At 66.6% G+C, this 226,632-nt stretch carries 219 protein-coding genes, 3 tRNA genes and 3 pseudogenes (1 of these 225 cut by a window edge); 132 read left to right on the top strand and 93 right to left on the bottom strand.

Annotated elements, in window-relative coordinates; all coding sequences use genetic code 11:
- The first annotated feature begins 38 nt into the window (after window positions 1-38).
- Both OH799_RS20375 and OH799_RS20370 read left to right on the top strand, forming a co-directional pair.
- On the top strand, window positions 39-689 hold the full coding sequence (locus OH799_RS20375) for a TetR/AcrR family transcriptional regulator (protein WP_406266425.1): 651 nt from the start codon (window positions 39-41) through the stop codon (window positions 687-689).
- On the top strand, window positions 676-2,295 hold the full coding sequence (locus OH799_RS20370) for an acyl-CoA dehydrogenase family protein (RefSeq protein WP_406266422.1): 1,620 nt from the start codon (window positions 676-678) through the stop codon (window positions 2,293-2,295). The genes OH799_RS20375 and OH799_RS20370 overlap by 14 nt, the downstream gene beginning before the upstream one ends.
- Window positions 2,296-2,460: 165 nt before the next feature.
- On the opposite strand, the gene OH799_RS20365 is transcribed toward OH799_RS20370, so the two are convergent.
- Window positions 2,461-2,865 (bottom strand): nuclear transport factor 2 family protein, encoded by a 405-nt coding sequence (locus tag OH799_RS20365; RefSeq protein ID WP_406266419.1) that lies wholly within the window; start codon window positions 2,863-2,865, stop codon window positions 2,461-2,463.
- A gap of 71 nt (window positions 2,866-2,936) precedes the next feature.
- Here OH799_RS20365 and OH799_RS20360 point away from each other — a divergent pair, with 71 nt between their 5' ends.
- The gene (locus OH799_RS20360) at window positions 2,937-3,857 is read left to right on the top strand and encodes a LysR family transcriptional regulator (RefSeq protein WP_406266416.1); all 921 of its coding nucleotides are present in this window, start codon (window positions 2,937-2,939) and stop codon (window positions 3,855-3,857) included.
- Between the two features lie 12 nt (window positions 3,858-3,869).
- Here OH799_RS20360 and OH799_RS20355 read toward each other — a convergent pair whose 3' ends face one another.
- Genes OH799_RS20355 through OH799_RS20335 form a run of 5 tightly spaced genes read right to left on the bottom strand, consistent with a single transcriptional unit; the run spans window position 3,870 to window position 8,781 of the window.
- Window positions 3,870-5,057, bottom strand: coding sequence for an aminoglycoside phosphotransferase family protein (locus tag OH799_RS20355; protein WP_406266413.1), 1,188 nt, complete (start codon window positions 5,055-5,057; stop codon window positions 3,870-3,872).
- A gap of 8 nt (window positions 5,058-5,065) precedes the next feature.
- Entirely contained in the window at window positions 5,066-5,674 is a 609-nt protein-coding gene (locus tag OH799_RS20350; protein ID WP_406266410.1) for a GTP-binding protein, read from the bottom strand.
- Entirely contained in the window at window positions 5,655-6,029 is a 375-nt protein-coding gene (locus tag OH799_RS20345) for a DUF742 domain-containing protein (RefSeq protein ID WP_406266408.1), read from the bottom strand. Before OH799_RS20345 ends, OH799_RS20350 begins: the two co-directional genes overlap by 20 nt.
- Before the next feature lie 6 nt (window positions 6,030-6,035).
- The gene (locus OH799_RS20340) at window positions 6,036-6,467 is read right to left on the bottom strand and encodes a roadblock/LC7 domain-containing protein (RefSeq protein ID WP_406266405.1); all 432 of its coding nucleotides are present in this window, start codon (window positions 6,465-6,467) and stop codon (window positions 6,036-6,038) included.
- Window positions 6,460-8,781 (bottom strand): nitrate- and nitrite sensing domain-containing protein, encoded by a 2,322-nt coding sequence (locus OH799_RS20335; RefSeq protein WP_406266402.1) that lies wholly within the window; start codon window positions 8,779-8,781, stop codon window positions 6,460-6,462. Before OH799_RS20335 ends, OH799_RS20340 begins: the two co-directional genes overlap by 8 nt.
- A 562-nt stretch (window positions 8,782-9,343) precedes the next feature.
- On the opposite strand from OH799_RS20335, the pseudogene OH799_RS20330 reads away from it, so the two are divergent.
- The 3 genes and pseudogenes from OH799_RS20330 to OH799_RS20320 all read left to right on the top strand — a co-directional run.
- Window positions 9,344-9,535: pseudogene (locus tag OH799_RS20330) on the top strand (helix-turn-helix domain-containing protein); the annotation flags it as partial.
- A gap of 81 nt (window positions 9,536-9,616) precedes the next feature.
- Window positions 9,617-9,748, top strand: a complete 132-nt coding sequence (locus OH799_RS20325) for a hypothetical protein (protein WP_406266399.1) — start codon at window positions 9,617-9,619, stop codon at window positions 9,746-9,748.
- 85 nt (window positions 9,749-9,833) lie between these two features.
- Window positions 9,834-10,517 (top strand): nucleoside/nucleotide kinase family protein, encoded by a 684-nt coding sequence (locus tag OH799_RS20320; protein ID WP_406266396.1) that lies wholly within the window; start codon window positions 9,834-9,836, stop codon window positions 10,515-10,517.
- A 128-nt stretch (window positions 10,518-10,645) separates the two neighbouring features.
- Here OH799_RS20320 and pgi read toward each other — a convergent pair whose 3' ends face one another.
- Window positions 10,646-12,283, bottom strand: coding sequence for a glucose-6-phosphate isomerase (pgi, locus tag OH799_RS20315; protein ID WP_406266393.1), 1,638 nt, complete (start codon window positions 12,281-12,283; stop codon window positions 10,646-10,648).
- A gap of 206 nt (window positions 12,284-12,489) precedes the next feature.
- Here pgi and OH799_RS20310 point away from each other — a divergent pair, with 206 nt between their 5' ends.
- Complete coding sequence (locus OH799_RS20310; protein ID WP_406266390.1) at window positions 12,490-13,944, top strand: NAD-dependent succinate-semialdehyde dehydrogenase; 1,455 nt, start codon at window positions 12,490-12,492, stop codon at window positions 13,942-13,944.
- 316 nt (window positions 13,945-14,260) lie between these two features.
- On the opposite strand, the gene OH799_RS20305 is transcribed toward OH799_RS20310, so the two are convergent.
- The gene (locus tag OH799_RS20305; protein ID WP_357270745.1) at window positions 14,261-14,554 is read right to left on the bottom strand and encodes a chorismate mutase; all 294 of its coding nucleotides are present in this window, start codon (window positions 14,552-14,554) and stop codon (window positions 14,261-14,263) included.
- Window positions 14,555-14,932: 378 nt separating this feature from the next.
- Here OH799_RS20305 and pcrA point away from each other — a divergent pair, with 378 nt between their 5' ends.
- Entirely contained in the window at window positions 14,933-17,518 is a 2,586-nt protein-coding gene (pcrA, locus tag OH799_RS20300) for a DNA helicase PcrA (RefSeq protein WP_406266386.1), read from the top strand.
- Window positions 17,519-17,620: 102 nt separating this feature from the next.
- Window positions 17,621-18,046, top strand: coding sequence for a hypothetical protein (locus OH799_RS20295; protein ID WP_406266384.1), 426 nt, complete (start codon window positions 17,621-17,623; stop codon window positions 18,044-18,046).
- A 38-nt stretch (window positions 18,047-18,084) separates the two neighbouring features.
- On the opposite strand, the gene OH799_RS20290 is transcribed toward OH799_RS20295, so the two are convergent.
- The gene (locus OH799_RS20290; RefSeq protein ID WP_406266381.1) at window positions 18,085-19,323 is read right to left on the bottom strand and encodes a M23 family metallopeptidase; all 1,239 of its coding nucleotides are present in this window, start codon (window positions 19,321-19,323) and stop codon (window positions 18,085-18,087) included.
- Window positions 19,324-19,859: 536 nt separating this feature from the next.
- On the opposite strand from OH799_RS20290, the gene sucC reads away from it, so the two are divergent.
- From sucC to purH, 6 genes are all read left to right on the top strand, one after another.
- Window positions 19,860-21,026, top strand: coding sequence for an ADP-forming succinate--CoA ligase subunit beta (gene sucC, locus OH799_RS20285; protein WP_357270756.1), 1,167 nt, complete (start codon window positions 19,860-19,862; stop codon window positions 21,024-21,026).
- Window positions 21,027-21,051: 25 nt separating this feature from the next.
- Window positions 21,052-21,966 (top strand): succinate--CoA ligase subunit alpha, encoded by a 915-nt coding sequence (sucD, locus tag OH799_RS20280; protein ID WP_357270759.1) that lies wholly within the window; start codon window positions 21,052-21,054, stop codon window positions 21,964-21,966.
- Window positions 21,967-22,732: 766 nt separating this feature from the next.
- Window positions 22,733-23,782, top strand: a complete 1,050-nt coding sequence (locus OH799_RS20275) for a DUF5336 domain-containing protein (RefSeq protein WP_406266376.1) — start codon at window positions 22,733-22,735, stop codon at window positions 23,780-23,782.
- 84 nt (window positions 23,783-23,866) lie between these two features.
- On the top strand, window positions 23,867-25,384 hold the full coding sequence (locus OH799_RS20270) for a DUF6350 family protein (RefSeq protein WP_406266374.1): 1,518 nt from the start codon (window positions 23,867-23,869) through the stop codon (window positions 25,382-25,384).
- A gap of 83 nt (window positions 25,385-25,467) precedes the next feature.
- On the top strand, window positions 25,468-26,100 hold the full coding sequence (gene purN / locus OH799_RS20265; protein WP_406266371.1) for a phosphoribosylglycinamide formyltransferase: 633 nt from the start codon (window positions 25,468-25,470) through the stop codon (window positions 26,098-26,100).
- A complete protein-coding gene (gene purH, locus OH799_RS20260; RefSeq protein WP_406266368.1) occupies window positions 26,097-27,668 on the top strand; it encodes a bifunctional phosphoribosylaminoimidazolecarboxamide formyltransferase/IMP cyclohydrolase in 1,572 nt (523 codons plus the stop codon). Before purN ends, purH begins: the two co-directional genes overlap by 4 nt.
- A gap of 201 nt (window positions 27,669-27,869) precedes the next feature.
- On the opposite strand, the gene OH799_RS20255 is transcribed toward purH, so the two are convergent.
- The 6 genes from OH799_RS20255 to rpmB form a co-directional block, all read right to left on the bottom strand.
- On the bottom strand, window positions 27,870-28,010 hold the full coding sequence (locus OH799_RS20255; protein WP_406266365.1) for a hypothetical protein: 141 nt from the start codon (window positions 28,008-28,010) through the stop codon (window positions 27,870-27,872).
- A 44-nt stretch (window positions 28,011-28,054) separates the two neighbouring features.
- Window positions 28,055-28,516, bottom strand: coding sequence for a hypothetical protein (locus tag OH799_RS20250; protein WP_406266362.1), 462 nt, complete (start codon window positions 28,514-28,516; stop codon window positions 28,055-28,057).
- 143 nt (window positions 28,517-28,659) lie between these two features.
- Complete coding sequence (gene rpsR, locus OH799_RS20245) at window positions 28,660-28,914, bottom strand: 30S ribosomal protein S18 (protein WP_024802192.1); 255 nt, start codon at window positions 28,912-28,914, stop codon at window positions 28,660-28,662.
- A gap of 35 nt (window positions 28,915-28,949) precedes the next feature.
- Window positions 28,950-29,255, bottom strand: coding sequence for a 30S ribosomal protein S14 (rpsN, locus tag OH799_RS20240; RefSeq protein ID WP_357270781.1), 306 nt, complete (start codon window positions 29,253-29,255; stop codon window positions 28,950-28,952).
- 1 nt (window position 29,256) lies between these two features.
- Window positions 29,257-29,427: a 50S ribosomal protein L33 gene (gene rpmG, locus OH799_RS20235; protein WP_195094943.1), complete on the bottom strand. Its 171-nt coding sequence runs from the start codon at window positions 29,425-29,427 to the stop codon at window positions 29,257-29,259.
- 11 nt (window positions 29,428-29,438) lie between these two features.
- The gene (rpmB, locus tag OH799_RS20230) at window positions 29,439-29,675 is read right to left on the bottom strand and encodes a 50S ribosomal protein L28 (protein ID WP_067474136.1); all 237 of its coding nucleotides are present in this window, start codon (window positions 29,673-29,675) and stop codon (window positions 29,439-29,441) included.
- Window positions 29,676-29,776: 101 nt separating this feature from the next.
- On the opposite strand from rpmB, the gene mrf reads away from it, so the two are divergent.
- The 3 genes from mrf to rpmF are packed head-to-tail and all read left to right on the top strand — an operon-like array spanning window position 29,777 to window position 31,531.
- Window positions 29,777-31,108, top strand: a complete 1,332-nt coding sequence (gene mrf / locus OH799_RS20225) for a ribosome hibernation factor-recruiting GTPase MRF (protein WP_406266356.1) — start codon at window positions 29,777-29,779, stop codon at window positions 31,106-31,108.
- On the top strand, window positions 31,105-31,371 hold the full coding sequence (locus OH799_RS20220; RefSeq protein ID WP_406266353.1) for a type B 50S ribosomal protein L31: 267 nt from the start codon (window positions 31,105-31,107) through the stop codon (window positions 31,369-31,371). Before mrf ends, OH799_RS20220 begins: the two co-directional genes overlap by 4 nt.
- 1 nt (window position 31,372) lies before the next feature.
- Complete coding sequence (rpmF, locus tag OH799_RS20215; RefSeq protein WP_406266350.1) at window positions 31,373-31,531, top strand: 50S ribosomal protein L32; 159 nt, start codon at window positions 31,373-31,375, stop codon at window positions 31,529-31,531.
- A 530-nt stretch (window positions 31,532-32,061) separates the two neighbouring features.
- On the opposite strand, the gene OH799_RS20210 is transcribed toward rpmF, so the two are convergent.
- From OH799_RS20210 to OH799_RS20185, 6 genes are all read right to left on the bottom strand, one after another.
- Window positions 32,062-32,505, bottom strand: a complete 444-nt coding sequence (locus OH799_RS20210) for a hypothetical protein (RefSeq protein WP_406266348.1) — start codon at window positions 32,503-32,505, stop codon at window positions 32,062-32,064.
- A 383-nt stretch (window positions 32,506-32,888) separates the two neighbouring features.
- Complete coding sequence (locus OH799_RS20205) at window positions 32,889-33,698, bottom strand: MHYT domain-containing protein (protein ID WP_406266345.1); 810 nt, start codon at window positions 33,696-33,698, stop codon at window positions 32,889-32,891.
- Window positions 33,691-34,248 carry an ATP/GTP-binding protein gene (locus OH799_RS20200; RefSeq protein ID WP_357270899.1) on the bottom strand — a complete coding sequence of 186 codons (558 nt, stop codon included), beginning with the start codon at window positions 34,246-34,248 and terminating at the stop codon, window positions 33,691-33,693. The genes OH799_RS20205 and OH799_RS20200 overlap by 8 nt, the downstream gene beginning before the upstream one ends.
- A 100-nt stretch (window positions 34,249-34,348) precedes the next feature.
- Window positions 34,349-34,720 (bottom strand): DUF742 domain-containing protein, encoded by a 372-nt coding sequence (locus tag OH799_RS20195; protein WP_406266342.1) that lies wholly within the window; start codon window positions 34,718-34,720, stop codon window positions 34,349-34,351.
- Between the two features lie 5 nt (window positions 34,721-34,725).
- Window positions 34,726-35,136 carry a roadblock/LC7 domain-containing protein gene (locus OH799_RS20190; RefSeq protein ID WP_327110218.1) on the bottom strand — a complete coding sequence of 137 codons (411 nt, stop codon included), beginning with the start codon at window positions 35,134-35,136 and terminating at the stop codon, window positions 34,726-34,728.
- Window positions 35,133-37,889, bottom strand: a complete 2,757-nt coding sequence (locus tag OH799_RS20185) for an ATP-binding protein (protein WP_406266339.1) — start codon at window positions 37,887-37,889, stop codon at window positions 35,133-35,135. Before OH799_RS20185 ends, OH799_RS20190 begins: the two co-directional genes overlap by 4 nt.
- Window positions 37,890-38,246: 357 nt before the next feature.
- Here OH799_RS20185 and OH799_RS20180 point away from each other — a divergent pair, with 357 nt between their 5' ends.
- The 7 genes from OH799_RS20180 to OH799_RS20150 all read left to right on the top strand — a co-directional run bounded on the left by OH799_RS20180 (window position 38,247) and on the right by OH799_RS20150 (window position 46,012).
- Complete coding sequence (locus tag OH799_RS20180; RefSeq protein ID WP_357270808.1) at window positions 38,247-38,933, top strand: response regulator transcription factor; 687 nt, start codon at window positions 38,247-38,249, stop codon at window positions 38,931-38,933.
- A gap of 10 nt (window positions 38,934-38,943) precedes the next feature.
- Window positions 38,944-40,398 carry an ATP-binding protein gene (locus OH799_RS20175; protein WP_406266334.1) on the top strand — a complete coding sequence of 485 codons (1,455 nt, stop codon included), beginning with the start codon at window positions 38,944-38,946 and terminating at the stop codon, window positions 40,396-40,398.
- A 348-nt stretch (window positions 40,399-40,746) separates the two neighbouring features.
- Window positions 40,747-42,168 carry a S1C family serine protease gene (locus OH799_RS20170; RefSeq protein ID WP_406266331.1) on the top strand — a complete coding sequence of 474 codons (1,422 nt, stop codon included), beginning with the start codon at window positions 40,747-40,749 and terminating at the stop codon, window positions 42,166-42,168.
- A 101-nt stretch (window positions 42,169-42,269) separates the two neighbouring features.
- Window positions 42,270-42,764 (top strand): MogA/MoaB family molybdenum cofactor biosynthesis protein, encoded by a 495-nt coding sequence (locus OH799_RS20165; protein ID WP_357270904.1) that lies wholly within the window; start codon window positions 42,270-42,272, stop codon window positions 42,762-42,764.
- A gap of 732 nt (window positions 42,765-43,496) precedes the next feature.
- A complete protein-coding gene (locus OH799_RS20160; RefSeq protein WP_357270814.1) occupies window positions 43,497-44,171 on the top strand; it encodes an MspA family porin in 675 nt (224 codons plus the stop codon).
- A 66-nt stretch (window positions 44,172-44,237) separates the two neighbouring features.
- A complete protein-coding gene (locus tag OH799_RS20155; RefSeq protein ID WP_406266328.1) occupies window positions 44,238-44,909 on the top strand; it encodes an MspA family porin in 672 nt (223 codons plus the stop codon).
- Window positions 44,910-45,340: 431 nt separating this feature from the next.
- The gene (locus OH799_RS20150) at window positions 45,341-46,012 is read left to right on the top strand and encodes an MspA family porin (protein ID WP_406266325.1); all 672 of its coding nucleotides are present in this window, start codon (window positions 45,341-45,343) and stop codon (window positions 46,010-46,012) included.
- A gap of 76 nt (window positions 46,013-46,088) precedes the next feature.
- Here OH799_RS20150 and mscL read toward each other — a convergent pair whose 3' ends face one another.
- The 4 genes from mscL to OH799_RS20130 all read right to left on the bottom strand — a co-directional run bounded on the left by mscL (window position 46,089) and on the right by OH799_RS20130 (window position 48,359).
- Window positions 46,089-46,493 (bottom strand): large conductance mechanosensitive channel protein MscL, encoded by a 405-nt coding sequence (gene mscL, locus OH799_RS20145; RefSeq protein ID WP_406266322.1) that lies wholly within the window; start codon window positions 46,491-46,493, stop codon window positions 46,089-46,091.
- 127 nt (window positions 46,494-46,620) lie between these two features.
- Entirely contained in the window at window positions 46,621-47,283 is a 663-nt protein-coding gene (locus tag OH799_RS20140) for an SAF domain-containing protein (protein WP_406266319.1), read from the bottom strand.
- Window positions 47,284-47,369: 86 nt separating this feature from the next.
- Complete coding sequence (locus OH799_RS20135) at window positions 47,370-47,681, bottom strand: FmdB family zinc ribbon protein (protein ID WP_406266316.1); 312 nt, start codon at window positions 47,679-47,681, stop codon at window positions 47,370-47,372.
- Window positions 47,682-47,750: 69 nt separating this feature from the next.
- Complete coding sequence (locus tag OH799_RS20130; protein ID WP_406266313.1) at window positions 47,751-48,359, bottom strand: 5-formyltetrahydrofolate cyclo-ligase; 609 nt, start codon at window positions 48,357-48,359, stop codon at window positions 47,751-47,753.
- A gap of 67 nt (window positions 48,360-48,426) precedes the next feature.
- On the opposite strand from OH799_RS20130, the gene OH799_RS20125 reads away from it, so the two are divergent.
- The 5 genes from OH799_RS20125 to OH799_RS20105 all read left to right on the top strand — a co-directional run bounded on the left by OH799_RS20125 (window position 48,427) and on the right by OH799_RS20105 (window position 53,000).
- The gene (locus OH799_RS20125) at window positions 48,427-49,383 is read left to right on the top strand and encodes a UTP--glucose-1-phosphate uridylyltransferase (RefSeq protein ID WP_406266310.1); all 957 of its coding nucleotides are present in this window, start codon (window positions 48,427-48,429) and stop codon (window positions 49,381-49,383) included.
- A gap of 141 nt (window positions 49,384-49,524) precedes the next feature.
- On the top strand, window positions 49,525-50,781 hold the full coding sequence (gene glp, locus OH799_RS20120) for a gephyrin-like molybdotransferase Glp (protein WP_406266307.1): 1,257 nt from the start codon (window positions 49,525-49,527) through the stop codon (window positions 50,779-50,781).
- 12 nt (window positions 50,782-50,793) lie between these two features.
- Window positions 50,794-51,444, top strand: coding sequence for a GNAT family N-acetyltransferase (locus tag OH799_RS20115; RefSeq protein ID WP_406266304.1), 651 nt, complete (start codon window positions 50,794-50,796; stop codon window positions 51,442-51,444).
- 272 nt (window positions 51,445-51,716) lie between these two features.
- Window positions 51,717-52,835, top strand: coding sequence for a gephyrin-like molybdotransferase receptor GlpR (gene glpR / locus OH799_RS20110; RefSeq protein ID WP_406266300.1), 1,119 nt, complete (start codon window positions 51,717-51,719; stop codon window positions 52,833-52,835).
- Between the two features lie 89 nt (window positions 52,836-52,924).
- Window positions 52,925-53,000: transfer RNA gene (locus OH799_RS20105), tRNA-Ala, on the top strand.
- Window positions 53,001-53,296: 296 nt separating this feature from the next.
- Here the strand turns inward: OH799_RS20105 and OH799_RS20100 are convergent.
- Window positions 53,297-53,767: a MarR family winged helix-turn-helix transcriptional regulator gene (locus OH799_RS20100; RefSeq protein ID WP_406266297.1), complete on the bottom strand. Its 471-nt coding sequence runs from the start codon at window positions 53,765-53,767 to the stop codon at window positions 53,297-53,299.
- 486 nt (window positions 53,768-54,253) lie between these two features.
- On the opposite strand from OH799_RS20100, the gene OH799_RS20095 reads away from it, so the two are divergent.
- Both OH799_RS20095 and OH799_RS20090 read left to right on the top strand, forming a co-directional pair.
- Window positions 54,254-55,246 carry an aldo/keto reductase gene (locus OH799_RS20095; RefSeq protein WP_406266295.1) on the top strand — a complete coding sequence of 331 codons (993 nt, stop codon included), beginning with the start codon at window positions 54,254-54,256 and terminating at the stop codon, window positions 55,244-55,246.
- 79 nt (window positions 55,247-55,325) lie between these two features.
- Window positions 55,326-56,255 carry an LLM class flavin-dependent oxidoreductase gene (locus OH799_RS20090; RefSeq protein ID WP_406266292.1) on the top strand — a complete coding sequence of 310 codons (930 nt, stop codon included), beginning with the start codon at window positions 55,326-55,328 and terminating at the stop codon, window positions 56,253-56,255.
- A 131-nt stretch (window positions 56,256-56,386) separates the two neighbouring features.
- Here the strand turns inward: OH799_RS20090 and OH799_RS20085 are convergent, their stop codons facing one another.
- Complete coding sequence (locus tag OH799_RS20085; protein ID WP_406266289.1) at window positions 56,387-57,637, bottom strand: GAF domain-containing protein; 1,251 nt, start codon at window positions 57,635-57,637, stop codon at window positions 56,387-56,389.
- A 587-nt stretch (window positions 57,638-58,224) separates the two neighbouring features.
- On the opposite strand from OH799_RS20085, the gene OH799_RS20080 reads away from it, so the two are divergent.
- The 6 genes from OH799_RS20080 to OH799_RS20055 all read left to right on the top strand — a co-directional run bounded on the left by OH799_RS20080 (window position 58,225) and on the right by OH799_RS20055 (window position 63,095).
- Complete coding sequence (locus OH799_RS20080; RefSeq protein WP_406266286.1) at window positions 58,225-59,028, top strand: alpha/beta fold hydrolase; 804 nt, start codon at window positions 58,225-58,227, stop codon at window positions 59,026-59,028.
- 227 nt (window positions 59,029-59,255) lie between these two features.
- Window positions 59,256-59,807: a DUF4254 domain-containing protein gene (locus OH799_RS20075; protein WP_406266283.1), complete on the top strand. Its 552-nt coding sequence runs from the start codon at window positions 59,256-59,258 to the stop codon at window positions 59,805-59,807.
- Window positions 59,808-60,038: 231 nt separating this feature from the next.
- The gene (locus tag OH799_RS20070) at window positions 60,039-60,683 is read left to right on the top strand and encodes a TetR/AcrR family transcriptional regulator (protein WP_406266280.1); all 645 of its coding nucleotides are present in this window, start codon (window positions 60,039-60,041) and stop codon (window positions 60,681-60,683) included.
- An 87-nt stretch (window positions 60,684-60,770) separates the two neighbouring features.
- The gene (locus OH799_RS20065; RefSeq protein WP_406266277.1) at window positions 60,771-62,240 is read left to right on the top strand and encodes a cytochrome P450; all 1,470 of its coding nucleotides are present in this window, start codon (window positions 60,771-60,773) and stop codon (window positions 62,238-62,240) included.
- Window positions 62,237-62,425, top strand: a complete 189-nt coding sequence (locus tag OH799_RS20060; protein ID WP_406266275.1) for a ferredoxin — start codon at window positions 62,237-62,239, stop codon at window positions 62,423-62,425. The genes OH799_RS20065 and OH799_RS20060 overlap by 4 nt, the downstream gene beginning before the upstream one ends.
- Window positions 62,426-62,861: 436 nt before the next feature.
- Entirely contained in the window at window positions 62,862-63,095 is a 234-nt protein-coding gene (locus tag OH799_RS20055) for a hypothetical protein (protein ID WP_357270869.1), read from the top strand.
- 29 nt (window positions 63,096-63,124) lie between these two features.
- On the opposite strand, the gene OH799_RS20050 is transcribed toward OH799_RS20055, so the two are convergent.
- Window positions 63,125-63,862, bottom strand: a complete 738-nt coding sequence (locus OH799_RS20050; protein ID WP_406266271.1) for a uracil-DNA glycosylase — start codon at window positions 63,860-63,862, stop codon at window positions 63,125-63,127.
- A gap of 358 nt (window positions 63,863-64,220) precedes the next feature.
- Between OH799_RS20050 and OH799_RS20045 the strand changes: the two genes are divergently transcribed.
- The 7 genes from OH799_RS20045 (at window position 64,221) to OH799_RS20015 (ending at window position 72,406) form a co-directional block, all read left to right on the top strand.
- Entirely contained in the window at window positions 64,221-64,664 is a 444-nt protein-coding gene (locus tag OH799_RS20045; protein ID WP_357270875.1) for a GyrI-like domain-containing protein, read from the top strand.
- Window positions 64,661-65,095 (top strand): effector binding domain-containing protein, encoded by a 435-nt coding sequence (locus OH799_RS20040; RefSeq protein ID WP_357270877.1) that lies wholly within the window; start codon window positions 64,661-64,663, stop codon window positions 65,093-65,095. The genes OH799_RS20045 and OH799_RS20040 overlap by 4 nt, the downstream gene beginning before the upstream one ends.
- 250 nt (window positions 65,096-65,345) lie before the next feature.
- Window positions 65,346-66,119, top strand: a complete 774-nt coding sequence (locus OH799_RS20035) for a hypothetical protein (protein WP_406266267.1) — start codon at window positions 65,346-65,348, stop codon at window positions 66,117-66,119.
- Entirely contained in the window at window positions 66,109-68,244 is a 2,136-nt protein-coding gene (locus OH799_RS20030) for an Rv1355c family protein (protein WP_406266264.1), read from the top strand. The genes OH799_RS20035 and OH799_RS20030 overlap by 11 nt, the downstream gene beginning before the upstream one ends.
- A 67-nt stretch (window positions 68,245-68,311) precedes the next feature.
- A complete protein-coding gene (locus OH799_RS20025; RefSeq protein WP_406282298.1) occupies window positions 68,312-70,129 on the top strand; it encodes a putative bifunctional diguanylate cyclase/phosphodiesterase in 1,818 nt (605 codons plus the stop codon).
- A 195-nt stretch (window positions 70,130-70,324) separates the two neighbouring features.
- Complete coding sequence (locus OH799_RS20020; RefSeq protein WP_406266261.1) at window positions 70,325-71,452, top strand: glycosyltransferase; 1,128 nt, start codon at window positions 70,325-70,327, stop codon at window positions 71,450-71,452.
- A 63-nt stretch (window positions 71,453-71,515) separates the two neighbouring features.
- Window positions 71,516-72,406, top strand: coding sequence for an SDR family oxidoreductase (locus OH799_RS20015; RefSeq protein ID WP_406266258.1), 891 nt, complete (start codon window positions 71,516-71,518; stop codon window positions 72,404-72,406).
- On the opposite strand, the gene soxR is transcribed toward OH799_RS20015, so the two are convergent.
- The gene (gene soxR, locus OH799_RS20010; RefSeq protein ID WP_406266255.1) at window positions 72,375-72,860 is read right to left on the bottom strand and encodes a redox-sensitive transcriptional activator SoxR; all 486 of its coding nucleotides are present in this window, start codon (window positions 72,858-72,860) and stop codon (window positions 72,375-72,377) included. The two genes, OH799_RS20015 and soxR, sit on opposite strands and share 32 nt — an antisense overlap.
- Window positions 72,861-72,993: 133 nt before the next feature.
- On the opposite strand from soxR, the gene arcA reads away from it, so the two are divergent.
- Together arcA and OH799_RS20000 are read left to right on the top strand one after the other, a co-directional pair.
- Window positions 72,994-74,271 carry an arginine deiminase gene (arcA, locus tag OH799_RS20005; RefSeq protein ID WP_406266253.1) on the top strand — a complete coding sequence of 426 codons (1,278 nt, stop codon included), beginning with the start codon at window positions 72,994-72,996 and terminating at the stop codon, window positions 74,269-74,271.
- A 6-nt stretch (window positions 74,272-74,277) separates the two neighbouring features.
- Complete coding sequence (locus tag OH799_RS20000; RefSeq protein WP_406266250.1) at window positions 74,278-74,637, top strand: GntR family transcriptional regulator; 360 nt, start codon at window positions 74,278-74,280, stop codon at window positions 74,635-74,637.
- A gap of 232 nt (window positions 74,638-74,869) precedes the next feature.
- On the opposite strand, the gene OH799_RS19995 is transcribed toward OH799_RS20000, so the two are convergent.
- Complete coding sequence (locus OH799_RS19995) at window positions 74,870-76,474, bottom strand: dolichyl-phosphate-mannose--protein mannosyltransferase (RefSeq protein ID WP_406266248.1); 1,605 nt, start codon at window positions 76,472-76,474, stop codon at window positions 74,870-74,872.
- Window positions 76,475-76,763: 289 nt separating this feature from the next.
- On the opposite strand from OH799_RS19995, the gene rsmI reads away from it, so the two are divergent.
- The 3 genes from rsmI to OH799_RS19980 all read left to right on the top strand — a co-directional run bounded on the left by rsmI (window position 76,764) and on the right by OH799_RS19980 (window position 79,147).
- Complete coding sequence (gene rsmI / locus OH799_RS19990; protein WP_406266245.1) at window positions 76,764-77,621, top strand: 16S rRNA (cytidine(1402)-2'-O)-methyltransferase; 858 nt, start codon at window positions 76,764-76,766, stop codon at window positions 77,619-77,621.
- A 108-nt stretch (window positions 77,622-77,729) separates the two neighbouring features.
- Complete coding sequence (locus OH799_RS19985) at window positions 77,730-78,482, top strand: isocitrate lyase/phosphoenolpyruvate mutase family protein (RefSeq protein ID WP_406266242.1); 753 nt, start codon at window positions 77,730-77,732, stop codon at window positions 78,480-78,482.
- A gap of 80 nt (window positions 78,483-78,562) precedes the next feature.
- Complete coding sequence (locus OH799_RS19980) at window positions 78,563-79,147, top strand: short chain dehydrogenase (RefSeq protein WP_406266239.1); 585 nt, start codon at window positions 78,563-78,565, stop codon at window positions 79,145-79,147.
- A 22-nt stretch (window positions 79,148-79,169) separates the two neighbouring features.
- Here the strand turns inward: OH799_RS19980 and OH799_RS19975 are convergent, their stop codons facing one another.
- On the bottom strand, window positions 79,170-79,838 hold the full coding sequence (locus tag OH799_RS19975; RefSeq protein WP_406266236.1) for a TetR/AcrR family transcriptional regulator: 669 nt from the start codon (window positions 79,836-79,838) through the stop codon (window positions 79,170-79,172).
- Between the two features lie 215 nt (window positions 79,839-80,053).
- On the opposite strand from OH799_RS19975, the gene OH799_RS19970 reads away from it, so the two are divergent.
- Window positions 80,054-80,266 (top strand): hypothetical protein, encoded by a 213-nt coding sequence (locus tag OH799_RS19970; RefSeq protein WP_406266233.1) that lies wholly within the window; start codon window positions 80,054-80,056, stop codon window positions 80,264-80,266.
- A gap of 1 nt (window position 80,267) precedes the next feature.
- On the opposite strand, the pseudogene metG reads toward OH799_RS19970, so the two are convergent.
- Window positions 80,268-81,875, bottom strand: a pseudogene (gene metG / locus OH799_RS19965) (methionine--tRNA ligase); the annotation flags it as partial.
- A gap of 71 nt (window positions 81,876-81,946) precedes the next feature.
- Between metG and OH799_RS19960 the strand changes: the two are divergent.
- From OH799_RS19960 to rsmA, 3 genes are all read left to right on the top strand, one after another.
- Window positions 81,947-82,774: a TatD family hydrolase gene (locus OH799_RS19960; protein ID WP_406266230.1), complete on the top strand. Its 828-nt coding sequence runs from the start codon at window positions 81,947-81,949 to the stop codon at window positions 82,772-82,774.
- A 218-nt stretch (window positions 82,775-82,992) separates the two neighbouring features.
- Complete coding sequence (locus tag OH799_RS19955; RefSeq protein ID WP_406266227.1) at window positions 82,993-84,123, top strand: transglycosylase family protein; 1,131 nt, start codon at window positions 82,993-82,995, stop codon at window positions 84,121-84,123.
- 197 nt (window positions 84,124-84,320) lie between these two features.
- Entirely contained in the window at window positions 84,321-85,202 is an 882-nt protein-coding gene (rsmA, locus tag OH799_RS19950) for a 16S rRNA (adenine(1518)-N(6)/adenine(1519)-N(6))-dimethyltransferase RsmA (RefSeq protein WP_406266224.1), read from the top strand.
- Between the two features lie 77 nt (window positions 85,203-85,279).
- Here the strand turns inward: rsmA and OH799_RS19945 are convergent, their stop codons facing one another.
- Both OH799_RS19945 and OH799_RS19940 read right to left on the bottom strand, forming a co-directional pair.
- A complete protein-coding gene (locus OH799_RS19945) occupies window positions 85,280-85,486 on the bottom strand; it encodes a heavy-metal-associated domain-containing protein (protein WP_406266221.1) in 207 nt (68 codons plus the stop codon).
- A 115-nt stretch (window positions 85,487-85,601) separates the two neighbouring features.
- On the bottom strand, window positions 85,602-86,195 hold the full coding sequence (locus OH799_RS19940) for a TetR/AcrR family transcriptional regulator (protein ID WP_406266218.1): 594 nt from the start codon (window positions 86,193-86,195) through the stop codon (window positions 85,602-85,604).
- Window positions 86,196-86,271: 76 nt separating this feature from the next.
- Here OH799_RS19940 and OH799_RS19935 point away from each other — a divergent pair, with 76 nt between their 5' ends.
- Window positions 86,272-87,024, top strand: coding sequence for an SDR family oxidoreductase (locus tag OH799_RS19935; protein WP_406266215.1), 753 nt, complete (start codon window positions 86,272-86,274; stop codon window positions 87,022-87,024).
- Between the two features lie 180 nt (window positions 87,025-87,204).
- Window positions 87,205-88,140 (top strand): 4-(cytidine 5'-diphospho)-2-C-methyl-D-erythritol kinase, encoded by a 936-nt coding sequence (locus tag OH799_RS19930; RefSeq protein WP_406266212.1) that lies wholly within the window; start codon window positions 87,205-87,207, stop codon window positions 88,138-88,140.
- An 83-nt stretch (window positions 88,141-88,223) separates the two neighbouring features.
- Here OH799_RS19930 and OH799_RS19925 read toward each other — a convergent pair whose 3' ends face one another.
- Window positions 88,224-89,072, bottom strand: coding sequence for an LLM class flavin-dependent oxidoreductase (locus OH799_RS19925; RefSeq protein WP_406266209.1), 849 nt, complete (start codon window positions 89,070-89,072; stop codon window positions 88,224-88,226).
- Window positions 89,073-89,355: 283 nt separating this feature from the next.
- On the opposite strand from OH799_RS19925, the gene OH799_RS19920 reads away from it, so the two are divergent.
- Window positions 89,356-91,167 (top strand): ABC-F family ATP-binding cassette domain-containing protein, encoded by a 1,812-nt coding sequence (locus tag OH799_RS19920; protein ID WP_406266206.1) that lies wholly within the window; start codon window positions 89,356-89,358, stop codon window positions 91,165-91,167.
- 9 nt (window positions 91,168-91,176) lie between these two features.
- On the opposite strand, the gene OH799_RS19915 is transcribed toward OH799_RS19920, so the two are convergent.
- Together OH799_RS19915 and OH799_RS19910 are read right to left on the bottom strand one after the other, a co-directional pair.
- Window positions 91,177-92,070 (bottom strand): Abi-alpha family protein, encoded by an 894-nt coding sequence (locus tag OH799_RS19915; RefSeq protein WP_406266204.1) that lies wholly within the window; start codon window positions 92,068-92,070, stop codon window positions 91,177-91,179.
- Window positions 92,061-93,335 carry a hypothetical protein gene (locus tag OH799_RS19910; RefSeq protein WP_357272799.1) on the bottom strand — a complete coding sequence of 425 codons (1,275 nt, stop codon included), beginning with the start codon at window positions 93,333-93,335 and terminating at the stop codon, window positions 92,061-92,063. The genes OH799_RS19915 and OH799_RS19910 overlap by 10 nt, the downstream gene beginning before the upstream one ends.
- 305 nt (window positions 93,336-93,640) lie before the next feature.
- Here OH799_RS19910 and OH799_RS19905 point away from each other — a divergent pair, with 305 nt between their 5' ends.
- Window positions 93,641-94,519, top strand: a complete 879-nt coding sequence (locus OH799_RS19905; RefSeq protein ID WP_406266201.1) for an Abi-alpha family protein — start codon at window positions 93,641-93,643, stop codon at window positions 94,517-94,519.
- 418 nt (window positions 94,520-94,937) lie between these two features.
- Window positions 94,938-95,465 (top strand): nuclear transport factor 2 family protein, encoded by a 528-nt coding sequence (locus OH799_RS19900; protein ID WP_357272839.1) that lies wholly within the window; start codon window positions 94,938-94,940, stop codon window positions 95,463-95,465.
- Window position 95,466: 1 nt separating this feature from the next.
- Here the strand turns inward: OH799_RS19900 and OH799_RS19895 are convergent, their stop codons facing one another.
- Window positions 95,467-97,110, bottom strand: coding sequence for a peptide chain release factor 3 (locus OH799_RS19895; RefSeq protein ID WP_406266197.1), 1,644 nt, complete (start codon window positions 97,108-97,110; stop codon window positions 95,467-95,469).
- Window positions 97,111-97,413: 303 nt separating this feature from the next.
- Here OH799_RS19895 and OH799_RS19890 point away from each other — a divergent pair, with 303 nt between their 5' ends.
- Window positions 97,414-98,010, top strand: a complete 597-nt coding sequence (locus OH799_RS19890) for a 50S ribosomal protein L25/general stress protein Ctc (RefSeq protein WP_406266194.1) — start codon at window positions 97,414-97,416, stop codon at window positions 98,008-98,010.
- Complete coding sequence (pth, locus tag OH799_RS19885; protein WP_406282295.1) at window positions 98,003-98,590, top strand: aminoacyl-tRNA hydrolase; 588 nt, start codon at window positions 98,003-98,005, stop codon at window positions 98,588-98,590. The genes OH799_RS19890 and pth overlap by 8 nt, the downstream gene beginning before the upstream one ends.
- Window positions 98,591-98,629: 39 nt before the next feature.
- Here the strand turns inward: pth and OH799_RS19880 are convergent, their stop codons facing one another.
- Both OH799_RS19880 and OH799_RS19875 read right to left on the bottom strand, forming a co-directional pair.
- A complete protein-coding gene (locus OH799_RS19880) occupies window positions 98,630-100,276 on the bottom strand; it encodes a fatty acyl-AMP ligase (RefSeq protein WP_406266192.1) in 1,647 nt (548 codons plus the stop codon).
- A gap of 74 nt (window positions 100,277-100,350) precedes the next feature.
- Window positions 100,351-100,578 (bottom strand): hypothetical protein, encoded by a 228-nt coding sequence (locus tag OH799_RS19875; protein ID WP_406266189.1) that lies wholly within the window; start codon window positions 100,576-100,578, stop codon window positions 100,351-100,353.
- Between the two features lie 92 nt (window positions 100,579-100,670).
- Between OH799_RS19875 and OH799_RS19870 the strand changes: the two genes are divergently transcribed.
- Window positions 100,671-100,796, top strand: coding sequence for a hypothetical protein (locus tag OH799_RS19870; protein ID WP_406266186.1), 126 nt, complete (start codon window positions 100,671-100,673; stop codon window positions 100,794-100,796).
- A 6-nt stretch (window positions 100,797-100,802) separates the two neighbouring features.
- Here OH799_RS19870 and OH799_RS19865 read toward each other — a convergent pair whose 3' ends face one another.
- Entirely contained in the window at window positions 100,803-102,023 is a 1,221-nt protein-coding gene (locus tag OH799_RS19865) for an aminotransferase class V-fold PLP-dependent enzyme (protein WP_406266183.1), read from the bottom strand.
- Between the two features lie 188 nt (window positions 102,024-102,211).
- Here OH799_RS19865 and egtA point away from each other — a divergent pair, with 188 nt between their 5' ends.
- The 4 genes from egtA to egtD all read left to right on the top strand — a co-directional run bounded on the left by egtA (window position 102,212) and on the right by egtD (window position 106,996).
- Entirely contained in the window at window positions 102,212-103,549 is a 1,338-nt protein-coding gene (gene egtA, locus OH799_RS19860) for an ergothioneine biosynthesis glutamate--cysteine ligase EgtA (RefSeq protein WP_406266180.1), read from the top strand.
- Window positions 103,550-103,771: 222 nt separating this feature from the next.
- Complete coding sequence (egtB, locus tag OH799_RS19855; protein ID WP_406266177.1) at window positions 103,772-105,118, top strand: ergothioneine biosynthesis protein EgtB; 1,347 nt, start codon at window positions 103,772-103,774, stop codon at window positions 105,116-105,118.
- A 78-nt stretch (window positions 105,119-105,196) separates the two neighbouring features.
- Complete coding sequence (gene egtC, locus OH799_RS19850) at window positions 105,197-106,006, top strand: ergothioneine biosynthesis protein EgtC (protein ID WP_406266174.1); 810 nt, start codon at window positions 105,197-105,199, stop codon at window positions 106,004-106,006.
- A gap of 18 nt (window positions 106,007-106,024) precedes the next feature.
- Window positions 106,025-106,996, top strand: a complete 972-nt coding sequence (gene egtD / locus OH799_RS19845; protein ID WP_406266171.1) for an L-histidine N(alpha)-methyltransferase — start codon at window positions 106,025-106,027, stop codon at window positions 106,994-106,996.
- A 40-nt stretch (window positions 106,997-107,036) separates the two neighbouring features.
- On the opposite strand, the gene OH799_RS19840 is transcribed toward egtD, so the two are convergent.
- From OH799_RS19840 to OH799_RS19815, 6 genes are all read right to left on the bottom strand, one after another.
- Window positions 107,037-107,687, bottom strand: coding sequence for a DUF2461 domain-containing protein (locus tag OH799_RS19840; protein WP_406266167.1), 651 nt, complete (start codon window positions 107,685-107,687; stop codon window positions 107,037-107,039).
- 65 nt (window positions 107,688-107,752) lie between these two features.
- On the bottom strand, window positions 107,753-108,637 hold the full coding sequence (locus OH799_RS19835) for a hypothetical protein (protein ID WP_406266164.1): 885 nt from the start codon (window positions 108,635-108,637) through the stop codon (window positions 107,753-107,755).
- Between the two features lie 96 nt (window positions 108,638-108,733).
- A complete protein-coding gene (locus tag OH799_RS19830) occupies window positions 108,734-108,994 on the bottom strand; it encodes a hypothetical protein (protein ID WP_406266161.1) in 261 nt (86 codons plus the stop codon).
- 200 nt (window positions 108,995-109,194) lie between these two features.
- Window positions 109,195-110,175, bottom strand: a complete 981-nt coding sequence (locus OH799_RS19825; RefSeq protein ID WP_406266158.1) for a ribose-phosphate diphosphokinase — start codon at window positions 110,173-110,175, stop codon at window positions 109,195-109,197.
- Window positions 110,172-111,662, bottom strand: a complete 1,491-nt coding sequence (gene glmU / locus OH799_RS19820; protein ID WP_406266155.1) for a bifunctional UDP-N-acetylglucosamine diphosphorylase/glucosamine-1-phosphate N-acetyltransferase GlmU — start codon at window positions 111,660-111,662, stop codon at window positions 110,172-110,174. The genes OH799_RS19825 and glmU overlap by 4 nt, the downstream gene beginning before the upstream one ends.
- Before the next feature lie 90 nt (window positions 111,663-111,752).
- Window positions 111,753-111,823, bottom strand: a tRNA-Gln gene (locus tag OH799_RS19815).
- A gap of 725 nt (window positions 111,824-112,548) precedes the next feature.
- On the opposite strand from OH799_RS19815, the gene OH799_RS19810 reads away from it, so the two are divergent.
- The 5 genes from OH799_RS19810 (at window position 112,549) to OH799_RS19790 (ending at window position 119,895) form a co-directional block, all read left to right on the top strand.
- Window positions 112,549-113,193, top strand: a complete 645-nt coding sequence (locus OH799_RS19810; protein WP_406266152.1) for a TetR/AcrR family transcriptional regulator — start codon at window positions 112,549-112,551, stop codon at window positions 113,191-113,193.
- 149 nt (window positions 113,194-113,342) lie between these two features.
- Entirely contained in the window at window positions 113,343-113,990 is a 648-nt protein-coding gene (locus tag OH799_RS19805; RefSeq protein WP_357272759.1) for a TetR/AcrR family transcriptional regulator, read from the top strand.
- A 422-nt stretch (window positions 113,991-114,412) separates the two neighbouring features.
- Window positions 114,413-118,024 carry a transcription-repair coupling factor gene (mfd, locus tag OH799_RS19800; RefSeq protein WP_406266149.1) on the top strand — a complete coding sequence of 1,204 codons (3,612 nt, stop codon included), beginning with the start codon at window positions 114,413-114,415 and terminating at the stop codon, window positions 118,022-118,024.
- 59 nt (window positions 118,025-118,083) lie between these two features.
- Entirely contained in the window at window positions 118,084-118,791 is a 708-nt protein-coding gene (locus OH799_RS19795) for a MazG family protein (RefSeq protein ID WP_406282292.1), read from the top strand.
- 219 nt (window positions 118,792-119,010) lie between these two features.
- On the top strand, window positions 119,011-119,895 hold the full coding sequence (locus OH799_RS19790; protein WP_406266146.1) for a serine hydrolase: 885 nt from the start codon (window positions 119,011-119,013) through the stop codon (window positions 119,893-119,895).
- 118 nt (window positions 119,896-120,013) lie between these two features.
- On the opposite strand, the gene OH799_RS19785 is transcribed toward OH799_RS19790, so the two are convergent.
- The 3 genes from OH799_RS19785 to OH799_RS19775 form a co-directional block, all read right to left on the bottom strand.
- Window positions 120,014-120,589 carry a TerD family protein gene (locus tag OH799_RS19785; RefSeq protein WP_406266143.1) on the bottom strand — a complete coding sequence of 192 codons (576 nt, stop codon included), beginning with the start codon at window positions 120,587-120,589 and terminating at the stop codon, window positions 120,014-120,016.
- Between the two features lie 68 nt (window positions 120,590-120,657).
- Window positions 120,658-121,296: a hypothetical protein gene (locus tag OH799_RS19780; RefSeq protein WP_406266140.1), complete on the bottom strand. Its 639-nt coding sequence runs from the start codon at window positions 121,294-121,296 to the stop codon at window positions 120,658-120,660.
- 27 nt (window positions 121,297-121,323) lie between these two features.
- On the bottom strand, window positions 121,324-124,134 hold the full coding sequence (locus tag OH799_RS19775; RefSeq protein ID WP_406266137.1) for an ATP-binding protein: 2,811 nt from the start codon (window positions 124,132-124,134) through the stop codon (window positions 121,324-121,326).
- Window positions 124,135-124,329: 195 nt separating this feature from the next.
- On the opposite strand from OH799_RS19775, the gene OH799_RS19770 reads away from it, so the two are divergent.
- Both OH799_RS19770 and OH799_RS19765 read left to right on the top strand, forming a co-directional pair.
- Window positions 124,330-125,535 carry a phosphotransferase gene (locus OH799_RS19770; RefSeq protein ID WP_406266134.1) on the top strand — a complete coding sequence of 402 codons (1,206 nt, stop codon included), beginning with the start codon at window positions 124,330-124,332 and terminating at the stop codon, window positions 125,533-125,535.
- Between the two features lie 42 nt (window positions 125,536-125,577).
- Window positions 125,578-126,093, top strand: a complete 516-nt coding sequence (locus OH799_RS19765; protein WP_406266132.1) for a hypothetical protein — start codon at window positions 125,578-125,580, stop codon at window positions 126,091-126,093.
- A 189-nt stretch (window positions 126,094-126,282) separates the two neighbouring features.
- Here the strand turns inward: OH799_RS19765 and OH799_RS19760 are convergent, their stop codons facing one another.
- Window positions 126,283-126,738 (bottom strand): flavodoxin domain-containing protein, encoded by a 456-nt coding sequence (locus tag OH799_RS19760; RefSeq protein ID WP_406266128.1) that lies wholly within the window; start codon window positions 126,736-126,738, stop codon window positions 126,283-126,285.
- Window positions 126,739-127,259: 521 nt separating this feature from the next.
- On the opposite strand from OH799_RS19760, the gene OH799_RS19755 reads away from it, so the two are divergent.
- Window positions 127,260-128,723 (top strand): stealth family protein, encoded by a 1,464-nt coding sequence (locus OH799_RS19755; RefSeq protein WP_406266124.1) that lies wholly within the window; start codon window positions 127,260-127,262, stop codon window positions 128,721-128,723.
- Here the strand turns inward: OH799_RS19755 and OH799_RS19750 are convergent.
- From OH799_RS19750 to OH799_RS19725, 6 genes are all read right to left on the bottom strand, one after another.
- A complete protein-coding gene (locus OH799_RS19750) occupies window positions 128,671-129,660 on the bottom strand; it encodes a phosphodiesterase (RefSeq protein WP_406266121.1) in 990 nt (329 codons plus the stop codon). The genes OH799_RS19755 and OH799_RS19750 overlap by 53 nt on opposite strands.
- A 247-nt stretch (window positions 129,661-129,907) precedes the next feature.
- The gene (locus OH799_RS19745; protein ID WP_406266119.1) at window positions 129,908-131,311 is read right to left on the bottom strand and encodes an MATE family efflux transporter; all 1,404 of its coding nucleotides are present in this window, start codon (window positions 131,309-131,311) and stop codon (window positions 129,908-129,910) included.
- Between the two features lie 139 nt (window positions 131,312-131,450).
- Window positions 131,451-132,485, bottom strand: a complete 1,035-nt coding sequence (locus tag OH799_RS19740) for a PLP-dependent cysteine synthase family protein (protein WP_406266116.1) — start codon at window positions 132,483-132,485, stop codon at window positions 131,451-131,453.
- A 33-nt stretch (window positions 132,486-132,518) separates the two neighbouring features.
- Window positions 132,519-133,958, bottom strand: a complete 1,440-nt coding sequence (locus tag OH799_RS19735; protein ID WP_406266113.1) for an alanine racemase — start codon at window positions 133,956-133,958, stop codon at window positions 132,519-132,521.
- Window positions 133,949-134,959 (bottom strand): ornithine cyclodeaminase family protein, encoded by a 1,011-nt coding sequence (locus tag OH799_RS19730; protein WP_406266111.1) that lies wholly within the window; start codon window positions 134,957-134,959, stop codon window positions 133,949-133,951. Before OH799_RS19730 ends, OH799_RS19735 begins: the two co-directional genes overlap by 10 nt.
- On the bottom strand, window positions 134,931-136,085 hold the full coding sequence (locus OH799_RS19725; RefSeq protein ID WP_406266108.1) for a TauD/TfdA family dioxygenase: 1,155 nt from the start codon (window positions 136,083-136,085) through the stop codon (window positions 134,931-134,933). The genes OH799_RS19730 and OH799_RS19725 overlap by 29 nt, the downstream gene beginning before the upstream one ends.
- A 319-nt stretch (window positions 136,086-136,404) precedes the next feature.
- On the opposite strand from OH799_RS19725, the gene OH799_RS19720 reads away from it, so the two are divergent.
- The 9 genes from OH799_RS19720 to OH799_RS19680 all read left to right on the top strand — a co-directional run bounded on the left by OH799_RS19720 (window position 136,405) and on the right by OH799_RS19680 (window position 145,783).
- Entirely contained in the window at window positions 136,405-137,922 is a 1,518-nt protein-coding gene (locus OH799_RS19720; protein ID WP_406266105.1) for an ABC transporter substrate-binding protein, read from the top strand.
- Complete coding sequence (locus tag OH799_RS19715) at window positions 137,919-138,848, top strand: ABC transporter permease (RefSeq protein WP_406266102.1); 930 nt, start codon at window positions 137,919-137,921, stop codon at window positions 138,846-138,848. The genes OH799_RS19720 and OH799_RS19715 overlap by 4 nt, the downstream gene beginning before the upstream one ends.
- A gap of 62 nt (window positions 138,849-138,910) precedes the next feature.
- A complete protein-coding gene (locus OH799_RS19710; RefSeq protein WP_406266099.1) occupies window positions 138,911-139,672 on the top strand; it encodes an ABC transporter permease in 762 nt (253 codons plus the stop codon).
- A 78-nt stretch (window positions 139,673-139,750) separates the two neighbouring features.
- Entirely contained in the window at window positions 139,751-141,448 is a 1,698-nt protein-coding gene (locus OH799_RS19705; RefSeq protein WP_406266096.1) for an ABC transporter ATP-binding protein, read from the top strand.
- A 100-nt stretch (window positions 141,449-141,548) separates the two neighbouring features.
- The gene (locus OH799_RS19700) at window positions 141,549-142,286 is read left to right on the top strand and encodes a lytic transglycosylase domain-containing protein (protein ID WP_406266093.1); all 738 of its coding nucleotides are present in this window, start codon (window positions 141,549-141,551) and stop codon (window positions 142,284-142,286) included.
- 114 nt (window positions 142,287-142,400) lie between these two features.
- Window positions 142,401-143,687 (top strand): phosphopyruvate hydratase, encoded by a 1,287-nt coding sequence (eno, locus tag OH799_RS19695; RefSeq protein WP_406266090.1) that lies wholly within the window; start codon window positions 142,401-142,403, stop codon window positions 143,685-143,687.
- A 19-nt stretch (window positions 143,688-143,706) separates the two neighbouring features.
- The gene (locus OH799_RS19690) at window positions 143,707-144,306 is read left to right on the top strand and encodes a septum formation initiator family protein (protein WP_406266087.1); all 600 of its coding nucleotides are present in this window, start codon (window positions 143,707-143,709) and stop codon (window positions 144,304-144,306) included.
- The gene (locus OH799_RS19685) at window positions 144,303-144,836 is read left to right on the top strand and encodes a DUF501 domain-containing protein (protein WP_406266084.1); all 534 of its coding nucleotides are present in this window, start codon (window positions 144,303-144,305) and stop codon (window positions 144,834-144,836) included. Before OH799_RS19690 ends, OH799_RS19685 begins: the two co-directional genes overlap by 4 nt.
- A complete protein-coding gene (locus tag OH799_RS19680) occupies window positions 144,836-145,783 on the top strand; it encodes an exopolyphosphatase (protein ID WP_406266081.1) in 948 nt (315 codons plus the stop codon). Before OH799_RS19685 ends, OH799_RS19680 begins: the two co-directional genes overlap by 1 nt.
- 26 nt (window positions 145,784-145,809) lie before the next feature.
- On the opposite strand, the gene OH799_RS19675 is transcribed toward OH799_RS19680, so the two are convergent.
- Window positions 145,810-146,292 carry an SRPBCC family protein gene (locus tag OH799_RS19675; RefSeq protein WP_406266078.1) on the bottom strand — a complete coding sequence of 161 codons (483 nt, stop codon included), beginning with the start codon at window positions 146,290-146,292 and terminating at the stop codon, window positions 145,810-145,812.
- Between the two features lie 144 nt (window positions 146,293-146,436).
- Between OH799_RS19675 and OH799_RS19670 the strand changes: the two genes are divergently transcribed.
- The 4 genes from OH799_RS19670 (at window position 146,437) to OH799_RS19655 (ending at window position 150,747) form a co-directional block, all read left to right on the top strand.
- On the top strand, window positions 146,437-147,903 hold the full coding sequence (locus OH799_RS19670; RefSeq protein WP_406266075.1) for a peptide MFS transporter: 1,467 nt from the start codon (window positions 146,437-146,439) through the stop codon (window positions 147,901-147,903).
- A gap of 47 nt (window positions 147,904-147,950) precedes the next feature.
- Window positions 147,951-149,456 carry an amino acid permease gene (locus tag OH799_RS19665; protein ID WP_406266072.1) on the top strand — a complete coding sequence of 502 codons (1,506 nt, stop codon included), beginning with the start codon at window positions 147,951-147,953 and terminating at the stop codon, window positions 149,454-149,456.
- 84 nt (window positions 149,457-149,540) lie between these two features.
- On the top strand, window positions 149,541-150,458 hold the full coding sequence (locus OH799_RS19660) for a ribonuclease Z (protein WP_406266069.1): 918 nt from the start codon (window positions 149,541-149,543) through the stop codon (window positions 150,456-150,458).
- Between the two features lie 215 nt (window positions 150,459-150,673).
- Window positions 150,674-150,747, top strand: a tRNA-Leu gene (locus OH799_RS19655).
- A gap of 48 nt (window positions 150,748-150,795) precedes the next feature.
- On the opposite strand, the gene OH799_RS19650 is transcribed toward OH799_RS19655, so the two are convergent.
- Entirely contained in the window at window positions 150,796-151,911 is a 1,116-nt protein-coding gene (locus tag OH799_RS19650) for a tyrosine-type recombinase/integrase (protein ID WP_406266066.1), read from the bottom strand.
- A complete protein-coding gene (locus OH799_RS19645) occupies window positions 151,898-152,593 on the bottom strand; it encodes a hypothetical protein (RefSeq protein ID WP_406266064.1) in 696 nt (231 codons plus the stop codon). The genes OH799_RS19650 and OH799_RS19645 overlap by 14 nt, the downstream gene beginning before the upstream one ends.
- 101 nt (window positions 152,594-152,694) lie before the next feature.
- Here OH799_RS19645 and OH799_RS19640 point away from each other — a divergent pair, with 101 nt between their 5' ends.
- The 8 genes from OH799_RS19640 to OH799_RS19605 all read left to right on the top strand — a co-directional run bounded on the left by OH799_RS19640 (window position 152,695) and on the right by OH799_RS19605 (window position 158,291).
- On the top strand, window positions 152,695-152,898 hold the full coding sequence (locus OH799_RS19640; RefSeq protein WP_406266061.1) for a DNA-binding protein: 204 nt from the start codon (window positions 152,695-152,697) through the stop codon (window positions 152,896-152,898).
- A 98-nt stretch (window positions 152,899-152,996) separates the two neighbouring features.
- Window positions 152,997-153,341: a hypothetical protein gene (locus OH799_RS19635; protein ID WP_406266058.1), complete on the top strand. Its 345-nt coding sequence runs from the start codon at window positions 152,997-152,999 to the stop codon at window positions 153,339-153,341.
- Between the two features lie 91 nt (window positions 153,342-153,432).
- Window positions 153,433-155,223: an AAA family ATPase gene (locus tag OH799_RS19630; protein WP_406266055.1), complete on the top strand. Its 1,791-nt coding sequence runs from the start codon at window positions 153,433-153,435 to the stop codon at window positions 155,221-155,223.
- The gene (locus OH799_RS19625) at window positions 155,220-155,531 is read left to right on the top strand and encodes a WhiB family transcriptional regulator (RefSeq protein WP_406266053.1); all 312 of its coding nucleotides are present in this window, start codon (window positions 155,220-155,222) and stop codon (window positions 155,529-155,531) included. Before OH799_RS19630 ends, OH799_RS19625 begins: the two co-directional genes overlap by 4 nt.
- Before the next feature lie 966 nt (window positions 155,532-156,497).
- Window positions 156,498-156,737, top strand: coding sequence for a hypothetical protein (locus OH799_RS19620; protein WP_406266050.1), 240 nt, complete (start codon window positions 156,498-156,500; stop codon window positions 156,735-156,737).
- Window positions 156,734-157,213: a hypothetical protein gene (locus OH799_RS19615; protein ID WP_406266046.1), complete on the top strand. Its 480-nt coding sequence runs from the start codon at window positions 156,734-156,736 to the stop codon at window positions 157,211-157,213. Before OH799_RS19620 ends, OH799_RS19615 begins: the two co-directional genes overlap by 4 nt.
- Window positions 157,203-157,481 carry a hypothetical protein gene (locus OH799_RS19610; protein ID WP_406266044.1) on the top strand — a complete coding sequence of 93 codons (279 nt, stop codon included), beginning with the start codon at window positions 157,203-157,205 and terminating at the stop codon, window positions 157,479-157,481. Before OH799_RS19615 ends, OH799_RS19610 begins: the two co-directional genes overlap by 11 nt.
- A gap of 114 nt (window positions 157,482-157,595) precedes the next feature.
- Window positions 157,596-158,291, top strand: a complete 696-nt coding sequence (locus OH799_RS19605; RefSeq protein WP_406266042.1) for a CheR family methyltransferase — start codon at window positions 157,596-157,598, stop codon at window positions 158,289-158,291.
- 4 nt (window positions 158,292-158,295) lie between these two features.
- Here the strand turns inward: OH799_RS19605 and OH799_RS19600 are convergent, their stop codons facing one another.
- Entirely contained in the window at window positions 158,296-159,258 is a 963-nt protein-coding gene (locus OH799_RS19600) for a helix-turn-helix domain-containing protein (RefSeq protein WP_406266039.1), read from the bottom strand.
- A gap of 133 nt (window positions 159,259-159,391) precedes the next feature.
- On the opposite strand from OH799_RS19600, the gene OH799_RS19595 reads away from it, so the two are divergent.
- From OH799_RS19595 to OH799_RS19585, 3 genes are all read left to right on the top strand, one after another.
- The gene (locus OH799_RS19595; RefSeq protein WP_406266037.1) at window positions 159,392-159,742 is read left to right on the top strand and encodes a hypothetical protein; all 351 of its coding nucleotides are present in this window, start codon (window positions 159,392-159,394) and stop codon (window positions 159,740-159,742) included.
- 209 nt (window positions 159,743-159,951) lie between these two features.
- Window positions 159,952-160,179, top strand: coding sequence for a hypothetical protein (locus OH799_RS19590; RefSeq protein ID WP_406266034.1), 228 nt, complete (start codon window positions 159,952-159,954; stop codon window positions 160,177-160,179).
- Window positions 160,180-160,417: 238 nt separating this feature from the next.
- Window positions 160,418-161,074 (top strand): type IV toxin-antitoxin system AbiEi family antitoxin, encoded by a 657-nt coding sequence (locus OH799_RS19585; RefSeq protein WP_406266031.1) that lies wholly within the window; start codon window positions 160,418-160,420, stop codon window positions 161,072-161,074.
- Between the two features lie 406 nt (window positions 161,075-161,480).
- Here OH799_RS19585 and OH799_RS19580 read toward each other — a convergent pair whose 3' ends face one another.
- A complete protein-coding gene (locus OH799_RS19580; RefSeq protein WP_406266028.1) occupies window positions 161,481-162,041 on the bottom strand; it encodes a recombinase family protein in 561 nt (186 codons plus the stop codon).
- A 582-nt stretch (window positions 162,042-162,623) separates the two neighbouring features.
- Here OH799_RS19580 and OH799_RS19575 point away from each other — a divergent pair.
- The 4 genes from OH799_RS19575 to OH799_RS19560 all read left to right on the top strand — a co-directional run bounded on the left by OH799_RS19575 (window position 162,624) and on the right by OH799_RS19560 (window position 165,021).
- A complete protein-coding gene (locus tag OH799_RS19575) occupies window positions 162,624-163,286 on the top strand; it encodes a hypothetical protein (RefSeq protein WP_406266025.1) in 663 nt (220 codons plus the stop codon).
- Window positions 163,287-163,617: 331 nt separating this feature from the next.
- Window positions 163,618-164,019 (top strand): hypothetical protein, encoded by a 402-nt coding sequence (locus tag OH799_RS19570; RefSeq protein WP_406266022.1) that lies wholly within the window; start codon window positions 163,618-163,620, stop codon window positions 164,017-164,019.
- 375 nt (window positions 164,020-164,394) lie between these two features.
- Window positions 164,395-164,757 carry a hypothetical protein gene (locus OH799_RS19565; RefSeq protein WP_406266020.1) on the top strand — a complete coding sequence of 121 codons (363 nt, stop codon included), beginning with the start codon at window positions 164,395-164,397 and terminating at the stop codon, window positions 164,755-164,757.
- Window positions 164,758-164,832: 75 nt separating this feature from the next.
- Complete coding sequence (locus tag OH799_RS19560) at window positions 164,833-165,021, top strand: hypothetical protein (protein WP_406266017.1); 189 nt, start codon at window positions 164,833-164,835, stop codon at window positions 165,019-165,021.
- Window positions 165,022-165,028: 7 nt separating this feature from the next.
- Here OH799_RS19560 and OH799_RS19555 read toward each other — a convergent pair whose 3' ends face one another.
- From OH799_RS19555 to OH799_RS19545, 3 genes are all read right to left on the bottom strand, one after another.
- Entirely contained in the window at window positions 165,029-165,403 is a 375-nt protein-coding gene (locus OH799_RS19555; RefSeq protein WP_406266014.1) for a YbaB/EbfC family nucleoid-associated protein, read from the bottom strand.
- A 317-nt stretch (window positions 165,404-165,720) separates the two neighbouring features.
- On the bottom strand, window positions 165,721-166,032 hold the full coding sequence (locus tag OH799_RS19550) for a colicin E3/pyocin S6 family cytotoxin (protein ID WP_406266011.1): 312 nt from the start codon (window positions 166,030-166,032) through the stop codon (window positions 165,721-165,723).
- A 144-nt stretch (window positions 166,033-166,176) separates the two neighbouring features.
- Window positions 166,177-166,632 (bottom strand): MarR family winged helix-turn-helix transcriptional regulator, encoded by a 456-nt coding sequence (locus OH799_RS19545; RefSeq protein ID WP_406266008.1) that lies wholly within the window; start codon window positions 166,630-166,632, stop codon window positions 166,177-166,179.
- 121 nt (window positions 166,633-166,753) lie between these two features.
- Between OH799_RS19545 and OH799_RS19540 the strand changes: the two genes are divergently transcribed.
- On the top strand, window positions 166,754-167,224 hold the full coding sequence (locus OH799_RS19540; RefSeq protein ID WP_406266005.1) for a PPOX class F420-dependent oxidoreductase: 471 nt from the start codon (window positions 166,754-166,756) through the stop codon (window positions 167,222-167,224).
- A 163-nt stretch (window positions 167,225-167,387) separates the two neighbouring features.
- Window positions 167,388-168,326 carry an LLM class F420-dependent oxidoreductase gene (locus OH799_RS19535; RefSeq protein WP_406266002.1) on the top strand — a complete coding sequence of 313 codons (939 nt, stop codon included), beginning with the start codon at window positions 167,388-167,390 and terminating at the stop codon, window positions 168,324-168,326.
- Window positions 168,327-168,642: 316 nt separating this feature from the next.
- Here the strand turns inward: OH799_RS19535 and OH799_RS19530 are convergent, their stop codons facing one another.
- Window positions 168,643-169,851: a 2-deoxy-scyllo-inosose synthase gene (locus OH799_RS19530; RefSeq protein ID WP_406265999.1), complete on the bottom strand. Its 1,209-nt coding sequence runs from the start codon at window positions 169,849-169,851 to the stop codon at window positions 168,643-168,645.
- A gap of 1,233 nt (window positions 169,852-171,084) precedes the next feature.
- On the opposite strand from OH799_RS19530, the gene OH799_RS19525 reads away from it, so the two are divergent.
- Window positions 171,085-172,020 carry a helix-turn-helix domain-containing protein gene (locus OH799_RS19525; RefSeq protein WP_406265997.1) on the top strand — a complete coding sequence of 312 codons (936 nt, stop codon included), beginning with the start codon at window positions 171,085-171,087 and terminating at the stop codon, window positions 172,018-172,020.
- Between the two features lie 30 nt (window positions 172,021-172,050).
- On the opposite strand, the gene OH799_RS19520 is transcribed toward OH799_RS19525, so the two are convergent.
- From OH799_RS19520 to OH799_RS19500, 5 genes are read right to left on the bottom strand one after another with little or no spacing between them, the layout of a single operon-like run.
- Window positions 172,051-172,959 carry an STM4011 family radical SAM protein gene (locus OH799_RS19520; RefSeq protein WP_406265994.1) on the bottom strand — a complete coding sequence of 303 codons (909 nt, stop codon included), beginning with the start codon at window positions 172,957-172,959 and terminating at the stop codon, window positions 172,051-172,053.
- A 6-nt stretch (window positions 172,960-172,965) separates the two neighbouring features.
- The gene (locus OH799_RS19515) at window positions 172,966-174,306 is read right to left on the bottom strand and encodes an STM4012 family radical SAM protein (RefSeq protein ID WP_406265991.1); all 1,341 of its coding nucleotides are present in this window, start codon (window positions 174,304-174,306) and stop codon (window positions 172,966-172,968) included.
- Window positions 174,303-175,145, bottom strand: a complete 843-nt coding sequence (locus tag OH799_RS19510; protein ID WP_406265988.1) for an STM4013/SEN3800 family hydrolase — start codon at window positions 175,143-175,145, stop codon at window positions 174,303-174,305. Before OH799_RS19510 ends, OH799_RS19515 begins: the two co-directional genes overlap by 4 nt.
- A complete protein-coding gene (locus OH799_RS19505; protein WP_406265985.1) occupies window positions 175,142-176,296 on the bottom strand; it encodes an STM4014 family protein in 1,155 nt (384 codons plus the stop codon). Before OH799_RS19505 ends, OH799_RS19510 begins: the two co-directional genes overlap by 4 nt.
- A 3-nt stretch (window positions 176,297-176,299) precedes the next feature.
- A complete protein-coding gene (locus OH799_RS19500) occupies window positions 176,300-177,271 on the bottom strand; it encodes an STM4015 family protein (protein WP_406265982.1) in 972 nt (323 codons plus the stop codon).
- Between the two features lie 152 nt (window positions 177,272-177,423).
- Between OH799_RS19500 and OH799_RS19495 the strand changes: the two genes are divergently transcribed.
- Together OH799_RS19495 and OH799_RS19490 are read left to right on the top strand one after the other, a co-directional pair.
- Window positions 177,424-177,750, top strand: coding sequence for a hypothetical protein (locus tag OH799_RS19495; RefSeq protein WP_406265979.1), 327 nt, complete (start codon window positions 177,424-177,426; stop codon window positions 177,748-177,750).
- 23 nt (window positions 177,751-177,773) lie between these two features.
- Window positions 177,774-178,811 carry a DUF6745 domain-containing protein gene (locus OH799_RS19490; RefSeq protein ID WP_406265976.1) on the top strand — a complete coding sequence of 346 codons (1,038 nt, stop codon included), beginning with the start codon at window positions 177,774-177,776 and terminating at the stop codon, window positions 178,809-178,811.
- 89 nt (window positions 178,812-178,900) lie between these two features.
- Here the strand turns inward: OH799_RS19490 and OH799_RS19485 are convergent, their stop codons facing one another.
- Window positions 178,901-179,704 carry an SDR family oxidoreductase gene (locus OH799_RS19485; RefSeq protein ID WP_406265973.1) on the bottom strand — a complete coding sequence of 268 codons (804 nt, stop codon included), beginning with the start codon at window positions 179,702-179,704 and terminating at the stop codon, window positions 178,901-178,903.
- Window positions 179,705-180,018: 314 nt separating this feature from the next.
- On the opposite strand from OH799_RS19485, the gene OH799_RS19480 reads away from it, so the two are divergent.
- Window positions 180,019-180,363, top strand: a complete 345-nt coding sequence (locus tag OH799_RS19480) for a hypothetical protein (protein ID WP_406265971.1) — start codon at window positions 180,019-180,021, stop codon at window positions 180,361-180,363.
- A 13-nt stretch (window positions 180,364-180,376) separates the two neighbouring features.
- Here OH799_RS19480 and OH799_RS19475 read toward each other — a convergent pair whose 3' ends face one another.
- The 4 genes from OH799_RS19475 to OH799_RS19460 form a co-directional block, all read right to left on the bottom strand.
- Window positions 180,377-186,541, bottom strand: a complete 6,165-nt coding sequence (locus tag OH799_RS19475) for an amino acid adenylation domain-containing protein (protein ID WP_406265968.1) — start codon at window positions 186,539-186,541, stop codon at window positions 180,377-180,379.
- A 459-nt stretch (window positions 186,542-187,000) separates the two neighbouring features.
- Window positions 187,001-187,615 carry a DUF305 domain-containing protein gene (locus tag OH799_RS19470; RefSeq protein ID WP_406265965.1) on the bottom strand — a complete coding sequence of 205 codons (615 nt, stop codon included), beginning with the start codon at window positions 187,613-187,615 and terminating at the stop codon, window positions 187,001-187,003.
- Window positions 187,616-187,700: 85 nt separating this feature from the next.
- Entirely contained in the window at window positions 187,701-188,507 is an 807-nt protein-coding gene (locus tag OH799_RS19465) for a hypothetical protein (RefSeq protein WP_406265962.1), read from the bottom strand.
- Between the two features lie 65 nt (window positions 188,508-188,572).
- The gene (locus tag OH799_RS19460) at window positions 188,573-189,145 is read right to left on the bottom strand and encodes a hypothetical protein (RefSeq protein WP_406265960.1); all 573 of its coding nucleotides are present in this window, start codon (window positions 189,143-189,145) and stop codon (window positions 188,573-188,575) included.
- 172 nt (window positions 189,146-189,317) lie between these two features.
- Between OH799_RS19460 and OH799_RS19455 the strand changes: the two genes are divergently transcribed.
- From OH799_RS19455 to OH799_RS19445, 3 genes are all read left to right on the top strand, one after another.
- Entirely contained in the window at window positions 189,318-189,584 is a 267-nt protein-coding gene (locus OH799_RS19455; protein ID WP_406265957.1) for a hypothetical protein, read from the top strand.
- A 303-nt stretch (window positions 189,585-189,887) separates the two neighbouring features.
- Window positions 189,888-191,039, top strand: a complete 1,152-nt coding sequence (locus tag OH799_RS19450; protein WP_406265954.1) for a class I SAM-dependent methyltransferase — start codon at window positions 189,888-189,890, stop codon at window positions 191,037-191,039.
- 127 nt (window positions 191,040-191,166) lie between these two features.
- The gene (locus OH799_RS19445) at window positions 191,167-192,036 is read left to right on the top strand and encodes a Bax inhibitor-1/YccA family protein (protein WP_406265952.1); all 870 of its coding nucleotides are present in this window, start codon (window positions 191,167-191,169) and stop codon (window positions 192,034-192,036) included.
- A 53-nt stretch (window positions 192,037-192,089) separates the two neighbouring features.
- On the opposite strand, the gene OH799_RS19440 is transcribed toward OH799_RS19445, so the two are convergent.
- The gene (locus OH799_RS19440; RefSeq protein WP_406265949.1) at window positions 192,090-193,310 is read right to left on the bottom strand and encodes an acetyl-CoA C-acetyltransferase; all 1,221 of its coding nucleotides are present in this window, start codon (window positions 193,308-193,310) and stop codon (window positions 192,090-192,092) included.
- A gap of 148 nt (window positions 193,311-193,458) precedes the next feature.
- Window positions 193,459-193,920 carry a hypothetical protein gene (locus OH799_RS19435; protein WP_357265403.1) on the bottom strand — a complete coding sequence of 154 codons (462 nt, stop codon included), beginning with the start codon at window positions 193,918-193,920 and terminating at the stop codon, window positions 193,459-193,461.
- A 102-nt stretch (window positions 193,921-194,022) separates the two neighbouring features.
- On the opposite strand from OH799_RS19435, the gene OH799_RS19430 reads away from it, so the two are divergent.
- On the top strand, window positions 194,023-195,411 hold the full coding sequence (locus OH799_RS19430; protein WP_406265946.1) for a cystathionine beta-synthase: 1,389 nt from the start codon (window positions 194,023-194,025) through the stop codon (window positions 195,409-195,411).
- Between the two features lie 351 nt (window positions 195,412-195,762).
- Entirely contained in the window at window positions 195,763-196,626 is an 864-nt protein-coding gene (locus OH799_RS19425; RefSeq protein WP_406265943.1) for a mechanosensitive ion channel family protein, read from the top strand.
- A 99-nt stretch (window positions 196,627-196,725) separates the two neighbouring features.
- Here the strand turns inward: OH799_RS19425 and OH799_RS19420 are convergent, their stop codons facing one another.
- Both OH799_RS19420 and OH799_RS19415 read right to left on the bottom strand, forming a co-directional pair.
- Window positions 196,726-197,124, bottom strand: coding sequence for a DUF6401 family natural product biosynthesis protein (locus tag OH799_RS19420; RefSeq protein ID WP_406265940.1), 399 nt, complete (start codon window positions 197,122-197,124; stop codon window positions 196,726-196,728).
- A 106-nt stretch (window positions 197,125-197,230) separates the two neighbouring features.
- Window positions 197,231-198,406, bottom strand: a complete 1,176-nt coding sequence (locus OH799_RS19415) for an acyl-CoA dehydrogenase family protein (protein WP_406265936.1) — start codon at window positions 198,404-198,406, stop codon at window positions 197,231-197,233.
- Between the two features lie 214 nt (window positions 198,407-198,620).
- Between OH799_RS19415 and OH799_RS19410 the strand changes: the two genes are divergently transcribed.
- Window positions 198,621-199,763 carry a cystathionine gamma-synthase gene (locus tag OH799_RS19410; protein ID WP_406265933.1) on the top strand — a complete coding sequence of 381 codons (1,143 nt, stop codon included), beginning with the start codon at window positions 198,621-198,623 and terminating at the stop codon, window positions 199,761-199,763.
- A gap of 99 nt (window positions 199,764-199,862) precedes the next feature.
- Here the strand turns inward: OH799_RS19410 and greA are convergent, their stop codons facing one another.
- Together greA and OH799_RS19400 are read right to left on the bottom strand one after the other, a co-directional pair.
- Window positions 199,863-200,357, bottom strand: a complete 495-nt coding sequence (gene greA / locus OH799_RS19405; RefSeq protein ID WP_327110071.1) for a transcription elongation factor GreA — start codon at window positions 200,355-200,357, stop codon at window positions 199,863-199,865.
- A 296-nt stretch (window positions 200,358-200,653) separates the two neighbouring features.
- Window positions 200,654-201,124 (bottom strand): DUF4307 domain-containing protein, encoded by a 471-nt coding sequence (locus OH799_RS19400; RefSeq protein ID WP_406265930.1) that lies wholly within the window; start codon window positions 201,122-201,124, stop codon window positions 200,654-200,656.
- A 124-nt stretch (window positions 201,125-201,248) separates the two neighbouring features.
- Here OH799_RS19400 and mca point away from each other — a divergent pair, with 124 nt between their 5' ends.
- The 3 genes from mca to OH799_RS19385 all read left to right on the top strand — a co-directional run bounded on the left by mca (window position 201,249) and on the right by OH799_RS19385 (window position 203,158).
- Window positions 201,249-202,115 carry a mycothiol conjugate amidase Mca gene (mca, locus tag OH799_RS19395; protein WP_406282289.1) on the top strand — a complete coding sequence of 289 codons (867 nt, stop codon included), beginning with the start codon at window positions 201,249-201,251 and terminating at the stop codon, window positions 202,113-202,115.
- The gene (locus OH799_RS19390) at window positions 202,112-202,375 is read left to right on the top strand and encodes a hypothetical protein (protein ID WP_406265928.1); all 264 of its coding nucleotides are present in this window, start codon (window positions 202,112-202,114) and stop codon (window positions 202,373-202,375) included. Before mca ends, OH799_RS19390 begins: the two co-directional genes overlap by 4 nt.
- 204 nt (window positions 202,376-202,579) lie before the next feature.
- Entirely contained in the window at window positions 202,580-203,158 is a 579-nt protein-coding gene (locus OH799_RS19385) for a TIGR03086 family metal-binding protein (RefSeq protein WP_406265925.1), read from the top strand.
- Between the two features lie 150 nt (window positions 203,159-203,308).
- Here OH799_RS19385 and OH799_RS19380 read toward each other — a convergent pair whose 3' ends face one another.
- Window positions 203,309-203,872, bottom strand: coding sequence for a GyrI-like domain-containing protein (locus OH799_RS19380; RefSeq protein WP_406265921.1), 564 nt, complete (start codon window positions 203,870-203,872; stop codon window positions 203,309-203,311).
- Between the two features lie 303 nt (window positions 203,873-204,175).
- Between OH799_RS19380 and OH799_RS19375 the strand changes: the two genes are divergently transcribed.
- Window positions 204,176-206,230 (top strand): thioredoxin domain-containing protein, encoded by a 2,055-nt coding sequence (locus OH799_RS19375; RefSeq protein WP_406265919.1) that lies wholly within the window; start codon window positions 204,176-204,178, stop codon window positions 206,228-206,230.
- Between the two features lie 27 nt (window positions 206,231-206,257).
- Here OH799_RS19375 and trhA read toward each other — a convergent pair whose 3' ends face one another.
- On the bottom strand, window positions 206,258-206,881 hold the full coding sequence (trhA, locus tag OH799_RS19370) for a PAQR family membrane homeostasis protein TrhA (protein ID WP_406282286.1): 624 nt from the start codon (window positions 206,879-206,881) through the stop codon (window positions 206,258-206,260).
- 215 nt (window positions 206,882-207,096) lie between these two features.
- On the opposite strand from trhA, the gene OH799_RS19365 reads away from it, so the two are divergent.
- Both OH799_RS19365 and OH799_RS19360 read left to right on the top strand, forming a co-directional pair.
- On the top strand, window positions 207,097-207,876 hold the full coding sequence (locus tag OH799_RS19365; protein WP_406265916.1) for an isoprenyl transferase: 780 nt from the start codon (window positions 207,097-207,099) through the stop codon (window positions 207,874-207,876).
- A gap of 132 nt (window positions 207,877-208,008) precedes the next feature.
- Window positions 208,009-208,620: a hypothetical protein gene (locus OH799_RS19360; protein ID WP_406265913.1), complete on the top strand. Its 612-nt coding sequence runs from the start codon at window positions 208,009-208,011 to the stop codon at window positions 208,618-208,620.
- Window positions 208,621-208,626: 6 nt separating this feature from the next.
- Here the strand turns inward: OH799_RS19360 and coaA are convergent, their stop codons facing one another.
- Window positions 208,627-209,559, bottom strand: a complete 933-nt coding sequence (gene coaA, locus OH799_RS19355; RefSeq protein ID WP_406265910.1) for a type I pantothenate kinase — start codon at window positions 209,557-209,559, stop codon at window positions 208,627-208,629.
- A 181-nt stretch (window positions 209,560-209,740) separates the two neighbouring features.
- Here coaA and OH799_RS19350 point away from each other — a divergent pair, with 181 nt between their 5' ends.
- Entirely contained in the window at window positions 209,741-210,937 is a 1,197-nt protein-coding gene (locus OH799_RS19350) for a DUF885 domain-containing protein (RefSeq protein WP_406265907.1), read from the top strand.
- A gap of 301 nt (window positions 210,938-211,238) precedes the next feature.
- Here the strand turns inward: OH799_RS19350 and OH799_RS19345 are convergent, their stop codons facing one another.
- Window positions 211,239-211,697, bottom strand: a complete 459-nt coding sequence (locus OH799_RS19345; RefSeq protein WP_406265904.1) for a PaaI family thioesterase — start codon at window positions 211,695-211,697, stop codon at window positions 211,239-211,241.
- Window positions 211,698-211,791: 94 nt separating this feature from the next.
- Here OH799_RS19345 and OH799_RS19340 point away from each other — a divergent pair, with 94 nt between their 5' ends.
- Window positions 211,792-212,409 carry a TetR/AcrR family transcriptional regulator gene (locus OH799_RS19340; RefSeq protein WP_406265901.1) on the top strand — a complete coding sequence of 206 codons (618 nt, stop codon included), beginning with the start codon at window positions 211,792-211,794 and terminating at the stop codon, window positions 212,407-212,409.
- 86 nt (window positions 212,410-212,495) lie between these two features.
- Window positions 212,496-213,791: a serine hydroxymethyltransferase gene (gene glyA / locus OH799_RS19335; RefSeq protein ID WP_357265367.1), complete on the top strand. Its 1,296-nt coding sequence runs from the start codon at window positions 212,496-212,498 to the stop codon at window positions 213,789-213,791.
- 232 nt (window positions 213,792-214,023) lie between these two features.
- On the opposite strand, the gene OH799_RS19330 is transcribed toward glyA, so the two are convergent.
- Window positions 214,024-215,220 carry an FAD-dependent monooxygenase gene (locus OH799_RS19330; protein WP_406265898.1) on the bottom strand — a complete coding sequence of 399 codons (1,197 nt, stop codon included), beginning with the start codon at window positions 215,218-215,220 and terminating at the stop codon, window positions 214,024-214,026.
- Window positions 215,221-215,334: 114 nt separating this feature from the next.
- Here OH799_RS19330 and OH799_RS19325 point away from each other — a divergent pair, with 114 nt between their 5' ends.
- Both OH799_RS19325 and OH799_RS19320 read left to right on the top strand, forming a co-directional pair.
- Window positions 215,335-216,081 (top strand): TetR/AcrR family transcriptional regulator, encoded by a 747-nt coding sequence (locus OH799_RS19325; RefSeq protein ID WP_406265895.1) that lies wholly within the window; start codon window positions 215,335-215,337, stop codon window positions 216,079-216,081.
- Complete coding sequence (locus OH799_RS19320) at window positions 216,078-216,497, top strand: limonene-1,2-epoxide hydrolase family protein (RefSeq protein ID WP_406265892.1); 420 nt, start codon at window positions 216,078-216,080, stop codon at window positions 216,495-216,497. Before OH799_RS19325 ends, OH799_RS19320 begins: the two co-directional genes overlap by 4 nt.
- Before the next feature lie 6 nt (window positions 216,498-216,503).
- Here OH799_RS19320 and OH799_RS19315 read toward each other — a convergent pair whose 3' ends face one another.
- Window positions 216,504-216,776, bottom strand: a complete 273-nt coding sequence (locus tag OH799_RS19315) for a hypothetical protein (RefSeq protein ID WP_357265355.1) — start codon at window positions 216,774-216,776, stop codon at window positions 216,504-216,506.
- Window positions 216,777-216,862: 86 nt separating this feature from the next.
- Between OH799_RS19315 and OH799_RS19310 the strand changes: the two are divergent.
- From OH799_RS19310 to OH799_RS19295, 4 genes and pseudogenes are all read left to right on the top strand, one after another.
- Window positions 216,863-217,182, top strand: a pseudogene (locus tag OH799_RS19310) (DUF488 domain-containing protein).
- Between the two features lie 315 nt (window positions 217,183-217,497).
- Window positions 217,498-218,883, top strand: a complete 1,386-nt coding sequence (locus tag OH799_RS19305; protein WP_406265889.1) for a PhoH family protein — start codon at window positions 217,498-217,500, stop codon at window positions 218,881-218,883.
- A gap of 179 nt (window positions 218,884-219,062) precedes the next feature.
- Window positions 219,063-219,632, top strand: a complete 570-nt coding sequence (locus OH799_RS19300; RefSeq protein ID WP_406265885.1) for an LGFP repeat-containing protein — start codon at window positions 219,063-219,065, stop codon at window positions 219,630-219,632.
- A 100-nt stretch (window positions 219,633-219,732) separates the two neighbouring features.
- Window positions 219,733-220,590, top strand: a complete 858-nt coding sequence (locus OH799_RS19295) for an acyl-ACP desaturase (RefSeq protein ID WP_406265882.1) — start codon at window positions 219,733-219,735, stop codon at window positions 220,588-220,590.
- A gap of 273 nt (window positions 220,591-220,863) precedes the next feature.
- Here OH799_RS19295 and OH799_RS19290 read toward each other — a convergent pair whose 3' ends face one another.
- A complete protein-coding gene (locus tag OH799_RS19290) occupies window positions 220,864-222,267 on the bottom strand; it encodes a class II fumarate hydratase (RefSeq protein ID WP_406265879.1) in 1,404 nt (467 codons plus the stop codon).
- 212 nt (window positions 222,268-222,479) lie between these two features.
- Between OH799_RS19290 and OH799_RS19285 the strand changes: the two genes are divergently transcribed.
- Window positions 222,480-222,827 carry a hypothetical protein gene (locus OH799_RS19285; protein WP_406265876.1) on the top strand — a complete coding sequence of 116 codons (348 nt, stop codon included), beginning with the start codon at window positions 222,480-222,482 and terminating at the stop codon, window positions 222,825-222,827.
- Window positions 222,828-222,931: 104 nt separating this feature from the next.
- Here the strand turns inward: OH799_RS19285 and glpX are convergent, their stop codons facing one another.
- Window positions 222,932-223,975 carry a class II fructose-bisphosphatase gene (glpX, locus tag OH799_RS19280; RefSeq protein WP_357265347.1) on the bottom strand — a complete coding sequence of 348 codons (1,044 nt, stop codon included), beginning with the start codon at window positions 223,973-223,975 and terminating at the stop codon, window positions 222,932-222,934.
- Window positions 223,976-224,102: 127 nt separating this feature from the next.
- On the opposite strand from glpX, the gene OH799_RS19275 reads away from it, so the two are divergent.
- Together OH799_RS19275 and OH799_RS19270 are read left to right on the top strand one after the other, a co-directional pair.
- Window positions 224,103-224,669: a DUF4245 domain-containing protein gene (locus tag OH799_RS19275; RefSeq protein ID WP_406265873.1), complete on the top strand. Its 567-nt coding sequence runs from the start codon at window positions 224,103-224,105 to the stop codon at window positions 224,667-224,669.
- A gap of 421 nt (window positions 224,670-225,090) precedes the next feature.
- Window positions 225,091-225,588 (top strand): GNAT family N-acetyltransferase, encoded by a 498-nt coding sequence (locus tag OH799_RS19270; RefSeq protein WP_406265871.1) that lies wholly within the window; start codon window positions 225,091-225,093, stop codon window positions 225,586-225,588.
- 23 nt (window positions 225,589-225,611) lie between these two features.
- Here OH799_RS19270 and OH799_RS19265 read toward each other — a convergent pair whose 3' ends face one another.
- The 3 genes in view from OH799_RS19265 to xseA are tightly spaced (at most 2 nt apart) and all read right to left on the bottom strand, a layout consistent with a single transcriptional unit that may run on beyond the window.
- Window positions 225,612-225,956, bottom strand: coding sequence for a VOC family protein (locus OH799_RS19265; protein WP_406265868.1), 345 nt, complete (start codon window positions 225,954-225,956; stop codon window positions 225,612-225,614).
- On the bottom strand, window positions 225,953-226,228 hold the full coding sequence (locus OH799_RS19260; protein WP_406265865.1) for an exodeoxyribonuclease VII small subunit: 276 nt from the start codon (window positions 226,226-226,228) through the stop codon (window positions 225,953-225,955). Before OH799_RS19260 ends, OH799_RS19265 begins: the two co-directional genes overlap by 4 nt.
- A 2-nt stretch (window positions 226,229-226,230) precedes the next feature.
- A protein-coding gene (xseA, locus tag OH799_RS19255; RefSeq protein ID WP_406265862.1) for an exodeoxyribonuclease VII large subunit crosses the window boundary here: on the bottom strand, window positions 226,231-226,632 show its end. 900 nt of this gene lie beyond the right edge of the window; the window shows 402 of its 1,302 coding nt (coding positions 901-1,302); its start codon lies beyond the right edge, outside the window; the stop codon is at window positions 226,231-226,233.

Here is a 226,632-nt window from a genome sequence, read left to right as displayed (position 1 = left end):
CCTTGTGCGAAGAAATGAATCCGTGGTTCACTTCTTGTGTGGCCTACCGCAGAACCCCCGCCGTACAGGCACGCCTGGACGCGCAGGCGGGCCTGATCGTGCACGCCGCGACAAAGGTGCTGTCCCGGGGCGGGTACGCGGCACTCTCCATGGCTGCGGTCGCGGCCGAAGCCGGTGTGGCCACCGGGACGGTCTACAAGAATTTCGATAGCAAGGCCGATCTGGTGAGCGCGGTCTTCCGCAAGGTGGTCGGCGGTGAGGTCGCCGCGGTAGCCGAGGTGGGTGCGCGCGGAACGGCCGTCGAGCGGGTGACCGCGGCGGTGGAGACCTTCGCCGGTCGTGCGTTGAAGAATCCGAAGCTGGCCTACGTGCTGCTCGCCGAGCCGGTCGACGCCGTCGTCGACAGCGAACGGCTGTCCTTCCGGCACGCATTCGCCGAGGCATTCGAATCCGCTGTGGCCGATGGAGTTTCGCAAGGCGAATTGCCGCCCCAGGACCCGAGGATCAGCGCGGCCGCCTTGGTCGGCGCGATCGGCGAGGTGCTGGTCGGTCCGCTGGCCGACGCACCGCACGGGGAATCCGTCGTTCCGGAACTCATCGCTTTCGCGATACGCGCGCTGGGCGTGCGCGCCGACCCGGGCGCCGACGGCGCTCGGCTGGAATCAGGAGTGGCAGATGCAGACACATGAAGTCTTCAACCAGGTGCCCGACATCGTTCCCTTCGACGTCTCGCGGAACCCGGCGCTGATCGAGGGATTGCACCGGGAAGGTGCGGGCTGGGCCGAACCGGAGGTTCGGGAACTCGGCGTGCTGGCGGGCGGCGCCGAGGCGCAGGAATGGGGCAGGCTGGCCAACGAGTACCCGCCGGTGCTACGCACCCACGACCGCTACGGCCACCGAATCGACGAGGTCGAGTTCCATCCGCACTGGCACAACCTGATGCGAGTCGCCGTCGAACACGGTCTGCACGGCTCACCCTGGCTGGACGACCGACCGGGCGCGCATGCCGCCCGAGCGGCGAAGTTCTATACCTGGGGCGTCGCCGACCCGGGCCACATGTGCCCGATCTCGATGACCTACGCGGTGGTGCCCGCGCTGCGGCACAACCCGGAGCTCGCGGCGAAATACGAACCGCTGCTCGGCTCCCGGATCTACGAGTACGGCCTGCGTGAGCCGTCCACCAAAGCCGGGCTCATCGCGGGCATGTCGATGACCGAGAAGCAGGGCGGATCGGACGTCCGGGCCAACACCACCACCGCGACCCCGCGGCCGGACGGGACGTACCGCATCGTCGGGCACAAGTGGTTCACCTCCGCGCCCATGTCGGACATGTTCCTCACGCTGGCGCAGGCGCCAGGCGGCCTGTCCTGTTTCCTGCTGCCCCGGGTGCTGCCGGACGGCACTCGCAATCCCCTCCGGATCCAGCGGCTCAAGGACAAGCTCGGCAACAAGTCCAACGCCTCCTCGGAGATCGAGTACGAGAACGCCACCGGCTGGCTGGTCGGCGCGGAGGGCGCCGGTGTCAAGACCATCATCGAGATGGTGAACATGACCAGGCTGGACTGCGTGATCGGCTCGGCAACCGGCATGCGGGCCGGCGCCGTGTACGCCGTGCACCATGCCAGGCACCGGGAAGCGTTCGGCGCCAAGCTGGTCGACCAGCCCGCCATGCGCAACGTTCTGGCCGACCTGGTGATCGAATCGGACGCCGCGACCACGGTGATGATGCGGCTGGCCGGGTCCACCGACCGGGCCACGCAAGACCCGGCCGAGGCCGCGCTGCGGCGAATCGCATTGGCGGTGACCAAATATTGGGTGTGCAAGCGGGCGCCCGCGCACGCCGCCGAGGCGCTGGAATGCTTCGGCGGCAACGGATATGCCGAGGAATCCGGGATGCCGCGGCTGTACCGCGAGGCGCCGCTGATGTCTATTTGGGAAGGTTCCGGCAACGTCGCGGCGCTGGACGCCCTGCGCGCCATGGGCCGTCAGCCGGAGACCGTCGAGGCGTACTTCAACGAGGTGTCGCTCGCGAAGGGCGAGCATCCGCGCCTGGACGACGCGATCGCCCGGATCGGCAAGGAACTGTCCGATCTGAGCGACATCGAGTACCGCGCGCGGCGCGTCGTCGAGCTGATGGCGTTGGTGCTGCAGGGCGCGCAGCTGGTCCGGCACGGCCACCCGGCCGTCGCCGACGCCTTCTGCGCCACTCGGCTCGGCGACGATTGGGGCATCGCGTTCGGCACGCTGCCCACCGGGGTGGACACCGGCGCCATCATCGAGCGCGCGTTCGTCTGATCCCACCGGTCGCTCGGGTGGGCCGAGTGAGTGTGCGCCATCGAGTGTTCCTTCGATCGGGTGGCCGTGGCGTACTTGTGCGGTGTCGAGCGGGTGTTGTCCCGATGCGGCAGGTCGGCCGCGAACTCGTGCGGTGTCGAGCGTTCGCCTGACCGGGGCGGTCGCTCAGGCGGTCAGCGGGTCGAGTACTCGTTCGACCAGTGCGGTGTCGCAGTGCTCGACCACTTCTTTCAGCTGGCCGTCAGCGACGCGGAAGACGAAACAGTAGGTCTGGTCGTAGGTTTCGCCGCGGGTGGTCACGCCGTAGCCACGCGCCTGCACGATCACCCGGTCGCCCTCCGCGACGATCATCTCGGCCGCAGTGCGGTATTCGGTGAACTGCGCCATGAGAGGTCGCAGGAGTTGCTGTAACACAACGGATTTCGGCTCCCATACGCCGGACCACGACCAGTTGCCGGGAAACACCCAGCGGAAGTCGTCGGCCATCGCGTCGCTCATGGCGCGGGTATTGCCGTGGGACATCTGTTCGAAGATGCCCTCGAGCAGGTTCTTGTTCTCGATCACACTCACGCCGACGACGCTAGCGCCGCGCCACCCATGCGAGAAGCGAAAGTCTTGCATGTTTGATATGAGTAAACCGCATGAGTGACTTCACCGTCGTCGGCCTGCGCGTGGTCCGGGAGGCGGCCGCCTGCGGATCGTTCTCGACCGCGGCCGAGAACCTCGGCTACACCCAGTCCGCGGTTTCCCGGCAGATCGCGTTGATGGAGCAAGCGGCCGGGCGAGCATTGTTCGAGCGCCATGCCCGCGGTGTGCGGCCCACCGAAGCGGGGCGCATCGTGCTGCGCCATGCGGAGGTTGTGCTCGGCGAGCTGGACAACGCCCGGCTCGATATCCGCCATCTCGCCGCACGCCCACCGGGCCGGCTGCGCGTCGGCGCGTTCTCCACCGCGATGGCCGCCCTGGTGCCGCGGGCCATTGCCGAGGTGGCAGCCCGGGACCAACCCGCGCGGATTGCGCTGCGGGAAGGGATGAGTCCCCGCCTGCTCACCGCCGTCGCGCGGCAGCGACTCGATCTAGCGGTGGTGACCGATCCCGATGCCTCGCAGGCCGACCTCGAAATCGAACCACTGCTGGATGATCCGCTGCTCGTCGCGCTCGCGCCCACGCACCCCCTCGCGGGCGCCACCAGCGCCACACCGGAGATGCTGCGCGACCAACGGTGGATCGCCGGGAGCCAGGAGCCGGACTCCACTCTGCTCGGCGCCTGGCGCGATGCCGAATGGGAACCGGACATCGCGTTCGTCGCCCGGGACTGGTTCGCCAAAATCGGACTGGTCTCGGCAGGTCTCGGCATCACCGTGGTCCCCGGCATCGCCGTTCCGGTCCTCCCTCCGACCGTCGCCCTGCTACGCATCGACCACCCGGCGGCGGTACGCAGAACAGCCATCGCGCACCGCCGCAACGACCCCCGCGACGCCGCATTACGCCAATCCTTCGCCGAGGCGCTACGCGACCGTGCCGCGGAGCTCTCCGCCGAGGTACGCCACCGGCTCCGATAGCGAAGTCAGCCGTCAGGACAGACTGTCGAGCGACTCGAGATCTATCACCGCATGCGTCATTCGCTCGAGATTCGCCCGCGATACCGCCTCGGGCTGCATGGCCGGCTCCAGCGCCCCGACACCGAGCGTCAACAACCAGAAGAACAGCCCGTGGAACAACTGCTGCCGATATCCGAGCCATACCTCGTCCAGCGACAGTGCCGGGCCGCCCGACGTGGCCAGTTGATCGGCATAGATCTGCAGCAGGTCCTTCTCCCACGCCCGGCGATCCTCGACGGTGAGTGCCGAGGTCAGCGCGTACGCGACATCGAGACCCCAGTGGCCTTTGGTGATGCACTGCCAGTCGTACAGGCCCATCCGCCCGTCGCCGTTGATGTACCAATTACGTGAGTGCACGTCCGAATGCAGCAGCGTGGCCGGACCGCGGTTGTGCAGCTCGAGTGAGCGGAGAAACGCGGGCCACAGCTCGTCGCGCCGCGCGAGAAATTCCGGCGGACTGACATCGGCGGCACGGTCGACGCCCACCACACTGCGGGTGCGGAAGCGAATCAGCCGATTCACGTCCAGCTGCCACGTTTCGGCGTCTTTGATTTCGCTGAGGTCGGAGGCGAATCGGGGGCTCTCCCAGAACGTTCCGTGCACCGCGCCGAGTAGCCGGACAATATCCTCCGCTTTCGCGCGGTCGATATACACCGTTGTCGGATCCCCGAACGTGCATCCGCGGGTTTTCGATACATCCTCGAGCAGGAACATAGATCTGCCGGACCTGGTATCGACACCGGCGAAGTATCCGGTCGGCGCCTCGATGTCCAAGTCGGGGCGGATCACGTTGTAGAACAACGCCTCCGAGGCTGCCGCTCCGGTCGGACCCGTCACCAGGCGAGACCGGAAAGTCGGTGTGGACTTCGTGAATACATCGACAGGTAGCCCTGCGGCGGACCCTGCGGCGTTGTACTCGATCGTTACGGCGCGACGGCTGGTCGAACCATCACTTCCGCTGCCCAGCGTAAAACTCGATACTTCGGCGCCTGGCACGGCACGGCACAGTGCGTGCGTGAGCCACTCGGTGGTGAGGAACTCGGGCGATCGGGGAACCTCCGTCAACGCGGTCGGCCGAGCCGGCAGCAGCCGCTCCCGGATGGCATGCGTCGCGATTCGCCCGGCGATCCCGAGCACACGTGTCTTGGTCAATTTACTCATGGACTGTCTTAGTTCCCTTGGTCGACGTCGGCGGTAGCGAGAGCCATCAGATGCTCGACCAGACGGACCAGGACGAGCTTGGCCGAATCCCGGTCTCGGACATCGCACAACTGCACCGGGACATGAGGCGCGATGTCCAAGGCGCCGCGGACCTCGTCTTCGTCGTAGATGTCTGCCCCGTCGAAGCAGTTCACCCCGACGATGAAGGGGATGTCACGAGACTCGAAGAAGTCCACCGCGGCGAAGCTTTCCTGCATCCGCCTGGTGTCTGCCAGGACAATTGCGCCGAGTACGCCGACCGACAACTCTTGCCACATGAACCAGAACCGGTCCTGCCCCGGCGTGCCGAACAGGTACAGCACCACGCGCGGGTTGAGTGTGATCCTGCCGAAGTCGAGCGCGACCGTGGTCGTCGTCTTGGATTCGACACCGGTCAGATCGTCCACCACAGCACCGATGTCCGACAGTCGCTCTTCGGTACGCAGCGGCGGAATTTCGCTGACCGAGCCAACCATCGTCGTCTTGCCGACGCCGAACCCTCCGGCGACCAGGAGCTTGACTGCCTGTACTTCCTGAATCTCGGGCACGCCGAGACCGTCAGATGTTGCGAACACCATCGAGAACCGCCTGCAGCAGGTGTACGTCGGGACGATCGACGGATTGAGTCGGGGATCTGAAGATCAGGTGCCCCGAGCTGATCAGATCGCTGACAAGCACCTTGACCGCCGCTAGCAAGAGGTTCAGTCCGGCCGCGATCTCGGCGATCGTCAAGGGCCGTCCCTGGCACATCCGCAAAATCTCTCCGTATTCCCGATCCAATGTCGCTGCCTCGGTCTCGGACCGGATCGCAACGACCAGCGTGATGATGTCGAGGTTGTGCATATCCCGCCCGGCCCGCCCCCGGGTCACCGCGAAAGGGCGAACCAAGGGGCCGGGGTCTTCGTCGAGCCACGAGCCGTCGTCGTATGTCATGCTGCGTCAGCGCGCCGACGAAGCGTCCGCCGCTGCCCTCGGAGTCGCCGATAGGCTGGCACCGACCTGCTGCACGATCACATTCATCTCGTAGGCCACCATTCCGAGATCAGCATGCTCCGAGGCCAGCAACGCCAGGCAGGCGCCCGCGCCGGCTTCGGTCACCACCAGATAGCCGTATTCGAGTTCCACGACAGTTTGTTGCACAAGGCCTTTGTCGAACTGTTTGCCGACGCCGCGGGACAAGCTGCCGAAGGCGGACGCCATCGCGGCGAGATGTTCGGCGTCCTCCCTCGTCAGGTCTTTCGAACGCGCGACGACCAGTCCGTCGGCCGACAGTACGACTGCCTTTTCGGCCCCCGCCAATCGGTTCACCAAGTCGTCGAGTAGCCAATCCAGCCCGCGCGCGGTGGTGCCGGGGCCCGTGTGATCATTCATTTCTCGACCATCCGTTTCCATCTATGGGACTGACATCCGAATTACGCGCCTCATGGGTTCCGCGCTGGAACGAAGCCATCGCGTTGCGCGCTTCGTCCGGAGTTCGCCGACGCGGAATCCGGGTAGGCGACACCGAGTTCGGCGGTTCGGTGTTCTCCACCCGCAGTTGCGGTGCGAGGTGGCTCTGACGCTGCCGTCGCGGCAGCGGTGCCTTCTTGCGCCTGTTCGTCGACGACGGACGATCCACTCCGCCAACCGATTGAGGTCCACGTCCACCAGCAGGAAGCGGGGTCGACGGCAATGCCTCGACGCCGGCCGGCTCCGCGGGCCAGGGTGGCAAATGGCGGAAATCGTTCCCCGGCATCCTCGGCACAGGGTCTGCGACGGACTGCGGAGTGAATGGCGGGCGATGATGTCTGCCACCGGACCGGACGTCGGCGGGTGTGTGTTCGGCAGTCCTCGGACCGGCTTCCTCGACGCTATCGAGCAGCTTCGCGGGTATCAGCGCGATCGCCTTGATACCGCCGTACGCCGACTCCAGGAGATTCACCGCGATGCCGTGCCGCTGGGCCAACTGCCCAATGACGAACAAACCCAGATGGCGGTGCCCCGCCAAAGCCATTTCCTGGAAGTCGGGCGACTCGCGCAGGAGATCGTTCAGGCGCTCCCGCTCCTCGAAATGGATGCCGAGGCCTTGGTCCTCGACTTCGACCACCACCCCTTTACCGACGAGGTTTCCCCTGACCGACACCGGCGAATCCGGCGGTGAGAACGAGGCCGCGTTATCGATCAGCTCGGCCAGCAGGTGGACCAGGTCGGCGACCGCGGCGCCGACCACTCGAACCTCGGGCAGCCGCACCGCGCTGACCCTGGTGAAGTCTCGGGTTTCGGAGATCGCGCTCCGGACGATCTCCTCGAGCGCCACCGGTTTGCGCCACTTCCGGCCCGGTTGACCACCGCCGAGAATCAGCAGATTCTCAGCGTTGCGTCGAGCTCGGGTAGCCAGGTGATCGAGCTGAAACAGCAGCTCGAGATGTTCGGGATCGTTCTGCTTCGCCTCCGCCGTATCGAGGACGCCGAGTTGCTGATGGACCACGACCTGGCTGCGGCGGGCGATGTCCATGAAGACCCGGTTGATTCCGCCCCGGGTCCGCGCCTCGGCCGCGGCCGCGGCGACGGCGGTCCGCTGTGCCGTGTTGAACGCCTCCGCAACCTGCCCGATCTCGTCTACGCCGTCGTCGACGATCACCAATTCGGCGTCGACATCGACCTTCTGCCCGTCGTGCAGTCGCTGCACCATCGAGGGCAGCGCCTGGTCTGCCAACTCCAATGTCTTGGCACGCAGCGAGCGCAACCGCCGGACCAACGTACGCGCCAACTGAATGGCGATGACGAACGAGACGACAGCGACTACCAGCATGGCGATACCGGCTGCGATCCCTTGCGCGAGCTGTGCTTCGGCGGAATCCACCGTCCCGCGCTCGGCGTAGCCGAAGTGATCCCTCGCCAAGCCCCGCAGCTCGGAACTCACTCTGTGCTGCGCGGCGAGCCACTCGTCCACCGGCATCGGAAGCCTGCCGGTCTGCGCCAGCACGTCCTCGGCGGCCACCGTCGAACGCCATTCGTCACTGGCGAGGAGTTTCTCGTATCTTGCCTTTTCCGTGGCGGTCAGCTGCGGCACCGTTGCCGCGAGCTGGCTGTGCAGAGCACCAACCGACCGGGCATAGAGCAGCCGGTCGGGCGGGCTGAGAACGCTTCCGCCCGCCAGTACTCCTGCCGCGCGTCCGAACCCGCGAGTATGCAGGTCGGTTATCCGCATCAAGTCGGCCGCGACAATCTCCTCGGCAACCGTGCCAGGATTGGCGGAGGTACGAGCAGTGCTCTCGAGTCCGATCGCGACGACACCGGCGAGCTGGGTGTAGAAGTCGTCGATCTCGGCGGCCGTAGCCTGCCGGATATCGACCGCGTGGCGGATCGCTTGTTGTTGTGCGGCCATTGCCCGGAAGATGGGGGAGGACTTTGCTGTCGCCTCGGGATTGAGCTTCTCGAGCACGGGAGCGATATCAGCGATCTTCTTCAGGGCGGCGTCGGATTCGTTCCGCCGTGCCGGCAGGTCTGCCAATCCCTGCGGGTCATCGCCGATAGCCAGGAGACTATATGTTCGCTCGTTCTGCGCCGCGGTAGCGAGCCCGACCGCGGGATCGACCTGGAGGCTCAAATTCTTGGACCAGTCCCGCGCCGAGATACCGTCACTGATTTGCACACCGGCGAACGTCGTGCCGGTGATGACGAGGGCAAGGCTGGGGATGAGCACGATCGCGAGAACACGCGCGCGAATTGATCTGGGCCGTGGCAAGATTCGGCGGAAACCGAGCCGCCGAGCGCCCGCGTGGAATCCGACTTTCACCGCAACCCGCAGCCCTGCGTAACCGCTCGGCCCGTATGCGCTGCGCCACGCTCAGCCACGTGGAGCCGGTCATAATGATTGTACAGTGGCCTGTTTGTTCGGCGTGCAACCGGCCGCGCCTGGAGAATCAATGCTGTTCCTCGATCCGCTGTGTTACTTACTTGTTCACGACCGCCCACTGCTGGGCACCAATGCCCCTTCAACGGACCGGGTATCCTCGTCGCGCCGGGCCGGCAATCGACGGGCGAGGATGGCGCCTGCGCGCTGGTGCTGGATTGCCACGAGTGCCTTTTCTCCGCGTTCGGCACCGATAGCTCGCAGACTGTTCGAAGAGCGGTGGCCATTGGGTGACGGAGGCCCACCGCTCGGTAGTTGAGACTGTCACAAACTACTGAGTGCGACGGATAGTAGTCAAGAAAGCTGTCGGTGGTCATTGTGAGCGGCATCTCGGAAGTGTCGACGTACGAGTCTGCTCGACTGGAGATGTGAGTGCCACCGTCCAGCGCCACCCCGGGGCGAAGCGCGCGGCGCGATAGTTCGCAGTGCTCGAGAACTCTTCGGTAGCAAGGGATACCACGGCACGAGTCTGCGCGAGATCGCCCACCTCGCGGAGGTCGGCGAGGCCCTTCTCTACCGTTACCTCGGAGGCAAAGAGGCGCTGTTCGAGGAGGCGGTGTGTGAGCCGTACCCGCGGCTTCATCGAAGACTTTCTCGACGACTGGAAACGCCCCGACACCCAGCTGTGGGAATTCTCGATGACCTGTTGTTCCCCAGCGGTGTCGGCCGTCCCAGCAAGACACGTTTGGTGCGCGAAATGACCAAGTACGTCGAGGCAGGTGTCCAGCAGGCACAAGAGATCACGCCGGCCGGTTGATACCGCGACTTGGCCGAAGCGCACGGCGTATCGCATGAAAACGGCTTGTCCATGTGCCACTCGACCGGGCGGTAGGGTGGCGATGGTGGCCGGGGAGTTTGTGGAGCGACCGTTGGGCTGGCTGGTCCGGCGAGTCTTGGGCCGGGCTGGGAGCGGACGGTATCTGGTGGGTATCGCGGGTCCGCCAGGGGCGGGCAAGTCGACGTTGGCCGGTTTACTGCGGAACGCGATCGATGCGGAGGCAGGGACGGCCGTCGCCGAGATCGCGCCCATGGACGGCTATCACTTGCCCAACTCCATGTTGCGTACGACGGGAAGCTTTGCGCGCAAAGGGGAGCCGGATACCTTCGACGTGGCGGGATACCTGGCGGGCCTGCGCCGGTTGCGGACCACGCCGCTCGGCAAGCCAGTCGCCTGGCCGACGTTCGACCGGAGGATCGATGCGCCGGTACCCGGCGGTGTGGTGGTCGACCGGCAGTCCATCGTGCTCACCGAAGGCAACTACCTTCTGCTGGACGATTTCGATGGGCGGGCGTGGTCGGCGGTACGGACACTGCTCGACGAATGTTGGTACCTGGACGCGCCGCGGGAACTGATCGAGGATCGCCTGCTCCGTAGGCACATTCGCGGTGGCCGAACACAGGCGGCGGCGATAAGAAAGGTGCACGAGAGCGATCTGCGCAACGCGGATCTGATCGCGACCACAATGGCGCGCGCCGATCTGATTCTGCGCGAGCACGCGGGGCGCTACGCGGTCGCCGAGCGCTGACCGCTCTGCCCACCCCGCACAGCCGCGGATCGAAGGAGCGCTCGGCAGGCGCACCGTCATCCAGCGCACTCGGAAGCGCCGCGCGCCCAAGGTCGAAACCCGCTACCGCGCTACTCCGGCGATCGTTGTCAGCGGTTTGCGCGGTACCAGCGAATGAGTGCGTCGGTAGACGAGTCGTCCTGCGGCGCCGGGTCGTCCGCCGCGGTCAGCAGCGGAGCAAGAGCGAGCGCCTGCTGTTTGCCGAGTTCCACGCCCCACTGGTCGAAGCTGTCGATGCCCCAGATCGTGCCTTCGACGAAGACCTGGTGCTCGTAGAGGGCGATGAGCTGCCCGACGGCCGACGGCGTGAGTTGCGGCGCGAGAATGGTGGTCGTCGGACGGTTGCCCGGCATCACCTTGTGCGGCACCACCTTCGGATCGGTGCCTTCCGCGGCGATCTCCTCGGCGGTTTTGCCGAACGCGAGCACCTTGGTCTGCGCGAAAAGGTTGCTCATCAGGATGTCGTGCATGCTGCCGGTGTCGTCGCGGGTCGCCAGGTCGTCGGTGGGACGGGCGAACCCGATGAAGTCGGCCGGGATGAGGCGGGTGCCCTGGTGCAGCAGCTGGTAGAAGGCGTGCTGGCCGTTGGTTCCCGGTTCGCCCCAGAAGATCTCGCCGGTCGAGGTGGTGACCGGGGTGCCGTCGGCACGCACCGACTTGCCATTGGACTCCATGGTCAGCTGTTGCAGGTAGGCAGGGAAGCGGGCCAAGTCGTTCGAATACGGCAGCACAGCACGGGATTCCGCGCCGAAGAAGTTCGAGTACCAGACACCGAGCAGGCCGAGCAGCACCGGTGCGTTCGCCTCCAGCGGCGCCGACGCGAAATGCCGGTCCACTACGTGCATTCCGGCGAGAAACTCCGCGAAGCGCTCCTTGCCGATGGTCGCCATCACCGAAAGGCCGATGGCCGAGTCCACCGAGTAGCGGCCGCCGACCCAGTCCCAGAAGCCGAACATGTTCGCGGTGTCGATGCCGAACTCCGCCACCCGCTCGGCGTTGGTGGAGACCGCGACGAAGTGTTTGGCGACGGCGTCCTCGCCGAGGGCCGCGACCAGCCAGCGCCGGGCCGCGGTCGCGTTGGTCAACGTCTCCAGTGTGGAGAAGGTCTTGGAGGCCACGATGAACAGCGTTGACGCCTGGTCGAGCCCGTCGAGCTTCGAGACCAGGTCGGCGGGGTCGACGTTCGAGACGAACCGTGCGCCGATGCCTGCGTCGGCGTAGTGCCGCAGCGCCTGATGCACCATCGCAGGCCCCAGATCCGAACCGCCGATGCCGATGTTGACCACCGTCGCGATGCGCTCGCCGGTCGCGCCCCGCCACTCGCCGGAGCGCAGCGCGTCGGTGAAATCGTTCATCCGCCGCAGCACGTCGTGCACCTCGGCGCCCGCGTCGGCGCCGTCGACGGTCACGGTCTCGCCTTCCGGCAGCCGCAGCGCGACATGTCCGACCGCTCGGTCCTCGGAGGTGTTGATGTGGTCGCCGCGGTACATCGAGTCCCTGCGCTCCAGTACGCCCGCCTCGCGCGCCAATTCGACGAGCAGTTGCAAGGTCTCCCTGGTCACCCTGTGCTTGCTGTAGTCGATGTGCAGATCCCCCACCTGGACGGTCAGCTCGCTTCCACGGGCGGGATCGTCGGCGAAGAACTCCCTGAGGTGTCGTCCCGCGACGGCACCGTGGTGATCGTGCAGTTTCCGCCATGCCGCCGTCGCGGTGATGTCGCTGCTCACGTCCGCCGAGGTTACAAGCAGGCTTCGCTGTGCGCACGGGAATGTCCGCTGAGCGGGCGGCAATGAGCGCGACGCTGTGTGCTGCCGTGCTGTTAGACGCCGTGCCGTGCGAAGCCGAGGAGCCAACGAATCCCGGGCGCGCCGAGATTCGGGCGCCGACCGTGCGATCAACGGTGGGCCTCGGCGGAGCGGCATAGTCTGGCCTCATGGTGTCCGAACGTGAAGTTCTCGAATCCGTACCGACGCGACTGTGGATCGGCGGGCCCGTCGACGCCACCGGCGCAGGCACCTTCCCGGTGCACAATCCGGCGACCGGGGAGGTGCTGGCGCAGGTCGCGGACGCGACACCGGAGGACGCCGTGCGCGCTCTGGACGCGGCCGTCAGGGTCCAGGCCGAGTGGGCGGCCACGCCCGCGCGGGAGCGGGCGGAGATCCTACGGAAGGTGTTCGAGCGGATCACCGCGCGCGCGGAGGAGTTCGCACTGCTGATGACCCTGGAGATGGGCAAGGCGCTGCCGGAGAGCCGCAACGAGGTGCGCTACGGCGCCGAGTTCTTCCGGTGGTTCAGCGAGGAGGCGGTGCGTGTGCACGGGCGCTACCTGCACGCGCCGTCCGGCAGCGGCCGCATCGTGGTGCACAAGCAGCCGGTGGGCCCCTGCCTGGCGATCACACCATGGAACTTCCCGCTGGCCATGGGGACGCGCAAGCTAGGCCCCGCGCTCGCCGCGGGCTGCACGATGATCGTCAAGCCCGCGTCGGCCACGCCTCTGACCATGCTGCTGCTGGCGAAGCTGTGCGATGAGGCCGGTCTCCCCGACGGCGTGCTGTCGGTGATCACATCCAGCCGGTCGGGGGCGGTGACCCAGCCGCTGCTGGACGATCCCCGGCTGCGCAAACTGACTTTCACCGGCTCCACCGAGGTCGGTAGGAAACTGGTGGAGAAATCGGCGAACGGACTGCTGCGCACCTCGATGGAGCTCGGCGGCAACGCTCCGTTCGTGGTGTTCGACGACGCCGACGTCGATGCCGCCGTGCAGGGCGCGATGCTGGCGAAACTGCGAAACGGCGGCGAGGCGTGTACAGCGGCCAACCGCTTCCATGTGCAGAACGGTGTCCTCGAGGAGTTCACCACCAAGTTCGTCGAGGCGATGTCCAGCAGCGTGACCCTCGGGCCTGGCTCCGACCCGGACACGACGCTCGGCCCGCTGATCAACGAGGACCAGCTCAATACGGTCAGTGAGCTGGTCGACGACGCCGTCGCGGCAGGCGCACGGGTGCGCATCGGCGGCAAGGCGCCCGGCGGGCCCGGCTGGTTCTACCCGGCGACCATTCTCAGCGACGTTCCGGCGCAGGCCAGGATCCTGCGCGAGGAGGTATTCGGCCCGGTCGCCCCGACCGTCGGCTTCGAGACCGAGGAGGAGGGTCTCGCTGCCGCGAACGACACAGAGTTCGGCCTGGTCAGTTACGTCTACACCCGCGACCTCGACCGCGCCTTCCGAATCGCCGAGGGCCTGGAATCCGGCATGGTAGGCGTCAACCGCGGTGTCATCTCCGACACCGCCGCCCCCTTCGGCGGTGTCAAGGAGTCCGGCTTCGGCCGGGAGGGCGGAATCGAGGGCATCGAGGAGTATCTGTCCACCAAGTACATCGCCCTCACTTGAGCGCAGCCGCCGTAGTGCAGCCGAACGGCTCGCTACCACCCGGGCGGTAGCTCAGCTCCGGTCCTCGGTCTCCGCCTCCGTCGCCCCTGCTCACCACAAGCGTTTGGGCGGCTGGGCTCAGCGTGATCTCCAGACCGAGGACGCGGCGACACGTCTCGTGGATGATCTCGCAGTAACTGGTTTCGATATCGGTGCGGATAGGAAACGACTGCCCCGGGGTCCCGCACACTCGGGGCGGCCTCGGGGATGCGACGGCCGTACGATCGCCACGTGGTTCTATGGGCCGTGCGCGACGGCTGAGAACAGGTTCCCGCGATCAGTGGCCGAGGCGGCCGCGTCCGAGACGAAGCAGCAACATCGCGAGGGTGTGGCCTTCCTGGCCGAGTTCACTGAAGCGCTCCAGCACCTTCATTTCCCGGCTGTGCACGAGGCGCGTGCCGCCGGACGCCATCCGAGTCCGGCCGATGATCCGGGAGATCTCCGTGCGGCGCTTGATCGCGGCGAGGATCTCGGCATCGAGGCGGTCGATCTCCTTGCGGAGTTTGTCGATCTCGGCCTCGGTCCGCGGTAGCGCGGATTCCGATCCGGTCCTCGTGGCGGGGGTGCTCATCATTCATCTCCTCGTGTCAGAACATCGATCGGTGTGCGCGCTCGGCTTGTTACCGATCAGTTCTTTCACCGTGAAACAGACCTGGTGGGACCTTGTATTGTCCCCCCACCAAGGCGTGCTCAGGTACAGGCTCCGCGATCACGATTCTCCGGCGGGTGGCCGGACGGGATGTATCGGGAGGGGGCAGAACATTCGGCCAGTCTGCCACGGGGTGGAAGGTCTGCAAAACGATTGTGTTTGTGAGCTTCCTGATATGCCCTGGTCGGTTCACTCGCGCTTCCCAGTAGTGGGAGCTCGGCTCGTTCGCTGCCCGATTCCGGAGGACATCGAACCCGGGGCTTCATGTCTGTCGGTGCCCGCCGGTAGCGTGGATGGACGATGGACATCACGGTGGCTCCCACAACGCATGCCGGTCGGGTCGGGCACCCGGATCCGACTTCGAATCCGCAGATCGTCGGCGGAAACGCCGAAGAGGGAGTGTGGCGCGCCGCGGTCCCCGAGCCGCCGCCGGCGGACTCCGAGCGCGAACAGCAGCGCATCGAGCGGGAGCAGCGCCGTGCCGAGGAGGCCGAACGACTTCTCGACGGGCTCAACCCGCAGCAACGCGCGGCGGTCGTGCACACCGGATCGCCCCTGCTGATCGTGGCAGGCGCGGGATCGGGCAAAACGGCCGTGCTCACCCGTCGCATCGCCTACCTGCTCGCCACCCGTGGGGTGACCCCTGGTCAGGTGCTCGCCATCACCTTCACCAACAAGGCCGCCGCGGAGATGCGGGAGCGCGTGATCGGTTTGGTCGGCCCGCGCGCGAACAACATGTGGGTGTCCACCTTCCACTCCAGCTGTGTTCGCATCCTGCGTACGCAGGCCGCGCTCCTGCCCGGCCTGAATTCGAATTTCTCCATCTACGATGCCGACGATTCGCGGCGGCTGCTCACCATGATCAGCCGCGACCTGGATATCGACACCAAGAAGTATTCGGCGCGGCTATTGGCGACCGCGATCTCGAATCTGAAGAACGAACTCGTCGGCCCGGTCCGGGCCACAACGGACGCCGAGTCGGACGATGCGGAACTGCCCAGCTTGGTGGCCAGGGTCTATACCGAGTATCAGCGTCGGCTGCGCACGGCGAACGCCATGGACTTCGACGACCTGATCGGCGAGACGGTGGCACTGCTTCAGAACCATCCGCAGGTCGCCGAGTATTACCGCCGCCGGTTCCGGCACGTGCTGGTGGACGAGTACCAGGACACCAACCACGCGCAGTACGTCCTGATACGCGAGCTGGTGGGGCATCATCTGGCGGACGAGGGCGAGGACCGGGTGCCGCCCAGCGAACTGTGCGTTGTCGGCGACGCTGACCAGTCCATCTACGCCTTCCGCGGGGCGACCATCCGCAACATCGAGGAGTTCGAGCGGGACTTCCCCGACGCGGAAACCATTCTGCTGGAACAGAACTACCGCTCCACCCAGCACATTCTGTCCGCCGCCAACGCGGTGATCGCACGCAACGAGAACCGGCGAGACAAGAAGCTGTGGACCGATTCCGGCGAGGGTGACCTGATCACCGGCTACGTCGCCGACAACGAGCACGACGAGGCGTCGTTCGTGGCGCGCGAGATCGACCGGCTGGTCGACCAAGGCGACGCCAACTACGGCGACGTCGCGGTGTTCTATCGCACCAACAATAATTCCCGTGCGCTGGAAGAGATCTTCATCCGGATGGGGTTGCCGTACAAAGTGGTCGGCGGCGTCCGCTTCTACGAGCGCAAGGAGGTGCGCGATATCGTCGCCTACCTGCGGGTGCTGGAGAACCCGGACGACGCGGTGAGCATGCGCCGCATCTTGAACACCCCCCGCCGCGGCATCGGTGATCGGGCCGAAGCCTGCGTCGCGGTGCACGCCGACCAGCGCGGGATCGGTTTCGCCGCCGCCCTGCGCGATGCCGCCAACGGCAAGGTGGCGCTGCTGAACACGCGGGCGCAGCGCGCCATTGTGGGCTTCTTGGACCTGCTCGACGAGATTCGGGCAGCAGGCGGACGCGCCGAATCCGACTTCCCGGACGTGGGCAATATCGTCGAGGCGGTGCTGGAGCGCACCGGCTACCGTGCCGAGCTGGAGGCCTCGGACGACCCGCAGGACGGTGCCCGGCTGGACAACCTCAACGAATTGGTCAGCGTCGCAAGGGAATTCAGCTCCGAGGCATACAACAACGCGGAGGCTGCCCGGCAGGAAGGTCTTCTGCCGGAGGTAGGCGAGGGCGAGCCGGACCCCGGTTCGCTCGCCGCGTTCCTGGAACGGGTGTCGCTGGTTGCCGACACCGACCAGATTCCGGACGAAGGTTCCGGCGTCGTCACGATGATGACACTGCACACGGCCAAGGGGCTGGAGTTTCCCGTGGTGTTCGTGACCGGGTGGGAGGACGGGCAGTTCCCACACATGCGTGCGCTAGGCGATCCGACCGAGCTGGCCGAGGAACGTCGCCTCGCCTACGTCGGCATCACCAGGGCAAGGCAGCGGTTGTATCTCACCCGCGCTGTGGTCCGTTCCGGCTGGGGGCAGCCGGTCTCCAATCCGGAATCGCGCTTCCTGCAAGAAATTCCGGGACATCTCCTCGACTGGCGGCGGCTGGAGCCCGCCGGGTCGTCCGCGTCCAGGGGTATTCGGCGGCGCGGTGGCGACGATGACGGGTTGGAGCGGGACTGGACTCGTGGCGACGGATGGTCGGAGCCGCGTCCCGGGGTGCGTGATCGTGGCCCGCGCAGGCCCGCACCCGGCGGCTCGACACGAAACAACACCACTCTGGTGCTCGCGGTAGGCGATCGGGTAAGCGACGACAAGTACGGTCTCGGCCGCGTGATTGCCGCCGAGGGCTTCGGGCCGCTGGCCACTGTGACCATAGACTTCGGCACCGCGGGCAAGATCCGGCTGATCCCGCAGTACAGCAGGACGCTGATCAAGCTCTGAGTGTCCGGGCGAGCAGTCGCGCGCCCGAGTTGGGTTCCGCCAGTGTGCGGCGAGGCCGTCGGCACTTCCGCGTGGTCCCGACGCCTCGGTAGGGTCCGCGATATGGATACGGTCGCGCAACACATCCTGTGGTTTCTGCCCATGCTGTGGCTCGGTATGGTGCTGGCCATCTCGTTCCTGGAAGCGCCGCTGAAGTTTCGGGCGCCCGGCGTTACTCTGCCCCTCGGCCTCGGTATCGGCCGCTTGGTGTTTCGCGCACTGAACGTCGCCGAGTCCGTGCTCGCCGTGCTGCTGGTGGTCGCCGCGTTGATCGTAGGGCCTGGCACGGCGAGTCGGCTCTGGCTCGCCGTCGCCGTCGCAGTCCTGGCCGTCCAGGTGCTGGCAGTGCGACCACCTCTGACCCGGCGCACCGACCGCGTCCTGGCAGGCGAAGACCTACCCCGCTCACACGCTCATTACTGGTACATAGGCCTGGAAGTCGCCAAGGTGGTGGTGTTGGTCGGTCTCGCGATCGCCGCGGCACCATAGCGCAGGCCCGCGCAACGGCGCGGTCGCACCCCGACCGATCAGTCGCGCTGAGGGCCGAGGCTGATGCCGCGGCTCGCCAGCCACGGGAGGGGATCGACCTTGTCGACGCCGTGCAACCAGACCTCGAAGTGGCAATGCGGGCCGGTGGAGAAGCCGCGGTTGCCGATCGTGGCGATCTGGTCGCCTGCCATCACGCGCTGGCCCTGCGAGACGGTGGCGGTGTCGATGTGGCCGTAGATGGTGATGGTGCCGTCGTCGTGCAGCAGACGGACCCACATGCCGAAGCCCGCAGCGGGACCGGCCTCGACCACGGTGGCGTCGGCGACGGCGTAGATCGGGGTGCCGATCGGTCCCGCGATATCGATCCCGAGATGCTGCACACCCCAGCGGGCGCCGAATCCAGAGGTGAAGGTACCCGCGGCGAATTTGGTGAAGAGAGGGCGGAGCTTCGCGGCCTCTTGAGCGGCGAGGTCCTCGGCGTACTTCTGGCCCTTATGCAGGATGTCATTGAACTGGCCGAGATCGGCCGGCGCCGAAACATTCAGGACCTGCGGCGATTCCGGCGAGGCGCTGGGGTCGGCCACGCTCATCGACTGCGCGGCGATCTCGTGGACCTGGCCCGCGGCTTCGTAGTCGACCGTCTGTGACGGCTGCTCCGGCGCAGCGAAGGCGGCCTGACCAGCGGCGACGACCGCGCCGGCGGCGACCGCGGCGACCGCGGCGCGCCCCTTGAGGGCGGCGGGCGGTGCAGGCAGGCGGTGCGCGCCACCACGCTTGTTCGCGCCGCGGCGGGCGGGGATTACCGTGGGCCCGGCGGGAGTGTCCGACTCTGGTTCGGTGACCTCGGGCGCCCAGCTCTCCTCTGAAGCCCAGCCACCGTCTTCGGACACCCACGAGTTCTCCTCGGGCGCCCAAGAGCTCTCTTCGGCCCACGCATTGCCGGAGTCCCATGCACCACCGTCGGACCAGGAGTTCTCCTGCCACTCCTGCTGTGCGGACTCGTTGTCCGCAGCCCAGGCGTTGTCGTAGCCGGCGTTCTGGTAAGCCGCGCTGTGGTAGTGCGAGTTGTCGACGGGGGTGTCGCTGTCGCCCGCTGCGTCGTAGCCGTATTCGGCCTGCGGTACCGCCGCGGGGATCGCGCTGTACTGGGAGTACCGATGCTGGTCCATCGAGGGGGTCGCGGGTCCGCCGGTCACGCCGAAGGACTCGCTGTCGAGGCGGTAACGATGTGCGGACAGCGCGCGATCATCGGTGGCGACGGTAGAGCGGTGGTTCATCGGCGGTGCCACATCGTGAAGCGGAAGATGCTCGAATATCCGCTGGTCAGCGGGGTCGGTCGGTCATATGCGGAGCGGCTCTCCCTCTGCGGAGTGCTGTGCTGCGTCAAGGCTTGCCGTCCTCCTCGTCGTGACCGTGTTGTGACATCGACCGCAATGACGGTAACGAAACGATTGCGTGCCCACAAGCGCTGCGCGACTCCTATTCAAACATGTGATATTCATCACGCTCTCGCTGCGGAATATCTCACTACGCTACGGGCACTCGGGGGAGGTCATTCGACGACGGGCTGTAGTAGGCCGACACCTCCTCCGGGTTCGGCGGCTCTACCTGGCGCGGCGTCGGCAACCTACTCATCGGTAGCGTTGGCCAGCGGTTTTACCGTTGTCGGCGCCGCTCCGTGACCTGCGCCACTTAGGATGTATGTGGCCGATTGGCCGTCCATGTGACTGGTTAGAGTCCGACCCGACCCGCTTCCGACGTCGGGCCGCCAACAAAGACGTTGTCATCACAACGCAGACGAGACGGTGAATACATGGATCTCTTCGAATATCAGGCGAAGGAGCTCTTCGTTAAGCACGGAGTGCCTTCGTCCGAGGGCCGCGTCACGGACACGGTCGTCGAAGCCCGCGCCATCGCGGAGGAAATCGGCAAGCCGGTGATGATCAAGGCCCAGGTCAAAACCGGTGGCCGCGGCAAGGCGGGTGGCGTCAAGTATGCCGCCACCCCGGACGACGCGCTCACGCACGCGCAGAACATTCTCGGCCTGGACATCAAAGGCCACATCGTCAAGAAGCTCCTGGTCGCCGAGGCCAAGGACATCGCGGAGGAGTACTACATCTCCTTCTTGCTGGATCGTGCGAACCGGACTTACCTGGCCATGTGCTCGGTCGAGGGTGGCATGGAAATCGAAGAGGTCGCCGCGACCAAGCCGGAGCGGCTGGCCAAGGTTCCGGTCGACGCGGTCAAGGGAGTCGACCTGGCGTTCGCGCGGTCGATCGCCGAGCAGGGCCACCTGCCCGCCGACGTGCTGGACGCCGCGGCCGTGACCATCCAGAAACTGTGGGAGGTGTTCGTCAAGGAGGACGCCACCCTGGTCGAGGTCAACCCGCTGGTGCGCACGCCACAGAACGAGATCCTCGCGCTGGACGGCAAGGTCACCCTGGACGAGAACGCCGAATTCCGCCATGAGGACCACGAGGCGTTCGCGGACAAGGACGCGACCGACCCGCTGGAGCTCAAGGCCAAGGAGAACGACCTCAACTACGTCAAGCTCGACGGTGAGGTCGGCATCATCGGCAACGGCGCGGGTCTGGTCATGTCGACCCTGGACGTCGTCGCTTACGCGGGGGAGGGTCACGGCGGCGTGAAGCCTGCCAACTTCCTGGACATCGGTGGTGGCGCCTCGGCCGCGGTGATGGCCGCCGGCCTCGATGTCATCCTGAACGACGAGCAGGTCAAGAGCGTGTTCGTCAATGTGTTCGGCGGCATCACCGCCTGCGACGCGGTCGCCAACGGCATCGTCAAGGCGCTGGAGATCCTGGGCGACAACGCGAACAAGCCGCTGGTGGTCCGGCTGGATGGCAACCGAGTGGACGAGGGCCGCAAGATCCTCGTCGACGCCGCGCACCCGCTGGTGACGCTGGCGCAGACAATGGACGAAGGCGCCGACAAGGCCGCCGAACTGGCAGCCGCCCGATAACGACGGCCGAGTAAGGACGAAAAGAATGTCTATCTTCCTGAACAAGGATTCCAAGGTCATCGTCCAGGGCATCACGGGCGGCGAGGGCACCAAGCACACCGCGCTGATGCTGAAGGCCGGCACCCAGGTCGTCGGCGGTGTGAACGCGCGCAAGGCGGGCAGCACCGTCGCGCACACCGACAAGGACGGCAACGCGGTCGAGCTTCCGGTGTTCGGCACCGTCGCCGAGGCCATCGAGAAGACCGGCGCCGACGTGTCCATCGCGTTCGTGCCGCCGAAATTCGCCAAGGACGCCATCATCGAGGCCATCGACGCGGAGATCCCGCTCCTCGTGGTCATCACCGAAGGCATCCCGGTGCAGGACACCGCGTACGCGTGGGCCTACAACGTGGAGAAGGGCGCCAAGACCCGGATCATCGGTCCGAACTGTCCCGGCATCATCACCCCGGGCGAGTCGCTGGTCGGCATCACCCCGGCCAACATCACCGGCAAGGGCCCGATCGGCCTGGTCTCGAAGTCGGGCACGCTGACCTACCAGATGATGTACGAGCTGCGTGACTTCGGCTTCTCCACCTCGATCGGCATCGGCGGCGACCCGGTCATCGGCACCACCCACATCGACGCCATCGAGGCGTTCGAGAAGGACCCGGAGACCAAGCTGATCGTGATGATCGGCGAGATCGGCGGCGACGCCGAGGAGCGGGCCGCAGCCTACATCAAGGCCAACGTCACCAAGCCTGTCGTCGGCTACGTCGCGGGCTTCACCGCCCCCGAAGGCAAGACGATGGGCCATGCGGGCGCCATCGTTTCCGGTTCGTCGGGCACCGCCCAGGCGAAGAAGGACGCGTTGGAGGCCGCGGGCGTGAAGGTCGGCAAGACGCCGTCCGAGACCGCCGCGCTGGCTCGCGAGATCTTGGAGAAGGCCAGCATCAGCGCCTGATCCGCGAGACGAACGAAGGCCGCCTCCGAATTCGGGAGGCGGCCTTCGTCATGTGTGGCGGTGAGCTCGGCTCGGGCAGAAGCCGAGCTTCCTGACCAACCACGCGCGGCACTATTCGTCCGGGCTCGTCGGGAACCTCTGTCTTCTTCCTCCTTATCGACACGAGACAGGCCCCTAGGGGGTTCATCTCCGCGGGCGAGTGGAGCGGAGTCGAATGGCCGCAGGGATCGAGGAACGTCGCAGCCGCCATTTCGCTACCCTCGATTCATCCCACTCATCCATGCTCGACAGGCGCCTGGTCGCTCATTCCCCGGTATTGAGAAATCCGGCAGTGTGAAACGAGCCACCACGACCAGCGGATGGACCATCGCTACCGTCGCGCTCACCGCCGCCCGTTCACTCGGCGTGGGGACGGCCCCGCCGCGACGGACTCGGTCGCTCTGTCCTGTACCAGCAGCTCGGTGAGTGCTGCATGAGGACGACGCCGGTACCGACAGCGGCGAATCGCCCGATTACGACGGCGTCGGCGGGGAATGCGCTTGATGCGTCCAGCAGCACGCCTGAGCGAAGACTCGCCTGGAGCGTCACGGCTTCTCTCGTGTGCTTCGGCGTCCACCCGCAAACGGCTCGCGACCTGCCGAGCATGGGCAGATCCGGCCGTCCGGCCAGTCGGTCGAGGGTGACCTGAGCGAGGGAGTGCAGTAGCGTCAGAACAGAGAGATCCAGCCGTGAAGACCCTGTACGACTCGACCTAGGAGACGACGACATGTCATACCCGACCGGGGGCTCCGGGTACAACCAACCCGCGCCCTCAGCACCATCCACCCAAGGCCCCTCGGCGGGTGGTGCGAGTTCAGGTTCGAGCGCTACCGGTTCCCCCGATGCCAAAGGTCTGCCGTTCTTCCTGGCGGTCGGTGTAGCGGCGCTCGGCGTGATCAACTTCCTGCTCGGCTTTCTCCCGTTCCTCGGCAGCAAGCCGGTCGACTTCGGCGGCACCCGGGTGAGCAGCCCGGAGTCGGCGAAGTTGTTCGAGGTGGCGTCCGGCTCGCCACTGCTCGGACTGCTGCTGCTCGGCGGCCTGCTGGCGGGTCTGTCCCTGCTGCCGAAGCAGAGCTGGATCGGGGCGGCCGCGGCGGCATCGACCGCGGGCTTTTTCGCGCTCCTGTTCCAGTCCTTCAATTTCGGTGAGGGCACCGTGCTGAAGTGGGGCGCGTACGTCGTGCTCGTGCTCGCCTTCGCGCAGGCCGCGGTCGCGGTCGGCGCGCTGCTGTTCGAGGGGGGCATTCTGAAGGCACCCGCACCCCGCCCGGCCACCCCCAGCGGGTTCGGTCAGGGTGGCTACGGCCAGCAGCAGTTCGGTCAGGGCCAGCCGTCCTTCGGGCAGAGCCCGCCCAACCAGCCCGGCTACGGACAGAGCAGCCCCTATGGGCAGGCCGGCTTCGGTGGCCAGTCCGGCGCGCCGCAGTTTCCATCGCAGCCTTCGCCCTACGGGCAGAGCCAGCCGGGTCAGCCGACCTACGGTCAGGGGCAGCCGGCCCAGTCCTATGGTCAGCCGCAGTCACCCTACGGGCAGAGTCAGCCGACCACTGCCTACGGCGCCTCCCAGCCGAGTTCACCCTATGGCGCGCAGCCGCGCCCGGACGAGAGCTCGACCCAGCAGTTCGGTGGTCAGCAGCCCGGCCAGCAGTCGCCGTACGGTTCGCCGAGCTTCGGTCAGCAGCAGGGCCAGCAGGGCCAGCCGTTCGGCGGCGAGCAGGGTAGCGATCCGTCCTCCGACGCCACACAGGCATTTCGTCCTTCGGACGACAACAAGTAAGACAGCGGCACCTTCCTCGGCGCGGCGGCCGCACCCGGCGCGCCTGACTCGGTCGCGCCGGGGAAGCTGCCACGCTGAAAAGCCATGAGCTACCCCAGAAACTTCCCGGCGCGCCGTACGGGCAGGTCGCGGGCGCCGCAACCACGCCATGACGCGGACGAGACCGGGTTTCTGTCGCTTACCCCCGAACGAGCCAGGGTGCTCGTCTTGGTCGCCGGACGCCCCGCGACGTTCGCACTGATCACCATGATCATTCTCGCGCTCGGCGCACTACTGTCCGCAGGAAGCAATCTGGCGGGCACCTCGGGTGCGATCGCCGCCGGATGGCTGGGCATGCATCAGGTTCCGCTGGTGATCGGTAAGACCCCACTCCACCTCCTCCCACTGTTGCCCACCGCGCTGCTGGTCTGGCTTGCCGGCCGCGAATGCGCACGCGCCGTGGAATCGAACAGCACCAGGGCCGATCTCGGCTGGATCGTCGGCGCCGCGCTGGCCGGTCCGCTGCTGGTCACCGCGATATGTCTGGCGGTCGCCGAGGACGCTTCCGGTGTCATCGCGCTGCAACCGCCGAACACCCTCGCTGCGTTCGCTTGGGTGGGCGGGTTATATCTGCTCGCCGCCGTGGCAGGTATCGCGACCAGCATCCGGCGCCGGCTTTTCGTGCTGCTGAGCTTGCCCGACTGGGTCGTCTCGGGACTCTATGGCGCCGGCCGGTCCGTTTTTCGCCTGCTGGCGTGCGCCACCGCGGTCGTACTGGTGTCGTTCGTCGCCCATATCTCTCGGTTGGGCGATACCTATCAGTCGGCGGGTAACGCCGCGGGAGTGATCGGGCTGACCCTCCTCTCGCTGGCCTATCTGCCGAACCTCGCGGTCCAGACCGTCGGTGTGCTGGTCGGATCCAGCGCGCAGTTCGGCGTCGCCTCGTTCGGGGTGTTCTCTGTCGTGGGCGGCCCCATTCCGGCTGTGCCGCTGCTGGCTTCGGTGCCCACCGGCCCTGCGGCGGGGTGGTGGGTGGTGCTGTTGGTCGTCCCTGCGGCGATCGGGGTGCTCGGTGGGTTGGACTGTGCGCGCACCTCCACCGACCGCATCACCGCGCCTTGGGCCACCCTGACCTCGGCCGGGCTGGCCGCTTTCGCCTCGACGGTGCTCGGCGCCGTCGCGGGCGGTGAGCTCGGCGCGTTCGGTCGGGTAGGGCTCGACCTGCCGATCTTCGCGATGATCACTTTCGCATGGCTCGCCATCCCCGGATACGTGGGTTTGACGTTCGCTCGCTGGTATATCGATCCGGTCGGTGCGCCGCCCGTCGACTACACCGATCCGTACGACGACGACTACCACGACGAGGGCACGGACTACTACTTCGACGAGGAATACCACGACGACTACTACGACGACGTGGATCACCACGACGACCACGACGCCGACGACTACTACGACGACGAGTACGGTCACGACGGGCCTGAGCTGGAAGGTGAACTCGTGGACGAACAGCCCGCGATCGCGATCACTCGCGGGTATCACGCCGAAAACGCACCCGACATCGTCGACGCCGAGGTGGTCGAGGCGGACCTGCCGGACAGTGACCGGGTAGACGGTCGTTAGGCTCTAACCCGGCGGTGCCGCATCCCGTCCGCCATCCGATCGACCGCAGGAGTAGAGCGCTGACGCCTCAGCACGCCCCGTGGATGCCCGCAGCGGCCCCGGCGACCGTCGTCGTGCTCGCGTCGGGTACCGGCTCGCTGCTGCGCGCGCTCTTGGATGCCACCTCCACGGTCGACTATCCGGCAAAGGTCGTCGCGGTGGGCGTCGACCGCAGCTGCCCCGCCACCGGGTACGCCGACGCCGCGGGCGTGCCGCACTTCCGAGTGGCGTTGAAGGACTTTCCGGACCGCGCCGCGTGGGATGTCGCGCTCACCGACGCGGTCACCACCTATGACCCCGACCTCGTGGTGTCGGCAGGTTTCATGAAACTTCTCGGGCCCGCTTTCCTGGACCGGTTCGGCGGCCGAATCCTCAACACCCACCCCGCGCTGCTTCCCGCGTTCCCTGGCGCGCACGGGGTCCGCGACGCGCTGGCCTACGGGGTGCGGGTCACCGGCTCCACCGTCCATCTGGTCGACGCGGGTGTGGACACGGGGCCGATCCTCGCGCAAGAGGCGGTCGCGGTGCTGCCCGGTGACGACGAGGCCACCCTGCACGAACGCATCAAGGTTGTCGAGCGACGGTTGCTGGCGGAGGTTGTCGCCGCCGTCGCGACGCGAGGCATTGTCTCCGACGGACGAAAGGCAGTTATCCCAGATGAGCGAGTTCTCCGGTGAGTGAACGCAAGCCGATCGGCAGGGCGCTGGTGAGCGTCTACGACAAGACGGGTCTCATCGAGCTCGCGACCGGTCTGCACGCCGCGGGCATCGAGCTGGTCTCGACCGGGTCCACCGCGGGCAAGATCGCCGACGCGGGTATCCCGGTGACCAAGGTCGAGGACCTGACCGGATTCCCGGAGACCCTGGACGGTCGGGTCAAGACGCTGCACCCGCGGGTGCATGCGGGCATCCTGGCCGACTCACGCAAGCAGGAGCACGTCGACCAGCTGGTCGAACTCGGCGTCGAGGCGTTCCAGCTGGTGGTGGTGAACCTCTACCCGTTCAGCCAGACCGTGGCGAGCGGGGCGAGTCAGGACGAGTGCGTCGAGCAGATCGATATCGGCGGTCCGTCCATGCTGCGCGCCGCTGCGAAGAACCATCCCTCGGTGGCCGTGGTTGTCGACAGCGGCGACTACGACGACGTGCTGGCCGCGGTGAAGTCCGGCGGCTTCACCCTCGCCGAGCGAATGGCACTGGCAGCCAAGGCTTTTCAGCACACCGCGAGCTATGACGTGGCGGTTGCCGGCTGGATGACCACTGTGCTCGCCGTCGACGGCGAGCACGCCGACGCGGCGATCCAGTTTCCTGAGTGGCTCGGCGGCACCTGGGAGCAGTCGGCGGTACTGCGCTACGGCGAGAATCCGCACCAGGCCGCCGCGCTGTACACCAACGGCGATGGCAGCCTCGGGCTGGCGCAGGCACAGCAGTTGCACGGCAAGGATATGTCGTACAACAACTATGTCGACGCCGACGCGGCATGGCGTGCCGCGTTCGACCACGATGCTCCCACCGTCGCGATCATCAAGCACGCCAACCCCTGTGGGATCGCGCTCGGCGCCGACCTCGCCGAGGCGCACCGCAAGGCGCACGCTTGCGACCCGGTCAGCGCGTTCGGCGGTGTGATCGCCGCGAACCGCGAGGTCACCGTTGAGATGGCCGAGCAAGTCGCTGAGATCTTCACCGAAGTGATCGTCGCTCCGTCCTACGCCGATGGCGCCGTGGAAGTGTTGCAGCGCAAGAAGAACGTGCGCATCCTGGTCGCGCAGCCGCCGCGTCGCGGGGGCGCCGAACTGCGCCCGATCAGCGGAGGCGTGCTGCTGCAGCAGCGCGATGTACTCGACGCCATCGGCGACAACCCGGCCAACTGGACCCTGGCCGCGGGCGAGCCCGCCGATCCGGAAACCCTGGCTGATCTCGAATTCGCCTGGCGCGCTTGTCGTGCCGTGAAGTCCAACGCGATCCTGCTCGCCCACGACGGCGCATCCGTTGGCGTCGGCATGGGTCAGGTCAATCGAGTGGACGCGGTCGGCCTCGCGGTTCAGCGGGCAGGAGATCGCGCCAAGGGCTCGGTGGCCGCCTCCGACGCCTACTTCCCGTTCCCGGACGGCCCGCAAACCCTGATTCAGGCCGGCGTCCGCGCCATCGTCCAACCCGGCGGCTCCGTCCGCGACCAGGAGACAATCGACCTCGCCCGCGAAGCGGGCGTAACCCTCTACCTCACCGGCGCTCGCCACTTCGCCCACTGAGGTCGTCAGTCGACCAGAAACGCCGTGTCGGGCTACTGATCCGACACGGCGTTCGGTTTTCGTAGGGGTCGCCGCACTGTCCGCCCCGGTTTTCGCCGGATGCTACGGCGACCCCTGATCCGCGTAGCCGGACCGTGGGCTCATGAACTCCCATGTCGTCCGTTGTGCCGGTGTTGGCGGTCGACGTTTGTACGTTCGTGCCTACAGTTGGGCGACAGGTTGCCGGTCGCCGGCCCGAATGGCGGAGAACACCCGCTCGACCGCGTTCTTTTTCTCCCCGACCGGCGCGACGTAGTGGATCATGGCGCGGGCGGCGGCCTCGCCGGGCACCTGGTCGATCACCCCGGCGGCCAGGTACTGCGCAGGCAGCCACCGGCCGTGGCTTACTAGACTGCGCTGAGTACTGTCCGGTTGCCGAGCGGCGCTTTCAACTGCACCTCCAAGGTGCCGAAAACCGCTATCATCGTGCACATTCGGCCCACTGCGTCTGCGCGGGTGCCCGAGCGGAGTTCGATGGTCACTGTCGCATCGGTCTCGGTGACCGATGCGTCCACGCCGTAACACTCCGGCGCTCCTGTCTCGAAATTCACCGCGATCCGGTTGTCCGCCAACCTCGTCCATGATCTGAACGGGATCGGGTGCGGGCTGACGATCGTCGGGTCGGCAGTGAACCCGTTGCCCTGGTTGCCTTTCGGGTCCTCTATCGGCGTACTCGGTGCCGTGGCACTCGTGGTGCTCGTGTTCTGCTGTTTCCCCTCGTCGTTCGAGCCTCCGCAGCCCGCGGCGGTGAGACAGGCGAGCACTACGGCGACAGCTGCGACGGCGCGTCCGGCCGGGATCCGATCCATGCCCTCAACCCTAGTTGGCGTAGCTGTCCGTTCGGCGCGGGCTGCTGCCCATTCTGTGAGTCGGCTTCCTCGGCAGCGACGACAAGCCCCCCGGCGCTCGCGCATCGGGGGGCTTGCGTTTCCGTTGGTGTCGGAGCTGGTGCCTACCGGCTGGTGAACGGCAGGAGCGCCATCTCACGGGCGTTCTTCACCGCGATAGCGACCTGACGCTGCTGCTGCGGGGTGAGTCCGGTGACTCGGCGGCTGCGAATCTTGCCGCGGTCGGAGATGAACGTACGCAGCAGGTTCACGTCTTTGTAGTCGACCGTCTCGATACCCGCGGCGATGAGCGGGTTCTTCTTGGGACGGCGGGCCTGCTCGGCGCGAACCTTCTTAGACGGTGCTCGCTTTACTGCCATATGACGGGTTCCTTCTCACGAGATCAGTGGTTTGTTTACCAGCTCGATTTGTGCACACCGGGCAATTCGCCCCGGTGGGCCATCTCGCGCACACGCACACGGGAGAGTCCGAACTTCCTGAGATGACCGCGCGGTCGTCCGTCGGCGGCGTCCCGATTGCGCAATCTTACCGGACTGGCGTTTCGCGGCTGTCGTCGCAGTTCGGCCTGGGCGGCGGCGCGGCCGCTGTCCGATGTGCCCGGATTTCGTATGAGTTCCTTCAGTTCGGCGCGGCGTTCGGCGTAGCGTGCCACGATTGCCCTGCGCTGTTGGTCGCGCGCGATCTTCGACTTCTTGGCCATCTCAGCGCTCCTCACGGAAGTCGACGTGCTTGCGCACGACCGGGTCGTACTTGCGCAGCACCATGCGGTCCGGGTCGTTGCGGCGGTTCTTGCGGGTCACATAGGTATACCCGGTGCCCGCCGTCGACTTCAGCTTGACGATCGGGCGGATGTCGGTCGATTTCGACGCCATGGGAATGCTCCTCAGATCTTGTCGCCGCGCGCCCGGATTCGGGCAACTACAGCCTCGATTCCGTCCCGGTCGATGGTCTTGATGCCCTTGGCGGAGACCGTCAGAGTGATGCGACGGCCCTCGCTGGGCAGGTAGTAGGTCTTGCGCTGGACGTTCGGGTTCCAGCGCCGGCTTGTCCGCTTATGTGAGTGCGACACGGACTTGCCGAATCCGGGTTTGCGTCCGGTGACCTGGCAGTGGGCCGACATGCGGACTCCCTCCAGTAGATGACAATCATTTTCGACAACGGCTGTTCGACAATGTACCGTTGCTCAACAGCAAATGAAAATCGTTACCGAAAGGGGTTTCGGTGGATTCCGCCCTGCTCCCACCCGAGTCCGACCGGAGGACGCCTGTGGTGGTACTCGCCGGCTTCGCGGGACTCGCCGCGGACGGCGTGGATCACGCGGCCGCCGCGCTGCGCGAGACGGCGGGCACCGTCGTCGTACGGCACGATCTCGCCCAGCTGCGGGAAGGTGTCGTGCGCCGCACCGTGCGCACAACGACACAGGAGACCTCGGCCGTGCTCGAACTCGCGCACGGCTGCGTCTCCTGCACGCTGCGCATGGACCTGCTCCCACTGCTGTGCACGCTCGCCCAGCGCGACTCGGTCGACCGCATCGTGCTCGCGCTGGACCCCGCCTTCGAGGCGGAAGCCGTATGCCAGGCCATCGAGCAGGTAGTGGTCACCGGCGTGATCGGTCGCCTTGACGGTCCGGCCGGGCGAGACGTGCGCGTGCAGGCGGTACTCACCTGCCTGGACTCCGCCGCCTGGCTGGCCGATGCGATCGGTGACGAGACCCTCGCCGAGCGCGGTCTCGCGTACGCCGACGATGACCGGACGGTCGCGCAGCTGGCCGTCGGTCAGGTCGAGTTTGCCGATGTCGTGTTCGCTGTGGGCGCCGTGGACATGGCGGGCGGCGTGCAGGCGGATCGGGGCAAGCTCGCCGCGGTGCTGGCCCGCCTGGCGCCCGGTGCGCCGGTCGCCTGGGTGGACAATCCGAGCGAACTCACGCTCACTTGCGTCGAGACGCTGCTCGAGCGCGTCCCCGCCGACTCGCGGCGCGGCCGGGTCTTCGACGCGCATGCACCGCTCCTGCGCGGCCGACCGCCGTTGACCAGCGACTACGGTGTCGTGCTCATGGAATTCGCCGCCGGAAGGCCGTTCCACCCCGCCCGCCTGCACGAGGCACTGGACGTGCTGTTCGACGGCGTGGTGACCGCCCGCGGGCGGATCTGGCTGGCCACCCAGCCCGACGAGGTGGTGTGGCTGGAGTCCGCGGGCGGTGGCCTGCGAGTTGGCGGCGCGGGGCGCTGGCTGGCGGCCATGTCCGAGGACGAATTGGCCGAGGCGGATCCGGAGCGGAGGGCGATGGCCGCGATGCGCTGGGACGAGCGCTTCGGGGACCGGGACATCTCGCTGGCGATCCTGGTACACGACGCGGATCCTGCCGAGATCCGCGCGGCGCTGCACTGGGCGCTGGTGGAAGACGAGGAGCTGCGGCTGGTCGAGCGGGCGCCGGATCGGGTTGCCGAATGGGAGGACCCGTTCGGGGAGTGGCACGCCGACCCATGCGAGAGCGACGAGACGGCGGGCGTGCCTGTGGAAGACGGAAAGAGCTCGAGAGGAGAGGCGAAATGAAGAAGGGTATCCATCCGGAATATCACCCGGTGGTCTTCGAGGACGCGAGCACCGGAAAGCGGTTCCGCACTCGATCCACCGCCACCAGCGCGCGCACTGTGCAGTGGACCGACGGCAACACCCACCCATTGCTGACGGTGGATGTGACCGCCGACTCGCACCCGTTCTGGACCGGCGCCCACCGCGTGCTGGACGCCCAGGGTCGGGTGGAGAAGTTCGAGCGCAAGTACGGCAAGCGCGTCGCGCACAAAAGGGAGGTCTGACATGGCGGTTCCGAAGCGGAAGATGTCGCGGTCGAACACCCGCAGCCGCCGGGCGAACTGGAAGGCGACCCCTCCGGATCTGGTGCCGGTGACAGTCGGGGGCGTCGTGCGCCGAGTGCCGCGCAGGCTGGTCGCTGCCGTGCGGCGCGGCCTGATCTGACGCTGTGTTTGTTCTGCAGCGCCTGCGGCGCTGCGTGGTCTCGGCCCCCTGATGGCTCGCGTCCGAGCGGCCGACGCCGGCGACTTCGTCGTGGACGCGTCGGCCGCTCGGACGCGAGCCGGGCCGCGAAATGCCGTAGGTGCCGAACGAGTCGGTCGATGGTCGATGGACCGAACCGGCGACAGCGCGAATCTGAGAAAAAGTTTGTGGCCGCGACGCACCGAGATGGCAATCTGGTGGCTACCGATGTGACGTATGCCATATGGCAACATGGCGTATGAAGTGATTGCGGCAAGATAGCTGGTGGATGGAATACCTACTGAGAGTTCGTTTTTGTAGGCGGAAAAGTCCTGCGGAAGTGATGCATTCGTGGCCTGACACCGGTACCCTCATGCGGGAGGGCGGGTTCTCCTGGCCCCCAGGAGAACCCGCTCATCGCCAAAGCTTCCGGCTTCTCGCCGATTACGATCTTCCGATTCCTTTCTCCTGCAGTCGGTTGCGTATTCACGGCAGTTCTCTCTGTGCGGCGGTCAGTTCTTCGAGGTCAGCTCCGTGGGCACGCTGCTGTCGCTCGGGGCGTACCGATTGTCGCCACCGTGACCCGGGAAACCGGGCAAGTGTGGCAACAGTGCCTCCAGCCGAGCCAACTGCTCACCGACCAGCGCAGCGGGCCCCTCGATCAGGGACAGCGGCCACGGCCAATCCCGCCCGTTGCACCGCTCCACCCGGTCGGCGAGCTCGGCCGTCGTAGCCTCCAGTTCGCTGATCTCGGTACGTAATTCGCCGATCTGCGTTCGCATTTCGGCGGACTCGCTCTCCAACTGCTCGATCCGAATCAGCGCCGCGGCCAGCCCCTCCACCAGAGTGCGATGGCGGCCGTTCGCTTCGGTGCCGAGCTGCGGCCACCCGGACAGGTCGGGCCCGCGCAGCTGAATCTGGATGTCGCGCAGCACTGCCTCTTGTTCCGGCGTCACCTACGGGTCCTCCTGTCCACCGAATGCTCGAAATGCCGTGCGCCCGCGATCATCCGCCTCGGCCGCGGTCCGCAACCCATCAGGCAGGGTCGGGCCGCCACCGAACAGATTCCGCACCACGGAGTCGAACCCGCCGCGGCCCCTAGGCATTCGGCGGCGCGGTCAGACCGAAACGCATGACTCCCACTGTAAGTCGGCCGACCGGCGGATTCCCGGACATCGTGGAACCGGGGTCGACTGGACGGCATCCGATGTGGACTCCAGGGTCCGTTCCCTGTGAATCCGCCGGTCCAGGTCGGCCGCAGCGCGGAATAAGGTCGGCTTCAGCGTGATTCGGCCGATCAAGCGTATCCGCGTCAGCGCACGAGTCGTGCGCCTTCACGTCAGCGCACGGGCTCCAGGCTCGGTCGCGAGCGCTTCGACGCAGTCGCGAACTCGCGGCGGTCCGGAGCGATCAGGACCGCGGAGATCGGCACCGCCAGCGCCAGCAAGCCGATGACGAACATCGGGAATACGAAGTCGAACAACTCCACACCCGAAGGCACATTCGCCGACCGGTCCACATCGAAATGCAGTGCGGCAAGTGCGGTGTAGTACGTCGCGGCCACGCCGACTCCGAATAGCAGCAAGGTGACGGTCCGGGCCAGCGGGAGGCGCAGTGCCTGGAAGGACCACAACGTCGCCGTCGCGGTGATCACCGCGATCACGGCCGAGATGGTGGCCAGCCACATCGTCACGCCGACCGAACCCTGGATCTCGATCGAGCCGATACCGAGGTAGTGCGTCAGTCCGATGCCGAGGCCCAGTACCAGGCCGCCGGGAAACAGCAGCGGAAGGCGCAGGCTGCGTCCAATGATCAGCAGCGTCGCGAACACCGTGACAATCGAGACCACCATGGCGGCGACCAACCTGCCCGAGTCGTAACGAATCGCGCTACCAGGAACTTTCAGGCCGAGCATGGCTACCGACGTGGCGAGCCACACCCCGACCCCACCGAGCGACACCGCCGCGGAGGCCAGCCACACCAGCCGGAACTGCGCCGAGCGCGCAGCGTGCGCAACGCATGCGAGCCCAACCAACGCGCCGAGCAGTGAGATTCCCAACGACAGCACGACCAGCCAGTAGCCCATGGCGAACTGGTCGACGGCCGGGCTCGCGTCGGTGGCTGTGGCCAGCACCGCGACCTCATGCATGCCGGGCAGTTCCTTCCAGTTCGCCCGATTTGAGCTGGGCGATCGCGTACTCGGTGACCGCCGCCAGCGACTGGCGCACCTCGAGCGCGTTGCGCGCATCGATATCCACGATCGGCACGCCCTCGCGCACCGAAAGCGCCTCGCGCAGTTCGGCGATGGGAAAGCGCGGCGCGTCGGGGAACCGGTTGACCGCGATCAGGAACGGCAGCTTGCGGGCTTCGAAGAAGTCGACCGCGGCGAAGCTGTCTTCCAGCCGCCTGGTGTCGATCAGCACCACGGCGCCGATCGCACCGCGGATCAGGTCGTCCCACATAAACCAGAAACGCCGCTGACCAGGGGTGCCGAACAGATAGAGCACCAGGTTGCCAGGCAGGATGATCCGGCCGAAATCCATCGCGACCGTCGTGGTTTCCTTCTCCGGCGTATCGGCGAGATCGTCGATACCGTCGGAGAAGCGAGTCACCATCGCCTCGGTGCGCAGCGGAACTATCTCCGACACGGCACCGACGAATGTGGTCTTCCCCGCGCCGAAGCCGCCCGCGACAACGATCTTCGTCGAAGCGACCCGGTTATCGACGCCGTCCGGCCCCGAGGTGCCGCCCGGTCCGGAATTCCCACTTGGCCCGGGATTTCCACTGGGCCCCAGATTCTTATAGGGCGCGGAGTCCACGCAATGTCCTCTCCATTAGGGAACGACGCTCGTCATAACTCGCCTCGTCGGTCAGGGTCGAATGGACGCGCACGGTGCCGTCGACGACGAGATCGCCGATCACCACCCGAACCATGCCGAGGGGCCGGTCGAGATGCGCCGCGATCTCGGCGACCGACAGTTGGTGCGCGCCGAGTCGCAGTATTTCAGTTCGGATGTCACCGGTCGGCCAGTCGAGATGTGCAGTGTACGACAGGGTTTCGATCACCGCCTCGAGCGGCAGGGCGACCGCCGGTTCGGTACGCCCTGAGGTCAGGGCATAGGGCCGGACGCGCGTGGTTGGTCGTGGTCCGGGTCCGTATGGGTTGGACATCACACTCAGACAGCAGTACGGGCGGTGGCGGTGACCACCGAGCCCACCCGATCGACCAACAGTGCCATCTCGTAGCCGATGCGGCCGATGTCGTGTGATTTGTTGGCCAGCACGGCCAGGTGCGAGCCGTTGCCGACGCTCATCACCAGCAGGTAGCCGCGTTGCATCTCCACGATCGACTGCATCACCTTGCCGCCGTCGAACAAGGAGGCCGCGCCCATGGAGAGGCTGGCGAGTCCCGCGGTGACGGCGGCGAGCTGCTCGGCTCGGTCGCTGGGTAAATTCGGGCTGGTGGCCTGCAATAAGCCGTCCGCTGACACCAGCACCGCGTGGGACACACCGGGCACGTCCCGGGTGAAGCGGGCGACCAGCCAATTCAGATTCTCGTCCGTGGTGCTGTTGTTCGCGTTGGTCATGCGAGCCCTCCGTCGTTGTACTGCGCATTGGCCCGCCCGCTGCGGACCCCACTCAGATGCCTGGTCAAGTTGGTGCGAATTTCTTCGGGATCACGAGGCGCGGCTTCGTCTGTCGGTGCCAGGCCACCGGGCACCAACTGGGCGCCCGGCCTGCGAATCGGCAGGCCGCCGACGGTGCGCGCCGACGTCGTCGGGTGGCTGGCATCCTCGGCGGCCAGCCAGCCCGCGTCACCAGGCGAGGACCACGTGCTGTCCGACGATTGCGAAGTAGAGGGCTCGACCAGCCATTCCGAGACCATGCGCTGGTAGATCGGGGTCGGCGACGCGCCGGCGACCGGCTGCAGCCGGGGGGAGGTGACCGTCGCGGGTTCTGGTGTCCCGTCTGGCGGCGCGTCGTCGGGTGGGGTGGTCGGCTTCCGGATCGGAAGGCCGGACCGGGCGGTGGTCTGGGGTGCGGCGGTTTCCCTCGGCACCGTCGGGTTCGGGCCCGTGATTTCGTCGCTGTCGTCGACCTCGGACCACATATCTGTGCGCGTGGATTTCTGCTTCCCACCGCCGGACTGCTCATTCGCGGCGGGCGCCGGCGGGCCGATCGGCGCACGGTCGCCCTCCGCGCGGGGCGTGATCACCGGCCACGGCTGGGTGGAAGGCTGATCCGCCGGGTCTTCGTTGCGGCCGATCGGCGCGGAGACCGTGGGCTGGTCGGGTCCGTCGGCGACGCGAACGACCGGTCGGCGCTGCGGCAAGCCGGAACTCGTCACACCGAACCGCGCTGTGTCGCGCTGCGGCAGGCTCGGTACCGGCACCAGGTTCCGCTGCGCCGCGGGTGGTGGGGCGAGCGGGGGAAGCTGATGCTCGACGGTGAGGTCGAGCGGCTTGCCTGCCGGGTCGGTGGCGTCCATCGGCGGCGCGACCAGAGCGCCGGGCAGATGGACGCTGGCGGTGATGCCGGGCTGCTGCGCCATTGTCGAGGTGCGCCGCAGGCTGACCGTGATGGTATGCCGCTTGGCCAGTCGGCCGACGACGAACAGACCCATGCGGCGCGCGGTTTCGACGGTGACCTCACCACCGGAGGCGAGCCGGTCATTGGTCGTCTGTAGGTCCTCCAGCGACATGCCGAGGCCGCGGTCGGTGATCTCGATCAGGTAGCCGCCGTCCACCGCGCGCGACACGGTTACCGTGACCGGCGTAGTCGGCGGGGAGTAGCGCAGCGCGTTGTCGATCAGCTCGGCGAGCAGGTGCTCGATGTCCACCGCGGGCTCGCCCGCGACGATGCCGTCGGGCACCGCGCCGATCTCGGCTCGCTGGTAGTCCTCGACCTGAGAGACCGCGCTCCACAGCATGTCCGACAGCGGCACCGGGTGCAGCAGACCTCGGCGCAGCGCGGTACCCGCCAGCACGAGCAGGTTGTCGCCGTTGCGGCGCATGCGGGTGGCCAGGTGGTCGAGGCGGAACAGGCTCTGCAACCGGTCGGTGTCGTCCTCGTCGTGCTCGAGGTCCTCGATCAGCGCCAACTGCTGCTCCACGAGAGATTGGCTGCGGCGGGAGAGGGTTTCGAACATGTTGCCGATCTGCAGACGCATGCGGGCCTGGTCGGCGGCGAGGTTGAGGGCCTGCTCATGGATCTCGTCGACGGCACGGGCCAGCTGGCCGATTTCGTCGGTCGTGTGCACCCCGACCGGGGTGATCTCCGGGGTGGTGCCGCCCGCGCGCACCACGGCGAGCTCGTCGGGCAGCTTGACATGTGCGACCTCGAGCGCGTCGCGGCGCAGGCGGCGGACCGGGACGACCAGGGTGCGCGCTACGGAGAGAGCCAACGCAAGGCCCGCGAGGAGCATGCCGATGACGATCGTCGTCTCGCGCAGCGCGCCGGTCTGCGCCTCGATGGTGCGTGCGGCCAGTGCCTTGTCGATGGTGTCGATCAGCTGCGCCGTGGTCTTCTCGTAGGTGTCCGAACTGACCAGAAGCGAGTCGAGCACAGCGGGGTTGGTCGCCGGATCGGCGACGTTCTGGCTGAACGTGCCGAGGCGGGTTTGCACCGCGTCGAGCAGCGGGCGCATGTTGCCCGCGTAATCCGGCAGGATCTGCGCGTACTGGTAGATCATGGTGATCTCGGCGCCCGCGGCGACCAGCACGCGTGGCCGCACGCTCGGGTTACGGCCCGCGTCGGGCGAGCCGATCAGCATGCGCTGCTGGGTGAGCACGCGGCGCGCGGTCTGCACCGACGCCAACTGCTGGAAGTATCGCTGGATGACCAGGTCGTCCACGGACGGGGAAAGCGCGAGCGCGTTGCCGATCCGCACCATGATCTCGTCGGCCTGCTCGCCGACCATCGCAGGCGAGCCGTTGCGCAGACTGTTGCGCATGGTTGTGCCGGTCGCGACGGCAGAGGCGAGTTCCGAGGTGACCCGGCCGGTGGCCTTGGTGGCGTGCAACGCGGACTCCAGGTCGGCCAGCGCCTGGTCGAACTTCGTCAGTGCGGCGTCGGTCTGCGGGTCGGCGGTGTTGCCCCACGTGGCGGTCGCGATGACGCCGAGTTGTTCGGTGGCCGAACCGAACTTGATGATCGGACGGATGATGATGGCTTGTTCGGTGGCCGCGTCGAGCTGCGCCATGGTACGCAGTTCGTTGTTGATTCGGAGTACGGCGAAGACGGTGGCCAAGAGCACGGGAAGCACCAGTACCACGCCGACCTTGCGGGTGACCGACCAGTTCGACAGGCTGAATTGCCAGGACCCCGGTGCAGCTTCCATCCGCTTCCGTCGCCTCCGCTTCGCGAGTGACCTCGGTTGCGCGTGGCTGTTCAGTATTGATTCAACCCGCAAAGAACCAACTAGAGGTCTTCTTTTTACCGCACGGAACATACCGTGCACAGTGATCATCGGCAATCTGGGGGATCCGGTCCGCAAATTACCGAATATGGCTATAGAGAACATGATTCGCATCGGAATGCGATAGGGACGCGTCAACATCTCGGTGCCGCCTGGAAGTCGCTGGTCACCGAGGCCGGCCGACGTGACGCGCCGAAGGCCGCTCGCCGAGGACGCGCCGCGGCGTGTCATTGATGACCCTCTCAGTTACCTCTCAGTCGGTGCGGTCAAACTGGTGGCATGCGCATTCTGGTAGTCGACGACGATCGCGCCGTCCGGGAATCGCTGCGGCGGTCGCTCACCTTCAACGGCTACTCCGTCGATCTCGCGGTGGATGGCGTGGACGCGCTGGAGAAAGCAACCATCCAGCGACCGGATGCGCTCGTGTTGGATGTGATGATGCCTCGGCTGGACGGGCTCGAAGTCTGCCGGCGCCTGCGCAGCACGGGTGATGATCTCCCGATACTGGTTCTGACGGCGCGTGATTCGGTGTCCGAGCGGGTTGCCGGACTCGATGCCGGGGCCGACGACTATTTGCCGAAGCCCTTCGCGCTGGAGGAATTGCTGGCGCGTCTGCGTGCTTTGCTGCGACGTACCACCGTCGATCCGGGTGATGTCTCGGAGGCAATGAAGTTCGCCGATCTGTCGCTGGATCCGGTGACACGCGAGGTGTCCCGCGGCGCCCGCCAGATTAGTCTCACCCGTACCGAGTTCTCGCTGTTGGAAATGCTGATGGCGAACCCGCGCCGGGTGCTCACCCGCAGCCGCATCCTCGAGGAAGTGTGGGGCTACGACTTCCCGACCTCCGGAAACGCGCTAGAGGTGTACATCGGCTACCTGCGCCGCAAGACCGAGTCCGAGGGCGAATCGCGGCTTATCCACACCGTGCGCGGCGTCGGCTACGTGCTACGGGAAACACCCCCGTAGGCCGCCGGTTATGGCACGAACAGTTCCCAAACACCCTGTGGTCGCCGCGCTCGGCCAGCGACCGCCCGAGCCCTCCGACATGCGGCCGCCGATGCCGCTGACCCGCTCGATCTCGCTGCGCTGGCGGGTCACCCTGCTCGCCGCCTCCGTCGTGGCGATCGCGGTGGCGGTGACCTCGATCGCGGCCTACGCCTTGGTGGCGCGAGCGTTGTACGCCGACGTTGACGCCCAGCTGCGTAACCGGGCCAGCGCCGTGATCGCCAGTAACCCGTACGGATTCAATATCCAGAATCTGATGGTCGCCACAGCTTTCTATAACGACACCGGCATCGCACTGATCTTTCCCGACCTCAAGCCGTATTCGCCGCCGCAATCGACCGATCCGCCGGTGGGCTCGCAGGAACTCGCGGTGGCCCACGGCGAGGCGAGTTCGTCGCTGCGGACGGTCGGCAACCAGCGCGTGCTGGCTGTCCGGACCAACCTCGGTGCGACGTTGGTTATCTCCCAGCGGCTGGATCCGACCCGGGAGGTGCTCGACCGGCTCGCCTGGTTGCTTTTCGTGGTCGGCGGTTGCGGTGTCGTGTTGGCCGCCGCGGCAGGCACTGCCGTCGGCCGCACCGGATTGCGCCCGATCGGACGGTTGACCGCGGCGACCGAGCGGGTCGCGCGAACTGACGATCTCACGCCGATCCCGGTGACCGGAGATGACGAACTCGCCCGACTCACCGAGAGTTTCAACACCATGTTGCGCGCATTGACCGAGTCGCGCGATCGGCAGCGCAGGCTGGTCGCCGATGCGGGGCACGAATTGCGTACGCCGCTGACGTCATTGCGTACGAATATGGAGCTGCTCATCGCAGCGGGTCGTCCGGGCGCGCCTCGAATACCGGACGAGGATATGGCCGGATTGCGCTCGGATGTCATCGCCCAGATCGAAGAGTTGTCGACGCTGGTGGGAGACCTGGTCGACCTCGCTCGCGAAGACGCGCCGGAAACCGTCTTCGAGCGCGTGGATCTCGGGGAGGTGGTGGAGCGCGCACTGGAGCGCGCCCGGCGCCGTCGGACCGGAATCGAGTTCGTCGCGGAACTGCGCCCATGGTTCGTCTATGGGCACGATGCCGGTCTGGAGCGCGCGGTGCTCAACGTCCTCGACAACGCGGCGAAGTGGAACCCCATCGGTGCGCCGGTCCGCGTCGGTATGCGCGAGACCGGTCCGGGTCTGCTCGAGTTGACCATCGATGACGCCGGTCCCGGAATTCCCTCGGGGGAGCGTGAGTTGGTGTTCGAGCGTTTCTATCGGACCACGTCGTCGCGGTCGCTACCGGGTTCCGGTCTCGGCTTGGCGATCGTAAAGCAGGTGGTGACAAAACACGGCGGCACGATTGCTATCGATACCTCGGATCGCGGTGGCACATTGGTCCGGATCGTGCTGCCGGGCGAGGCCGGGGCACCCGCGTCCGAGTGACGAAGGCGAATCGCGTCAGGCGGTCTGCACGAGCCCGTCGCGGCGGAACGGCAGTGTCGAGGGTGGCCAATTTCTACCGCAATGAGTCAGGTCGGGCATTCAATATTTACCGAAAGTAAGATATTTCAGGGATCGACCCGAGATTTGCTTTCGCCACGCGGTGTCGCCATATCGCCGAGGCGGGGAACGCGATCGGGGCTGTGGCTCCGGATCTGCGTATCGTACTTTCGTCCGGTGCGGCCACCGGGACGCACGGACAGATCTCGGAGAACTGAAAGCGCGGTCTCAGTCCGTTCTCAGTCGTCGTAGCCAAGCTGGTGGGCAGACGTGAGCAGAAACGAGGAGTCCATGACCGAGGATTCGAATGATCGCCGGGAGGAGCTGGGGACGGCGAACGCCGGAAAGGACCACCGGCCTCCCGAGCAGATCCACGGCGCACCGACAGACGCCCCGTTCGGTGGTGCGACCGGAGATGCGCCGCAGGGCGGAGTATTCGAGCCGCGGGAGGCGCACAGCCACGGTTATGGCCCGCAGGCGCACTATCCGCCGCAGCACGATCCGACCCAGCAGTTCCCGCGCCCGCAATACGCCGCCCCCTTCGACCCATCGAGGGGTGCTGCCTACGGTGCCCATCCCGCCGTTCCACCCCGCCCGTTCCGCACCGGCCTCGTCGTCGGCGCCGTAGCGCTCGCTCTGGTCAGCGGTGGCCTCGGCGGCGCGGTCGGCGCGCTGAGTACCCGCGGCGATGACGGCCGTGCACCGGTCGCCAACGCGTTGGACGCGCCGAAGCCGAATATCGGCAATGTCTCCAACGCCCCGGCCGGATCCACCCAGGCGGTCGCGCAGAAGGTACTGCCGAGCGTGGTCATGATCAAGGTGGCGAGCAGCAGGGCGGAAGGCGAGGGCTCCGGGGTGGTGCTGTCCTCCGACGGACTCGTCCTGACGAACAACCACGTGGCCGCGGGCGGCGGCCCGAACGCCAAGATGGAGGTCAGGTTCTCCGACGGCAGCACCGCACCTGCGACGCTGGTCGGCGCAGATCCGGTCTCCGACCTGGCCGTCGTCAAGGTATCAGGCAAGTCCGGTCTGACCCCGATCGAGTTGGGCACCTCGGCGACCCTGCAGGTCGGCCAGCCGGTCATCGCGATCGGCTCGCCGCTCGGCTTGGCGGGCACGGTCACCACCGGCATCGTGTCGGCGCTGAACCGTCCGGTCTCGACCATGGGCGCGGGCGACCAGAACCCGACGGCGGTGCAGCCGGTGATCGACGCTGTCCAGACCGACGCCGCGATCAACCCGGGTAACTCCGGCGGTGCCCTCGTCGATGGCAGCGGCAAGCTGATCGGCATCAACACCGCCATCGCCAGCCTTGGTGCCGACGAGACGAGCGGACAGCAGAGTGGCTCCATCGGCCTCGGCTTCGCCATCCCGGTGGACCAGGCCCGGCGGGTCGCCGACGAGCTGATCAAGACCGGCCACGCGACCTATGCGCAGATCGGCATCAAGATCCGGCCGCAGGACACCGTCACCGGTGCCAGGGTGCTGGAGCCCACGCCCGACGGCCCGGCCGCCAAAGCGGGTATCCCCGCAGGCTCGATCGTCACGAAGGTCGACGACCGGCCGATCGATTCCGGGAATGCTCTGGTCGCCGCGGTCCGCTCCCACCAACCAGGAGACAAGGTGAAGATCACCTACACCGACGAACAAGGCAACAACCCCAAGACGGTCGAGGTCACCCTCACCGGCGCGCCCGCGGACGGTGGCCGATGATGCGAGTGCTGCCCGGTGGGCGAGCCCCGTTGGTCGAGGTCGACGCCGACGTTCTCGGCGCGGCCGCCGAGCTGTTCGACGCAGGCGCTACGGTGAGCAGCATGGAAATCGATGCTCCTGTGGCGGGGCGTGCTCTGGTGGTGGTCGTCGACGATCGAACGGCGCATGGAGGTGTTGACTCTCTCGGCCCGCTGGTCACCGAGCTGCTCACCGAGGCGGGTTTCCTCGTGGACGCGTCGGTGTCGGTGCAGGCCGATGAGGTGGAGATCCGCAACGCGCTCAACACCGCGGTGATCGGCGGTGTCGACTTGGTGATCTCGGTCGGCGGCACAGGCATGTCCCCGCGCGACGTCACGCCGGAGGCCACCTCGCAAGTACTCGACCGTGAGCTGCCGGGAATCAGTGAGGCGCTGCGCTCCTCCGGCCGGGTCGCGGGTTCGCTGGACGCCGGTCTGTCCCGTGGGGTGGCAGGCGTATCCGGCAGCACGTTGGTGGTCAATCTGCCTGGCACTCGTTCCGCGATTCGCGACGGTATGGCCACGCTCGGGCCGCTCGCCAGCAAGGTGATCGGTGAGCTGTCCGGATTGGTCGAATAATCGCGGCTGCCACCCCCTCCGACGACCCTCGCCCGGCGGCCCGCCGGGCGAGGGATGCTGCGCGTCTCGCCGAAATTTTCGGTGACGCTCTCCCCGAGACCACGAGCGACGACCGCGGCGACGACCGCGGCGACGACCGCGGCGACGACCGCGGCGACGACCGCGGCGACGGCCGGTCCTCCGATGACTGGCTGCGCGCTCAGGTGCCTCCGCATCACGGTTGAGCCAGTTATCTACGTAGTTGCTACGTATTTGCGCGCTCCCGATGTCGTGATCGGCCCGAGATTACTTCCGAATCAAAGTAATTGCGGTGAAATCTTTTCGACCCTGTGTCGCATCTGATCACTGGCACTTCTGTGTTGATTCCCGATTGAATGTGTCCGCCTCGGGGTACCAGTCTTTTATCTATGCACGTCAAACCATATTCAGATGTTCGCAACTGTGATCTACGTCACGTTGAACATTATGAAAGCTCACATTGCAGTGTGGTTACCGAGCGTTTAATGTTCGCCATCGAGTCACCACCACTGGACCCCGAAGGCTTGGGTACCGCGCGTGCGTGGCGGCCTGGCGGGACCCGGCTCGGTTCCACTGCCACCTGGGCCGTCGCGCCGAAATTACAGCTGGTTACATGTCGGCAACAAAGGAGCGACACACTGAGCTGGGCCTGAGAGGACCACTGTCCAGCCTCGATGGTCGAGGTTGATTGTTTTAAACCTGATGAGGGGAAGTATGAGCGAGAACCGCACCATTGGTGTGCGCCGCGGTGCCCGCGTCGCGGGCATCGGCGCTGCCGCGGCCGTTGCCATGGGCCTGCTTTCGACCGGTGCTGCCAACGCCGATACCTTCGTGCCGTTGCCGGACGGCCAGAAGGCGGGGCCTGGCGTGACGATTACCCGGACGGGAGAGCGTGCCCTTATTTCGCCCTCTATGGCCGCAAACGGCGCTGGTCGCGTCGTCTGGGTGTCGGGCAACGCCGCTGCCGATGTCTCCGTCACGCCGGAAGGCACCGTCGGACCCAACAACGGTCCGGCCGGGGGCCCCGGTACCAACAACTCCTCGACCCACGGCGCGTCTCAGCTGAGCACCGGCTACGTCGTCGGCTGCCAGGTCAGCATCGCCGACGATGCGATCTCCGCGGGTGTGTCCGGTAGCGTCAACCTCAGCGGTGCCAGCGCCGGTGGCTCGATCGGTCTCAACCTCGGCCCCGGTGAGGTCAAGTTCGTTCAGATCGACTACAAGGACATCCTCAAGCCGGGTGTCTACTCCGTCGAGTACCAGGACGCCGAGATCCAGATCCAGGGCTGCGCGGGCTACGCGCAGGCACGTGCCTACACGGTTGTCGAGATCATCGGCGACCACTACTCGAAGACCACCCTCTATGGGATGCCCTTCAGCATCGGCTGACGTCTGTCGAATCCACACGAACGATCTTCCCGCTGAAGCGGACTCAACCCTCGAGGGGTACCAAGCATGATCAACCGTAAGAAGTTGGCACGGATGGCCGGTGTCGGCGCCGCTGCCACCATCGCCATGGGCCTGTTCTCCACCGGTGCGGCCAATGCCGACACCTTCGTCCCCCTGCCGGGCGGCGAGCTCACCAAGACGCTGTCCGACGGCACCGTGGTGACGATTCGCCTCGTCGGCGAGTCGGCCAACATCAACCCGTCCCTGGGCGACACGCCGGTGCACCGCAACGCGTGGGTGTCCGGTAGCGCCCAGGTCGAGCTGTCCGGCACGGCCGGCGGCAAGATCTTCCCCGGATACACCGTGGGCTGCCAGGTCAACATCGCCGGTGGCGGTGCCGTCGGCGGTGTCGACGGCAACATGGACTGGAGCGACGGCCAGAATGTCACCGGCGGCGTCGGCGCCAACTCCGGCGGCATCCTGGCGCTCGGACCCGGCCAGGCGAAGTCCTTCTACGTCCTCGATCTCGAGCAACCCGACGACTACGGCAACGAGGCGCACAAGACCCGCAACGCCTTCCAGGGCACCAGTGGCTCGGTCACCTGGTCCGACGAGACCATCGGCCTGTCCGGCTGTGGCGGCTACGCGCAAGCACGGGCGTTCGTCAGCGTCGAGGTCGAGACCGACAACGTCATCACCTGGGTGACGCTGTGGGGTCAGCCCTTCAGCCTCGGCTGATCGAACGCGGGTGAAAGACCCGCGAGCACCAAGGAAATGGGCCCGTCGCAGCTGCGACGGGCCCATTTCCATGTGAAAACGATTGCCACAGAACATCACCCGCGATGCTAACGGCATCGCTTGCGTTTCGACACAACTTGCTCGAAGTTCCCGAAAAGTCCGGTTGACACCGTATGTCACTGTTTGCCCGAAATTTCGAGAAAAAAGGGATCCCACGCAGATCACTTGGCGGAGAGAACATTCGAAGTGCTGTCGGCTCTGGCGGGACATGTTCGCCTCGAGCGCCTGGGGCGGGCAGCTGTCGACGCGCCCTGATCTACCCGTCGCTCGGACACCCTCGACGGGATGCGTTCAGCATCGGCCGACGTCGGTAGTATCTGTGAAATCTCTTTTCGCTGAAGCGAACTCAATCCTCGAAGGGTAACGACGTCATGATCGATCGTACGAAGCTGGCGCGCGCGGCCGGGCTGTGCGCGTCTGCGGTCATCACTATGGGCCTGCTGTCGACCGGCCCGGCCAACGCCGACACCTTCGTCCCCCTGCCGGGCGGCGAGGTCACCAAGACGCTGTCCGACGGCACCGTGGTGACGATTCGTCTGGTCGGTGAGTCCGCCGCCATCAGCCCGTCTCTCGGCGCGACGCCGGTGCACCGCAACGCGTGGGTGTCCGGTAGTGCTCAGGTCGAGTTGTCCGGCGCGGCAGGCGGGTCCATCTTTCCCGGCTATACCGTGGGTTGTCAGGTCAATATCGCGGGCGGCGGTGCCACCGGCGGTGTCGACGGCGGTGTCAACTGGAACGATGGGCGGAACGTGCGGCCGAGTGCCGGGGCGAACACGGGCGGCAATCTGTCGCTCGGCCCCGGCCAGGCCAGGTCGTTCTACGTGCTCGATCTCGAGCAGTCGGACGACTTCGGCAACGAGTCGCACAAGAAGCGCATCCGGTTCAGGGGCGACAGTGGCTCGGTCACCTGGGCGGACGAGACCATCGGTCTGTCCGGCTGTGGTGGTTATGCGCAGGCGCGGGCATTCGTCAGCGTCGAAGTGGAGACCGAAAACGTCATCACCTGGGTGACGCTGTGGGGAGCGCCGTTCAGCCTCGGCTGAGCGCCGAACGCCACCCCCATGCGAATGGGCCCGTCGCTATCGCGACGGGCCCGTTGCCTCCTGCGGCGCAGGAATTTCAGAACTCGTGCCGTCCGCCCCCGCTGGTCTGGCTCTCGGTGAGCAGATCGCGGATCTGAATCAGCACCTCCGAATCGGTGAGTGTGGTGTCGTCGGGCCTGAACCGCTTCTTCAGGTGCGTCGCGGGGAGCGCGAGCATGAGGTACAGCGCTGCGGCGATGATGAGGAAGTTGAGCACAGCCGTGATGATCGGACCGATCTGAACGAACGTCTCCGGGTTGTCGGCAACCAGCCAGAAACCGATATGTTTCTCGTCATTGCCGTACAAGACGGCGAGGATCGGATTGATGACGGCATTCGTGAACGCGGTGATGATCGCGACGAACGCAATGCCTATGACCACGGAAACCACCAAGTTGATGACATTTCCGCGGAAGAGAAACTCCTTGAAACCCTTGAGCATTGCCGATGTCTCCTCTTCGTGTGGAGCTGACCAGTTGTGCTCGGCGGTCCCGCCTGCCGGTATTTCAGATGCTAGATGATCTACATAGCAAATTGCGGGTTAACTTGACTGATCGGTATGTCCTCGGTCAATGGAAGACGACGGTGAGCGCCGTGCGCAGCGAGGCGACGGCTACGGCGGTCGCATGTTCGGCGTCCATCGCGACAAGCACCACGCGTTCGGCGGCGCCGCGCCCGTCGCCAGGGCTGGAGACCAGGATGACGGAGGCATCGGCAGCCAGGGTTCTGGCCGGTCGGGTGCCGGGTCCATTCGATTCCTCGGCGCCGACCACGTCGACTCGGTCGCCCGCGCGCAGGATTTCGGCGACCGCGGTATCGGCCAGCCGGATCGGTACGATCCTGGCGTCTCGCGCGCCCGTCGCTGCCGCGGCCAGCCGTGGACCGACGACGCGCAGGTCGGTGAAGACTTCGCCCTGATGCATGGCGCCGGTCAGTGTCGCACCGATCAGCGCGGTCGGATCGGCCACCGTGCCTGCGGGCAGTGTGCTCGCTTCGCGCGCCGCCGAGCGCAGATCGCCCGCTTCCAGGAGGCGTCCCGGCGTCAGATCCCGGCCTGCGACGATGACCGTCGTTCGCTCGGCGCCAGGGTCGCCGCGGAAGAAAAGGAATGCTGCGAGTACGGCGAGAGCGGCGGCGAGCAGCCGTCGAGCGAGCAGGGCGTCAGCCCAGGATGGGCGCTGCCACGCCGGGTGCCAGCCGCCCCGGCCGAGGTCGGCGAGTGCGCGAGTCATGGCCGGATCTTATGGCCGGGTGCAGGCCGACCCGGCGGGAGAACGGCGGGTTGTGGATAGTGGAATGCCTGTGGAAAACCGTCGAATCAGCTGGCCACGGCGGTGCTGGTCGAGGCGGAGGAGCCGCTCGACGAGCTGGAATCGGAGGACGAACTGGAATCGGAGGACGAACTGCCCGAGCCGCTGTCGGACTTGGCGGGGTCGCTCGCGGTGGAGCCGCCGCCGCGGCTGTCGGTCCGGTAGAAGCCGCTGCCCTTGAAGACGATGCCGACCGAGTTGAACAGCTTGCGCAGCTTCCCCGAGCACTCCGAGCACACGCTCAGTGCCTCGTCGGAGAAGGACTGAACGATGTCGAAGCGGTTATCACACTGGGTGCACGCATACGAGTAAGTTGGCACAGGATCCTCCCGCGGGTTCGTCAATCTGGCACTCTACAGCCGACAGTGCCAACACCGCCAATCGATGTTTCATTCCGCGGCCACATCGCCGCCCAGTCGTCGCAGTCCGTGGCGCGGAGTGAGGACCCAGCCCATGCGCAGATCATGAGGTTCCTCCGGCAGTCGCTCGACGAGTTCGTCGTCCCTTATCACCGCGACCAACCGGGCGTCGGAGCGTGCGGCCGACAGGGTTCGGTCGTAGTAGCCCGCGCCGCGTCCTAGGCGGACGCCGCGCCGGTCGACCGCGAGAGCGGGGACCAGGATCAGCTCGGCCCGGCCGACAGCGGCAGGCGGCAGCACCGCGCCGGTTGGTTCCAGCAGCCCATAGCGCGCCCGGCGCAGTGTCTCCCCGCCGGTGTACTCGGCCCAGCTCAGCGGTCCGGGCGGGCCGGTGACCGGCAGCATTACCTGCGCACCGCCCGCCCGCAAGGCCTCCAGCATCGCCGTCGACCCAGGCTCCAGCCCGACCGGCACGTACGCGCATACCCACTCCCGCGCGCCGAGCGTACCGACCGCCGCGGCCAATTCGAGTGCCTCGTGCTCCCGTTCCGTGGCGCTCACCACAGCCCGCCGGGCGACCAGTTCGGCGCGCCATGCATGTTTGTCGCGCTGGCCGGGCATCTCCACAGTGATCACCATAGGCTCACCGGGTGCCGGGTCGGCGCGATGCCGTTCCGGCGGCGTGATGGACGGATAGGGTATGCGCATGACAGCAAAGGCCGGACAGCCTGGTGACACCGCGTTGGTGTCGTGCTTCCGCACGGCCGTGGTGCCCGCGGCCGGGCTCGGAACACGGTTCCTGCCCGCTACCAAGACAGTGCCCAAGGAACTCCTCCCGGTGGTGGACACCCCGGGTATCGAACTGGTCGCCACCGAGGCCGCGAGCTCGGGCGCCGAGCGGCTGGTGATCGTCACCTCCCCGGGCAAGGACGGCGTCGTCGCGCACTTCGTCGAAGACCTGGTGCTGGAGAGCACGCTGGCCGAGCGCGGCAAGTTCCACCTGCTGGAGAAGGTGCGCAAGGCGCCGGGACTGCTCGACGTCACCTCCGTCGTGCAGGAGGAGCCGCTCGGACTCGGCCACGCGGTCGCCCAGGCGGAGAAGGTCCTCGATGACGACGAGGACGCGATCGCGGTGCTGCTGCCGGACGATCTCGTGCTGCCCTGCGGTGTGCTCGACGTGATGAGCCGGGTGCGCCGCAAGCGCGGCGGAACGGTGCTGTGCGCCATCGACGTACCGAAGAACGAGGTCAGCGCCTACGGTGTGTTCGACGTCGCGACGGTGCCCGACGCCGTGAACCCGAATGTGCTGCGCGTCAACGGAATGGTGGAGAAGCCTGCCCTCGCCGAGGCGCCCTCGACCTTCGCCGCCGCCGGCCGGTACCTCTTGGACCGCGCCATCTTCGATGCGCTGCGCCGCATCGAGCCCGGCGCCGGCGGCGAGCTGCAACTCACCGACGCCGTCGCACTGCTCATCTCCGAGGGACATCCGGTTCACGTCGTTGTGCACCGTGGGTCGCGCCACGATTTGGGCAACCCGGGCGGTTATCTTCGTGCTGCGGTCGATTTCGCTTTGGAACGTGAGGAATACGGCCCCGCCCTACGGGAGTGGCTGCAGCACCGCCTCGGTCCGGACTGGGATCCGCAGCTGACGACCTACGACTGACGACGGTTCGGTCGGGTTTCGCCGAGCGTGGACCGTCGGGTACGAATGAGGGTTCACCGCGGTGCGCGCGAACGCGGGTGCGCCGCGCGATCACGATGTGGCGGAGTCGGATGGAGTGCGGAGAGGATCAGGAAGGGCTGGATGCGCTCGGTTGAGGATCAGCAGATCAAGGTGACCGCGGCGGCGGTCGCGCCTCGGCCGGTCCGGGTCGCGATTTCCGAGGCCCAGGGGCTGTTGTGCGCCGAGGATGTCGTCACCGAGCGGCCGCTGCCCGGCTTCGATCAGGCCGCGATCGACGGTTACGCGGTGCGCAGCGTCGACGTCGCCTCCGCGGGAGCCGACATCCGCAATGAGGACGGCGATCTCGTCGACCTGACGCTCCCCGTCGTCGGCGAGGTGGTGGCCGGATCGCGTCAGCCGATTCGGCTGCAGCCGCGTCAGACCGTTCGGGTGGACACCGGCGCGCCGATGCCCACCCTCGCCGACGCCGTGCTTCCGCTGGACTTCACCGACGGCGGGCGGTCCAGAATCAAGGTGTACGAGCCGGTACGCTCCGGCGACTACGTGCGGCGCATCGGCGACGACGTGCAGCCGGGCGACGTCGCGGTGCGCGCGGGAACCATCATCGGTGCGGCCCAGGTGGGTCTGCTCGCCGCGGTCGGGCAGGACAAGGTGCTGGTGCACCCGCGTCCCCGGCTGTCGGTGATCTCGATCGGCGGCGAGTTGATCGACATCGATCGCACACCCGGCCCGGGACAGGTCTACGACGTGAACTCCTACGCGCTGGCCGCGGCCGCGCGGGACGCCGGCGCGGACGTGAACCGCGTCGGCATCGTGAGTTCCGATCCGCGCCGACTGCGCGACGTCGTCGAGGGGCAGTTGGTGCGCTCCGAGGTCGTCGTCATCGCGGGTGCGGTCGGCGGCTGGGCCTCCGAGCAGGTCTGTGAGGCGCTCGAAGGCCTGGGGGAACTCGAAATCACCCGCGTGGCCATGCATCCTGGATCGGTGCAAGGTTTCGGCAAGCTCGGTCGCGACGAGGTGCCGACCTTTCTGCTGCCGTCCAACCCGGTCGGCGCGCTGGTGGTCTTCGAGGTGATGGTGCGGCCGCTGATCCGAATCGCTTTGGGGCGCAGGCATCCCATGCGCCGGGTCATCCACGCCAGGACCATCACGCCGATCAACTCCATGGCCGGGCGCAAGGGGTATCTGCGTGCACAGCTCATGCGCGACGAGGCGACCGGCGATTACCTGGTGCAGCCCCTCGGCACCACGAATTCGTCCTCGCACCTGCTCGCGACGCTCGCCGAGGCGAACAGCCTGATCGTGATAGACCCGGAAGACATCGAGATTCGCACCGGCGACGAGGTCCAGGTCGCTTTTCTCGCACAGCGTGGCTGAGACGTGGAAGCGATGAACGTCTTCCGGGCCACGCAGCATCCGGGGTGGCCCGCGCGACTCGGCCCGGTGGGTGTCGCGGCGGGACAGGTGACCTTGCGTCCGGTGCGGCTGCGCGACGCGGCGGCGTGGAGCCGAATTCGTTTGCGCGACAGGGCACATCTCGAGCCGTGGGAGCCGACCGGTCGCGGTGCCTGGGAGGCGCGCAACCACGCGTCCAACTGGCCCTCGCTGTGGTCGAGCCTGAAGGCGGAGGCGCGGCGTGGCGCGATGATCCCGTTGGTGATCGAGGTCGACGGCGCGTTCAGCGGGCAGCTGACCATCGGAAATATCATGCGCGGTGCGCTGCGCTCGGCCTGGATCGGCTACTGGGTCGCCAAGGACCTCAGCGGACAGGGGGTGGCGACCGCGGCGCTGGCGCTCGGCCTCGATCATTGCTTCGGACCGGTCGGTCTGCACCGAGTCGAGGCGACCGTGCGACCGGAGAATATGGCCAGCCAGGCGGTGCTGCGCAATGTCGGGTTCCGGGAGGAGGGGCTGCTGCGGCGCTACCTCGACGTCGACGGTGCGTGGCGGGATCACCTGCTGGTCGGCCTGACCGTCGAGGAGGTGGCCGGAACGGTCCTGGACCGGCTGGTTCGGGAGGGGCGGGCCAGCCTGCTGTGAACCCGGCGCGCCAGTGTTCCCGAGGCGCGATGAGAGTGGTGGGAATGTGACGGATGTGGCGGATGTGCACGGCGCGCCTGCCGGATCTTGCCGCTACCCGGAATTAGCCTACGGACGTCGATGGTGCGTCTTGTGCCATCGGCAGGGAGCCTGCGAGGCGACCGGCGTCCAGCCGCTGCGTCGGATGGAGACCGGAGGGACGCGGGGCGTGTTACGCACCGCTCGCGGGCCGAGCCGGACAAATCCAGGCGGGGACGGAGGTGCTGACCGAGATGCCGAATTCGATCCTGTGGATCGGTCTGGTCGTGCTCTGGGTCTTCGTCCTGTTCCCGATTCTCGCCGACCGCCACCCGAGAATCCGCCGGACCACCGACGCCGCGCTGGCGACCAGGGTCCTGCACCGTGGCGGCGGCAAACGACGTCTCAGAAAAGGCCCGGCTGCCGGGCATGAAACCGACCCGAACTGGCGGCCCCGCCGCGTACCGAGAAAGTATTCCCACAGCGATGATGCGGAGGACCGGATGACAACACCGGCCGACGAGCCCGTCACCGAGGCTGACGAGGAAGACACCACCGCGGCCGCCGAGTCCGCGGAATTCGACATCGCTGACGCCGAATCGGATGACATCGAGGCAGCCGACGCAGACCTCGAGTCCGTCGAATCGGACGACGAGTCGGCGGATTACGAGTCGGATTACGAATCGGCGGATTACGAGTCGGATGACTACGAAGCCGCCGAAGTCGCTGCGCGGAACGACGCGGCGACCGATGATGACGGCGTGGGCGAATACCACCCCGAATCGACCGCGGCGAGAATCCCGCCCGCGCGCTCCACCGCGCCGGCCCGCCAGACCCACGACGAAGACGACGAAACCTATTCGGACGACCCCGAATTCGTTCCCACGCGCCGCGGCCGCGGCGGTTTCGACCCTGAGGCCGACGCCATCGCCCGCGCGGCCCGCTACACCTTCCGCCAGCGTGCCGTGCTCGGCCTCGTACTCGCGGCCATCCTGTGCGGCGCCCTCGCGGTCGTGTTCACCCCGCTGCTGTGGTGGGCCTCCGGGCTCGCCACGGTCGTGCTGGTGGGCTACCTCGCTTATCTGCGCAAGCAGGTGCGAATGGAAGAGGAGATCCGCCGCAGGCGGGCCGCCCGCCTCTCCCGCAGCCAGCAGCTCGGCGACGCAGGTCACCGCCCACGCCAAGCCGGCGCCCGCGTACCGCACAGCAGCATGGACCGCGACACCGCGCGTGCCCTCCGCCGCCGCTCCGCACTCGTGGAGCCCGATGACGATGACCCCATGTTCGACCACCTCGACCCCTTCGACCCCGCCGCCGCCCGCGCCCTGCGCACCCGCACCAGCGGCGACATCCGCCGCGCCGCGGGCGAGTAGCACCACCATCCGGGCAGTTCAGCCCACCGATTCGGAGACTCCACCGGTGGCCTGATACAGTGTCACAGCGCGGTTCCCCGGAGCCGCACGGGGCTATAGCGCAGTTGGTAGCGCGTCTCGTTCGCATCGAGAAGGTCAGGGGTTCGATTCCCCTTAGCTCCACCAAGCTTGTCATTGCGTGAACATTTTTCTATGAGGCCCTGACCGGCGGTCTTCCTCCGGTTGGGGTTTGTTCATGTGTGGGTGTTGGGGTCGGTGGGTGGTTGGGGGAGGGGTATCGCGGACAGGCGGTGTGGGAGCGCAGCCCACGATTGGCAGCCAGCGGCCTCTAACCCTCGACCCACCCGCATACTCGAGACATCGAGCAAAGGCGCAAGCGGATTCCTACGCCGAGGGTGGTGATCGGATCGACCGACTCCCGGGAGCATTGGATCAGGACGCCAACGTCATGACCCGAACATCTAGATGGTGGAGGGGACCTCGTTGTACTCCATGAACACGACCGGGGCCTTGTTGTCGACCACGATGCGGCCGAGTAGGTCTGTCAGCGCGTCCCGCTCGGCGGGAGTCAGGCCTGCGGAAAGTTGGTCGATTCGGCGGCAGGTTTCGGTGTAGAAGTCTTCGGCGAGTTCGCGGCCTTTGGGAGTCAAGGCGACTCGTACCGAGCGCGCGTCGTGCTCGCCCGGCTCGCGTTGGAGCAGGCCGTTGCGTTCGGTGCGGTCGACCATGCCGGTGAGGCTGGATTTGGCCAGGTTGAGCAGCGACCCGAGTTCCCCCATGCCGTATGGCCGCGCCATCAGTACGCAAAGCAGCTGGCCCTGTTGTGGGGTGAGCCCGTATTCACGTCCGGATTCGGCGTACACGGCATTCACCAGAAACGCCGATCTCACCAGTCCGGTGACTACGCTCATTCCGTCTGCGTGTCTGCCCATATCGCAAAGTCTACCGTGCTCAGTTCGTGGGGCGAACTACTTGGTCTCACCGCATTTCTGGACGGACACCCGCGGATACAGCGGGCGGGCGGGGTGACGGGCCACGCCTGCTGGATACCGTGCGTTCAGCCTCGGCTGGCGACGGCGTCGACTTCGAACTTCGTGCCGAGCCGCGCGAGCGTCACGACGCCGAGCAAAGTCTGGGTTGCCGGGCGGTCACCCGAGATCGCGGCGACCTTCACGCCGGGATCGCGACCTCGTCCAGATCGTGGCCGCGATCGGACTTGCGGTTCGTAGTACGAACTAATATGGTTCGTACTACGAACATAATTTCTCGTTACGCGGTGACGTCGGACAGTTCCCAGGTCCGGACGGGCGTCCCCGGTGGACGCCGCGACGGTCGCCCAGTGTAGGGGCGCCGATCTGCGCACCGGACGGTTCACCGAACAGTTCGGTCCGACCGCAGTCTGAAAGGCTTGACACGCAATGGAATACACCCGCCTCGGTCGCAGTGGGCTATCGGTGTCCCGACTCGTTCTGGGAACCATGAACTTCGGGCCGGAAACCTCCGAAACAGACAGTCACGCCGTCATGGACTCCGCACACGAGCACGGCATCAACTTTTTCGACACCGCCGACGTCTACGGCGCCAGACCAGCTGGAGGAGTCACCGAGCAGATCATCGGCCGCTGGTTCGAGCGCGGCGGCGGCCGGCGGGACAAAACGGTCCTGGCCACCAAGGTCTATCTCCCGACAGGTGAGTGGCCCAACAACGGCGGACTGTCCGCGCGCCATATCATGGGCGCCTGCGAATCCTCCCTGCGACGGCTACAAACCGACCACATCGATCTGTACCAGATGCACCATATCGACCGGAACACGCCCTGGGAGGAGATCTGGGAAGCGTTCACCGTACTGCGTCAGCAGGGCAAGGTGCTCTACTTCGGCTCATCCAATTTCGCCGGCTGGCACATCGCGCAGGCACAGGAGGCCGCGCGGACGCGGCATTTCCTCGGCTTGGTCAGCGAGCAGTCGATCTACAACCTGATGAACCGCTGGATCGAACTGGAAGTATTGCCCGCGGCACGCGACTACGGTATCGGCGTCATCGCATGGTCGCCGCTGAACGCTGGAGTACTCGGCGGGGTCCTGCGCAAACAGCTTGACGGCAGATCCGCTCGCGGCAGCTCCGGGCGGTCGGTGGCAACCGTGGCCGAACACCGGGAAACCATCGCGGCATACGAGAAGTTGTGCGCGCTGATCGGCGTGGATCCCGCTCATGTCGGACTGGCGTGGCTGCTCGCGCAGGACGGCGTCACCGGTCCGATCATCGGCCCCCGCACCATCGAACAGGTCGAAAGCTCCGTGCGAGCACTCGACGTGAGGCTCGACGCCGGAACGCTCGCCGAGCTCGACGAACTGTTTCCGCCACCCGGCCTGAACGGCGCGAAGCCCGCGCCCGAGGCCTATGCCTGGTGACCATGCCCGTCCGCGCACCCGCACCGTGGGCAGAGGACCTCACCATCGACCGACCTTCTTGCAACGAAAGGCAGTACCCGTGAACAGGCCAGAAGTCATATTCGGTTTCGGAGCGCACAGCAGCATCGACGACCGGCCACAGCTGCTGCGGATGGCGCAACAGGCCGACAACGACGGACTCGACATCTTCTCGCTGTCGGATCACCCTTACATCGGTGAACGCCTGGACGCCTATGCCGCCATTGCGTTTATTCTCGGTGGTACACAAAGAATCTCGGGTTTAGCAAACGTCACCAACCTGCCCACCCGCCCCGCACCGATGCTGGCCCGGACAGTGACGTCACTGTCGGCCTTGTCCGGCGGCCGCATCGTCGTCGGCATGGGAGCGGGCGGGTTGTGGGATCGCATCGCCGCCATGGGCGTGCCGCGGCTGTCACCGGGCGAGGCCGTCGAGGCGTTCGAAGAGGCGATCACCGTGATCCGGAAACTGTCTGGGGGTGGAAACGCGATCACGCACCGAGGACGCCACTACCAGCTGGACCGGATCGAGCCCGCGCCTGTCGCCGCACCGCCGGTGTGGACCGGGTCCGTCGGCGGGAAATCGCTGGCCGCTACCGGACGCGTCGCCGATGGCTGGATCCCCGGACACGCAGCGGACTGGCTCAGTGCGAGGTACCGGCATTCGCGCCCGATCATCGATGAGGCCGCGGCAGCGGCAGGCCGCCAACCACGGGAAGTCCGCACGGTATTCAACTTCCCCGGTCGGATCACCGACCGACCGCTCTTGGCCACGCGTGACAACGAGGGTCGTTGGATCGGCGGCTCCGTAGACCAGTGGGTCGAGGAACTGACCGGCGCCGTGCTCGACCACGATGCCTCAGGATTCATCCTTTTCTCGCCCGAGGGGGGTACGCAGGATCTGGACTCCTTGCAGCGGTGGGGCGGCGAGATCGTCCCGGCCGTTCGTGCGGCGCTCGCCAAGGAGGGGTTGAGCCGTATTCCTACCTGACTGGACTGGTCGTGCATCGTCGCCACACTGTCCTTTCACGTCGAATCAGGAGTGTCGGCAAGGCCTTGTGATCGCGTTACTGTGCCAGCGCGGCTCACATGCCTGCCGGCGATGGTCCGCCCCGGAACTGACTACTCCGCCGAGCCGCTGGACGCCAGCTGGTTACGGAGTCGCTCCCGCAACCGCCGAACACCAGGGGCCTGTGATGCCGGTAGTAACTCGCCCGAGTATCTGCCATGAAGATCGCCCAGGAGGCCCTTGGCGACTTCTGCCTCCAGCTGCTGGAAATCGGTGCCGATTCGGCTGTCGAGGCGGTAGGGATCCGAGGACAGGCGGTACCCGACAATTCGTCGAAGCCGTGCGAGTTCCGCTCGGACCGTCACTTCTTTTCCGGCGCTGCCGTACAGCTCTCGGGCCAAGGTTGCCGCGGTCAGTCCGTCCGGGTTGGCCAGCAGGAGAACTACCAGCTCGCTGTGCCGGAGGCTGAGTTCGTGGGCGATCCCGTCCATCCACAGCACGGCGCGGTCACGACCCAGCGCGCTCACTCGTGGGGCTAGGTCGCCTGAAACGTCGTTCGGCAGTGCGTAGACGGAGAACGGGCCGCCCGGTGACAGTCGTTCGACGACGACCCGACGTCCATCGGGCAGTCTGGTTACTCCCTCTATCATCGGTGCGGGCCACTTGGCGGGAAGCCACCCCGAAGGCGCCGCATGCAGCAATCGTCCCTCTTCCGACAACAGGGCACAGTGGCCGCCGACACGGTTGAGGACGCGGTCGAGGTAACGAATGCGTGATTCCGCATCACGCTGCCGGACGAGGTCACGCAGATGCGCCTCCGCGAGGCGGGCTGCCGTCGTGACCAGCGGCAGCGCAAGCGAACTCGTGTTGCGCAGTTTGCTGGTGATGTCGACGACTCCGATCACCGAACCGGTGGCCGGGTCCCGGATAGGGGCCGCGGTGCAGGTGAAGTCCGCGGCAACGGACAGGTAGTGCTCGGTGCCGCGGACTTGGAAGGGTCTGCCGAGGGCCAGGGCGGTGCCGACACCATTGGTGCCCGCTTCGGTTTCGTGCCAGCGTGCTCCTGGGACGAGGTTTGCCCGTTCCGCCACATGGCGGGCGTCGGAATCGCCATGGATCCAGAGGAGATGGCCGTCGGCGTCGGCACCGAACAACACGTGGCCCGGCATCGACGCCGCGGTCTCCAGGCTCGCGAACAGCGTCGGCCAGATGCTGGCCATCTGATGTTCGCGGCGCCAGGTGCGAACCTCGTCTTCAGCCAAACCCACTTCCGGGAGATGCCGGTCGGGATGCAGACCCCAGCGTTGCGCACGATCCCATGAGGCGCGTACGTCCGCACGCACCAACCGTGTCTGCCTCGTCACCAACCGCGTCTGCCTCGTGTCATGCCAGTCGGCTCGGGATTGTCCCGCCGGTCTTCCCCGCTGAATCGTTCACGGCGTCGAAAGAGCTTAACCCCGTTGCAATTTCGCTGCAACGGCGACGTCATCGCTGCAACGTTTATGCAACCCCACGTTTCCGCCTTGCTTTGCGACGGCAGGCATGCCATGTGAGCAAGGCGCTTCCAATGATTCACAGCTGGACAATGAAAGCCACATTTCGGGCTTTTCGGCAACCGCGACCGCGCGCAGTCTGGTAATCGGGTGATCGCCGCAGACACGCTCTCTCTGCAGCAATGTGAGTAAGCCGGTAGGTTCGCGCATCACGCCAGAACAATGGGAATTCGGCTTCGGTATCCGAGCGCTTGGGCAACCTCTCCGATCCGGCAGTGGCAAGCAGTTGTCCATTCAACTATGTGGTCCTGAGGTCGCGGCCGGCTACCTCATTGCTATCCCTCCGCAACCAATTGGTCTCGTGCAACGTGTACGCAACCCCTCCCGGCCGCCTTGGCCGGTGACGGCGGGCACGCCATGGTACGAGAAGACAATTTTCCACGAGCTGGAGGTCATTGATGCCCTACCTGGAACTGCCGGATGGCGTGCCGATGTACTACGAGGATCACGGTGCCGGTCGTCCCGTCGTGCTTATTCACGGCTGGACGATGAACACCACCTTCTGGGCGCAGAACGTCCCTGCACTGTCGGAGGGCAATCGTGTGATAACTGTGGACCTTCGCGGGCACGGTGCTTCCGGGAAGACCGACGACGGCCATACCCTGGCGCAGTACGCGCGTGACATCCGGAGCCTGCTGCGGCATCTCGCGCTCGATGACGTGTGCCTGGTGGGCTGGTCGATGGGCACCGCGGTGATACTCGCGTACGTGGGACAGTTCGGATGCGGGCAGCTGCGATCGGTGGCCTTCGTCGATCAGTCACCGCGTTTCCTCAGCGGGCGGGGCTGGGACTTCCCGCTCCAAGGGGGCTATACCGAGAGCGACCTCGCAGTGTTCGTTCAGGCGGTGAAGCACGCCCGCCCGTCGGTGATCAAGCCGTTCATCGCCGCCTGCTTCGCCGAAACACCGCCTGGCGAGGTCATCGACGCTGTGTATGCGGAGACGACGAAGATGTCGACTTCGGCGGCATGCGCGATTTGGTACGACATGGCCTTCGCCGATTTCCGGCCGGTACTGCCCGAGGTTACGGTACCGGCACTGCTGATCTATGGCGCACAAAGCAAGATATTCCCGGGCCCACTCGCCGAATGGCTTGCCTCGCAGCTTCCGAATGCGGAGGCGGTGCCATTCGAGCAAAGTGGTCATGCCCCGTTCTCCGAGGAACCGGAGCGCTTCAACAAGGCTCTCGCCGCGTTTCTGTGAAATAGGCATGAAAGCCTCCCACGGCCTCGCTGCGTGCATTCCGGTGGAAAGACGCACAAAGGAGGCCGATGCCGGTACCGTACCCGAGATCATCAATGAGGAACCATGGCCACCATCATCTCTCCAGGCGTTCGCGGTGCCGAAACGGAAACTGTCATCACGGCAACGGCAACGGCAAGGGTATTCGGGAAATGAACGCTCCGCCGCAACGAACGATAGTGGACCGGATGGAACCGTTGTTGTCCGGTGCGGAGCTGCTGCGGGCCATCCGCGGTGATCGCGTTGGTGACCATCCGTTGGCGCGGTGGGCGTGCCTGCTCGCCGGCGTGCATCGCGCGGCCATGCTCGCCCGCGAGGAAGCGGTCGTCGCGCCCGAGAATGGTGGTGAGCGTGGCTCTCTCGTGCATGCGATCGACGTGTGGACCGAGCAGCAGGTACCGCAGCACCACCAGGGTGTGGCACTGCATACCGAGACGCTCGGATCGGTGATCGATCGCATCGCCGATGCCCAGGTTCATGCCGATGCCATGCTCATGACCTGCACGAACGCCGGAGATCCTCGTGTCCACGCCGCCTGGTTCCGACTGGCCGAGCTGGTCGACGGATACAACGATCTGGCCGCGCAGGTCGTCGACGGGGTGCGGAGACTGCCGGTACCGGCGGGGAGGGCCGGTGACCGCGCAGCGTCACGAATGCATGCTGCCGGGCAAAGATTCGTTGCTGGAGGCGTGCCGAGGCCGGCCCAAGGGCGGCAACCCGATCCTGACCGTGGCTGGTGAACTCGCGGAGCTGCACGAGGCACGATTGCGCCGGCCAGCCGGGGAGACCGACGAGATCGACCGGGCGCGGTTGCGTTGGGTGGAGGCTATCGACCGCTGGGCGGCGTTGATGACGCCAGTGCCCTCGGCAGAGACATCTGCTCGAATCCCGGGCCGATCGCTTCCGGACAATTCGCGCAGTTCGCCGGTTCCGGCCCGGCTCGACTCGCGCGAATGCCTAGCATCGGATGTGTGGAGCGAGGATCGTTGCTGAAGGCGCGAGCCGGTGGGAAACTACACGGCGGCAATCATGGGATCGCGCCGGAAGATGTCATGGCGGCGCAGCGCGGGCGCATGCTGGTGGCGATGATCGAGGCGGCCGCCGCCAAGGGATACGCGGCGGCGACGGTGGCGGATGTACTGAAGCGGGCCGAGGTCTCTCGGATGACCTTCTATCAGCATTTCGCGAACAAGGAGGCGTGCTTCCTCGCCGCCTACGACCTGGCCGTCGAGATCGTGATGACGCGCACCGCGGCCGCGCTGGGGGCCGGCGGCGCTCCGCTCGAGCGCATCGCCCGCGCGCTCGACGCGTATTTCTCGACATTGGCGCAGGAGCCGGAGGTCGCGAAAGTCTTCCTGGTGGAGGTGTACGCGGCGGGAACGGCTGTGCTGGAGCGGCGACTGGCGACGCAGGCGGTGGTGGTGGACCGATTCGCCGCGGTGCTCGGCGCGACCCGGACCGATCCGCGGTTGGTGAGCGAGGCGGTGATCGGCGCGGTCGTCTCCTTGGCGACCAACCGCATTGTCACGGGCGACTGTGCCGCACTGCCGGGTCTGCGCGAGCCACTGATGTCTTTGATCACGACTCTGGTGCGGGACCAGCAGGCCGTCCCGTGAGCGCGGGCAGTCGATCGATCATCGCCACGGTGAGGATAGCTTCCGATATGGTCGAGGGGTTCGCAGTATCGCGTAGGGATGAAGGCTATGAATCTTCTTGTGCCCCAGACGATCAACGAGGTTGCCGACCGTGTCCGCCAGGCGCGGGCCAGGTTGGCCTGGCGCGCGCAGCGGGCCGGTGCGCGGCTGGCCGAGCGCTACCCCGTCTCAGCGCGGCCGCTGGCCGAGCCGCCATCGGGTAGCGGACTGAAACCGGTGTCGGGAGACTTCGGTCTTCCCGGAATCGGGTACACCTTGCATGCGTTGGCTGATCCGATTCAATTCTCACGCAAGAGATTCGATCAGTGGGGGCCGATCCAGTGGTTCGGGCTGCTCGGTCGCCGCGTGGTCGGGATCGGCAGTCCGGAGGGGCTCGAGGCGGTCATGATGGACCGGAACAAGGCATTGTCGGCGCAGCGCGGTTGGGACTTCCTGATCGGCCCGTTCTTCCGCGGTGGGCTCCTGCTCCGCGATTTCGACGAGCATCTGTTCCATCGGCGCATCATGCAGCAGGCTTTCACCAGGCCACGGTTGATCGGCTACCTGGATCTGACCACCCCGCGCATCACCAGCGCGATCGCGGGCTGGCGGCCCGGCAGCGACTTCCGCGTGTACAGCGCGATCAAGAAACTGCTGCTCCAGCAGGCCACGGAGGTGTTCGCGGGCGCCGAACTCGGCAGGGAGGCCGCTCGGTTGGAGCATGCCTTCGAGGACGCGGTGCGCGGTGGAGCGGCGCTGATCCGGACGAACATGCCGGGTGGTGTGTGGGCCCGCGGTTTGCGCGGGCGGCGAACGCTCGAGAGATACCTACGCCGTGAGCTACCGAAGAAACGTGCGGGCAAAGGCAACGATCTGTTCAGCGTGCTGTGCCGGGCGACCACGGAGGAGGGACATACCTTCACCGACGTCGAGGTGGTCGAGCACATGATCTTCGTGATGATGGCCGCGCACGACACCAGTACCATCGCCGCGTCCATGCTGGTCTACGAACTCGCCAGGCACCCCGAATGGCAGAATCGGCTGCGGGCCGAATCCGTCGCGCTGGGGAAGCCTTCGCTCGACTACGACGATCTCGATCGCCTGCCCTCGCTGGACCTTGCGTTCAAGGAGGCACTGCGGATCTATTCGCCGGTGGCCCAGCAGGTGCGCGAAACCCTCAGGGATACCGAGCTTCTCGGTTACTTTCTGCCGAAAGGGACGCTCGTCCTGAGCGGCACGTACGCCATCATGCGCACCGACGAGTACTGGCACGATGCGGATGTCTTCGACCCGGAGCGTTTCGCCGACGACCGCCGTGAGGACAAATCGCACCGCTTCGCATGGGCTCCCTTCGGTGGTGGCGCGCACAAATGCATCGGCCTCTACTTCGGCGCGATGACTGTGAAAGCTCTTGTGCACCAGATGTTGTTGAACTATCGCTGGAGCATTTCCGACGGCTACCGGGTGCCCTTGGTCGCAGGAACCGGCCCTACGCCCGCTGATGGACTGCCGATTCACCTGGAACGGATCGCCCGATGAAGGTCATCGCCGACCGCGCGATCTGCGAGGGGCACGGCATGTGTGAAGCCTTGGCACCCGATGTATTCCGGGTCGGCGACGACGGGATCGTCGTTCCGCTTGCCGATGCGGTGTCCGCGTCGGGTCACGCAGTGATCGAACTCGCCGTCGACACCTGCCCGGTCCAGGCGCTACGGCTGGGATGAGATCCCGTTGCCGACCGACATGCGGCGGGCGAGGTTGTCGGTCGGGACGGCGGGTCGGCACGGTCGACGCCCATCCAGGCAGCGCGGACCATTCGCGATGGCCACGGCGACTTCGCGGTCGTCCGCGACAGCGGGGTAGGGGTGTGCGGCCCGGCGATGCAGGCACCATCGCAGGCGGGTGTGCAGAGCGGCGCCCGGTCGTTCATTTCGCCGGTCGCGGCGTGCCGATGCCGCATAGTGGCACTCGTAGGCCGAGGTAGCCGTTCCCGACGAAGGTATGCCGGGTCGATCGGTGTGTCCACGTCGGCCTCGACGGCGCCCAGCGCGCTGCCGAGCGGGCGTCGTCATTTCTTCCGCGTTCGTTTCGCACCGTCACCTGTGGGTACCGCGAAGCGGGACTGGCTGTCAATCGATTCGAGAGGAGAGGTGATGCCCCATGGCCACCTGCGACACCTGCGGAAACGAGTACGACAAGACGTTCACGATCACCCGTGACGGCCGATCAGCCATCTTCGACAGCTTCGAATGCGCGATCACCGCGCTCGCCCCGGTGTGCACGCACTGCTCTTGCCGGATCCTCGGGCACGGCGTCGAGGCGAGTGGAGACTATTTCTGCTGCGCGCACTGCGCTCACGAGGCGGGACACCCAGCCTTGGTGGACCACGTCTAGGCCGAAGGAGTGGCATTGGTCTGAAGGATTCACCGACGAGGTGGGGGCGCGGAATGTCCGCCGATCCCCGCGGCCGCAGCGGCGTCGCTGAGCACTGCCTCGAGCATGGCCGGTGTGAGCCGCCCGGTGAAGGTGTTCTGCTGGCTCACGTGATAGCAACCGAACAGGTGCAGCGGCGCCCGGTCGACGTCGACCGGGGCCAGTTCCACGTGCGCTCCGTGGCCGAACCGCGGTCGCGGTCGCGGCACGAGCCAGCCCGTGTCGGCCAGCACCGGGAGCAGTGCCTGCCAGCCGAACGCCCCGAGCACCACCACCGAGCGCAATGTCGGTGTCAGCAGAGATAATTCGGTGTCCAACCAGTGACGGCAGCGGTCCCGCTCGTCGGGGGTCGGCTTGTTGCCCGGTGGAGCGCAGTGCACCGGGGCGGTGACCCGCACGCCGGACAGCCGCAGCCCGTCGTCGATGCTGGTGGCCGTCGGCTGGTTGGCCAAGCCTACGGCGTGCAGCGCGGCGAAGAGCACGTCGCCGCTGCGGTCTCCGGTGAACATGCGCCCGGTCCGGTTGCCGCCGTGCGCGGCGGGCGCCAGACCGACGATCAGCATCTGTGCCTCCGCCGGTCCGAATCCGGGAACGGCACGACCCCAATAGGTTTGGTTCCGGAAGGCGGCGCGTTTCTCCCTGGCGGCGAACTCACGCCATGCAACCAGCCGCGGGCAGGCGAAGCAGTCCGCGACCGCGGCGTCGAGTTCGGCGATAGTGCGGCACATGTCAGCTCGGCATGAGGGCAGGGTGGTTGTACGCCGCGTGCGGTCGCACTCCGGTGATCAGGGTGGTGCGGCTCCGGCTGTCCTGCATAAGACTCCGTTCGGTGGTAGCTGTGCTGCCACATGATCGGTGAGTCGGACCATCATGCTCACTATGCATCACCTAGCGCGGCTCGATCGGCTCTTTTTCAATCGGACTGGATCGCATCCATCGGTCATCTGTCCAGTTCGGCGGGGGTGGCGTCGGCGGATAACGAGCCGGACATGTGATCGGTACCACTCGGTCCGTGTTGGTAGCATGGCCTTCCTAACCGACCGGAAGCGGGTTCTCACCCCCGGATTCACCTCGAAAGAGTCCTCCATGCAGTTTGAAATCGTCGAGCGGGACGAGACGTGGGTTGCCGGGCTACCGGTGCGCAGCCCGAAGCGTGCGCTCGGAGAACTGCGTGACCGTGATCTGGAGGCCGCGTGGGCGGCCGTTTTGCACCAGGAACTCGGCGGCCCGCTGGCCAGCGCCTACACCGACTACTCCGGCGAGCTCGGCACCTACAACACGCAGATCGTCGGCTACCAGTGCGCGTCGTTCGACAAAGTCACCCGCGGTCACTTGGTCGCCCGGTTGCGGCGTGGCCGCTACGCCCGGTTCTCCTCGGTCGGTAACTTCCCGCAGGTGATGACCGACCTGTGGACGCAGATCGCCTACGCCGAGGAGCACAAGCAGATCAAACGGACGTATACCGGCGATTTCGAGTGTTATCCGCACGCGTACAAGATCGACCTCTACCTGGCGGTCGAGGCGCGATGACCTATGCGATCGTGGTGCGTGCCGAGGCGATCTACGGCGGGCTGGTCGTTCCGCGGGTGCGTCCGAGTTTTAAGGTCAGCAACAGCGACCTGATCGAGTTCCTCAAGGACCGGCTGCGTGACCGGGTCGGCGCGGATCAACCGATGTACACGGTGTACGTGCCCGATCCGGCTGGGAACTACAACGCGGTGGTCTGCTTCGAATACCCGGCGGCGGAGGCCGTTCCGGTGGGTGACGTTCTGGTGCGTGTGCCGAAAGGCGTCTACGCCCGTTTCGCGCCGAACGGTGATTATCACGATCCGATGGAGGATGTGTGGGCGCAGGTCGACGACGCAACGGCGTCGGCCGAAATTACCCGCGCCTACCGTGAAGAGATCGAGATCTGGCGGGGGCCGGAGTCGGTCGAGCTGTTCATCTCTATTCTGGTCTAGATTGCTAATTGGTAGCTGTCTAAGAACCGACTGGTCTCCATGTTCTATTCTGTCTCGACGTCGGCTGTTCTGACCTGCTAAAAGATCTCATCGCGCCGGGAGTTTTCGGAAGATTAGCCGGCCGGCTGGTCAATTCCTGTCGGATGACGGATACTGCCCTGGGCAACGTCATCTCGGCTCATGGGCCGCGGGGTGCTGCATGAGGCTGGACTATCGCGCATTGCGGCGCGGCGATGGAGTAGGGAACAACATGACTGTGGAAGTGATTGCAGTCGTGCCGGCGAACTCCCTTGGGCGGGGAGTGCTGCGGTATTACGACAGGCAATCCGAGTGCGCGTTCTTTGCCTCCCAGCCGGATGTCCGGCCGGTGCTCTGGAACAGATATCTGGGCGGAGCGCTGGAGGTTTACCGGCGTTTCGGGGTGGAACACGCACTCGAATACGACGCGGTCGCCGACGGTCGGTCGACTTCGCTGTTCTTCGTCGCGGTCGACTCCGCAGGGGAAGTGGTCGCCGGCGTGCGGTTGCAAGGGCCCTACGCGGATGTCGGGCAGGTGCACGCGTTGGTCGAGTGGAGAGGCCATGCCGGCGAGAACGATCTGCGCACGATGATTGCCGATCGGATATCGGAGGGCGTGGTCGAAGCCAAGGGCGCATGGGTCGCTCGCGATGCGGCGCACCGCTCCGAGTTGAGCGCTGCCATCTCGCGCACGGTGCTGCACGGCGCGCGCTTGCTCGGGGCGCGTTACGGCTTCGCCACGGTGGCTTCCTACACCGTGGCCAGACATCGGGCATGCGGAGCGGTGCCCGCTGAGCGAATCCCCGCGGTGCCGTATCCGGACGAGCGCTACGAGACCGTCCCGCTCTGGTGGGACACTCGGACATATCAGGCGTTTGCCGAGGAGCCGCAGCGGTCGCTGGTCGAACTCGAGCAGGAGGCGTTCGGCATACCGGGTGCCTGTCCGCCAGAGCTGCGGCGAGGGACTGGAAGGGGAAGGGAGGCTCGGCACCGACATGGGCGATGACCGGAGCCGGCTGGCGCGTCATCGGCCACTGATTCTCGACCGGACCGATCCGGAAGACGCTCGGACACTTGCCGCGCTGCGCACGGATCCGCACCTCGAATTCACCGACCTTCGGGGGTTGCTACGTGCTGAAATCGGTAAAATGGTTGCGGCCCCGAATATTTCGGAGGGCTCCGAGGCGGACCGGTGGATCTACTACCCGTGGCGGGCCGCGGTGATCGGATTGCCAGGCCCGCAAACTTTTCGAATGATTCGGCTCGACCGAAACCGGAACAAGCTGACCAGACCCGAGCAGGAGCGCCTGGCGAATCTCGCGATCGGAGTTGTCGGACAAAGTGCCGGACATGCCATAGCGCACCTCCTCGCACTCGAAGGTGTATGCGGAAGTTTGCGGTTGGCCGACTTGGACGATATCGAGTTGTCCAATCTCAACCGGGTTCCGGGAACGCTGTTCGACATCGGCGTCAACAAGGCGGTCGTGACGGCCCGACGTATCGCCGAACTGGATCCCTATCTGCCGGTGGAGATCTTCGGCGCAGGCGTAGACGAAAATTCGGTGGACGAGTTCGTGGACGGTCTCTCGATCATCGTGGAGGAATGTGATTCCCTCGATATGAAGCTCGTGATCCGCGAGGCGGCCGCGAGACACGGTATTCCATTGCTGATGGAGACAAGTGACCGCGGTTTGCTGGATGTCGAGCGTTTCGATATCGAGCCACAGCGCCCCGCATTCCACGGTTTGCTCGGCGATATCCACGCGGCTGACCTGCGCGGGCTGACCGCGAGGGAGAAGGCGCCGTTCGTGGTGAAGCTGCTCGGTGCCGCCGGGCTGTCGCCGCGGCTGGGCGCGAGCCTGGTCGAAGTCGGTGAGACCGTGACCAGCTGGCCGCAGCTGGCCGGCGACGTCACCCTGGGCGCCGCGAGTGTCGCCGCCGCCGTCCGGCGTATCGGACTCGGGATGCCGCTGAATTCCGGTCGCATCCGGGTGGATCTGGAACGCCATCTGGACGAGTTGGCCGACCCGTCACCCGCCGGTGAACAGGTTTGGAAGGAGGCCGTGGCCGACTCCGTCGACGGCCCGATCGACAGTGTGCTCGCGTGTGCACAGCGCGCGCCGTCGGGGGGGAACATGCAGCCCTGGTTACTGCGTGCCGAGTCGGGTGACATTCGCATCGAGCTGGCGCCTGAGTACACGTCGGCGATGGATATCGGCTATCGCGGTAGCGCTGTCGCGCTGGGCGCGGCCGTGTACAACGCGCGCGTCGCGGCCGCCGCGCACGGCATTCTCGGCCCGCACGAGTTCATCGAGGGCGCGCCCGGCTCCGGCGAGCTCGTCGCGAATCTTCGGCTGGGCGGTGATCGGAATCCGGCGCTCGCCGCCGACTACCCCGCGGTGTTGCGCCGCGCGACCAACCGCCGGGTCGGTACCGGCGCCCGCCTTGCCGACGGCGTGCTGGATTCGCTTGTCACGGCCGCCGAATCGGCTGGTGCGCATCTTCGCGCCGTGGTCGATCGACCGGGAATCGAACAGGCTGCACGTTTGCTGGGCGACTCTGATCGAATCCGCTATCTCACGCCGCGGTTATACGAGGAAATGCTCGCCGAAGTCCGCTGGCCCGACGACGACCCGGAAACCGGTATCGACGCGCGCAGCCTTGAACTCACCGATGACGAGTGGGCGGCATTCGAGATCATCACGCGCGCCGATGTCATGGCGCAGTTGCGATCCTGGTCGGGAGGTGCGGCTCTGGGGAAATACACCCGCGACCGCGTGCTGTCCAGCTCCGCCATTGTGGCAGTGACATTCGATGGCGCGAACCCGCGGTTGACCGAGTATGCCGAGGCCGGTGCCGCGGCTGCTTCGGTTTGGGTGCACGCCGAGCGGCTCGGATTGTGCGTACAACCGATTTCGCCCGTATACCTGTATGCCCGACTCCCTGGCGAACTTACCGCGATTTCTCCCGACTTCGTGGATACACTAGCGTCACTTCAGGGCCGTTTCCTGAACCTGCTGGAAGTGCCTGAGCATGAGATCATGGCGTTGGTGCTTCGCCTGAGCTACGCCTCCGCCGCCACGGTTCGCAGCAGGCGGCGTCCGGTGCTCGGTGTGGACACCAGTAGCTAGCGCGATCGGAGACAATGTGCCACGGCGGACACTCGACTCGTTGGTGACCCAGGTCGCCTCGGAGCTGATGGGTGTGGACGCCACGACGATGGTGGCCGCGACCGAACGTGTGCTCGCTCAATTGGTCGAATACTTCGACGTGGATTTCAGCTATGTGCGACACACCGACCGCGAACGTCGAGCAACCGTCCTCGTCGCGGAGTGGCCGCACCGGCAGAACGTGCCCGATCCGGACCCCTTGGGCGTGATCTATTTCGACACCGCCGACCCGGTATTCCGCGCGCTGGAGAATGCGACCGAGCCGATGGTCGCGCGTCCGACGCCGGAGTTCGCCGATTACCAGGAGACGGTCCGGCGGGCGTCCGGCATCGCGGCGGTGACCTCGGCGGCCGTGCCACTGCTGTCCAGGGGTGAGCCGACCGGTGCCCTAGGGTTCGTGAAGGAGGGCGATCGGGAGTGGAGCACTCGTGAAATCAATGTTCTCAAGGCCATCGCGGCGCTCTTTGCTCAGTTACAGGCGCGGGTGGTCGCCGAGGAACGGCTCCGATATATCGCGCTGCACGACGACCTGACCGGGTTGGCCAATCGGCGGGCGCTGCTCGAGCATATGGAAGAAAGATTGCGTACCGGAAGCCCCGGTCCAGTGGCGGCTTTCTTCCTCGACCTCGATCGTCTGAAGGCACTCAACGATTTCCTCGGTCACACCGCGGGGGACAACTTCATCCGCACGCTGTCGACGCGGCTGCGGGAAAACCTGGACCCGAACGACATGATCGCCCGACTGGGCGGCGACGAATTCGTTATCGTTCCCGCCAAACCGATGGACGCGGTGGCCGCCGAGTACGAGGCGAACCGCATCCAGCAGTTGATCGCCCGGCGCGTGACCGTCGGAGGAGAATCCGTCAGTCGCGCTGCCAGCGTCGGCGTGGCGCTCGGAAATCCAGGCGAGACTACCGTTGCCGACGTGCTCCGCCGCGCCGATCACGCGCTGCTCTCTGCGAAGTCCGGCGGCGGCAACGGCGTCGCGGTGTTCACCGACACCATGCGCGCCCAGTTCGAACTACAAGACGACGTGGAACTCAACCTGCGCGGTGCGGTCTCGGACGGCTCGCTGCTGCTGCACTATCAGCCCGAGGTAGACCTGCGCACCGGTCGCATCGTCGCGTTGGAGGCGCTGGTTCGCTGGTTGCATCCGACCAGGGGACTGTTGCCGCCCGGCGCGTTCGTCACCGTCGCCGAGGCCACCAATCTGGCAGGCGAGCTGGGGCGCTGGGTGATCCGGTCGGCGTGTGCGCAGTTCGCCGAATGGCGGCGCCGCGGCATGGCAGCCAATGTCGTGATGCGGATCAATGTGTCACCGGTGCAGTTGGTCAGCCTCGATTTCGTCGAGCGAATCGAAGACATCCTGCGGCTGTTCGGCATCGACGGAAGTTCGGTGTGTCTCGAGATCACCGAGCACGTCGTGGTGCAGGATCTGGCCAGAACCCAGGTCACGCTGCGCGGACTGAAGCGAATGGGTGTGCAGATCGCCATCGACGACTTCGGTACCGGATACAGCTCGCTCTCACACCTCAAAGCGCTGCCCGTAGACGCGGTGAAGATCGACCGGGGCTTCGTGCAGCGCCTCGGCGCGAGCACGGACGATCTGGCCATCGTGAAATCCATTATCGGCCTTGCCGGTTCGTTCGGCCTCGGCGTGGTCGGCGAAGGCGTGGAGACCGCGGTCGCCGCGCGGACGCTGGTCGGCCTCGGATGCTATCGGGCGCAGGGTTTCCTGATCGCGCGGCCGATGCCCGCCGAGCAGGTCGAAGCCCATCTCGCCGTCGGCAAGATCGCGCTCGACCTGGATCTGCCCCGTGCGGGTCGCGGATTGGCTACGCACTGAATCGCGGCCCGCGTGTCCGGCAGTGACTGTTTCTCGAAACGCTCGGGAAATCCGAGGTACGACATTCTTGTCACCGGTGGCGCCCGGACCATAGATCGGGTCGATCCGCTGGTTAGTCGGTTCTTTCACGGTTGTTCACACCCCGTTGGGCGCATCGGTTCCTGCGGTAACCCGATCCGCTGCACGATCGGCGAAGTGCGCATTGTTCAGCTTGCGAACTTCTACGGCCCCCGGTCGGGTGGGTTGCGCACCGCGTTGCACCACCTCGGCGATGGCTATGTCGCCGCGGGACACGAGGTGGTGCTGATCGTCCCGGGTTCGCGGCGGTCCGAGAAGGTGCTGCCCACAGGGGTCCTTCGGATCACGTTGCCCGCGGTGGCCATTCCCCGGACCGGTGGCTACCGGGCCGCGGACCCGTGGCGGGTGGCCGATGTGCTGGCCGGGCTGCGTCCCGACGTGCTCGAGGTGTCCGACCGGCTGACACTGCGCGGATTCGGCCGCTGGGCGCGGCGGCGCGACGTCGCGGGGGTGATGATCTCGCATGAGCGGCTCGATCGGCTGCTGGGCCAGGTGCTGCCCGGTCCTGCGGCGCGGCGCTGCGCCGATGTGGCCAACCGGCGCACCGCCGCCGACTACGACATCGTCGTCTGCACCACCGCATTCGCTCGCCAGGAGTTCCTGCGGATCGGCGCGTCGAATGTCGAGCTGGTGCCGCTGGGAGTGGATCTGGAGCTGTTCAGCCCGAGCAGGCGCGACCACGGACTGCGCGCGGATCTCGGTGTGGCCGGGTATCCGCTGCTGGTCCACTGTGGCAGGTTGTCGGTGGAGAAGCGGGTGGATCGCAGTATCGAGGCGGTCGGCGCGCTGCGCAAAACCGGAATCGAGGCCCGGCTGGTGGTTGCGGGGGACGGGCCGCGGCGTGAGGCGCTGCAGCGGCGAGCGCGGGCGTTGCCTCCGCTGCCGGGCGGGCTGCCCGCCGTGCATTTCACGGGGTTCGTCTCCGAGCGCCCGATGGTCGCGAAACTGCTCGCCACCGCGGATGTCTCGCTGGCGCCGGGCCCGCACGAGACGTTCGGGCTCGCCGCGCTGGAGGCGCTCGCGGCGGGCACGCCGGTGGTGGCGAGCCGGTCCTCGGCGCTGGCCGACATCGTCACCTCCGACTGCGGCGCGGTCGCCGCCGACCATCCGTCGGCGTTCGCGCGGGCGGTGACCGATGTGCTGGCCATGCCGCAAGCAGGCCGGCGCAAGGCGGCGCGCAGTCGCGCGGAACAATTCACCTGGCCGCGGGCTGTCGCGGGCATGCTCGCGGTGCTCGGCCGTTAGCGGCGGTGGCCGTCCGACTCGGATGCTCGACTACCCTGCGGGAAACCGATTCGGCGATTCGAGATGGGATGCGCAGTGCTTGGTATTGGTCGCGGGCGAGCGGGCCGCAAGACGGTGCGCGGCGCAAGGGTTCTGGTCACGGGCGCTGCCAGCGGGATAGGCAGGGCGACGGCGCAGGCCGCCGCCGCGGCCGGCGCCGAGCTGGTGCTCACCGACGTCGACGCGGCCGGCTTGGCCGAGACGGTGGCCGACATCCGTAAGTCCGGTGGTGTCGTCGCTGTGGCCGAGGTGCTCGACATCACCGACTACGACGCGGTCACCGCCTTCGCCGAGCAGGTGCACGCTCAACTCGGCAGCCTCGACGTGGTCATGAACGTCGCGGGCATCTCCGCGTGGGGGACGGTCGAGAACCTGGAGCACCGACACTGGCGGCGGATGGTCGAGGTCAACCTGATGGGCCCGATCCACGTGATCGAGAACTTCGTGCCGCCGATGGTGCGCGCTGGTCGGGGCGGCGCACTGGTGAACGTGTCGTCGGCGGCGGGGCTACTCGCCCTGCCCTGGCACGCGGCCTACAGCGCGGGCAAGTACGGCATTCGCGGTGTGTCGGAGGTGCTGCGCTTCGATCTCGCACAGCACGGCATCACAGTGCACCTGGTGGTGCCCGGCGCGGTGAACACACCGCTGGTGCGCAGCGTCGAGCTGGTCGGAGTGAACAGGGAGGACCCGAGGATCAAGCGGCTCACCGCGACCTTCGCCGAGCATGCGGTGGCGCCGGAGCGGGTGGCGACGGCGATCCTGCGCGGGATCGAGCGCAACCGCTTTCTGGTCTACACCTCGTTCGACATCCGGTTCGGCTATTGGTGGGCGCGCAAGTTCGCCTTCCCGTACGAGTTCGTCATGCGGCGTACCAGTGCGCGGTTCAGCAGGTTGCTGGCTTCGTCGGGCAGTTGAGGTGCACGTCGAGTACGCGGGCGCCGGGGCCCTCGGCGCCGAGCCGGTCGTGCTCGTTGACCAGGCGGCAGCTGCCCAGCGACAGGCAGCCGCAGCCGATGCAGCCGGTGAGGTTGTCGCGCAGGCGGGTCAGCTGAGTGATCCGGTCGTCGAGGTCCGCACGCCATGTGGTGGAGAGCGTCTCCCAGTCGCGCCGGGTGGGGTTGCGGCCCTCCGGGAGCTGATCGAGGGCGTCCCGGATTTCGCTCAGCGGGATGCCGACTCGCTGGGAAATGCGGATGAAGGCCACTCGGCGCAGCGTCTCGCGGGCGTACCTGCGCTGGTTCCCGCTGGTGCGTCTGCTCGTGATCAGCCCTTCGCGTTCGTAGAAGTGCAACGCGGATACCGCGACTCCACTACGCTCGGAGAGCTGCCCGGGGGTCAGCTCCTTCGCTCGCCAATCGGCTGTCGACATGCACTCTCCTCAGTTCACCTCAACAATACTTCAGGTTAGGATGGGCTGGGGTCGGAATCCGACAGTGCGGGCCGATCGGCGCCAACGACGAGAATTCCGTGCTCTCGGGGCCGCGGCGAACTACGGTCTGATCATGGGAGCAGACGCTGTGCCTACGCGGCACAGAGAGGATCCGAACCCGGCGGGGCCCGATCCCGAGCCGGACGGCCCACGACTCGCGGTGACGTCCGAAGTGGGCACCCTGCATACGGTGCTGCTGCATCGGCCGGGCGACGAGCTGCGCAGGCTTACGCCGCGCAACAACGATCAGCTGTTATTCGACGGCATCCCGTGGGTGGAGCGAGCACAGCAGGAACACGACACGTTTGCGGGCGTTCTGCGCGAACGTGGTACCGAGGTGCTGTTGCTGTCGGACCTGCTCGCGGAGACGCTCGCGGTCAGCGGCGCCGCCCGCATCCAGGGCATCTCGGCCGCGGTGGACGCGCGCAGGCTCGGGCACGCGCTCGCCGACGAGCTGGCTGCCTTTCTGCGCGGCGTTCAGGCCAGGGAACTGGCAGGCATTTTGATGGCGGGGATGACCTTCGATGAGTTGCCGTTCGGGCCCGACGCCACCTCGCTGGTCCGCCGCATGCACCACGGCGCGGACTTCGTCATCGATCCGCTGCCCAATCTCCTGTTCACCAGGGACTCCTCGTTCTGGGTCGGCCCGCGTGTCGCGATCACCTCGCTCGCGCTGCCCGCCAGGAGCAGAGAGACCTCGCTGACCGACCTCATCTACGCCTTCCATCCCCGCTTTCTCGGCGTGCGCCGTGCCTACGAATCGCACACCGCGCCGATCGAGGGCGGAGACGTGCTGCTGCTCTCCCACGGCGTCGTCGCGGTGGGCGTCGGCGAACGTACCTCGCCCGCAGGCGCGGAAGCGCTGGCGCGCAGCCTGTTCGACGACGACCTCGCGCACACCGTGCTCGTGGTCCCGATCGCGCAGAGTCGCGCGACCATGCACCTGGACACCGTGTGCACGATGGTCGACGCCGATGCCGTGGTGATGTATCCCGCCGCGCGGGAGTCATTGCGCGCGTTCACAATTCGCAAGGAGGGTGACGGTCGGGTCAGCATGAGCGGTTCCGACCCGTTTCTGCCCGCCGCCGCCACCGCGATGGGCATCGACAAGCTACGGGTGATCGACACCGGGCTCGACGGCGTCACCGCTGAACGCGAGCAATGGGACGACGGCAACAACACTCTCGCCCTCGCCCCCGGCGTGGTGGTCGCGTACGAGCGCAACGAGATGACCAACGCCAGACTGGAGGAGGCGGGCATCGAGGTGCTGCGCATCCCCGGTTCCGAGCTGGGATCCGGCCGAGGCGGACCGCGCTGCCTGTCCTGTCCGCTGTCCCGGAATGACAGGTGAGTCCGCATGTTCACGATCACGGTGTCGCACGAGTCGGCCGTGCCGCCCTACGAACAGCTTCGCCTCGGCGTCATCGCCCAGGTGCGTTCCGGCGAGCTGACGGCCGGAACCAAGATCCCCACCGTCCGCGCACTGGCCGCCCGACTCGGTCTCGCCCCGAACACGGTGGCGCGGGCATACCGCGAACTGGAGGCTGAAGGGGTGATCGAAACCCGAGGCAGGCAGGGGTCTTTCATCGCTTCGTCGGGTGACACGACGCGGGACGTAGCGGGGCGGGCGGCTACCGCGTATGTCGCGACAGTGCGCAGGTTGGGGTTGGACGACGAGGCCGCTCTACGGTATGTGCGGGCAGCGCTGGAAGGCTGACATACAACTCGGAAGCGAGCCACGAAATACGGCACACCGGATGCCGCAGACGCCCCCTCGAGCAACTACTCGGTCCAACCCCGACTTTCGAGCGCAGCGAGAACGAGCATTGCCCGTTCGCGGCCCGGCTCGCGTCCGAGCGGCCGACGCGTTCGCGACGAAGTCGCCAGCGTCGGTCGCTCGGACGCGAGCCATAAGGGGGCCGCGAACACGCCGCGCCCGCGCGGCCAAATTACCGCCAACTGGGTAGCCAGAGGTGGTCGTGCCAATTGCCCGGCGTGATGGGTAGCCCGGTAAGGATCGGCCACAACCAGATGAAATTGGCGATCACTACGCCGAGGTAGAGACAGACCGCGAGCAGGCCGAGGGCGTGCCTTTCGTCCGGGGCCACCGGCAGATAGGTGCCGACGGAACTGCGTGGCACGGTTGTTCGCCGGGTCGACCCGAGCGCGTCACCGAGCGCCAGCGCGACACCCATCGCCAGGAACGGCGCAAGGGCCACGGCGTAGAAGTAGTACATCTGCCGGTCCAGGGTGAAGAACCAGGGCAGCAGGGCGGCGCCGTAACCGGTGAGTACCGCGGCGTATCGCCAGTCGCGGCGCACCGCTGTGCGCCACAGTGCCCAGGCGAGCATCGGTAACGCGATCCACCAGATGGCGGGCGTGCCGATCAGCATCACCGCTTTCACGCACTGTGTCTGGCTGCATCCGGTGACGTTGGTGTCGGCGTAGTAGTAGAGCATCGGTCGCAGCCCCATCGGCCAGGTCCACGGCTTGGACTCCCAGGGGTGATGGTTGCCCGCCGAGTTGGTGAGGCTGTCGTGGAACTGCAGCACCTCGCCGCTGTAGAACCACAGCGAACGTAGCGCGTCCGGTATCCATGCCATCGGACCTCCGGTGCCCACCTGGTTGCCCACCGCGTATCGGTAGACGCCGGTCTCGCTGGAGAACCAGGCCCAGTAGGTCGACAGGTACACACCGAGCGGCACGAGCACCAGCGCGTACAGGGCAGGCCCCACATCGCGAACAGCTGTGCCGAGCCAAGGGCTGCGCACTCCGTACGCCCGCCTGGTCGCCAGATCGAAGCAGACGCTCAGGAGGCCGAAGGCGACGATGAAGTAGATCCCGGACCATTTCGTGCCGCACGCTGATCCGAGCAGTACGCCGGCGCCGAATCGCCACCAGCGCACGCCCAACCGCGGGCCCCACGGGGTTTCATCGATGCGGCCTTCGGCGTCGGCCTTGGCGATCCTCGCCCGCACCTCGTCGCGGTCGACGATCAGGCAGCCGAAAGCCGCGGTCACGAACAGCGCGAGGAATATGTCGAGCATGCCGATGCGAGACGAGACGAAGGTGAGGCCGTCCGCGATCAGAAGGATGCCCGCGATCGCGCCGACCAGAGTGGAGCGCGACATCCGCCGCACGATCCGGATCACCAACAGCACCAGCAGGGTTCCGGCGACCGCGGAGGCGAAGCGCCAGCCCCAGCCGTTGTAGCCGAATATCGCCTCCCCGATCGCGATGAGCTGTTTGCCGACCGGCGGGTGCACCACCAGGCCGTAGCCGGGGTTGTCCTCCACCCAGCCGCCTGTGAGCAGCTGCCAGCCCTGTGGGGCGTAGTGCTTCTCGTCGAACACCGGGGTGCCCGCGTCGGTCGGATAGTTGAGCATCGTAAACCGGGTCACCGCCGCGATCGCGGTAAGGAACGCCGTGACCAGCCAGCCGCGCAGGCGGTCGGTCGGTCCGAAGTCGGGTGACGGCCGCAGCGGTCCGGGGCTCGACCAGGAGGGCACGGCCCCGAACGGTGCGGTCGCGCGCTGGTCGGTCACCTGGGTCACGCCCCGATCGTATGCTGTCCCGCCTCTCCGGGTCTTCAGGCCGTACTAGTCGGGCGACGAGGGATTTTCGTTCAGGTCCTGCGTTGAGTGCGGGTCGAGCGCTGGGGGTACCCGGCGAGTTACCCATGTACTCGCGAGAGCAATTCGTTTCGCGGCGAAGGCCGCGCATACCTTAAGGTCTGCTGCGTAGCTCGGTGAGGGTTGTCACGGGCGCATCAGGGGATGCGTCCATCGCTGTGGCCCGGTGGATCCGCCGCTCCGGGAGAATGTATGCGAAGAGGACAGGAGTGTGGTGACGGAGGCGACGGCAGGGCGGCTGGTGCTGGCGGCAACGCCCATGGGCGACATCGGCGACGCGTCACAGCGGTTGCGGGACGCGCTCTGCTCCGCCGATGTCGTAGCGGCCGAGGACACCCGACGGACCAGGGCGCTGGCAAAGGCACTGGAGGTGGAGATCACCGGGCGAGTGGTGAGTTTCTACGACCACGTGGAGACCAGCCGGATTCCGGCGCTGCTCGAGGACATCGAAAGCGGGCGCACAGTGCTGCTGGTGACCGACGCGGGCATGCCGTCGGTCAGCGATCCCGGCTATCGGATGGTCGCGGCGTGCGTCGCACGCGACCTGCCGGTGACCTGCCTGCCCGGCCCCTCGGCGGTGACCACGGCACTCGCGTTGTCGGCCCTGCCCGTGGAACGGTTCTGCTTCGACGGATTCCCGCCGCGCAAATCCGGCCAGCGCCGGGAGTGGTTGCGTACTTTGGCCGGCGAGCCGCGGGCCTGCGTCTTCTTCGAGGCGCCGCACCGCCTCGCCGACTGCTTGGCCGACGCGGTCGAGGTACTCGGCGCCGACCGCCGTGGCGCCGTCTGCCGTGAGCTGACCAAGACCTACGAGGAGGTCGTCCGCGGCACCCTTGCCGAACTCGCCGCCTGGGCGGTCGAGGGCGCGCGCGGTGAAATCACGGTGGTCCTGGCGGGCGCCCAGCCGAAATCGGTTGACCCCGCCGACCTGGTCGACCAGGTTGAGGCCCGCATCGCCACCGGCATCCGCCTCAAGGACGCGTGTGCCGAAATTGCCGCCGCCCACACCGTCTCCCGCCGCGAACTGTACGACGCCGTCCTCGCCGCCCGTCGCGCCGCGGACACCTGACCCCGGCCGAGCCACCGATGGAGTGGTCGAATGGGTGAAGTGCTGCACCTTTGTGCGAAGCAGGGGCAGTAGGGGCCGGGAGCGGGGAGGGCGGGCATGATCGTTTGTATGACTTCTCTGGAGAGCAAGGCGAAGGCGTTTCTCGAGTCGCATCGGCCAGGGGATCCCGGGGTTTTTCCGACGGTGTGGGATGCCTGGTCCGCGAAAGTCGCTGTGGCGGCGGGGTTCTCGGCGTTGACGGTGGGTAGTCATCCGGTTGCCGATTCGATCGGCCGCCCGGACGGGGAGGGGATGACGTTCGCCGAGTCCTTGACTCGGGTTCGGCAGATCACCGCGGCGGTGGACGTTCCGGTGTCGGTCGACATCGAGTCGGGGTACGGGCTCGAACCTGCGCAGCTGATCGAGGGCCTGCTCGCGGCCGGCGCGATCGGGCTGAATATCGAGGACACCGTGCACAGCGAGGGCGGGCGGCTGCGCACCGCGCAAGAACACGCCCACCTGGTACGCGGATTGCGGCAGTTCGCCGACGCGTCCGGCGTGCACGTGGTGGTCAACGCCAGAACCGATCTGTTCCTGCGCAAGGACGGTGACGATGCCGACCGTGTCGATCGCGCCATCGAGCGCTTGAAACTGGCCGCCGATGCGGGCGCGGACGTGTTGTTCCCGGCGGGACGCCACGCCGACGCCGATATGCGCCGCCTGACCGCCGAACTGCCGCTGCCGATCAGCGCCACTGTTCTCCCGGACCAAGCCGACAAGGCCGCTCTCGCCGACCAAGGCGTCGCCCGCATCAGCTTCGGCCCGTTCCTGCAGTTCGCGCTGACCGCCGAGATCGACCGACTGCTCGACCGCTGGAAGTAAGCACGTAGCGGCCACACTCCTCCGTCTTCGCACGGGAGGCGGATGGGTGTGACCTGCGCAGCATTTGGCAGGATCTAACCGTGCAGGTGCTTGTGATCGGAGCGAGCGGGACGCTCGGCAGTGCGGTGGCCACGGCGCTGGAAGGGGCCCATCAGGTAATTCGAGCCTCGCGCAACGGACCGGTTCAAGTCGATGTGTCGGATCCGTCGTCGATGGACGCGCTTTTCGCCGAACTGCCGTACCTGGACGCCGTCATCTGCTGCGCCGCCAGTGGGCCGCTCGTCGACCTCGCCACGGTGACGGACGACGAGATCGTCACCGGCATCCAGGGAAAACTGCTCGGACAGGTCGCGCTGGCGCGCCGCGCGCTGCGGCACCTGCGCGACGGCGGTTCGATCACCTTGACCGGTGGGACATTCGTCGCGCCGTTTCCGGGGGCTTCGCTGGGCGCGCTCATCAATTCCGGTCTGGAAGGTTTCGTTCGCAACGTCTCCGCCGAACTTCCGCGTGGGCTGCGCATCAACCTGATCAGCCCGGGATGGATCCGCGAGACCTTGGTCCAACTGGGTATGGACGCGACACCGGGCACGCCCGCCGCCGAGGTGGCCGATGCTTACGTGCGAGCCGTCGAGGGTGTGGCGCAGGGCGAACTCATCCGGCCATGAATCGCCAAGCGGCGGGACGGCGTCAGGTTCGAACGGGTAGTCCGAGCACCGTCGCAACCAGCTGGATGAACAGTGGTGCCAGCTCCGGCACCCGCGCGGGCCCGTCGGACACGATGACCCGGCGCGTCCGCTCGCCGATCGCGTCCGGGATCAGCGCGATCAGCTCGTCCGAGATCTCCGGTAGCGCGGGATCCGCCGAGCGAGCCTCGTCGTAGAACACCCGATACAGCTGGGCGAACCGGTCGACGGCCAGGTCACGGTAGCCGACGGCGGCCTCGTTCACCTTGAAGGACTCCACCAGCACCAGCCGCGTGAAATCCGGCTCGGTGGCGACGGTCCGGCAGAACGTCATGACGATCGATTCGATCTTGGCGTACGCATCGGCGGTCGGTGGGAGCTGGGCGAGTTCCTCTGCGATCCGGGTTGCGACGATGTCGACCCCGGTGTGCACCGCCTCGGCGAAACATTGCTCTTTGTTGGCGAAGTGATCGTAGAAGGTGGTGCGCGAAACCCGCGCGCTGGCAACGATGTCGGTGAGCGTGGTCGCGGAGTAGCCTTTGCGGTCCACGCATTCGACCATCGCCTCCACCAGCCTGCCGCGCTGCGAGGTGAGAACGGCTTCGCGCGCTGCGCGATGCCGCTCGGCGAAGCTCGTCCGCTGGTTTGACGCAGTCGCATGCTCCTGGCGCATGTATGCCCTCTCTGTACCGGAACCGATACCGAACGGGACGCCGTTGTTCCGATCGCACACGGTCCGGGCGCCCTCTGGCCGCGAACCGGTGTTTCATTATCCGACAACACGTTCCGTGGCGGACGAAGTGGTCGAACCAGGCCCGCCTTCCGCACGTGGAGGGTACCGTCGGACCTGCTCGAAGTACTGTCCGGTACAAACCTGGGGAGAGTGCGGTGAAGAAGCTACTGGAGAACGCCGCAGCGGCGTTGGGCGCGTTGCTGTTCGGCGTATTCCGACTCTATAGCGATCGACGTGTCCAGGATGCCGCGGAGACGTTTTCGGCGCAGCTCGTCGGTCGACCACTGCCGCGCCCCGTGGTGGTCCGACAGTGTGTACCGACGCGGCACGCCATGGTCCGGCGCCGCCGTGGTGCCGGACCAGCGTGAGTCAGTCTTTCGGCTCGAGGTACTTGGGGTACACCGGTTCCGGCGCGGGCAACGCCACATCGGGCGCGATCGGCGTCGCGATGTCGGCGAAGGTCCGGTTCTGCTGGCCCAACTGATCGAGGATCCGGCCCGCCGAACCCGGCACCACCGGCTGCACCAGGATCGCGACGATCCGCAGCACCTCCAGTGTCACGTACAGCACGGTGGCCTCGCGGGCCAGATCCTCCGGCGTGCCGGACTTCGCCAGCGCCCACGGCGCCTGCGCGGAGAAGTACTTGTTCGTCTCACCGAGCGTCAGCCAGATCGCCTCCAGCGCGAGATGCATCTGCTGGGCGTCGAATTCGGTGCGGCAGCGCTCCAGCAGGCCGGCCGCGAGGTCGAGCAGGGCGCGGTCGTCATCGCTGAACTCGCCCGGCTTCGGCACCACGCCACCGCAGTCGCGTGCGACCAGTTTGGTACTGCGTTGCACCAGATTGCCGAACTCGTTGGCCAAATCGCTGTTGATTCGGCCGACGATGGCCTCGTGGCTGTAGCTGCCGTCCTGACCATAGGAGATCTCACGCAGCAGGAAGAAGCGCACCGCGTCCAAGCCGTAGTTCTCGACCAGCTCCAGCGGGTCGACGACGTTGCCGACCGACTTGGACATCTTCTCGCCCTTGTTGTACAGGAACCCGTGTACGAACACGCGCTTCGGCAGCTCCAGACCGGCCGACATCAGGAACGCCGGCCAGTACACGGTGTGGAACCGTGTGATGTCCTTGCCGATGATGTGCACGTCGGCCGGCCAGAACTTCTGGAAGGCCGCGGATTCGGTGTTCGGAAAGCCGACACCGGTGACGTAGTTGGTCAGCGCGTCCACCCACACGTACATCACGTGATCCGGGTGGTCGGGCACCGGCACACCCCAGTCGAAGGTGGTGCGTGAAATGGACAGATCCTTCAGACCCGCCTTGACGTAACTGACGATCTCGTTGCGACGCGTTGCGGGCGCGATGAACTCGGGATGCTCGTCGTAGAGCGCGAGCAGCTTGTCCTGGTAGGCCGAGAGTTGGAAGAAATAGTTCGACTCCTCGGTCCAGGTGACCGGTGTCTTGGACTCGGAGGAGATACGGGTGCCGTCCGCGAGCACCACGGTCTCCTCCTCGGTGTAGAACGCCTCGTCGCGCACCGAGTACCAGCCCGAGTAGTTGCCGAGGTAGATGTCGCCGTTGGCCCGCATCCGCTCCCAGATCGCGACGCTGGCGGCCTGGTGGTCCTCGTCGGTCGTGCGGATGAACCGGTCGAAGGAGATGTCGAGTGTCTTGTCCAGTGCCTCGAACACGTCCGAGTTGCGTGCCGCGAGTTCCTCCACCGGGATGCCCTCGGCGAGCGCCGCCTGCTGCATCTTCTGGCCGTGCTCGTCGGTGCCGGTCATGAAGAAGACGTCGTACCCGTCGAGCCGCTTGAAGCGGGCGATGGCGTCGGCCGAGATGTACTCGTACGCATGCCCGATGTGCGGCGCACCGTTCGGGTACGCGATGGCCGTGCTGATGTAGAAGGCGGGACGGTCAGCTTCGCTCATGGTGTGTCTACTGTAATGTGCGTGCTTTCCTTCGCTCGCGTGAGCATCCCCGGCGTCCCTCCGCGGATCGCCGCGCCCGGATCCGGCATTCGGTCCACGGTTCTCGGCGGCGGTCGCCGATGAGCGCCGAACGCCCCGCGCCGAAATTGCCCGAGCCGCTCGCGCCGCTCGTGGACGCGCACACCCACCTGGACGCCTGCGGGGCCGGCGACGCGGCCTCCACCGCGGTGATCGTGGACCGTGCCGCGTCGGTCGGCGTCGGCCAAGTGGTCACCGTTGCCGATGACCTGGCCGCCGCGCAGTGGGCTGTGCGGGCCGCGCACTGGGACGATCGCGTGTTCGCCGCCGTCGCACTGCATCCGACCAGGGCGAACGCTCTCGACGACGCCGCGAAGACGGAGCTGGAGGGCCTGGCCGCCGACCCGCGTGTAGTCGCGGTCGGGGAGACCGGCCTCGATTACTACTGGCCGGGCAAGCTGGACGGCTGCGCCGATATCGAGACACAGATCGAGGGCTTTCGCTGGCACATCGACCTGGCCAAGCGAATCCGCAAACCCCTGATGATCCACAACCGCGAGGCCGACCACGACCTGCTCACGGTGCTGCTGGACGAGGGCCCGCCGGACACCGTGATTTTTCACTGCTTTTCCTCGGACACGAATATGGCGCTGTCGTGTATCGCCGAAGGCTACATTCTGAGTTTCTCCGGGTCGGTCAGCTTCAAGAACGCGCACGAGCTACGCGAAGCGGCCAAAGTCGTGCCAGACGATCAGATTCTGGTCGAGACGGACGCGCCGTATCTGACCCCGCATCCGTTCCGCGGCGCGCCGAACGAGCCGTACTGCCTGCCGTACACGATGCGAGCGCTGGCCGAACTGCGGGAACAGGATCCCGTGGAATTGGCGAAGATCACCACCGCCAACGCACGTCGCGTCTATCGCATCTGACGCCGCCCGTTTCCGGTCGAGATTCCGCACGCGCATATCCAGGTGACATGCACGAGTGCCCCCAAGAGGCGGGGTATGTGCGATGTGTTCTATATCACTTCAGATGCTCCGATTTGTGATTTACCTGCGGCGTCTATATCTGTTCGTAATAATGAAAAGGCGCTGCTCCACAGCTTACGGTTGCCGGATCCCGACCTTTTCGTTATCGTCCTGTGACCATGTCTCCATTCGCGAGGATCAACCAGTCGCGTTCCCCGCTGCTATACGCGGCGGTCGGTGCGCTCCTGCTGACGCTGATCGTCGGCGCCGGACTCGCGATTGTGAATCGTAAGACGGTGACCGTCGTCGTGGACGGCGAAAAGCTGTTCCAGACCACCATGTCGCGCGATGTGCGCGGCGTATTGAAGACCGCGGGCTTCGTGGTGAGCGACCGGGACAAGGTGGCTCCGGCGCTCGCCGCGCACATCGGGAACGGCGCGACCATTACGTTGAACCGCGCCCGTGAGGTCGACCTGCTGGTCGACGGGATGACCCAGAAGGTGTGGACCACCGGACTGACTGCGGGGGAAGCGCTCGAACAGCTGAGGATTTCCTCGGAGGTGTACGTCTCGCCAGCGCGCACCGAGAAACTGCCGCTGGCGGGCGCGGCGCTGCGCATCGCGACCCCGCACACGGTCGCGCTGACGGACGGCCTCGGCAACCCGGTGGATGTGCGTCTGGCCGCCCCCACTGTCGGCGAATTCCTCACCGTCGCGGGTATCCCGCTGATCGAGCAGGACTCGGTCGAGCCCGCTGCGTCCACCCCGCTGACCGACGGTCTGCGAATCAAAGTGACGCGCAAGCGGGTCGAGCACCGCACCGAGACGGTGCCGCTGGACCCGCCGGAGAACATCATCGAGGACCCGACCATGAACATGAGCCGCACGGTGGTGGAAGCCACCGGCGCGCCCGGCGTCCAAGACGTCACCTTCGCGGTCACCATGGTCAACGGCAAGGAAGTGCACCGCGAGCCGATCGGATCGACGGTGAAGGTGACCGCGCAGCCGAAAACCGTCCGCAAGGGCGCCAAGCCGGGAACCGAGGTGCCGCCGGTGCGCGACGGCGCGATCTGGGACGCGCTCGCGCGCTGTGAATCGACCGGCAACTGGGGGATCAACACCGGCAACGGCTATTACGGCGGCGTGCAATTCGACCAGGGCACGTGGGAGCGGCAGGGCGGTCTGAAGTACGCGCCACGCGCCGACCTGGCCACCAGGGAAGAGCAGATCGCCGTCGCGGAGGTCACCCGCGCGAGGCAGGGCTGGGGCGCCTGGCCTGCGTGCACCAGCAGGCTCGGCATCAACGACTGACCGACGTCCCGTCCCGCAAGGCGAACGCGCGCGTGTCAGGGCAGCTGTGAAGCGAATGATGCATAGCGTCTCGATACGGAGAATTACGTGTCACGACGCCGGGAGTCTCACTGACGGCGAGGCAGCCGCGGGCCGCGCGCGCCCGGCCACAGCGGTCGGAGACGTCGCGGTCACCGCCGGGTTGGTAGGTTTCCGACGTGTCCGAATCTGAAATTGCCGCTCGTGGGAGTGCCGCGTTGCTCGGGCCCGCCGAGGTGCGGGCGCTGGCCGAGCGGCTCGGGGTGCGGCCGACCAAGCAACTCGGGCAGAACTTCGTGCACGACGCGAACACGGTGCGGCGGATCGTCGCGGCCGCGGGGGTGGGACGTGCCGACGTGGTACTCGAGGTCGGGCCCGGTCTCGGCTCGCTGACCCTCGCGCTGCTGGACGTAGTGGATTCGGTGGTCGCGGTCGAGATCGATCCTGTGCTCGCCCGGCATCTGCCGGTAACCATCGCGGACCGCGCGCCGCGGCTGGCCGAGCGGCTGTCGGTGGTCCAGGCGGACGCGTTGCGGGTTGACGCCGCGGATCTGCCCGCCGCGCCGACCGCCCTCGTCGCCAACCTGCCCTACAACGTCGCGGTGCCGGTCCTGCTGCATCTGCTGGCCGAATTGCCAAGCATCGCAGTCGCTTTGGTGATGGTGCAGGCCGAGGTTGCCGATCGGCTCGCCGCCGAGCCCGGCAACCGGACCTACGGTGTACCCAGCGTCAAAGCGGGCTTCTTCGGCGCGGTCCGGCGCGCGGGCGCGGTCGGCACCCAGGTGTTCTGGCCGGTCCCGCGCGTGGACTCGGGTCTGGTCCGGATCGAGCGCTACGCCGAGCCGCCTTGGTCGACGGACATCGACCACCGCCGCCGGGTCTTCGAAGTCGTCGACGCAGCCTTCGCGCAGCGTCGCAAGACCCTTCGCGCCGCACTCGCGACCTGGGCGGGCTCGCCCGCCGAAGCCGAACGCCGCCTGCTCGCGGCCGGTATCGCCCCCACCGCCCGCGGTGAAACCTTGGACACCGCGGCCTTCGTTCGCCTCGCGGCCCAGACGTAGCGCTGCGCAAACCGTTGTGGCTCCGCATACAACGGTTCTAGGTGTGCGCGGAGCCACGCCCCTTGTGTGAAGGAGTGTCAGACGGCGAGTTGGTAGCCGGCTTCGTCTACGGCGGCGATGATCGTGTCGGTGGGGATCGGGGTGGTGCTGTCGACTCGGACCGCGCCGCTGGCGAGGTCGATGTCGACGCTGGTGACGCCGTCGATCTTCCCGATCTCGGTCTTTACGGAGCTGACGCAGTGCCCGCAGGTCATCCCCGTGACGGTGTAGGTGGTGGTGGACATTGCCGACTCCTCAGCTCGATGGTGATCATACGGCCGGGGGGTATATCGGCCGTAGCAAACATACCCCCTGTGGGTATGAATCGCAAGGGGCTCTCTCGGCGGCCGCGACGTGCGGCTATGCACCCCAGCCCCGCATGGCCAGCTCGGCCACCTTCTCCAGTTCGGCCCGGCTCGCGCCGTCCGTGGCTGCCTGGGACATGCCCTGCATGACGGTGCCCACGTAGCGGGCCAGCGTGTGCGCGCCGAAATGTTCCGGCAGGATGCCCGCATCGATGTCGACCTGGATACGCGCGGCGATCGACTCGATGTTCCGCTCGCGCATGCCTCGTAGCAAGTCCGCGATCTCGACGTTGGTGGTGTTGACTCCCGCGTTGATCACCAGGCAGCCGTGCGGGCGGTCAGGCCTGGTGTACTCCGTGGCCGCTTCGCGCAGGATGCGCCGGACGGTTGCCTCGGCCGTCGGCTCCTCGGCGAGTGCGCGCGCGACGAACCCGCCGTAGCGCGCGCCGAAGTTCGTGACGGCCTCGACGAACAATGTCGCCTTGTCGCCGAACGCCGCATACAGGCTCGGGGGCCCGATGTCCATGGCGGCGGTCAGGTCCGCGATTGAGGTGGCCTCGTATCCGTGCGCCCAGAACAGCAGCATGGCCTGTTCCAGTGCCGCGTCCCGATCGAAGGATCGGGGCCGTCCCCGGCTCGCTGTGCTCACACCACCCATTTTATAGCGATCGCTAGAGAACATGGTAACTTGGTTTCTGTAGCGATCGCTAGAGAAAGGTTCCGTGATGGGCGCACTGACGGGCAAGACGGCGTTGGTGACCGGAGGCAGTCGAGGGATCGGTCGGGCCGTCGCCGAACGGCTGGGTCGCGACGGCGCGCAGGTCGCAGTCCACTACAACAGCAACGAGAAGGCGGCCGAAGAAACCGTCGCCGCGATCGAGGCCGCAGGCGGTGAGGCGTTCGCCATCCGCACCGAACTGGGCGTGCCCGGCGACGCCGCGGCACTGTGGGCCGCCTTCGACACCCACGCCGACGGTCTGGACATCCTGGTGAACAACGTGGGCATCGACGGCATCCGCGAGTCGATCGCAGGCACCGACGAGGCGGCGTTCGACCGGGTCTTCGCGGTCAACGCCAAGGCGCCGTTCTTCGTCACACGGCTCGGACTCGATCGACTTCGCGGGGGCGGCCGGATCATCAACATCTCCACCGGTCTCACTCATGGCGCGCACATGCCGCAGCTGATCGCCTACACCATGTCCAAGGCGGCGATCGACAGCTTCACCAGCGTGCTCGCCAAGGACGTCGGCGCGCGCGGCATCACGGTGAACGCGGTAGCGCCCGGTGTGATCGACACCGACATGAACGCGTCCTGGCTGCGCAACGCCGAAACCGAGGCGACAGTGGCGGCCTGGTCCCCGCTCGATCGGGTCGGTCAACCCGCCGATGTGGCCGATGTCGTCGGTTTTCTCGCCTCCGACGACGCACGGTGGGTGACCGGGCAGTGGATCGACGCCACCGGTGGTGCGCTGCTGTAAACGAGCCGAGCGGTCGGATGGTGCAGCGGTTATGCAGCTGCCTCGGCTTCGTTCGGCCCGGCGCGGGCTTCGGATGGACTTCTTCCAGCTGCGCCCGTTATGCGGCTGCCCCGGCTTCGCGCGGCCCGGCGCGGGCTTCGGACAGACTTCGTCCGGCTGAGCCCATTAGGCTTGAGCACCGTGCTGTCAGTAGTGCCGAGTCCCGTCGCCGTGCGCGCGCCGTCGAAGGTGAACCTCCATCTCGGAGTCGGCGACCTACGTGCCGATGGCTATCACGACCTGACCACGGTGTTCCAGGCGCTGTCCCTGAGCGACGATCTGCGGATCGCTCCGTCGGCTTCGCTGGCCGTGCGGGTCACGGGTGAAGGCGCCGCGGACGTGCCGACCGATCGTAAGAACCTGGTGTGGAAGGCGGCCGTCCGGCTCGCGCACATCGGCGGACGGGCCCCGCTGGTGGAAATCGCCATCGCCAAAGGCATTCCGGTGGCGGGCGGCATGGCGGGCGGCAGCGCGGACGCCGCCGCCGCGCTGGTCGGGCTGAACGCGCTGTGGGATCTCGGCCTGTCCAGGGACGAGCTCGTCGCGCTGGCGGCCGAACTCGGCAGTGACGTGCCGTTCGCGTTGCACGGCGGCACCGCGCTGGGCACCGGCCGCGGCGAACGGCTGCTTCCCGTGCTATCGCGCAACACGTTTCACTGGGTGCTCGCCCTCGCTAAGGGCGGCCTGCCGACTCCGGCCGTGTTCGCCGAGCTCGACCGCTTGCGTGAGCTCGGCAAACCGCCCCGGCTCGGCGAACCACAGCAGCTGATGCAGGCGCTGGCCTCTGGAGATCCACAACAGCTCGCACCTCTGCTCGGTAATGATTTGCAGGCGGCGGCGCTGTCGCTGAAGCCGGAACTGCGCCGCACCCTGCGTGCTGGTCTGTCCGCGGGCGCGCTGGCTGGACTGGTATCCGGCTCTGGGCCCACCTGCGCCTTCCTCTGTGAGAGCGAGGAATCCGCGGTGTCGGTGGCGGCCGAACTCGCGGGTGCGGGCGTGTGCCGCAGTGTCCGGACGGCCAGCGGCCCGGTACCGGGTGCGCGCATTGTCAGCGACGGGCCGTCGGGAAAACACTGATCCTGCACTACACCCAGGCTGGGTGGAACGCAGAGCTGGGCGCAACCCATCGACGCCGGGTGTCAGTGTTCCGGTATGGATGTTCAGGAGACGGCGTCGGCCAGGCGATCGACCTGATCGGCATCGCGCCCGTAGCAGTAGAACATCACCTCGTCGACGCCGAGACCGTCGAATTCCGCGAGGGCCGTGCGGATTTCCGTCGGCGTGGTCAGCATTCCAGCGAGCACGGTCTCGGCGTAGTCGCTGAACGCGTAGTATGCGCCCATGGCGGCTCGGGCGTCGCCGATCACGTCCTGTGGGCCGAGCGCGACGTTGACCTGGGCGACGATGCGTGGCTCACCAGACCTGCCGTTGTCCTTCCAAGAGCGGCGCACCGTGTCGAACAGTCTGCCCGCCCAGGACGGCGGCACGGCGGCGAGGAACCCTCCGCCCCAACGGCCGACTCGGTCGAGTGCGGCTGGCTGAAAGCCGCCGAACAGCATCTCCGGGCCTTCGGGTCGCAGTGGCGCCGGGCCGATCGGCCCGCACTCGGTGCTGTAGGGCTCACCCGCCCACAGGCGCCGCATGATCGCGAGCTGCTCGTCCATCCGTCTACCGCGGGTGCGCAGGTCGGTGCCGGAGGCGAGGTGGTCATCCGCGCGACCGCCGACGCCGAGGCCGAGCACCAAGCGTCCGTCGGACATTCGATCAAGTGTCGCAACCTGTTTCGCGAGCAACACCGGATCGCGTAGTGGCGCGAGCAGCACTTCGGTCTGTACGCGGACGTGGCTGGTCGCACCGGCGACCATGGCCAGCGCGATGAGTGGTTCGGGGTTGCCATAGACAAGCCGGTCGAGCAGGCCGAGCGTGCGAAATGGGCCCGTATCGGCGCGCCGGGCCCAGTGGAGCAGGGCGGCGGGATCGGAAATGGGCAGGCCGAGGCCGACGTGCATGGAGAACCTCCAACAGAGCAAGGGAAAGTAAGGGTGCCGCCCACCGACACCTCGATGCGACGAGGTGGGCTCCCACGCTGCGGCAGTACTTTCTGGGGAGCGCCGGATCGGATTCCTTGGAACGAACGGTGTTCGTCGAGATAATTCTGAACGAACAACGTTCGTTTCGCAAGTCTCGCCAGCGAGTTTCCCCGCCGTTCGCCGGGCGGAGGATCGGTCGGCACGGTCGGTACGCTGGCTCCGGGCACATATCAGCCCGCCGCCGCAAGACCCGGAAGGATCCATGTCCAACCTGATCAATCTCGAACAGGTCCACAAGAGCTTCGGGATCACCCCACTACTGGACAATGTGTCGCTCGGCGTGCACGCGGGTGAACGGATCGGCGTAGTCGGCCTCAACGGCGGCGGGAAGACCACCCTGCTCGAGGTGCTCACCGGCATCGAGGCGCCCGACAGTGGCCGGGTCAGTAGGGTCGGCGGACTGCGCTCAGCGGTGGTGACGCAGCGCGGCGTCCTGCCCGAGGGCTCGACTGTCGGCTCGGTGGTGCTGGCCGGTCTGGCCGACGACGCCATGACCGACGATATGGCCGAACACGAATGGGCCGCCAACCCTCGCATCCGCTCGGTGCTGGACGGCATCGGCATCGCCGATCTAGGCATGGACGCCCCGGTCGACAATCTCTCCGGCGGCGAGCGCCGCCGGGTCGCGCTCGCCGCCGCGCTGGTGCGTGAACTCGACCTGCTCGTGCTGGACGAGCCGACCAACCACCTCGACGTGGAAGGCGTGCAGTGGCTGGCCGAGCATCTGCTGAGCCGCCGCAGCGCGCTGGTCGTGGTGACTCACGACCGCTGGTTCCTCGACACCGTCGCCACCAACACCTGGGAGGTGGTCGGCGGCAAGGTGGAAAGCTACGAGGGCGGATACGGCGACTGGATCTTCGCCCGCGCCGAGCGCGCCCGCCAGGCAGACTCCTCCGAGGCGCGACGGCGCAACCTCGCCCGTAAGGAGCTGGCGTGGCTGCGGCGCGGCCCGCAGGCGCGCACGTCCAAGCCACGCTATCGGGTTGAGGCCGCGGAGTCGCTGATCGCCGACGTCCCCCCGCCGCGCGACAGCGTCTCGCTGGCCGCCTTCGCGCGAAAGCGCCTCGGCCGCGTGGTGATCGAATTGGAGGACGCCACTCTCGCCACCCCGGACGGCAGGGAATTGGTGCGCGACCTGACTTGGCGGCTGTCGCCGGGGGAGCGGGTCGGCCTGGTCGGCGTCAACGGGTCCGGCAAGACAACGCTGCTGCGCGCGCTGGCCGGAGACGACGGCGCAAACGGCCCCGTGCTCGCCGAGGGCAAACGGATCCAGGGCCAGACCGTGCAGATCGGCTGGCTGCGCCAAGAACTCGACGACCTGCCGACCGATCTGCGTGTGTTGGAGGCAGTGCAGCAGGTCGCGCAGCGAATCATGCTCGGCGACAAGGAGGTTTCGGCGGGCCAACTGGCCGAGCGGCTCGGCTTCAGCCCCGCCCGCCAGCGCACTCCCGTCGGCGACCTGTCCGGCGGCGAGCGCCGGCGCCTGCAGCTGACTCGCATCCTCATGTCCGAGCCGAACGTCCTGCTGCTCGACGAGCCGACAAACGACCTGGATATCGACACCCTGCAACAGCTGGAGGATCTGCTCGACAACTGGGCGGGCACCCTGGTGGTGATCAGCCACGACCGCTACCTGATCGAGCGCATCTGCGACTCGACCTGGGCGCTGTTCGGCGATGGCAAGCTCACCAATCTGCCCGGCGGCATCGAGGAGTATCTGAACAAGCGCGCGGCCCTCAGTGCGGGCCGAGTCCGCGCCACCGCGCCGGAGACCAAGCCTGTCGACGCCTCGGCCACCGATTCCGCGACCTATCGTGCGGCCCGCAAGGAGCTGACCCGCCTCGAACGCGCGATCGACAAGCTGTCCGACCGGGAACAGCGTCTGCACGCCGCGCTGGCCGACGCCTCCACCGATCCGGACAAACTGATCACCTTGGGTGCGGAGCTCAAACAGGTACTCGTGGAGAAGGAGACGGCCGAGGAGCGCTGGTTGGAACTTGCCGACGGTGTGTAGCCCACGCGCCTAATGCCCGGAGGCGCGTCCGTCCTGCACGACTACCGGCAGGCAGGTTCGCACGAAGTCCCGGCCGAAATCCGTGAGCACCACGCTGCGATAGATCACCTTGGTACCGAACCCGGAGCGCTTCAGCATCTCCCGCACCGGCGACTGCGCCTCCAGCAGCTGGTAGCGGTTCGGATTGCCGATCGGCTCGCGCGTGTGCTCGACCAGGCCGAGCCTGCGCAAGTTGGTCAGGTACTGCTGGATCCGATTCGGGAAGCGCAGGCCCGCCTGCTCGCCGACCAGCGTGAGCATTGAGCCGATTCGTTCCGCGCCGAGCGCACGCGGACGTCCGGTGCGGACGTCGATCGAGGGCTGTGGTCCGTCCAGACGCAGGAAACGCAGAATGCGCGCCTCGTCCGGGGTCAGCTCGGCGAGCATGCCCGCGAAGGCCGGGTGGTTCGTGTCCTCGTCGTGCGTGCTCGCCGACAAACGCAGAAGCGCGGCGCCCTGCTCGCGCAGCGTCGGCACACCGTCCTGCGCAGGCGTTTCCGGGGTTGTGGGCAGTCCGAGCACCTTGCGCATCGCGTCGCGCACCTCGGACTCGGCCTCAGCGAATACTTCTCGGGGCGGCGCTCCCTCGATGCTGCGCCGCACGACGGTGGAGGCCACGCCGACCGCGGTGCCGACGCCCCAGGCGGTAACCTCGGCGACGGCGGCCCAGGCGACCAGGGCGACACCGGTCGCCGCACGCACGGTGGCGACGGGCACCGATATTCGTGGAGGTAGTTCGCTGGTACGAACGACGTCCGAGGTGGGCCGCCGTGCGATCTCCCGGGATGGCCCGGCGTTCGCCTCCGTCGCGTCGGGGTGCTCGACGGCTTCGATGTCGCCGCCGTCCGGACCCGCTACAGCCATGATGTCGCCACTCCTGTTCCGAAGATCAGGATATGAGCGTATCCGGCAAACAGCCCGAGCACGCCGCCATGCACGAAAAGCAACCATTCATCCTGTTTGATGGCGGCTCTCAGCATGTCTACGAAGTCCGGGGGCGACAACGCCGACATCTGTTTGGCGATGTACTCGTTGATCTGCCTGCCCTGACGGATGTTGAACTCGGGGTCGGCGAACGCGATCGGCGCGATAGCCATGGCCTCGGTGGTGAGCGTCGATTGCAACGAGTCGTATTCGCGACTGCCGAGCACGAACTTGACCGCGGAGCGGGCAGGCCCGAGCGCGCGATCGGCGGCGGGTCGCAAAGTGTCCTCGAGCATCTGCATGGTGCGATCGGAGCGCGGGCCGTTGAGCAACTCGTCGCCGATATTCGCCACGGTGATCACCTGACTGGACACCAATTCCGCGTAGCCATCGGTGATTTCGGATTTGCGTTTGATCAGTAGACCCTGCCGCCACGGGCACCACCACTTCGGATAGGCGGGCGCGAAGATCATGTTGATCCCGATCCAGTTGACTACCCAGCCGATGATCACCCCACCGATCGGCAGCACGACGAGGCTGGACCATCCGGTCGTATGCAGGACGGCGACCAACACCGCGCCCATGGGCGCGCCGAAGTAGAAACCGAAGTTCTGCATGAATCGCAATTCCTTGGCGCCGAGCACCTGGAACAGCGTGTTGAGCAGGTGCGGGCGGGCCTGGAAGTACCGGATCACCATCTGCTTCACATCGAGCAGCTGATCGATATTCGCGCCCAATTCTTCGGTGAGCTCGCGCAGGATCTCCGGCAGTTGCTGGCGCACCCTGGCGTGCACCATGTCACGGACCTGATTCGGCAGGTTGTACCAGAGCTGGGGATGTTCGCGCCGCAGGATTTCCTCGACGATGTCCTTGATCTGCGCATCGGCGATGCCGGCCAGATGCTCGGCCAGCTTGTCCGGCTCCAGCTCGCGGTAGAAGTCGGCGACGCTGCCGAGTTTGGCAAGGCCCTTGTCCACCGCGATGCTGGCCATCTTGTCGGCACGCGACGGGACGATGCCCTGCCAACCGAATCTGCCGTCGTAGCTCAGCAACGGCAGTACTTGAATTCGTTTGGGGAGGAACGGATATAGCGCGCGCAGGCCAGGGACGTGAATGCCGTGGAAGGCGACGGGCTTGAAGAGCATGAGCACGCCGGTCCAGTTGGTGATGTAGCCGATGACCCCCGTGAAAAGGGGGATTGTCACAAGCTCGAGGAGGAACGTGGGGTGGATTCCGAAAACGCTCTCTAACACGACACCCTCCTGCCGATACACCGGTGACCGCCGCCTCACCGGCACCATAAACTAGCACTCTCTCGGCAAAGCAACGCGATTGCGAGCGGAGGGCCTGCTTACACCGCGAGTACGCCCCCGTAGGGACGGTTGTCGAGCTATCGGTCACCGTGATCGTCCGGAATGCCGCGCTGTCCGAGTCAGGCGACAATGACCGGCGACACAGGGGGAAGTAATCTGTGGGGCGGATTCGTTCACCTGGCGATATCGGAGAAAATGTGGCAGACGACAGGACCGGACAGGACGTGGCCCGGGCCGGTTCCCGCGCCGTCGAGCGCAGCTCGGATGTCGAACAGCGGCAGATCAGCAACGAGGCGCGACTGATCCGCGGCGTGTTCCGTGCGGCAGGACTGGCCGCGGGCACGGTCGTGCGCGGTGGTCAGTGGGCCGTCGGCACCACCGTCGATGTGACCAAGGAGATCACCCAGGCAGCGTTGGACGGCGAGTCGTCGGCAGAGATCGCCGAGCGGACCGGAAACGCGTTGCGTTCCATAGCCCGCAGTGCGCTCGGCGTCAACGAGGGATCCGTGCGCGAGGTCGTCAGCTATGTGCCGACGTCCAACGGTCCAGGCTCGCAGCAGGCGCTGGCCGTCGGGTCCCAGCTCCGCTCGGCGAGCACGGAGGAACTGCGTCGCCGCGGCGACGCACTGCTGGCCAGATCCGCGGATGTGTACTTCACCGAGGACGTGCACCCGGCCTATGACCGCATCCTCGACCAGCTCGCTCCGGACGAGGCGCGCATGCTGCGCTTCATGGCGCTCAACGGTCCGCAACCGTCGGTAGACGTGCGCACCAACCGCCCGCTCGGCATCGGCGCGGAGCTGGTGCAGGGCGACCTCACCTCCGTGCCCGAGCAGGCGGGTGTGCGCTACCCGGATCGCGCGCGCTCGTATCTGATCAACCTCAACCGCCTCGGCCTGACGCTGACCTCGGACGATCCGGTGGTATTGAGCCGGTACATGGTGCTCGAGGTGCAGCCCGTGGTGGAGGCGGCGCTGAAAAAGGCGGGCCGGGCGCCCAAAATAGTGCGCAAGAGTCTGCGGCTCACCGAGTTCGGCGAGGACTTCTGCCGCACGTGCTTCACCATCGGAGGTTGACCGTCTAGTTGATCTTCAGGGATATTCCCCGAACTGTGATAGCAATCTGATACAAATCTCCCAATTCGTGAAGTGGCGTGGCTTCGGATGGGATTGTGGAGGTATGGATCAGGGAACCGGCGGGCAGGAGCGCGGCGACCCAGGCGTAGGGATCGGCGCGCAGGTGCGTAGGGACCGGGGTGCAGGCACCGGTGAACAGGAGGGCGGCGACCAGCGAATGCGCGCCGGCGCGTCGGAACGCGGTGACCAAGCACTGCGCGCCGGTGCGTCCGAACGCGGTGACCAGGCGATGCGCGCCAGCTCGTCCGAAAGCGGGAACCTGGACGCCGGTGGGCAGCTGCGTTTCGACGCGGGGCCGATCGATTTCGGGCAGGTACGCGACGATCCGAGAGCCAAACGTGGCCGCGACGAGCGGGAAATGGGTGACGTCGCCGCCATCAGTCGGCTGAAGTATCGTTATCTGCGCAGCCTGGACACCAAATCGTGGGACGAGTTCGTGGACACCATGGTTCCCGAGGCCACCGCCACCTACAGCGAATATCTCCAGTTCGAATCGCGCGACGCGTTTCTCGCGTTCATGCGCAACACCCTCGGTCCGCACGTGATCACCGAGCACCGATGCGACCATCCCGAGATCGATGTCGACGGCGACTCGGCGACCGGCACCTGGTACCTCGCCGACACCGTCCTGATCCCCAGCCACAACATGCTGCTGCGCGGCGCGGCCTTCTATTCCGACCGCTATGTTCGCTGCGACGACGGCTGCTGGCGGATTTCGCATACCGGTTACGAGCGCACCTACGAGGTGGTGCTCTCGCTGAGCGACCTGCCGAGTCTGCGCCTGACCTCCAGCAGGTGGGGTCTGATCGCGCGGGATGACGGCATCGCCTCGGTCCAGCGCGAGCCGGGTGCCGCGCCGCGGCCGCCCGAGCCCGAAGCCGAGTGACTCAGTCCGCGGTGGCGACCAGCGGTTCCAATGTCAGCGTCGGATGTTCCTTCTCGATGTATTGCAGCCGCCACTTGTCGCTGAACAGCGCGAGCAGCGCGCCGTCGCTGCGGGTGAACACCTCGACCCCGCGCTGACGCCCGAGTTCCTCCGCCGAGGCGGCGTCGGTACGCCGAGCGAGCGAGTAGCCGAGATGCTCCATCGTGGTCTCGACAGTGAACTCCGCGAGCATGCGCGTGGTGACCACCTCGAACTGCATCGGGCCGACCGCCGCGAGAACCGGCGAGGCGTCACCGCGCAGTTCGTTGCGCAGCACCTGGACGACACCCTCGGAGTCGAGTTGATCGATGGCCTTGCGGAACTGCTTGTACTTGCCCGCGCTCCGCGCGCGCAACACCGCGAAATGCTCCGGCGCGAAGGATGGGATCGGCGGGAACTCCACCTTCTTGTCCACGAACAGGGTGTGGCCCGGTGCCAGCGCCGTCGCGTTCACCAGGCCGACCACGTCGCCGGGGTAGGCGGTGTCGACGGTGGCGCGCTCGCGGCCGAACACGGTAAGCGCGTACTTGGTCGCGAACGGCCGTCCGGTCTGTGCGTGTGTGACCACCATGCCGCGCTCGAACTCACCGGACACGATCCGCATGAAGGCAAGTCGGTCGCGGTGCGCCGCGTCCATACCCGCCTGCACCTTGAACACGACCGCGCTGAACGGGTCGGAGGTATCGCGCGGGGTTCCGCCGACATCCGGGCGCGGGCCCGGCGCGGGCGCCAGCGCGACCAGGGTCTCCAGCAGTTGCCGCACGCCGAAGTTCAGCATCGCGGAGGCGTAGACCACCGGCGAGGTCTGTCCGGCGAGGAACAGCTCCTGGTCATGGTCCTGCCCGATGGCCGAAAGCAGCTCACTCTCCTCGACGGCGGTGGTCCATGGCTCGCCCTCCCGCGCCTGCGCGGACTCCGGGGTCAGCGACTCCTCCGGCGCGATGGTCGCGCCGCCGGCGGTGCGGGTGAAGTGGATGTATTCGAGAGGCGCCCCGCCGGGACCGCGGCGCAGCAGGCCGCGGAAATCGCCCGCGATGCCGACCGGAAGGAACAGCGGGGTCGGGGTGAGGCCGATTCGCTCGTTGATCTCGTCGAGCAGTTCCAGCGGCGCCTGTCCGGGACGGTCCCACTTGTTGATCACCGTGATCACCGGGATGCCGCGGTGGCGGCAGACCTGGAACAGCTTCAAGGTCTGCGGTTCCAGGCCCTTGGCGGCGTCGATCAGCATCACCGCGGCGTCGACGGCGGTGAGCACCCGGTAGGTGTCCTCGGAGAAATCGGAGTGGCCGGGGGTGTCGACCAGGTTGATCACGCTGTCGACGTCCGAGCCCGCGGGACGATAGTTGAACTGGAGCGCCGTCGAGCTGACCGAGATGCCGCGCGCCTTCTCCATCTCCATCCAGTCCGAGACCGTGGACTTGCGTCCGGCCTTGCCGTGGATCGCGCCCGCCTCGGAGATCATCCTGGCGTGTAGGGCGAGTGCTTCGGTGAGGGTCGATTTGCCCGCGTCAGGATGGGAGATGACCGCGAACGTGCGCCGCCGGGCGACCTCGGCAGTCAATCCGCGGGGGGCGGGCGCGACGACACCCTCAGGGGAGGCGCTCAACGGAAACAACCTTTCACAGACAACCGATCGGCAACCACGCCAGCGTACGTGACAGACATGAGGGCGACCCGACGCGCTGGTGACCACCCGATTCCAGTCACGGCTGTGCGCTGCGGTATGGTGTTCGGGTTGTCTCGGCGAGGGTGACCGCAGACCTGTTTGCGCACCGTGATCGACGCGGCTCGGCTTCCGGCCGTCCTCGTTCGGTCTTCGCCCGACGAGTAGACCAACCCGGTCAGGTGTGAGCAGCCCCTGACGTGTAACCGTTGACAGTCCGGAAGAGCCGTAGGAGTAGATCCAGTCATGTCCGACGCCAACCTTCTCGAAGCCGCCGTACGCACCGAGTTCGGCAAGGGTGCCGCCCGCCGCACCCGCCGCGCGGGCAACGTCCCGGCGGTGCTCTACGGCCATCAGGCCGACCCGCAGCACCTGTCGGTCAACGCCCAGGCTTTCGCCGCGATCCTGCGCGAGCACGGCACCAACGCGGTGCTGAACCTCGTCATCGACGGTAAGAAGCAACTCGCGCTGACCAAATCCGTTGTGGTGCACCCGATTCGCCGCTACATCGAGCATGCCGACCTGCTGATCATCAAGCGCGGCGAGAAGGTCACCGCCGACGTGATCATCGCCGTCGTCGGCGATGCCGCCCCGGGCACCCTGGTCACCCAGGAGGCCACCACCGTGTCCATCGAGGCCGACGCGATGAAGCTTCCGGAGACCATCGAGGTCTCCGTCGAGGGCGTCGAGCCGGGTACCCAGATCACCGCGGGCGCACTGGAGCTGCCCGCCGGTGTCGGCCTGGCCGCCGATCCGGAGACACTGATCGTCAACGTTATCGCCGCCCCTGCCGCCGCGGCCGAAACCGAGGGTGCGGCCGGCGAGGCCGAGAGCGCTGAATAACACCGAATCGTCGACCGGGCCCGCGCTCGTTGTCGGACTGGGTAACCCAGGTCCCGAATACGAGCGCACCCGGCACAATGTCGGTTTTCTGGTCGCCGACGTGCTCGCTGAGCGCGTCGGCGGCCGTTTTGGTGTGCACAAGAAATCCGGCACGGACCTACTGCAGGCCCGGCTGGACGGCCGCCAGGTATTGATCGCCAAGCCGCGGTCGTTCATGAACCTGTCCGGTCGGGCGGTGGCGGCGCTGGCCAGGTTCTTCTCCGTGTCGCCGACCGAGGTGATCGTCGTGCACGACGAACTCGACCTTCCGTTCGGCGCTATCCGGCTCAAGCGCGGCGGCGGCGAGGGCGGCCACAACGGGCTCCGCTCCGTCTCCAGCGCCTTGACCACCAAGGATTACCTGCGCACCCGCATCGGCATCGGCCGTCCGCCGGGGCGGCAGGATCCGGCCGACTACGTGCTGAAGCCGTTCTCGGCGCCGGAACGCAAAGAGGTCCCGGTGATCGTCGAGCAGGCCGCCGACGCGGTGGAGCTGCTGCTTCGGGTCGGTCTGGAGACCGCGCAGAACCAGCTCCACTGACCCCGCGCCGCAACGCTCAGCGCGCAGTTCGCGGATCGTTCATTCCACGTGGATGGCGGTGGCTGCGCGGCGCAGTTTGCCCGACGAGGTCTTCGGCAGCGCACCAGGACCCAGCACCGCCACGGTGCGCGGCCGAACTCCCACCTCGGAGAACACCTCGTGCACGATCTCGTGCTCGATTCGTTTGACCTCGTCGGGGTTCTGATGGCTGTTGCTCTCCACCACCACGGCAAAGCTCTCCCGCTTCTGGCCCGCGTTGAGGCGTACCGCGACCGCGTTGCCGGGGCGGACACCGGTCACCCTGGTCGCGGCGCGTTCGATGTCGGTGGGATAGATGTTGCGGCCGCCCATGATGATGACGTCCTTGATCCGGCCGCACACCACGATCAGGCCCTCCTCGGTGAAGTAGCCGATGTCGCCGGTGTCCAACCAGCCGTCGGCGTCCTGGGCGGGACGGAATCCGTCCATCGTCACGTAGCCGGATGCGACCGCCGGGCCGCGCAATTCGATGACACCCACCGAGCGGATCGGCAGCGGCTGACGCTCGCTGTCGACGATCCGGCCTTCCAGATTGTCGACGAGGTAGCCCAGGGTTGCCAGCCTGCGGACGTTGCCGGCGTGCCCGTGCTGGTCCGGCACCGGCACCGCCTTGCCGATCGCTTCGAGTAGATCGGCGTCGATCACGTCCACCACTTGGCCGAGGCCGGGGTCGGGGACCGAGACGGCGAGCGTGGTCTCCGCCATGCCGTAGACCGGGGTGAGCGCAGTCGGGTTGAGTCCGAACCGTCTTCCGGCCGTGGCCAGCGCGTCCATGGTGTCCGGGTCGACCGGTTCCGCGCCGTTCCACATGTAACGCACGCTGCTGAGGTCGAATGCGGCGTCGTCGGCCTGTCGTAGCCGTCGGGCCAATAGTGAGTACGCGAAATTCGGTGCCGCGGTGACGGTGCCGCGGTATTTGTCGATCAGCTCGGCCCACAGCAGCGGGCGGGTCAGGAAGTCCAGCGGCGTCACGCAGACCACTTCCGCGCCGAATTGCATAGGGACGGTGAGGAATCCGACCATGCCCATGTCGTGGAACAGCGGAAGCCAGCTGATCATCACGTCGTCGTCGAGCTGGAACTTCACCCGGTCGAACATGGCATAGGCGTTGACGAAGAAGTTTTCGTGCGTGATCCGCACCGCCTTGGGCGAGCCGGTCGAGCCGGAGGTCAACTGCTGCAACGCGATATCGTCCTCGCCGGTGGGCACCGGGTCGATGTCGGGGCTGTCGGGCAGCTGGTCGATGCGCACCACGGTGATGCCGCGCTCGCGCAACAGCGGCTCGGCCGCCTCGAACGGCGCGCCGAGGACGACAGCGCGCGCCTCGATCATGGTCAGCACCGTCTCGGTGTCACGAGCCCAGAGTGCGAGATCGGTGCGCGGGGTCGGTTGATGCAGCATGGTGATCGACGCGCCGCGCATCCAGATAGCCTGGCAGGCCGGGGCGATATCGACCGGCATCCCGGCCAGCACGCCGACCGCGTCGCCGTGGCCGATTCCCGCCGCGGCCAAGCCGCCCGCCATGCGGCGGGCGATCCGGTGAATCTCCGCCCAGGTGCGGCGCAGCGGGGCGGCCGGCTCGCCGGTCACCAGGCCCCGCTCGGAGGTCTGCGCCGTGGCGTACATCTCGTCGGTGAACCTGCTCAAAACCTCAACTCCTCATCACCCACCGTCGGCCGAGACCCGGCCTCCACCAACTATCCCGCGATCGCCGCGCTGCGTTAACCCCCCTTCTGAAGATCGCAGGTCAGGACCGTATCGCCGGGCGCGAAGGTGGCCGCGTAGCGGTCGACACAGCACCGGCCGGACTGCGTGGCCAGTTCGCGCATCAGCTCGTCGGTGGCGGTGCGCACCGCATCGCGCTGTGCGACGGGCGGGTAGTGGCGCGGCGCGCCGAAGTCGATGCGCACCTTGCCGAAGCGCAGCAGGCGGGTGTGGCGCGGGTTCACCAGATCGGTGCCCGAGAGGTCGCCGGAACGACGGGCGCCCCGGTCGTCATCGCCACCCGCAGGGCACCGGTGCGACCGCGATAGATCCGCCCATGGCCCTGTGGACCAACCTGCACGGTATCGCCGCCTTACAGGCCAACCGCAGCCTGCGCCTGGTCGGCCCGGGTGCCGGCGTCGCGGCACTGGTGGCCAGGGCGCTGGACGCGCATTTGGCCTGAAAAGGGCTACTCGGCGGCGCTTTCCGGGCGTACCGGAGGACCCTGGAGCGCCGCGACCGCGGCGACGAACCGGTCCAGTTCGTCGAAACTGACGAAACAGTGCGGAGAGGCGCGGACCACCGATGCCAGGCCCCGGCTCGTCATGTCGAGCAGGGTCGAACGGGCGTGGCTGACCGTGACCGTGATGTCCTGCGTCAGCAGCTGGTCGCGCACCTGGGTGGGTTCGATGCCGTCGACGGTGAACGACACGATGCCGCTGTGCCGGATGCCGATGTCGTGCACCGTCACGCCGGGGATCTCCGGCAGTGCCTTGCGCAGGTGCTCGGCGCGTGCCGCGATCGCGGCGTACACGTTGTCCGGCCCCAGGTCGAGCAGATATCGCACCGCGGCGCCCAAACCGAGCCGCCCTGCGACGTCGCACTCCCAGAATTCGAAACGGCTGGCATCCGGCGCCAGACGGTAGTCGTCCGGGCCGGTCCACTCCGCGCCGTGCAGGTCGAGCCGCTCAGGCTCCATGGACTGTGCCAACTCCGGCCGCAGGTACAGGAATCCGGTTCCGCGGGGGCCGCGCAGCCACTTGCGACCGGTGACAGACAGCGCGTCGACGCCGAGCTCGGCCACATCCAGTGGCAGCTGCCCAGCGGACTGGCAGGCGTCCAGCAGCACGAGTGCGCCGACCGAGTGCGCGATTCTCGTAGCCTCGGCGGCCGGGTTCACCAGTCCGCCGTTGGTCGGCACGTGCAGTACCGACACCAGTTTGACCCGTTCGTCGACCAGCGCGGCAAGCGCGTCGAGGTCGATCTGCCCGCTGCCGTCACTCGGAATCTTCTGCACCGTCGCACCGGTGGCGCGGGCGCGCTGTAGGGCGGCGATGGCATTGCTCGCGTAATCGGCCTCGGAGACCAGGATGCGATCGCCGGCCGCCAGCGGAACCGAGTAGAAGAAATCCGCCCAGGAGCGGGTGGCGCTGTCGCTGAGCGCGATGCTCGTCGGCGCGGCGTTGATCAGCGTGCCGATCGAGGTCTTCACCGCGGCGAGATCATCGAGCCTCTCGTTAGCGGCGCGGTAGCCACCGATCTCCGCCTCACGCAGCAGGTGACCGATGACGGTATCGGTGACGACCTGCGGCGGCAGCGAGGATCCGGCGCTGTCGAGAAACACCGGACCGAGGTCGGATCCGGACGCGCATCCGGGAGTGTCGGCTCGTACACGATCGTCATCCAGCATGCCGCCGACCCTATCCGGTGTGAAGTTCGGCTTCTCGTCGATTTCATGTCAGTTGCCGTGGCTACCCTGGATGGATCGCCGCGCTCGGAATCCGGCATCGGAGTGGAATAGGACCGAGCGGTATGGGGATAACCGAATAGCAGCGGACTCGAATCCCCTGCAACTCGGAACGCGCAGTGGAGGTTGGCATGGCGGTCACGCTCGATACACCTGAGTCGGCTCATTGTGCGCCAGAGCAGGGAGAACTGTCTTCTCGCGCGGCGGCGGAGGCCTACGTCGGCGGCGTCTGCTTCAAGCTCGGACCACCGAGTCTGATCGGTGCCGAACTCGAGTGGCTCACCGTGCAGGGTGAGTGTTCGGCGTCAGGCCCCGCGTCCGCCCCGCGTCCGCCGCTGGCCGCCCTGGCGGATGCCCTGGGACCGTACGCACCGCGGTCCATCGCCCCCGATTCTCCGGCGCTCGCACTACCGGGGGGCAGCCGGGTCAGCCTGGAACCCGGTGGTCAAATAGAACTCTCCAGCGCTCCTTACGCTGATGCCGCGCGGCTGTGCGACCGACTGCGCGACGATGCCCGCCTGTTGCGGAAACTTCTCGAAACCCGGTCCATCCGTACCGTTTCCCTTGCCGCCGACGCGGACCGCCGGCCCAAACGAATCCTGCGGCTGCCGCGCTACCGCGCCATGGAGCATGCCTTCGGTGGCGTCGGCCCGTTCGGCAAGTTGATGATGTGCAATACCGCCGCCGCACAGGTCAGCGTCGACGCGGGCGCCGACCACGCGGAGGTGACCGCGCGGTGGACCGCACTGTATGCCGTCGGTCCGGCTTTGCTGGCCGCCTTCGCCTGCTCGCCTGACCTGCGCGGGGCCCCGGCCGGCGCCTGGGCTTCGCAGCGCATGCGAGCATGGCTGCGGCTGGACAACGTGCGCACCCGCCCGCCCGTGATGGACTGGACCGATCCGGTGGCCGGGTACAGCAAATGGGCGCTGGACGTCCCGCTGCTGTGCGTGCGAAGTCCTGGCGCAGAGGGGGACGGTCGCAATACCGGGTGGTCTGCTCCGCCAGGCGCGACGTTCGGCGACTGGCTGTCGGGCGCTCTGGACGACGAGGTGGGGCGCCGCCCCGACGTCAGCGACCTGGACTACCACCTGACCACGATGTTCCCGCCGGTGCGCGCATCTGGGCATCTGGAGGTCCGCTACGTCGACGCCCAGCCGGGCGACACCTGGACTACGCCGGTCCAGGTGATCGAAGCGCTCATGTCGAGCCCGCCCGTGGTCGCCGAGGCGACATCGGTCGCCGCGCCGCTCGCGGGCCACTGGCTCGACGCCGCCCGCTATGGCCTGGCCGACCAGGACATCCGGTCCGCCGCGGTCGACCTGATGCGGCTCGCCGCGGCCCACGCGGCCACCGCGGCGGGCGCCACGGAGATCGAATCCGCCGCCGAACGATGTCGCAGCGGCCGCACCCCGACCGACGACCGCACCAGGAACGGCGCAGGGCCGGACCGACCGGGGGCCGGCACGTGACAGCATGCCTGTCGCGCATCGACGACCGCGGGCCGGTCGACTTGGCCGGCAAGGGCCGAATCGTCGCGCCCCGCGCACTCGTTCGCGACCGTGACGACGCCGATCAGAACCGATCTCGGAGACATTTCTCGTGACAACTCGGAGACATTTCTCGTGACCACTCGGAGACATTTCTCGTGACCACTCGGAGACATTTCTCGTGACAACTCGGAGACATTTCTCGTGACCACTCAGTACCCCGCACCGACTGACAGTTCCGGGTCCGAACAGCTACGGGACCGGATCGCCGACGTGCTCAGTCGCGCGCGACAACGCACCCTTACTCTCACCGGCTGTATCGACGAGGCCGAGCTGGTGGCCCAGCATTCGCGCCTGATGAGCCCGCTGGTCTGGGATCTCGCGCACATCGGCAACCAGGAAGAACTGTGGCTCGTCCGCGACGTCGGCAGCCGCGAACCCGTGCGCGCCGACCTCGACGAACTCTACGACGCCTTCAAACACGCCCGCGCGAACCGTCCCCAGCTGCCCCTGCTCGATCCCACCCAGGCCCGCGACTACGTCGCCGTGGTACGTGAGAAGGTATGGGATGTGCTGAAGTGCAGCGAGTTGCAGGGCGGACCGCTGGTCGACGGCGGTTTCGCGTTCGGAATGATCGCCCAGCACGAGCAGCAGCACGACGAGACCATGCTGGCCACCCACCAGCTGCGCACCGGTGCCGCCGTGCTCTCCGGAGCGGCCGTGCCGACCGCATCGGCTCCGGCCGCCGGTGAAATCGTCATTCCCGCAGGAGAATTCACCATGGGTACCTCGACCGACGCGTGGGCGCTCGACAATGAGCGCCCCGCCCACCGGGTGTCGGTGCCCGGCTTCGCGATCGATGCAGCGCCCGTGACCAACGAGCAGTATCTGGCCTTTGTAGACGACGGTGGCTACGACCGTCCCGAATTGTGGTCCGTGCGTGGCTGGGCGCACCGCAGGGAAGCGGGTCTGGTCGCGCCACAGTTCTGGGAACGCGACCCGGCCGGGCATTGGTGGCGCAGGGTCTTCGGGGTGATGGCCCCGCTGCGCCCGCACCAGCCGGTGGTGCATGTGTGCTGGTTCGAGGCCGAGGCGTACGCGAACTGGGCGGGCAAGCGACTACCCACGGAAGCCGAATGGGAAAAGGCGGCCAGGTTCGACCCGGCGACGGGCGCGTCCCGTCGATTCCCCTGGGGAGATACCGAGCCCGAGGTCTGCACCGCTAATCTCGGTCAACGCCATCTGGAACCCGCTGAGGTCGGCGCCTATCCGGCGGGTGCGTCCCCGGCAGGAGTGCACCAGTTGATCGGCGACGTCTGGGAGTGGACCGCTTCGAGCTTCGAGCCCTACCCGGGTTTCCGCGCCTTCCCGTACAAGGAGTACTCCGAGGTCTTCTTCGGCGGTGATTATCGCGTCCTGCGCGGCGGTTCTTTCGGCACCGACCCGGTCGCCTGTCGCGGCACTTTCCGCAACTGGGACCACCCGATCCGCCGCCAGATCTTCGCCGGTTTCCGCTTGGCGCGGGATCTGCGACCGGGGGAAGGCGAGTGAGCGACGCCCGTCCGAGTGGAGCGCGGAACTGGGGACTGTGCGCCGTGGCAATCCGTCCGGAGACGAGGACGGTTGCCGGTGTGTAGACATCTGGGCTACATCGGCCCGCCGGTCCGGGTCGGCGACATGCTGACCCTCGGATCGCATTCCTTACGCAACCAGGCATGGGCTCCCCGAGACATGCGCCGCGGCGGCACCATCAACGCCGACGGTTTCGGTGTCGCGTGGTGGCGCGAGACCGAGGACGACTCGGTCACCGTCAGCCGCTACCGCAATGCCGCGCCGATCTGGACAGATCCGGCCGTGGACGAGGTGCTGCCACAACTGGAATCCTGGGCGGTACTCGGTGCGGTGCGTTCGGCGACCGTCGGGATGCCGGTGGAGCGGTCCGCGTGCGCACCGCTCACCCTCGGGCGCTGGGCATTCAGCCACAACGGTGTGGTGCCGGACTGGCGCGGCACGCTGACCGCGGTGGCGGCCGAGTTCGCGCACACCGCCGTCGAACTCGGCGCGGAGGCACTGTTCGCCCCGAACCGGCTGCTGGAGGCAGAAGCCGCCACCGACACCGCCACGCTCTGGGTGATCCTGTGCGATCTGCTGGCGACCGGATCGCCGGACGGTGCGTGGTCGGCCGCCCCGGCGGCACTGAAGCTGCTCGTCGGGGCGGTGCTCGACCGAGTACCGGACGCGCGTCTGAATTTCCTGCTGTCCGACGGTGCGCAACTGTGGGCGACCACCTGCGACCACTCGTTGTCGGCACTGGTCACCGACACTTTCGCGATTCTGTCCTCTGAACCGTTCGACGACGACCCCCGATGGCAGTCGGTCCCGGACCGCAGCCTGGTCACCGCCAGGCCCGGCGCGCTATCCGTCGACGCTCTCCTCTGACACCGAAAGGCCCGTGCCATGACCGCACCGACGCTGGATATCCATCTATCCGACGACGACCTGACCGCGGCGTTGCGCTCGGACGCCCGACTGGGCCTCACCGCGAATCCGAAGTGGCTGCCGCCCAAATGGTTCTACGACGCCAGGGGTAGTGAGCTGTTCGAGCGGATCACCGAACTGCCCGAGTACTACCCGACACGCACCGAGCGCACGCTGCTGGAGCGAGTGGTCGGCGAGATCGCGCGTGCTGCGCAGGCCGAGGTGCTGGTCGAGCTCGGCGCCGGTTCGGCGGCCAAGACCAGGCTGCTGCTCACCGCGCTGACCACCCATGCCCCACTGAAAACCTATGTCCCGCAGGATGTTTCGGCGGCAGCACTGCGCGCGGCGGCGGATGCCGTCGCGGCCGAGTTCCCCGGGTTGGCCGTGCACGGTGTGGTCAGCGATTTCACCGATACCCTGCACAACCTGCCCCGCGGAGGTCGCAGGATGATCGCTTTCCTCGGCGGCACCATCGGCAATCTGGTCCCCGATGAGCGGGCCGAATTCCTGACGAGCATCCGCGACGTGCTCGAGCCGGGCGAGCAGTTGCTGCTCGGTGCGGGCCTGGTCATCGACCCCGCAGTGCTCGTCCCCGCCTACGACGACGCGGCGGGAATCACCGCCGAGTTCAACCGCAACGTGCTGCATGTGCTGAACTCCCGGCTCGACGCAGACTTCGCCCCGGAGAAGTTTCGGCACATCGCGATCTGGGACTCGGTGCACGAGTGGATCGAGATGCGCCTCGAGGCCACCGAGGATATGACGGTCACGGTCCGTGCCCTCGACCTCACCGCGCGGTTTGCCCGCGGCGAGCAGATGCGCACCGAGATCTCGGCGAAGTTCCTGGTCGAGGGCCTGAGCGCCGAACTGACGATTGCCGGTTTCGGCACCGAACACGTGTGGACCGACCCGGACGATCGCTTCGCGCTGGTGCTCGCCAGACGGTGCTGACGGGGCATATTCTCCACCTGGTCCGGGCTGACGTCGCGCGTTACCACGACGGCGAGCCGCCGCCGACCACCGCCGCCAGCCATTCGATCAGCGGCCGCGTCGTCTCCCACGCGGTGCGGATCTCCTCGGCGGCGCGCGGCGTGTCCAGCCAGGCCGGTGCGCCGAATTCCTTGCCGCACGTGAGGGATTTGTGCCGCAGCAGGTCGATGCGCGGATGGTCGGCGCCGTAGCCCTTCGGTGTGGTCTTCAGCTTCTCGCCGCCGACGGTGAAGCCCGCCTTGGTGAGTTTCGCGAGAATCGCCGCGAGCTCGGGCCCCCGGACATCGTCGTCGATGGTTGCCCGCAACAGCGTGAGCTGGGCGGGGGAGCCCTGGTAGAAACCGCCGCCGACGTACAGCCCGGCGGCGCCGATCTGGACGTACCAGCCGACGTTCTGCGCGGCGCCGACCACCGCGCCTTGGGCGGTCTTGTAGGGCGACTTGTCCTTGGAAAATCTGACGTCGCGGTACGGGCGGAAGATTTTCCCTGCCCCGAAACCCGACTCCAGCTCGGCGATCAGCGCGGTCATCGGCTCCTTCACCGCTCGCGCGTAGGTGTCCTTGTGCGCGATCCAGAATGCCTTCGAGTTGTCGGCCTCGAGGTCCTCGTAGAAGTCCAGGCTCGCCAGTGGAAAGCCCGCGAATCCGGTCATGACCGGCCCCCCGCCGCGCTGATGACGGGCAGTGGGAATCCACTGAGTCGACGCATACCGAGAATCTACGTTGTCAAGTCTCCGGAGAACACCACGAAGCCGACGATGAAGCCGATCACCGTGCCGATGGCCGCCGCGATGGCCGCCCATTTGCCGAGCGATTCGCCCTTGTTGTGCCCGACCACGCCGAGGACGATCCCGGCAGGCCCGAACAGGATCGGGCAGAACAGCACCGCGATCGCCGCGCAGGCGAATCCGATGATCGAGTACACCTGGCTGCCTGGCTGCCGCAGTGGCTCGCCGTACGGCTGATACTCCTGCTGAGGATAGGACGGATAGCCGCCGTACTGCGGATTTTGCGGTCCGGCGGTCGGCGGATAGTTGTATACGCCGCCCTCGGGGTACTGCGGTTGACCGCTGGGCGGGTACTGCTGCTGGGCCTCCGAAGGGGGCTGTCCGCCCGAAGGGTACTGCGGCCCACCGCCAGACCCGTACTGCGCGTGATCGTCGGGTGTGAATGGCCGAGTCGATTCGCCGGGCGGCATCTGCGGTGCCGAGCCGCCCGACGCGGCGGCGCCCCACGGCTGACCGGGTGCGGCGGGTTCCGCGCCCCACGACTGCTGACCGCCGGGGCTGTCGGCTCCCCATGCTCGAGGTTCGGCCGGCTGCCCGCTCGGCTCCGCGCCCCACTGCCCACCCAGCGGTCCCGCTGGTGGAGTGTCGGTGGGTTGCCACCATTGCTCGACTGGCTGGCCCGATGCGGAACCGGGTGCTTGCTCAGCGGGTGGCGGCGCGTCGGATTCGTCGCCGGGAGCGGCCGCCGCGTCCTCGGAGGTAGGCGGCGTGGACTCCTCGCCGGGTGCGTCCCGGGCGTTCTTCGACAGCGATGATGACGCGGCCTCCTGCCCCGGCGCGTTGTTCTTGGGTTCCGGATCCTTCGGCGTGCTCATCGCACCCTCCTCGTATCGTCCCGGTCACGCCACCTATGCGTACCACGGCAAACTCTTCGCCATCGCCGATTGCGGCAGCGTGGCGCGCGTCGGGTCTCAGAGATCCTCGTCGTTTACGATCTCGATAGCGGCCACCTCGGCGGGTCGGTCGTCCTGCTCGGCGGCTTCGGCGCGTTGCCCGCGCCGCGTCCACTCTTGATCGAGCTCGTCTCCGATGCCGAGCCTGCCGTCGTCGTCGTTCTCGCGATAGGGGATGAGCAGGTCATCGGGCGGATCCTCGACGTTGCGCTCGTACGCGCGGATCTCGTCCTCTTGGTCGTCGTCCCCCATGTCGGTATCCAACGGGTCACGGTCCATACCGTCAGTATCCCCACCGATCGCAGGGACTAACGGGTGCAGGACGCAAAGAACCTCAACACTTCCAACGCAATAACTGATCTGGTGCGGACATGGGTAACTCACCGGGTACGCCCAGAACCTGCGCGGTATCCAACGCAGGACCTGAACGCAAACCCCGTCTTACCCGACCGGTACGGCCTGAATACTCGGAGAGGCGGTCAAGCGTTGCCGTTGAAAAGGCCGGTAACCGAGCCGTTCTCGAAGACCTCACGGATGGTGCGGGCCAGCAGGGGCGCGATGGAGAGCACGGTCAGCTGCGGGAACTTCTTCTCCTCGCTGATCGGCAGGGTGTTGGTCACCACGACCTCTTTGGCGCCGCAGGAGGTGAGGCGCTCGGCGGCGGGCGGGCTCAGCACGCCGTGGGTCGCGGCGATCACCACGTCACCGGCGCCTGCCTCCTTCAACACGTTGACCGCGCCTGCGATGGTGCCACCGGTGTCGATCATGTCGTCGATCAAAATACAGGTGCGTCCCTCGACTTCACCCACCACGCGGTTGGACTTCACCTGGTTCGGCACCAGCGGGTCGCGCGTCTTGTGGATGAATGCCAGCGGTGAGCCACCCAGCGAGTCGGCCCACTTCTCGGCGACGCGCACGCGTCCCGAGTCGGGTGACACGACGGTGATGTGCTCCAGGCTGTAATTGCTGCGAACGTACTCCGCCAGCTGCAGCTGAGCGTGCATGTGATCCACCGGGCCGTCGAAGAAGCCCTGGATCTGATCGGTGTGCAGGTCGACGGTGATGATCCGGTCCGCGCCCGCGGTCTTCAGCAGGTCGGCGACCAGGCGGGCCGAGATCGGTTCGCGGCCGCGGTGCTTCTTGTCCTGGCGGGCGTACGGGTAGAAGGGCAGCACCGCGGTGATCCGCTTGGCCGAGCCGCGCTTGAGCGCGTCGATCATGATGAGCTGCTCCATCAGCCACTGGTTCAGCGGCGCGGGGAAGCTCTGCAGGAGGAAGGCGTCGGATCCGCGCACCGACTCCTCGAACCGGACAAAGATCTCGCCATTGGCGAAGTCGCGGGCGGTCTGCGGCGTGACGTGCACGTCGAGTTCCTTGGCGACCTGCTCGGCCAGCTCAGGATGGGCGCGTCCCGAGAAGAGCATGAGGTTCTTCTGGTTGTCGATCCATGACGCGGTCACTGCTGTTTGCCATCCTTTTGCTCGATTGCCTGACCCGACATCTCCTTGGCAGCGATGGCTTCCGCCGCCGCGAGCGCCGCGTCCGTCCCTGGACGGTGTTGCTGCACCCAGCCCTCGATGTTCTTCTGCGGTCCACCGGACACCGCGAGAGCCCCGGGCGGAACACTTCTGCGCAGTACAGTACCCGCCGCCGTATACGCGCCGTCACCCACCGTCACAGGCGCGACGAACATGGTGTCGCTGCCGGTGCGCACGTGCGAGCCAACTGTTGTGTGGTGTTTGGCAACACCGTCGTAATTGACGAAAACGCTGGAAGCGCCGATGTTGCTGTGCTCACCGATGGTGGCATCGCCGACGTAGGTCAGATGCGGCACCTTGGAATGCGCGCCGATCGAGGCGTTCTTTGTCTCCACGAAGGCGCCCAGCTTGCCCGAATCGCCGACCATGGTGCCGGGACGCAGATAGCTGAACGGGCCGATGCTGGCGTGCGGCCCGACGGTCGCGCCCTCACCGTGGGTGCGGACCACTGTGGCGCCGTTGCCCACGATGACGTCGGTGAGTGTGCTGTCCGGGCCGACCTCGGCGTCCTCGCCGATCACGGTGGTGCCGAGCAGCTGCACGCCGGGGCGCAGCACCGCGTCCCTCCCGATCCGCACGCTGGCATCCACCCAGGTGGAGGCCGGGTCCATGATGGTGACGCCGGCGCGCATGTGCCGTTCCAGGATGTAGCGGTTGAGCCTGCTCGCCGCCGAGGCCAGCTGCACCCGGTCGTTGACGCCGGTGACCTTGGCCGCGTCGAGCAGACGGGCCCCGTGCACGGGGTGGCCTGCCTCATGTGCCAGTCGCAGCACGTCGGTCAGATACAGCTCGTGCTGGGCGTTGGCGGTGGAGAGCCTGCTGATCATGGTCCGCAGGATCGCGGCGTCGAACGCGTAGACGCCGGAATTCACCTCGGGGATCGCGGCCTGCTTCGGAGAGGCGTCGGCATGCTCGACGATCTCGACCAGCTGTCCGTTCGCGTTGCGCACAATGCGGCCGTACCCGTTCGGGTCGTCGGGCACGAAGGTCAGCACGGTGACCGCCGAGCGTTCGGCGTAGCTACGGTGCTCGTCGAGCAGAGCCGCGAGCGTGTGCCCGTCCAGCAGCGGCACGTCGGCGGAGGTGACCAGGACGTCGCCGGTGAAACCGACGGGCAGCGCGGCCAGCGCGCACTGCACCGCGTGCCCCGTGCCGAGCTGCTCCTCCTGAATGGCAGTCGTGATACCCCGGCCCAGGTCGTCGGCTATCGCGGACACCGCCGCACCGACCTGTTCACGGTCGTGCCCCACCACGGTGATGAGGTAACCGGGGTCGATCTCGTTCGCCGCATGCAACGCGTGCGCGAGCATGCTCCGACCGGCCAGCGAATGCAGCACCTTGGGGGTCTTCGACCGCATTCGTGTCCCGGCACCGGCTGCGAGAACGACGACGGCGGTCTGCTGTGGCATGGATCTCCCTCGGCTGCCTGTCCTCGTGCGGGGCTATCGTCGTGCATGGTCAGCGATGTGCGAGCCAACGCAAGTCATCGTGCTCTCGAGCTCCGCCGCCAGGACTCGAACCTGAACTATCTGAACCAAAATCAGAGGTGCTGCCATTACACCACGGCGGATTGCCACATCGGCGGTTCGGGAAACCCCCGCCGCTGTGCCACGGCACGGGAAAGATCCTCGCATACTCGCCCGCTTCCCCGCGAATGCTCCCCCGCTCCCCCGCCTCTCCGGGTCTTCGGGCCGTACCAGTCGGGTGGCGCGAGATTTGCGTTCAGGTCCTGCGTTGGGTGCTGCTGGTGTTCTGGGCGTACCCGGCGAGTTACCCATGTGCTCCCCCGCCTCTCCGGGTCTTCAGGCCGTACCAGTCGGTGGCGTGAGATTTGCGTTCAGGTCCTGCGTTGGGTGCTGCTGGTGTTCTGGGCGTACCCGGCGAGTTACCCATGTACGTGCGAGATCCGGTGTTGCGTCGGGAAATCTGGCACACCTTCGGGGTGGTGATCTCCGATCTCATTGTTCGGATCTCATCGTTCGGGCCAGACGTGTAGAGCTGTCCCTGGCGGTCACCGGGATCCGCAGTGGGCTCGGGATCCCGCCACGTTGCCAAGCAGGTGGCAGGGGCTGTGGAGCAGTTGTTGCCGGACGGTAATGTCGTGTGTGCGGGAGGGCGGCCAGGTACACCGCAAGCTTCCCGAACGCGACGGCTGATTTCGCACGAACATGGGCAACTCGCCGGGGACACCCAACACCCAGCCGGGCACGTGACCGTGGGTCCGGCGCGAAACCGTCGAGGCACGCACGACCGGCGAAAAACTCGGAGAGGCGGAACAGTGTGTCCCGACCGCGGATGACGGGTACCCAGCGGCGCCAGCAGTTGATCGAGATCGGCCGCGCGCTGTTCGCCGAGCGCGGATACGACGCGACCTCGATCGAGGAGATCGCGCAGCGTGCCCAGGTCTCGAAGCCTGTGGTGTACGAACACTTCGGCGGCAAAGAGGGGCTGTACGCGGTCGTCGTCGATCGCGAGATGTCGATGCTGCTCGACATGATCACGTCCTCGCTGACACAGAATCGTTCCCGAATTCGGCTGGAACAGGTCGCGCTCGCGCTGCTGACCTATATCGAAGAACGGACCGATGGGTTTCGAATTCTGGTGCGCGATCAACCCGCCGCCGCTGCCGAAGGCCGGTATTCCAGCCTCCTCAACGAGGCGACCAACCAGGTGGCGCACATACTGGCGGGCGATTTCGAACGCCGCGGCTTCGACACCAGCCTGTCCACGCTGTATGCGCAGGCACTGGTCGGTCAGGTCGCCACCGCCGCCACCTGGTGGCTCGACGAGCGCACACCGTCGAAAGAGGTTGTCGCGGCACATCTGGTGAACCTCTGCTGGAACGGACTCAGCCATCTGGAAGCCCATCCGCGACTCAGCTCGGAATGGCGCGCGGCACCGGGGAGCGACTCGGATGTTAACCAGCAAATTGCTCGGTAGGTCTGATTGAATGCTCGAATTCGCTGCCGGGCGGGCGCCTGATGGTACGGTTCACCCATCCTCTGGGTGCTGTTCGAGCGGTAAGTCGGTCTACTTCGGGATGTCGGTCTACTTCAGGATGGCTGGTTTTGGGATGACAGGCGGATCTGATGGCTAGGCAAGCGCGCGCGGAGATCACCCGCGATTCCGTCCTTGCTGGCGCTGCCGATGTCTTTCTGCGCTTGGGATATGCGAATGCGAGCCTGAGCGAGATCATCGCGCAGTCCAACGTAACCAAGGGCGCCTTGTACTTTCACTTCGGCTCGAAGGAAGAGCTGGCGCGCGCCGTGGTCGACCAGGGCAACGAGCGACTGATCAGCTCGTGTCAGGGATTCTTCGATCCCAGAGTGCCCGCACTGGAAGCGTGCATCGGCATCACCTACGTCGTCGCGGACCTATCGATGAACGACCCGATGGTCGGCGCCATGCTGAAGCTGACCCACCAGATCGGCGACTATCGCGGCGCGCAGGGCGACAACATCGCCAAAACGTGGGGCGACACCTACCGGCTGCTCTCCGAGCGGGCCATCGCCCAGGGCGATCTGGAGTCCCACCTCGACCCTGAGGTCATCGGCCTACTGCTGCAAGAGGTGACCGCGGGCGTCCACATCACCGCAGTCGGCACCGAGACCATCGACCAGATGGCGATCAGGATGGAACGCGCCTGGTTCTTCCTGCTGCCGTCGCTCGTCCCCGCGGAGAAGCTGTCGTACTTCCGCGAGTTCGCCGCCCGCAGGCTCCGCCGCTACGTGCCGTAATTTCGGCCGCGCGGGCGCGGCGGGTTCGCGGCCCCCTTGTGGCTCGCGTCCGAGCGACCGCCGCTGGCGACTTCGTCGCGGACGCGTCGGCCGCTCGGACGCGAGCCGGGCCGCGAACGGGGAATGCTCGGTCTCGCTGCGCTCGGAACCGGAGGTCTGGCCGCTGTGGTTGCGGTAGAAGGCGAGTGTTGTGTTGTGGCCTCGTCTGCGGGGTTGCGGGGTGGCGGCCTGCTTGTGGTTCGTGTCCGGGCGACGCTGCTGGTGAGTTCGTCGCGGGCGTGTCGGCCCGCTCGGACGCGAGCCGAGCCGCGAACCCGCCGCGCCCGCGCGGCCGAAAACACAGCCCGCGAACACGCAGCGCCGCGGGCGCTGCAAAAATAACACCGCCGCTCGAAACGCCCGCCTGCGCTCAGGAGTTGTCGATGTTCACCCACCGCCCGCCGTTGGCGGGACTGGCCGCCGTGGCCGGTGCCGATACCTCGCTACGGACTGTCGCGGAGCTGATCGGCACTGCGTCGGTCGAGCTGGTCGCGCCGTCCGCGGTGCGGCCGTTCGTGGCGGCGACCGTCGCGGCCGAGCAGCCGTTGGTGGTGGTCACCGCGACCGGGCGCGAGGCCGATGATCTGACCGTCGAGCTCGAGGAGATGCTGGGCGCCGCCGTCGCGCAGTTCCCGTCCTGGGAGACGCTGCCGCACGAGCGACTCTCGCCCGGTGCCGACACGGTGGGGCGCAGGCTCGAGGTGCTGCGCAGGATCGCGCACCCCGACGATTCGACGTTCCCGGAGCCGTTGCGCGTGGTGGTGACCACAGTGCGGTCGCTCATGCAGCCGATGGCGGGCGGGCTCGGCGATATCGAGCCTATCGTGCTGCGCGTCGGTGTCGAACTCGACTTCGACGAATTGCTCACGCGCCTGGTCGAATTCGCCTATACCCGAGTCGACATGGTAGGCAAGCGTGGCGAGTTCGCGGTGCGCGGCGGCATCCTGGACGTTTTCCCGCCGATCGCCGATCATCCGGTGCGCGTGGAGTTCTGGGGCGACGAGATCACCGAGCTGCGGCCGTTCGCCGTCGCCGACCAGCGCTCGCTGCCGGACGTCGCGGTGGATGTCGTCGTCGCGCCGCCGTGCCGTGAACTGCTGCTCACCGCCGCCGTGCGGGAGCGCGCCGCCGAGGTCGCCGTCGCCAACGCGGCGGACGCGGCGCTGGTCGAGATGCTGGACAAGCTGGCGCAGGGCATCCCGGTCGACGGCATGGAGGCGCTGCTCCCGGTACTGCAACCCGGGCAACTGCGCCTGCTCACCGAGGTGCTGCCCGAGGAAACCCACGTGCTGCTCTGCGATCCGGAGAAAATTCGCACCCGCGCGGCCGATCTGGTGCGCACCGGAGAGGAGTTCCTGGAGGCATCCTGGACGGCGGCCTCGTTCGGCGGCGCCGCCCCGCTCGGCGGGCACGGGCTCGACCTCGCGGCCTCGGCCTACCGTCCGCTGCCCGAGATCCACGCCAGCGCCGACCGGCAGGGCCTGCCCTGGTGGACGCTGAGCCCTCTCACCTCTGGCGACCCGGCCGAGGTCGTCCTCCCGGTACTGGCGGGTCCCGCTGCGCGCGGTTCCGACGAGCTGGTGGCGACCATCTTCGCCTCGCTGCGCGCGCACGTGTCCACCGGTGGCAGGGCGGTCGTGGTCGTCGCGGGACAGGGGACGGCGCAACGCATTCTGGAACGGCTCGCCGATGCCGACGTGCCCGCGGCGGCGCTGGAATCGGGCGCCGAGCCGAGCACCGGCGTCGTCGGCGTGCTGTGCGGCTCGCTGCACGACGGTCTGGTGTTCGACGACGCCGGGCTGGTGGTCGTCGCCGAATCCGACCTCACCGGCAACCGGGTCACCGCGCCTGCCGAGGGCAAGCGGATGCCCGCCAAGCGGCGCAACCAGGTCGATCCGCTGGCGCTCAACGCGGGCGACATGGTGGTGCACGACCAGCACGGCATCGGCAAGTTCGTCGAGATGATCGAGCGCACCGTCGGCGGGGCGCGGCGCGAATACCTGGTTATCGAATACGCGCCGAGTAAGCGCGGTCAGCCCGGCGACCGCTTGTTCGTGCCGATGGAGTCGCTCGATCAGCTCTCCCGCTACGTCGGCGGTGAGATGCCGAGCCTGTCCAAGCTCGGCGGCTCGGACTGGGCCAATACGAAACGCAAGGCGCGCAAGGCCGTTCGCGAGATCGCGGGCGAGCTCGTGCAGCTGTACGCCGCCCGCCAGGCCGCGCCGGGACACGCGTTCGGGCGGGACACGCCATGGCAGCAAGAGATGGAGGACGCGTTCGCGTTCACCGAGACCGTCGATCAGATGACGGCCATCGCCGAGGTGAAGGCGGACATGGAGAAGCCGGTCCCGATGGACCGAGTGGTGTGCGGCGACGTCGGCTACGGCAAGACCGAGATAGCCGTGCGCGCCGCGTTCAAGGCGGTGCAGGACGGCAAGCAGGTCGTCGTGCTCGTGCCGACCACGTTGCTCGCGCAACAGCACCTGCAGACCTTCACCGAACGCGTCTCCGGCTTCCCGATCACCGTGCGGGGGCTGTCGCGCTTCACCGATCCGCCCGACGCCCGCGCCGTGCTGGAGGGCATGGCCGACGGCAGCGTCGACATCGTGGTCGGCACGCATCGGCTGCTGCAGACGGGCGTGCGCTGGAAGGACCTCGGCTTGGTGGTGGTCGACGAGGAGCAGCGGTTCGGCGTCGAGCACAAGGAACACATCAAGGCGCTGCGCACCCACGTCGACGTGCTCACCATGTCCGCGACGCCGATTCCACGCACCCTGGAAATGAGCCTGGCCGGCATCCGCGAGATGTCCACGATCCTCACACCGCCCGAGGAGCGCCACCCGGTGCTCACCTACGTCGGCGGGTACAACGACAAGCAGGTCACCGCCGCCATCCGGCGCGAGCTGCTGCGCGACGGTCAGGTGTTCTACGTGCACAACCGGGTGTCGTCGATCGACAAGGCGGCCAAGCGGATTCGCGATCTCGTGCCGGAGGCGCGGGTCGTGGTCGCGCACGGGCAGATGAACGAGGACGTGCTGGAGTCCACCGTCCAGGGGTTCTGGCAGCGCGAGTTCGACGTGCTGGTCTGTACCACGATCATCGAGACCGGATTGGACATCTCCAACGCCAACACACTGCTCGTGGAACGCGCCGACGCCCTCGGCCTCTCGCAGCTGCATCAGCTGCGCGGCCGGGTGGGGCGCAGTAGAGAGCGCGGCTACGCCTATTTCCTATACCCGCCGGAGAAGCCGCTCACCGAGACGGCCTACGACCGCCTGGCCACCATTTCGCAGAACTCGGACCTGGGTGCGGGCATGGCCGTGGCGATGAAGGATCTCGAGATCCGCGGTGCGGGCAACGTGCTCGGCGCCGAACAGTCCGGCCATGTCGCGGGCGTCGGGTTCGATCTGTACGTCCGCCTGGTCGGCGAGGCGGTCGAGGCCTATCGCGCCGCCGCCGACGGCAAGCCGATCACCACCGAGGAGATCAAAGAGGTGCGCATCGACTTGCCCGTCGACGCGCACATCCCGCCTGATTACGTCGCCAGCGACCGCCTCCGCCTGGAGGCGTACCGGAAACTTGCCGCCGCCCAGGATGATTCGGCGCTCGCGCTGGTCGTCGAGGAACTTGTCGACCGGTATGGTCCGCTGCCGGTAGAGGTCGGCCGCCTTGTTTCGGTCGCCAAGCTGCGGCTGCTCGCCCGTGCGTACGGGGTCACCGAAATCGCTGTCACGGGAACGACATTGAAGATCTCACCGCTTCATCTGCCGGATTCCAAACAGCTGCGCCTCAAGCGGATCTACCCGAGCGCGGGATACCGTGCCGCCTCCGGCGTGGTGCAACTTCCGCTGCCGCGTGTGGAGGACAGCGTCGGTGCCGAGCGGGTCCGCGACGTGGTGTTGCTCCAGTTCGTGGCCGACCTGCTGCTCGCCCTGGACGGGAAGGCCCAGGGGGCAGTCGATCTCACTGTCGCCACCGAGATGTCGGTCCGATGAGTTCGACTCGCGACGAATCCATATTGCGTGCCGCACGGCACGCCGCCTCCGGCCGTGCGCTGTCCAGCGGTGATCGGCAGGCGCCGAGCGACACGGCGGTTGTCGCGGCCGGTCTCGCCGGAGCTGTCGAGGTCATGGATCGTCTGTGGAATTTCGGTGGTTGGGAGGTCACCCAGACGCACGACTCCTTGCGCCCCTACCTGCTCGAGGAAACCTACGAACTCCTCGACGCCATCCAGCACGAGGATGCCGAGACCATCAAGGAAGAACTCGGTGACTTGCTGCTCCAGGTCCTCTTCCATTCCCGAATCGCCCAAGCCGCAGGCGAATTCACTGTCGACGACGTAGCCGCCGCCCTGGTTGCCAAACTCGTCAACCGCAGCCCCCACCTGCGTGACGCCGATTTCGCCCCCGACGCCACCATCGAGGAGAAGATCGCCGCCCAGGAACGCGCTTGGGAAGAACGCAAATCCGCTGAGAAGTCCCGCGCCTCTTGCCTGGACGGCATTGCCATGGCCCAACCTGCCTTGGCTCTGGCTGAGAAGATCGTCTCCCGCAGCACCAAAGCAGGCCTCCCGCCGGACCTTGTCCCGGAAGGGCTGCGCGTCGTTCACCTGGGTGGCCCGGACAGTGCGGAAGAGCGTCTTCGCAAAGAGACTCTGGCCTTCGCCGCCCGTATCCGCGCGGCGGAGGATGCCGCGGAAAAGACTCGCGGCCAACGCCTTCCGCTTGCACCTGAGGATTGGCGAAGGTGCTGGCCTGCGTGATCGCCCAGGTGATGATCCTTCGGATTGAATTATCGCGGCCCTGTCTCGGTCGCGGTGCGCGGAAATTCAACGCATCCACAATCGCAAGGAAAGCCACCGCCCACAGCACCGCGAATGGCTGAAACAATTGCCCGCCCCGGGAGCTTACTCTGGCCGTAAGGCTCGTCTGTTCGGAATCGGCGCGGCTACATCCGGAGATCAGGGACGGAAGGAAAGCCCATGCGTTCTATCGCGATTTTCGAACACCGGGGGAGAAGACGATTCCTTATGGTGCTGTCGGGTGTGTTGTCGGCAGCGTTGTCGACCGTGACCGCGGTGACGATCCGAGCTCACACCGCAACCGACGACGCACAGTTCTCCCAAAGCAGCACGGGGTTCGATCCGGCGCTGCTGGTCCGCATCGCGCAGGCCGAAGCGTACGCAAGGACCCGTCCCGGGTTTGCGGGAATCGTGGTCCGCGACCGTACGACCGGTGCGGTATGGCGCAGCGCGGACGCGGGCGCGCTCATCTGGGCTTGTTCCACGCCGAAGCTGGCCATGGTGGTGGATTTGCTGCTACGCAACGACTCCGGCGCGATCACGCTGACCGCGGAGGACCGCGAGCTGATGCGCACGATGCTGAACTCCAGCGACAACGAGGCGGCCACGACGATGTGGTACCGCTATGGCGGTGAGGCGGAGTACCCGACGCGATTTCCTTCCTACGGCATGACCGACATGAAATTCACCGACCAACACAAGCATTATTGGGGCTGGATCCTGACCACAGCGAACGATCTCGACCGTCTGATCAACTACGTGCTGGAGAAGCTGCCTGCGCAGCATCGGGACTACATCGTCGGTGAGATGCGTTCGGTCGATGTCAACCAGCAATGGGGGGTCTGGGGTGCTGGCGCGAAGGCGCGGCCGGGGAACAAGAACGGCTGGTCCGACGACAACGCCGACGGTTCCTGGCTGATGAATTCAGTGGGCTTTGTCGGTCCGGACGAGCGGTACACGTTGGCAATCATGGACAACACTCGGGTGATCGAGGGCGGTGACAAGGTCGGCATGGAGACCACAACCAAGATCAGTGAAATCCTGTTCAACGGCTACTTCGGCTGACCGCGAGCGCGACCCCGCGCAGCACACGTGCGGATCCGGCGACGGGCATTCCGGAACTCGATGTGTTGCACTCCATCGAGCGGAAGACCCGTCCCGCGATCGTGGAATTCGAGAGTCGTCAGACGTTCACGCCGTAGTCGCGGGCGATACCCCCGAGACCCGACGCATACCCCTGGCCGATGGCGCGGAATTTCCACTCGTCACCGTGCCGGTACAACTCGCCGAACACCATCGCGGTCTCGACGGAGGCGTCCTCGGTCAGGTCGTAGCGGGCCAACTCGACGCCGGTGGCGGCGTCCACTACCCGGATGAACGCGTTACGGATCTGGCCGAACGACTGTCCCCGCGCGTCGGCGTCGTGGATGGACACCGGGAAGAAGATGTTGGTGATGGTCGGCGGGGTGGCCGTGAGATCGACGTTGATCACCTCGTCGTCGCCTTCGCCCGCGCCGGTGAGATTGTCGCCGGTGTGCTCGATCGATCCTTCCGGCGAACGCAGGTTGTTGTAGAAGATGAAGTGCTGGTCGGACAGTACTTTCAGGTTCGGTCCGCATGCCAGGGCGCTCGCATCGAGGTCGTAGTCGGCGCCGGTGGTGGTGCGCACGTCCCAGCCGAGACCCACCGACACCTTGGTGAGATTCGCCGCCTGCTTGGACAGCGAAACATTGCCGCCTTTGGCCAAAGTGACGCTCATGATCCCCTTTCGCGCGGCACACCGGTGCCGCCTATCTCCGTTGCTATCGAGAGAACTGTTGTGCCGAGTCAGTTCTTGCTGTCTATCCAGGATTGCAGCGTGGTCACACGCCCTTTCAGTGCACGCAGCTCGCTCTCGTCGTCGAGCACAGTGCGCTGAATGCCCTGTGCGACGGCGAAGGCCGACTGGCGGTGGTCGTCGATCACCTCGACATCGATCCGGACCGCCACGTAATCGGCGGCGTCCGGCATCTCCTCGGCGACCACGTGCGCGGTGCCCCGCGCGCACATCGCCACATTGCCCCCGCCGAGGATCAGTACTGCAACGTCGGGCCGCTCCCGGAGCCGGGCCAGCGAGCCGCGGTCGTACTTGAGGCTGATCAAGATCTGCCGATCGCCCGCACGCACCGGCCAGGACACCGGGATCGCGTGCGGTGCGGGATCGGTCGTGACCAGCACGCCGATTGTCTCCAAGGGCCATTCCGGGAGCACGTCCAGCTCGGGATGATCTAACGAGTGGTCTTGACGTTGAACAGGGCTCGCTCCGGCTGCCATCTTCGTCACCTCATGGATCGTCGCGCGCGGCGGGCTGTGCCACGCTTCATAGCAGTCTAGTACTGCGGCGGCACCCGCCTGAGTGAGTCCAGGTAGGTCCGGCATGTGGTGTTGGATCGCATTGTCGCCGAGCCGGTTACCGAATCGGCGCACGGATTCGGCACCTTGTGGTCCACAGAATCACCGAGTACGTGGCATGGCCGCGGCGATCTCGCGCCGTGACCGTAGGTCGAGTTTCGCCAGGATATTCGACACGTGCGACTGAATCGTGCGACGCGACAAGAACATCTGCGCCGCGATGTCGGAATTGGAGCAGCCTTCGGTCACCAGCGCGGCGACCTTGCGCTCGGTATCGGTCAGGGCAGCCCACCCGGACTTCGGGCGGTTGCGCGGGCCGCGGACACCCAGCCGAATCCCGTACGGCCGCACGCGTGCGACCGCGCGGCCGGCATCCCATGATGCGCCCAGTCGGTTGTAGAGCCTTATCGCGGTTGCCAGCGCGCTGCGGGCGTCGGCATCTCGTCCGGCGGCAGCGAGCAGCACGGCGGCGTTCTCCTGTGCCTGCGCTTCGTAGAGCGGCCACCCGGACTGCTGGAATGCGTGGACGGCCATGAAGAGGGTGTCGGGATCATGGTCGGCCAGGCCTCGGCACAGCAGGGCCGTTCCTTTTCTGGCGGCGGTCGCCCGTCGCGCCAGGAGCTCCTCCGCGCTGTCCACCACCGACCGGGCCGCATCCTTGTCACCGACATCCACGGCCAGCCGGGCGATGTCCGGGAAGATGTAGTGCAGCGTGGACGCGGTCAAACCATCGGCCAGTCGCTGATGGGTGTCGACGAGCAGTTTCAGCGCCACGTCCGGGTGACCGCGCGCCTCGTGCGTCAAGGCTTTGACCCAGGGGTGGAGCTGCGCATAGCCGGTGCTGCCCAAGCGGTCATCCGGTGCGGGAATACCGTCCGGGTCCGGCAGGAAGGTGCCGCGGTGAATTCCGATGAGTGCTGCCAGGCTGTGCGCGACCGGCGCGTACCCGAGCGCGTCGGGCGCCTCCATACTCGCCGTGCATTCGGCCAGCGCATCGTCCCAGCGGCCGTCCAGCAGGTACAGCCGCGCCTTGGCGAGCAGGTTCGGGGACAGGTACACCCCGTGCATCCGGCGGTTGTGCCCGATGGCCGTCTTCAACGTCTCTTCGGCATCGGTGAGCCGATCGAGCTCGATCAGGCAGTGTGCGTACAGCACATACGGATCGAACTGGTCCGACCCGGTCCCGTCCTCGAAGATGGTGAGGATCCGGGTGCTCAGATCCAGCGCCTCGTCGAGGTGGCCCTGGGTGTAGCGGACCGCACCCAGAGCCAGGAGACCGTATGCGGTGGCGAGCGGGTTCCCACTGCTCTGCCCCATCGACACCGCCCGTCTACCGGCTTGCTCCGCTGCCTCGAACCGCTCGAGGAAGAAATTGTCCAGTCCGCACATTCCCAGGAATCGGCCCGCGTCTTCGGCATCGAGATCCATGGTGGACAGCGCTGTTTCGGCGACGACGACAGCGTCTGCCAACCGGCCCTGCGCTTGACAGACTTGGACGAGCAGCCACCGCAGTTCGACGTCGTGGCTGTGTTCCGGCCGGGTGTGCAGCGCGGCGCGCACCACGGCCTCGGCTTCGGCGGCCCGGCCGTTCCACAGCAATGCGCGGGTCTGCCAGCGGATCAGCACCGAACGCATGGCGCTGTCGAGATCCATCGTGGTCGCCACGCGGTTCAGCAGCTGCACCGCCAGCTCGGGCGCCCGCACGATCAGCCTGTCGGCCACCGCCACCAGCCAGTCGAGGCTGGTCTTGTCGAGTTCGTGGCCACCGGCCGATAGATAGTAGGCGACTCGCTCGATCGGCGCATCGGTTGCTTGCAGGACCTGCCCCGCCCGCCTGAGCAGATCCGAGCGTAGCGAAGCGGGTACCTGGTCGGCCAGCACGTCGCGGATCAGATCGTGCCGGAACACCAGTTCGGAATTCACCCGAGTAAGCAGCCCGCCGTCCATCGCCTCGGTGACGGCGCTCCAGACATCCAGAAGGGGGCTGTTCAGCACTGCCGCCAGTTCCGCGACATTGATGGCCGGTCCCAGGGCAGCGGCCATCGGCAGCACGTCTCGCGTCGGGCGGGACAGGAATTCCAGCCGCTGTGCGATCGCGTCCGCCAGCGAGGCGGCCGGCCAGTCGCCGGCGGCTGTTTCCCTCGGGGCGGCGATCTCGGCGACCACCATGATCGCCTCATCGCGCAACAACGCGGCCACCAATTCGGTGATGTGCAGCGGATTGCCGCCCGCACCAGCCACTTTTCGCAGCAAACTCGGGCCAGGGGCGGCACCGACCATATGCCGCACCAGGGTCGCCGCAGCCGAGTCGGGAAGTGCGTCGAGCCGGATCATCGGGGCGCGACGTTCGACCAGTTCGGCCGACAGCGCGGCGAACGCCCGGTCTCGGGGCAGCGGGCGGGCCGCGAGCAGGAGCAGCAGCGGCAGCGGTGTGATGAGGGCGCAGAGCCGGCGCAGCACCAACAGGCTCGACGCGTCCGCCCAGTGGACGTCATCCATGATCAGTGCGACCGGAGCGGCGACACACCAGGTGTCGATGTGATCCAAAATCGCCTCGGTGATGGTGAACTCGTGGGTCGCCGCCGCGTCGCCCGCCCGATCCCCGCTGTTGAGCAGCGCGCGAATCGGATCCGAGCCCGAGCCGGATGGAGTGCCCTCGACGTCCAGCCAGGAGCGCACCGCGGCGAATGGTACGTCGCGCTGCAGTTCCATGGCGGCGCCGATGCGCACCTGCAGACCCGCTGCGGCAAACCGGGTCCGGGCCGCTTCGAGTAGCGACGTCTTGCCGATACCGGGCTCACCTTCCACGAGCACGACGGCTCCCTGTCCCGCGGCGACTCGGCCCGCGAGGGACGCCAGATTCTCGATCTCGGCATCACGACCCACGAAGACCGTCGCGAAGGACTCCTGCATGCAGGTGAGCTTAGGCATCTCGGGCGCGGGTGGCCGGGCGAACTGTCGTTCGGCGGGACCGACCGTGCGGATATTTCTTTCCGGTGCGACGGATGTTCCGCTCCCGCACGTGCCATAGCGTCCCTGATAGCGGCCCGATACCCAGAACTCCATCGGTCGCGGCAATCGAAAACAACTGAGTAGAGGAGATATTCGTTGGCGTCCAGTGCTGCCACCCGTAACCCCGTGCTGGAGGTGATGCGGGGGATCGGCCGCATAGGTGGTCATGTCGCCAAGGAATCGCTCGCACGGCCTCGGGCCCGTGTCGCGACCGACGTCCCGGTGACCGGCCGTGAGGTGACAGCGGAATGGCTGACCGCGGTGCTGTGTGCCGGACATCCCGGCGCAGAGGTCGAAGCGTTCGACACGCAGGACGTGAGTGCCGGCACCTCCACCCGTTGGAAGCTCAGCGTGAGCTACAACGATGCCGGCCGAGCCGCGGGCCTGCCGGAGCAACTGTTCGCGAAGACCACCGCGGGCTTCAAACAGCGCCTCACCTTGGAGCTGGCCGGGATCCTCGGCGGTGAGCCGGGTTTCTTCAGCTACGTGCGGCCGACGCTGGACATCGAAGCGCCGCGCGGTTACCACAGCGCGATCGATCATCGGTCGGGCCGGACGATCTCGCTGCTCGAGGATATCGTCAGCACCAAGGGCGCCACCTTCTGCACGCCGCAGACCCCGATCGACCGCACTCAGATCGAGGATCTGTTGTGCACCATGGCGACCTGGCATGCGCGCTACTGGAACGATGCCGAGCTCGAGCAGCATCGGTGGCTGAAGCCGCCGCGGGCGCACTTCGCCAATCTCGACCGGTTGATCGGCATGTCGAAACGAGCCCAGGTGGGGGCCCGGCGGGCAGCCGCGGTGCTGCCGCAAACGCTGCCGGACGACCATGATCGGCTGTATCGGGCGCTGCAGCGATCCTTGGAGATCGCCAGCACTGGTGCACAGACCTTCTTGCACGGCGACAGTCACATCGGTAACACCTACATGACCTCCCGCGGTCGCATGGGGTTTACCGACTGGCAAGTCGTGCTGCGCGGCAGCTGGGCGTATGACTTCGCCTATGTGGTCAACTCCGGCCTCACCGTGGACGATCGGCGGGACTGGGTGCGTGAGTTGCTGGCCGTGTATCTCGAGCGCTTGGCGGCCTGCGGCGCTCCGGCACCCGATTTCGACACGGCGTGGCTGGCTTACCGGCAGCAGGCGTTGTATCCGTATTTCATCTGGTTGGCGACCATCGGCCACAGCGCGATTCAGCCGAAGTATCAACCGGACGAGATCTGCCTCGGCATCATCGAGCGCACCGCCAGCGCGGTGCTGGACCTCGATGCCGCGAAAGCGATCGAGGAAGCGGGGTAATCCGTGCAGCTCATCAGTAATCGTTGCCACACGTTCGAATACATGGTGACGGAGCCGAGCCCGTGCGCGGTCGATCTGGAGCCGTCGGCCGTCTGGGTACGCAGGTATTTCCACGATTGCCTACTCGTGACCGTTGGCGTCGGCCACGGTGATCTCACCTTGGCGGGCGCGGCGGTGCGGGTCGTTCGGCGCATCGTCGACGAGACCGATGCGTGGCAGGTTGTCGTCGACGGCGTAGCCAACCTGCCACTACCCGGTGACATCGCGAATGCCCCCGCGGAAGTAGATGTGCTTTCCGAGCTCGCCGACACCCTCGACGTCCTTGCGGAATTCGCCGAACGACTGGAAGAACGCGGCGAACGGGTCCATCTGATGCCTTTCGGTTGGCACAAGACCTGCCGCATCGATGCCATCGCGGGGCCGCGAGCACAGCAGGTCCTCCAGCTGTCGGCCGATGGCCCCGGCTCCGGTCATGTTCCCCCGAATCCGGTGTGTCTCGGCACGTCCGCCTTGTCCATGCGACCACACGGCGGACGCCGTGCGTCCCGATCCTGGTAATTCGAGCGCTTCTCCACCCGGAGTGCCGGTCGAGTATCAGCACGAAAGGATTCACCCCGCAGCAAGCTGTCCGAGGCGATCGCGGTCGGCGTTTCGTCGCGCTGCTCGGCGGAACGCTGGGCAACCTGGCACCGGTCAAGCGGTTCGCGTCGGTGGCCGCAGCCGGAGGAGTGATGTCGACCGAGCTCTTCAGGCCGAGACGAGGGTGGGGATGTCGAGCGTCGCGGCCCACTCTTGTGCCATGTCCCTGGCACGAACCTCGGTCGAGGCGTCGTGCCGCCCGTGCTCGCCGGCCTGCGTGGCCCCGCACGCAATGAGCTTTTCGGCGATGATTTCACCACCGCGGTTGAAGGTGTCGCCGTACACGGTGTCGCCGAGCCCGAACACGGCGAACCGCAGCCCGGTCAGCCGCGGTGGGCGGCGGTCGAGCGCGTCGGAGAACGGCTCGGCGCTGGTCGGCAGATCACCGTCGCCGTAGGTCGAGCAGACGATGATGTGGAAGTCGTGCGCGTCGAGGTCGTCGACGTCGAAGTCGGTCATGTCGTAGACCGAGACCTCGTGCGCCGACGAGAGCTCGTCGGCGATGCTGTCCGCGGCGGCCTCCGCGGTCCCCATCTCGGTTCCGAACAAAACGACGACACGCACTGGCACTACTCCTTACGGGCGGTATGGTGAGCCTATCCTAACTACGCGTCTCGGGTGTGTCACGACCAAGGGTTCGCCGGTCGCAGCGGAGGGGCAGCGGAAGGGCAGGTGGAAACCGAACGTTCCGATTGACGTAATGCCGCCCGCGTTGCATTATTCGTAACGGAGCCCCGTTTTGTCGGGGACCGTCCACTATTTTGCTGCCGGCCGATGACTGTCCGGCTCCGCGTGCTGCGGCTCACGCCGTCACCGGCGTCGCCGCGCACGAGTGCAGCGCTTCCATCTATGACGCTTCGGCGTCCGGCCGTGAGTGAGGTGAAAACGAAATGGTTTACCAGTCGTCTGGATATCAGGTGAGCAATTCGTTCCTGCGCTTCGGCACCCTTCCCCACTTCTGAATGTCGCGCCGAGCGCGGCCGCCCGGAGTCGATGCCGCGGCATCGACTCCAGGCGCCGCCGGACATCGGCGCGGACCCCGGATATGAACGAAAACCGGCGTATGGACGGATGTGGAGACAGCCATGATGGACAAGGGAGCAGTGAATTCGGGGGCGGTAGAAATGGTGGCGCGGCGGGCGGCGGCCAATCTCGCCGTATCGACCGCGATGATCGAGGATCTCGCCTATCTGCGGGCGGAATTGGCGGTGGCGGAGGTGCCGTTCCTGCTCGTGCGCGACAGCCGAGACCGGTTCGTGCTCGCGGCCGACGCAGCGCACCATGTCATGGTGCGCAGGGTGACGGCGGCGGCTATCTCCGCGGGATTCTCTTGTATGGAATTGGAGCACAACGTATTCCGGCTCGGTCGTGACCGTGACCCGGCCCACCACGTCGATCTGGAACTGTGGGAATACCACGGTGACACAGTGACCTGCCCACGCCCGAACGCGTTGACGCGCGCCGTCTTCGACCTCGCCGACGTCCAGGCCACGCAGGTGCGTTTGTTCGACCGCACCTGGCCGACCCTGGTGGACATGTTCGCGCCCCAGCCGACCGACGTCGACTTCGACATCGACCTGGTGTTCTCCTGGGTGGACGGCTCCGATCCAGAATTCCGCGCCCGTCGAGCCGGAATGCTCGCCCAGGTCGTGGTGGGGGAAGGGGACGACGCGGACGCCAGGATCCGGCAGATCGACGAGCTGAAGTACGCGCTGCGGTCGGTGCACAAGAACGCGCCGTGGATCCGGCGTATCTTCATCGCGACCGATTCCACGGCACCGGATTGGCTGACCGCGCATCCGAAGGTGACGGTGGTGCGCGCGGTCGACCATTTCCGTGACACCGCAGCCTTGCCGACCTTCAATTCGCACGCGGTGGAATGCCAGTTGCAGCACATCGAAGGGCTCAGCGAGCACTTCCTGTACGCCAACGACGACATGTTCTTCGCGCGTCCGGTGCGCCCGTCCATGTTCTTCACTCCGGCCGGAGTGAGCCGATTCATCGAGGCAGACACCAGGATCGGCCCTGGACGGAACGACGAGCGGCGCAGCGGATTCGAGAACGCCGCACGGGTGAATCGCGCACTGCTCGCCGAACATTTCGGGCAGGTCATCACCCGGCATCTGGAACATACGCCGGTTCCACTGTGCCGCAGCGTACTGCTGGAGATGGAGGAGGAATTCGCGGCCGATTTCGCACGAACCAGCGCGAGTCGATTCCGCTCGGCGACCGATATTTCGGTAACTAATTCCCTGTACCACTACTACGCGCTGCTGACCGGTCGCGCGGTACCACAGGAGGCGGCGAAGGTTCGCTACGTCGATACGACGAGCTACCGGGGCCTTGCCCTGTTGGAGGGTTTGGCGCGCCGCCGGGACGTCGACTTCTTCTGCCTGAACGACGGCAGCTTTCCCGAGATCGCGGAGGCCGAGCGAGTCCAGGCGGTGTCGGAGTTCCTCGCCGAGTACTACCCGGATACCGCGCCGTGGGAGCGGCTCAGTGCACCGCCTCGTCATCCGATTCCGGAGTCGACGCCGGGCGCCGCATAACCTGCGGGATGCCCGCGGCGGGCGGTATCACGATGCCATCCTCCGCCAGCTTCCGGTTCGCTTCCTCCGGCGTCGCCGGGGTGCCGACCGTGGGACCACGGTCGATCGGGACCACGGAGTGCACCACGGTGTCCGGGTAGATGTGCACGTAGTTGAAGGCCTGTGCGCCGTCCCGGCCACGCGTGCCACCCTGCGCGACGCCGAGGTCCTGGCTGTAGCAGGTCGCCGACGCCACCGAGACCGGGATGCCTGCGAAGGTGGCGCTGGTGGAGTAGTGCAGGTGGCCCGCGAGGATGGCGCGCACGTCGCTGCCGTCGAGTACGTCGGCCAGCCTGCGCTGGTCGCGCAGCTCGACAGTGACGGCGAGGTCGAGCACGCAGGGAACGGGCGGGTGGTGCATGGCCAGGATGGTGCCGAACGGGGCGGGCTCGGCCAGCACCGAGCGGAGCCAGGCCAGCTGGTCGTCGGTGATTTCGCCGTAGTGGTGTCCGGGGACCGAGGTGTCCAGGGCGATGACGCGCAGGCCGTCGATCAGGTGGACGCGGTCCAGAGGCGAGGTCGAAGCGCGCTCGCCGAGCAGCCGGGCGCGTAGCGCACTGCGGTCGTCGTGGTTGCCGGTAACCCACACGATCGGCGCTCGCAAACTTCTAGCAAAAGGCTCGACGATTGCTTTGAGCTTGTCGTATGCGGCGGGTTCGCCCTGGTCGGTGAGGTCGCCGGTGAACACGATCGCGGTCGGCCGGATGTGGCTGGCAGCTGCCTGCTCCAGCAGCTGCCGTAACCGCAGGTCGGCGTCGACATCGCCGTACAGCGCGTCGTCACCGGCGATGAGATGAGTGTCACTGAAATGGAACAACACGTGATCCGGACGCGGGTGCTCCGCGACTCTGGTGATGGGCACCGGACCGAACGTCCCTCCCGGCGGTTTGCCCGCCATTGGTGCTTGGATTCCGTCGCCAGGATAGCGAGGCCTATGGACAGGATTCCCAGTGCCTGGTGACGACATGCTTGCGGGAAGGTGAGCGTTCGGTGTCGAACAGCGCGAAATCAGCCTGCTGACCGAACGGGCGGGCGTCACCGCCCGCCGAGCGCGTCGGCGGTGCGCAGCGCGTCGACCATCATCGGAACGTCCACGGTGAACAGCGGATAGACCGCGTCGGACTGATGCCGCGGTCTATGCGCGATCAGCTCGGGGCGGTGAGGGTTTCCGGGAGTAAGCGTGGCCGGTCGCGCTCCTTGCTGTCGAGCAGCGCGAAGTAGCGGCGGAGCATCAGGATCGCGGTGGTGGCCAGGCCCGCGGTGAGCCCCCACCACACGCCCGCGGCGTCGAGACCGAGCGGGAACGCGAGCAGCAGGGCGACGGGCAGACCAACACCCCAGTAGCCGATCAGTGAAAGCCGGAAGCCCGCGTTGGTCGCTTTGAGCCCACGCAGCAGACCGGTGCCGATATTCTGGGCGGCGTCGAAAAACTGCAGCACGATCCCGGTCAGCAGCAGTGTATGCGCGATCCGGATGGTGTCGGTGTCGGAGGAATCCAGGAAGGGACGCAGCATCAGATCAGGGGTGATCACATACACCGCGCCGGTCACGGCCGCGACCACCGCCGCATGCCGCAGCGCGAGCCAGGCGAGTGCGCGGGCGTGCCCGAATTCGTCGCGGGCGACGGCGTGGCTGACCAGGATCGACGCACCGTGCGAGAGACCGATCGCGACCTGGAAGACGATGTAGATGATCTGGTAGACGACGTTGTGCGCGGCCAGCGCGGCGGGTCCGATGCTGCCCATCACGAGGGCGAGCACCGAGAACATCCCCGCCTCGGAGCCGTAGGTGAGTGCGATCGGCGCGCCCAGCTTCAGTTCGGCGCGGACCGTGGCCGGTCGCACCGGCAGCGGACGCATAGGGAGGGTGCGGCCGAGTTGGTCGTCGCGCCACACCATCGCCCAGAACACGCCGAAGGTGATCAGGAAGACCAGCGAGGTCGAGACACCGATGCCGGTGAGTCCCAGCGCGGGCAGCCCGGCCCTGCCGTGGATGAAGCCGAGCGCGAGCAGCAGATTCAGCACGACCGACCCGATCGTCACCAGCAGCAGTGCCTGCGGGCGCTGCATGCCGACGGTGTATTGGCGCAATACCTGGAACCACAGGCAGGGCAGAAGACCCGGCGCGAGCGCCACCATCAGCGGCCGTGCGTCGGCGAGTACGCCGGGGTCCTGCCCGAGCCGGGGCAACGCCCAGCCGAGCCCGATCAGCACCGCTCCACCGGCGATGCCGGCGACCGTGGCGATCAGGAAGCTCGACCGCAACAGGTCCCGGATCTCTCGATCCGGCGCCTCGCCGCGCTTTCCCGCGGCGCTCACCGCGGTGGCGATCTGGTTGCCGCTCGCGGTGATCAGCCCGACGCACATGGTGCGGATCTGGTTGAACAGCACGATCGCCAAACCGCCCGCGGCCACCTGCCGCACGCCGAGCGTGCCCATCAGCGCGATGTTCGTGGTGGACACCGCGATCTGCGCGAGCTGGGTGAGGGCGATCGGGGTCGCGAGCGCGGTCAGTCGCCGTCCGTCGGTGCGGAAGCTCGACAGGTTCACCGGCCCTCCTCGGCGGGCGATGGGCTCATCGTCGAGCCCGGTGTCGATGGAATTACCAGCCGGCGCGAGATCACACAGGCCGAGAGTGCCACGCGATGGTCGCACCCCGTCGGCTCGATGAGCGCTGCGCGATGGTGACTCATCGAGCCTCCACGAGACCGCCACGCCGGGCGGCGGGAGTGTAACGCTCCAGCATGTCCAGCACCTCGCGTTCGGCGTCGGAGTCGAGCAGGTCGCGGTCGTTCATCCAGTCGTCGTCGAAGACGGTGTCCAGGTACTTCTCCCCGCCGTCGCAGACGATGGTGACCACGGTGGAGCCAGGTGGAAACTCCTCGAGTCTGGCGAGCGCGGCATGCACCGAACCCCCCGCGGACCCGCCGATCATCAGGCCGAGCGTGTTCGCCACCGCGCGCGCGGTCGCGAACGCAGCTGCGTCGGAGACCTTCACGCCCTCGTCGAGCAGGGCATAGTCCACAGCGGTACCGATGGTGGCGCCCGGCGGTGTACCGGTGCCGGACTGCCAGTACGGCCCGCCAGGTCCGCCGAACGCGATCGAACCGATCGGCTCGACACCGATCACATAGGGCGTGCAGCCGAGCTGGCGCAGCCTGGTCGCGGTGCCGAACAGAGAACCGCCGGTGCCCACCGCCGACAGCAGGATATCGACCCGCTCCACGTCCTCGAGCAATTCCTCGGCCACCGCGTAGTAGCCGACCGCGTTGGCGTCGTTGTTGTGCTGCTCGGTGAAATACGCGTCGTCCCGCTCGTCCGCCATCGCCTCGGCCAGATCCTCCCGCGCCGAGGTGGCCAGGGTGTCGTCGTCCTCATCCGCGACGAACACCAGTTCCGCACCCATTGCTCGCATCGCGCGCAGTTTGTCCTTACATGCGTGGTGGTCGACCACCGCGGTGAAGCGATACCCACGTTCGGCAGCCACCACAGCCAGGCCGAGCCCAGTGTTCCCGGATGTGGATTCGATGATATGCCCGCCACTGGCCAGCAAACCGCGGCGCTCGGCGTCGAGCACCATTTCGCGCGCCATCCTGATCTTGGCCGCGCCGGTCGGGTTGAACTGCTCCAGCTTGAGCAGTAGCCGGGTGCCGGTCGATGTGGCCGCGAGCTCGAACAGCGGCGTGCGGCCGATCAGATCCGTCACACGCGTGACGAGCGGCATGGGTGGAACTCCTCGTTCGTGTCGGTCAGGGGGCTAGCTACCGTCGCGGGCCCAGCGGAAGCGATCGCCGGATGCGTCGTGCAGCACCACCTTGGGTGGGATCGGCAGTTCGTGGAAGGAGGACTCGTTGGAATCCATCTGGTAGCCGGCGGTATTGGGGTAGATCAGCAGATCGCCGATCTCCGCGGCGCGCGGCAGCGGCACGCGACGCCAGCTGAGCATGTCGGAATCCAGGCAGGTTGCCGCACCGACACTGGTCGGCGTCGGTGTGCCGGGTCGCCTTGGCCACAGCATCGGATCGGGCAGATATTCGCTGTCGAACCACTGCTCGGAGAGGCTCAGGCTGCTGCCGTCGACCGTGAGCAGCCGGTACGGCTGCCCGTGCGCGTGCCTGGTCTTGCTGCCCTGCACACGGAAGACGGTGCAGCCGGCGTGTGCGAGCAGGGCGCGTCCGGGCTCGATCGCGAGCCGGATGGCGTTGTCGCGCAGCCGACCGGCGAGATCGTCGTGGTGCAGGATCTGGGCCAGCATGGCCGGGCCGGGAGCGGGAAAGTGGTACGGATAGTACGAATCGAACGACTTGCCCGAGTGGAACCACTGCCTGCCGACCCGCTCGGTGAACTCCGCGGCCGCGTCGGCTGGAACGTAGTCGACGCCGAACCCGCCGCCGATCGACACGGTCGTGGCCGGATGCCCGAGCGTGCGCGCGTGCAGACACCGGGCGATCAGCTCGCCCGCCAGTTCGGCCCGCGCCACCGCGTCATACCCCGACAGGTGGAAGCTGAAGCCCTCCAGAAGAATCGAATCGTGGTCGCCGTGCAACGCGAGCGCGCCATCGATCTCGTCGGAGGTCATGCCGAACCGGCTCGCCGAGGCGGCAGGCAGCACTCGAAGCAGCACCCGCGCAGGCGCGGCAGGGGAGCCCAGTGCGGCGAGCCGCTCGAGCTCCGCGAGATCGTCCACGGCGATCAGCGCGCCGTGCCGGGTGGCCAGCCAGAGCAATTCGTCCGCCTTGGCCGGACCGGTCACCATCAGTTCGTCGCCGCGAATGCCATGAGCGAGCGCGCCGGTCAGCTCGCCGACACTGGAGACGTCCACGCCCGCGCCGTTTTCCGCGCAGGCCCGGGTGGCGCAGGCGGCCTTGTTCGCCTTCTTGCCGTAGTAGACGAAGCCGTGCACCCCGGCCCGCTCGAACGCAGCGCGGAATTCCCGGATGTTGTGCGCCACGCGCGGCGGGTACATGACGTGGAACGGGCCGCCGATCGCGAAGGCGATGTCGCCGAGCAGATTCGGGTCGTCGAGCAGGCGATGTTCCCACGGATCGAGATGCGCTGGCATCGGTGCCGCACTGACGGTGTCGTGCGCGGCGTTGCCGACGTTGTCCGTACCGCCTCGCGCCGGCACCGCGGCGGCGAGGACGACCGGGCCGCCGGCCGTGGGCGCCTCGCCGCCGAGGCCCGCCGTCAATCCCACAGGGGCACCTCCGTGCCACGGCCCTCCGCGATGGCCCGCTCCGCCAGGGCGTGGGCGACGGCGATGTCGGTGAGCACCAGCCCGCTGTTGTAGACGAAGATGCGCTCGTCGTCCGTGCGCCGCGCCACTGCGCGCCTGCTCAGGATCCGCGGCAGTTCCGCGTCCACCGAGCGCAGCGTCCCGTCCGGACCCACCATGTCGGTACCGGTCAGTGCCATCTGCTCGGCGCTGGTCGCGATCACACGATCGGCGTCGACCAGCGTCGAGGGCGCGAGCCCGTAGCCGACCAGCACGGCCACCGAACCCGGTGCGAGATCATCGGATTCGAGCGCGACCTCGGTACCAGGGCCCGCGGTGGCGAGGACGACGTCGGCGGTCGCCGCCGCGGCACGCGGATCCTGCACCGTCTCGAGCAAGGCGTGCGGGTAATGCTCGGCGAGCCTGCGGCCCACGGCTTCCAGTCCCTCCGGGTGCGTTCCGTACAGCATCAGCTTGCGCAGCTGCGGATTCGCGGCGAGCAGGTGTGGAAGGGCGTTGCGGCCCTGCGTTCCGGTGCCGATCAGCAGCACGCTTTCGGCTCCGCGGCGTGCGGTCTCGCGGACCAGCAGCGCCGACACCGCCGGTGTGCGCAGCGCGCCGACCCTGGCGCAGTCCATCATCGCGATCGGCGCACCGGTGGTGTCGTCGTAGAGCGTGATGGTCGTGTAGTACCGCTTGGTGCTGCGGTCGTGGCCGGGGTCGAATTTGTAGGAGGTCTTCATCGCCACCACCCGCCTACGGCCGTCCCGGCCGAGCATGGCGTAGGCGACCGACCAGCCGTCCGGGTTCGCGACGCTGAGCTTGCGCGGATTGTCCGAATCACCCGCGGCGAACGCCAGATACGCCTCTTCCACGGCGCGCACGACTTCGGCGGGTGTGATGGGCACGTCGGCCAGATCGCTGCGGCTCAACACCCGCAGCGGTGTGCTTCGGTCACGAGTGTTCAAGGGTTCCTCGATCATTCGGTACTACATCCCACTCATGAGTGCCACGCTCGATCGGCAGGGTGCCTGCCGATCGGAACGGGGCGACGATCCGTTGCCCGTAGCTATTCTCGTCGGCTTCCGCGGTCCGCCGCTGTCGTTCCGGGAGACGGATGTTCACCCGCTTCAGCCACCGATCGGTGCCGTCGTAGCGCGCGGTGAACGGCACGCGTCCGTGTACGGTGACGTCGTTGTCCACCAGCAGCACCTCGCCCGGAGCGAGCGCGGCGGTCACGCAGACGCGCTCCAGCTCCGCGGTGAGTCGTGCGTAGGCCGCGCGGAACTCGGGCGCGGCGTCGTCGAGCGGGGTATATGCCGGGTCGTAGCGGAGGGTCTGCTCGTCCGGGCCGGCCGCGCTCCAGAGTGTGGGTATCGGTGTAGCCGAGCACTTTTCGTATCCGCCACCGTAGGAGACGTCGGGCAGGATCGGCAGGACGGGTGTGCTCAGCAGCCCGCGTTGTTCGGCGGAGAGTTCGACCCGGCGCACCGACGACACTGTGGTGCCGACCAGTCCCGGGTTGCGCAGGCAGCCGAGCATCAGCAGGTGGGCACGCTCGGGATGGAACGCGTCCTCGGTGTGCGGGCTCAGCAGCGTCTTACTGCTGGCACCGGACTGCTCGTGCTCGTGGCCCGCCGCCGGGACGATGTTGTTGACCAGCCGCCCGCCCTGCTGGCCTTGCCAGCCGAACGGCTCACCCGCGCTGCGTGCGAGCAGCAGCATGACGAGGTCGAACTGGAGCGAGTTCGCGCGCGTCGCCGGCTCGCCACTCCATCGCGCGGCCTCGCGCCAGCTCGGCGGTGTAGGGCCGAATTCTTTGTCGGTCACGGGAAGACGGCTGACGATGGTCGCGCCATGCGCGGTAGCGGGCGGGCGCACGGCCTGGCGTACCTCGCGGGGAAGCTCCGCGACCCGGGCATCGATCTGCTCGATCAACGCCGGATGGGTGAGCGTGCGCGCGGCGTCGGCTTCGCCGAGGGTCGCGTCGAGTGTGGTGGATATTTCTCTGGCGAGCTCGCGCACCGCCTGGCCTGCGGCCGCGGGGAGCTCACGTCGTTCGACATTCTGCGGGTGAAGCGTCTTACGTTCGGAGAGAACGCTTTTCACCGGAGTGTCCCTTCTTCGCATAGGGTTTGACATGCAGGGTGACGATTCGATCTGCGAAGTTAGCCGTTCTCGCAGAGCCAAGCAAGGCTTACCTAAGCGCGCCGTGAAATATAGCCGAGTTGTATAACTGCGATGCGACCGAGGTTAGGCTGCCGATGGTCTTGGTGGAGCTGTTTTGGGCTTTGCGGGCGGTCTGCCCTGTCGCGCCATTTGTTGGCGGTACCGGGGAGTCTTCCGCATGATTAGGCTAGCCTGTCCTGATCCGTAACCTGAAATATGCCGGTGGGGCGCGGGATTCGTCCAGGAAGAAGGCAACGCAATGGGTTTGAATCGACGGCAGCTTTTGCAGTCGAGTCTCGGGGTGGGAGCGGTACTACTCGTCGCCGCGTGTTCGGACGGCGCGGAGGCGCCCGGCCCCGCCCGGCGTGGCGGCACACTGCGAGTCGGTGCGCTCGGCACCTCGGCGCGCATCGAACGTGATCCGCACGCCAACCTCAGCAACGATAGCGACTTCCTGATCACCTCGCTGGTCTACGACGCCTTGACCGTGCCGGGAGCCGACCCGAATGTCGCACCGCGCCTCGCCACCCGGTGGGAGCCGGACGCCGATCGGCGCCGCTGGAGCTTCACCCTGGCCGACGGCGCGACCTTCCACGACGGGACGCCGGTCACCTCGGAGGACGTGGTGTGGTCGCTGCGCCGACTGCGGACGGTCGGCGGAGCCTCGAAAATGCCGGTGGCGGTGGAGGAAATCACCACCGACGGGCCGAATCGGGTACTGCTCGCGGTCCCCGAGCCGAACACCCAGCTTCCGCTACTGCTCCGACTGATGACTTTCACCGTCAAGAAGGAGACCGCGGACTTCACGAAGGCTGTCGGCACCGGACCGTTCCGCCTGGAGTCCTATCAGGGCGGCAACGCGCGGCTGGTGCGCAACGACCAGTGGCACGGCACGCCGCCGCTGCTGGACGCGATCGAGGTCACCATGTTCGAAAGCGTGACCGCACTCGGCAACGCCGTGCTCGGCGGACAGATCGACCTCGCCTCCAACGTGGGCGCCATCGCGGGCCGTGCCGCGGAAAGGCGCGGCGATTTGGCGGTGATCCGTCGCGCGAACGACACCATGGTCGGGGTAGCCATGCGCACTTCTGACGGGCCCTTCGCCGACGTGCGGGTTCGTACCGCGCTGCGGCTCGGTGTCGACCGCAAGGCCCTGGTAAATCAGGTGCATTCCGGTTACGGCACGGTCGCCAATGACATTCTGGGCACCGGTGACCCGGTCTACGACACCTCGATCGCGCAGCGCACCCGCGATGTCGACCGCGCGAAATCCTTGCTGCGCGACGCGAATTTCGACACCGGACGCAGCTATCCGCTGGTCACCAAGGCCGAGGCGCCCGGCGAGGTCGAATCGGCGAAGGTGATCGCCACCCAACTCGCCGAGATCGGTGTGCGGCTCGGTGTCGTCCCGCAGGAACCCAACGCCTTCTACGATCAGACCTGGCTGAAGGCCCCGCTCTACACGGTCTCCTGGGGCACCAACGATTCCACGCTGTTTTTCGCGAGCAAGCTGATGACGAACGGATCCAACCGCAACGAAACCGATTTCAAAGAAGCCGGTTTCGATGCCGCGACGGTCAAAGCGCTGGGTGCACACACCGACTCCGAGTACATCGCGGCCAGTCGTGACCTACAACGCATCCAATACGACCGCGGCGGATACCTGGTGTGGGGGATGGCCGACGGCATCGACATCGCCACCACCCGGGTGCGCGACCTGCCGACGCTCGGCGGGTTCGCCAGGGTCCAGCTGGAACGAGCCTGGCTGGCGGAGTGATCTCCTTCGCACGACTCCTCATCCGGCGTGTCACCCTCCTGGTGACGCTGCTGGCGACTGTGTTCGTGGCCGTGGACCTGCTGCCGGGCAACACCGCCCGTGCCGTTCTCGGTCGCGATGCCACGCCGGAACTGATCGCGGCCAAGGAGCGCGAACTCGGTGTGGACCGACCGCTGGCGGTGCGCTTCTGGAACTGGATATCCGGCGTCGCGACCGGCGATTTCGGCCGTACCGCACGGGGGCGTTCGGTCAACGAATTGCTGGTCGACAAGTTCCCGCCGACGCTGCTGCTCGGCGGAACGGCCCTCGCGGTGACCGTGCTGGCGTCGCTGGTACTCGGCGCGTGGTGGGCGGTGCGGCAGGGCGGTGCCTCGACGCGGCTGTTACAGCCCGTGACGACGATGGCGGTCGCGGTCCCCGAGTTCGTCGTCGCGACCTTGCTGATTCTGGTGTTCGCGCTGGCGCTCGGCTGGTTGCCCCCGGTCACCATCACCGGCCGGTCCGGGTTCCCGTCCCGTCCCGACATGCTGGTGCTGCCGGTGCTCGCGCTGGCGGTGCCGCAGATCGGCTGGAACACTCGGGTGGTGCGCGCCGCGCTGGCCGACGCGGCTCAGGCGCCGCACGTGGAAAGCGCGGTACTGGATGGGATTTCGACCCGCGTTGTCCTCGCGCGGCACGTCCTGCCGTTCGCACTGCCGACGATCGTCGCCAGTTTCGCCACCACGGTCGGGATGATGCTCGGCGGCTCACTGGTGGTGGAGACCATCTTCAACTACCCGGGCCTCGGGGCGGTGCTGGCCGGCTCGGTCGGCGACCGCGATACCTCGGTGGTCGCCGCGGTGGTCGCGCTATCCGGCGTAGTCATCATGGGCATGCTCGCTATCGCCGACGGCATTCGGGCTTGGTCGCTGCGGGGGACCCGATGACCGGTCTTCGTTCGATCCACACTGCTGGTCCGCCGAAGCGACGGCTCCGGATATGGACTATCGTGCCCGCCCTGCTGATCACCGTGCTCGCGGTACTCGGGCCGACGCTGGCGCCGCGCCCGGCCGAGGAGGCAGTGGGTATACCGTTCGGCGATCCCGGCGACAGCGCGTGGCTCGGCACCGACCGGCTCGGCAGGGACGTGGTCAGCCAACTGTTGTTCGGCGGTTGGGGACTGCTGCTGCTGTCGGCGGTTATCGCGGTGGTGGTGACCGGGTTGTCCTGCGTGCTCGGCGCGGTCGTCGCGCTGCGCCCGCGGATCGGGGCCGTGATCGAACTGGGCACCGACTTCGTCATTCTGCTGCCCGCGGTACTCGGCATCCTGCTGGTGCTGACCTCCTGGCCGGACGCGGGCGTCTATGGGCTGATCATCGTGGCACTGCTTTTCGGGGTTCCATATTGTGGGCGGGTTTTCGCGGCTGCGGCCGCGGGGGTAGCGGCGTCGGGATACGTGGAAAGTGCGGAGGCCGGCGGTGAGTCGCTGCCCCACCTGGTCTTCCGGGAAGTCATCCCGAATCTGCGTGCCGTGCTGGCGACTCAGCTCGGCCTGCGTTTCGTCGCGGCGGTCTACCTGGTGAGCACTGCGTCGTTTCTGCAGCTGCCCACCACGCTGGGTGCGAGCAACTGGGCGGTCATGGTGCGCGAAAACGCCTCGGGGATGCTGCTCAATCCCTGGGCGGCGCTGGCACCCGGTCTGGCGATCGCGATCGTCGCGGTGAGCGTGAACCTGGCGGTGTCCGCGTTCGGTCAGGAGGAGCGGACATGAAAATCGCTACGAGCCTTGTCGTCGCCCCTGTGGCGAAGGTTGATTCGTACCGGTCCGGCTGCCGTCGGGGTGCGGAAATTGAGTGATCTCGTCCTGGTCGACAGGCTGACCGTGCTCGCTTCGAACGGGCAGAAATTGGTCGGTCCAGCGACCTTCCGGATACCTGCGGGCACGGTCACCGCGCTCACCGGGCCGTCCGGATCGGGCAAGACCACGGTGATGCGTGCGCTGCTCGGCCGGCTGCCGTCCGTCACGGCCCGGGCCACGGGGACGGCCTCGGTCGCCGGAAACGATGTGTTCTCGCTGAATCATGTTGCATTGCAACGTTTCCGGCGTATGCACATCGCCTATGTCGGGCAAGACCCCGGGTCGGCGCTGAACCCGCTGCTGCGGGTGCGCGCACTCCTGCGCGAGGTCGCGCCGGACGCAGCCATGGCCACCCTGGTCGACACCCTCGCGTTGGTCGGCCTGTCGGCGGAGTACCTGCGCCGCCGTCCGAGCGAACTTTCCGGTGGCCAGCAACGCCGAGTCGCCCTCGCCAGGGCGCTGATCCGCGACACCGGCGTATTGGTGCTGGATGAACCACTCGCCGGGTTACACGGCGCCCTGCGCACCGACATCGCGGGACAGCTGGTCGACATAGCGCGGCGACGTTCGGCGGCGATCCTGCTGTCCGGCCACGACACCACCCTCGTGCACTCGATCGCCGACCAAGTCGTCGAACTCGGCGCCGTCACCGACCTGACCGAGGCCGGGCCGCCACGAGCACTGGTTCCCTCCGGCCATCCTGAGGGGCGAACAGCGAAGTTTCGGGACGGAACCGGCACTCAGTCGAGAATCGCGGACGCTTTCGTCGAAACAGCGCACGCCTCGCCGGTCGTCACGTTGCCCGACCGAGCCCCCGGGGTGCCGGTATTGCTCGACACGGATTCGGTCGGCGACCGGGCAGGCGATCATCCGATCGGCACCGACGCAGACCTGGTCCGCAACGGACGGCGTGGTTCGCTCGGCGCCGCCGTGAAGGACGGATTCGGCCAGGACGAATTCGCCTTGCGCGCACAGGGTATCGGCGCATCGGTCGATGGCCACCAGGTGCTCGCCGACGTCGGTTTCGAGCTGTGCGCAGGCGCGGCCCTCGCCGTGGTCGGCGCGTCCGGCGCGGGCAAGACCACCTTGGCCCGCGTCGTCGCGGGTCTGCATCGCTGCGCGACCGGATATCTCGAACTGCGCGGCGCGCCGATCTCGGTGGGTCGGGGACGGCGAATCTCGCACGGCGCAGGGGGTATCCAGCTGGTCACCCAGAATCCGCGATCGGCTCTCAACCCGCGCCGCACCGTCGCGCAAACCCTCGGCCGTCCGCTGCGTCGCATCGGCGGCGTCCCGAGACGACGACTGCCACAGCACATCACCGAGCTCCTCGCCTCGGTCGAACTGCCCGCCGACCTGGCCGGTCGCTACCCGCACGAGCTTTCCGGTGGCCAACGTCAACGAATCGCCCTGGCCCGGGCCCTCGCCGCCGAACCAGCTGTGCTGCTCTGCGACGAGATCACCTCGGCCCTCGACCACACCACCGCTGCCTCGATCATGGCTCTCCTCGACCGCGTCCGCGCCGACCACGGCACCGCGCTGCTGATCATCAGCCACGACATGGGCTTGGTTGCCGAACACTGCTCTCGCCTTCTCGTCCTCGACCACGGTCGCGTCGTCGAGTCGGGTGACACCGGAACCGTTCTCGCCGCGCCGACCCGTACCGCTACCCGCGAGCTACTCGGCTGAGGCTGCCGCGCGGAACGAGTATCCGGCGCCGACCGATGGGGTCGCCGGCGACGGTTCCTTCGGCGATCGACGGTGGGCCCTGGCGCAGGCGCCCATCTGGATGATGGAAGGTGTGTTCCTGAAGAAGACCGGCGCCTTGGCCGCCGCCATGGTGATCCTCGCGCTCGCCGGTTGCGGGATCGATCGCGACCACACCCCGATCCCGGAGGGGATTCCGCCCGGCCCGGGCACCCCGCTGCCCGTCATCGACCTGGACGCGCCCGGGCGCACTGCCGTCCAGCTGCGCGGCTGGGCCGACGAGCAGGTTGATCGGCTGGGCATTCCCGCCGTCGCGCTGGAGGCATACGGCTACGCGGCGGCGGTACTGGCCAGGGCACGTCCCGACTGCGGCATCGCGTGGACGACGCTCGCGGGCATCGCCAGCGTGGAGAGCAAGCACGGCACCCACCGCGGGGCGGAGGTCGGCGCCGACGGCACGGTCCGCCCGCCGATCATCGGGGTCGCGCTGGACGGCTCGCCCGGCGTCGCGCTGGTCGAGGACACCGATGCTGGTGCGCTCGACGGCGATCCGGTTTTCGACCGAGCCGTCGGTCCGTTGCAGTTCATTCCGGAAACCTGGAAGCGCTGGGGCGTCGACGCCAACGGCGACGGGGTCGCCGACCCACAGAACATCGACGACGCAGCGCTCACCGCGGCCCGCTACTTGTGCACCAGCGGCGGCGATCTCACCTCCGAGCACGGCTGGCGGCAGGCGTTGCTCACCTACAACCAGTCGCTCAGCTACTTGCACACGGTGCGCGATTGCGCCGCCGTCTACAGCGTCGGGCGCAGAGCGTGATCCGCCGCTCGCCGGAGTGCCGGTTACCGAGCCGGCCGCGAGGACGATAGGCTCGCAGCGCACGGCCAATCCCGTGAGACCTACCGTGTCCGCAGCCGAAGGAGTGTCGTTTTCGTGGCCATCATCGAACAGGTCGGAGCTCGCGAAATCCTTGATTCGCGCGGAAATCCCACCGTGGAGGTCGAGATCGCCCTCGACGACGGCACCCTGACCAGGGCGGCCGTGCCGTCCGGGGCGTCTACCGGCGAGCACGAGGCTGTCGAGCTGCGCGACGGTGACGAGCGGTACGGCGGCAAGGGTGTGCGTAAGGCCGTCGAGGGTGTGCTCGACGAGGTCGCGCCGGCAGTCATCGGTCTGGACGCGGTCGAGCAGCGCACCGTCGACCAGGTGCTGCTCGACTTGGACGGCACCCCCGACAAGTCCCGCCTCGGCGCCAACGCTCTGCTGGGCGTTTCGCTGGCCGTGGCCCGCGCGGCCGCCGAGTCCTCGGGTCTGGAGTTGTTCCGCTACCTCGGTGGCCCGAACGCCCACGTGCTGCCGGTGCCGATGATGAACATCCTCAACGGCGGCGCGCATGCCGACACCGGCGTCGACGTACAGGAGTTCATGGTCGCCCCGATCGGCGCGCCGACCTTCAAGGAGTCGCTGCGCTGGGGTACGGAGGTTTACCACGCGCTCAAGTCGGTGCTGAAGGCCAAGGGCCTGGCCACCGGCCTCGGCGACGAGGGCGGCTTCGCCCCCGACGTGGCAGGCACCCGGGACGCGCTGGATCTGATCAGCTCGGCGATCGCGAAGACCGGCCTGAGGCTGGGCAGTGACGTGGCGCTCGCGCTCGACGTCGCGGCCACCGAGTTCTACACGACGGGCAGCGGCTACAAGTTCGAGGGCAGTCTGCGTTCGGCCGAGGAGATGGCGCGGTTCTACGCGGAACTGCTCACCGACTACCCACTGGTCTCCATCGAGGACCCGCTGTCGGAGGACGACTGGGACGGCTGGGTGGCGCTGACCGACGAGATCGGCGACAAGATCCAGCTGGTCGGCGACGACCTGTTCGTCACCAACCCGGAGCGCTTGGAAGAGGGCATCGCCAAGGGCGCGGCCAACGCGCTGCTGGTCAAGGTGAACCAGATCGGCACGCTCACCGAGACTTTGGACGCCGTCGAGCTGGCCCACCGCAACGGCTACAAGACCATGATGTCGCACCGATCCGGCGAGACCGAGGACACCACCATCGCCGATCTCGCCGTCGCGGTCGGCAGTGGTCAGATCAAGACGGGTGCTCCCGCGCGCAGCGAGCGTGTGGCCAAGTACAACCAGCTGCTGCGCATCGAGGACGCACTCGGGGATTCGGCGCGCTATGCGGGCGACGTCGCGTTCCCTCGATTCGCGTTCGAGGGCTGACCCCGCGGTACGACCTGACATGACGGAGCGACGTGCGCGTGGTACCAGTCCAGCCGGACGCGGAGACCGCCGCACGTCGCGTGCCACCAGATCGCGCCCGGCCGACGCCGCGGCCAAGCGCAGCCGCAGGCGGGCCGACTCCGCGGAGAAGAAGCCGGGGCCGCGCAAGAGCGAACGGGGTTCCGCGGGCGACAAGCACGACCACACCATCCTCGGGCTGTCTACCGGCAAGGCGGTAATCCTCGCGATCGTGGTGTGCGCGCTCGCCCTCACCCTCGCCGTGCCGATGCGCACCTACTTCACCCAGCGTGCCGAGGCAGCCCAGCTGGCGCAACAGCGCGACGAGCTGGAGGCCGACCTCGCGCGGTTGCGCGATCGCCGTGCGCAGCAACAGGATCCCGCCTACATCCGCTCGGAGGCCCGGGACCGGCTTCGTCTGGTGCTGCCCGGCGAGACGCCGTACATCGTGCAGGTGCCCGGCATCGAGGCACCCGCGCCGCCCGCGGCGCCCACCAAGTTCAGGGAGCCCGATCCCTGGTACACCCAGCTGTGGCGCAGCATCTCCGAGCCGCAGCCGACGCCCGCGGCCGCGCCGCCAGGACGGGAAGGACCCAGGTGACCGCACCGAACGACCAGGATCTCGCGATCATCGCCGAGCAGTTGGGCCGTGCACCGCGCGGTGTGCTTGCCATCGCTTACCGCACCCCGGATGGGCTCCCGGCCGTTGTGAAGACCGCCCCTCGGCTGCCGGACGGTACCCCTTTCCCGACCCTCTACTATCTGACCGATCCCCGGCTCACCGCGGAGGCGAGCAGGCAGGAATCCGCCGGTGTGATGCGCGAGATGACTGAACGGCTCGGCGCCGACCCGGAATTGGCCGCCGGCTACCGCGCGGCGCATGAGAGCTATTTGGCCGAGCGCGACGCGATCGACTCGCTCGGCACCGATTTCACCGGTGGCGGGATGCCCGAGCGGGTCAAGTGCCTGCACGTCCTGATCGCGCACTCGCTGGCCAAAGGGCCGGGCGTGAACCCGCTCGGTGACGAGGCGGTGGCGCTGGCCGCCGACCACGGCTTGCGCGGCACCGCTATTCCGGCGGACTGGCCGAAGTACGAGCCGAGCGGCCCACGAGACAAGGAAGTGCGGTAATGAGTAACCGGGTAGCCGCCGTCGACTGTGGCACGAACTCCATCCGACTGCTGATCGCCGACGTGCTCGGCGACGGCCGCTTGGCCGACGTGCACCGAGAGATGCGGATCGTCCGCCTCGGGCAGGGGGTCGACGCGACCGGCTCGCTCGCGCCGGAGGCGATCGAACGCACCCGCGTCGCCTTGGCCGACTACGCGGCGCTGATGCGCGAGGCAGGTGTCGGCCGGGTGCGGATGGTCGCTACCTCCGCGACCCGGGACGCCGCCAACCGCGAAGATTTCTTCGCCATGGCGCGTGCCGAACTCGGCATAGTGGTGCCGGGCGCCGAAGCCGAGGTGATTACCGGTGACGAAGAGGCTCGGCTGTCGTTCGCCGGCGCGATCGGCGAATTATCAAGCGAGTCAGCACCTTTCGTGGTCGTAGACCTGGGCGGCGGCTCGACCGAGCTGGTGTTCGGCGACAATGCGGGCGTGCGGGCCGCCTATTCCGCCGACATCGGCTGTGTCCGGATCACCGAGCGCTGCCTCACCGGCAATCCGCCGACGGCCGACCAGATCGCGGCAGCTCGCGCATTCGCCGCCGAGCGACTGGCGGAAGCGTTCGCGCGTGTTCCCGTGGAGGGGGCACATACGTGGGTCGGTGTGGCGGGCACGATGACCACCATCGCCGCGGTCGCGCTCGACCTCCCCGAATACGACGCGAAGAAGGTTCATCTCGCGCGGCTGACACTGGACCAAGTCCGCGCCGTCTGCGACCGGCTGATCGCCATGGACCACGACCAGCGCGCCGCCCTCGGCCCGATGCACCCGGGCCGGGTCGACGTGATCGGTGGCGGCGCGGTCATCACGGAGGTACTCGCGGAGGAATTATCCCGTCGCGCCGGAATTTCCGAGCTGGTCGTCAGTGAACACGACATTCTCGACGGCATCGCACTGTCCATCGCCTGAGCATCCCCTGAACAGGGGCGCGGCGCTCAGGCACGGGAGGTGTCCTGATCCTGATCGCCATCGGCTGTGTCGCGCGATCTGCCGACCACGATGTCGGCGAGCCTGGACAAGGATTCCTGATTGCGCGGCAGCAGCAGCAGTTCCTGGATGATGTCGGGCACCCACGTGCCCGGGCCGTGCTTGGTGTGCTCGTGCATGCGGACCCGGGTCCGGCCGGGTGCCGTCTCGGTGAGTTCCAACCGGATCCACGCGGAGCCGAACGGTCGGAGCTTGGCCTCCAGTTCCAGCAGTCGCGGCGGATCGACCGCACTGACCTGCGTGATGTCGTCCACCGTGAATGGCCACACACCGGCGCGGTAGTGCAGCCGGGTGCCCTCCGCGGGCCAGCCGGGGTCGACGTCGCGGATATGGGTGGCACCGACCACCCAGGCCGCGTACGACCAGCCGTCGGAAAGGACAGCGAAGGTGTCTTCCGCCGATGCCTGCACCATGTGTTCGACGTGGGCCATAAGCACAACGCTTTCTGGGCGGGGGCTGATCGTGGTGGATTCGCCGGCTGCCTCCTGAATGCCCGGCCGCGGAAGGGACAAACGTTCACAACGTTCAGTCTCAGTTGCCTGCGGAATCGATGACCTGCGTGCGATCGTTCGGGGATGGTTGAAGCGGCAACATCGCAGGAATCAGCGGAGACCCGAGCGCTGTTCGGCCACCCGATCGGGCTGGTCAACCTCTTCGGAGTGGAGCTGTGGGAGCGTTTTTCGTTCTACGGGATGGTCACCATTCTCGGGTACTACCTGTACTACTCGGCGACCGACGGCGGTCTGGGTCTGGCCAAGGACACCGCGGTCGGCCTCGTCGGCGCCTACGGCGGTCTGGTCTACCTGTCCACGGTGCTCGGCGGCTGGATAGCCGACCGGCTGCTCGGCATGGAAAGAACCCTGCTCTACGGCGGCGCCGTGGTCATGGCCGGGCACATCGCGCTGGCCGTGCTGCCCGGACTGGCCGGCGTCGGGGTCGGTCTGGTGCTGGTCGCGCTCGGCAGCGGTGGGCTGAAGGCGAACGCGTCCTCGCTGCTCGGCACCCTCTATTCGAAGGGGGACGCGCGCGCCGACGGCGGGTTCACGCTGTTCTATCTGGGCATCAATCTCGGCGCGTTTTTCGGCCCGCTGCTCACCGGTCTGCTGCAGACCGATCTCGGCTTCCATTTCGGCTTCGGCGCGGCAGCGATCGGTATGGCGCTCGGCCTCACCCAGTACATGGTGTTCCGCCGTAACCTCGGCACGCACGGCCGCGCGGTGCCGAACCCGCTCTCGCGTAACGCTGTCGGGCCGTTGGTGGCCGGAGCGGTCGGGGCTGCGATGCTCGTCGCGGTGGTGTGCGTGACCGGCGTGGTCACGCTGGACAACCTGCCCGAGGTGACGACCGGCGTCATTGTCGCCGCTTCGGCCGGGTACTTCGCTGTGCTGCTCACCAGCGCCAAGGTCACCCAGCTCGAGCGCAGCCGGGTGCGCGCGTTTCTTCCACTGTTTCTCGCCAATGCGGTGTTCTGGTCGCTGTTCAAGCAGATCTTCACGGTGCTGGCGGTCTACTCCGACGAACGGATGAACTGGAACATCTTCGGTTGGACCGCGCCCTCGAGCTGGATCGGTTCGGTCCAGCCGGTATGGGTCCTGCTGCTGTCGCCGCTGTTCGCGCTCCTCTGGACCACGCTGGGGCAGCGCGCACCGAGCACGCCGCGGAAATTCGCGCTCGGCGTGATCGGCATGGGTGCCGCGTTCTGGTTGTTCGTGCCCATGTCCGGCACCACCGGACGAGCCGTGCCCGCACTGCTCGTGCTGGCGATCATGGCCGTGTTCGCGATCTCCGAACTGCTGCTTTCGCCTGTCGGTCTCGCGGCTACGACTCGACTGGCACCGGAAGCTTTTCGGGCTCAGATGATGGCATTGTATTTTTTCTCTGTTGGCCTCGGAACGTCGATGTCGGGTACTTTGGCTCGGTTCTATGACCCAGGCCACGAATTCGCCTACTTCGGTATCACCGGGACGGTCGTGGTGTGTGCGGGGTTGCTCGTCGCCGCTATCGCGCCGTGGATCAGCAGGTTCATGGCGGGCGTGCACTAGCGCTGTCGAGGCGAACAGATGCTCGACAGCATTATGAAGGAGGACGTGTGACGAACCCCAGGCCTAGAGCCGGCACGACGGGTGATGTCTCGTCTCGATGGGGCGGTCTGTTCCGCACCAAATCCGTCGAACAGTCTATCCGTGACACCGACGAACCCGACTCGAAACTACGCAAGGACTTGACCGCCTGGGATCTCACCGTTTTCGGTGTCGCCGTGGTGGTCGGCGCGGGCATCTTCACGCTCACCGCCCGCACCGCGGGCGACGTCGCGGGTCCCTCCATCTCGATCGCCTTCGTCTTCGCCGCGATCGCCTGCGGGTTGACCGCGCTCTGCTATGCCGAATTCGCCTCCACCGTCCCCGTGGCGGGCAGCGCGTACACGTTCTCCTACGCCACCTTCGGCGAGATCGTCGCCTGGATCATCGGCTGGGACCTGATCCTGGAGTTCGCGCTCGCCGCGTCGGTGGTGGCCAAGGGCTGGTCGCAGTACCTCGGTGAGGTGCTCGGCACCACCTCGCCGGTCGCGCACTTCGGCCCCGTGTCGTTCGATTGGGGCGCGGTGCTGCTGATCGCGGTGCTCGGCGTGCTGCTCGCGACGGGTACCAAGGTGTCCTCGCGGGTGTCGGCGGTGGCGGTGGCCATCAAACTCGGCGTGATCGCGCTCGTGCTGATCGTCGGCTGCACCCACTTCAAGGCCTCGAACCTCACGCCGTATATCCCACCGTCCCAGGCCGGGAAGGAAGGTGAGGGCCTGCGGCAGTCGCTGTTCTCCTATCTGACCGGCGCCGGGCACAGCAACTTCGGCTGGTACGGCCTGCTCGCCGCGGCCAGCCTGGTGTTCTTCGCGTTCATCGGTTTCGACGTCGTCGCCACCACCGCGGAGGAGACCAAGAACCCGCAGCGCGCGGTCCCGCGCGGCATCCTCGGCTCGCTGCTGATCGTCACCATCCTGTACGTCGCGGTGTCGCTCGTACTCACCGGCATGGTGCCCTACACCGAGCTGACCGGCAAAAACGCCACATTGGCCACGGCGTTCGCCATCCATGGCGCGACCTGGGTGAAGAACATCATCTCGATCGGCGCACTGGCCGGACTCACCACCGTCGTGATGGTGATGTTCCTCGGGCAGACCCGCGTGCTCTTCGCGATGGCGCGCGACGGCCTTATGCCGCGCAAACTTGCCCACACCGGCAAGAAGGGCACGCCGGTGCGCATCACCGCCGTCGTCGGCGTGGGGTGCGCTCTGCTGGCCGGTTTCGTGGACTTCGGCACCCTGGAAGAGATGGTCAACATCGGAACGCTCTTCGCCTTCGTGCTGGTCTCGATCGGCGTCCTCATCCTGCGCCGCACCCGCCCCGACCTGCCGCGCGGCTTCCGCGTTCCGCTCGTTCCGCTGGTCCCGGTCCTCGCGGTGCTGGCCTGCCTGTGGCTGATGCTGAACCTGTCGGTGGAGACCTGGCTGCGCTTCCTGGTCTGGATGGCTATCGGCTTCGTCATCTACTTCACCTATTCCCGCCGTCACTCCCTGCTCCGGCAGACCCCCGCCGAGTAGCCCGCGAGCGGGACATGGCGGTGGCGGACCCGAGAAAGCCCCACCACCATGTCCCGGTCGGGGAGCGGGGGATAGCCTGGCGCGGTGTCGCAGCGTGAGTTGGTTGTTCTCGGGACCGCTAGCCAGGTCCCGACGAAACAGCGAAACCACAACGGTTACCTGCTTCGGTGGGATGACGAGTCGGTTCTGTTCGATCCGGGCGAGGGAACGCAGCGGCAGATGACGTATGCCGGTGTCACCGTCACCGGTCTCACCCGTATCGGCATCACCCATTTCCACGGCGACCACAGTCTCGGGCTGGCCGGAGTGGTGCAGCGGATCAATCTCGACCGAGTGCCGCATCCGGTCGACGTGTGGTTCCCGGCCTCGGGCACCCAGTACTACGACCGACTCGTCAACGCGACCTCCTACTATCACCGCGCCGAGCTGCGACCTCACCCGGTCATCGGCCCGGGCGTGGTGGACCTGCCCGGCACGCCTTTCACGATCACCGCGGCCCGGCTCTCCCATCCGGTCGACACTTTCGGCTACCGGCTCAGCGAGCCGCCCGGCCGCCGCATCCTGCCGGACCGGTTGCGCGCCCTCGGTCTGCGCGGCCCGGTCATCTCCGAACTGCAACAGCAGGGCAGCATCGAATTCGCGGGTCGCACAATCACTCTGGACGAGATCAGCGAGCCGCGCCCCGGCCAGAACTTCGCCTTCGTCATGGACACCCGGCTCTGCGCCGGCGTTCAGGAACTGGCCGCCGACGCCGACATGCTCGTCATCGAGGCCACCTTCCTGGACGCCGACGCCCACCTGGCCACGGAATACGGCCACCTCACCGCGGGCCAGGCCGCCAGGGCCGCCGCCGACGCAGGCGTCCGCACCCTCGTCCTCACCCACTTCTCCCAGCGCTACCGCGACCTCGATGAGCACCTGACCGAAGCAGCGAAGTACTTTCCCGGCGAAATCCACATCGCCGCCGACCTCACGCGAATCCCGCTGCCACCCCGCCGCTGAACTTTCGTCCCATCGAATTCGGCCGCCGACGCTAACGCTTGGCCGCCGCCAACGATCTAGTTATCTGGGACGCCCGCCAACACCGAGCCGAACGACCAGTCCGCACCGATCGCACCACCGAACCGACCACTACCTCGGCAACGGCCACGCCCCGCCACCCGACGAACACTCGGGATTCCGGTACACCCGTACGACTCGGTACGCTGTCCCGGACGGCCCCCATAGCCCAATTGGCAGAGGCAGCGGACTTAAAATCCGCCAAGTGTCGGTTCGAGTCCGACTGGGGGCACCGGTGGTACTTGCGCAACGGTGCAGGTAGAAGGCGTAACCGGGAACTCTAGGCCGGTCTGGATTTCGACTCTGCCCACATTCTGCCCACAACCTTCTCAAGCTTTCTGGCTACGGCCTCTAGATCGTCGTCGAACAGATCGGCGTACACGTCCAGCGTCATGGCCGCCGAAGCGTGTCCGAGCATCCTTTGAATGGCCTTCACATTCGCACCTGACGCCACTGCCAAGCTGGCCGCAGTGTGCCGCAGGTCGTGTGCAGTGACCCGAGGAAACGTCTCGTCGATCTTCCTGCACCGACTCACAGCCCCGGATAACCACGAGTCATGCGACGACGGGGGGCCGAGATGCTTCCCCTTCGACGATGGCCATAGCAGGTCTTCGCGTCCCTTGCCTTCACAAGATCGCGCCAGTTCGGTAGCCACAGTCTTCGGCAGAGGCACAGTTCGATGCTTATGCGACTTCAGTGAACCGACATGTGTCTCACTGCCGACACGTACGGCGTTCTCGTGCAGCACGGCTGTTCGGCGAAGGAAATCGATATCCTGCACTCGCAGGCCCGCCGCCTCACCCCAGCGCAGCCCGACAAGGGACAGCAGCAGGACTAGTGACCCGTAGCGGCCGGACTCCTGCGCCAGCATCACCATTTGTTTCGCCGTGAGGTACTTGTTCGGTGCGCGGCGCTTCGGTGGCAGCTTGACCTCACGTGCCGGATTGCTGGCGAGCTGTCGATCGCGTACGGCGTCATCCAATATGCGCGCCAGTACCGAATGCGCGTCTCGGACTAATGATGGGCTCCGCCTCAACGACAGCTCAGCTATCCATGATTGGACCCCGCTGTGCTTGATCGCGTTGATCCGAGTGCGGCCCCAAACAGGCTCGACGTGCACCTTCCATGCGGACTCGATCGAGTGCAACGAGGACGGTTTCACGTGTGCGCCTTGACGTTTCAGCCAATCAGGTCCGAGTTCGCCGATTGTGACCCGTCCGGCAGTCGGGGGGATGTAGCTGCCCATGAGCTTGTCGACCTCGACAGTGTTGGCGAACCGCTCGGCGTCGACCTTGCGCTTGAAGCCGCGCTTGTCGGTCTGCTTGCCGTCCGGCTTGCGGTAGCGGACGCGGTAGCGCTTCCCTGACTTGGTCTCGTAGGGCTCAATTGTCGCCACGGTGCGAGTCTTCCTGTCGTTTAATTGCTTGAGACAGTTCGTCTTTCAGTACACGAGCGATGCGCCCGCGCTTCTGTTTGCTTGCATCCTCACCCGCTCTGGCATCGCGTTCTTCGGTGAATCCTCGGCCCCAGAGCTTGAGCGCTTCGACTACAAGGCTCGTGGACGAGATGCCGACATCCTTCGCCGCGCGCACTTCCGCGCCTGTCGCCTTGCGAAGTTCTTTGTGCAGGTCTTCCTCATCGACCCCTTGCCACTGTTCAGGATTGTCGAAGAACCCGCGGACAAGGTCCGTGGAAGCCTCCGCGACAGACAGGGGGACGCCCGATGCTGTGATCTCGACCGGCTCGGCTGAGAAGAATCGCGTCAGATCCTCGGCGGGAATCGACACGGTGTCGTTGAGTTCGACACGCCCCTCGCATTGGAGGAGGTCCACCAACGTGACCGGACGGCCGAGAAGGGTCCGAAAGGCGATCGTCAGCGCAATCAGAGTCGGCACGGTAGGACTCGTTCGGCCAGCCTCGAGGTCTGCAACGCGGCCGGAGTTCCACTTGAGTCCTGCCCATTGTGCGTGGCTTGCAAGCCGTTCGGCGGTGTGATCGCCGCGTAGACGTTTGGCGTTCTGACCGACTATCTCGGCCACGGTCGACTCGTGGTCACTGGCGTTTTCCCTGGCTGTCATGGGTGGTCACATTAGTCGGGTTACCGAGTGTTGACAAGAGTGAACCTCGGTGCTTTCATTGTTCTCATTACTCGCCATACCGATTAACGAGAGGCTCGGACATGACCGAGAGGTATCACCGGTCGCCGCTGGCGACGCCGAAAGAGGTTGCCGAATTCCGGCGGACCACAGTCGCCGCACTAGCACAGGAGCGTTACCGGGGTACCGGGCCAGCGTTTCTATCCCTGGGTAGGCGCATTTTCTACACCTGGGAGTCCGTCGACGCCTGGGTGGATGCCAACACCAGGAAGCCGGGGGCCGCGTGACGGTCGACCGGACCTACCCCAAGACCAAGCGGCCCGGGAGCGGCGGCCACCGCTACCCGGGCCATCGACGACCACCCCAACTCACAGGAGAAGAAGTCATGTCTAACTTTACTCACCACGCCCGCCGGTTCGAGGCCGAAGACTTATCCGAACGGCAGAGCGAGGGGCTCTCGTGCATCGACTGTGATCGAGACCTGGACGTTCCGGGGCTCATGTCTCAGCCCGCCGGGTTCGGCCCTCGTGGACAGGTCTTTTCGTGCTGTGAGTGCGTCGAATGGGATGCCGCAGCGACCCGGGCGACATGCGCCGGAATCGCCGATGCCCTCGCGACCGAAGGGCGTGCATTGACCGTGGGTGAGCTGATGGTCATCGCGCGAATGCTCGGCGTCTCGGCTGCCGAGTTACTAGATCGCGAGCACGAAAGGTTGATCACCCCCCTGTAATTCGAAAAAGGGCCTGCACCCAGTAGTCGGCCCGGCGAGTAGGAACCAACACCCGCCGGGCCGTACATCGAAAATTCAGGAGTTTTCCGATATGACCAATTCTAATGCGCCTGGCGCCGACTTCCTCGAAAGCGGTTCGGAGCTGCCAGAGGACTGTGACGCGCCTGTCCTCGCCGTGTCGAGCCGGAAAAGCGTAGTCGCTGCCCGGTCAGCGGGAATATATGCGGTCTGCCCTGAGCCGAATGGTTCGACCGAATGGGCGAGAGGTCGGACGGTATATATCGTCTCGGATCGAAACGAGGCTTCGCGCGCGCAGGCCGAGAAGCTACGCAGACGGCTGGAAGGTATCGCGGTGGATGTCGATGTCGCCGAACCTGCAAAGGGATGCGCAGACTTCATCGCCCACCTAGATGCGAAATACGGCATTGACGACCTGACTCAACCCGAGGCGCCGCAGCTGCAAGCGGCTCTCAAGGAGGTGAGCGCGAAGCAACGATCGGTTCGTCTCGTCTCGTTCGCGGACGAATATGACGATGTGCCGGTCTGGGCGTGGGAGTACGGGGGCAAAGGGCGGATAGCAGTGGGTGCGCTCGCCTTGTTTGCTGGCAGACCTGGCGCTGGTAAGTCCACTGCTGGGCGCTGGGCTGCCGCACAGGCGAGTAACGGAACTCTCGAAGGTCATTGGTACGGCCATCCGGTCAGTGTCGCGTACATAGCCGCTGAGGAATCGGCCAAGTACATAGTCAAACCTGGTTTGCGTGCGGCGGGAGCGAGTATGGGCCGAGTATTCATGCCGAAGGTCAATCTTGACGGTGAAGAAGTGCGATTCCTGTCCGCGCACGACATGGACAATCTCACTCGTGAACTCATTGCTCATGACGTGAAGCTCGTCATCGTTGATCCGCTTATGTCAACGATCGGATCAAAAACCGACATCAACCGGAATAACGAGGTCCGTTCACTTATCGAGCCCTGGGCGAAACTCGCCGAGAAAATCGATGGAGTGGTACTCGGAATTGCTCACCTCAATAAGTCCGGCAATGGCGACATTGTTGCAGGAATAAATGGCTCCTCCGCTTTCGGTGAAGTAGCGAGGGCAATCTTCGGATTCACGAAGGACCCTGAATCCGAAGATGGTGACCGAATCATGTCCCAGGAGAAGAATTCGCTGGGCGAAGAAGACCTTGCGCTGATGTATCGAATTGAATCTACGACTGTCACGACGGATTCGGGCCGGTCTGCTGATGTAGGTCGGTTCGTCATCGTCGGCGCATCGGATCGGACGGTCGGCGATGTCCTTCGATCGCAATCGAAATCCGGTAGCGAGGACGCCGACGATCGGACCGGAGCTGAAGCATGGCTTACGAGATTCTTGACTGAGAAACCGGGCACAGATTCGGCTGAGGTCAAGAAGGCTGCCAGGGGAGCGGATATTTCCGAGCGGACGCTACAGCGAGCGAGGAAGAGGCTCGGCGTCAAGCCTCGACTCGAAGGTTCCCCCCCACGAAGCTATTGGGAGCTGCCATCTGTGCCACATCGACCCCATGTCCCGGGGAGTGGCACAGATGGCATAGATGGCATAGATGCAGGTCAGCCAACTATGCCACTCGGTCAGTCAACTATGCCACCTCCTACGAGTGGCATAGTTGCTCTACCAGCATCTATGCCATCTATGCCATCTATGCCATCTATGCCATCTGTGCCACCTAGGGGATATGCCCCCCGCGTTGGCAAAGATAGAGACTCGTCTGGCCGATCGAAGCCCACCGATCGGTGCCCAGTCTGCGGCACGCAGCTCGGATACTCCGCTGGCAACGGACCCACTCATCTCACCTGTCGCCCCGAGTGGGATCGACGCATTGTCGACGGCGGTGCGGCATGACGTCTCGCTATCGCCGCAAGCCCCGGCGCCGCTGGCCTCGTATAGCCGCACCACTCACTGACATCGGCGCCGCCCTCGATGATGCCGCCTGTATAGGGATGGCACCCCTATTCGACCTAGATGTATTTGGGGAGGACCCAGAGCAGCGGGAAGCAAGGCACCACCGGGGGGTGGGGGTATGTCGTGTATGTCCGGTAATGGGCCGTTGCTCTGCCGCCGCTGAGAATCTGGGCGACCAGGCACAAGGAATATGGGCGGGTCATTTACGTACGCCGACCGAGCTTCAAGAGGGCGTCTCATGTTCCTAGATATCGACGACGTTCGAATGCTCCGTTATGTCGTAGGTGAAATGATCCGGCATCGGCAGCATTACGGGTCGGTGCCCGATGTGTTGCAGCGAATGGATATGCGACTGGCTATCGAACTCGAATTGCTTGGTTCCGCCACGGGAACTTCATTGACGCCGGGTTCTTCAGAATTGAAATCAGAATCAATCGGCTCGGTCGAGGCAGCTCGAATACTCGGATGCTCGCAACGACGAGTCCGTTATATCGCAAAAGACTTGGACGGGAAGCTTGTAGGTAAGTCGTGGACATTCGATAGGTCCGTGGTCACTGACTACAGCGCGAGCAGGAAGAAGGGAGGGGCCTAGTGAAACCTCAAAGACCCTTGGCCCTGACACGTCCGCCAGGCAGCTGAGCTCTCTCCCCTGGATTTATAGCCCCATCGCGCGCGAAAGGTACCGCAGAAATGTCCGAGATTCGACGAATTCCACCGAATCGACCAGGAACTCATCGGGAAGCGATCGAACGCACTCTTGCCGAATATGACGTGATCCCCGCACTGGGGGAATTAGCGCGCACGATCGCCGATCAATGCGACGCGGCACCAAACGGGCCGTCTACCCGGCTCGTCACGGTGTTTCTGTCCGCGCTGAAGGATATTCAGCGGCACGGCAAACCCAAGGCCGATCAGCATAGCGGCAAGCTCGCCCAGATCCGCGCCAGGCACGTCCCGCAAGCGGCTAAGTCCCCGATCCCTAACCACCTGGGACGGAACGGACGCGGAGCATGACGGAAGAGATGTTCGGACGCAAAAGTTCCGCCCCGGAATGGGTCCCGTGCGTGGTGTGCGGCACAGATAGGCCCTACATCGGCCCAGGTGCGTCTATCGAGCCGGTAAGGGCGCGCAAGTGGTGGCAGGTGGGATTACTCGACCAGGGCAAGGCAGCGTGCCCGTGGTGTGGCTCGCAGTAGAAAGAGAGATTTACCAAAATGATCAGGATTCAAGATTTGCTCGATGCGGAAAAGCGCGTCGAGCAGGCGGAGGCGGAATATCTCGCGTCGAAGCGGCCGGAAAACTGGTCCGCACACGAAAGCATCGACAAGCAGGGGCGTAGGACCCTCCATATCGACGAGCTGACATTCGAACGACGAGAGCAAGCGAAGGCGCGTCTGGATACTGCCCGTCGTGACGCTATCGCACTTCGTCACGCATATTTTCAGGGAGCATGACCATGTTTCAGCGGATTGAGGACATGGGCCTTCGCGGTATCCGTCGACCCCCGATGTCGGTGCATGAGGCGCGAGCGAATATGGCGCAGGCTGCCGGGGGTTTCGCCGATGATTTCGACGGCTTGTTTCTCGACAAGGACGTTTCCGAAAGCTTTGATATCGACGATGATTGTGCCCCGGTGCGTGATCCGTATCTGCACACCCCGGCTGGACGTGCCGCGCGTGAGAAGTATGCCCGCATCCTGGAACGAGCGTGGTCGGAGCACGAGAAGCAGACCGCGCGTGGTGGCCACAAGCAATTCACCGTTCGAGGTGTCAGTGAAGGGCAGTGTCGAGAGCAGACCGCAAACGCGATTGAACGCCGTGGCACCGATAAGGCCAAGCGGGCGGCTGACGCATTGCGAGCTGGCGCTATGGAAGTCCGGGGCGGCCGGAAGCGCTCTTACAGTCCTGTGAAGATGAAGGATGGCAACTGAAATGCTGACACTGCGTGAACTCGCCGCTGAGCATTTCGGCGTCGTCCGGAATATGGGTCGCGCCGGGGTTTTCGGCATGAGTCAGACCGAGGTAAATCGGGAGAGACTTGCGACAGCTCAGCGAGCCGAAGAAGCGATAGTGCACGCGCTCGCAGGCCCGCCTAAACAGTTCACCGGAGAGCCCGACAATGCGCAGCTGAACTTGATGCTCAGCTACGCACGAGCACGCCTTGCTGAACTCGAAACCGAGTCGTCGCCTACGACGTAGTAGGCGATTCCCTGCCGCCCAGGAAGTGTTTCCCCCGGTGCTTTACTCCGTTCCCACTGGGGGAACGTGCCACACTTCCCGGGCGGCAAACCTTTTCAAGAGAGGAATTGCCCCATGGACAAGGACTTCCTACGCCTCAAGGTCACGGGTCACGGCATATACCCCTCGCGGTTCGCGAGGCTCGCTACCCTGATCGGGGCTATGAAGCGGCCGGTTACGGTCATTGCGGCAGGCAATCAACTCGGCGGTGATGCGTATGTCCTGGCTATGCACCTACTCGACGCAGGGATAGCCGATGTGCGGATCATCGCCCACGATGCCCAGGCCGACCGTCAGGCTATCGCCACACGCGGCGTGTACCGGGCGTCAGAGATAAGCATTGATTTTCGCATGGGTCGACTCTCCCCACACTTTCGTGAGTATTACGTCCCGGATACCGACGACAAATATCTCAGCGTCCGTGCAGATGTTCGCGGCCTAATCGAATTCGTGCCGACGACACAAATGCTCCCCTATGAAGGCGTGGCCCCTGCCGACGTGATCATGCTGCGCAATGTCTGGCTCCACCTCCATCCGTCCGAGCGGATCACATTGATTGCCCGGTTGCGCGATTCCCTGCCCGACGACGGCGTATTCGCCGTGCGTTACGCACATTGGAATGAATTATCCGTCGTGGCCCCCAGCCTCGGAGACCGTAGGGTGTTCGGCAGGCCATATCCCGATGCCGTGCAACGACTCTCCAGCCTCGAACTTGAGCCTGCCCGGGACCCGCTGTATGCAGATCGACCCGGACAATACCCCGTTGCGTAACGTCTCAGTGCGTGCCCATGTCCGGGTCGATCTGGGCAAGCATCGAGCGTGCCCAGTCGGTGCCCTTGTGGTCCTCTGGCAGCACCGCGTATCCGGTCTCGGCTTCCCGTATCGCGTCGGGAGTACGGCCCATCGCTGCGAGCACCACGCCGCGTTCGAGGCCCCAGAAGCCCGGCGTGTACCAGTACCCGAATGCGGGAAGGTCGATCCCTTCTGTTGCTGCCGCTGCCGCGTCGGCGTGGTGTAGCGCTCGCGCCGCTCGACGTCGGTCTCCTTGCAGCGCGAGCAGTTCGGCGCGTTGATAGCGGTCGTACACGCCGAGAATCGGGTGGGCACGTGTGACGGCTATCGCCGACTCCGTGAGGTCTACAGCGCGCTGTAGGTCGCCGTTGTGGCGGGCCGTGTATGCGCGGAAGCTGTGCGCGTGTGCGAGCTGTGACGGATCGTTGCCGTCCTCTGCGAGCTTGGCGGCGTCGCTGAGTACGCGGTCGGCGAGATGCGCTTGCTGCGTGGCGTGCTCCAGCCATCCTCGGTATCGCGCGACTTCAGATGCAAGGCTGGCAGATGCGGTACCGCCCGCTCGGTGCCGCGCCAGGGTGCGCGCTGTCGCATCCATGCCGCGAACCAGCTGCACGACGGATGCGGCCCCGACAATGTCCTCTAGATGCCGTGTGCGGTCCAGGATCGCCGAGAGGTCTTCCAATCCTGCACGGCCCGCGCTGGACGGGTCACCTACAGTCGCGCCGAGCCGTTCCAGGTCAACGGATTCCATGCCCAGCACAGGATCGGTCAGCACCGACCTGTACGCGTCGAGCACCGCTACCGTTACGGGCCGCTGTCCGGTCTCGATCAGGGATAGATAGCCAGGGGTGAAGCAAGTCCTGCTCGCCATGCGTCGCAGGCCGATATCGGCGATTGTGCGCAGCTCGCGCAGCAGCTCGCCGGTCACCCCCGAATCAGTAAACACAGGCAAACACTAAGCCCGTTCAACGAACGGTGCTGGCAGAACACACTTTCCCGTAGCCCCGCCGCCGGGTCGAACCGGCCCTGGTATCGGTTCCCCGGCGGCGGGTGCTTACCACACGAGCAGAGGGGACCTCATGACATCAAAGCCCGGCGCGATCGGGTACGTACGCTGTGACATCTCCGGTGTGCGGCAGAAGTGGGACGAGATGCAAATTCGCAGCACCGCCAAGCGGCTCGGCTATGACTTGCGCAAGACCATCGTGTTCAACGAGCGCACCGCCGACCCGATCTACCGGTTGCGGGTGGTTGTTACCCGTCTCGGCGTCGACGCCGTAATCGCGCCCAGCGGACATCACTTCGACCCTGCATGGGCGGCAGTCCCTGCGGAACTCGTGGCCGTGGCCGATGTAATCACCGTGTCGCCTGAGCAGACCTATGCCCGATGGGCTACGGGCTATATGCCCGCTGGTCTGGACGGGGCGTAGCGGGCAAGGCTGCCCATGTATTGCCCACAATTGCCCATGAAACATGGTGATCTACCGTGAATCACGGTGATGTGTTTTTGCTGGTAGAGGCGATTTCTGCCCCCTGACCAGGGCGTCAAAGTTGTTTCGAGTCCGACTGGGGGCACTTGCACGACCTTGATGGTCGCGCTCGCACTGATCGCCAACGACGCCGCAGTGTGGCGCAGGCCATGCGGAACAACACCGTCGAGGCCGATCGCAGTCGCCGCTTGGTCGAAGGCCCAACGGAACTCGCCCAACGGCAGATGACCACCGGTGCGACTCTCGAACACCAAGGGTGCACTGGTCCGGCCGTCAAGGTCTGCCGCCAGCAGTTCGGCCAGGAAGGGCGTACCGGCACCGACCGTGATGTGTGGTTCTTTGTGTCGGTCTCGACGATGCTCTGGTCCGCTGGTTAGTTGGTCGCGGCTCTGTGACGTGCCCTGGGCAGGACACGCAAAACATGGGCAACCGGAAAACGCCTGGTCATTGCGGAGATGTATCTGGTCTGAACGTTGCCGATCACGCTGTATCCATCGGCAACCTCTAGACCGGCGACAAATCGAGTTGGTGGATGAGGGGACACCACCTCTTTGGTAGTATGCATTTCGTTGGGTGTTAGCCAACTATATGCATACTATGTCGGAGGTGGTGTTGATGGCCGAGTATCGCAGCACCGTGCTGCCCAGTGAGCTCTGGCGAGCACCGCTTCGAACCCTACGGCCGCAGGACTTGGCCGGCATCTACGCCCAACCGCGGCCCGAGATCGCGCGTCTCGTCGATCGGGGCGTGCTGCACCGCGTTGCTCACGGCTACTACGTCATCGTCCCGCCGGACTATGTAGGCCGGACCTGGCTGCCTGGCCTCGAGGCGGTCGCCGCGGGTATCGCATCGTCGATTTACGGGACGGATCAGGCCATTGTCATGGGAATCAGCGCGGCTCGTGTGCTGGGAGCCGCGCCTCGTGCACTGGCGACCGCAGTTGTCGCGGTACCGCGCCAGCATCGGCCGATCGCGCTGACCGACCGCTCGGCGCAAGTCCGGTTCGTCCGCCGCGATACCGAAGCGCTCGACGCGGAGCGTGTCGAAACGCCGCTGGGCCCGGCGCTCGTCACGACGCCGGAGCAGACGGTGCTCGATCTTGCCCAGCGTCCGGAACTGGGCAACGCCGAAACGGAGGTTCGTCCGGCGATCGAGACGCTCTACCGCCGTAGTGATTCGGCGAGGCTTACGCAGCTCGCTACGGACCAGCGTCGGGGTGCGGCGCTTCGGCGTGCGGAAGGTTGGGTGGGGCATGAGCATCGACGAACGTGACAGTGTCGCAGTTCAATTCGGAGTTTCACCCGAGCAGGTCGAGCGCGACCATCTGATCTCCCATCTGCTGGCGACTATCAGCCGCGGGTTCGGCGACCGACTGCACTTCATCGGCGGAACTGCTCTTGCTCGTACGCATCTGGTGAGCGAGCAGCTCGGCGGTTTCCTCGAGGCGGTAGGGCCAGCCGGAAGGACTGCACCACGGCCTGGTCGCTGTCGGTTAGCCATTGGTCGATGATAGTCAGCATCTCGCCGAGTTCGATCGCGTCGTCGACAGTTAGGCCGGCGTCCTGTGCCTATGAAGATGAGCCATCCGTCGGGCTGTGACCTGGGTGGGGTCCCGGTAGTAATCGCCGAAAATCCAACGAAGTTCGCGTAGTTCCTGGTCAGCCCCGGTGTGGTGACGCTATGGGGGTCGTCTTGTTGAGGTGCCGGTAGATAGTGGGGCGGGTGACGCCGAACTCGGCGGCGATCTGGTCGACGGTGTAGCGGCGCTTGCCGTGTTCGTCGAGTTCGTCGTAAATCTGCCGGGCAAGTTGGACCTGGCGGGTCCGAGTTTGGGTTTCTGGCCGCCGGTACGTCCGCGGGCGCGGGCTGCTGCCAGCCCGTCGCGGGTGCGTTCGAATTCGGCTATCGCGCCGAGGATTTGGAAGAACATGCGTCCGACGGCGGTGGAGGTGTCGATGCCCTGGTCCAGCACGACCAGATCCACGCCACGGTCCCGGAGCGCATTGGACAGCTCGATCAGGTGCTCGAGTGAGCGGCCGAGTCGGTCGATTTTGGTCACCACCAGTTGGTCTTTGGGCCGATTGGCTACCAGCAGGGCTTTGCTCAGTTCGGGGCGGGAGGCGAGTTTGCCGGAGGCCTTGTCGATGAAGATCTGTTCGCAGCCGGCCACGGTGAGCGCGTCGTGTTGGGCTTCGGGGTGTTGGTCGCGGGTGGAGACCCGCCCGTAGCCGATGCGCATGGCCCGCAAGTGTATTGCGAACCCCCGACAGGTTCACGTTGCTGCGTACACGGCAACCTTTACAGTTCTGGCCTGTGGAAACCAGCTGCGGCCAGGGGTGCCTCGTGAACCTTCGTTACCGGACGTTCTCGAGTTGTCTGTGGGGTCGGATGTGTCCGGTGCGAAGTCTGCCGGTCCACCACCGCAGCTGCAGCACCTCCTGCAAGCGGCGGCTGTCGCGGCTCCCGATCACTGATACGTGCCCTCCACGCGCAGGGCATCAAGACGTTTCAGCTCGATGACTTCTCAGACGTGGTGGGCCTTAACGGCACCCCGAGATCGAGTTCCCTACGCTGTTGCCGACTCGGACCAGCCCTGTAGGAGATGTGAATGGCCCGCCACACGCCGCCTCGGCCAGTCGCAGTTGAGGAGTTGTTTCCCGAGCTGATACCCCTACGCAGAAGTACAGTGCGACTTCACCCACGTTCGGGCGACCCCACCTATCGTGATAGTTCGGTCGGAGGCCCATTGCTGTGGCCGGCCGAGGAACCCTGGCCGATGTGCACCGAAGAACCCGACGTCCATGATGCCGCGGTTCCATTCGTGCCGATCGTGCAGCTGTATCAGGCCGATGCTCCCAGCATGTCGTTCCCGCAGGGATGTGATCTGCTGCAGGTGCTGTGGTGCCCGTTCGAGCACGGTGATAGCTATTACCCGCTGCCGCGGGTCTATTGGCGTGACGCCCGCGCGGTCGACCAGGTGACGGCAACTCCTGCGGCGCCTGCCGAAGCGCCGGAGGACCACCTTCCCAATCCGTGTGTGGTGCATCCCGAGCAGGTGACCGAGTACCCTAGCTGGGATCTGCCGGACGACGTTTGGGCCGCGCTCAAGGACCGGTTCGCGCAGCTGAAAAGCGACACGGGCTGGCGCTATCACTACCATCTCGCCGGCGCCCCCGGGATCAAACTGGGTGGCTATCCGGGCTGGACCCAGGAACCGGTATGGCCCGACTGTGACTCGTGCGGCCAGCGTATGCATCATCTCCTCACAGTGGACAGCCGGGAGTACGACGGGGAGTCCTGGCGCACCTGGCTTCCTATCGAGGACCGGGCGGTCGACGACGCACAGGAGCCGTGGCGCTCCGAACAGGGCAAGGCGGCGTGGGATGCAGCCGGTCTGATGCTGGGAGATATGGGCGGCGTGTACATCTTCGAGTGCCCATCGTGCCCCGGTCGCCCGATCGGTCACTGGTTCGATTGTTCCTGACCGCACACCCTGCTGTTGTCGACTTCGAACCACCTCGGCCGGGCCGCCGGCACGGCCCCGGATCGAAGCGAACAGGTATCTGCGTCCGGACCGCATCGGGTCTGGAAGGAAGGCGTCTCGTGCATCCTGCCGTAGCGCAGCTGAGTGCGGTCATGCCGCCTTCGCCGCTGGGTCCGGTGATCGCCCCGCCCTGGGCACGAATCGAGAAGGCGATGGGGTCGGGCTGCCGCGCGACTATCGGGACTTCATCGATCTGTACGGCGACGGCGCGATCAACGACGAACTCAGCGTCAACTACCCCGCCTGGCAGCAGGATGACACGTCGACTCTGATGACCTTGGTGGATGTGGCCGAAGAGGACAACGGCTATGGCGTTTACGAAGCCTTGGAGGTGCCCTTTCCCGGGTATCCGGCACCGGGCGGCCTGCTGCGGTGGGGCGGCAATTACAACGGCGACATGCTGTGCTGGCTGACCGAGGGCGAGGACCCGGATGACTGGCCGGTGGTGGTGGTCTTCCGCCACATTCGCGACCCGTCGTGCGGCGGGATGTCGTTGCACTGCTTGCCTTCTCGTCTGGCACCGGATCCAGGGCGCCGACGCGGCGCTTACGCTTCGGCGATTCCGCGGGGTCAGACGCCGCTGGCACATCAACTGTCAGTTGGCGGGCCGTCGGTGATGAAGATCGTAAGGCGCAGCACGCCGGGCGCGGTGTCAGCAAAGAAGTTCAGATAGCACAAAGACGGATCTATGAGAAACCGGACGAGATGATCGAATGCACCCCAACGCGCCGGTGCCGACGCCTGTGGGCGTGTCATTGCCAACCACCAGCGGGCCCACCGAGGACTTGTATCGATCGAAGACCTGCCTTGTACTCGAAAATCGCTATGCCATAAACGATTTGAGCGGGGAGCTCTTGAGCCTCGACGGCGCTCATCGAAACCTACGGTGAACCACCGCACGCGCCTCGGGAACGCCTCCGCAGATCGAATGGACCGGCATAGAAACTCACTAGCCCCAACCCCTCTGTCCGTGTCATTGTGCGACTCAACCCTGGGATAACCAAGTATAAGTTCAAGCCACGTCCATTGCATTTAACAAAGGAGATCAATGGCAATTACCTCGTACCATGGAACTTTCTATACGGATAGCCCGGAAATTGTGGAACAGATACTTAGATCATGGCTGTCGATCAACGATTTGCAGATGAGGCCGCACCGCGGGTTCCAAGTTTACTACGAGACCGACGGATTCGAACTCTATTGTTACGATGCCGGGGGGTTGGGTACGCCCACATACTTCCTTCTCGAAGGACATATCGACGGCCTGACCGAGGTGGCGGTTGGTAGGTTTCTGAATCTTGCCGAGCACTGCAGAAGCGCTGGTCTTGAGTTCAGCGTCGACTATGAAGAAGTCGACGCTGACGGAAATCCGCTGAGTGCTGAGAAGACGATCAGCTGGCCGGGACGGTAACTCGCACCGGTGACTACAGCTGGCGGTCCATTGATTGGAATAGTTCCGTACCGCTGAAACATGATACGAGCCCATATGTCAGCAGAACCGATTCTCACCCCGGAACAAGCCAAGCAATACCTGATCGAAGCGTTCGGCGCGAGCCGGGAATACCGGATGTACCCGTTCGAACTCGGCTGGGCGATCCACCCGATCCTGTCGACGATTAGATCAGCCGGGGCCAGCGCATCGGTGTCAGCTAGACATCCACCGCCCATCTATTGATGGCAGCTCAAGGCCTACCTGTGGTCGGCGCGTTGTCGGGGTCGAGGAGGTTCTGAATGAACTTCATCGCAGCAGCAGACTCCGGATTTTCGGTATAGGACCGTGCAGCGGCTTCTGCCTGTTGGTGAGCCTCCGACTGGGCACGCTGAATCGTCTCGAGCAGTACCCGGCCGAGCTGTGCGTCGCCGAGGCGCAACGCCTGCGGTGTAAGCCGCAAATCGGTTACGTTGCCTTGCGCGTCCACGGTCACGCCCAACTCGCCACCGCGGGAACTGGCGCGAACGGCGATTTGTGCCAGCCCGCGTCGCAAAGTCTGGTACTTGCTCTTCCATTCCGCGACGAGCCGGCGCTGGTCCTCATTCCACTGGTTCAAATAGTCCATGACAGCACACCTCAGGCTTTCAAAAGAAGACGTCAGAACATGGGCTGCCGCCCCGCGGTTATTCCCGGTAGTAAGCAACCTGATAATCGCATGATTCGTCGACAACGAAATCGGTTGGCAGATACGGAGCGAGCTTCGGTAGCTTCGATGGCGGGACGTCGTACCCCCCGGCCTCCGGGGGGTAATTGACACCGTCGATCTCGCAGCTATCGTCGAAGTGAAGGATGCCTTGCAAAGTCGGCGTGTCGAGGCCCTGCAAAGGATGGTCCCGCACCAGAAATTCGGTCTTCTTATCGAACGCTTCTAAGTACCACATATCACTTCTTCCACTGCGGCTTGCGCGTCGAGTCGCCAGGCTTGGTTTGAGCGCCGGTCTCGGCATCGTATTCGCCGAGATGTTTGCCGTTCTTGTTGTACTTCTCTACCGCGCCGTGTTGATAGTCCCACTCGTACGTATTCCCCTCATCATCCTTCCAGGACTTCCTTCTTCCCATCCGCTTTGTCAGGGCCCAATGGTCATGCACTGCCGCGAGCTGGCGGAACGCGGCCCAATCGTTCTCGCGGATGGCCGCTGGGTCGGACATTGATGCGGGGTGCAACAGCGGGAACGGACGTTTGGTGACGACCACGCCGGCGAGTGTACGGACTTCCGCGCAGGTCTTGGCGCCCTGCTTCCTGATCTGATCAGGGACGCGCAGCAGTCTGCTCGCGTCCCTGGACCGACGCAGGAAGGCGCGGCGGATCCTGGCGGGCGTCTATCAGCTGGGCTGTTACTACTTGGGTTTGGCCGGGGGAATGGCGGCAACACAGACGGCAAGGTCGTTGCGCAGCCGACGTTGTTCTTCCGCAGACAGCGGAGAGAACATTTGCCGTTCGATGGTGCGCACGGCCACGCTGGCGGCGTGCAGCTTTTCCTGCCCGGCGCTCGTGAGCTGGGTGGGCAGCGCGCTGCCTTGGGGCGCCCGCTCGGGTCGGGTGAGCAGGCCGCGGTCTTGTAAGCCGCGGAGTACGAGGTTCATCGATTGGCGGGTGACAAACGCGCCACGGGCGAGCTCGGAGTTGGATCTTCCGGGGTATCGGCCGAGCTGTTCGAGGCAGGCGTATTGCGCCACGGTCAGCTCCAGCGGGCGCAGCACCGCGTCCATGGCGGAGTGCAGTGCGGCCTGGGCCTGTTTGAGGACGTAGCCCACCGACTGCTCCAGGTCGCCCACGATCTCCTCTTGACTCATGTCAGCATGTTGACACACACTGTGTGTGTCAACATGCTGACACGCCGGAGGTGGATGATCCTCACGAAAGGGTGCGGTCGCGCCGACTTTGGCTCCGAATTCACGACAGCAAGGAGAAACGATGGCTGAGATCCGCAGCAAGGCGGACGATGTCGACGACATCAACCGGCGGACACGCAGCAGACAGACACGGTCTGCCACGATCTCCGGCAGCCATACCGACATTCTCGACAAGAAAGGCTTCGCGCACCTCGCGTCTCTGGGGCCGGACGGTGAGCCGCAGTCACACCCGGTATGGTTCGACTTCGACGCCGCCCACGGGCAGCTGCTCGTCTCAACTGGCACCGACCGGCAAAAATACCGCAACATCCAGCGGGATCCGCGGGTGTCGGTCTCGATCCTCGATCCGGACGACCCCTATCGTTACCTGGAAGTCCGCGGGCGTGTCGTCGAGATCGAGCCAGATCCCGGGAAGACATTCCTGGACCAGCTCGCGCGCAAGTATCTAGATCTGGACACCTACCCCTACGAGCAGCGACGGAATGTCGAGCGGGTGATCCTCCACATCCAGCCGGATCACGTCGTGGGCTGACCTTGCGCCCACACCTAGCGCGCGACTCCCAAGGGATCCATCCGGTTGCCGTTGACGGCGGTGGCGTCCCACGCCGGCAGTTGTTCGGCCACCCGGCCGCTCGATGCGGCCCGCTACCGCTCGCGAGTCGGATCGCTTCGCGAGCACGACTACGGTGGAGCGGGTGGACCTACGGATCTTTACCGAACCCCAGCAGGGGGCCAGCTACGATCAATTGCTTCGCGTCGCGATGGCCACCGAGGACGCCGGATTCGACGCGTTCTTCCGGTCGGATCACTATCTGAAAATGGGTGTGGCGTCTGGGCTGCCCGGGCCGACCGATGCCTGGATCACGCTCGCCGGTCTGGCGCGCGAAACGTCCCGGATCCGGCTCGGAACCCTGGTCACTTCCGCCACCTTCCGGCACCCGTCGGTGCTGGCCATCTCGGTGGCACAGGTAGATCAGATGTCCGGCGGCCGCATCGAATTCGCCCTCGGCTCGGGTTGGTTCGATGCCGAGCACACCGCCTACGGCATCGAACTGCCCGAGTTCGGCGAGCGTTTCGACCGCTATGCCGAGCAATTGGAAATCGTGACCGGCCTGTGGGAGACGCCGGACGGTTCGACCTTCACCTTCCTCGGCAAACACTATCGGTTGGAAGACGCTCCGGCCCTGCCGAAGCCGGCGCAGCGTCCGCGCCCGCCGGTGATCGTCGGCGGTGTCGGCAAGAAGCGCACTCCGGCGCTGGCCGCCCGATTTGCCGACGAATTCAATCTACCGTTCGTCGACTCCGCCACGGCCGCACGGCAATTCGAGCGGGTGGATGCGGCGGCCCGTGAGATCGGGCGCGATCCGAAGGAGATCACTCGGTCGGTTGCGCTCACGCTGTGCGTCGGCCGCGACGACGCTGAAGTCGCCCGCCGTGCCGACACCATAGGCCGTGAGGTCACCGATCTGAAGCGGCAGAGCGAGCTTGTCGGTACCCCCGCCGAGGTGGTCGACAAGATCGGCCGCTATCGCGAGGCGACCGGTATCACCCGTCTATACCTTCAGTACTTGGACCTCTCGGACCTCGACCACCTTGACCTGGTGGCCGCCGAGATCGCGCCGCAGCTGGACTGATCCGCGACGGAAGGATCCTGCCGGGTATCGACGTGAGGGAAGTAAGCCACGCGAACTCCGGCAGCGCGACCGCGACGCGGTGACGCTTCGGGAGCCGGTGCTGGTCGGCTGATCCCTCACGACCATTCGGCCCCTCACCCGAATTCCGGTGAGGGGCCGAAGGCGTTATAGTGCAGTTCTACCGACAGCACGCCGAGTCATCGAGTTCGCACAGCGAAGAAGCCGAAGACCTTGCGGCAGCGATGCGCTGGATCCACCACGCAACCATGCAGGGTAATGCGCTGTTACCCACCCGATCCGAATCTGCTCCGAGTAGTTATCGAACCGAATCCGCCGGGGCAAGGGACAGGATTTCGCGCCCTGCTGCGTCGAACGCGTCCAATGCGTCCTGCACCTCTTGAAAGCCGACCGAAACCAGTGGCAGTTCACCCGATCGCGCAGGTACGCCGAGCTGCTCGAGGAGCACGAAAGCCGCGGCATCGTCCGGCAGCGGCAAGTATCCCCGTTTGTTGTCGTCTCGAATCGTGTCGATGATGCGGTCCGCTGTGACTCCTTCGGGGATACTCGTCGTTACGCCGAGGCTCGCCACGAGTTCGTCGTGGATGCGGACATCTGCTTCCGTCAGCCATCCGCGAGCACACGATATTCGCGCGGCAATCAACATACCGAGTGCAATGGATTCCCCATGTGAAAGCCCATCGGCATCGCGTTGCCGATGGTCGAGCAGCTCGATGGCGTGTCCGACTGTATGGCCGTATTCGAGAACGAGACCGTCTTTTCGCTCGTACGTGTCGTTCTTCGTTACCTGCCCCTTCGCGCTGATACTGGCATCCAATAGCCACAGGAGCGACTCGGGCGCGGCCAGATTCCCCGTGGTCAAGATTTCTTGTAGTTCGGAAATAATCTCAGGCTTGATGGCCAAACAATTCTTGGCCATCTCGCAGAGTCCGGAGCGAAGTTCTCGAGGAGACAGGGTGCCGAAGAGTTCTACGTCGGTGAGTACTGCGGTTGGCGTGTAGTAGCTACCGACATGATTCTTGCCGACTCTACTATTTATGGCCTGTTTGAGCGACAGTACCGAATCCATAGCGCTGACGGTTGTGGTGGGGATATGGACCAGTCGTACCCCGCGGAACAACAGACTTGCCATCAATCCCGCCAGATTTCCCGGCACGCCTCCACCGAAGGAGACGACGACTGATCTTCGTGTGGCGCCATCGCCCAAAGCGTGCTCGATATGCTCAGCAAGAGACGGAAGTGTCTTCATCGCCTCACCGGGCTCATGACGAAGAATCGTGACAGGCGTCCCGGTTCCCAGAGCGCGAAGCAATGCTTGTCCGTGCAGGCCGAAGACGTGATCGTCGGTAACGACCACGAATCTGTCCGCGTCGAGCGTGTGCAGGGTTTCTGCGATGGCGTCGAGACAGTTGCTGCTGAACAGGTATGGAAACGAAGACTCGCCGATCCGGATGTGGCGCTGTTGCATGCGTGGGTGTGATAAGAAGTCTTGCGCGGTCGAGGCCATTGATTCTGCTTCCAGTCGTAACTCTACGGCGGGGCGATAAGCGCATCTACCCCGGTGCTCGGAATTCTAATTTTATAATCGGAGCTATGTGCTGAGAGCAACCATTCGGTTCCCAGTAAAGAGAATAACGCCTTTGGATGAGTCATTGTCATAATGCATAATTCCGCCCACTCTGCTCGGAGTAGATCTGAAAAAGAACAAAGCCCAGGTCGCCGAAAGTCTTCCGCGACGAACAATCGGCTGTTGCTGTCCAGGGCTGAACCGTTGGTCGTGGGATCGGATTCGGGGCTACGAGCCCGCACTCCTGATGTCCGGGCTGCTTCGAGCTCTCGGCTGCGTATGTTGCTATCCCCCTGGTAGATTCAGCAGCCGCTGGTGCACTGCTGCAGGTTGCCCGATTGCCAACGGATGGGCAAGAACTATAAGTCTTGCGATTTCGTCCACGTGCCTCGCCGAAATCCACACCGTTCTCGGCGCCGCACAGAAATAAAATGTAGAAGAATAGAATTCAGGACGGCTCCAGCCCATACAATCACCGGTAGCCGACCTGTGGTGGAAATGTCGTTTCGATGACCCGTCGGCACCCGCCGTCATAAACCGAAGGCAAACCCGGTGCAGCGTCGACCTCTCCTCGATCCTCGACCGAGGAGGTATTAAATTTGCAAAATACTTACCTTTCGACTTTCCCGAGTGACCTGCGGCGGTCCGCAGTCTGTTTTCGCTCGGATTCGAGTCGCGAAGGTAAACCGTCCCGCAGGTATCCGTAGGCGAGAGGTAGGAGAGCAGTCATCGAATCTATCCGGTCCTCCGGCCGGCCGGCTACGAGAGGTACCTCTGGCAGCCGGACGAGTCTGTCATCGTAGGGCGGCAGATGCGCACCTGTGTGCCGTCGACTCGGCGTGCAGTCGTGTCGCATTACCGCTTATCGAATTTCCGAGCATGACGTCGATTCGAGGTACTCGTCATGCGGACAACTATCGGTCAGTGCGATTACGGCCCCACCGAGCGCCGTTGCTCAATTCGGCTGCACGCCGTTGTGCACCGCAGGGGCCGTAATCGTTCTCACCTACTGGTCTTCACCGACCTGGTGGCAGGTTGGGGCGGGGCGTGGTGTCTTCCTTGTTGTGATCGGTGTCAGTAGACTGACTCAAACGTTATGAGGGCACCTGTGCTCGTTCGACCTTTTCCGCGCATGTGACGCACGGAAACGCGCAAGCCGCTGGAGGATTGCTCATGGCACTTTCTGAGCAGTACCTCGTGCAGGAGGCCGACACCGCCGTGGTCTCGGCCCGCGAGTCCACCGACTTCTGGGTCGAGCACATCCTCCGTAACCAGGGCACCCTGCAGTTCCGTTTCGGCAGTGCGTCGACATTCCACGGCAGCACGAGGGCCCAACACTACGCGGAATACCAGTTGATCGGCTTTCGGTCCGCCAGCATCACCTACTCGCGAACGCGCACAGATATACGCCGGGATGACGATGCGAGCCTGCGCATAATAGTTCCGACCCGGGGCGCGATGAATTTACGACAAGACGACAGCACCGTTCAGGTCGTGCCCGGACAGGGCGCACTGGTCACGAAAGCACGTCCGGTCGATGTCGCACAGCCGCAGAACGCACAAGGGTGGGTGATGAACATCCCCGCCGGCGCGCTGCCCCTCGCCGCCGGCGCCGGACCTGCGGTGATCGACCTGAGACAGGGCCTGGGATCGGTTGCCTTCGGCATGATCGGCGAGCTCAGCAAGCAGCGCAACGTCATTGATGGGCTCGGCTTTGCCACGACGTGCGATGTGATGATCGATCTGTTCAGACTGTGCCTGCGTCCCGGTGAAAAGTTGCCCACCACTCTGGCAGCAGTCGACACCGCAGTCCGTGACTACATCCGCCGACACGCCACAGACCCCGAACTCACCCCGACCCTGATCGCGCACAACCTCGGCTGGTCCCTGCGGCAGGTCCAGCTGGCACTGCACGGCACCGGTACGACACCGAGTCAACTGATCCGTACTGAGCGGCTGGACCGAGCACGCCGCCATCTTCGCGAGGCTTCCGCCGACCGGACCGTAGCCGAAATCGCCTACGCCAGCGGTTTCAGCTCGCTCAGTGCCTTCGGCGCCTCCTTCAAGGAACGGTTCGGATTGACACCGCAAGAAGCACGCCGCCGCTGAAACAGTGGGTTGTGTTGGGATCCGCCGAGTTCAGGCGTGAGCCGGTCTGATCGGGAGGCTCAGCGAGGGGAGGACGGCAGCGGGGCTGCCGCGGTGGAGAAGAGCCGGGATGCGCTCCAGTACTCCGCCCGCGAAGATGTCGTAGAGCGGTAGGGCTTCCAGGTGGACGTAGCCGATGTGGCAGTCGCATTCGGTGCGGGGGCAGGAGCGGGGGGTGAGGGCTCGGCGGTAGGTGTTGTCGTAGAGGTTGCCCAGGGGAGTGGGGACGAAGTGACAGCGGCGGACAGTGCCTTCGCCGTCTATCGAGATCACCGAGGAGCCGGTGCGGCAGGGTAGGCCCGCTGAGCGGTGAGGGTGGCGGCTGAACGGGAAAAGCGGGTCGACGGCGGTCCAGGTGGACGCGGCTTCGTCGGTGTAAGTGTGGCCTTCGGCGGCGTTGATCCACAGGTAGATGTGGTCGGGCAGGTCGGCGCGCAGGCGGCGGGCGTGGTCGAGATGGTCGGGGAGGCCGACTATTCCGACGCTGAAGCGTACGCCGGCGCGGCCGAGGTGGGTGGTCTTGTCGAGGAAGCGGTCGTAGGGGGTCTGGTCGGGGTGGTAGGTGCACCAGAGGGCGACGGTGTCCAGGTCGGCGTCGGCGAGCCATTCGGTGCGGCAGCTCAGGTTGGTCTGGATGGCGACGCGGTTGATGTGCGGCTGCCGGGACAACTCGACCAGGGCGCGGCGGTACCAGGATCGCACGAGTCCTTCGCCCCACGGGGTGAACAGGATCGAGAGGCGATCCTCGGTCTGCGCGCACGCCCACCGGGTGAATCGTTCGAGGGCGGCGCGGTCGGCGCGGAGCTGGGTGGTCGAGTCGCGGCGCTTTGCGAAGGGACAGTATGGGCAGTCGTAATCGCAGGAGGCCAGGGGGCCGCGGTAGAGAATAGTGAGATCCACTGCCGGTCACCGATGTTCGTAGGCGGCCATCGCGGCGCGGACCGCGGGGGAGAAGAATTCGGGGCCGATGGCGTCGGAGTAGGCCAGTCCCTCGGGGGTCAGACGCAGGTGGCCTGATTCTGGGTCGGCGAGCCAGCCACGCTCGGCGAGGGCGTCCAACTCGGCAGGGAAGCTGTCGCGCGGTACGTGACCGAAGCGCTGCCGGTAGTCTGCCACCGCGAAACCCTCGGCTTGGAGCAGGGATTGCAGCAGGTAGCGCCGCTCGGCTTCGTCGCCGTCGATCGTCCGTCCGTAGACGGCGCGGGTGAAATCCGCGGTGGTCGTGTAGGTGTCGATGATCGCACGCACCTCGCGCGGAGCGACGGCGTAGTCGAAGGAATAATGCGTTCCCGACGTGTAGGAGCGGGCTCCGCAGCCGAGACCGATCATGCCGTCGGTCTGGCAGGCGTAGTCGTCCGGCCCCTGGGGCGGCGCGTCGGTCCGGCGGAACATGCGCATGGAGATCTGCGCGTAGCCTCGGGCGAGCAGGTGGTCGCGGCCCTCGGCGTAGCGACGGAGCCGTTGGTCGTCCCAAACTCGTTCGGCCGCAGCGGGATCGGCGTGCCGGTTCAGTCCGGTGAGCGGACGGACGTAGAGCGGGTAGAGGTAGATCTCCTCGGGCCGCCACGCCAGCGCGGCGTCGAGCGACTCTCGCCACGTCGCCGCGGTCTGACCGTCGATGCCGTAGATGAGGTCGATGTTGAGGACGGGTATCGCGACATCGCGGATGCGGTCCAGCGCCGCCTCGACGTCCGCGCGTCGCTGCGGTCGCACAGCGGCGCGCGCCTCCTGTTCGATGAAACTCTGCACGCCCAGACTCAGCCGCGTCGTCCCGCGTTCGGCCAGCACGGCGAGACGATCTGCGGTGACGGTGGTGGGGGACGCCTCGACCGAGAGTGGGATGGCGCGCAGGTCCGCGCCCATGATGTCCTCAGCGGTATCGCACAGTCGGGTCAGTTCATCGGCCTCCAGGAAGGTGGGGGTGCCGCCGCCGAAAGCGGCGGTGGCGAAGTGCGGTGTTTCGGCGTCCCCCAGTGCCGCGCGGACAGCCTCGGCCTGGCGGGTCAGCGCGTCCAGATAGCGCCCGGTGAGGCCGTCGGGCGAGCCGACCCGGGTGAACAGATTGCAGAATCCGCAGCGCACCTCGCAGAACGGAATGTGCAGATACAGCGAGAGGGCTCGTCGCGATTCACCGGCCCAGAGTTCGGCGAGCGCGGGCCGCGGTGTGAGCGCGCGGTAGGCGGTCTTGTGCGGATAGGCGTAGACGTAGTTCTGATACGGCCGGGGCAGGGTGATCGTGCGTGTCATGAGGGTGGCTCCAGGAAGAAATGTCCGTAGGGAACCGTCCAGACGGATTCGTGTCCGAGCCGGTGGCCGGTGTAACCGTCGTCGCCGTAGGCCGTGCCGTGATCGGAGCACACGATGGCGAAACAGCGCCGCCGCGAACGCATCACGTCGAACAGTCGGCCCACATGCCGGTCGACGTATTCCAGTGCGGCGGCGTGGGTGCTCACGTTGTCGCCGGTGTCGCGGGTAGCGCCGGGCAGGTGGAACCAGTTGGGCTGGTGGAGGGCCGAGACATTGACGAACAGGAACAGCGGCCGCTCGGCGGGCAAGGCAGTCACCACCCGTTCGGCACACGTCACCTGGGCTTCGAACGAGGTGGGTGATGCCACGGAGAACTCCGATTCCCAATGGCTTTCGGCGAACAGGCCGGGCAGGACATTGCCCAGCGCGCCCCGTTTGTTGAAGAAGCCGACGCCGCCGACGCAGGCCGTGTGATATCCGCGCGCGGCGAGTGCGGTCACCAGATCGGGTTCGTCGAAGACGAAGGTGCGCTCGGCGGTAGTCTCGCTGCCCGCGAATCGCGCGGCGAACAGCCGTGGGTGCGGGCCCGGCGCCGCGGGCGTCGGAAGGAATCCGGCAAAGATGGCGTGATGCGCGGCGTAGGTGAAATTGCCGGGGGCGTGGCACTTCTGCCAGACGTTGCCGGGGAGATGGGCCGTCAGATTCGGCAGACGACCCGCCGCCGCCGACTCGACCGCGACGTCGTAGCGCAGGGTGTCGAGAGTGAGCAGCAGCAGGTCGTCCCGGCCGACGACCGTGTTCATATCCGGCTGGGATAGTAGGGGTTCCGAGATCGTCACAGCGGGACACCCCGGAGCGCTCCGACCAGCTCGCGCGAACTGGTCTGTCGTGCATTGTGATAGCGGCTGGTCGCGGCGATGACCTGCGCCGTATAGGTGTCGAGTCCGGCGGCGGGTCTCTCGGGCAGCCCGGTCAGCCGGGGCAGCAGATCCCCGAACGCGTTGACCTCACCCACCACGAAGCGTCGCCAACCGACCGCGGGCAGCAGATCCACGCCGACGCACAGCGTAGTGGGGAAACAGGCCGCGGCTCGTTCGCAGATCGACAGTGCCTTCGCCCAGTGATCGCCGGCGGCGGCGCGGAAGGCCGCGAGATCCCCACGCGCACCGCCGAGATGCAGGTTGGTCAGCGGCGCGCGGCTCGTCCTGACGACGACGTGGGTGGCGCGCCCACCGATCACCACGACGCGTAGATCGGCGGACCGGCCGTCCTGGGAAACCTTGGGAATCCAGCGCTCCAGGTGCAGTCCGTCCGGGGCCAACCGGTCGACGATGGACGCGATCTCCCGTTCGGAGGTGTAGCGCCGGATGCGCAGCGAGTTGTGCAGATGACCTTCCGTCGTGATCTCCACCGAGGTGGTCGCGCGCAGCCGTCCGTCGCGGGTGGATTCGATGGCGAGGACACCCGAGGCCGACGATCCGTGCGCGAGTTTGACGAACACGCGCGGCATCTCGGCGTCGCGCATATGGCCGCGCACATCCGCCCACCCGCGCACGGGAGTGCGTCCGCCCGAGGTGGGCGAGGACGGAACCGGTACACCCGCGTGTGACAGCCGGGCATGGCACAGCCGCTTGTCGAACAACACGGCCAGGTCCTCGGTGTCGTCGAGCCGGAATCCGCCGCGCAACGAGCGCACCGCGTCGAGGAACCGTGTGTACCAGCGGGCCGAACCCTCGACCCGCGTCGGTTCGTAGGTCTCGCGCAACAGGCGATCCACCTGTGCGTTCTCACCGGGGGAATCCAGACGCACGACCTCGTCGTCGGCGAAATCGTGGCGGCCTTCGCGCAGCACGTCACGCCATTCGACCACCCGGATGGTCGCCGCCCCGGCAGACCGGGCGGCCTCGGTGAACATCCGGACGCGCCGGTTCTCGCCGTTGCCGACGATCACCCAGCGCGGCGGGAGCGGCGGTGTTGCGGACGCGTACACGTCTCACTCACCGACGGAGACGAACCGCCACACGGTGCCGTCTTCCTCGTCGCTGTCCTCTTCGGCGTCGTCGGAGTCGAGTTCGAGGCGCACGCCCGCGGGTTCGAGAGTCTCGCGCAGCTTGGTGCGCATCGCGTCGGACAGGTAGTTGTAGTGCATGTCGAGGACGCTCAGATGGCTCAGCGGCTGACCGGAGAGCAGGGCCGCGACACCGTCGTCGGTGAGCACGCCCATCGAGACGTTCAGGCTGTCCAGCCGGGCGACCACGGGCGCCGCCGCGAGTGCGGTGCAGATGTCGTCTTGGGTCTCGCTGTTGCGCAGGGCCAGATGCTTCAGTGCGGGCAGCCGGTCACCCGAAAGGATCGGCGCGAGATCGGCCACCTCGCTGTCGCCGCCATACTCCGAGGTGCCGAGCCACAGGTCGAGGTGCGTCAGCGCGGGCAGGTCGCTGGCCGCGATGCCACGCACGACCGCGGCGGGCAGACCGCCCGCCTCGACGACGAGGGTGTGCAGCCGCTCATGCCGCACGGCGGGGAACTCCAGGTTCTGACCGCCGCGCACACCGAAGACCTCCAGTTCGGGGAAATTCTCGAGCAGCGGGGTCACCAGACCCTGGTTGATCCAGGAGATCTCGCATTCCTCCCCGACAATGTCGCCGAGGAACAGTGCGCGCAACGCGGGCAGGCGGTCCTCGGCCGCGCACAGTGCCTCGATGACCTCGTCGGAACCGTTGTCGTACACGTCCTTCCACGTCCCGACGATCAGGGCGGTCACCTTCGCTGTGTCGACGGCGTACAGGAAGCGGGTGAAACATTCCCCCCACGTCTCCTCGGCGTCATAGGTGTCGACGCTCAACCGCCACGCGACCGAGTTCGGCTCCGGTAGGACGACCGCCTTCTTCTCGTCGGTCTCGGCATCGGGAAAGGTGAAGGCGGGTAGGCCGCCGAACTCCTGCAGATGGTCGCCGATGGTCATGTGATGTGCCCGCCCCTTCCGGCAGTGCCCGTGATCGTCAGGAGGTTTCTACCAAGTCGCACCGACACAGGGCGACTCGGGCGGTCTGTCGGTGCCGGGCGCTACGGTCTCGGGCAACGGCGGCGAACTCGCGCCGTGACGGGAGGAAATTCATGTATCGGCAAGGTGATGTCCTGATCGCGCCCGTAGCGGAAAACGCTGTACCACCGGCACTGCTGCACGCGCCCTCGGTGGCGCGGGATCCGCGCGGCCGGTTGGTCCTCGCATTGGGCGAGGTCACCGGCCACGCGCACGCGGTGCGGGGCCCGGGCAGGCTGATCCGCGAATCCGGGGCGACGGGGCCGATGCTGTTGCATCTGCCTGAGGGCGGCCGCGTCGTCCACGAGGAGCACGCGGCTATCACGTTGCCGAAGGGGTGGTTCCGGGTGGTGCGGCAGCGGGAGTACATGCCCGGCTCGGTCCGCATCGTCGCGGACTGACGTGCGCGGACGAAAGACTATCGGTGAGTACAGAATCGAGCGAGTACATGACGAAGCGGGACGAATGGCGGTCGGTGTCGACGGCGACCGGACCCGGGGACAGGGCGGCGGCCGAGGACGCGGTGCGGTCGGCCTACCGGCAGGCCGGGCTCGCCGAGCCCGAATCCGTTGTGTGGGCGCGGTCGCCCCTCGAGGCAGTGCGGATACTGCGGGACGCGGGGTCCGGTTCGGATACCGGCGTGTGTGTGCGTGAGGCGCTGCGCAACGCCCCGCTCGCGGCCGAACGCGAACGCGTCCACACCGAACTCGGTCCCAGGGGATTCAGCGAGCACTGGAGTGCGACCGGCGCGGACCTGTGGGAGCTGACCGGGACCATCATCGACCGGATCAGGGCCGGGGTCATCGACGCGGTGGCGCGTAATCGTCAAGAGCAGACGATGATTCGCCTGCTTCTGCTCGACGCCGTCCTCGGTCAGCACGACGCCGCGTGGCTATCGGCGTTCGGTAGCGGACCCGGTGCACCGCTGCACGCGCTGGCGCGCGTCGCCCGCGAGGCGGGCTGGTGGTGGCCCTTCGAGAAGGTCGCGGTGATCAGCGAGCGGCCGACCGAACTGCACCGCGACGAGGCGGGTCGGCTCGACAGTGGCGCGGGCCCCGCCCTCGCCTACGCCGACGGATTCGAACTCTTCGCCTGGCGCGGTATGCCCGTCCCCGCCGAATTCCTCGACAGCCTGCCCACTCTGACGGCCGAACGCATCCGCACCGAGGAGAATGCCGAACTGCGCCGGGTGATGCTCGAGTACTACGGCTACGACCGCTATCTCGACGAATGCGGTGCGCGTCCGATCCATCGCGACGAGACCGGCGTGCTCTGGCGCATCGAACTCGACGGCGACGAGGACGTGGTGATGGTCGAGGTGATCAACTCGACGCCCGAACCCGACGGCACCAGCCGAACCTACTGGCTGCGGGTGCCGCCCGACACGCGCACCGCACGCGCCGGCGTGGCGTGGACCTTCGGGCTCAGCGCCGAGGAGTACGAGCCCGTCGCGCAGACGTAGGCGCTCAGACCGTCTCGCCGACCACGTTCGGCCGGATCATGATCGCCGACCTTCGGCCACACACGCGCTGTTGCTGCTGATCGCCCGGTTCAGCGCGAAAGGCCATGGGCGCGAGCGATGATGCGTTCCATCACCGTGCGGGAAAGCAGGCGGCGGAGGGTGAAGAGTACGGGGGCGTTGCTGCCGACGGCGTAGAGCGGGCGGGGGCGCTCGGCCTCGATCGCTCGCACGATGGTGTTGGCAACCTTCTCGGGCGTAATGCCTTTCGCCTGCTTTTCGTCCAGGTTCGCCATGAAAGTGGTGAAGTCGGCGGTGTGAGCGGAACCCTCCGTGAGATATTTCGTGCGTCGCTCCCGCAGGCCGGTGTCGATCTGGCCTGGTTCGACGGCGGTGATCCACACGCCGAACGGCGACTCTTCGAAGCGCGCGGCCACCGCGAAGCCGCGCAGTGCGGCCTTTGTCGCGACGTACGAGGAGCGATACGGCATCGGGAAGCTCGCGAGCATCGACCCGACCATCACCACGCGTCCGTATTCGCGTTCCCGCATACCGGGCAGCAGTGCCTGGGTCAGGGCGATGGGGCCGAGCACGTTCAGCTGGAACAGTCGCTCGACTGCCTCGCCGGGCAGTTCGGCCAGCGGTCCCGCCTGGCTTTCTCCCGCATTGTTGACCAGCACGTCGACCTCGCCGAGCCCAGCGACGAATGCCTCCACCGACGCCTTGTCGGTCAGATCGAGCGCCCGATACCGGACTCCGGCAACCGCGGCGTCCGCACCGATCGTGTCCGGATTACGGCTGGTCCCGATCACGCGATACCCGCGCTCGACCAGTACGGCGGCGGTCGCCTTTCCGATTCCGGACGAAGCACCGGTGACTACGGCAACACGGGACATGCGGAGTCTCCTTCCAACACCGATTCGCCGACCATACCGCCCACCGGCACGACGAGTGCCTGCCCGACCGAGTGGACGGACTATCTCACACTCTCGGTGCCGCGCTCGCGATCCGGGATGCCAGGGCAGACCACCTTCAGCGCGCGTTGATAGGCCTGAGCAGAATGTGTGTAGGAGTCACCAAGTCCGACAACTGATCTGGGTCGGCTGATCCGGTGTAGGGAAGCGGGGCCGTTTCGACGGGCCCGATCCGGGCATTCTCGTCGCATCAGGTACCGGATCAGCCGGTCGGTATCGCGGCGTGAGGTGGCACCATGACAGCGGATGATGAGCCGTGGGAGATCCCCCCGCTCGACGACGCACCGGACATCGCGCGCGGCTCTGCGGCGCAACCAGGCGAAACTTTGGCCGACACCAGGAACTGGCCGGGGTACGGGCTGCTGATGGTCGCGGCGGCGGTCGCGGTCGCCGCCGCGGTGATCGCGGGCTGGGGGCTCGGCCGTGCCGCGATCGTGGCAACGATCATCGCCTTGGTCGCGTTGCTGGCCGGGGTCACACTCGTCGTCATCGAACGTCTACGCCGACGCCGCAGGGCGAGGCAGGAAGCGGGCCAGGAGCCCGCGCCCGCTTGGCAGACCATCGTTCCGCCGCAGGGCTGACGACCTGCGCCGATCAGTCCTGTGGCAGGAAGCCGGATTCGATGAACTCGCCGACGTACATGTCGATCGCCTGGCGATTCACGGGCGGGCAGTGCACACCGGTGCCCGTCAACGCGGCGCGACTGTGCGCGTCGGCGCAATCGAGGTGCCCGGCGAGGTCGGCCAAGTTCGGAGAGAGCAGTGCGGCACGCACGAGCGAATCGTCCCCGACCGTGTTGCGTCGGCGGGATTCCCGAAGCAGGCTTTCCCGCATCACTTCCAGCGGGGTCGTCGCCATCGGCAGCCCGTGCGCACGCATACTGGCGAGGATTTCGCTTACCGGTACCGGCGTCCGATTGACCAGGTGGTACACGATTTCGGCGCGTGGGTGCGCGGAGATCTCCACGATCGCTCGGGCCACGTAACTCACCGGGACCAGCGAGACCTTAGCGTCGGCTACGTCGGGCGCCATGCCGAGAATCGCGGCGGCGCGGACCATATTCCAGAACGCGTCGTCGGTGCTGTTCACGCCGACGCACGGGTCGCCACAGATCGTGCCCGGCCGAAAGATGGCGATGGGCACGCCGCGCTCACCGGCCTGGCGGACCAGTTCCTCGCCCACCCACTTGGAGGCGAGGTAGCCGTTGCCGGACAGCTGGTCCGCGCGCAGCCGGATATCTTCGGCGACGACACCTGACGGGGTGGCCGTGACCGCGGCGCCGATCGTGGAGATGAAGTGCACCGGCTTGACCCGCCGGGTAGTGGCCAGCCGCAGTAACTCCCGCGTGCCCGCCACGTTGGCAGGCCGCAGCCGCGCGTACGGCTCGATGTGGTTGACGCGTGCCCCGTTGTGATAGATCGCGTCGACGCTATCGGCGAGGCAGTCGTAGTCGGTGGTGTCGAGACCCAGCCGCGGGGCGGTCAGATCGCCCGCTACGACGACGATCCGCTCCACGGCGGTCTCGCCGGACAGGCGATAGTAGCGTTGCGCCCGCAGGATTCGATCGATGCCTTCCTCGGCGCTGTCCGCGCGGACCACACACCAGACCCGGGCGTCGGTGCGTTCCAGCAGTTCGTGCAGAAGATGCGCGCCGAGGAAGCCGGTGGCACCGGTCAGCAGGACTTCCTGCGGCGGCCCGCTGTGCGCGGATGCGCATCCGCTGACGTCGAATTCGGGCTCCAGCACGGCATCGGTGTCGGGCGTCGGCGGGGCATCCGGCTCGTTCCTCCCGGTCAGCCGCGCGGCGAGGCCGGTGACGGTGGGGGTGGTGAGGATCGCCGACATCGGCACATCCCGCGCGAGCCGGAACGACAACCGTTGGTGCAGGGTGAACGCGAGCAGTGACGACCCGCCGAGTTCGAAGAAGTCATCGGTGACCCCGATCGGGGACACCGCCAGCACGTCGGCGAACTCCTCGGCGATCGTCCGTTCGAGCGGTGTGCCCGGCAGGGCGTCGGTGCGCGTCGAGAACGCCGGTTGCGGTAAGGCGGCACGGTCGAGTTTGCCGCTTGTGCTGACTGGTAACGCGTCGAGCACCACCACGGCGGATGGCACCAAATACCCGGGCATTGAACGAGATACATTGTGCCGCAAGTTATTCTGATCGACCACCGCGCCTTGCGCAGCCGCGACGTAGCCGACGAGCCGATCCCCCAGATCCGAAGCCTTGACCGCGACCGCCGCCTGACCGACAGCGGGATCGGCGAGCAGCGCCGCCTCGATTTCACCGAGCTCGATGCGGTGGCCGCGGATCTTGACCTGAAAGTCCATGCGCCCCAGATAGTTCAGCGTCCCGTTACGGTTCCAGCGAACCAGGTCCCCGGTGCGGTACATTCGCTCGCTGGGGCCGCCGAGCGGATTCGCGACGAACCGGCCCGCGGTGAGACCCGGCGCGCCGTGGTAGCCGCGGGCGAGTTGCGCTCCGGCCACATAGAGCTCCCCCGCCACGCCCACCGGAACCGGCCGCAGTCGGTCGTCGAGGACGAGGCACTGGGAATTCCATTCCGGCACGCCGATCGGCATATCGGTGGCCTCCAGATCCGCAGCGGAGACCAAGTGCTGAGTGATGCTCACCGCGGCTTCCGCCGGACCGTACAGGTTGTGCACGTCGGCTGGACTGACCAGCGCGAAGCTCCGAGCAGTCTCCGGGTGCAGCGCTTCTCCGATGACGAAGATCGCGCGCAGTGAGGCCAATTCGGTTGTCGTCGCGTGCTCGGCGAATACCGTGAGCATGGCGGGAACGAAATCGGTGAGCGTCACCCCATGTTCGGCAATGAGCCGGCACAGGGCGCGAGGGTCGCGTTGCTCGGCGGGGCCCGCAAGCACGAGGCGCCCACCTGCGCGCAGCGCAAGAAAGTATCCCCACAGCGACACATCAATGGTCGCCGATGTTTTCTGTAGATACACATCCCCGGCGTCGATGCCGTATTCGTGCTGCATCCAAGCGAGCTGGTGCACGATCGCCCGGTGGCTGACCACAACCCCTTTCGGGTGCCCGGTGGACCCGGAGGTGTACATCACGTAGGCAGGGTGATCGCCGTGCAGTCGCGCGAGGCGTTCGTCGTCGGTGACGGGCGTGGGATCGATGCCGTTCAGGTCGAGGGTGTCGACGGCGTGCGCCGCGGCTTTCGTGAAGCCGTCCGCGCCGGTGGTCAGCACACAACGGGGTGCGGCAAATTCGAGCACCTGCCGGATGCGTTCGGCCGGATGATCCGGATCGATCGGTACCCAGGCCGCTCCCGCCACGCCGATCGCGTACAGCGCGACAACCTGCTCCACCGACCGGCGCATGGCCACCGCGACGACCGTCTCCGGACCGACCCCCTGCCCGATCAGCCACCGGGCTAGTCGCGTGGATCGATCGCGTAGCTGACCGTAGGTGATCGTCTCCGGCCCACACGCCACAGCAATCGCGTCCGGCGTCGCCGCGGCATGTCGCCCCAGCGCCGCGGTGAGCGGTTCGGGGGGCAGGTCGTGCTCAGGCCCGGCGCCCCAGGACCGGATCCGCTTGTGTTCGACCGGGTCCATGATGTCGAGGTCACCGACCGCGGCGGCGGGGTCGGCCGCGATCTGCACGAGGATGCGAAGGTAGCCATCGAGGAATCGCTGCACGGTGTGCTCGTCGAAAAGATCGGTGCTGTAACCGAACCGGATGATGATCTCGCCGGGGGCGCCATCGGTGTCGTGAGCATCCACCACACCGATGTGCAGATCGGTCTTCGCTGTGTCGGCGTCTACGTCGAGGAACGAGAAACCTGGACCGGACAGCTCGAGCGTGGCCTGCGCGAAGTTCTGAAACGCGAAGCCGACCTGGTACAGCGCGTGCCGCCCAGGCGAGCGTGTCGGGTCGACCGCGTCCACGACATGCTCGAACGGAACCTCGGAGTGCGCGAAGTTCGTCAGGTCCCGTTCCCTGGTCCGGTCGAGCAGCGCTGTGAAGCTCTCACCCGGGTCGATGCTGGTCCGCGCCACGGTGGTGTTGACGAACAGGCCGACGACGTCCGCGAGTGCCGGCTCGGCACGGTTGGTCATCGGCACACCGATGGCGATGTCGGTGCTGCCGGAAAGCCGGGCGAGCAGCACGGCCAGCGCCGCCCGCATCACCATGAACAGTGTCGCGCGATGGGCGCCCGCGACGGCGAGCAGGTCGCGGTGCAGCGTCGCGGGCACCGACCGATCGATCGCCGAGCCGCGCAGCGACGCGACCGCAGGGCGCGGCCGGTCGGCGGGTAAGTCGAGTTCGTCGGGCAGGCCGGCCAGCTCCCGTGTCCAATACTCGAGTTGCCGGGAGAGCATCGAATCCGGGTCATCCCTGGTGCCGAGCAGGTCCTGCTGCCACAGCGCGTAGTCGGCGTACTGCACGGCCGGCGGCCGCCAGGCGGGGGCAAGGCCCTCGCTTCGCGCGGCGTAGGCGAGTGCGACGTCGCGGGCCAGCGGCGCCAGCGAGGAACCGTCGGCGCAGATGTGGTGCAGGGCGCACACCAGGATGTACTCCTGAGGCGTACGCAGCAGCCGAACCCGCAGCGGCACTTCGGCGGATACGTCGAAACCACGGCGCAGGGTGGCGTTCACCCGGCCGGGCACCGTGTCGTCGAGGAGTTCCTCGACCGCCAAATCGCAAACTACGCGCTCGGTTTCGAGGATCAGCTGGCGCGGACCCGTCTCGTCGGCGGGGTACATCGTGCGCAGCGACTCGTGCCGTTCGACAGTGTCGGCGAACGCCGCGCGCAATGCGGGGACATCCAGGTCCGACAGCCGCAGCGCGAAGCCGATGTTGTCCACCGACGACGTCGTATCGAACTGATTGCGTAGCCATAACCGAAGCTGGGCGGGAGAGAGTGGGATTCGCTCCGGGCGTGACCGCGCCAGGAGCGCCGGGCGGGCCGCGTCGAACTGCTGCGAGCGGATGGCCTTGGCGAGCGCGGCGACGGTCGGATGGTCGAACACCAGTCGTGGGGGTATCCGCACGTGCCATGTCTCACCGAGCTGTGCGGCAACCTGGGTGGCCAGCAGCGAATTGCCGCCCGCCGCAAAGAAATCGGCGTCGGCGCCGAACCGTTCCCGACCGAGGACACGGGCGAATACCTCGGCGACCAGTTCCTCGCCGAGATCGGACACCGGCCGATAGCCGGGCTGGTCGAGCGCGCGGCCGCGCAGCGCCGATCGATCGGCCTTGCCCGTCGGGGTCCGTGGGATCAGGTCCATGAGGGTGATCGTGTTCGGCTGCGAATATTCCGGCAGCAGCGCGGCGAGGGCGTCCGCCAGCGCGGCGGGGTCCGGAGCGTATCCGGGTTCGGGCTGGATGAATGTTGCCAGGCTCGTCTCGCCTGTGCTGCTTTTGCGATCGACGGTCACGGCCAGCCGGACACCAGGCTGCGTGGACAGGATGGCGTCTATTTCGCCGAGTTCGACCCGGAAACCCCGCACCTTGATCTGGTCGTCGCTGCGGCCGAGATAGTCCAATTCGCTCGAGGTGTTTTTGCGGACCAGATCACCGGTGCGATACATCCTGGAGCCAGGAGGTCCGAACGGATCGGCGAGGAAGCGTTGCGCGGTCAGACCGGGCCGCCCGTGGTATCCCCTGGCCACACCGGGCCCGGAGACGTACAACTCGCCGGCCACCCCGACATCGACCGGGCGTAATCGCTGGTCGAGCACGTGGCAGCGCATGCCACGTACCGCCGAACCGATGGTGACCGATGCATCGGGGGACAACGCGGAGCTGAGCGTGGCCAAGATCGTGGATTCGGTCGGACCGTAGGCATTGTGGAACCGGCGGCCATCAGCCCAGTGCCGCACCAGCATCGGAGGACACGCCTCGCCGCCCACCATGACCGAGCGCAGCGCGGTGAGTCCGCTCGGATGGAGCGAGGCCAGCGCGGACGGCGTCAGAAAGGCATGGGTGATCGCGTGCCGCGCGAGCAGGTCCGCCAGGGCACTGCCACCGTAGACGGTCGGCGGGGCGATCACCATCGTGGCGGCGGAACAGACCGCGAGCAGCAGCTCCAGCACCGAGGCATCGAAGCTCGGCGACGCGAAGTGCAGGACCCGCGCATCCTTGTCGAGCGAGTGCCGTGCGGCCAGCTCGGCGCACAGCGGAGCCAGCCCGGTGTGAGGGACGGCAACGCCTTTCGGTCGTCCGGTCGAACCCGACGTGTAGATCACGTAGGCGATATTCGACGCGCGCAGTCGGGTGGGCCGATCGAAGTACGCGATCGGGTTCGCGGGATGCGCCGACACCCGCGCCGACACCTCGGGGTCGTCCAGCACGAGCCATCGCACGTCCGCGGGCAGCGACGGCGCGGATGCGCACCGGGTCAGGCCGAGCGTGGCGCCGCAGTCGGCGACCTCGAACTCGATCCGCGCGGGCGGAAAGCCCGGATCGATCGGCACGAACGCGGCGCCGGTCTTCGCGACCGCCCACACGGCGAGCACCGAGTCGAGCGAGCGCGGCAGTGCCACCGCCACCGTGGTTTCGGGACCGGCGCCCATTCCCAGCAGGGTTCGCGCCAGCTGGGACGAGCGGGCATCGAGGTCCCGGTAGGTGATCTCGGTCTCCGCGCACACCACGGCGATGCCGTCGGGATTGTGCGCCGCCGCCGCCGCGAGCAAGGCACCGAGCGTTGGGATGACCGGCTCGGCCGACCGGCGATGCCCAATACGGACGGGTGGACGAGTTTCCCCGCTACCGCTCGTCATGTCGTCGTCCGTTCGGAGTGCCTGTAACTCGGTGATGCTATAACCAGCCGGTATCGCTCGCCATGGATGAGAAGGGCGACATGGACGCTCGGGAGCCGGTGGGACGCAGGGGTTCGGCCGGGCCGGAGTCGCCCGACACCGAGGACGTCGAACTGGTTCTCGATGGCTCCCCGGGTTCGCGGCTACCCTGTGGGTCGGCGATCAACGCGAGTCCACGCTCGATCTGATCCGATCCCGGTTCTGCGTGCCGGCTGGTCCGGGCGGTTTCGGGTGAGTCGCGGGGGCGAGCAGGTCGACGGATCGGAGGTCGGCCGCGATGTGGCCAGAGGCCTTGGTGAGCCCGGCACGCCACCAGCGCGTTGGTCTCGGTGGCAACGACCTTGTCGGTCACGGTGGGATCTGTGTCCGCCCGGTCCGCGCCGATATCGATAGTCAACCGATATCGGCGCGGTCGCGCGCTCAGCTCTGACCGAGCATGGTGCGCATCTGGTCGATCTCAGCCTGTTGATTCGCGACGATCGCGCGGGCGAGCGTCTGCGCGTCGGCGTTCGCGCCGGTGGTCAGCTCGGTTTCGGCCATTGTGACGGCACCGGCATGGTGTTCGATCATCATGGTCAGCCATTGGCGGTCGAAGTCCGGACCGGACGCTGCCTGCAAAGCCGACATGCGCTCGGCGGACATCATGCCTGGCATGCCATGGCTCGTATGCCCGTCACCAGGCGTGGGTACGGGCTTGCCGAAGCTCTGCAGCAGTGTGGTGATCTGCCGCATCTCCGGCTCCTGTGCCTGCTCGACGGCAGCGGCGAGTGCGAGCAGCTGTGGATTGCGGCTGCGGCTCGGTACCAGCTTCGCCATGTCGACGGCCTGCGCGTGATGCGGGTACATCATCTGGAGAAACATTACGTCGGCGCTGTTGAAATCACTGCGGGCCTGCGTGCTCGGGGTCGGCGCCACGCTCGACGCGCCATGCTCCATGCCGGGCATGGTGTCGGCATCGTCGCCGCCACATCCGGCGAGGGTCAACGTGACTATCACGGTGACAGCGAGGGTTACGCGGGTTCGGGTGATGAACATGGGGGTTGCTCCTTGCGAACTGGGAAGTCTGACAGAGGGGACCACGCCGCGACCGTGGTTCGGACACATGGACGCGGCGGAGCTGTCAGATCCGCAGAATCGCCAATTCGGCCAGGGTGGGCACGGTCCATGGCGGCGGTCGGCTCCGCCGCGGGCGCCAGTGCCGCGGCAGCGCGACACCGCTGCCGGGCCGGTCGACCGCCATCCGATAGAGCAGAACTAGCGCGAACAGCACGGTGACGGTGGCAAGGATGAACACGCAGCCATGCATACCGCCGTGGGCGCCGCCGCACTGGTCGCCCGCGCAGCCCAGGTCCGCTGCCACACTGACGGTGTCGAGCGCCGCCGCGTCGACAGGCAGTGTGGTCGGAGCGGGCGGGCGTCCGGGGGTACCACTCGGCCTGGTCGCCTGATTGATTTCGCGATCACCCTGCGCTTTGTGTATGTGGTCTTTCCTGACCACCGAGCCCGAGAATTCGCTGTTTCCGCCTGGCTGAGCCGTGTCGCGGCCTCGTTGGGTTCGGTCGCGGCTCGGCTCGGGTTCGCGCTGGTCGGGTTCGGCCGAGGAGGCGGCACCGAATATCGCGGCAGTGGCGCGCCCCGGCGCATCCGAGGAGACGACGGCGAACGGCGGCATCGGGCTCGTGTTGTCGTTCGGCACGGCCATGGCGGCGCGGTCGGCGGTCGCATGGGCGTGGCCGGAGATCCCGAAGACGGCCGAGTGCATGGCGACGATCCCAATGAGCAACGCCAGCACACCGAGCAGCCGGGCGCGCCTGGTCGCACGGAGGATCCAGGAGCCGCCGGCCGCGACCGCGTTCACCGTGAACACCGCCAGGTCGGTGGAGTGCGGCACGGTTATCCGCGGCAGCCGGAGCGTGTGGTGGACCACAAGGAGCGAGTCTATCGACCGTCGATGCGCCGCCGCCACATACCCCTAGACCGTATGGTATCGGCCTACGGTGTGGCGATGTCGACGACCAACCGGGTCGGGTTGGACAGGGTGCTCACGGCGAAGGCGGGCCGGTCGGCCTGTACGCCGATGAAAGACTGTGTGGTGCCCTCGAACACCATTGTCCGGTAGACACCCGCGACTCCTGGCACAGACGGGTCCATTGCGGGGTCGGGGCCGGAGTACGGCGTCACCCCGCTGTCGAAGGGGTAGGCCGAGCCGAGGATTCGCACCTCGAGGATCGACCGGCCCGCCACCTCGACCGGGTTGCCGCTGCCATCCTGCACCGCGTGGTCGGCGTACTGGACGAGCCAGCCGGGCAAGCCTGTGCCGCCGAGCTCGTAGACCACGCGATCGAAGCCGGGTTGGTGGCCGAGTCGGATATTCGTGACCGTGAGCCCGGCGTCGGCGGAGGCCGTGCCCCGCTTGGGTTGGGCATTCTCCGGCGTGGCCGACGTCGCTTCGGCCGACGGAGCGGGGATCGAGGCGAGCGGGGCGCCCGGGGTGGTCCCGCCGTTGCCGCAGCCCGCCAGTACTACTGCGGCGGTCGCGAGAGTGAGCACCATCCTGTTGCGCATGGGGCTGATGTTACGCAAGACGGGTGTCGAATGGTGCGACTGTCGCCGCATCGGATTTCGTCGTCGGGCGGCCGCAGATCGGTCGTGGGCGAAGGTGCGGCGGACGGCCCACGCCTCACGATGAAGGTCGCCGACGGTTGCTATGTAATTGCCAGCTCCTGAAACTGGTGAAATGTCGGCAGGAAAGTCGCCCTGGGGACAACGACGCGGCGAGCCGCGCGGCACCGGCAGGGGCAATGGTTCGCCCTCGCTCGGGCCCAACGTCGTCAACCCGGTGCTGCGCATCGCCTCCGAGAAACCATGTGTCGGGCAGCGTCTTTCGCGGGACCGGTCAAGTGTCCGCGCGATCGGTGCGGACACTGCGGTCGCACGCGACATCGAATGCGTGCCGAAAGGTGACCGGCGCCGGCTCGCTGCTCGGGTCGAGTGGCGCAGGTGATCTCGTGTACGGCCGCCGCGCCCGTGGGATCCGATGTGCCGAAGGCTCGTGCGGAGTCGCCGGACGCACGCGTTCGACCCTCGCGTGCCTCCTGCCGCGAGCGGGCGCGTGCTCTGCTCGGCTACGGGACCTGCCCGGTCTCAGGGCCGTCGACCATCGAGTACGTCACGTTCCTTCCCGCCTTGCCCGAATTCGCCTGCACCAGTGGAGCTATGCCGCGTCAACTGGTAACCGCGAAGCTGCGACGCGTCGATTCGCCGGGGTGGGCGCGACGATGCGGCAACGATCTAGCACACTTGAGGTGTGGGACATGTCGAGGATGTACTGAGCCGGCTGCGGCGGTATCCGGATGTGGAGGCGCTGAATCTCTACGCCGTGGATGCCGCCGATCGGTTGATCCTCGACGTCGCCGCCGATGCGCTCGCGACCGTCGATAGCGGAAGGGTAGCCGTCATTGGCGACGCCTATGGCGCGCTGACCCTCGGCGCCATCGCGGGCCACGACCTCCGTGACGTCCGGGTGCACCAGGATCTGCTGACCGGCGAGCTCGCCCTCGCCAATAACGCCCGCACGGCCGGCCTGTCGGATCGCTACACCGCCCACCCGCTCGGCAGCCATTTGCTGGGCGATGTCCGGGTTGTGTTGCTTCGCCTGCCGCGTGCGCTCGCCGGGCTGGCCGAGGTCGCCGACGCCATCGCCCGCTACGCCGACCCCGAAGTCGAGTTGTTCGCGGGTGGCCGGGACAAGCATCTGACCAAGTCGATGAATGACGTTCTCGCCCAGTCGTTCTCCGAGGTGCGCGCCAGCCGCGGCAGGCAGAAGTCGCGCACCCTGCTGGTCGGCGGGCCCAAACCGGTCGGCGACCCGCCGTTCCCAGTGTGCGCTCGCCTCGACGAGCTGGATATCGACGTGGTGGCGCACGGCGCGGCCTTCTCCGGCGCCCGGCTCGACATCGGAACCAGGTTCCTGCTCCAGCACCTGAAGTGGATGAAGCCGGATGCCCGCGACGCCATCGACCTCGGCTGTGGCACCGGCATCCTGGCCGTCGCGCTGGCCAAGGCGCGGCCGGGGATCAAGGTGGTCGGTACCGATCAGTCCGCCGCGGCGGTGGCTTCGGCGCGCGAGACCGCCGAAGCGAACCAGGTCGCCGACCGGGTGACCGTGGTGCGCGACGACGCGATGTCCTCGGCCGCGGACAACAGCGCCGACCTGGTGCTGTGCAATCCGCCGTTCCACGTCGGCGCCGCCGTGCACACCGGATCGGCGATCAAGATGTTCGCCGAGACCGGCCGGGTGCTGCGGCCCGGCGGAGAGCTGTGGACCGTCTACAACTCACATCTGAACTATCGGGACGTGGTCGAACGGATGGTGGGCCGGACCGAAGTGGTCGGCCGCAACCGGAAATTCACAGTGACTCGGTCCGTGCGTGGCCTCCACGACCCGCGCCAGCGGTAGAGTCCGAATTGTCTGGCTGAGTGAGTTTCCGGGGAACTCGCTACCGATGACAAACGTTGGACAGAGCAGTTGGATATCGAGTGCACCTACTCGATGAACAGCGGCAACGACTCCAGAAAGGGACGCCGTGCGTACCACGAGCAATCCGGTTTTCAGGAACCTGCCGAGGCAGGAGGGTGGTGGGTACGCCGGCTTCGGTTCCGGCGTAACCACCGCGGGGCAGTTCGGCAACCAGTACGGCCAGCCGCCGTACGGCCAGCAGCCGTACGGCCAGCCCCCGCAGCCCTATCAGCAGGCCCCCGCCACCAGGGCGATGACCATCGACGACGTGGTGACCAAGACCGGCGTCACGCTTGGTGTGCTCGCCCTGTCCGCGATCGTCTCTTATGGCCTCACCAATGCGAACACTTCGCTCGCGCCGCTGTTCGTGATCGTCGGCGGGCTGGTCGGCCTGGTGCTTGTGCTGATCGCGACCTTCGCGAACAAGATGGACAACCCGGTGCTGGTGCTGTCCTACGCGGTCGCCGAGGGTCTGTTCCTCGGTGCGCTGTCGTTCATGTTCACCAATATCGAGTTCGGCGGCGTCGGCGGCAGTGCGCTGATCGGTCAGGCGGTGCTCGGCACGTTCGGGGTGTTCGCGGGCATGTTGGTGGTCTACAAGACCGGTGCCATCCGGGTGACGCCGCGGTTCACCAGGGTCATCGTCGGCGCCATGATCGGAATCCTGGTACTCGTGCTGGGCAATCTGATTGCCGGCTTCTTCATCTCCGGCGGTCTGGGTTTGCGTGACGGCGGCCCGCTGGCGATCGTCTTCAGCTTGGTGTGCATCGCCATCGCCGCGTTCAGCTTCCTGCTCGACTTCGACGCCGCCGATCAGCTGATCCGCGCGCAGGCGCCCGAGCGGGCGGCCTGGGGCGTCGCCCTCGGCCTGACCGTCACCCTGGTGTGGCTCTACGTCGAGATCCTGCGACTGCTGAGCTACTTCCAGAACGACTAGCGAATGAGCGAAAGGGCGGTCGCCGGAATCCCGGCGACCGCCCTTTCGTTGTCTCAGCTCAGGCGCTCGATGACCATCGCCATGCCCTGGCCGCCGCCGACGCACATGGTCTCCAGGCCGAACTGCTTGTCGTAGGTCTGCAGGTTGTTGATCAGCGTGGTGGTGATCCGGGCGCCGGTCATGCCGAACGGGTGGCCCAGCGCGATAGCGCCGCCGGAGACGTTCAGCTTGTCCTCGTCGATCTTCAGCTCGCGGGCCGAGCCGAGTACCTGCACCGCGAACGCCTCGTTGATCTCGACCAGGTCGATGTCGTCGATGGTTTTGCCCGCCAGCGCCAGCGCGCGCTTGCACGCCTCGATCGGGCCGAGACCCATGATCTCCGGCGACAGGCCGGACACACCAGTGGACACGATACGGGCCAGCGGGGTCAGGCCCAGCTCCGCGGCTTTGGTGTCGCTCATGACGACCAGCGCGGCAGCGCCATCGTTGAGCGGGCAGCAGTTGCCGGCGGTGATGGTGCCGTCCGGGCGGAACACCGGCTTCAGCCCGGAGACCGCCTCGTAGGTGACACCGGCACGCGGACCGTCGTCCGTGCTGACCACGGTGCCGTCCGGCAGCGTCACGGGGGTGATCTCGCGCTCGAAGAAGCCGTTCTTGATAGCCTCCTCGGCCCGGTTCTGCGAGCGGACGCCCCAGCGGTCCTGCTCCTCGCGGGTGATGCCGGTGAAGGTCGCGACGTTCTCGGCGGTCTGGCCCATCGCGATGTAGGCGTCGGGGACAAGGCCGTCCTCGCGCGGGTCATGCCAGATCCCCGCGCCGCCCTCGGCGGTCTTCGCCGTGCGCGCCTGCGCCGCTTCGAACACCGGGTTCTGCGTGTTCGGCCAGCTGTCGGCGGAGCCGTTCACGTAGCGGGACACCGTCTCCACGCCGGCGGAGACGAATACATCACCCTCACCTGCCTTGATCGCGTGGAACGCCATCCGAGTGGACTGCAGCGACGAGGCACAGTAGCGGTGCACAGTGGTGCCGGGCACGAAGTCGTAGCCGAGCTGCACCGCGACGATGCGGGCGATGTTGAAGCCCTGCTCGCCGCCGGGAGAACCGCAGCCCAGGATCAGGTCGTCGATCTGGGCGGGGTCCAGGGCGGGCACCTTGTCGAGCGCTGCCCGCACGATCTGCGTGGTCAGATCATCGGGCCGCAGGTCGACCAGCGAGCCTTTGCGGGCCCGGCCGATCGGGGAGCGTGCGGTCGAAACGATGACGGCCTCAGGCATGAGGACTCCTTTGTCGAACGGTCTGTGCGAACCGTGTCGTTACTCGCGGGTTCATATCGAATCTACGTCTCGTCGCGGTGTGCGGGAAGCGGGCGGCCTCCCTCAGCGTGTGGCCGGTGCGCGACTTCGGCGCGACCGTCGGCTCGGGTCAGCCCGGTACGACGAACTGGCCGCGTGCCGGGATGTTGGCGGTGTCGGTGGAGACGGTGACTTCGACGAGGCCGGGGCCGGTGTCCTGGAACAGCGCGTACTGGATGCTGCCGTAGATGCCGGTGACCACGATGTTGTCGTAGCTGCCCGTCACGCCGGTGGTGGTGTTGCGCCAGGCGACGGTCGTGCGAACCTCGCACAGCGGGGCGAGCGGGTAGACGCCCGGTCCCAGACCGGAGACGGGTAGCGCGCGCACGTTGAGGATGGCGCGGCCCGGCCATTCGGAGCTGGTATCGGCCCAGGTGCGGATACTCGTCCAGCACAGACCACCGCGCGCGAGCGTGGGCACCTGCGGGAATTCGACGCTCGTCGCGTCCGCCTGCGCGCCGGACCCGGCCACCAGGGCCACCGCCGATCCGGCCAGAATGGTGGCGGCACGGGCGATGTTCGGCTGCCTCATGGCTGCGATCTTAAAGGTGGGGGTGCCGATTTATCGGTAGCCGCGACCAGTCGCGTGCGGCGTGCGCGAACGCACAGTTGGTGCGTCTGCAACTATGGGGGCATGCGCATCGCGGATCATGTCGTGGACCTCATCGGTAATACGCCGTTGGTCCGGTTGAACTCGGTGGTGGGATCGAACGCGGGCCTGGTAGCGGCCAAGATCGAATACCTCAACCCCGGCGGCAGTTCCAAGGACCGGATCGCGGTGAAGATGATCGACGCCGCCGAGAAGTCCGGGAAGCTACGCCCCGGCGGCACCATCGTCGAACCCACCTCCGGTAACACGGGCGTCGGCCTGGCGCTCGTCGCGCAGCAGCGTGGCTACAACTGCGTATTCGTCTGCCCGGACAAGGTCAGTGAGGACAAGCGCAATGTGCTGCGCGCTTACGGCGCCGAGGTCGTGGTGTGCCCGACCGCCGTGCCGCCGGACCATCCGGACAGCTACTACAGCGTTTCCGACCGCTTGGTCCGCGAGATTGCCGGTGCGTGGAAGCCGGACCAGTACTCCAACCCGGGCGGCCCGGACAGCCATTATGAGACCACCGGCCCGGAGATCTGGCGGGACACCGACGGTCAGGTGACCCACTTCGTCGCGGGTGTCGGCACCGGCGGCACCATCACCGGCGCCGGTCGCTACCTCAAGGAGGTCTCCGGCGGGAAGGTGAAGATCATCGGCGCCGATCCGGAGGGATCGGTGTACTCCGGCGGCACGGGACGGCCCTATCTGGTCGAGGGCGTCGGCGAGGACTTCTGGCCGTCCGCCTACGACCCCGCCGTGCCGGACGAGATCATCGCGGTGTCCGACGCCGACTCCTTCGACATGACCCGGCGGCTGGCCCGCGAAGAGGGGCTGCTGGTCGGCGGCTCGTGCGGTATGGCGGTGGTGGCCGCCATCGAGGTGGCGCGGCGCGATCCTGGCGCCGTAGTCGTGGTGTTGCTGCCCGACGGCGGACGCGGTTACCTGTCGAAGATCTTCAACGACCGGTGGATGAGTTCCTACGGCTTCCTCCGTGAGCGAATGGACGGCGTCGCCGAGCCGCTGGTCGGCGACGTGCTGCGCGGAAAGTCGGGCGAGCTGCCCGACCTGGTGCACACCCATCCTTCGGAAACGCTGCGCGACGCGATCGAGATCCTGCGCGAGTACGGGGTGTCGCAGATGCCCGTCGTCGGCGCCGAGCCGCCGGTGATGGCGGGTGAGGTGGCGGGCAGCGTGACCGAGCGCGATCTGCTGTCGGCGGTATTCGAAGGCCGTGCACATCTCACGGATTCGGTGGCCCAGCACATGAGCCCGTCGTTTCCGCTGATCGGTTCCGGCGAACCACTCTCGGCCGCGACGAAGGCACTGTCGGACACCGACGCCCTGATGGTGGTCGAAGACGGCAAGCCCGTCGGCGTCATCACCCGCCACGATCTGCTCGGATTCCTCAGCACCGGAACCATCGGAAAGTAGCCGGCGCCCGATCAGCCGATCGCGTCAGCCGTCGGGCGCTCGCCACGCGGCCCGAGTGGGCCGGCCAGTTGCGGGGCGGGAAGATCCGCCCCCATCGGGGCCGCTCCTGAGAGCATGGCGGACCGCAGTAAAGGGCGCGCGCGGCGTATCCCTGGGCGGCAGCCGGCGCGTACGTGTGCCGCGGCCATGCGGTCGACCGTGGCGCGAAGAATTTTGTCTCGGTTACGTCGAATCCGGTGGTAGGCAATTGAGCCGCAAATGTCAGATTCGAGTGCAGACGTAGGGGTATAGCGGGGCTTGACGTAGCTGTGGCAAATTGCCGTGGCGTCATCGGAGAGCGAAGGGATGGGCATGCACACCTCTAGTTTGGCTATTGATTTCCAGCAGGGGTTCTCCGATGCGTGGAGTTCCGTCGCCACGTTCGTCCCCAAGCTGGTCGGTTTTCTCGTCATCCTGCTCATCGGCTGGATCGTCGCGAAGGTGGTGGCGACTATCGTCGACAAGGTGCTCGAGCGCGTCGGGTTCGACCGGCTCGTCGAACGCGGCGGGATTCAGCGGATGCTGTCGCGCAGTCGCTACGACGCCTCCGACCTGCTGGCGAAGCTGGCGTATTACGCGATCCTGCTGATCGCGCTGCAGCTCGGTTTCGGTGTTTTCGGGCCGAACCCGGTGAGCAACATGCTCAACGGCATCGTCGCCTGGCTGCCGAAAGCGGCGGTAGCGATCATCATCGTGGTGATCGCCGGCGCCATCGCCCACGCGGTTCGCGAGATGGTCGGCACCATGCTCGGCGGCCTGTCCTACGGCCCGATGGTCGGCCGGATCGCCGGCGTGTTCGTTTGGGGCGTCGGCATCGTTGCCGCGCTGAACCAGATCGGGGTGGCCACGGCGGTCACCATGCCGATCCTGATCACGGTGCTTGCCACCCTCGGCGGCATCCTGGTGGTCGGCGTCGGTGGCGGCATGATCCGCCCGATGCAGCAGCGCTGGGAGAACTGGCTCAGCGGCCTGGAACAGGAGATCCCCGCGGTGAAGGGCCAAGCCGAGGCCTACCAGCGCGGTCGTGAGGACGCCGCCCGTGAGCAGTTGTTGATCGACCAGCAGGCCGCTCGCGGTCAGGAGCAGCAATGGAGCCAAAGCTCGACAACACCGGCCGGCGGGTACACGCAGCCCGGCGAGTACCCGGGTTATCGCGACCCCGGCGACGTGCGCTGAACTATTGAGACAAGTGCGGCCGCCGTAGGAATACCTGCGGCGGCCGCACTCCTGTCACCGGGCTCCGGCAACCCGGAATACAGGTCTATAGGCGGCGTCTCAGGCCGGTTGACGCATGGCGTGCAGGCATACCCCGGCGAGGCGCAGCTGGGCCCAGTCGGCCGCAGCCCAGCCGGTGAGATCTCCCGGTGCGTGTCCGCGCATCGTCGGGACCCGGCTCGGCTCGTCGATCGCGCGCTCGGTGGCACTCGTCTCGCGTACCTGATCGAGCAGTCCACGCGCATAACCCGCGAGGAGTACCGCCGCGGGAACTTTCGACGCTCCCGGCACACCGTGCCGGAGAATGTCGCGGACCGCCGCTGCGTGCTGGTCCAACGCCGCCGAAAGCGCGGGAATCGCCGCTGCCGCGGCGAGCGCGGGCTCTCCGTGCGTCTCGTGTAGTCGGTGCAAAATCCTGTGCGCCGACACTTCGAGCAGCGCGGGGCCGATCAGAAACATCTTCGTATCCTAGCAATCATTCAATATTTATAGAACTGTGACTTTTGCCGCAGTCGTGATCGCCGGAAATATCGCGCTCAGCAAATCCGCCTTGCGGAAAGACTTGTCAGCGAAAAGCATTCGCGTCGGTCAGTGCCCGGCCGAGCACCAGCTGGTGCACCTCCGCAGTGCCCTCATAGGTCAGCACCGACTCCAGGTTGTTCGCATGACGAAGCACCGGGTAGTCGAGCGTTATGCCGTTGGCGCCGAGAATGGTGCGGCATTCACGGGCGATCGCGATGGCCTCACGCGTGCTGTTCAGTTTCCCCGCGCTCACCTGCTCCGGGGTGACCTCGCCACGGTCCTTCAGACGCCCGATATGCAGTGCCAGCAGCTGGCCTTTGCCGAACTCCAGCGCCATGTCGGCCAGCTTCGCTTGGGTCAGCTGGTAGGCGGCCAGTGGCTTGTCGAACACTTCGCGCGTCCTGGCGTATTCGATGGTCGCCGCGAGGCAGTCGCGGGCCGCGCCGAGCGCACCGAAGACGATGCCGAAACGCGCTTCGCTCAAGCAGGCGAGCGGCGAGGCGAGGCCGCGCGATCGCGGAAGTACCGCGTCCGCGGGCAGGCGGACATCGTCGAAGTCCAGCTCCGCGGTGACCGACGCGCGCAGGGACAGCTTGCGATGCATCTCCCGCGCGGTGAAGCCAGACGCACCGGCCGGAACAAGGAACCCACGGATCACCTGTTTGCCCTCGTCCTCGGTCTGTGCCCAGACCACCGCGACATCGGCCACCGAGCCGTTGGTGATCCACATCTTCGAACCGTTCAGCACCCAGTCGGCGCCGTCGCGCTTCGCCCTGGTCCGCATGCCGCCGGGGTTGGAGCCGAAGTCCGGTTCGGTGAGCCCGAAACAGCCGAGCGCACGGCCCGAGGCCAGCTCCGGCAGCCACCGCTGTTTCTGCTCCTCGGAGCCGTACTTGTGGATCGCGGTCATCGCCAGCGAGCCCTGCACCGAAACCATGCTGCGCACGCCCGAGTCGACCGCTTCCAGTTCCTGGCAGGCCAGACCATAGGTGGTCGCCGACATCCCGGCGCAGCCGTAGCCCTCCAGATGCATGCCGAGCAGCCCGAGCTTGCCGAACTCCGGTGCGATCTCCTTGGCCGGAAATGTGCCTGCCTCGAACCAGTCCGCGATGTGCGGTCGCAGCCGATGGGCCGCGAATGCGGCGACGGTGTCGCGGATCTCACGCTCGTCCTCGGACAACAGCGCGTCGGTTGCGAACAGCTCTTCGACAGTGACCATTGGCTCAGCCTAAACGGGGCCGGACCGGTGAGACCGCGCTCACGTCACCCTCTCGGCGCACGATTTCCGGTTCGGCCGCCATCGCCTTGCAACATGATCGGACGAGCGGCGAGATTTCGCTCTGTGCGACCGATCCTGCGGTTCAGCCGAACCCATCGCGCGGGTCGCCTTCCCCGGGAAGTTGCCCGGGAATCGCCCCGATTAGGCTGAGGCTATGAGCGAGCTGGGATTCTCCACACGAGCCGTGCACGCCGGGTACGATCCCGACCCCCAGACCGGCGCGGTCAACGTGCCCATCTACGCGAGTTCGACGTTCGCCCAGGACGGCGTGGGTGGGCTGCGCGGCGGTTTCGAGTACGGTCGCACCGGCAACCCGACGCGGACGGCACTGGAGGCGAACCTCGCCGCGCTCGAATCGGGCCGCTACGGACGCGCGTTCGCCTCGGGCATGGCCGCCACCGACTGTGCGCTGCGCGCCACGCTGCGTCCGGGCGACCACATCGTGATCCCCGACGACGCCTACGGCGGCACCTTCCGGCTGATCGACAAGGTATTCAGCCAGTGGGGTATCGAGCACTCGCCCGCGCACGTGTTCAACGTGGACGAGATGCGCGCCGCAATCCGGCCGAACACCAAACTGGTGTGGATCGAGACCCCGACCAACCCGCTGCTGAGCATCGGCGACATCCCCGCACTGGCCGACGTGGCGCACGCCGCGGGCGCGAAGCTGGTGGTGGACAACACTTTCGCGACCCCGTATCTGCAACAGCCGCTACTGCTCGGCGCGGACATCGTGGTGCACTCCACCACCAAATACCTGGGTGGCCACTCCGACGTCATCGGCGGCGCGCTGATCACCAACGATCCTGAACTCGACGCGGCTTTCGCGTTCCTGCAGAACGGCGCGGGCGCGGTCCCCGGCCCGTTCGACGCCTTCCTCACCTTGCGCGGCACCAAGACGCTCGCGGTGCGGATGGACCGGCACTGCGACAACGCCGAAACCCTCGCGGAATTTCTGTCCGGACATCCCGCGATCTCCCAGGTGATCTACCCAGGGTTACCGGAGCACCCGGGCCATGGCATCGCCGACAAGCAGATGCGGCGGTTCGGCGGGATGATCTCGGTACGCCTGCACGGCGACGTCGAGGCAGCACGCAAGTTCTGCTCACGGACCGAGGTGTTCACCCTGGCCGAATCGTTGGGCGGCGTGGAATCGCTGATCGAGCACCCGGCCGCGATGACACACGCGTCCACCGAAGGGTCCCTGCTGGAGGTGCCGGCGGATCTGGTGCGGTTGTCGGTCGGTATCGAGGATGCCAGCGACCTGCTCTCGGACGTCGAGCAGGCATTGCGCTAGGTTCACGACATGATGAAGCGGCCGCACCCGGTGATCGGGCGCGGCCGCTCGGGTCCGCGGCGGCAGCATCGGCCGTGCGGAGCGCCACGGCCGCGAGTGTCAGCTGTGGTAGGGCTCGGCGCTGAGCAACGTGACTTTCATGATGTTGCCATTGGGCAGCGTGTATTCCCGGGTCTCGCCCACCTTGGCGTTGATCAGCGCGCCGCCGAGTGGGGAGCTCGGCGAGTAGGTCTCCAGCTTGGAGTCGCTGAGACCCTCTTCACGGGTGGCGATCAAGAAGGTTTCGGTGTCGGACTCGTCACCGTCGTAGTAGACCTTGACGACCGAACCGGGGAGCGCGACGCCGGACTTGGTGGGCGCGACGCCGACCTTGGCGTTGTTCAGCAGCTCCTGCAGCTGGCGGATCCGCGCCTCCTGCTGGCCCTGCTCTTCGCGCGCGGCGTGGTAACCGCCGTTCTCCTTCAGGTCACCCTCTTCACGGCGTTCGTTGATCTCGGCGGCGATGACCGGACGATTGGCGATGAGCGCGTCGAGTTCGCCCTTGAGCCTGTCGTGCGACTCCGGGGTCAGCCAGGTCACTTGCGTCTCAGTCATCTCGATCACTCCCTAGTAGTTGTTCCCGGCAGGCCGGGATTCCCTGAGCACTGGTGCGTGCCCACCCGTAGGCGGGCACGCACCAGTCGACGGCAAGAGCAATCCTGGGAAGTTCATCGAACCCCTACAGGCCCAGGTTTCGGGCGAACTCGCAAGCCCGAACCGACAGCGCCGGCCGCCAATGCAGCAAACACGGCTCCGAGCCCCGGAACCGTGTATCACACCATTTTAGCATGAATCATAAACGTGCAGGTCGGAGTTAATTTCGAGGCCTGCCGACGCGAAAAATCGGCGGATCACCCTGCCCGAAGATAGCGGGGTACCTGACCGCTACACGCGTAAATGCTGCCCGACGCGGGCCGAGCGGACGCGCGCACGATGGTGGTCAGCTCGACCGTGCCACTGGTCGAGGGTTCGACCAGCACCTCCCGGCGGCCGAGCTCGGAGCCGTCGCGTGCCATCGCGCGAACGAAACACACCACCGGCTGCGCGGGGTTCTTGCGGGTGACCTTGAGCCGGATGGTCATGGTCGAGTCGTCGACGACGGTATACCCGAGTTGCTCGGCGTCGATGTCCTTCGGACCGTACTTCTGGTAGCCCAGGTAGGCGACACCGAGCCCGGCCAGCACCACGAGCGCGCCCAGGACCAGCGGAATCCACCGGCGGCGCACCGGTGGTTTCGTGCCGTACCGGTCGGCGGGCCGTCGGCTCGGCGCCGGAGCCGCGGCCGTCGCGTCACCGCCGGTTTCCGGCGCGGGCTCGGTCATCTGTAGTCGCTCCCGGGGGGTAAGTCGGAACAAATGTCGATCGAATGGAACTATAGGGAACTAAGACCCGACACCCGCGACCGAGAGCGACGAGGTGAACAAAAACGTGAGTGGCCTTCGCCTCATGGCGGTGCATGCCCACCCTGACGACGAATCCAGCAAGGGTGCGGCGACGACCGCCCGCTACGCCGACGAAGGACACGACGTCCTCGTCGTCACGCTGACCGGCGGAGAACGGGGAAGCATCCTCAACCCGGCCATGGACACGCCGGGCGTCCTGGAGCGGATCAACGAGATCCGCCGTGAGGAGATGGCGGCCGCGGCTCACGCGCTCGGTGTGCGCCAGCACTGGCTCGGTTTCGTCGACTCGGGCCTGCCGGAGGGCGACCCGCTGCCGCCGGTGCCCGACGGCAGCTTCGCGCTGGTTCCACTGGAGGAGGCCACCGAGGCGTTGGTGCGGGTGGTGCGTGAGTTCAAGCCGCATGTGATGACGACCTACGACGAGACCGGGGGCTACCCGCATCCGGACCACATCCGCTGCCATGAGGTGTCGGTCGCCGCGTTCGAGGCCGCAGGCGATCCGGAGCGCTTCCCCGACGCGGGCGAGCCGTGGACGCCGCTGAAGCTGTACTACGACCACGGGTTCAGCATGCGGCGAATGGAGGTGTTCGCCGATGAGTTCGACCGCGCCGGCGAGCCGTTCCCGCTGCAGGAGTGGCTGGATCGGATGCGCAAGTTCGCCGCGGAGCGCGGTGACGTGCTTTCTCGGGTCACCACGCAGATCGAGTGCGCCAAGTACTTCCCACAGCGCGACGACGCCTTGCGCGCGCACGCGACGCAGATCGACCCGAACGGCGCATTCTTCGCCATTCCGATCGAGATGCAGCAGCGACTGTGGCCGACCGAGGAATTCGAGCTGGCCCAAACCCGGGTGCGCACCGCATTGCCAGAGACCGACCTGTTCGCGGGCATCGAGGACGAGCGGCTGTGACGCTGGTTCTGCTCGCCCAGACGCCCGGTACCCCGACCGGGCCCGAATTCGGCAAGGCATCGCCGCTCGGCCTGGTCATCATCCTTGTTTTGCTCGCGGGCACGTTCTTGCTGGTCCGATCGATGAACCGGCACATCAAGGGGCTGCCCGCGACCTTCGAGCCCGAGCACCCCGAACCGGACCAAGAGGCCGACGAGGGGACCGAGCACGGCATCACGCGCCGGCCGGGCGACGAATCGGACGACGCAGACTCCGAGTGACGCACCGAGTCGAGCTGACCTGCGCAACCGCTGCTGAGCTGCTCTAGCGGGCCCGGTGTCGCACTGCGCAGCCCACTATTTCCGCGGTCGCCCTGAAGCACACCGTTGGCAACCATTTCGGCGCAAAGTGGTGTTCGCAATATCGCGCGCCGGTCGGTGTCCTGTGTTACCAATTCAGCGATACCGCTCGACCGAAGGAAGCTCATGGACAACGTGATCGGACAGATCGACCGCGCACTGGACGCGACCGGAGCGATCGTCGCCGCCGTGGGAGACGCGGGCTTGGCCGCGCCGACGCCGTGCCCGGATTGGGATGTGCGGACCGTCCTCAACCACACCGTGGGTGGCATGCATCTGTTCGCTGCCGCGCTGAGCGGCACGGATGCGGGCGCCGACCACGAATCCGACTGGCTGGGCGGCGATCCGCAGGGCGCGTTCGCCGCAGCGGCGGAGGTAGATCGCGCCGCGTGGCATCGGCCGGACGCGCTGGACGCCACGGTGGGCATTTCGCTGGGCGAACTGCCAGGGCCCGCGGCGGCGCTGGCGCATCTCACCGAGGTTCTCGTCCACGGCGTCGATATCGCGGTGGCCATCGACCGGCTGGATCTGGCCGACGACGGGTTGTGTGGCGAATTGCTCGCCACCATGCAGGCGATGGGCGGCATCGATTCCTTCCGCGCCCCTGGCATTTTCGGTCCGGAAGTCGTTGTCGCCGGGGATGAACCGGCGCACCGTCGACTCTTGGCCTATGTCGGGCGAGAGGTGTTGTCCCGGACTCCGTAGTCGGCACCGACGAATTCACAAAGAATACGAACTGCTGGGCGGGCCCGCGGCATCCCGGACGCCGCCTACAGCTTCGGACAAGGAAGTCGCCGTTTCTCGCGCACCGGGCGCCGTTGGCACTGTTGCTGGTCGAATTCGCGTTTCGCAGCTTTATTTTCGATCTGGGCGGTGCACCGGGTGGCGCAGGATCGTCTTCGTCGTCGTGCCAGGGGATCTCCGTGGGTCGGACAGGTAGATCTCGTGGTGACGCCCGTTCATCGCCCATCCCTCGGCCGCCATGAGCGCATCCATCCGCGCCAGCGTCTGCGGTTCGGTCGCATACGGGCCGACATGCAGTGCCTGGATCGCCTCGCCCTCGGTGATCCGCTCGAAGGACGCCCCGGTCACCATCTCAGCGGTGACCACCTCCGGCACGCGGATCATCAGCTTCCACTGCCACTGCTCGCGCGGCACCGACAGCGGCGGCGCATCGGATTCGACCCACCACAGGCCCTCGAGTTTCGGCACGACGAAGTCGCGTCCCGCGGCCTTCGCGGCCTTCTTGGCCCCGTACACAGCACGGTAGAGCGTTTCCAGTGCGGCGGTGTACACCGGTCCGCCGGGCGATCCCGACCCGTCGACCGTCACGTAGTCGTACGCCGCGAACGTCCGCAGCACCGGCTCCGTGCCCGCGCCGTAGTAGTGGTGGTCCTCTCGTACCAGATCAATTTTCATTACCCGACCGTCTTCCCTCCCGCCACAGGAGAGTCAAATGAGACATGCGCTGCGCCCGTCGTGTCCCGCTCGGCTTGGCCGTGCGCGCACCGGCCCGCGGCGAACCGGACTCGTCGCCGTTCGGCGCGTTGCTGGTGGACGCCTACGAGTCCGCGCGAGTACCTAGCTGGTCGCCCAGATCGCTGGAAAAGTCGACTGCCGCAATAGATGATCCGATTCACCCGGGTCCGATGCCGGGGAAGTCCGAGCGCGTCCGGTCCGGCACCTCCGATCTGCCCGGCCGAGAGGCCGTACGGTGGAGCTATGAACCGGCTCGGGAACGCGACGTCTCCGTATCTGCGCCAACATGCGGACAATCCGGTGCACTGGCGGGAATGGGATGCCGCCGCGCTGGACGAGGCGCGGGAACGGGATGTGCCGATCCTGCTTTCGGTCGGGTACGCGTCCTGCCACTGGTGCCATGTGATGGCGCACGAGTCGTTCGAGGACGCGGCGACCGCCGAGCAGATGAACGAGAACTTCGTCTGTGTGAAGGTCGACCGGGAGGAGCGGCCCGATCTCGACGCGGTCTACATGAACGCCACCGTCGCGATGACCGGCCAGGGTGGCTGGCCCATGACCTGCTTCCTCACACCCGACGGCGAACCGTTCTACTGCGGCACCTACTACCCGAAGTTCCCGCGCGGCGGGATGCCGTCGTTCACCCAGCTGCTCACCGCGATCGCCGACACTTGGCACACCCGCCGCGACGAGGTGCACCAAGCGTCCACGCAGGCGGCCGAGGCTCTGCGCGCGCAGACGGCAAGGCTGCCCGACGCGGACCTGACGATTACGGCCGAGCTGCTCGACCACGCCGTCGCCGCCGTGCTGCGCGACGAGGACGACAAGCACGGCGGGTTGGGCGGTGCGCCGAAGTTCCCGCCGTCGGCGCTGCTGGAGGGGCTCCTTCGGCACTGGGAGCGGACCGGTAGCACCGCGGTGTTCGACATGGTCTCCCGCACGGCGGAGGCAATGGCGCGCGGCGGGATCTACGACCAGTTGCGCGGTGGTTTCGCCCGGTACTCGGTCGACGCCGCGTGGGTGGTGCCGCATTTCGAGAAGATGCTCTACGACAACGCCCAGTTGCTGCGTGCTTACGCCCATCTGGCGCGGCGCAGTATGTCGGTGCTGCCGGAATCGTTGTCGCACCGGGTGGCCAGGGAGACTGTGCAGTTCATCATCGAAGACCTGGGTACCGAACAGGGTGGCTTCGCCTCGGCCTTGGATGCCGATACCCGTTTGGAGCCGGGCGGCCCAGGCGTCGAAGGCGCTACCTACGTCTGGACGCCCGCCGAGCTGACCGGCGCGCTCGGTCCGATCGAGGGGGCGTGGGCCGCCGAATTCTTCGGCGTCACCACCGCGGGGAACTTCGAACAGGGCACGTCGGTGCTCACCAGGCATTCCGAGCCGGTCACCGAGAAGGACGACGCTCGCCTGGAGCGCATCAAGGCAGCGCTGTACGCGGCCCGTGCCCGCCGTCCCCAACCGGAGCGCGACGACAAGGTGGTGACCGCGTGGAACGGGATGGCCGTCACCGCGCTCGCCGAGGGCGGGTCGGCGCTGGGCGAGCCGGACTGGATCGCCGCCGCCGTACGTTGCGCGCGCTTCCTGCTGGCCGAGCATGTTGTGGACGGACGCCTGCGCCGCGCCTCGCTCGGCGGTGTGGTCGGCTCCGCGCCCGGCATCCTGGAGGATTACGCGTGGTTGGTCACCGGTTTGCTCGCTCTGCACCAAGCCACCGGCGAGCTCGGCTGGCTCGAGGACGCACAACGATTGCTGGACAAGGCGATCGAGCATTTCGCCGACCCGGACGCGCCGGGCAGCTGGTTCGACACCGCTGACGACGCCGAGACACTCGTCGCCCGGCCACGCGATCCGATCGACGGCGCCACCCCCGCCGGCGTCTCCTCGCTCGCTGAAGCCCTGTTGACCGCCGCGGCCGCGAGCGACCCGGAGCGCGCCGCCCGCTACCGCGACCTCGCCGACCGCGCACTCGACCGCGGGGCTATCGTCCTTGCGCGGGCGCCACGGTCGGCGGGTCAGTGGCTTGCCGTCGCTGAGGCGGCCCTGCGCGGGCCCTTGCAGGTCGCCATCGCCACAGCCGAATCCCTCGGTCGCCCCACCGAACTGCTCACAGCAGCCCGAGTCGCGGCGCCCGGCGGCTCCGTGGTCCTCGCCGCCGCCCCGAACGCGGTACCACTCCTGGCCCACCGTCCATTGATCCGCGATACCGACGCCGCCTACATATGCCGCGGCTCGGTCTGCGATCAGCCGGTCTCCACCCCGGAGGAACTTCGCTCGGCGCTGCAGCGGATCTGAGGACCTATCGGTGCGCATGCGCACAGGTCAGCGCAGGACCACGAGCCAGACCGCCGCGTAATGGGTGAGCGCGGCGAGCACCGTGGCCGCGTGGAAGAACTCGTGGTGTCCGAACACGGTCGGCCAGGGGTTCGGCCACTTGGTGGCGTAGAGGATCGCGCCTCCGCTGTAGATCAACCCTCCGATCAGCAGCAGGATCAGCGGCGCGATGCCGATCTCGTTGTTGAGTTGGCCGGCGACCGGGACGATGGCCCAGCCGAGCAGCAGGTACAGCGGAACGCCGACCCAGCGGGGCGCGGTCGGCCACAGCAGTTTCAGCGCCACTCCGGCCAGCGCACCGGCCCAGACCACGGTCAGCAGCGTCTGCCCGGTGCCGCCAGGGAGGCCGAGCAGGGCGAACGGTGTGTAGCTGCCCGCGATGAACAGGAAGATCATCGAATGGTCCGCCCGCTTCATCCGGATGCGGGCGCGCGTGCTCGGCCAGGTCACCCGGTGGTAGACCGCGCTGATGCCGAACAGCGCGCATACGGTAACGCCGTAGACCAGAGTCGACCATCCTGCGGTCGCCGAGACCGTGGCCGCCTCGGTGACCAGAACGACGGCCGCGACGGCGGCGATGCCGACCGCCCAGGTGTGGATCCAGCCACGCATGCGTGGTTTGCCGAGTACCGCAGCGAGTGTTTCGCCCGCCGAGGCAGGTGCTGCGACAAGTGCCGCGTCGGGGGCGCCGACCGGTTCGGACACGAGTTACCTCCTAGATAAACCCGCCAGTAACCTACGCGACCGTAAGTTTGAGTTATTCGCTACTGTACCGGGGCCGCGCGGTCGGTGCCTAGATCGCATCGGTGAGGCGTAGGGTTGCCCGGGTGGAACTTCCGAGTCAGGTGCGGGGTCTGCCGTATCGCGTCTACGAGGCCCGGCTGTCCAAGCAGCTGGCAGACAAGCAGCATCCCCGGCACGTCGCGGTGATGTGTGACGGCAATCGCCGGTGGGCCCGGGAGAACGGTTTCACCGATGTCAGTCACGGTCATCGGGTCGGCGCGCTGAAGATCGCGGAGCTGGTCGGCTGGTGCGAAGCCGAGGGCATCGAGATGGTGACCGTCTACCTGCTCTCCACCGAAAATCTGCAGCGTGATCCGGACGAGCTGGAGACGCTGTTCGAGGTGATCACCGACGTGGTCGAGGAGTTGTCGGCGCCGGAACAGAACTGGAGCGTCCGCATCGTCGGCTCGCTGGACGGCTTTCCCGAGCTGATCGCGAAGCGGTTGCGTACCGCGGCCGAGCGCACCGAGGAGCGTGGTGGCGTGCACGTCAACGTCGCGGTCGGCTACGGGGGCAGGCAGGAGATCGCCGACGCGGTGCGGTCGCTGGTCCGCCAGGAGATCGCGGCGGGGGAAACCGGCGAGGATCTGGTTCAGTCGATCACCGTGAACGCCATCGGCCAGCACCTCTACACCTCCGGCCAGCCGGACCCCGACCTGGTCATCCGCACCTCTGGCGAGCAGCGGCTGTCCGGTTTCCTGCTGTGGCAGAGCGCCTATTCGGAAATATGGTTCACTGAGGCGTACTGGCCGGAGTTCCGGCGGGTGGATTTTCTGCGAGCGCTGCGCGAATACGCCGCGCGCCATCGCCGTTTCGGGGTCTGATCCGATCTCGGTGCCGTGAATCCGGCTCCAGCTCCGCCCTTCTCGCGTACCGTGCGGTCTCATGGGCGAGCGAACCATCGACACGGCCGCCGGCGCGATCGTGCCGGAGCCGAGCGTCAGCGAGGCGCAGGGATGAGCGTGTACGACACTCGGCCTGGCGGGCCGCCCGAGTCCGCGCACCGGGGGCCGGGCGGGGCCGACATCAGCTATGAGGAGTTCGGCAGGCGTTTCCTGGAGTACGCGGCCTCCGCGGAGCGTATCGCCGGAGCATTCGGCCAGTTGACCGGCACCGCCTTCGATTTCGGACCGATCGGGATGGGGCCGGGACGACTGGCCAAGGTGTCCGCGCAGGTTCAGCTCGGTGAGCCACGGGTGCGCCGCCACATCGAGGAGGCCATCTCGTTCGAGTTGGTCATCCCGCTGAATGTCGACCTGCTTCTCGATCTGGCCGTCGACCGGCATCGCTTCCATGTCGAGGGGGCCATCCACCTGCATCTGACGGTGCGCACCGCCGCACCGTTGCGCGTGCTGATCGACATCGCCGAGCCGCGTCCCGGAGACGTGCACGTCAACGTCGCCAGCGCGACCAGGCGTGGACAGTTGCTGCGCATCCTCGCGAGCGTGGACCACGAGATCAGGCGGTTCGTCGCCCGCTATATCTCCACCGAGATCCGCAGACCGCATATCGCCGCGGCTCGCGATATCGATGTCGCACGACGCCTCGACGAGGCGTGGAAATTGTAATCGGAATCACAATTTGCGCAGGCGCAGCCGATTGATGCTGTGGTCGGCGTCCTTGCGCAACACCAAGGTGGCGCGCGGTCGGGTGGGCAAAATATTCTCCACCAGATTCGGGCGGTTGGTGTTGTTCCAGATCTCCTGCGCGGCGGAGGTCGCCTGCTCGTCGGTGAATCCGGAGTAGTGGTGGAAATGCGCGTTCGGGTCGGCGAACGCGGTGTTGCGCAACGTGAGAAACCGTTGCACGTACCACTTCTCGATGTCCTCGATGCGCGCGTCGACATAGATCGAGAAGTCGAACAGATCCGAGACCATCAGCCGCGGACCGGTCTGCAGTACGTTCAGGCCCTCCACGATCAGAATGTCGGGCTGACGTACACAGTGCAGCTTGTCCGGCACGATGTCATAGGAGATGTGTGAATACACCGGCGCGCACACTTCCGCCGCGCCGGATTTCACCTCTGTGACGAATCGCAGCAGCTTGCGGCGGTCGTAGCTCTCCGGAAAACCCTTGCGGTGCATGATGCCGCGGCGGGTGAGTTCCGCGGTGGGATAGAGAAATCCGTCGGTGGTGACCAGGTCGACGCGCGGGTGATGATCCCAGCGGGCCAGCAGTGCCTGCAGCACGCGGGCGGTGGTCGACTTGCCGACCGCGACGCTGCCCGCGACGCCGATGACGAACGGGACCTGCTCGTCCGGATGGGTTTCGCCGAGAAAGGTCGCGGTGGCGGCGAACAGGCGCTGGCGCGCGGCCACTTGCAGGTGAATGAGACGAGCGAGCGGGAGATAGACCTCGGCGACTTCCTCGAGATCAATCTGTTCCCCGAGACCGCGCAGGCCGATCAGTTCTTCTTCGGTGAGCACAAGGGGAGTCGATTTACGCAGGGTTCGCCACTGTTTCCGGTCGAATTCCACGTATGGACTCGGCTCGCTCATCCGTGCCATTTACCCGACGCTCCACTTCGGCAAACACGCAGACTTACCGTGCGGGTCTGGTGAGATTCGGTCTAGCTGTCGCCGCATAGCCGAATTCTGCTCCGCGTCGCCATCGTGGGATAAGTGGGGTACCACTAGCCCTTGGTAACCGGGTCGATGGCACGGAGGTGAGCGGCTAATGTCGGCTGCCATGGAAGCGCATCCGCTCGTGTCCGAATACCTGCGGCTCGGCCTGGCCTTCGACCAGCTCGAGGAAGGGTTCGTCGACGCCTATACCGGTGATCCCGCGCTGCGGCGGGAGGTAGCGAACGCGCCGGCATCGCCGCCGCGAACGCTGGCCCACCGCGCCGCCGAGTTGCGCGCTGAAGTGCCCGAAGCCGGGCTGCCACCGGAACGCGCCGAATTCCTCGACGTGCATCTGCGCGCGTTGGAATGTTCCGGTCGTAAGTTCGCCGGAGACGAGATCGGATTCGTCGACGAGGTGCGGGCGTATTTCGACGTCGACATCGCACCCGGCGACGTGGATGACTACCGCGAGGCGCACCGGCAGATGGATGAGGTGCTCGCGGGAGAGGGGCCGTTGGCCGAGCGAGCGGCCGCGCATCGCAAGGCCGACGAGATCCCGCCCGAGCGCCTGTCCGCCTGCGTCGAGGCGTTCTCCGGCGCGTTGCGCGAACTGGTCCGCGCCAGGTATCCGCTGCCCGACCACGAGCACGTCAGCTACGAGGTGGTCGGGGACAAGCCCTGGTCCGGGTTCAACTACTACCTGGGCAACTATCACTCCCGGGTCGCGATCAACTCCGACCTCAAACAACACATGGCGCACCTGCCGCACCTGATCGCCCACGAGTCGTACCCAGGACACCACACCGAGCACTGCCGTAAGGAGGCAGGGCTGGTCGCGGACGGGCAGGCCGAGCAGACGCTGTTCCTGGTGAACACGCCACAGTGCCTGATGGCCGAAGGTCTCGCCGATCTGGCGCTGCGCTCCATCGTCGGCCCCGGTTGGGGTGTATGGGCGCAGGAGATCTACGCCGACCTCGGCTTGCGCTTCGACGGCGAACGGGCCGAACGGCTCTCGAACGCTTCGGCCAAGCTGCTCGGTGTGCGACAGGACGCCGCGCTGTTGTTGCACGACCGGCGTCGCACCCCCGACGAGGTGGCGGAGTTCTTGCAGACCTGGAGCCTGGTGACGCCGGATCGAGCGCGGCAGTCGCTTCGGTTCCTGTCCTCGCCGCTGTGGCGGGCCTACATCTCCACCTACGTAGAGGGTTATCGGCTGCTGGGCGGATGGCTCGATCGCGCGGTCGACGCCGACGATCGGGCCGACCGGTTCCGCAGACTCCTCGACGAACCGCTCACGCCCGGCGCTGTGCGCGCCTTGTGACCGGCGCGGGCGGCTTCGCGCGGACCGTCGGTGGCCCGGGCGGTGTCACGCCGGTGGGCGCGCTACATGATGACCGCGCACCCCTGTCCACCGGCGGAGATGGTGCACAGTAGTTGCGAAAGGCTGCGCAGCAGCGCCTCGACCGGGGAGTTGGGTACCGAAATCATGGTGACCATGTCTGTTCCTTCGCAAGGTGATCGCAAGTAGATGTCACCTAGGAAACCGGTTGGGCCGCACCTTCTCGTTACGACTTGTCGTGCCCCGTAAACCTGGGGCCCGAATACTCGGGGTGCCCCGAGTATCAGCGGTTTGCGCGGAAGATGACGCAAGTGGTCGTGGCGTGCGCGACCAGCCGCCCCTGTTCGTCGACCACACGCCCCTCGGCGGTCGCGGTGGTTCGGCCGACATGGATCGTGGTGCCAGTGGCGATGAGCCGCTGTCCGCCGGTGGGGACAGCGCGGATGTAGTTGACTTTCAGTTCGAGCGTCGTGTATCCGGCGCCCGCCTCCAGTGTGGTGTGCACCGCGCAACCCATCACGGAATCGAGCAGGGTGGCGCAGATGCCGCCGTGCGTGGTGCCGAGCGGGTTGGCGAAATCGGGCCGGGTCCGCAGCGCGAAGACCACCCTGCCCTGCTCGAGCTCTTCGACCTCCATCCCGAGCAGGTCACCGATGAACGGTGGGCGGCTCGGCATCGTCATCGCGGTCCGCAGCAGCTCCAGCCCGGACAGCTGAGCCGGGTCGATCGTGGCTTCGGACATGAATTCCATCCTTTCGATGAACCGATCGGTCCACATCTGACATGATTGGAGCATGAACCGATCGGTTCATGCAACCGTGCGGCAAGGAGGAGTAATGAGCGACGGAGGCGAGCGAACTATCGACACAGCCGCCGGGCCGCGCACCAGGCTGATCGAGAGCGCCATCGAGTTGGTGCGCGAGCAGGGCGTGCACGCCGCGGGTCTTTCCGCCCTGCTCGATCGGAGCAAGGCCTCGCGCAACTCGCTCTACCAGCACTTCCCCTCCGGCAAGAGCGAGCTGGTCGAGACCGCGACCCAGGTCGCGGGTGCCCGGATCAACGACGTGATCGACAAGATCACGGCTGCCCCGCCGGAACGCTGGTTCGGTGCGCTCATCGGTTGGTGGGTCTCCGCGTTGGAGAAGACCGGCTATCGCGCGGGGTGCCCGATCGTCGGGGCCGCTCTCGCCGAGGCAGAGCCCGGCGTGCAGGCCGCCGCGGGCGCGGTCTTCGAGGACTGGCATCAACGTTTCGGCGCCGCCCTCTCCGCGGCGGGCATGCCCGCCGCGGAGGCGCACTCCTTCAGCAGCTTCGTGTTCAGTGCGCTGGAGGGCGCCATCGTGCAGGCGCGGGCGACGAAATCCACCCGTCCGCTCGAGGCCGCGCAAAAGCACCTCACAGTGCTGTTGGAGAACTACCTGCCCGCGGGTGAACGCGACGAAGCGCAGGGTTGAGTTCCGGATCACAGCCCGCGGCCTGTTCCGGACGGCGGGATGAACCCCCTGGCCGGGAGCTGGCATCCGGCCCATAGACTGAGCCCGTGACGCAGACGACCGCCTCTGTCAATTCCCAGTCCCTCGGTGAGCTCGATCCGGAGCTCGCCGCCGCGATGGCAGGCGAACTCGCCCGCGAACGCGACACCCTCGAGATGATCGCCTCCGAGAACTTCGTGCCGCGCGCGGTGCTGCAGGCGCAGGGGAGCGTGCTCACCAACAAGTACGCCGAAGGCTATCCGGGTCGGCGGTACTATGGCGGCTGCGAGCACGTCGACGTCGTCGAGACGCTGGCGCGTAACCGCGCCAAGGAGTTGTTCGCCGCCGACTTCGCCAATGTGCAGCCGCATTCCGGCGCGCAGGCGAACGCCGCGGTGCTGATGGCGCTGATGGAGCCTGGTGACAAACTGCTCGGTCTCGACCTTGCGCACGGTGGTCACCTCACGCACGGCATGCGCCTGAACTTCTCCGGCAAGCTCTACGAGGTGCACTCCTACGGGGTGAGCAAGGAAGACCACCGCGTCGACATGGACGAGGTGCGCACCATCGCCCTCGGCGCGCGCCCGAAGGTGATCGTGGCGGGCTGGTCGGCCTACCCGCGTCACCAGGATTTCGCGGCGTTCCGCTCGATCGCCGACGAGGTCGGCGCTTACTTGTGGGTGGACATGGCGCACTTCGCCGGTCTGGTCGCGGCCGGGCTGCACCCCTCGCCAGTGCCCTACGCCGACGTGGTGTCCTCCACCGTGCACAAGACGCTCGGCGGGCCTCGCTCCGGTCTGATCCTGGCCAAGCAGGAGTACGCCAAGAAGCTGAACAGCTCGGTGTTTCCCGGCCAGCAGGGCGGGCCGCTCATGCACGCGATCGCCGCCAAGGCGGTCGCCTTCAAGATCGCCGCGACCGAGGAGTTCAAGAACCGTCAGGAGCGCACCCTCTCCGGTGCGAAGATCCTCGCCGAGCGCCTCACCGCCGCCGACGTCAAGGACAAGGGCATCAGCGTGCTCACCGGCGGCACCGACGTGCACCTGGTGCTCGTCGACCTGCGTAACTCCGAGCTCGACGGCCAGCAGGGCGAAGATCTGCTGCACGAGATCGGAATCACGGTGAACCGCAACGCCGTTCCGTTCGACCCGCGTCCGCCGATGGTCACCTCCGGCCTGCGCATCGGCACCGCGGCCCTGGCCACCCGTGGGTTCGGCGACACCGAGTTCACCGAGGTCGCCGACATCATCGCGACCGCACTGGCGGGCGGTTCCGACGTGGACGCGTTGCGCGCCAGGGTGAGCAAGCTGGCCAATGACGTTCCCCTGTACAACGGCCTGGAGGACTGGCACCTCCTCGGCTGAACTGTCAGGCCCTGCCGCCGGGTTGCCAGGGGCCGGGTTCCCGGTCGCGTACTGGCCGGCGACCAATTCTCCGGTCGGTTGGTGGGGCAGCGTCCGAGCGTTCGCCCGCCGACCCGCCGGTGGGCTGAAGATGTCGTCACTTGTGGTCGCGCAGGAAGGTGGGGATCTCACCGTACCGTCGTCGCGGTCGCCGAAGCCGCGGTGGCCCTTCGGTCGATGCACGGTCTCGGTCTCAGTCGATGTCCGTCGCGCCGACCAACGCCGGGTAGTCCCTCAGGTCGATGTCATTGGCGGCATTGTCGCTGTACTTCAGCATCAACGTGAACAAGCGAGAACCGAAGAACCAGTTACGCAGCTTGATGCCGCGTGCGGTCTTCGGGGCGAGGAAGCGCCCCGCGTTGCTGTTGCCCGCGATCTTGGCATAGCGCTTCATGATCTCGTTGTAGCGGGCGAAGGCGACCGCGTGATCGCCATCGGCGAGGGCCAATTCACCCGCGACGACGTACGCGCCGACTACCGCGAGCCCGGTGCCGAAGCCGCCCAGCGTGTTTCCGTACGCGGAGTCGCCGACCAACGCGACGCGCCCCTTGGTGTAGCCGCCCTTCATCCGGACCTGGCTGATCGAATCCAGGTAGAAGTCGTCGAAGTCGGCCACCTCGTCGAGCATCCGTGGCACCTCCCATGCGACGTCCGCGTAGACCTGCTCGATGATGCGCCGCTGCGCGGCGCTGTCGTCGCGGGAGAACTCGAGCTCGGGCGCGGCGAACATATACAGCTGCTGTGCCTTCGAGCCGCCGCTGATCGCGAGCTTGCCGGGAGCGTTGTGGCCGTAGGCGATCGCCCGTTCGCGTGGACCCGTCGCGTCCTGGCCCCATGGGTCGGCGCCCGCGACGCAGTAGTAGTAGCCCAGGTGCTTCACGAAGTCCTCCTCCGGGCCGAAAGCCAGCCTGCGCACCCGGGAGTGGATACCGTCGGCGCCGAAAACGAGATCGAAGGTGCGCGCAGGCCCGTGCTCGAACTCGACGTGCACGCCGTCGGTGGTCTCGGTGAGCGCGCTGATCGAGTCGCCGAACAGGTACTCGCAGTGTTCGGCGGTTCGCTTGTACATGATCTCGGCCAGGTCGCCGCGCAGGATCTCTACGTCGCCGCCGGTGAAGTCGCCGGACATGACGGCGAGCTGCTTGCCGTTCTCGTCGACGAAGACGGTGTCGGTGGCGCCGGTCCTGCGCTCCTCGATCTCGTCCAGGATGCCCATCCGCTCCAGGACGGTGAAGTGGGTGCGGCCCTTGAAGTCGATGGCCTGGCCGCCGGGGCGCAGCGCCGGGGCGCGCTCGACGACGGTGACGGCGAAGCCGTAGCAGTGCAGCCAATAGGCCAGGGCGGGCCCAGCGATGCTGGCGCCGGAGACGAGGACGGTCGAGTTGGGCACGGTGACTCCCTTATGGTTCAAATCAGTGTCCGGCAGATTCTGTTTCCGATGGACACAAATTAGCGTATGATAGACACAGTTTTTCGTCAAGTCGTTATCCGGAAGGATTCGGGCATGCCGACACCTACCGCAGTCGAACTACTCTGGGGCACCCAGCAGCGCCCCAAGCGCGGGCCCAAGCCCGCCCTGTCACTGGAGGGGATCGTCGCCGAGGCGATCGTGCTCGCCGATGCCGACGGGTTGGCCAATCTGTCCATGCAGCGGCTGGCGGAGCGTCTCGGCTTCACGAAGATGTCGCTGTACCGCTACGTACCGGGCAAGGCCGAGTTGGTCGCGCTGATGCTGGATACCGCGCTGGGCGTGCCGCCGGAGTTGCCCGCCGCCGACGATGTTTCGACCGAAGAGGCATGGCGTGGACAGCTGGGCCTGTGGTGCGAGACGCTCTACGAACGTTTCCACGCCCACCCGTGGTCGCTGGAGGTGTCCGTAGGGGTGCGGCCGTTCGGTCCGAACGAAATGGCTTGGATGGAGTCCGCGCTGGGCGCACTCGCGTCGACGCGGCTCACGAATGCCGAACGCCTGGACACCATCGTCCTGCTGACCGGGCACGCGCGCAGCCTGGTGCAGCAGGTCCGCGTGGTTGATGCGGAGGCGTTCGAGAAGCAGATCGCGGGACAGCTCGCCGACATGGTGGCCGCCGCGGCCCAGCGTTACCCCACGGCGGCGGCAGCGTTCGCCGAGGAAGGAGCGGTCGTGGGTGGCGAAGGCGCACTGAAGTTCGGCATCGGACGCATCCTCGACGGGTTGGCCGTGCTCGTCGCACGCCGCGCCGGAGCACCGGGGCCTACGCTCGGATCATGACCGAAGAACTCGTGAAACAGGACTCGATCACCACGGTGCGGGAGTTCTTCGCCGCGCTGGAGGTGAACGCATCCGGGGAGGCACTCGACCTGCTGCACCCGGACATCGTCTGGAAGAACACCTCGCTGCCCGACGTGCGGGGTATCCGCAGGGTCGGCGGCATGTTGCGCGGGCTGAGCCGGGGGTGGATCGGGTTCGCCGTCGACATGCACCACATCGCCGCCGACGGCGACATCGTGCTCACCGACCGTACCGATTACTTGCGCGTGGGCCCGGTGCGCGTCGGGTTCTGGGTGGCCGGCACGTTCGAGCTACGCGACGGCCGAATCATCCTGTGGCACGACCATTTCAGCTGGGGTAATTTCCTGCGCGGCACCGTCGTCGGCCTCTGGCGCGCGGCACGTACCCGCGGCTGAGCGATCTCAGGAGTGCTGGATCAGGTACTCCAGGTAGAACGGCCGCAGCACCTCGGCGATCGCGCCGTCGCCCGCGTGAAAGTAGTCGTCGATCATCGGGAGCACGTACTTGATGTCCGCCTCGCTCTCGCCGAGATTGCCCGCGGCGGCCTCCGCGGCGGGGATCGAGGTGAGCAGCCGCCACAGGAACTTGACATCCCCATGGCGCACGGCCACCTTCACCGCGCGGTCGTGCAGCTCCTTCGACGACAGCTTCTCCAGCTCCTCGTTACCCGCCATACCAGCGACTCTAACCTCCTTACCGGGCGGCAGCGACCGTGTGGCGTAACCCACCAGCCCGGCGATGCTGTGCCGCGATTACTGCCATGACACTCGAACCACCGCCCGGTTTTCGGGTGAAACGCATCTACGAAACCCCGGACCCGGATGACGGCATCCGGGTGCCGTTCGATCGGCTCCGGCGGCGCGGGATCACCAAAGAGCAAGCGCGCGTCGACCGCTGGCCCAAACGCTGACCCCGTCGAACGAACTTCGTCGCTGGTTTCCTGTCGACCGTGACGTGCGCGGCGGCGCGTTCGTCCGCCGCTACCGCGCCGAACTCGCGGCGTCGGAGGTTCAGCAAGATTTGCGGGAACTGCATGCGCTTGCCGCCGAAGGTCCGGTCGCCTTGCTCGCAGCCGTATAAAATCCGGTGCGCAGCCATGTTCCTGTGCTGCTCGACATGCTGCGCCGAGCCCTCGCACAGCTCCGGTTTACGACAAGTTCACGGACATGTGTACCTGTCCCCGAGCGCGGAAGTGGGTTTCGAAGGTAGCGTCGTGTATGCGGGCCGCGGCGGTGTGGCTCGTACGGGAGGTCCTGACCGTGACTGAGCTACTCAGTACGAGGGGGCCGGCACCCGGCCCTCGTGGCGCCTGACGGCAACGTCGGGGTCCATCAGGACGGACCGGTCCAGCGAGATCGTTCGTGCGAGTGCCGCACGAACACATAGGAGCCCACCGTGACTGCTACACGCTCCGTTTCCGCTCCCTCGGCGCAATCCCGCTCCGCGAAAGGCGGAGCCGCCGCGAAGGGGGCCCGCCCCTCGCAATTACCCGGCAACACCTTTGTCATCGACACCTCCGTTCTGCTCTCGGATCCCTGGGCGTACACCAGGTTCGGCGGACACGACGTGGTGCTACCGCTGGTGGTCATCAGCGAACTCGAAGGCAAACGGCACCACCACGAATTGGGCTGGTTCGCGCGGGAGGCTTTGCGCAACCTGGACGATCTACGCCTGCAGTACGGCAGGCTGGATCAACAGGTGCCGATCGGCACCGAGGGCGGAACGCTGCAGGTGGAACTGAACCATACCGATCCCGCGGTCCTTCCAGTCGGGTTCCGCACCGACAACAACGACTCCAGAATCCTGGCCTGTGCGCTCAACCTCGCGGCCGAGGGCCGCGAAGTGGTGCTGGTGTCCAAGGATATTCCGCTGCGGGTCAAGGCGAGTGCGGTGGGTTTGCACGCCGACGAGTACCACGCGCAGGACGTCGTCACCTCCGGTTGGTCCGGCATGGTGGAGCTGGACGTCAGCACTGCGCAGGTCGATCAGCTCTACGCCGAGTCGGTGATCGACCTCGATGCCGCGCGAGAACTGCCCTGCCACACCGGCATCCGGTTGCTAGGCACCAGCTCCAGTGCCCTGGGCCGGGTCACCCCGGACAAACGTGTGCAGCTGGTGCGCGAGCGCGAGGCGTTCGGGCTGCACGGCCGCTCCGCCGAGCAGCGCATAGCCCTGGATCTGCTGCTGGATGAGAGTGTCGGCATTGTGTCGCTCGGCGGCCGGGCGGGCACGGGTAAGTCCGCACTCGCGCTGACCGCAGGGCTGGAGGCGGTGCTGGAACGGCGAACGCAGCGCAAGGTGGTGGTCTTCCGTCCGCTGTATGCGGTCGGTGGCCAGGAGTTGGGTTACCTGCCCGGCACCGAGAGCGAGAAGATGGGCCCCTGGGCGCAGGCGGTCTTCGACACGCTCGACGGGTTGGCCAGCCGCGAGGTGATGGAGGAGGTGCTAAGCCGCGACATGCTGGAAGTGTTGCCGCTGACCCACATTCGTGGACGGTCGCTGCACGACTCCTTCGTGATCGTGGACGAGGCCCAGTCGCTGGAGCGCAACGTGCTGCTCACGGTGCTCAGCCGCCTCGGCACCGGGTCGCGGGTGGTGCTCACCCATGATGTGGCTCAGCGCGACAACCTGCGCGTCGGCCGGCATGACGGGGTGGCGGCGGTGGTCGAGAAGCTCAAGGGTCACCCGCTGTTCGCCCATGTCACGCTGACCCGTAGCGAGCGCTCGCCGATCGCGGCCCTGGTTACCGAGATGCTGGAGGAGTACGGTCCCAACGCCTGATCGGGCGGCCGGCGCCGCGGTGTGTTTCACCTCATAGCCGGCGGGTATTATCCGCCGCGATAGCTGTTCGGTATGACCAGGCGAGTTGCTAGCCGGGTCATATCCGAACATCGGCCTGGGTCGCGCGGAGCGCCACGGATTACGTGGCACTCCGCGCGGCCGATTTCGAGAGGATGGAAATGCACCACTTCGCTCGACGAACGGCTGGTTTCACCGCATTGATCGCCGCGGCCGGTTTCGTCGCCGTCGGCTGTGGCGACGACAACGACAAGGACGGCAGCGCCGCCTCGATCACCTCTATCGCCCCGGGCGTACTGACGACTTCGGTCGCCGCGACCCACACCGCGACCCACACCGGCGAGGCCACTCCGCACGGCGCCGCAGAGGAAACCAGGATTCCGGCACAAGGTGGCGAGCCCGTCACCGTCTCCGGCGACATCTATGAGAAGTACCTGGCGAGCGGCGGCCCCACCGGCCCGCTGGGCCCGCCGTTGGAAGCCAAAGCGGACGGACCCGACGACGGCGAGTTCCAGGACTTCGTCGGCGGCACGATCTACGAGCCGAAGGACGGCGAACCGCAGATCGTGTGGGGTGAGATCCGCGCAGCATGGGAAGCAAACGGCGGCGCCAACGGCAAGTTCGGCTACCCGATCAGCGACGAGAAAACCATCCCAGGCGGCAAACAGAGCGATTTCAGTGGCGGAACCATCACCTGGGTAGACGGTAATATCACCGTCACGCCGAAGTGATTCGGTTTCCGGCGTCCGCGGCCGCCCGACGGCCCCGGAACGCCTGTCCGGTCCCATTCCCAGATCCCCGCTTCGCGGGCCCAGCCGCTAGGTTGTCTTGGTGCAAACTCTCTTGACCGATCGCGAACTGCTCGAATCACTCGCGGTGGACGTAGAACTGAATCTGCGCAAGCACGTCGATGTCGCCGACGGCTGGCAGCCGCACGATTTCGTGCCGTGGAACGACGGGCGCAACTTCGCCTTCCTCGGCGGCGTCGATTGGGAACCGGAACAATCCGAGCTCAGCGACGTCACGAAGTTGGCGTTGACCGTCTCCGTGCTGATCGCCGACAATCTGCCCTCGTATCACCGGGAGGTCGGCAAGTACCTGCGGACCGGCGCCTGGTGGCGCTGGGTCGGTCGCTGGACGGCCGAGGAGAACCGGCACGAGATCATGATCCGCAACTACCTCATGGTCACCAGGTCGGTCGACCCGGTCCAACTGGAGCGGCTGCGGATGGACCACATGACCAAGGGCTTCCGCCGCCCGGCGATGCACCTGCTCGACGTGCTGGCCACCTGTGCGTTCGAGGAGGCGGCCAGCGCGATCCGGCATCGCAATATCGCGGCACTCGGCGACAACCCGATGGTCACCGCCATCGCCGAGCGCATCGCGTTGGACGACGAACTGCAGTCGGTCTTCTTCGCGGACCTGGTCGCGGCCGGCCTCGATCTGGCGCCGGACCAGACCATGCGCGCCATCGCCGACCGGGTCGCGGATTTCCACGTCCCCACGGTGACGCTGGCGGATGGTCGCACAAGCGACGAGGTCCTCGCCGAGGCCGGTATCTACGACCCCGCCAAGGAAGGCGAACTGGTCTTCGCTCCGCTCTTGAAGCGCTGGACTGTGTTCAGCCGCACCGACTTCGGCCCCGAAGGGGAAAAGGCGCGCGACGAACTCGCGCATCTGCGCAGCTGATCAGGCCACGAACATTTCGACAGTGCCTTTCCGTAGGTGAATCCCGGCGAAGCCTTCCTGTAGCGGAAGGTTCGCCGGGATTTCTGTCGGAGTGGGTCGAGCGTTCGGTGTTTCGGCACCCTCGTGCCTGTGGTCGGCGACAACGGTTGCTACGGCTGTAACACCTTCGGATTCCACATGGACTAACTGAGTATCCGCTTCATGCGGAAGCCAAAAGGGACGAATGCCACGTTGGAGCAGACGAGGGTGTCCAACGTGGCGTTTGTGCGCGGATTACTCCCCGTCTTTCACCTTCGCCATGGAGAGCACGTCGAGGCGACGGTCGAGTTCCTCCTCCGTCAGCTTCTCGTCGAGCAGGCCGCGATCGATGACGGTCTGGCGGATGGTCTTCCTCTGCTTCAGTGCTTCCTTGGCGACCGCGGCCGCCTCCTCATAGCCGATCGCCGAGTTCAGTGGTGTGACGATCGAGGGCGAGGACTCGGCAAGGGTGCGCAGGTGCTCGACGTTGGCGACCAGGCCGCGCACGCACTTGTCGGCGAACAGCCGAGACACGTTGGCCAGCAGTCGAATCGACTCCAGCAGGTTGCGCGCCATCACGGGGATGTAGACGTTCAGCTCGAAGGCGCCGTTCGCGCCGCCGAAGGCGACTGCCGCGTCGTTGCCGATCACCTGTGCGGCAACCTGGGTAACCGCCTCGGGCAGAACGGGATTCACTTTGCCTGGCATGATCGAGCTGCCCGGCTGCAGGTCGGGCAGCTGAAGTTCGGCCAGTCCGGTCAGCGGGCCCGAGCCCATCCACCGGATGTCGTTGGCGATCTTGGTGAGGCTGACCGCGATCGTGCGGAGCGCGCCGGACGCCTCGACCAGACCGTCCCGTGCGGCCTGCGCCTCGAAGTGGTCCTCGGCCTCGCGCAGCGCGTCGATGTCGGTGGCGAGCACCAGTTCCGCGACGACCTTCGCGCCGAAGCCCTCCGGTGCGTTCAAGCCGGTGCCGACCGCGGTACCGCCGATCGGCAGCTCGCCCAGCCGCGGCAGCGTCGCCATGATGCGATCGATACTCGCCGCGATCTGCCGGGTGTAGCCGCCGAACTCCTGACCGAGAGTCACCGGCACCGCGTCCATCAAGTGGGTGCGTCCGGACTTCACCACGGTCCGCCACTCGGTGGCCTTGTCCAGCAGCGCGAGCCGCAGGTGCTCGAGCGCCGGGACAAGCTCGGTGATGACTCCTTCGGTGGCGGCGAGATGTGTTGCGGTGGGGAAGGTGTCGTTGGACGACTGCGACATGTTGACGTCGTCGTTCGGGTGCACGGTGACGCCGTTCGCCTTGGCGAGCGAGGCGATCACCTCGTTGGCGTTCATATTCGAGCTGGTGCCCGAACCGGTTTGGAAGACATCGATCGGGAACTGGTCGTCGTGCTTACCCTCCGCGATCTCGTTCGCCGCGGCGATGATGGCGTCGGCCTTCGCGGGATCGAGCAGACCCAGGTCGCGGTTCACCGTGGCACACGCGGCCTTCAGCAGGCCGAGCGCGCGGATCTGCGCCCGCTCCAGGCCGCGTCCGCTGATCGGGAAATTCTCCACGGCCCGCTGGGTCTGCGCCCGCCACAAAGCGTCCACCGGAACTCGAACTTCGCCCATGGTGTCGTGCTCGATGCGGTACTGCGTCTCCTCGGTCATAAGGTGAGTCTATGTTTTGCCAGCGCCTTCGGCGCTGGGTGCTGTGCTTGTCGGCCGCGCGGCCGCGGCGGCCGGTCGGACATGAGCCGGGCCGCGAGCGGGGAATGCTTGGTCTCGCTGCGCTCGGAAGCGGGCGTGGGACCGACGCGGTGGCATCAGGATGGGAGCCGTGGCGAGTTTCGGGCTTCCGCTGCTGCCGTAGCCTCTGCGCCATGCACAACACGTTGACGGAACATGCCCGCTGCCTCTACGGCGACGAGTATTGCCCGGCAACGAAGTGCGAGCAGGAACACCGGGAAAGCTGGTTCGTCGAGGAGCTGACCTTCGCCGACGCGGACGAGATTCTCGCGATGTTCCATGAGCTGTCCCCGCATGTGGTCGACGGGTTCCTGCCGGTCTGGATCCGGAACCTGGCCTACCGACTGGCCGTGCTCCAACGGCCCGACGACCCAGCTCTGATGCGTGAAGCGGCAGACAGTCTGTATCTGCACGGACCCGACTGGGACGAGATAGCCGCAGATCTCCGGCGCCGGGCCGATCATCTGGACATCCTCGACTGAACCACCCTGCAAGTGCGGCTTCGCGTACCCGATCGGCCCCGCTCCCGCCGCCGAGCGAAGCGAGACCGAGCATCCGCGAACACGCCGCGCCCGCGCGGCCGAAATTACGGCAGCGGAGGTACCGCGTCCTCGTCACCGATGAAGTCGACCGACGAGTACTCGTGCAGCTTGGTCAGGCGGTGGTAGGCATCGATCATGCGGACCGTGCCGGACTTGGAGCGCATGACGATCGACTGGGTCGACGCGCCGCCTCCGTAGTAGCGCACTCCGCGCAGCAGATCGCCGTCGGTGACGCCGGTGGCGCAGAAGAAGACGTTGTCACCGGAGACCAGATCTTCGGTGCTGAGCACGCGGTCGAGGTCGTGTCCGGCGTCGATGGCCTTCTGTCGTTCCTCGTCGTCCTTGGGGGCAAGCATGCCCTGTAGTTCGCCACCCATACAGCGCATCGCGGCGGCGGCGATGATGCCCTCTGGCGTGCCGCCGGTGCCGACCAGGATGTCGGTGCCGGAGTCCGGGCGGGCCGCGGCGATCGCGCCCGCGACGTCGCCGTCGGAGATCAGGCGGATGCGGGCGCCCGCGTCACGCACCTGCTGGATCAGTTCGGCGTGCCGGGGACGGTCCAGGATGCAGACGGTCAGGTCGGATTTCAAGGAGTTCTTGGCCTTGGCGACTCGCCTGATGTTCTCGCGGATCGGGACCGAGATATCGACCACGTGGGCGGCGTCCGGGCCGACGGCGATCTTGCGCATGTAGAACACCGCCGAAGGGTCGAACATCGCGCCGCGCTCGGCGACCGCGAGCACGGCAATCGCGCCGGGCGAGCCCTTGGACATCAGTGTGGTGCCGTCGATCGGGTCCACTGCGAAGTCCACTTCGGGGCCGGTGCCGTCGCCGACGGCCTCGCCGTTGTAGAGCATGGGCGCTTCGTCCTTCTCGCCCTCACCGATGACGACGACGCCGCGCATGGACACCGAGCTGACCAGCTGCCGCATGGCATCGACGGCGGCGCCGTCGCCCCCCTCTTTGTCGCCGCGTCCGACCCAGCGGCCCGCGGCCATCGCTCCGGCTTCGGTCACACGGACCAGTTCGAGCGCGAGGTTGCGGTCGGGCGCCTCGCGGCGGCTCGGTTTCGGGGAAGATGCCGTCATTGCGAGGTGCCTCCTGTGCGTCGGTACGTACCGGTCAATTGTCTCATTCGATGTGGCACGGTCGTGCACCTGTTCCATGGATCGGGGTGCGCGGGGAAGTGCCGCCCGACGAGTGGATACTGGGAGCGTGTCGTACCAAAAGCCACGCATTCTGAACGACTACCGGGATCTGTTCTGGTCGCTGATCCCGTTGGTGTTGATCGCCGTGGTTTTCGCGGGTCTTGCCAGTCAATGCAGTTTCGCCGCCAACGGGCCGACACAGGGGCAGATTCCGCATTTCGATGCGCAGGCCGCTCTCACCGCGGACGCGCGCTCGCTGCCGTTCCCGATCCGCAATCCGGACCTGCCCGCCGACTGGACGCCGAACTCCGGCAGCCGCGAATCCATCGGCAGTACCGGCGGCGGACCGGTCAGCACCATCGGCTACATCACACCGCAGGGCACCTATATGAGGTTCAGTCAGAGCAACGCGACCGAGGAGGCGCTGGCGAGGTTTGTGCTCGGGTCCCGATACGCGAGCGGCACCGAGCAGATCGGCGAGCAGAAGTGGATCGTGTACGCCGAGCAGGGCTCGGAGACCGCGTGGATCGCGGATCTCGGTCAGTCCAGGGTGCTGATCACCGGCGCGGGCAACCATTCGGCGTTCGCGACGCTCGCCCAAGCGATCGCCGGCGCCACACCGCTGACGCGCTGATCAACTGGGCGCGACCCAGGTCAACCCCAGCGACCTGCGCCGCATCGCCGAACCGTTTGTCGTAGGTCATGACGGCGGTCAGATCATCGGCCAGTTCCAACGCGGTGGCCAGATGAAGTGCATCGAGACTTCGCACGGCGGCACAGCATCAGTAGCGCTCGTCGTCGCGCAATGCCTGCAACGCCGCGCTCGCCTGGCTGTCGGCGCGGGTCGACCTGCCGCCGATGACCGCGCCTTGCCTTCTCTCGCCTCCGCCGTTAGCGTTGCGGCAGGTGCGAGACACGTGCCGAACCGAAGTCGGAGGTCGATGAATATGGCTGCCCTCAGCCGTTTTTCGCATGCCTTCCTCCGGTTCGCGCACGTCTGATTCCGCAGACGCTTCGACGCGAACCGGGTCTTCTTCGATGACCAGGAGTGTCACGTGTCTTTTTCTCTTTCCACCGAGCTGACCACCGAGCGTCTCGTGCTGCGGTCGTGGACCTCAGACGAGGCGGCTGCCGTACTCGGTGACCGACGCGGCGCCGTGTGGGCCGCCGACTTCCCTGCCGAGGGAGATCGGGTCATCGCGGGACTGCTCACCAAACATCCGGACTGGCTCGGTCCATTCGGGCATCGATTGATCATCGAGCGCGTGAGCGGATTCGTCGTCGGGTCGATCGGGTTGTTCTGGCCTGCGACCGACGGGCAACTGGAGATCGGGTACGGCATCGTCGCATCGCGCCGGGGTCGTGGTTACGCCACCGAGGCGACCAGGGCACTTGCCGCCCACGCACTGACCGCGCCCGAGGTCCACACGGTCTCCGCCGAGGTGGAGTTGGCCAACCCACCCTCGGTTCGTGTGCTGGAGAAAGCTGGGTTCGTGCGGCTGAGCGTGCAGGACGGCATCGCACGGTACTGCGCCGCGGCGACACGCCGATAGTGGTGGCCTGGCGGCGCCGTCGGTCAGCGGTGGCTCACCACGTTGACGATGGCTCCGCTGGGGTCGCGGACGAAGAAGCGGCGTACGCCCCATGGCTCGTCGCGTAGGGGGTAGACGATGTCGGCGCCCGCGGCGGTCATCGCCTCGTGCACGGCGTCGACGTCGTCGACCTCCACGCTCATGGTCGGCTGGAGCTGCTCCGCGTCCGGACCCATCAGCAGGACCTGGGCAGTCGGGTTGGACGGCGACACCATCGTCACGACCCAGCCCAGGTCCATCGCTTCGTGGAAGCCCAGCAGTCGGTAGAAGTCGAGGCTGGCTTCCATGTCGGTGGCGCGGACGTCCGGGGTGGCGCGGCGGATGCTCATTGCCGCTCCTCCAGGTCGGTGCGGTGCAGCGCGTCCTCCACTCGCTTGCGAGCGCCGGCCAGGTGTTCTTCGCAGCGGTGGGCCAGCGCCTCGCCGCGTTCCCACAGAGCGAGGGACTCATCCAGGTCGAGGCCGCCCTGTTCGAGGATCTTCACGACGTTGACCAGTTCGTCGCGGGCGCGTTCGTAGCCGAAGCCCGCGACCTCGGCCTGCTCGGCGGCCGGGTCTGCTCCTTTTCCGTTCCCACCCGTGGACTTGCCGGGATCGGCCAAGGTCAGTTCCTCCCTGTGTCGGTGTGCTCGGCGCCGAGGGCCTGGGTACCGAGCGCGGCGGCCGTGACGGCGCCGTCGGCGACCCTGATGCGCAACTGGCTGCCCGCGGGCGTGTCCTCGATCGTGCGCACCACATGCCGCTCCGGACCGGTGACGCGTTGTACGACAGCGTAGCCACGGGCCAGTGTCGCGGCCGGGCCCACGGCGGTGAGTTTCTCGCGCAAATGCCTGGCGGCCGTGGATTCGGTGCGGATGAGTTGCTCGGTGCAGCGGCGCGCCGCCGTTCGCAGGCGCTCGACCTCCTGGTGGCGGAGGTCGAGTTCGCGCAGTGGGTCGGCCAGCACCGGCCGGGATCGCAGCTGGGCCAGCGCCTCGGTCTCGCGGTCGACCCACCCGCGCAGCGC

This window comes from Nocardia sp. NBC_00881, from assembly GCF_045207455.1.
Lineage (GTDB): Bacteria > Actinomycetota > Actinomycetes > Mycobacteriales > Mycobacteriaceae > Nocardia.
Note: the sequence above shows the minus strand (reverse complement) of the source record. Positions and strands in the feature narration are given on the sequence as shown.

Bases quoted from the DNA above. Each gene is read 5' to 3' on its own strand.
- OH799_RS20370 (WP_406266422.1), top strand. From the start codon at position 676: ATGCAGACACATGAAGTCTTCAACCAGGTGCCCGACATCGTTCCCTTC.
- OH799_RS20360 (WP_406266416.1), top strand. From the start codon at position 2,937: ATGAGTGACTTCACCGTCGTCGGCCTGCGCGTGGTCCGGGAGGCGGCC.
- OH799_RS20355 (WP_406266413.1), bottom strand. From the start codon at position 5,057: ATGAGTAAATTGACCAAGACACGTGTGCTCGGGATCGCCGGGCGAATC.
- OH799_RS20350 (WP_406266410.1), bottom strand. From the start codon at position 5,674: ATGGTGTTCGCAACATCTGACGGTCTCGGCGTGCCCGAGATTCAGGAA.
- OH799_RS20345 (WP_406266408.1), bottom strand. From the start codon at position 6,029: ATGACATACGACGACGGCTCGTGGCTCGACGAAGACCCCGGCCCCTTG.
- OH799_RS20340 (WP_406266405.1), bottom strand. From the start codon at position 6,467: ATGAATGATCACACGGGCCCCGGCACCACCGCGCGCGGGCTGGATTGG.
- OH799_RS20310 (WP_406266390.1), top strand. From the start codon at position 12,490: ATGGTGTCCGAACGTGAAGTTCTCGAATCCGTACCGACGCGACTGTGG.
- OH799_RS20305 (WP_357270745.1), bottom strand. From the start codon at position 14,554: ATGAGCACCCCCGCCACGAGGACCGGATCGGAATCCGCGCTACCGCGG.
- pcrA (WP_406266386.1), top strand. From the start codon at position 14,933: ATGGACATCACGGTGGCTCCCACAACGCATGCCGGTCGGGTCGGGCAC.
- OH799_RS20295 (WP_406266384.1), top strand. From the start codon at position 17,621: ATGGATACGGTCGCGCAACACATCCTGTGGTTTCTGCCCATGCTGTGG.
- OH799_RS20290 (WP_406266381.1), bottom strand. From the start codon at position 19,323: ATGAACCACCGCTCTACCGTCGCCACCGATGATCGCGCGCTGTCCGCA.
- sucC (WP_357270756.1), top strand. From the start codon at position 19,860: ATGGATCTCTTCGAATATCAGGCGAAGGAGCTCTTCGTTAAGCACGGA.
- sucD (WP_357270759.1), top strand. From the start codon at position 21,052: ATGTCTATCTTCCTGAACAAGGATTCCAAGGTCATCGTCCAGGGCATC.
- OH799_RS20275 (WP_406266376.1), top strand. From the start codon at position 22,733: ATGTCATACCCGACCGGGGGCTCCGGGTACAACCAACCCGCGCCCTCA.
- OH799_RS20270 (WP_406266374.1), top strand. From the start codon at position 23,867: ATGAGCTACCCCAGAAACTTCCCGGCGCGCCGTACGGGCAGGTCGCGG.
- purN (WP_406266371.1), top strand. From the start codon at position 25,468: ATGCCCGCAGCGGCCCCGGCGACCGTCGTCGTGCTCGCGTCGGGTACC.
- OH799_RS20250 (WP_406266362.1), bottom strand. From the start codon at position 28,516: ATGGATCGGATCCCGGCCGGACGCGCCGTCGCAGCTGTCGCCGTAGTG.
- rpsR (WP_024802192.1), bottom strand. From the start codon at position 28,914: ATGGCAGTAAAGCGAGCACCGTCTAAGAAGGTTCGCGCCGAGCAGGCC.
- rpsN (WP_357270781.1), bottom strand. From the start codon at position 29,255: ATGGCCAAGAAGTCGAAGATCGCGCGCGACCAACAGCGCAGGGCAATC.
- rpmG (WP_195094943.1), bottom strand. From the start codon at position 29,427: ATGGCGTCGAAATCGACCGACATCCGCCCGATCGTCAAGCTGAAGTCG.
- rpmB (WP_067474136.1), bottom strand. From the start codon at position 29,675: ATGTCGGCCCACTGCCAGGTCACCGGACGCAAACCCGGATTCGGCAAG.
- OH799_RS20220 (WP_406266353.1), top strand. From the start codon at position 31,105: ATGAAGAAGGGTATCCATCCGGAATATCACCCGGTGGTCTTCGAGGAC.
- rpmF (WP_406266350.1), top strand. From the start codon at position 31,373: ATGGCGGTTCCGAAGCGGAAGATGTCGCGGTCGAACACCCGCAGCCGC.
- OH799_RS20205 (WP_406266345.1), bottom strand. From the start codon at position 33,698: ATGCATGAGGTCGCGGTGCTGGCCACAGCCACCGACGCGAGCCCGGCC.
- OH799_RS20195 (WP_406266342.1), bottom strand. From the start codon at position 34,720: ATGTCCAACCCATACGGACCCGGACCACGACCAACCACGCGCGTCCGG.
- OH799_RS20190 (WP_327110218.1), bottom strand. From the start codon at position 35,136: ATGACCAACGCGAACAACAGCACCACGGACGAGAATCTGAATTGGCTG.
- OH799_RS20185 (WP_406266339.1), bottom strand. From the start codon at position 37,889: ATGGAAGCTGCACCGGGGTCCTGGCAATTCAGCCTGTCGAACTGGTCG.
- OH799_RS20180 (WP_357270808.1), top strand. From the start codon at position 38,247: ATGCGCATTCTGGTAGTCGACGACGATCGCGCCGTCCGGGAATCGCTG.
- OH799_RS20175 (WP_406266334.1), top strand. From the start codon at position 38,944: ATGGCACGAACAGTTCCCAAACACCCTGTGGTCGCCGCGCTCGGCCAG.
- OH799_RS20170 (WP_406266331.1), top strand. From the start codon at position 40,747: ATGACCGAGGATTCGAATGATCGCCGGGAGGAGCTGGGGACGGCGAAC.
- OH799_RS20165 (WP_357270904.1), top strand. From the start codon at position 42,270: ATGGAAATCGATGCTCCTGTGGCGGGGCGTGCTCTGGTGGTGGTCGTC.
- OH799_RS20160 (WP_357270814.1), top strand. From the start codon at position 43,497: ATGAGCGAGAACCGCACCATTGGTGTGCGCCGCGGTGCCCGCGTCGCG.
- OH799_RS20155 (WP_406266328.1), top strand. From the start codon at position 44,238: ATGATCAACCGTAAGAAGTTGGCACGGATGGCCGGTGTCGGCGCCGCT.
- OH799_RS20150 (WP_406266325.1), top strand. From the start codon at position 45,341: ATGATCGATCGTACGAAGCTGGCGCGCGCGGCCGGGCTGTGCGCGTCT.
- mscL (WP_406266322.1), bottom strand. From the start codon at position 46,493: ATGCTCAAGGGTTTCAAGGAGTTTCTCTTCCGCGGAAATGTCATCAAC.
- OH799_RS20140 (WP_406266319.1), bottom strand. From the start codon at position 47,283: ATGACTCGCGCACTCGCCGACCTCGGCCGGGGCGGCTGGCACCCGGCG.
- OH799_RS20130 (WP_406266313.1), bottom strand. From the start codon at position 48,359: ATGGTGATCACTGTGGAGATGCCCGGCCAGCGCGACAAACATGCATGG.
- OH799_RS20125 (WP_406266310.1), top strand. From the start codon at position 48,427: ATGACAGCAAAGGCCGGACAGCCTGGTGACACCGCGTTGGTGTCGTGC.
- glp (WP_406266307.1), top strand. From the start codon at position 49,525: ATGCGCTCGGTTGAGGATCAGCAGATCAAGGTGACCGCGGCGGCGGTC.
- OH799_RS20115 (WP_406266304.1), top strand. From the start codon at position 50,794: ATGAACGTCTTCCGGGCCACGCAGCATCCGGGGTGGCCCGCGCGACTC.
- glpR (WP_406266300.1), top strand. From the start codon at position 51,717: ATGCCGAATTCGATCCTGTGGATCGGTCTGGTCGTGCTCTGGGTCTTC.
- OH799_RS20100 (WP_406266297.1), bottom strand. From the start codon at position 53,767: ATGGGCAGACACGCAGACGGAATGAGCGTAGTCACCGGACTGGTGAGA.
- OH799_RS20095 (WP_406266295.1), top strand. From the start codon at position 54,254: ATGGAATACACCCGCCTCGGTCGCAGTGGGCTATCGGTGTCCCGACTC.
- OH799_RS20080 (WP_406266286.1), top strand. From the start codon at position 58,225: ATGCCCTACCTGGAACTGCCGGATGGCGTGCCGATGTACTACGAGGAT.
- OH799_RS20075 (WP_406266283.1), top strand. From the start codon at position 59,256: ATGGAACCGTTGTTGTCCGGTGCGGAGCTGCTGCGGGCCATCCGCGGT.
- OH799_RS20065 (WP_406266277.1), top strand. From the start codon at position 60,771: ATGAATCTTCTTGTGCCCCAGACGATCAACGAGGTTGCCGACCGTGTC.
- OH799_RS20060 (WP_406266275.1), top strand. From the start codon at position 62,237: ATGAAGGTCATCGCCGACCGCGCGATCTGCGAGGGGCACGGCATGTGT.
- OH799_RS20055 (WP_357270869.1), top strand. From the start codon at position 62,862: ATGGCCACCTGCGACACCTGCGGAAACGAGTACGACAAGACGTTCACG.
- OH799_RS20050 (WP_406266271.1), bottom strand. From the start codon at position 63,862: ATGTGCCGCACTATCGCCGAACTCGACGCCGCGGTCGCGGACTGCTTC.
- OH799_RS20045 (WP_357270875.1), top strand. From the start codon at position 64,221: ATGCAGTTTGAAATCGTCGAGCGGGACGAGACGTGGGTTGCCGGGCTA.
- OH799_RS20040 (WP_357270877.1), top strand. From the start codon at position 64,661: ATGACCTATGCGATCGTGGTGCGTGCCGAGGCGATCTACGGCGGGCTG.
- OH799_RS20035 (WP_406266267.1), top strand. From the start codon at position 65,346: ATGACTGTGGAAGTGATTGCAGTCGTGCCGGCGAACTCCCTTGGGCGG.
- OH799_RS20030 (WP_406266264.1), top strand. From the start codon at position 66,109: ATGGGCGATGACCGGAGCCGGCTGGCGCGTCATCGGCCACTGATTCTC.
- OH799_RS20025 (WP_406282298.1), top strand. From the start codon at position 68,312: ATGGGTGTGGACGCCACGACGATGGTGGCCGCGACCGAACGTGTGCTC.
- OH799_RS20015 (WP_406266258.1), top strand. From the start codon at position 71,516: ATGGGATGCGCAGTGCTTGGTATTGGTCGCGGGCGAGCGGGCCGCAAG.
- soxR (WP_406266255.1), bottom strand. From the start codon at position 72,860: ATGTCGACAGCCGATTGGCGAGCGAAGGAGCTGACCCCCGGGCAGCTC.
- arcA (WP_406266253.1), top strand. From the start codon at position 72,994: ATGGGAGCAGACGCTGTGCCTACGCGGCACAGAGAGGATCCGAACCCG.
- OH799_RS20000 (WP_406266250.1), top strand. From the start codon at position 74,278: ATGTTCACGATCACGGTGTCGCACGAGTCGGCCGTGCCGCCCTACGAA.
- OH799_RS19985 (WP_406266242.1), top strand. From the start codon at position 77,730: ATGACTTCTCTGGAGAGCAAGGCGAAGGCGTTTCTCGAGTCGCATCGG.
- OH799_RS19975 (WP_406266236.1), bottom strand. From the start codon at position 79,838: ATGCGCCAGGAGCATGCGACTGCGTCAAACCAGCGGACGAGCTTCGCC.
- OH799_RS19960 (WP_406266230.1), top strand. From the start codon at position 81,947: ATGAGCGCCGAACGCCCCGCGCCGAAATTGCCCGAGCCGCTCGCGCCG.
- OH799_RS19955 (WP_406266227.1), top strand. From the start codon at position 82,993: ATGTCTCCATTCGCGAGGATCAACCAGTCGCGTTCCCCGCTGCTATAC.
- OH799_RS19945 (WP_406266221.1), bottom strand. From the start codon at position 85,486: ATGTCCACCACCACCTACACCGTCACGGGGATGACCTGCGGGCACTGC.
- OH799_RS19935 (WP_406266215.1), top strand. From the start codon at position 86,272: ATGGGCGCACTGACGGGCAAGACGGCGTTGGTGACCGGAGGCAGTCGA.
- OH799_RS19925 (WP_406266209.1), bottom strand. From the start codon at position 89,072: ATGCACGTCGGCCTCGGCCTGCCCATTTCCGATCCCGCCGCCCTGCTC.
- OH799_RS19920 (WP_406266206.1), top strand. From the start codon at position 89,356: ATGTCCAACCTGATCAATCTCGAACAGGTCCACAAGAGCTTCGGGATC.
- OH799_RS19915 (WP_406266204.1), bottom strand. From the start codon at position 92,070: ATGGCTGTAGCGGGTCCGGACGGCGGCGACATCGAAGCCGTCGAGCAC.
- OH799_RS19900 (WP_357272839.1), top strand. From the start codon at position 94,938: ATGGGTGACGTCGCCGCCATCAGTCGGCTGAAGTATCGTTATCTGCGC.
- OH799_RS19890 (WP_406266194.1), top strand. From the start codon at position 97,414: ATGTCCGACGCCAACCTTCTCGAAGCCGCCGTACGCACCGAGTTCGGC.
- OH799_RS19870 (WP_406266186.1), top strand. From the start codon at position 100,671: ATGGCCCTGTGGACCAACCTGCACGGTATCGCCGCCTTACAGGCCAAC.
- OH799_RS19865 (WP_406266183.1), bottom strand. From the start codon at position 102,023: ATGCTGGATGACGATCGTGTACGAGCCGACACTCCCGGATGCGCGTCC.
- egtA (WP_406266180.1), top strand. From the start codon at position 102,212: ATGGCGGTCACGCTCGATACACCTGAGTCGGCTCATTGTGCGCCAGAG.
- egtD (WP_406266171.1), top strand. From the start codon at position 106,025: ATGACCGCACCGACGCTGGATATCCATCTATCCGACGACGACCTGACC.
- OH799_RS19840 (WP_406266167.1), bottom strand. From the start codon at position 107,687: ATGACCGGATTCGCGGGCTTTCCACTGGCGAGCCTGGACTTCTACGAG.
- OH799_RS19835 (WP_406266164.1), bottom strand. From the start codon at position 108,637: ATGAGCACGCCGAAGGATCCGGAACCCAAGAACAACGCGCCGGGGCAG.
- OH799_RS19830 (WP_406266161.1), bottom strand. From the start codon at position 108,994: ATGGACCGTGACCCGTTGGATACCGACATGGGGGACGACGACCAAGAG.
- glmU (WP_406266155.1), bottom strand. From the start codon at position 111,662: ATGCCACAGCAGACCGCCGTCGTCGTTCTCGCAGCCGGTGCCGGGACA.
- OH799_RS19810 (WP_406266152.1), top strand. From the start codon at position 112,549: ATGACGGGTACCCAGCGGCGCCAGCAGTTGATCGAGATCGGCCGCGCG.
- OH799_RS19805 (WP_357272759.1), top strand. From the start codon at position 113,343: ATGGCTAGGCAAGCGCGCGCGGAGATCACCCGCGATTCCGTCCTTGCT.
- mfd (WP_406266149.1), top strand. From the start codon at position 114,413: ATGTTCACCCACCGCCCGCCGTTGGCGGGACTGGCCGCCGTGGCCGGT.
- OH799_RS19790 (WP_406266146.1), top strand. From the start codon at position 119,011: ATGCGTTCTATCGCGATTTTCGAACACCGGGGGAGAAGACGATTCCTT.
- OH799_RS19785 (WP_406266143.1), bottom strand. From the start codon at position 120,589: ATGAGCGTCACTTTGGCCAAAGGCGGCAATGTTTCGCTGTCCAAGCAG.
- OH799_RS19775 (WP_406266137.1), bottom strand. From the start codon at position 124,134: ATGCAGGAGTCCTTCGCGACGGTCTTCGTGGGTCGTGATGCCGAGATC.
- OH799_RS19765 (WP_406266132.1), top strand. From the start codon at position 125,578: ATGGTGACGGAGCCGAGCCCGTGCGCGGTCGATCTGGAGCCGTCGGCC.
- OH799_RS19755 (WP_406266124.1), top strand. From the start codon at position 127,260: ATGATGGACAAGGGAGCAGTGAATTCGGGGGCGGTAGAAATGGTGGCG.
- OH799_RS19750 (WP_406266121.1), bottom strand. From the start codon at position 129,660: ATGGCGGGCAAACCGCCGGGAGGGACGTTCGGTCCGGTGCCCATCACC.
- OH799_RS19740 (WP_406266116.1), bottom strand. From the start codon at position 132,485: ATGCCGCTCGTCACGCGTGTGACGGATCTGATCGGCCGCACGCCGCTG.
- OH799_RS19730 (WP_406266111.1), bottom strand. From the start codon at position 134,959: ATGATCGAGGAACCCTTGAACACTCGTGACCGAAGCACACCGCTGCGG.
- OH799_RS19720 (WP_406266105.1), top strand. From the start codon at position 136,405: ATGGGTTTGAATCGACGGCAGCTTTTGCAGTCGAGTCTCGGGGTGGGA.
- OH799_RS19700 (WP_406266093.1), top strand. From the start codon at position 141,549: ATGATGGAAGGTGTGTTCCTGAAGAAGACCGGCGCCTTGGCCGCCGCC.
- OH799_RS19690 (WP_406266087.1), top strand. From the start codon at position 143,707: ATGACGGAGCGACGTGCGCGTGGTACCAGTCCAGCCGGACGCGGAGAC.
- OH799_RS19680 (WP_406266081.1), top strand. From the start codon at position 144,836: ATGAGTAACCGGGTAGCCGCCGTCGACTGTGGCACGAACTCCATCCGA.
- OH799_RS19675 (WP_406266078.1), bottom strand. From the start codon at position 146,292: ATGGCCCACGTCGAACACATGGTGCAGGCATCGGCGGAAGACACCTTC.
- OH799_RS19670 (WP_406266075.1), top strand. From the start codon at position 146,437: ATGGTTGAAGCGGCAACATCGCAGGAATCAGCGGAGACCCGAGCGCTG.
- OH799_RS19645 (WP_406266064.1), bottom strand. From the start codon at position 152,593: ATGACAGCCAGGGAAAACGCCAGTGACCACGAGTCGACCGTGGCCGAG.
- OH799_RS19640 (WP_406266061.1), top strand. From the start codon at position 152,695: ATGACCGAGAGGTATCACCGGTCGCCGCTGGCGACGCCGAAAGAGGTT.
- OH799_RS19635 (WP_406266058.1), top strand. From the start codon at position 152,997: ATGTCTAACTTTACTCACCACGCCCGCCGGTTCGAGGCCGAAGACTTA.
- OH799_RS19630 (WP_406266055.1), top strand. From the start codon at position 153,433: ATGACCAATTCTAATGCGCCTGGCGCCGACTTCCTCGAAAGCGGTTCG.
- OH799_RS19625 (WP_406266053.1), top strand. From the start codon at position 155,220: ATGACGTCTCGCTATCGCCGCAAGCCCCGGCGCCGCTGGCCTCGTATA.
- OH799_RS19620 (WP_406266050.1), top strand. From the start codon at position 156,498: ATGATCAGGATTCAAGATTTGCTCGATGCGGAAAAGCGCGTCGAGCAG.
- OH799_RS19615 (WP_406266046.1), top strand. From the start codon at position 156,734: ATGACCATGTTTCAGCGGATTGAGGACATGGGCCTTCGCGGTATCCGT.
- OH799_RS19610 (WP_406266044.1), top strand. From the start codon at position 157,203: ATGGCAACTGAAATGCTGACACTGCGTGAACTCGCCGCTGAGCATTTC.
- OH799_RS19605 (WP_406266042.1), top strand. From the start codon at position 157,596: ATGGACAAGGACTTCCTACGCCTCAAGGTCACGGGTCACGGCATATAC.
- OH799_RS19595 (WP_406266037.1), top strand. From the start codon at position 159,392: ATGACATCAAAGCCCGGCGCGATCGGGTACGTACGCTGTGACATCTCC.
- OH799_RS19590 (WP_406266034.1), top strand. From the start codon at position 159,952: ATGCGGAACAACACCGTCGAGGCCGATCGCAGTCGCCGCTTGGTCGAA.
- OH799_RS19585 (WP_406266031.1), top strand. From the start codon at position 160,418: ATGGCCGAGTATCGCAGCACCGTGCTGCCCAGTGAGCTCTGGCGAGCA.
- OH799_RS19580 (WP_406266028.1), bottom strand. From the start codon at position 162,041: ATGCGCATCGGCTACGGGCGGGTCTCCACCCGCGACCAACACCCCGAA.
- OH799_RS19570 (WP_406266022.1), top strand. From the start codon at position 163,618: ATGACCTTGGTGGATGTGGCCGAAGAGGACAACGGCTATGGCGTTTAC.
- OH799_RS19565 (WP_406266020.1), top strand. From the start codon at position 164,395: ATGGCAATTACCTCGTACCATGGAACTTTCTATACGGATAGCCCGGAA.
- OH799_RS19560 (WP_406266017.1), top strand. From the start codon at position 164,833: ATGTCAGCAGAACCGATTCTCACCCCGGAACAAGCCAAGCAATACCTG.
- OH799_RS19555 (WP_406266014.1), bottom strand. From the start codon at position 165,403: ATGGACTATTTGAACCAGTGGAATGAGGACCAGCGCCGGCTCGTCGCG.
- OH799_RS19545 (WP_406266008.1), bottom strand. From the start codon at position 166,632: ATGAGTCAAGAGGAGATCGTGGGCGACCTGGAGCAGTCGGTGGGCTAC.
- OH799_RS19540 (WP_406266005.1), top strand. From the start codon at position 166,754: ATGGCTGAGATCCGCAGCAAGGCGGACGATGTCGACGACATCAACCGG.
- OH799_RS19530 (WP_406265999.1), bottom strand. From the start codon at position 169,851: ATGGCCTCGACCGCGCAAGACTTCTTATCACACCCACGCATGCAACAG.
- OH799_RS19525 (WP_406265997.1), top strand. From the start codon at position 171,085: ATGGCACTTTCTGAGCAGTACCTCGTGCAGGAGGCCGACACCGCCGTG.
- OH799_RS19515 (WP_406265991.1), bottom strand. From the start codon at position 174,306: ATGACACGCACGATCACCCTGCCCCGGCCGTATCAGAACTACGTCTAC.
- OH799_RS19500 (WP_406265982.1), bottom strand. From the start codon at position 177,271: ATGACCATCGGCGACCATCTGCAGGAGTTCGGCGGCCTACCCGCCTTC.
- OH799_RS19495 (WP_406265979.1), top strand. From the start codon at position 177,424: ATGTATCGGCAAGGTGATGTCCTGATCGCGCCCGTAGCGGAAAACGCT.
- OH799_RS19485 (WP_406265973.1), bottom strand. From the start codon at position 179,704: ATGTCCCGTGTTGCCGTAGTCACCGGTGCTTCGTCCGGAATCGGAAAG.
- OH799_RS19480 (WP_406265971.1), top strand. From the start codon at position 180,019: ATGACAGCGGATGATGAGCCGTGGGAGATCCCCCCGCTCGACGACGCA.
- OH799_RS19475 (WP_406265968.1), bottom strand. From the start codon at position 186,541: ATGACGAGCGGTAGCGGGGAAACTCGTCCACCCGTCCGTATTGGGCAT.
- OH799_RS19470 (WP_406265965.1), bottom strand. From the start codon at position 187,615: ATGTTCATCACCCGAACCCGCGTAACCCTCGCTGTCACCGTGATAGTC.
- OH799_RS19460 (WP_406265960.1), bottom strand. From the start codon at position 189,145: ATGCGCAACAGGATGGTGCTCACTCTCGCGACCGCCGCAGTAGTACTG.
- OH799_RS19455 (WP_406265957.1), top strand. From the start codon at position 189,318: ATGTCGGCAGGAAAGTCGCCCTGGGGACAACGACGCGGCGAGCCGCGC.
- OH799_RS19440 (WP_406265949.1), bottom strand. From the start codon at position 193,310: ATGCCTGAGGCCGTCATCGTTTCGACCGCACGCTCCCCGATCGGCCGG.
- OH799_RS19435 (WP_357265403.1), bottom strand. From the start codon at position 193,920: ATGAGGCAGCCGAACATCGCCCGTGCCGCCACCATTCTGGCCGGATCG.
- OH799_RS19430 (WP_406265946.1), top strand. From the start codon at position 194,023: ATGCGCATCGCGGATCATGTCGTGGACCTCATCGGTAATACGCCGTTG.
- OH799_RS19425 (WP_406265943.1), top strand. From the start codon at position 195,763: ATGCACACCTCTAGTTTGGCTATTGATTTCCAGCAGGGGTTCTCCGAT.
- OH799_RS19420 (WP_406265940.1), bottom strand. From the start codon at position 197,124: ATGTTTCTGATCGGCCCCGCGCTGCTCGAAGTGTCGGCGCACAGGATT.
- OH799_RS19415 (WP_406265936.1), bottom strand. From the start codon at position 198,406: ATGGTCACTGTCGAAGAGCTGTTCGCAACCGACGCGCTGTTGTCCGAG.
- OH799_RS19410 (WP_406265933.1), top strand. From the start codon at position 198,621: ATGAGCGAGCTGGGATTCTCCACACGAGCCGTGCACGCCGGGTACGAT.
- greA (WP_327110071.1), bottom strand. From the start codon at position 200,357: ATGACTGAGACGCAAGTGACCTGGCTGACCCCGGAGTCGCACGACAGG.
- OH799_RS19400 (WP_406265930.1), bottom strand. From the start codon at position 201,124: ATGACCGAGCCCGCGCCGGAAACCGGCGGTGACGCGACGGCCGCGGCT.
- mca (WP_406282289.1), top strand. From the start codon at position 201,249: ATGGCGGTGCATGCCCACCCTGACGACGAATCCAGCAAGGGTGCGGCG.
- OH799_RS19385 (WP_406265925.1), top strand. From the start codon at position 202,580: ATGGACAACGTGATCGGACAGATCGACCGCGCACTGGACGCGACCGGA.
- OH799_RS19380 (WP_406265921.1), bottom strand. From the start codon at position 203,872: ATGAAAATTGATCTGGTACGAGAGGACCACCACTACTACGGCGCGGGC.
- OH799_RS19375 (WP_406265919.1), top strand. From the start codon at position 204,176: ATGAACCGGCTCGGGAACGCGACGTCTCCGTATCTGCGCCAACATGCG.
- trhA (WP_406282286.1), bottom strand. From the start codon at position 206,881: ATGCGTGGCTGGATCCACACCTGGGCGGTCGGCATCGCCGCCGTCGCG.
- OH799_RS19360 (WP_406265913.1), top strand. From the start codon at position 208,009: ATGAGCGTGTACGACACTCGGCCTGGCGGGCCGCCCGAGTCCGCGCAC.
- coaA (WP_406265910.1), bottom strand. From the start codon at position 209,559: ATGGCACGGATGAGCGAGCCGAGTCCATACGTGGAATTCGACCGGAAA.
- OH799_RS19350 (WP_406265907.1), top strand. From the start codon at position 209,741: ATGGAAGCGCATCCGCTCGTGTCCGAATACCTGCGGCTCGGCCTGGCC.
- OH799_RS19345 (WP_406265904.1), bottom strand. From the start codon at position 211,697: ATGTCCGAAGCCACGATCGACCCGGCTCAGCTGTCCGGGCTGGAGCTG.
- OH799_RS19340 (WP_406265901.1), top strand. From the start codon at position 211,792: ATGAGCGACGGAGGCGAGCGAACTATCGACACAGCCGCCGGGCCGCGC.
- OH799_RS19325 (WP_406265895.1), top strand. From the start codon at position 215,335: ATGCCGACACCTACCGCAGTCGAACTACTCTGGGGCACCCAGCAGCGC.
- OH799_RS19320 (WP_406265892.1), top strand. From the start codon at position 216,078: ATGACCGAAGAACTCGTGAAACAGGACTCGATCACCACGGTGCGGGAG.
- OH799_RS19315 (WP_357265355.1), bottom strand. From the start codon at position 216,776: ATGGCGGGTAACGAGGAGCTGGAGAAGCTGTCGTCGAAGGAGCTGCAC.
- OH799_RS19300 (WP_406265885.1), top strand. From the start codon at position 219,063: ATGCACCACTTCGCTCGACGAACGGCTGGTTTCACCGCATTGATCGCC.
- OH799_RS19290 (WP_406265879.1), bottom strand. From the start codon at position 222,267: ATGACCGAGGAGACGCAGTACCGCATCGAGCACGACACCATGGGCGAA.
- OH799_RS19285 (WP_406265876.1), top strand. From the start codon at position 222,480: ATGCACAACACGTTGACGGAACATGCCCGCTGCCTCTACGGCGACGAG.
- glpX (WP_357265347.1), bottom strand. From the start codon at position 223,975: ATGACGGCATCTTCCCCGAAACCGAGCCGCCGCGAGGCGCCCGACCGC.
- OH799_RS19265 (WP_406265868.1), bottom strand. From the start codon at position 225,956: ATGAGCATCCGCCGCGCCACCCCGGACGTCCGCGCCACCGACATGGAA.